We start from the raw sequence: 230686 nt of genomic DNA, 5'->3' as shown, positions 1-230686 counted from the left end.
ATAAATCCACTTGCAACACCATTTAGAACATCAATCGAATTAATTGTATTTCCAGTAATTGGGATCATAAATATAATTAATGCAAGATACAAGGCAGGAATTTGTACTGTCCCAAATAATGGAAATGCAAGATCAGTATCATATGCACCAAGTGCAATGATTGGAATTGCAGCAATTGCTAATGTCAATGGCTTAAACCAACCACCCATTACTTTTCTATCATCAACATATCCGATAACACATGCAGCCGATGTTGTAATTAGTATAGCAAGAATTTCATTCATTTGTAAAAATGCATAAAGAACTAATTCAGATGCAATGATTCCTGCAAGAATTGCAGGGCCACCAGGTCTTACTACCATTACATCTTCTTTTTTATTCATATCCTTGACTGCAAAATTTCTTTTTTCTAAAATTTTAATTAAAGGAGGAGTCAAAAGAAATACTACAAAGAATGCCACAATACAAGAAATTATTGTCGGAATCAGTAAATCAATCAATTATCTAACCTTTCGTAACTCTGCCTTTATGTTATCCGCAATGGTTGAACCAATTTTATCAAATTCTGCTAATTTATTCACAGGAATTTTTCTCAAATCATCCAAATTCTTGACACCGTGTTTGAATAGAATTCTAGCTCTAACCCTTCCAATGCCCTTAACTCTGACTAAATCAAGCAGTTCCTCTCTAATTCCATAGACTATTCTATTTCTCAAATCACTCAATTCTTCAAGTAAATCTGCCCTCTCAACGTGCTTGGAAATTTCCCTAAGACAATAAGATAGCCAATTTGCATTCTCAGTCATCCTATGCATATCCCCAGACTCAATTCCGAGGCTATCTGAAAGAGATAATTCAGTAGATTCAGCAATCCAAGATTGTAATGCCAAAAGGCTTCTTGAACAATCATACTCTGATATTGGTTCTAAGAGTTGTGATGAATTGTTATCAATCATTAAACTTGCAGTTTCGTAATCTTTTTGACGTAAGGTGAACTTTGGGAAAAATTCTTCACAATTTGTGATCATGTGTAAAAATCCAAAAGTATGTTTTCTTTCTTGAGATACATTTTCAATTGAATCTCTAAAGTATGTTGCAGTTAATGGATCAATATACAACATTGATGTCTTTTTTCCAAATTCAGTAGCGGCATATCTTTCACCTTTTTTAATAATCAAAAACTTACTAGAAAGAAAACGTAATGAAATATCAATTGCAAATTTAATTGTAGGTTTTCTTGATTGTAGTCCACCCAATGTTTGTAAAAAGAATTCTAAAATCTCTTCTTTTTTAATTCCTGGATGTGTGACTATAACACTTAGAATATGAGTTCGTAGAGATTTATCATCTGTTATTTTAGATACGATTGCTTCAGGTTCTCCATTAATGTAATATTCTATTAGATCTTCTGCATTACCATTTCCAACAATAATTGATTCCCCATAATCATCGTATTGTGGTCTTCCAGCTCTGCCACAAAGTTGTTTGTATTCTAAAATACTAATTGGTCTATTAGCACCTACTTTGGCATTATACCTGTTAATGTTTGATATAACAACTCGTCTTGCTGGAAGATTGACACCAGCAGCTAAAGTTGGAGTAGATGATAAAAGTTTGATGGTGCCTTTACGAAATTCTGCCTCTATAGTTTCTCTGCATTTTTGATTTAGTCCTGCATGATGAAATGCAACTCCTTTTTTTACTAATAATGCCAATGTTTTGACTAATTCAGTATGCTCATTTTCTGATAGAAGTTTTTTTGATGTTTTTTCTAATTCTGTAATTTCTTTTTTTTCTAATATCTGAAAAATTGCATCTGCTGCTTTTGTTGCAAGAGATTTTGAGCGAGTTCTAGTCTCAGCAAAAACTAAGGATTGTCCTCCCTGATGTACTGATTGCACGCCTAAATCAATAGGTGTTCCCATTAAACTACGCTCAACTTCAAAGGTTTTACCATCACTCATTGTAACTTGACCTCCGTCACATACCCCTTCAGAAAGTGGAACAGGTCTCCAATCATTTTTTACTAATTTGCATTCAAGCCAGTCTGCAATCTCATCTGAATTTGTAATCGTTGCACTAAGACCTACAATCTGAGGTTTTGTTTCTAATAGTTTGAGTTGTGTAAGAATCATCTCAAGTGTCGGACCTCTATTCTCATCTCCAATCAAATGAACTTCATCAGAAATCACTAATCCAATTTCATCAACCCATTCAGCACCATGTCTAATTATAGAATCCATTTTTTCATTTGTTAAAATTAACACATTACTTTTTTCCAAGTTTTTTTCAATATTTTCAAAGTCACCTGTAGATATTGCAACTTTTACTTTGTTTCCTAGTGCAATTTTTTCCAATTTTTTAAATTCTGTAAACTTTTCAGCAGCTAATGCACGTAATGGACTAAGATAGATCACCTTCCCTTTATTTTTAGATAAATAACTCAACATCGCAAGCATTGCAATCAAAGTTTTTCCACTGGCAGTAGGAGCTGATACTAGAATGCTTTGACCATCTAGCAATCCAGACTTTACACTATCAGATTGTGGAGGATATAATTTTGTAAAACCTTGTGATTTTAAAAATTCAATTGCTGATTCTGAAAGTTTTAGCTTATCTATATTCATACTCGGTTATAGTGACCGGGTTTTGATTCATAAATAGATGCTTCTCTGAGCATTCTTCTAATGTAGTTTCTTGCCTCTTCTTCAGTGAATTTTTCACTCTTTTCAAGTTCTTTTACAAATGTCTTCTCTTCAACTGGAACTTTGTTATCACCTTCAAGACCCTTAAGAACATCCATGAATAGTTGCATCTTGGAAACCTCACTTCTTGGTTTTCCTTGTAACACACCAAGATCGACTTTACCAGTATTAACATCGACTCCTGCATCTTGAAGCATACTCTGAATTAGAAAGATTGCACGTTCAGCATCCTCTTCCTCGACCTGGTCTTTCATGAGTAATCTTGCCCTAGCAGTTGAAAGTCTGATAATTCCTTCTAATTGTCTAGGAGTAACTGTAATCATCTCTTCAGATTCTACATTTCTCATTTGAAGATAGTAATCAAGGATTTTAGCCTCAGCTTCAGGTGTTAATTCAGGTTCTCCACGTTTTGCATATGATAGATATTTTGTTAGTAAATCAACTTCAATGACAGATTTTTTGTCTGTTCCTTGTGAAGAATTTCTTTTAATAATGTGCTTTGCAATCATCATATCTCTTTCTTTAGTTGGAATATCTCGAACTACAAAGATCAAATCAAATCTTGTAAGCAGTGGAATTGGCAAGTTAACATTTTCTGTGATATTTTTGAAAGGATCATATTTTCCATACATAGGGTTTGCGGCAGCCAAGATTGAAGTTCTTGCATTTAGTGTAGCTACAATACCACCTTTTGCAATACTTGCAGACTGTTGTTCCATAACTTCGTGCAATGCACTTCTGTCTTCAGGTTTCATTTTATCAAATTCGTCTATACTTACTAAACCCTGATCACCTAGTACAACTGCACCAGCTTCCAACATCATGATTCCAGTTTTATCTCGAACTACAGCAGCCGTAAGACCTGCAGCTGTAGAACCTCTACCAGAAGTATACAAACCTCGGGGTGCAATTCTTGCACAAAACTTTAGCATTTCAGATTTTGCAGTACCTGGATCTCCAACTAAAAATACGTTAATGTCACCTCTAATCTTACTTCCATCACCAAGCAATCTTTGATTAGAACCAACAATTAGTAATAGAATAGCTTCTTTGATTAGTGCTTGACCTTGAATGTGTGGTGCAAATGAATCAATTAATCTTTGATAGACATCGGAGCTTTGACTAAGTGATTTGATTAATTTTTCTTCTTCAGGCGAAATTTCTTCTCTACCAATTTTTCTGTCAGTTTTAGAACCACGTCCACTTAAAAATTCAATATTATTACCTTCAATTCTTAATCTGTATAGCCCACTATGTCCTCTCTGAACTCCTGCCACAGATTCCTGCTCAACTCGTACTACACCAGTTAGAATAATTCTATCTCCAGGTCTTGAATTATCTACCAGATCCTGCCTAGTTGTGACATCAATATAGTGAGGTAATTGTCCAGGAGGTAAATCTTCAGGAAGTTCTTGTAATCTCAAAATTTGAAAATCGATAAACTTGCTAGATTCAGGCTTTAACTCAAAGTCTCTATGTTTGCAACTAGGATTATCACAAACAATCGGCATCTTAACATCCATGCCCTTTAGCTGAATTACTTTAGTTGGATGTTCATCAGGACATACAAAGACTAGTTCTTTTGCAAGAGGTTTTACTTCAGATGCCCTTACCACCATTCCTGAAACACTTGTAATCTTTCCAATAGTTTCAGCAGTAATTTGCCTTAGACTTCGCTCTAATGGGAAATTAATTAATCTAACACGAATTTCATCTTTAATTTTTTCTGCATATTCAGGAAATCTTGTTTGAAGTGCTTCTTTAATTGCCCTTCCAAATGCTTCAAACAATCTATCAGGGTTTTGAGAAAATATAATCTCAATTTGTGGTTCTACCACCAAATCATTGTAATCAACTATGATGAATTTTGCATTCTTTGGCATCATCTCGTCGATTGCATCTACATACTTGTAGTTGCCATCTCTATCCTTGAATCGAGTTAAGAATTCTTTTACTTTATCTGATAAAGCAGAATCTGTAAATGTGCTAGCTTGAGCCATGCTCATTTCGTTCTCCTCTTATCTGCTTTTCAAACTCTACACTGTTTTCATGAATTGTTTTGTAAAAGATACTCTCCTCAACAGTTAATTTGTTGTATAGTTCTGAATTAAGTTTCATAGAGTCTGCAATCTTTACTAGCTTACCCCTTCTCATTCTAAATAATTCCAACATCATACTTTCAACTTTATCAAAATCATCGTGGTTTAGTTCCTTCATTGATTCTTTCAGTTTTATGTAAAAGTGCGGATCAAGTGTAGAGATTTGATATTCACCAACCATTTTTTCTTTTGATAAAGCTTGTTTTAGTTGTGTGATCATATCTGGAGAATTTAATGTCCCTATTTTATTCTCTGAGAGAATTTTTCCTATCCATTGAGGCATGTTATTTGTATCGCCTTGAGTACCCTCAATTTTCATACCTGCAACATTATACTTGAAATCTTGATTAATCGTAACTTTAGCATCCTTTAGGCGATATCCAATTGAATGCACTTTTTCTACTTTATCTATTTCCATTTGAGATCACTTTTTCTGATTTAGATCCACAAGTACCGGATCGATCAATTCTGTTAACAATTTAGTGAGATCAATTGATCCTAATTAATTCCAGGCTGATCGCATACAATTATGCTAAATTTGATTTTAATATGATGCATATGACAATAACCAATTCGGATTTATTAATGGGATTTAGTCTTTGATACTCATGACTGCAACTGGAATGTGGGTAGAAAAATATCGACCAATGAAACTATCAGAGGTTGTAAATCAAACAGAAATTATTGGTAGTCTAGAAGCTTTAATCAAAGATCCAACAGACATGCCACACTTGATGTTTTCAGGTTCTGCAGGTGTCGGAAAGACAACAGTTGCATTATGTATTGCAAGACAAATTCTAGGAGATTATGCTAAAGACTACACACTAGAGCTTAATGCATCTGATGAGAGAGGAATAGGGATGGTCAGAGAGAAAGTAAAGAAATTCTCAAGATTTGCAGGAATGGCTGAAGTTCCATTCAAAATCATTATTTTGGATGAAGCTGATGAAATGACAAATGATGCACAAACAGCTCTAAGACGAATTATAGAAGATACTGCAAAAATATGCAGATTTATTTTCATTGCAAATAATATTTCAAAAATTATAGACCCCATTCAAAGTAGGTGTGCCACCTTCAAATTTACATCAATTCCTGAAGCAGATATAATCGGAAGACTAGAAGAGATTGCTAAAAAGGAGAAAGTAAAAACGGACAAAAAAGGTCTCAAAGCAATTTATGATTATTCTGAAGGAGATTTGAGGCATGCAATTAACTTAATGCAAGCAACAGCAAGTCTTGGCGGAATTACTGAAGAGAACGTAATTTCTTCAGCAGGTTTGACAAAAACTTCTGATGTTGATGAAGTTCTAAAAATTGCATTGTCTGGAAAAGTTCCAGAAGCTAGAGAAAAAATGATTGAGTTAATCAAAGTTTATGGAATGTCAGAATCGGATTTTCTAAAATACATCAACTCTGCAGTATTCAAATCAAAACATGAAAAATTGGCAGACATTTTAGAGATAATTGCAAAGTACGATTATAGAGTTCTAGTTGGAGCAAATTCTGAAATTCAATTATCTGCAATGTTAGCAGAATTAGCTAAAGTAGAAAATTAAAAACGCAGAGAGAGGGATTTGAACCCCCGTATGCTTGCGCACACAGGCTCTCAAGGCCCGCGCCCTACCGAGCTAGGCGACCTCTGCAAAAAATGTTGATCAATAGAGGTTAAAATCTGTTGATGTAAAATAGAAAAATAAGAAAAAAGAAAAATTTTCTTTAATCGTGTGCGTGAGGTCCGCCACCACTTGATGGCATTTTAACATATGTTCCTGCTGCTTTCTCGTGCCATTCTTGATTTGATGCTTCAATTCGAATAGCTCCTTCAGGACAGATTTCTTGACATGCCATACAAACTGTACAATCATGTTCTCTGATTGGTTGTGATTTGTCTGTATAATCTAATCTTTCATCTTGTTCTGTTTTACCAGTACCTTCAAAAGTTTCTCCCAAACATTTGTCTGCTGGAATATCTTTTTCAGTTCTGTACCATTGGAAGGTTTGAACAGGACATACACTCATGCATGAACCGGCTGCAACACATGAATCCCAATCGACTGCAACAGTAGTACCATGAATTCCTAGAGGAACTTGTGTTTCTCCTCTTGCTTCATAGGCTGCTTTTACATCGTCGTTTGAGAATGCTGCACCATCGGATCTTCCGTCACCCCAGATAAAATGAAGGTTTTCACCATCTGCGTGACTTGTTTTTCCTTTTGGCTTTACGTCATTATGACAAAAGTCTTCAGGAATTTGTAGATCTACCATAATATTATACTTGTAGAATATTATTTAAAGCTAGAGAAAATTAGTTGGGACTAAATTCAAAAATAATATAAAAATTAAAAATTTTTAGGTTTAGATTCTAGAGATTACAAAGTTTTTGCAGCACTTTCATGTTTTTCAACATTTGATTGATCGACCTTGATAGCTGCTGGTGGACACACTGAGACACATGCCATACACCAAATACAATCATGTTCTCTGATTGGATCTGCTTTATCTGTTAGGTCTTTGCGCTCGTCTTTTACATCACTGCCAGTACCTGTAAAGGTTTGACCAACTACATCTTTTGCTGGAATATCTTTTTCGGTTCTGTACCATTGAAAAACTTGTACAGGACAAGCTTCAATGCAAGCACCATCTGCAACACAAGAATCCCAATCTACTGCAACCATTGTACCGCTGACACCAAGAGGAACTTGTTCTTCACCTCTTGCTGCATATGCTGCAACAACGTCTGCATCTGCTAATGTTTCAGCTTGTGAACCATCAGTGTTTTTGGTTTTACCTGGACCCCACATGATATGGAAATTTCCATCATCGAGGTTAATTTTTCCAGTTGGCTTTAGGCCTTCAGGGAAATTTTCTGCTATTGGCATGATACAATTTTCTAGTAGTTATTATTTAAAGCTAGACAGCTGTTTTTCTAACAGGCAAGTGAAGAATCGATCAATTAGGAACGAAAAATTTCCTTACGTTCATAACGATCAAGTGTTAATTCTCTGGATATGGATATTATCAAATATGATGTGTATAGGGGACCAAACCTTGGAGTGTACATTACTGTTAACGATAGTATTGGTCTAGTTCCAATGGGATTTGCTCAAACCAAAGCTGATAAGCTTGCAAAGTATCTAGATATTCAAATTCATCATACTGCAATTGCAAACACTAGACTTATCGGTGCATTATCAGTTATGAACAATAAAGGAATCTTACTTCCAAATACTGCATATCAAAATGAATATGATTATCTAAAAGATGAAACAGATTTAGAAGTTGGTGTGCTTGATACTAAGTTTAATGCACTAGGAAATGTAATCTGTGCAAATGACAAAGGAGCAGTTGTATCACCTTGGTTATCAAAACAAGATTGCCAAACAATTTCAGATGTATTAGGAGTAGAGGTAATTCAGAAAAAAATTGCAGGATTTAATCAGACAGGAGTAGTACTTGTTGCAAATGCAACTGGTGCTGCAATACATCCAGAAGCAGATGAGGAAGATATGAAGACAATAGCCAATCTATTAGGCACAAATATTGAACAGAGTTCAATCAACAATGGAGTTCCATATGTGTCATCAGGGATTTTGGTAAATAATCACTGTGTAGTGGTTGGTTCGTTAACAAGTGGACCTGAGATTATGATGTTGACTAGAGCTTTTCTAAATTAAGAATAGATTTTGGATCCTCAGTTAGTTTTTCTAAAGAGATAGTTCCTTCAGTTCCATTCACCATATCTTTTAGAACTACATTTCCATTTTCCAATTCCTGAGGTCCAACTATAATTGCAAATTGTGAATTTGTTGCAATATCCATTTGTTTTTTCATGTTACGTCCTACCAAATCAATGTCAGTTGGAATGTTGTTAAGTCTAAGTAATGATGCAATTGAGTGAGCAACTTTTTGCATCTCTTCATTGATATACAATACTGCAACTCTTTTTTGTTTAGTTTCTGAAATTATTTTTTGTTCTTGCATTGTTAAAATTATTCTCTCAACTCCTCCAGCAACTCCTGTTGCACCAATATCTTCTCTGTTGAATGCCTTAGTCAAAGTATCATATCTTCCTCCACCAGCTAAAGCACCTAATGTTGAATTTTTATCAAATACTTCAAAAACAATCCCTGAATAGTAATCTAATCCTCTAACAATTCCAAAATTAATTCTAACATTTGAAACTCCTCTATTCTCTAGTGAATCAATTAATGCTTTGAGTTCATCCCATGATTCTAGTTGTGAAACATCAAATGCTTTTTCAACTTCAGTAATTGACCCTTTGATTTGAGAAAACTCTAGAATTTTTTCTAGTTTTTCAGTTGCATATCCCTTTTCTTGAAATTCTTTTAGAATTTGCTCTTTTGATTTTTTTGCAATTTTATCTACTGCACGTAAAATATCAGCAACTAATTCTGGATCTTTTGAATCAAAGATTTTGTTGATAAATGATTCTACAAGATTTCTATGGTTGATATCAATTGTAATATCTTTGAGTAAGAGTGAATCAAATAATCTAGATGTAATTTCTATGATTTCAGCTTCTGATTCAAGGCTAGCTTTACCATAAATTTCAATATCCCATTGGTGAAAGTATCGATATCTGCCCTTTTGTGGTTCATCATATCTAAACACACCTCCAAATGCAGATATTTTTGCTGGAAGCTTTATTGATTTTTGAGATGTAGCATATCTTGTGAGTCCCATTGTAAAATCAAAACGTAATGCTACTTCTCTATCACCCTTATCTTTGAAAAAGTAAATTTCATCTCTAATTCCTGGACCAGATTTAGTTTCCAAGGTAGACAATAATTCAATTGGAGATGGGTCCATAAATGAAAATCCATATAAATTTGATAATTTCTTGAAATGATTCCTAATGTGTTCAATGTTTGCATTTTCCTCACCCTCAAAGTCTTTCATTCCTCGCGGTAATTCCAAGATAATTAGATCTTAGATAGTAGTGATTTAGATATTTCTGTGATAACTAGCAATAGGCTTAAGTGAACTCAAAAAATGTCATGCATATATCATGAAAGTTACCGTAAAAGAAGGATGGAGTGATACAAGTAAGTTAGCAATAATTGCCATAATTGGAAGTCTTTTAGCAATAACTGCAGTTGTAATATTTGACTAGTTTCTTTTTGGCGAAAATGCTGATAGCCAATAGTGCATAATTTTTCTATTCAACTCTGTAAATCCCTCTGCATTGTCATTCCATGTCTTTGCAGTATTTTTTATTGATTCAATATTGGATATTGCAAGTTTATTGTAGATAGATCTAAATTTTAGAGCCTCCTCACTCATACTCTCTACAATATCTTGTGCACTTTTTGGAAAAGTTAATCCAGAATCAGTCAAGAATTCTTTGTACAGAGATGTATTTGCAGTGATTGTATTTCTCCATGTCTTGTAGCATTCGTTTTGTAAATCAAATAATGTTTGTTGTATGTGTGGAACTGAAGATTCTAGTTCTGTGAAATACTTGTTGTTTAGTTTATCTAGAATTTCAAAATCTTTATTTTCACTCATGTATTTACTAAGGAATTTGGGAATTTAAGATTATTGAAATAATTTGAGGCTAGTTCATGACTTTAACTGGACTGAAATGGGTCTTTGATTAAATTTTATAAAAATTACATTTGCACTCTCTATGAGTGATTGAACATATGGGTAGTTTGGATTTCCCAAAATATCATTTTTAATAATACTAAGATAATGTCTTTGTTGTTTAACTAGTCGTAATTTTTTTGATTTTGATGATGTAGAGTTTTTCAATTCTCCCAGATTTGCAGAAATATCACAGAGTTTGATTAATTTTGCACTAAATGATGATTCTTTGAGTTGTGTTGTATATGCTCGCTCTCTTTTTTTTCTAGTTAATTTCATGTCTTTAGATATTGATGAAACCAATACTGCAATTTCACTTTCAAATTGTTCATACAGATCATCAAAAGTTGTTTCTGTTTTCTCTATTGTATCATGTAGCCATCCTGCACAAAATATTTGCTCATCAATAATACCCAAACTTTTGAGTCTATTTACAACATCATCAAGATGTTTTGAATATGGTGTGATACCATCTTCTCTGAATTGTCCTGCATGTTTGCTCTTTGCAAATAATTCTACACTTTTTACTAGATCCAAAATATTCTAAATTTCTCAGTGTTTTGTTCAATATTAGCCAAGTAAACTATATTCCAAAGAAAAATTGTATCAGACTATGCCAATTGAGAAAACACTCCTAGGAGATTTAGAAATTTGTAGAATTCTTAATGGAATGTGGCAAGTTGCTGGAGGCCATGGTCAAATTGATTCAGAATCAGCAGTAACAGATATGGAAAAATATCAAGATTTAGGATTTACAACATGGGATTTGGCAGACATTTACGGTCCTGCAGAATCTTTAATTGGAAAATTCAGAGATTCAGTTGGAAATAATTTTCAATCACTAACAAAGTTTGTTCCAAATCCAGGTCCAATGAGTAAAAGTATTGTTTCACACTATATTGATCAGTCATTAGAAAAAATGAAAACAGAATCTATTGATTTGCTTCAGTTTCACTGGTGGGATTATAGTGATTCAAGTTATCTTGATGCAATGAATAATTTATCAAAATTACAAGGTGAGGGTAAAATCAAACACATTGGCCTAACAAATTTTGATACTGAACGAGTTAAAATAATGAAAGAGCATGGGCATAACATTGTATCAAACCAAGTCCAATATTCTATTTTAGATCAGAGACCTCAAAAGATTATGACTCCATTTTTTGCAAAACATGGAATAAAGATTCTATCTTATGGAACGTTGCTTGGGGGGTTTTTCTCTGAGAAATACATAGGAGTTGATGAACCACATAGAGGTGATTTAACGACATCTAGTCTTCAAAAATACAAAAACATGATTGATGTATGGGGTGGATGGCAATTATTCCAAGAATTATTATCCGTACTGAATAAAATTGGAGAAAAACACCATTGCAGCATTGCAAATATTGCAACTCGGTTTGTATTAGATAAACCGCAAGTTGCAGGTGTAATTATCGGAGCAAGATTAGGCATTGCTGAACACAGAGAAGACAATGCCAAAGTCTTTGATGTAAAACTTGATTCTCAAGACATTTCATTAATTGATTCAATTACTGCAAAATCAAATGATCTCTTTGATGTCATTGGAGATTGTGGTGGAGAATATAGATAATTCTAGATATGGAAATTTATACGATTAAAAGACTATAGGAATTACTTGAATGAAGGGGCTTTACCAAAAGAGGATTCTGATTTTAGTCTTCCAGGAAGAATAGATGAGAGCGATGCCGCATATTTTGGAGTAGAAATAGAATCAAAATCAAAAGGTAAGTCACTTGCAATATTTGGAATAGCATTTGTCTTAATTTCTGCAGGAGTATTTGCATATTATTTTCTAAATCAAAGTGAAATTGATTCACAAATTCTTGATAATACTACCTTTAAGACATTAGAGGAAAAGATGGCAAAGCATTATGGAGTCGGACAATTTGGTAGTGAACATGCGCATGCAGCATTAGCAGTTTTTGTAAACGGGGATCAGGTAGATTTTTCCCATCCACAGTTTCAGATTCAAAGTAAATACATTCATTTCGAAAATAACAATCCGTACCTAATTCACAAACATGCAACTAATGTTCCATTGGATATGTTGTTTGCATCTTTTGGATTAAAAATAACGGAGAATTGTATAGAGTCAAACTATCAATCAGGTACAAATCAACACTGTGTTGATAAAAATAATTCTATGATATTTTTAGTGAATGGAAAATCAATCCCAAATATCAATATCTATGAAATAAGACATAATGATAGAATTTTAATTTCATTTGGAGATTCAGAATTAATTTCAGAACAGATAGAATATTTAGAAGGATTGGAAATTCATGACATTCCTAAAATTAACAAGTTGGTTCCTGGAAATAATATCTCCATTTGAGTCTGCAAAAAATAGATTCAATGTATAGTGATCCTTTTAGAGTATTACTGAGTTAAAAAATAAAATGACTGATTGTGCACACACTTGGAGAAAGAAACTACGACTACAAGAACTAATGGTCATTGCTAAACGTGAAATTGATTCAGGTGAAGAGATTGATCTGGTTTATGAAATATTAGAAGATGAAATGCAAACACGTTGGAAATTTGTTAGCAGTACAAGGCGCCTATACTTGGATGATATTAAGAGAATTTTGGCAAATCAGTATGTTTTGACAGTATAGAATGGATTTTTAAGATATGAAGTAGTATTGTATACATGGTTCTTGCATACATTGGAATTGCAATAGGAGTTTTGATAGTATTAATTCTAATTGTAAAAATTTCAAGGACCAATCCACGTGAAGTTGCAGGAATTGATGCATTTTGTAAAAAGTGTGGGTTAGAGACAAGAGGGATGAATTGTCCTAAATGTGAAAAAAAATCCAAATCATTTGGTGTCTAGTTTACATTGTATAGTGATGCTTTAATGGAATGATTTCAAAATTTAGGCATGTCAGAGTTAATTACAGAATATTTTACCTGTAAAATTTGCCACGAAAACCATTCCATCTCACATGAACAAGTAAAAGATAAACTAACTACTTGTAACAGTTGTTGGTTAAAGATGGGAATTTGGGAAAAGTATGAAGATCCTGATTTGAATAAAAAAAAGAATGACAAGATATCAATTTTAGAACAGTATTAGTATTTTAAAAAAAATTGCAAACTCCAATATGCTTAAGTTCATTATTTTTCTAGATAATTCATGGTTAAAATTTGTAAAAAGTGTGATGTTGACATGAACATCACATCACTCAAAATCAAAAGACGTGGAAATAAAACAAAAAATATTCCTACTGAATATTATTGCCCAAAATGTGACCATACAGAATATCATGAATGATGAAAAATCAAAATCTCTAAAAGAACTAGAGAAAAAACTTAGTAGACAACGAAAGGAAGTATCTGAAAATTTAATCAAAAAAAAATTAGATAAAAAAAACTTAGACTATGATACAATATCTATGATTCTTCAAGTTTTTGAGAAATCAAAGTTTCGATGGCAAAAAGAACATTTTGAGAATTTTGATTCAGAGCCTGAAAATTTTAGAGGTAAAGAACTACCAAAAAACAATAGAGAATGTGTGATGTTAGGCGTACGATTGGGAACAATGAGAGGGAAGATAATTTACAATTTACAAAACATGCAATTAACAGAAAAACACAGACAAGACATTGATGATCTAATATGGAATTTTGTGTGGCATTCATGGCAAGAAGCAAGAATAATTCATAATCACATAATTAATGAGAAAACAGATTCAGAGAGTTAGATTCCAATACGCTTATGTTTAGAATTTATTCTAAAAAATCATGGAAGATGAGGATTATAGAGAAATCATGATAAAACAAAAAAAAGAATTTGAGGAATATCAAAAGAAAGAAGGGGATTCTGATCTTATATTTAATAAAAAAGATAACAAGGAAAAGAAATGAAACCATTCCTAATTATTGCTATAGTTATTCCAATTATTGTTGCTATAATTTTTGCAGTTTTTTTTGTACAATCAATACCACAGCAAAATTTTAAAAATACATCTGAAGAAACACGTGATGAGGCCACATGGCAATTATATCAAAAAACATACCTAGAGCAAGAATGTAGAGAGCAATACATTGGGCAAGTAGATGAATTAGAAAAATGCTATGAGAGGATTGATGAAGAACAAAGATTGAATCCACCTATCAACCCTCAAGAATCAGAATTTGTACCAGATTGTTCAATTCAATGTCTTGTTTATGATCCTGTTTGCGGTGAAGATGGAATTACTTATGGTTGCGGTGTTGAAGATGCAGTATGTCATGGAGTTAAAATTGAATATGAAGGAGAATGTATTGTTTCAACACCCACTCCATAATTAGGCAGATAGAATAGTAGAAAATCTTAAGTTTATACCTTTTAGAAAATCCTTGTGAAACCATTATCCATTGCAGCACTAGTTGTAGTGCCCTTTGTGCTATTCATTGCAGCAGGATTAGTGTATCAATCACAAACTGGATCAGACATTGTCACAGGTGAAAAGACAGGACTTGCAGCTAAAGAAGTTGGACAAGAACAATTTGATAATATTTACAAAAATGAACCAGTTCAATCCAAACAAGATTTTGATTCTCATAAATGCATTGGAAATGCCAAATGTGTTTCACAGTTAATTACAGAAATTGTGGATGGTGATACTATCTACACTACAAATTATAAAATTAGATTATCCCTTGTAGATACACCTGAAAAAAATGAGTCTGGATTTTCTGAAGCTACTTCATTTACTGCTAAAATGTGTCCAATAGGGAGTTTTGTTACAATTGATCAAGATGATTTACAGCCTTATGACCAGTATGATAGGTTACTTGCAAACGTTTTCTGTAATGGAAAATCACTAAACTCTGCTTTACTAAATAACGGTCATGCAGAGATTTCCACACGGTATTGTAGTACAAGTGAATTTTCAGATTATTCATGGGCTCAAAGGTTTGGGTGTGCGATTTCAGAATCAAATGCAACACAAACATAAAATCATCGTAGAGTTTTTTTGATTCAAAAATTTCTAAAACTATAATTTTTAAAAAAATAAAAAAGAAAAAAAGTTAGTTAGCAGGAACTACTTGTCCTCTATCTATCATCTTAAGTGCGGTATCTGCTTTGAGACACATAGCTACACCGTTTGATGCTTTCATCACAAGGCTAAATCCTTCTCTACATTCAACTTCTGCAGCATCAATGCCAGCAGTCATTTGAACACGTGGATTAATCCATGCTAATTGCATGTCTTTTGCCTTTTCAATGAATTGGGCTCTAAGTTCTTGTTTTTCCTCGACGGTTAAATCAGATGATCTTTCACGGAGATCTGCCTTGAAGGCTTTCATCTCAGCTAGTCTATCATGAATTGCAGATTTTCTTTCATCAGAGATTTTGACATCCATTCGTTTCATATGATCTTTGAACTTCATTTTGAGTTCAGACTTTTTCTTGTCAGTCAAATCACCATGTTTCTCAATGAATTTTTGTTTTATTTCATCTCTTCTCTCATCAGAAATATCTTGTTTGTTCATGATCATTGCTTTGAGTCTATCAGATTTGTCAGATAGTTTCATTGCAATTTTGTCTTTTGCAACATCAGACATTTTGTCTTTCATGTGATCTTTTTTGTAGTCTGCTCTCTCATCAGGTGTCATATCACACCATTTGGAGGCTCTATCTACAAATTCTGCATCAAAGGTAGCAGATGCTAGTTCAGAATCAGTCATTTTACAGAATCGGTCAAATTCCATATGAGAGAATTTATCTTTCATGTGATCTTTGACTGTATCTTTGATGTGATCTTTTTTGTACTCTTTTCTCTCCTCAGGGGTCATTTGACACCATTTAGAGATCCTATCAAGTAATTCAGAATCATCAATTTCTGCTGCACGTTCAGAATCTGTCATTGCACACAGTCTATCATAGTCCATGTGTTTTTTGTCAGTCATCTTATCATGCATTTTATCTGACATTTTGTCTTTCATGTGTATCATGTATTCTGCCTTGTGCTCTTGAATGAAATCCATTCTGGAATCCTCATCAGTTAATGCACAAAATCGATTCATCTTATCAACATGTTCTGCTGCTTTGTCATGCTCTGCAACATATGCTTTTTTCTCAGCATCTGTCATGCCACAGTATTTGTCAAGCACCATTCTCATATCTCTTGAATGATCCACACGATAGTCTTTAGCATAATCTTTCAGTTCTGATCTAATTTTGTCTCCATGCTCTTCGATTAAATCATCGATTGCATCTTGTTCATCTTCAGACAAATCACAATAGTTTGCTAGTCTGTCAGTAAATGGTGCAAGTCTTGGATGGTCTGCAAGTAATTGACGTTTTTTGTCAGTAGTTAGCTCACAGTATCTATCAAGCAAGTCATCAAGATCAAAATCATCTTCGTATCTGTCATCGTCTATATCTGAATCATCATCGTCTGTATTTGTAAAGACTTTACCGTCATCGGTCATGCATTGTTCTGGGTATGATTCCATTACAGGATATCCAGCTTCAACACAGTCTTCAAAATCTTCAATGATATCATCAAAGTCGTCATATGTTTCATCGTAAACATCTGTTTCTAGATATATTGCATCAATGACGCTGTCAAGTGAATTTTCACGATCATCCTTATCTTCAATATCACAGATGATTGCAAGTTTTTCTGCATACTCATCTAGCTCATATTTTGATATGATGTCGCTACGTTCATCAAGTGTCATCTCACAAAAATCTTCTAGAATATCATCAATGTCATCTGATTCAGCAAATGCTGTGTTTCCAGCAGTAACGCCAGTAAACATAATCAGCGAAAAAACAACGCTTAGAAGTTGTGTACTTTTCATTACGATTTTTTCAGATTATTGAATATAAAGGATATCGGAACATTATGACGTAACATTGTGACGGATCCTTTATTACAAATGAAGTGAATTTTTGTGAATTTCAAACAATATAGGCATAAAAAATATGTTAAATAAAACCAGGTGTGCTGATTTTTTTAGTGAAAAATTACTTGTTATTTCAAGTCTACATTAGAAGAGAGTAATTGTTGAGAAACCATATAGTTAGGCTTGTTATTTTTGAAAAAAATAGTGTATTTTTTGAACACACATTTTGTTAAGTAGAAAAATTGTAAGAAACATCATGAAATATATCGGAACAACCAAACTAGAGCATGGAGTAGTAATGCATTATGAAAATAATTGTGGCAACATCGAGTCACATTTTATTGAAAATGATTCATAAAAATTCTAAACATACAAAAAGTTCTTACAGAGAATAAATTAGAAAATAACATGGATACATTTGATGCCATTAAAGAACGACGTTCTGTAAAGCACTATGATACCAATCATAAACTTTCAGATGATGAAATAAACAAACTAATGTCATTAGCAGTTTTGTCTCCAACTTCATTTAACATGCAAAATTGGAGATTTGTTCTAGTAAAAGATCCTGAAATTAGAAAACAACTTCGTGCAGCAGCATGGGATCAAGCTCAAGTTACAGATTCATCCGTACTCATAGTGTTATGTGCTGATTTAAAATCATGGAAAAATAATCCAAGCCAGTATTGGGTTAATGCTCCAAAAGAAGCTCAAGAGTTTCTAGTCTCTGCAATGGGACCATTTTATGAGGGAAAAGATCAAGTACAAAGAGATGAAGCAATGCGTTCATGTGGAATTGCAGCTCAAACCATTATGCTTGCAGCAAAATCAATGGGGTATGATTCAAACCCAATGATAGGTTTTGATCCTGATAAAGTAGCAGAAATAATTAAACTTCCACAAGATCATATAATTTCAATGTTAATAGCAGTTGGAAAACAAACAAAACCTGCAATGCCACGTGGTGGACAGCTTTCTCTAGATAAAGTAGTGTTTACTGATAAATTTACATAGGGAATTTCAGTTGAAAACATTACAATCACTAAACAAAAAAATTGCAAACTGCAAAAAATGCCCAAGGTTATCACAATACATTAGAGATGTTGCAAAAAACAAGGTAAGAAGATTCAAGGAGGAGAAATACTATGGCAAACCACTTTCCGGGTTTGGAGATGTTAATGCAAAATTACTAATCGTAGGATTGGCACCAGCCGCTCATGGAGGAAACAGAACAGGCCGCATGTTCACAGGGGATTCATCAGGGGATTGGTTATTCAAAGTAATGCATAAGCATGGATTTGCATCAATTCCAACTAGTCAAACTGCAGATGATGGATTAATTTTACACAATGCATACATTACTGCAGCAGTAAGATGTGCACCGCCACAAAACAAACCAACACGTGAAGAAATGAATACATGTTTTAATTATTTAGAACAAGAAAAAGAAATTCTAAAAAATGTTACAGTGGTTTTGTGTCTTGGAAAAATTGCATATGATGCTACCTGTAAATTATACAAAGTAAAACCAGAAAAATTTGGTCATAACATATTATTTTCTTATGAGAATTTCAAAATTCTCACATCTTATCATCCATCAAAACAAAACACACAGACAGGCAGACTAGTCTGGAGTCAATGGTCTGCAGTGTTTGCAAAAGCAAAAAAATTGTCAAAATAATTTAAACTGTTAACTAGAAATTTACACATTACTTTATTACATTTAGTAAAATAACAAAGGAATAATTGAGAACAAAATCTATAATCATAATAGGATTTACAATACTCTTTGTAATATTTGGGATTTCAAGTTTTATGCAGTGGCAATATTCTCAAGAAATCAAAGCTATTTCAGAGTACCATAAAATAATGAGCATTCCATCTATCACAGTACTTCAACAAATCAAGACAAACTTTCAAGAAATGCATATGACAAATATGATGATTATTAATGAAAACGGATTAGAAGACACTAAAAAAATTGAAGAAAAATATCAAAAATCAAAAAATGAGTTAAACGAGAAAATTGACGATTATTTTGCCATTGCCTATAAACAAAATCCAAATGGAGAATATCTTGCATCAGCTGAAACTCAAGAACAAATTCTAGATTGTGTATCATTGATAAGACAATCAGTAGAAGATCATGATAAAATATTTACACAATTTCAAAATAATCAAATTAGTAGTACTGAAATTATACCACTAATAGAAAAAGCAGAAATAGATTTTCATAATGTTATTGACAAAAACTCTAGAATGGAGATAAGTACAATGGAGCAAGTTCAAAGTAATGTAAATAAAATTGAAGAAAATATGAAAAATGTATTTCTAGGTTCATCAGTTGCTGCAATCATCACTGCAATCATAATAATTATGTTCACATCTAGATTTATTTCAAAACCAATTTCTGAATTAATTGAAATAACTAAAGAAATTTCAATGGGGAATTTTAACAAAAAAGAAATTAAATCAATAAATTCAGATGTAAATGAAATATCTATTTCCTTAAATAATATGTCAGAAGAACTTGAAAAATATAAATCAAAAATCATAATGCAAGAAAAGTTATCATCAATTGGTGAGCTTGCATCTCGTCTTGCACATGACATAAAGAATCCACTAACTGTAATCAAAGTATCTTTAGATTTAATAAAATCAACTAACAAAAATTTGTCTACTGAAGATATTGAAAAATTTGAAAGGATAGAGGATGCAATGTATAGAATTACACATCAAATTGACAACGTACTTGATTTTATCAAAGGAAAACCAATGGAATTTGTTAATCACAAAATTAAAGAAATATTAGATTCTGTAATTAATGATCTACCCAAATCAAATAAAATTAGTATGGAGATTGTTTCTGAAGATTCAGAAATAGAATGTGATTTTGAAGCAATGAAAGTTGTATTAATTAATTTAGTAATTAATTCAATGCATGCAATAGAAGATGAAGGGAAGATTAAAATTAATTCCAAAGTCAGAGGAGATAAAGTAATTATTCAGATTGAAGATAGTGGTCCTGGAATTCCAAAAGAAAAACTAGAAAAAATCTTTGAGCCACTATACACTACAAAACAAGAAGGAACAGGATTGGGTCTTGCTAGTTGCAAGTCAATCATAGAACAACATAACGGAAAAATATCTGTGAAAAATAACCCAACTCGATTCATCATTGAATTACCAAAAAAGATTAATCAATCAAAAAAATAAAAGACAGAAGTTTTCTGTGGGTTATCCTTTACAATGCCAAGCAGTATGCGTTGGCATGTAACACGACAATAGGATATTGTGCTTGAATATCCCAATATTCTGTCTTCATTATTCATATGTGATAATTAATAATAAAGCAGATCAACAAGATCATGTACATATGTTTATTTTTTAATATATTTATAAACAAATTTTAGTAATCACTCCAGTACTCTTTAAATTTTATTCTTACCTAGATTTACTTGACGAGGATTATCATACCTGCTAAGATTCAGAGGAGAAACTTTGAGGAAGTGGGCAGATAGTAAAAAGGAAAACACGAAAAGGGTAGATGTATCCAAAATTCGTTTGGTTTTCTAGCATACCTCGTTTCCTATTTCGTTTTTAATTCTAAACAAATGGATATACAAATTGCATCCCATCAAATATTACATTTTTCAATGAATTGGCTAGATTTACAATTACATTCATCTGCTCTCTAATTATCAAGTCTTTGTCATCTAGTTTACCCTCTAAGACAGCAATTCTCTTCTCCAAAGAAGATATTCTATCAACATCATATTGTAAATTATCTATCAATGTATCAGAGAAATTATTCTTTATAGGATTATCAACTAGAATAGCAGCTAATCTATCTGATAATATTTTTTTTCTGTCATCTCCATCATATGTCCACAATGGATCATTGTATAGTGTGATGCAGCTTTGAACCATTTGCGCATTTTTTTGAATCTTAAAGTTAGCCTCATCTAGGAATTCATATTGAAATTTCCAATCCTCACATTTTTGTAAATTTTGATATTTAATTTTCATTTCATCTTGATCCTCATGTGTTAATGCAATTTCAGCATATATTTTTCGAATTTCAGATGAACAGTTTCTTTTTTGCACAGTTTTTGATGCAACAGTTAAAGAAGTATCATTAAAAACTCTATCTTCACATTCTAGAATTTCTGCTCTAATTTTTTCATCCTCTTCATCTAAATGGGTATTTTGAGCAAAAGCAGGTATTATTGATATAGTAAAGAGAAACATCATCAATATTGCCAGTTTCCTCATAGATTGGATCAAACTAGACTTTACATATAACCAACACGTAGAATTGATCAGTATGTTCTAAATACAAAATTCACATCATCATATTTAGTTGGAGCTCTCACCAAACAACTAATCGTTGCTGGTCTTAAGTTCCAATTATTTTTATAATTAGTTAGCCTTAATTGTAAAAACAAATTCATTGTATTTTGTACAATGAATATCAAAATTGGATGTACAGGGTGGAGTTATCAAGGATGGTCAGGCATATTTTATCCTAAAAATCTAAAAAGTTCAGAATGGCTCAAATACTATTCTCAACTTTTTGAGATCACAGAAATTAATTCAACATTTTACAGAATTCCTGCACAAGAAATTGTCAGGCGTTGGAATGCTGATACCCCCAGACATTTTAGATTTACAGCGAAATTTCCATCAATTATTACGCATGAAAAGAGACTTGAAAGAGTAAATTCAGAGGTTTTTTCATTTTTGGCATCACTTTCTCCAATTCATGAAAAAATTTCAGCACTAGTTTTGCAGCTCCCCCCATCATTAACATTTGAAGAAGCAAGACCAAGACTAGAAGAATTATTTGAACTGCTTCCTGATGATTTTCTATACCCTATAGAAGGCAGACATGAATCGTGGTTTTCTGATGATGCAATTGCATATCTTAAACAACATAAACATTGTCTTGTATGGAACGAAGTTGCAGGAGTGAATAACCCAATGCCAATAACATCAGACTATCTTTACGTTAGATTAATTGGAGACAGATCCATCCCAGATTCTGAATTTGGAAAAGTTGTAAAAAATAAAGATAAATTGATTTCAAATTGGGCAAAAAAACTTCAAGACATCAAAGATATTCCAAACGCAATGATAATGACAAATAATCACTTTGAAGGGTTTGGTCCACACACTGCAAATTCATTGAGGATGCAATTGGGAATGCGTGAATTAATTTGGGAAGAAAAGAAACAAAAAACATTAGGTAGTTTTTAAAAACAGAAATTCCTCAAATACTGGGGGGAGTATTGAAGAATCCCTGTCAGCATCCAGCCAAACAAATAGGATGTCAAACTCCTTTTGTTATTTTTAATATTTAAGGCAATGATGAAATTCCACTAGTGCCAAGACCAATTGCTTCGCCAAAATAATAACCTGACAGTATTGTTCCTGTAGACCAAACACATGAACCTGCAAATGTGTATGTTACAAATTTAGGAATTTTCATTTTTAATAATCCTGCAGGAACAGAAATCATTTCCCTCATTACAGGTACCATTCTTCCTAAAAATACTGCCTTGTCCCCATATTTTTCAAACCAAATCTCAACTCGAGCTAGTTTTTTCTCATTGACCTTAACGTATTTCAAATATCGAAGTAAGACAACACGTCCTAGTTTTAATGCAATAAGATAGATTGCAGATGTTCCAATTGTTGCACCAATTGCACCAAGTATTATCATTGGAATTAAACCCAGTAAAGAAATACCCTGTTGGGATGCAAGAAATCCAGCAGTTGGAAATATTGCCAATGTTGGAATAGGCGGAATTATAGTTTCAAGTAGTGCAGCAAGAAAAATTCCCTCATAGAGATGATCTCCTAAAAACTCTGCAATCCATATTAAAAAAGAATCAATTGGTTCCATTTGCTTCTGGCAATGAAATCTTACTAAATTACCTTACGAGTAAAAACTACGACATTCTAGTCATAATTTATGTAAAAATCAAGGCTTGAGAAAAACTTTCAAAGTATTGGGTTTTTTTGCATGCTCAATTGCATCTGAGAATTTTTCTAATGGAAATGTAGAATCAATCATAGAATCGACTGAAACAAGTCTAGTTGCTAATGCATCTATTGCGGGTTTGAATAATCCGCAGCGAGAACCAATCAAGGTGATTTCATTAACTATTGTAGGAGTCAAATCAAGGTTTTCTCTGGATGCAATAGTTGATTTTAAGATTACAGTCCCACGAGGTTTAATCAATTTCATAGTATCTGGAAATCCAGAATTACTTCCAGTAGCTTCTACTACTAAATCAAAAGATTGTTCATCAGAAGACTCTATACCAATTTTGATTTTAATTCCAGTATTTACTAAACTCTCAAGTTTACTTGCATGTCTACCAAAGCATGTTAGATTGGGACATGTTAATTTTAAAACTTGAATAATTAATTGAGCTAATCGTCCATCACCAACTACAGCTACACTCCATTGTGGTTGTAATGCCACCTGTTCTTTAATTTCAAAAGCAGCAGCTAGTGGTTCAACAAAAACTGCTTGCTCGTCAGATATACTATCAGGAATCACGTGTAAGTTTTTTTCAGGGAGTGAAAGGAATTCTGCAAATGCGCCATCTCGTTTTAAAATTCCAAGAACAGTTCTATTTGGACAATGTCTAGCCATTCCTATCTCACATGATTTACAAATACCACATCCTGCATTAATCTCACCTACAACTCGTTTTCCAATTAAATTAGAATTTTCAGATTTTTCCACAGTTCCAACAAACTCATGGCCCAATACCCCATCATATGCCATATATCCATCTAAAATTTCCAAATCAGTTCCACAAATTCCAGCTAAATTGACTCTAACCAATACCTCGCCAGGTTTAGGATCAGGGTAATTATCATCATAAATCATATTTTTTCCATCAAAACACGTTGCCTTCATTGAATGAATCAAAATGTAATCTAATTTTAAAATAGTGAAATTTCCAAATGAAATAAGATCAGTTTTAAATATTGTTAAAAAATAAAATTATCATGCCAAGAGTCTCATGGTTTGATGTTCCAGTTGATAATCCAGAGAGAGCACAAAAGTTCTACGGTGATGTGTTTGATTGGAAATTTGAGAAATGGGATGGTCCAATGGATTATTGGATGGCAAAAACTGGAACAGAACAACCAGGAATAGATGGAGGAATGTCAAAAAGAATGCCAGGACAGATGGGAATGACTAACACAATTACTGTTCCATCAGTTGATGAATTTGCAAAAAAAATTACAGAAAATGGAGGACATCTACTAATTCCTAAAATGGCAATAGCAAAAATAGGATGGTTTGCACAATGCACAGATACTGAAGGAAACATGTTTGGCATCATAGAAATGGATGAGAAAGCAGAATAATACCATCTAAATTAATAATCAGAAAGATTACAAATTTTCAATTGAGTTACAAGTTTTTAGATCATGCAACTGATGCAATAATCGAAGTTACAGCTAAAGATCTAAAGGAAGCATTTGCAGTAGCAGCAGATGCAGAAATTAATCTAACATTAGATCAAGATAAGGTTGAAGAGAAAGAACATAAAGAATTTTCAGCAAACGGAAAAGATATTCGTTATCTTTTGTATAGCTGGTTAGAAGAAATTCCATTTCTGCTAATTACTGAAGGATTTGCAATTAAAAGAATAGAATTTGATATCAAAGAAGACGATGGTTACATCATAAACGGAGTAGCTTATGGGGAACCACTAGATGTCAAAAAGCACAATTTCAAAGTCGAAATTAAAGCACCAACATTTTACGACATGGAGATTAAACAGGATAACGGCGTCTATATGAGATTTTTACTAGATTTGTAAAAATGGTGAAATATTATTCTCAAATGCATAGAACAAATTAGTCGTATTTTTTAAAAGCCAAAGTTACAAAATCAGAACTGTGAGAACGCAGATAGGAATTTTGGCAGTATTTTCATTATTTTTCCTAATGTTAACTCCAGCTTATGCCATAGTCACTTCAATGACTCTAGAAAAGAGCTTTTACACTGACCAAGAAAATATCAAATTCATTGGAACTCAAAATGGTACAGAAGTTATTTTTGTCATAATTCGTGATAATAATGGAAACTTTGAGGGAATGCTATCAGATCCAACTCCTCAAGAGGGAGAGTTTTCAGTAATTCCAAGACCAGTAACAAATTTCTTCAAGAGTGAAGGAATCTACAATGCAACTGGATTTGTAGATTCACAACAAGAAAAAGATGGTTTTACAATCAAACTAGAATATGATGGGGATAAAGTGTTCATTGTTCCAGATGCAATTTTACAATTAAATGCAATTCCAAACAAAACAGTAGACGTTGAAAAAACTATAACATTTACAGCTAGCATTACAGATAGTTCAATTGAAAATCCAGTTTTTAGTTTAAAGAATGCACCAACCGGAGCTACAATTGATTCAACCACTGGGAAATTTGTTTGGACTCCATCAAAATCACAAGGAAATATTCAAGATGTACATTACAATTTTGATGTCATAGTGACTCATGGAAGTCAAGAGGACAAAGAATCAATTACAATTACAGTAAAGCAAGCATATGTTGAACCAGTAAAAGAACCAAAAACAGAACCTAAAGAAACAACTCCAGAGCCTCCAACAGAACCTAAAGAATTAGGAATTGCATCATTTGTTGATGAGACTAAAGATCCACAGAGTTATGTTGACAGATACAATAATGAGGCAACTTACAAAGCATGGTTTGATGAAAACTTTCCTGAATACGATTCAATTTACCAAGCAGTAGGACTAAAAGCACCAATTGCATTAGCATCATTTGTTGATGAGACTAAAGATCCACAGAGTTATGTTGACAGATACAATAATGAGGCAACTTACAAAGCATGGTTTGATGAAAACTTTCCTGAATACGATTCAATTTACCAAGCAGTAGGACTAAAAGCACCTAAAGAGTTGGCACCATTTGTTGATCCAAACTTGGATCCACAATACTATGTTGACAGATACAATAATGAAGCAACTTACAAAGCATGGTTTGATAAAACATATCCAGACATTACAATTTACGAAGCAGTTGGACTAGATGAAGAAGAGATTGTAGAAGAAGAGTTTGGTGAATGTGGAGTTGGAACTGATCTTGTTGATGGAATGTGTGTAATTGTAGATAATTCTAAAGGTGGAGGTTGCCTTATTGCAACGGCTACATATGGTTCTGAGATGGCTCCACAAGTTCAATTGTTAAGAGAAATCAGAGACAATCAATTGATGAGTACTGATTCAGGAATATCATTTATGACTGGATTCAATGAATTCTACTATTCATTCTCACCACATATCGCAAACATGGAAAGAGAGAGCCCTATTTTCAAAGAGATGGTAAAAATTGGAATCACTCCATTACTATCAACCCTATCTGTAATGTCATATGCAGAAACAGACTCTGAGGTACTAGGATATGGAATAGGTGTGATTTTGATGAATTTGGGAATGTATGTAGCTGTACCAGCAATAATTATTTTTAAAACTAGAAAATACATTAGAATCTAGAAAAATCTCCAAAAATAGTAAATCTCAATTGATCAAATAGGTAGTGAAATTTATTATCTGATTTATTAGATTTGAATTTAGGTGTATAGTTACAATTGAAAAATAAAATAATTCTTGGTTTCTTACTCACACTCTGCTTTGTATCAATACAAATAGCATATGCAGAACCTGAATTTTCTTTCAAATTTGGTACAACTGGTACAGATGAAGATGAATTTGACAATCCAACAGATGTGATAGTGGATATTAATGGAAATAAATTCTATGTCGTAGATAGTAATAATGATAGAATTAGTGTTTTTGAGGACGATGGAGATTTTGATTTTAAATATGGAACATTTTGTAACATTGCATCAATTAATGACTGTAATGATAATGCAGATGGAGCAGATGAGGATGGAGATGGCCAGTTTAACAACCCACTTGCAATAGCTCGTGATGCCTTGGGGAAATTTTTTGTTGTAGATTCAAGTAATGAAAGAGTTCAAATCTTTGATGATGATGGAGAGTTTCAGTTAAAATTTGGTTCATCAGATAGTGGTTTAGATGAATACCTTGGTTCTGCCAAAGGAATTGTAATTCAAGAATCAACAAATGAGATCCTAGTTTCTAGTACAGATACAGATTCAATTTCTGTATTTGATGAAGATGGTGACTTTATGTTTGAGTTTGATTCTTTTGATGGGAATGATGATTTTCAAAATCCAACATTTATGACAATTGATAATTCTGAACAAATGCTATATGTATCAGATTCTGGCAATGACAGAATCATAGTCTTTGAGCTAGTTACAGGAACTACTTGTCCCAATGGGACAGACGAAGTAATTGATGGTGTTTGTTTCGTAAAAGAATTTGGAACTTCTGGAACAGATGAGGGAGAATTTGATGATCCTGCAGGACTTGCATATGACTCTGCAAATAATTTACTCTATGTTGCAGATTCTGATAACAACAGAATTCAGATTTTTGAGATAGTGGATGGTAATACCTGCCCATCAAGTACAGAAGAAGTTGTTGATGGTGTTTGTTTCGTTGAAGAATTTGGTTCCTCAGGAACAGGAAATGGTGATTTTGATACACCTTTGGGAATAGCACTTGATACAACAAATGATCTGTTGTTGGTTGCAGATTCAGACAATGACAGAATTCAAGTTTTTGATCTTAATTCAGGCCCCACAATCCTGCTCCCAGACAGACCTGAGAATCTTAAAGCAAAACCAGTATCTCCAACATCAATAATTATTTCATGGAATGCGCCTGAAATGGATGACAATATTCCAGATATAACAGGTTACAAAATTGAGTATAAAATTGGCTCAGAAGATTATATCACAGCAGTAGAGAATTCCGGTAGTACATCAACATCATTTATTCATCAAGGATTAGACTCTAGTGACACTTACTATTATCGTGTTTATTCAATAAATTCAGCAGGTACTAGTGACTCAACATCTAGCGTTTCAGCAAAACCTCAACATACAACTACACCAACTGCATTAACAGCATCTGCAATTTCACCTAGTCAAATCAAACTTTCTTGGTTGCCACCATCTGAAACATTTGGTCAATCAATAAGCGGATATGAAATCAAACGAGAAGTAATTCCAGGAGTATATGATCCAATAGGAAATACAAATGCTGGAACAACATCATTTATTGTATCAAGTTTAGCAACTGACAAGGAGTACACGTTTGCAGTTAGTGCAGAAATTGGATTTGGCCAGACAGGTGAATCACCAACAGCTTCTGCTACACCACGAGATGATTCTACTGATACTACAGAAGAGCCAATAACATCAACTGCAGTTGATGTATCAATTCCATCACCACCAATAAAATTAACAGCAACAATTGTTTCATCATCTCAGATTAATCTAGCATGGAGTGCACCAGTAGAGGATGGCAATTCCCCAATTATTGGTTACAAAATTGAAGTAAAGAAAGATGGAGGTTCATACACAACACTAGTTGCAGACACAGAAAGTGCGACTAGAACTTATTCACACAAGAATCTTTCAATAAATTCCATGTATACTTACAGAGTTTCAGCAATTAATGATGCAGGAACAAGTAGCCCATCAAATGAGTTTACAGCAACCCCAAAATCAACAAATATCCAAATTAGTCCACTAGGTAAATTGAACATAGATGAAGGCAAATTACTCCTATTTACAGTCAAATTAGTAGATAACTCAGTTACAGATGTTGTATTTAGTTTAGCAAATAATCCACCTGGAGGAGCCAAAATCATTTCAAACACAGGTGTCTTTTCATGGACACCATCTAGTTCTGATGGAGGAAAGACATACACATTTGATGTTGTTGCAAAAAAAGATGGACTTTCTGACAGTGAAGCACTAACTATTACTGTCAATGATGCACTTAGTACGCCAACAACAGATCCAGAGCCAACAACAAATACAACAACGGAGCCAGAAGAACTAGGAATTGCATCATTTGTCGATAAGACTAAAGATCCACAGAGTTATGTTGACAGATACAATAATGAAGCAACTTACAAGGAATGGTTTGATGAAAACTTTTCAGAATATGATTCAATTTACCAAGCAGTAGGACTAGAAGAACCATTACGAATCCCAGCATCATTTGTCGATAAGACTAAAGATCCACAGAGTTATGTTGACAGATACAATAATGAAGCAACTTACAAGGAATGGTTTGATGAAAACTTTTCAGAATATGATTCAATTTACCAAGCAGTAGGACTAGAAGAACCAATTGTTAAAGAGAAAAAATTTGGGGTTTGTGGTCCTGGAACAAAATTAATTGATGGAATTTGCACAATTGTGGAAAAACCATCCGTAAAACCTTGGTGGCAATTCTGGTAAAAAAATAAAAGCTAAGTTTTAATCACAATACTTTTTTCAATAAACAATGGGTAAACTAGCAAGAAATCTTAGAATTTGTGGAGAATGTGGAATTGCATATACTTCTGTTAGTTTTACTAAATATATTGATCAGTGCCCAATTTGTAAATCTCGAAGATTTGAAGCAATTCCAATAAAAACAGAAGACGATTAGTTTTCAACATAGATTTTTTAGTAGAACAGAATTTTCAATAGTATTGTCTGAAGACCCAGAAATAGCAAAAATTATGCAAAAAAAGATGGAAGAAATGCTCAAACCAAAACCAGAGCCTAAAATCGAGCCTGGAATTATTGATTTGAACGATACTAATTTTGACCAGACAATATCTGCTGAGAATCCAACGCTGGTTGATTTTTGGGCAGAATGGTGTGGCCCATGCAAATCAATGCATCCAATTTTTGAGAGTCTATCAAAGACATATCCAAATGTAAAATTTGCAAGAGTTAACGTCGATAATAATCAAAACATATCTACAAAATATGCAGTACAATCAATTCCTACATTCATCATGTTCAAGTCAGGGCAAATTGTAGATAAGATGATGGGAGCAGTTGGTGCTCCTGGAATTCATATGATCTGTAAGAAACACTCTAGTTAGTAGCCGTATACGGGTTCTATTTCTCTTTGAATTCTGACAATATCATTAAACACTTCTTGTTCTTCAGAACTTAGTTTGTGCATGAATTTTTTTAAAATTTGTTTTGCCTCATGTGATGGTGGAAATGTATAGTACACTTCTTCTTCAAAAATTTGTCTTCCAATTGTGACATCTTTTACAGAACATGCAACCTCATCTCCTGTTTTTGCAGTAGATACTGTTTTTTTATCTAATTGTAATTGATGGATGTATCCAACCTTATGTCCTTTCATATTCATAAACGGGATTTTGTGTTTTAGATTTCCAACATCTACACGTACACCAAAGACCGCAGGATTATTGTTTCTAAACACCATTCCTTTCATAAATGAGAATTTTGATATGGGTGTCAACTCTGCAAACATTGCATCTTCTTCGTTGGCAGAATCTTCTTCTACCCAAGCGTTATAGTTGTCAATTAAACTGTAAATTACTTTGTTCTCAAACAATTTGATGTGGCTTGTTTCTGATTCATCTTGTGCATCTTCTAACATCTTAACATTAAATGCTAAAACTACACCTAGATGTCTGTCTTTTTCTTTGATGGCTTTAGCTTCAATTACATCTCGTCTTGTTACAGGACCAATGTCAGCTTTTGCGACAGGAACTTGAGATCGTTTTAGCATTTCCATTATTGCCTCAAGTGAGCCTATAGTATCGCATTTTAGAATAACTCCATTAGTTTCAGTATCAACAAATACAGATTTCATCTCAGACTCTATGAGTTCAGTATACTTTGCAATCTCCTCATCATTTGATGCAACATAAAGAGTACTTCCAGGCAATACGCCCTCTAAATCAGGTGATGCAATTTTGAATCCAGCTGCTGCTTCTACTTGAGGGACAGGTTTGAATTTATCACGAGGATCACGCATCTCATCAAGAGGTTTTGGTAAAAGTAACGCCTTAGGTTTTGTAACAATTACACCATCACGTTTTGCAACAACAATGCTATTTTCTTTTTTTATAATACCATCAATTAGGATTACATTTGCAGTTTGGCCCAAACCAACTTCATCTTTAACTTCTAGAATAATACCACGTGGTTCTTTTTCATCTTGATTGAGTCTTTTCTGAAGATATTGTTGAGTCAACCCAACTAAAACACTAAGTAATTCAGGAATTCCAACTCCTGAACGAGCAGAGATTGGAACTATAGCTATTTCTGATTTAAAGTCCTCTACACGGTAAAATGCTTCTGATTTGTATCCCAAAATAGACAAAGTTCCAACAACATCATACACTTTTTGATCCAAATCAGCTTGAATTGACGCATCTTGTTCTTTGATTGCTTGTGAAATGAATTTAGTTTCAGATTTTCGCCATCCTGAAATTTGATCACATTTGTTTAGTGCAACAACAAATGGAACTTTTCTACTTTGTAAAATTTTTAAACTTTCATTTGTTTGAGGTTGAAATCCTCGATTAACATCAACGACAAGGATTGCAATATCAGCAGCAGATCCACCTCTTGAACGAAGATTTGTAAACACTTCGTGTCCGGGTGTATCAATTACTAATAGACCTGGAACTTTATTTTCTGATTGTTCTAGTTTTTTGTATAGAGGACCACACATTTCTTTGATAGTCTCAGTTGGAAGAAAACTTGCACCAATATGTTGAGTAATTCCACCTGCTTCTCTACCTTGAACACCTGTTCCACGAATTCTATCTAAAAGAGATGTTTTTCCAGAGTCTACATGACCAAGAACTGCCACTATGGGCTGACGAATATGCAAATCAGATCACTCAAATGCTACCCTCGATTCGTGATCAAAACTTTCTTGTGAATCCGATGCGTGAATAATATTTTCACTAAATCCTAATCCAAAGTCACCTCTGATAGAACCAGGCTCTGCTTCAAAAGACTTTGTTGCACCAATCATAATTCTTGTAGTTGCAATTGCATTGTTTCCTTCAATAATAGCAGCAACAACAGGTCCTGATGTGATAAATGATGTTAACTCACCAAAGAAGGGTTTGTCTTTGTGAACCCCATAGAAATTTTCAGCCTGTGCTTGAGTAAATGTAAACATCTTTAGTTTCAAAAGTTTGAATCCTTTTTTTTCAAATCTTGTTACAACCTCACCAACTAGATTTCTAGCTACTGCATCCGGCTTTACAATGAATAATGATTGTTCAGTCAATTCTACTTCTTTCTAATTCCGCCTTTAACGTATTTTTTTGTCCACTTTAGTTTTCTTGGATCACGTTTTAAGACTAGTGCATTCTTTTTACATTTTGCAGAACAGAACCATAGAACTGTTCCATCATTTTTAGCAAGCATAGTACCAGATCCTTTTGCAACTGGTCTATCACAGAAATTACAGGGTTTAACTAAAAGACTCATCTTAACACCTAATGAATTTTCTTTGCTTCTCTCTCGGTTTCTCTTAGCATTAGAATTTCTCCCATTCTAACAGAACCTTTGACGTTTCTTGTAAGAATTCTACCTTTATCCTTACCAGTAAGAACTTTAACTCTAACTTGAATTACTTCACCAGCAATACCGGTTCTACCAACAATTTGAATAATTTCAGATTGAACTACTTCTTCAGCGTTTTGACTCATTCTTCAGTCTTACCGCCTTTAATTTTAGCGATGGATGATACAACTTGGTCTACAATGTGTTGTGCATCACCTGCATCCAAAATTGCTGCAGCGGCAGAAGTAATATCAATACCTAATGATTTGCCTAATTCCTCTTTGCTTGGTACAAATGCATATGCTGCACCTTGTTCCTCACATAGAATTGGAAGATGGGCTACTACCTCTGGAGGTTCAACATCTTCAGCGATTACAATTAGTTTACTAGTACCACGTTCAATTGCCTTAGTTGCTTCGTTTGTTCCTTTCTTGACTTTACCGCTAGTAGATGCTACTCTTACGGCTTCTAAGATTGGACTAACGAGGTCTTCTGGCGTCTCAAATTTAACATAATATGATTTTCCCATACTTCGTCACCCTAGGGGTTCATTCTCCATTCTATCCATCGATGAGTTTGGTTTTAAAAGTGTTATCTGGAAATTATTGAGCTTACTTTTTCAAGATATTCAGACATTAATGTATCCAATTTCTCCTGACTTTCAGATTCGGCATAGATTCTAACAATAGGTTCTGTTCCACTTGGTCTAATCATTACCCAGTTTTTAGAATCAAGGGTAATTTTGATACCATCAGAAATATCAGAATTAGGAAATTCCTCCTTAAGTGACGAAATTAGTTTTGGAATTTTTTCAGCAGAACATGGTATCTTGTCTTTAGTAGTAAAGGAAGGGGGCAAACTTGCAATTTCTTCAGTAAGAGGTTTTCCAGATGTTGCCAACAGGTCTAGCATCAAAGCCAATGTCATACATCCATCTCTTACTTGATTATGTTTACCATACATGAAACCACCATTCTCTTCAAATCCAATCAACGCACCAGTTGGAACCATTTTTCTTGAAACCTCCACACTACCTACTTTGGTTCGAATTACTTTAGAGTCAAACTTTTCAGCTAACACTTCAATGTTAGAACCAGAATTCAAACAAGTTACAACTAGAGAATTTGGATTTTTCTTTAGAATATGTTGTGTAAGAACTAGTGCAGACTTGTCACCTGTAAGAATATCTCCTTTGTTATCACAAAAAATACTTCTATCACCATCACCATCAAAAGCTATTCCTACATCTGCATTATTTTCTCGCACTATTTTTGATAGTTCAGAAAGATTTTGTGGTGTCGGTTCTGATCCACGTCCTGGAAATGCACCATCAATTTTTTGGTTAATAAGAAATGTTTCACAATCAAGTAATTCACAAAAATTGGGAGCTGATACTGCTTGTGCACCATTACCTAAATCTAAAACAACTTTGAAATGTTTTGATTCTATTAGTTTAGAATCAACATGAGAAATAATTCCTTTAAGATATGCTTCAATTGCCCTATTTTCTGTTCCTGTAACTCCCCATTTAACAGGTTTCTCTAACCACTTTTTTTGCAAGTAAATATCTTCAATTATTAATTCATCTTCTCGTGAAATCTCAACTCCGTCACTTGCACATGGTTTGATTCCATTGTATTGAGAGGGATTGTGTGATGCTGTAATCATTAATCCTCCAGAATATCCTAAACTCTTTACTGCAAATTCTAGACACGGTGTTGGAACAATCCCTGCAACATTACAATCAATTCCAATAGAATTAAGAGCAGAACTAACTACTTTAGATATAACAGGACTTGATTCTCGTCCATCATATCCTATCAATACAGGCCCTTTTCCAAAATATGTACCAATTGCAAGTGTCATATCGTGAACGAATTCCAATGTAAAATCTTCATCAAAGACTCCACGAATTCCATTAGTCCCAAAAAATTTCGCCATAATACTGTGCAATAATAGATAAATTTGTGTTTAATGGCAAATCCGTTGCGGGAGTCGCCCAGCCTGGTCAAAGGCGTAGGGCTTAGGACCCTATATCTTAGGATTTCGTGGGTTCAAATCCCACCTCCCGCACCATTTAGATTTCTGTGAATGATTAATAATGAGAAAATCTTCAGCAAACAAGTCATGAAAAAAACAGTAGTAGGAATTACAGTAGTAGGCAAAGACAGAGAGGGAATTGTAGCTACATTTACAAATTTTGCATTTTCTAAAGGCGGAAACATTGAGAAAGTGAATCAAAATGTAATCAAGGGTCTTTTTGGTATGTATCTAGAAGTATCATTTTCAAAAGTAGTTGATGTAAAGAAATTTGATTCAGATATTCAAAGTATTGCCAAAAAAGAAAAGATGGATGTTAGTACTCACCATGAAACAAATTCACAGAAAAATATTGCAGTTTTAGTGACCAAAGAACCACTTTGTCTTCAAACAATTCTTGCAAATGCAAAATCACTCAAAGGAAAAATTTCAGTGATAATTGGAACTGAAAAAACATTAGAACCTCTAGCAAAAAAAGCAAAAATTCCATTTGTTTTAGTAGAGGACAAAGTGCAAGACAAGGCTGAAGATAAAATTATTCAAATATGTAAAAAGTATGATATTGATTTAATCTCACTTGCAAGATACATGAGAATTCTCAGTCCTAACTTTGTTTGGAGATATCCAGATAGAATAATTAACATTCATCCATCATTACTACCAGCATTTCCAGGAGCATCAGCATATGCACAAGCTTTTGAAAGAGGTACAAAGATTGTCGGTGTTACATCCCACTATGTAACGGAGAACTTGGATCAAGGACCAATTATATTCCAAGACTCTTTCAAAGTTGATCCAAATGATACATTAGAAAAAATGAAAACTAAAGGACAAAAATTAGAAGCAGATACTTTACTAAAAGCAATGAAAATGCATTTAGAAAACAAACTTGAAGTTCGCTGGAGAAAGGTTCACATCAAATCTAAGTGAATTAAATGGTAGATATCAAATCACAGTTTGATCCTAATTTAAGGAAATTAATTTCAAATAAAAAGCAAGTTGCAGTTATTCCAGTAGGCTCAATTGAGCAACATGGACCACACTTACCAGTATCAACTGATTCAGATATTGTAACTGAAGTTGCAAAAAAGATCTCAGAAAAATATGGATATCTATTACTACCTACACTAAACTATGGAGTTTCGTATGAGCATGCACCATTTTTTAATCTGAGTATAAGAGAATCAACTTTACGAACTATTCTAACTGATTTGTGCACATCGTTATTATCAAATAACATCAAAACTATTTTCATAATTAATGGTCATCATGGAAATCTAAAACCAATAAAAAATCTAGATGTCAAACTAAAGAAAATTACAAAAAATAAACTCAAAGTATTCCCACTCTCTTACTGGTATTTTATGGAAAGAGAGTTTGACCACGCAGGATTTGTTGAAACGTCACTAATGCTGGCAATTTCAAAAAATGTCAAAATGAACTTGGCAAAAAAAGGATTAGATACAGAAGGAATGACAAAACAAGAAATCAAAAAACTTGGAAGACTAGCAAATCAATCATTTCCCAAAGCTACCAAAAACGGAATATGGGGTGATCCTAGAAAAGCTACAAAGAGAGACGGACAAGTGATTTTAGCTAAAATCGTTAAAAATCTCGGAAAAAAGTGTCAAACTTGCCTTACTGGGCGAAGCTCATAGTTTCACCAATGGAAATTTAATATAACGCCTCGATATCCATGTCAATAAGTGATTATTGATGTCCGTTGATATGGCAGTAAAAGTATTGGATGAGAGTATCAGTCAAGTTGTATTGATAAAACTCAAAGGAAACAAGACCATTAGAGGTACTCTTTTAGGTTTTGACCAACACATGAACCTGCTACTCGATTCTTCAGAGGAAATTCCTACTGAAGGCGATTCTAAAAGCCTCGGAAGCATTGTGGTAAGAGGAGATAATGTAGTAATGATTTCTCCTCCACCAGCACAAAATTAGGTGATTTGCAATGACTAAAGGTACAACTTCTATGGGTGGTTTTACAAAGAAGAAAGTTCACATTAGATGCAGAAGATGTGGTAAAAACTCACTTCACAAACGTCACCACCAATGTGCAAGTTGTGGATTCCCAGAGGCTAAACGAAGAAAGTATTCTTGGATTAAATGGTACACTTAGATGCAAGAAATTGTATTAATTCTTAGTTCATTAGCAGGTGTTGCTACAGCCGCGGCTGTACGTAAAATGCCAAGAGACAAAAATCAATTACTTAGTCTTGGTGCCAGTTCTCACATCAAGAGTCAAATCAATTCATTAAAAATTGAAAAAGATATTCTAACTAAAACAATTTCAAGACTATACCAAGCAGAATCAGAATTTTCTAAAATTCAAAAAGACAAATTATTACTAAAATATCAACACCAGTTAGGAATCGTACTAGCTAAACTAGAGAAACTAGAGCAAGCAAGTCACCATCCAGACTTGGGTCCAGTTGGCGATGGTTTGATCACATTGATGGATCAAAAACTATCAAAATTAGATGATAGATTATATGAATTATCATCAAAGATGGTAAGCAGTAAAGTTGAAGCACCAAAGGTAGAAAAACCTGAAGTAAAACAAGAAACTAAACAAAAGATTTCCAATGTGTTCAACTTTGATAAACCAAAAGAAAACAAAATGGATCCTATTGTAATTCCTCCAAGAAAATCAAGGCAATCATTTGAATTAACAACTCTAACAAATATTTCAAGAGGAGAACCAAAATTCCCTCAATTTGAAAACGAACCAAAACAAGAAGTAAAACCAATGCCTCAGCCAAGGGTTGTTCCAACTGAAGTTATTCCAAAGGAAGTTATTCCAACAGAAGTAATTAAACCAAAAGATGAAATCGTTCAAGATATTATCCAACAAAAACCAAAAGTTGAAGATAAAATTGAAATTATACAGTCAGTAGCACCAAAACCAGAGATTAACCTTGGAACTAAACCAGACCTGAACAAAGAAGTTGCCAAGATTACAGAACATAAAGCACTTCCAGAGCCAATTAAATCAAAACCAGTTACATCAGATGATGACTTTGATGATGATGCAGATGATTTAGATAAAATCAAAGGCGATATCATGAGAGTATTATCAAAACTGGATCAAGTAGAGGTAGAGTAATTGACTTATGATGATGCCATCAAGGCATTATCAAGTGACGCATTAAAATTTGTCAAAGATGATCATATCATTGGATTAGGAAGTGGACGAGCAGCTACTTCGCTTGTGAAATCACTTTCAAAGTTCATAAAACTAAAAGACTACAACATACGAGGAGTTCCAACTTCATTGCAGATCAAATTAATTGCAGAAAAAGCAGGCATTCCACTATTAGAAGCTGATCAGGTAGAACATATCGATGTTGTATTTGATGGTGCAGATCAAATTGATTCACAAAAGTATGTAATCAAAGGTGGAGGAGGTGCATTGTTAAGAGAGAATATTTTGTTTAGTCTTGCAAAAAAGGTCATAGTGATGGCAGATAAGACAAAGTTTGTAAGAAATTTTACAAGAACTGTTCCAGTTGAAATTCATCCACTAGCAAGAAACTCAGTTATAAAATCAATTAAAAAATTAGGAGGCAATGCACAAATTCGTTCTCTTGACAGAGGGTATCCATTCTTTACAGAAAATGGAAACATAATTTTGGATTGTGATTTCGGGACAATAAAAAATCCCAAAGTATTAACTCAGAAAATAAAGCAAACAGTAGGAGTTTTAGAGTCAGGAATATTTTTGAGAAAACCAGATGTAATTTACAAAGCCAAAGAAAATGGGAAATTTGACATTATTTAGAATTCTATTTTGTACTAAATTTTCCTACAAGAGGAACAAAGACATACTTTGATTGCTTTTTAATTTCTATCATTCCTTTAGATGTTTTTTGTAACAAGACCAATGATTGAGAAGAATCCCCTACAGGTGCAATTATGAGCCCATTTTCACTTAGCTGATCAAATAATGGTAAAGGAATTTCATTACATGCAGCAGTAACAATTATCCTATCATAAGGTGATCTTTGAGAATATCCAAGAGTGCCGTCACCTAAAATTACTTGAACATTGCCTATATTCAATTTTTTTAAATTTTCTTGTGCAAATTTTACTAATTCTGGATGTCTTTCAATTGAATAAACAGTACCTGATCCAACTAGATAAGAAAGAATTGCACTTTGCCAACCAGACCCTGTACCAATCTCAAGAATATTTTGACCATTTTTGACATCCAACCACTCAGTCATTCTAGTTACAACTCCAGGTTGAGAGATAGTTTGTTTTTTCATTAAAGATAATGGTTCATTATCGTATGCATACTCTAATTCTGATTCTAGAACAAATTCATGTCTTGGAATATTTCGTAAAGCAGATTCTACATGGTCATCAGTTAGAAATTTTGAATTTTTCAAATACACGATCAAATCATTAATTTGTTTTTGATATTTTTTCTCAATTTTTGTCAATTAGTATAATTTAGATTTTTTATGATTAAAAACACTCGGTAAATTTCATTTTGATTTTAATACTAGTGAGCTGTTTCTGGACTCTCATGTCTAATCGAATTCATGAAATCTTTATGTTGTAACATTAATTCAATCATTTCTTCTCGTAAATCTTCATCATTCATCACAGCATTAAGAATAGGCTCCATCATCTGATTAGACATCATAGCCATATGAGATGGATCTTCAAGCATTAAGGTATGTATGTCTTTAGTCATTTCAGAATTTATCCATACATGATGAATCATATCCATCATTTTACTAGAACCAGACATCATCATTCCATGAGATTTCATAGAATTATGTTCATAATGAGAACACCAGATACATCCTGATTGATGCATTTCTTGTCCCATTCCAGAATCCATCATGGGTTGATGTATTGAATCCATCCATGCTGAATCTAATTTTAGATGAGTTTCCATCTGAGGGTGGTTCTTCATTGCATCAATCATTTTTTTACGTAATTCAGGATCACTAGTCATAGGGGACAACATATTTTTGAGTAATTCAGGATTATTTTTCATTTGTAAAACCCAATCATTCAAAGTCTCCATCATCATAGTAGAATCGTTTTGCATCATTTCATGCCAATGGGACATTAATTTTTCATTTGAAGCCATGCTATTCATTAAATTATTCATCATTTCGGGATTTTTATTCATCAAAGATTGATCGTATACACCATATCCTCTATCAATTAATTTTAGATACGTAGATGGCATCACACATGCAGGATTACCATTACTTTTTTGGATCAATAAATTTCCAGATTTACAAGTTAACATATCAACATCTGTAAATTTTTTCCATTGTTGATGAACAGACATTTGTTGTGCAAAAGAATTCTCAAAGAGTAAAGGACTAACTACAATTGTTAAAATCATAACAAATAGAAATACAAACTGGAAATTCAATAAGAAAAAATCATCTTTTTGTACTTAAAAAGCAATCGTAAAAAATCAAATTTGTGAATATATTATTTTGAAAACAAGTTAATTTTTCTATCAACTAGTTTACCATGACCAAGTTTTCCAATCACTTCAAAGTTCTCAGCAACTAATTCTCCTCTAACCATTGTTTTAACAGGCCATCCAGTTAGATTTCTTCCCTCATATACAATATAATCAGAAAATCCTCCAAACAGATCTGAAGTAACAGTTTTTTCTTTTTTCAAATCAATCATTGTAATATCAGCATCAGAATCTTTCTCAAGAGTTCCTTTGTGTGGATACATGCCAAAAATTTGAGCGGCATTTTGGCTAGTAAATCGAACAAATTGTTCTAATGATATTTTCTTTTGATTTACTCCATCATTAAGTAAAATAGGAATTACCGTGCCTATCCCTGGGAATCCAGCAAGAGCACCCCAAACATCATCACCACCCAGTTTGAGTTTGAGTTGATTTGCTACGTGATCAGTGCCTATTGTATCAATTTGATTATTAGATAATGCATTCCATACAGCTTTTCTATCATTTTCTGTTCTAATAGGAGGCATTACCTTTGCAAGATATCCAGATTGTTTTTCATAAGAGAGTGTCAAGTAATGAGGACATGTCTCAACAAAAATTTTAGTTCCAAGTTTTTTTTCTTCTTCAATTTGTTTTAGTGCACGCTCTGAACCAATATGAACAAAATAAATAACACAATCATAGTCTCGTCCAAACTTTGATACAGTTTTTATTGCTTTAGCTTCAAATTCTGGAGAACGACTAGAAGACCAAGCTGATAATCCATCTTGATTTTTTTCTTTTGCAGTTTTAATTCCACATCCACATGACTCATAATCTTCAGCATGAACAAGTACAGGACAGCCAAGTTCAGCTGCTGCTTTTACTGTTTGTTCAACTATTTCATCAGTAACATTTACTTCAGCTGCAACAAGATTAGGGGAATTTGGTGGCATATCCATGTACACGTGACCCACTTCACCGCCAAGATTCATGTAAATTTTAAAAGATGTAATTCCTTTTTCAATACAATAATTCATCTCACTAATTTGTTGTGGCGTAAAAATTGAAGCATGTATTGCATAATCAACATAATGGTTTTGAGATGCTGAATCAAGTTGATCTTGTAAAGAACTTGTAAATGGATCACCTAGTCTAAGCATTCTCATCATAGTAGTAATTCCACCAATTGCTGCAGCATGAGATTCAGTTTTTGCTGCCTCGTTAATTGGAGAATATACACCATAATGAACATGAGTGTCAATAGGTCCTGGAATTGAAACTAATCCTGCACCATTAATTTTATGATCACATGCAGGCGTATCAGTAGTAAATCCAACAATTTTTCCCTCATCTATGAGAATATTTTTCTCAACCATACCATTTGGGAGGATAACATGTGAGTCAGTGATTATAGTATCATACGTCATCTGAAAATTTTACGAAATGCAGGCTATTATGCGTTGAGAAAATGAATAAAAGAACAACACAAAAGGGTATTCTGAGGGCCGGTGGTTTAGGAGTATAATGCCTCGTTCGCAACGAGGATGTCGAGGGTGCGATTCCCTCCCGGTCCACTTTTCCAGAAACTATTATACATAAATGAAAAATACTATTTTTTATGGAAGTTTTTGACGGCAAAAAAGCTGCACAAGATTACATGTCAAAGCACACATTAGCATTCTCAACTCCAGAATTAACACTAATGAGATTTGCATTCTGGTTAGGGGATTCTGTACCAGATCCAAAGAATAAGGAAAAAGGAATTCCAAGAATGATGACATATTTGGTAGAACAAGACTTTGAACCGGTCTTAATTGATGATGAGACATATGTTCCATCAGGTGCAGTAAAAAGTTCAGCAAACGTTGGAAATGCATTTAAAGAACAAATTCCAGATGGAAACTTTTGTTCTGAATGCGGTAATAGTTTATCAGCTACTGCAAAGTTCTGTCCTGAATGCGGAACAACACAATAAAAAATAATTTTTAATTTAGTAATTTTATGCCTTTGCGCCACACTTTGTACAAAACTTTGCGTTTTCTCTAAGTGCAGCTCCACATGAAGAACATCCATTTCCACCCTGTGGTGAAATAGTTTGTCTTGGCATCAATGCAGGATCAGGTGTTGGTAAAGTTCCAGGATCTCCAAATGCTTCTTGTGCAGAAACAATTCCTGGAGGTCCGCCACCTACTGGATTTGCAGCAGTTCCTGATCTTGGTGGTTGTCCCATCCCACCTGCCATCATTCCAGGTTGTCCCATTCCAGGCATCAATCCTGGAGATTGTGTACTTCCAGAACCAGAACCTATTGATTTTTTTAATTCAAAGATCACTTTGATAGCTAGAAACTCTAATGCAGAATATGCTACTGTATAATCACCTAATTTTTGAAAGAATTCTTTGTCACTGAGTTGACCTTTCTTGTACATGTTGTTTGTATCTAGAAATGATTCATAGTATCCTTGGGATTCATCAAACAAATTCTGTAATTTGTCAAAGAGCATGTTGAGAGTATCTACTTCACCAAATGACATAATCTCAGTTAATTTTTGGAATATTAATTACTTTAGGATCAAAAAAGAGGAAAAACGTGTTTGAAATTATGCGAGTGCTCTATCAATCATACTTTGGTATGATTCTTTAGATGCAGCACCAACTTGCTGACTAACGATTTCTCCTTTGTTAAGGAGGATTAAAGTTGGAATACTAAATACATTGTATTTCGATGCCAGTTCATTGGCCTCATCAACGTTAACCTTGACAAATTTTACTTTGCCATCATAGTCAGCTGCCAGTTCTTCAACTACTGGACCTACCATTCTACATGGACCACACCATTCGGCCCAAAAGTCTACAAATACAGGAATGTCAGAATTTATCACATCGACTTCCCATGATTTTGCATCTGAAATTTGTGTTACAGCCATTCTAAGATTAATTTATTGCACGTACCTAAAAACGTTCACCAGAATTAACACCGTATTTTTAGTTGGAAAATTAATTTTGATATATACTTAAATGACGTTTTGCTAAATCTCAGTTATGAGTTCTGAACTTAGACTTAAAAAATTAAGAGGATCTGGAGGCTATGTTATGGCAACCGTTACTGATGAACAACAGATGAAAGGGAATCTAGGCGGGCCTGATCTATTTTTAGCACCAATAGGAAGATTGGATACAGATAAAATTACTAAACATTTTTGCAATACTTGTGAGAAAGAATTTGAGGGTCCTCCAAAAATTGAGTTTGAGAATCCAAATGAAGAAGTTGCAGAAAATTTAATTCTTGCAGAACGAGGTCAATACATTTGTAATTCATGTAATGCATCAATTGCAGAATATAGAGACTTTAAGAAACAAGATGAAGCAGGTGAAGTCGGAGTTGCAAAACCCCTAGAACCTCAAGTTCAAAGTACACAACCAGAAATAAAGCAACAAGTTTCAGAACCTCAAACAACCCCAGAACCAACAGTAACACAACCAGGTTCATCCACTTCAGTTACATCTATTGAAGGAAAACCTGTATTTGATGAGAATGCAAACAAGTTAGGAACTGCAAAGCAAGTTGGAATTGACTCTACACAATCTATGGTTTTAGTAATTACTAAAGAAGATGGAACAGAAGGAAGTATTCCATGGAGCAGTATTAAAAAAATTGGTGAAGTGGTTCTTTTAGGAAAACCTGAAGTTGCAACTCAACCAGGAAAATGTTCTAGCTGTGGATTTGTAAACAAAGAAGGTTCCAAATTCTGTGAAGACTGCGGTAACAAAATCTGATAACTAGTAAATTAATCAATGATACTAAGGCGATAATGTAATTGGCAAAAAGATCAATCCCTAAAGGAGTAGTAAAAGACATCATAATTGTCGCAGTAGGGGTTTTAGTAATTTGGATTGGTCTACAAGTAGCATTTGGAACACAAAATCCATTTTATGTTGTAGCAAGTGGGAGTATGATTCCAGTTTTAGAAGTATATGATGTATTGATAGTTTCAGGTCATGTATCTTTTGAAGAAATTGAGGTAGGCGACATCATTGTGTTTAATCGGCCATCAGATCATGACAGAGTGATTGTTCACAGAGTAGCGTCAATAATGGAAGATGATCCTAAAACAATTAGAACTAAAGGAGATGCAAATCCAGCATCAATTCCAGGAACTGACTTTCCAATCACAGATGAAGAGTACATAGGAAAAGTAGCATATACTTTACCTCAAGTAGGATATATCACACAATTACTAAAGCCGCCAATCAACTATGCCATAATTGCAATAGTCATTGGAATAATGGTAGTAAAGCAATTTGTAAAGAAGAAAAATGAAAAAAAACTCTCACTTACAGATCCTCTAGATTCAGTAAATCCTGATACGATTGAGGAACTATCAAACATTGATAAAATTGAAAAAGATTCTGAATATTCTGAACATGTGGACAAGACTGATGATGTCGAGGAGTTAGACGATACAGATGAACCAGAAAGTCAAACAAAAACAGAAGAAATTGATGAAAAATTTGAAGAGATTGAAGATTCCATTGATGATAAAATAGAATCAAAAGAAAAAGAAGTTCCAAAGAAGAAATAGAAAAAGATTTGATTTTGTAATATTCAGGCAAACAGGTTCACATATGCCCCATATGACAAGAGCAATAGATCGTCCTGCTTGCTTGGTAGTATACTTACGTCAAATTTACTAAAAAAGGATCCTCATGAATTATTTGTTTCAAGAGTAGAATCACTTATCAAGTAGCAGAAAAGAAATTTCCTAATTGAAATATTTACTTGTTTTTTCAATAATTTTTGTAATTAGTTCTGCATACGCACAAACTCCATTTCGTGATACTGCAGGCTTGACATTAAACGGAATAGAATGGTGTGAAGAGAATTACCAACTGTACTATTACATGAAAAATGATTTTTTTGAGCATCATCAACATTCTATAGAATCCAGACTGTGTGGAAATTTGTACAATGATGATTTGTGGTTGTATTCAGAGCCAGACAGATATCAAAAATTAATTGAACAAAGTAGAATGTACTATATCTTAGAAATTCAAGAAAGTACTAAAGAAGCAAAAGAAGGAAAAATAGATACAAAATCTGTAAACATTAAAGAAATTCCACAAGAACTAGCTCAACAACAAAAAGAATTAGAAAAATTAATTGTAGATGAATCACCAGTAGAAGAATCAAATGAAAATAAAACTGAAACAAAAAATACTGAAGAAAAACAAATTAGCGATTCAGAAGGTGGAGGTTGTCTGATTGCAACTGCTGCATATGGTTCTGAGATGGCACCACAAGTTCAATTGTTAAGAGAAATCAGAGACAATCAATTGATGAGTACTGATTCAGGGACATCATTTATGACTGGATTCAATGAATTCTACTATTCATTCTCACCACATATCGCAGACATGGAAAGAGAAAATCCTATTTTCAAAGAGATGGTAAAAATTGGAATTACTCCATTGCTATCAACCCTACATGTAATGTCATATGCAGAAACAGACTCTGAGGTACTAGGGTATGGAATAGGTGTGATTTTGATGAATTTGGGAATGTATGTAGCTGCACCAGCTATGCTGTTACATCAAATAAAAAATAAAAGAAAAAAGAACTAAGAGTTCTTTGAAACGTCTCCACACATTCCAGGAGTTGAACCATCAGGATTGCATTCAGGAGCAAATGACCCCATTTCAGTAATCTTTCTGTTTCCATTTCCATTGTTGTCTTGTGATAATTTGAATTTGATCCATGATTGATCATTTTGATCATTATCATCAACAAAGAATTCTTCTGGATTCCATGTGTGTGTTAGGAAGTATTCTCCATTTGGAAGACCTGTAATGTTTATTTCATTATCATCAGTTGATTGATGATATTGATCAATCCAACCAGGTTGAATTCCTTGGAATCCTACTTCACATTCCCAATACCATTTTTGAGATGTTGCTGGATTTCCGCCGTTAATTTTGTAGACATCTGAAATACAGAATCCTACTTTGATTGCAGCTGCTTCATCACCACTTGGTAAAGTGACAATATCTCCAGGAATTTCATTCCCTTCAGTATCAGTAGTTATTTCTCTTACTGCAAATTCTCCAACACCATCAATGTGCCAATGGTTATGAGTGTCATGAAATGTAAATTCTGTTACAATTTCATTCCATACAGGTGGAATTGAATGTCTGAATTCACCTTCTTCATTGTAAAGATTTTGGAATGCTTGTGTAACTGTACCTTCAACTGGATCTGGAACTTCAATTATTGGTTCAAATTCCAAACCACCAACACCAACATTTCCCCAGACATTTGTAAATCTTAGATATTCATCTTGCTGTTGATTATGAATATTCAGATGTTTTGGAACACCAGGTGAAATATCAGGAAGTATTGCATCATCCGGAACGGGTACAGTTGGTAAAAAGTCTGCGCTTGCATTTATCATGAATGGTGTTGCAGACAATAATCCTATACCCAACAGGAGTGGTAAGATAGTACTTTTTCGTACTAGGTTTGTATTTGTCATTAGTAAAAACAAGAATTGTTTGTACTTAAAGACCTGTCAGTAAGATCAATTACAAGCTAGTTTGATGAAAATATGTTTTACTTAAAGACAGAATATATGAAATGGTTTTCTAAAGAACAGAGTCTTTGGTTTTGAATACTCGCTTAAAGTATTCAGATGGTTCTTTTGGTTCTACAATATCATTTGTGATTCCTGCCAAATTTTTAGCCAAATTCTTTTTGTAACCTACTTGCATCTGTCTTTGGATTTGAATTCTTTGGGCCTGTGGTGAGCCTGCACCATGCATAGATTCTGTAAGATATCCTACTGCATTTCTACCCAAAGTCATATTTTCAATTAATCTTAAAATTCTCATTCTGTTTTCTACATCTACTCCTTTTCTTCCAACAAGATACTTTTTGAGTAGAGGTCCTGCTTCTGGATGTCTAAAGTCCTTCTCTGAAGGTAACGTAACTACTAGTCCGCCTGCAATATCTTGTGCCAGTCTACTAATCTCATATGGGAATCGAGTAACATTATGTTTACAAACCTGTGCAAGCATATCATCATTTAAGAAAACACCTGACTTCATCTTTTGTCCTTGGTGAGATGATGCAATACCTGCAGCAAATATTGTTTCATTAAGATGAGTCATCTCAATAATTTTATCTTTAATGTGGGAGACTTTTGGAATGCCATTATAATCTGCAATTGTTGCTGCAGCACCAATTAATACATCACCTAGACCTGTTTTACATACATAACTGCGTCTGTGATAACATGTGAATCTCTCTACAAGCATAGCTGCAAATTCAAATTCACCGTTCATGAAAATTTTATCCCATGGAATAAACACATTATCTAAAATCATTAATGCTTCTTGTCCTCCAAACTTTGCATTACCATCGTCAATATCACCTTCCTCCATACTTCTTGTGTCGCAAGATTGTCTACCGTAAATGTAAGTGACACCTTTAACATCTGCAGGAACTGCTCCAACAATTGCCCAGTCTTTATCATTTTCTGTTAGTCTAATTGTTGGCATTAAGATAATCCAGTGAGAGTTGATACAACCAGTCTGATGTGCTTTTGCACCTGAAACATAAACTCCATTTTCATCAGTTTTTACAATTCTTGTAAATAAATCAGGATCATCTTGTTCTGCAGGACCTTTACTTCTATCACCTTTAGGATCAGTCATGGCACCACCGATTACAAGATTTTCTTGTTGTACCATTTTTACAAATTCTAAAAATCTTTTATGATAATCTGTTCCATGTTTTTCATCAATTTCAAATGTAGTGGAGTGCAAAGAGTTCAAGGCATCCATTCCGACACATCTTTGGAAGCATGTTCCAGTGTTTTGTCCAAGTTTTCTCTGCATTTTATTTTGTAAAACTAAATCTTCTGCACTTTCAGCAATGTGTAAAAATCGATTAACTTTCAATCCAGTAATTGATGAATCAGCAGAAGCTAATCCTTCTTCACGAACTGCAAGATCATAAGTTTCTGCAACGGCATTAATTGATGGTCTAATCATTGGATGATCGACTGGTTCTTTAACTAATTCTCCAAAGAGGTAAATTTTGAGATCTCGACCTCTAAGACTTTCAATGTAATCATCACCTGTTCTAATTGTCTTTAAGACATTAGCCATGCTACATTATTGATTTTTATCTTGTATAAATATTCTAAATCAATTCAGGTTAAACTCTAGGAATAAAGTGCGATCAGAGGCCTATTCGGACATCAAGAATTCTACATCCTTTTCCTTTTTCCATGACTAGAACAGGGTTCATGTCTAATTCTTTGATCTCTTTAAAGTCTGAAACTAGTTGGGATAATCGTTGTATACATTCAGAGAGTTTTGCAATATCAGATGGCTTTTCGCCTCTAACACCTTGTAGTAATTTTTGGGTCTTAATTGATGCAATCATGTCATCAGCCTCTAGATTAGTTACAGGAGCTAGTTTGAATGTCACATCTTTGAGAACTTCAACATAGATTCCTCCCATCCCAAGCATGATAACAGGACCAAATCCAGGTTCAAGTTTTGAGCCTATGATGAGTTCTTTACCACCTTTTACCATCTCTACAATCAGTACGCCTTTAATCTCAGCTTTACTGTTGTATTTTTTAGCATTTTTGATAATTGTTTTGTAAGCTTCTTTTATTTCAGAATCATTTGTTAAATTAACTTTAACACCACCTGCATCGGATTTGTGAATAATTTGTGGAGATGCAATCTTCATTACAACAGGATAACCAATCTTCTTTGCAATTTTTACTGCCTCTACTTCATTTTTAGCAAGTGCACTTTTTGGTAAAGGTAAACCATATGCTTTGAGAACTTCTTGTCCTTCTTCCTCTAAGAGGTTTGGTCGCTTTTCTTTTTTTACTTTATCAAAAATTGCTTTTGCTTTAGTTTTGTTTACTTTGAATTTAGTAATTTTTCCATTTGGAGATTTAACCCAGTTTGAAAATTTAATCATTGCAGAAAGAGTTCTGATTGCACCTTCTGCATAATTATAATATGGAACATTACCCTTTGCTAAAATTTCTCTATTTGTAATTCCTTCATCTAATCCCATTAAACTTGCAAGCATTGTCTTTTTGTATTTTTTAGACATTGTAACAATTACTTCTGCTAATTTATCATAGTCTAGTGTTCCAGATGGCGTGCACATTGAGATAACAGAGCCAACTTTGGGATGAGTCAACACACGATCCAAAACATTATGGAATCTATTAAAATCAGCATCACCAACAATATCAACAGGATTTCTAGAACTTCCCCAAGGTGGAATTACTGCATCAATTTTTTTCCGGACACTAGTAATATCTGCCATCTTAATATTCATCTTTGAGCATGCATCGGTTGAGATAATTGCAGGACCTCCTGCATTTGAAACAATCACTAAGTCACCTCCTGCTGGAAGGGGTTGTTTTGAAAATGCTGTTGCATAGTCAAAGAGTTCCTCCATTGTATCAACTCGAATAGCACCTGATTGTTTGAGTAATGCATCATAGATTTCATCAGAGCCCATCAAGGCTCCAGTATGAGACATTGCAGCTTTTGCACCTTCTGGACTACGTCCTGATTTGAGTACAAGAACAGGTTTTTTGAGTTTTTTAGTAATATTTTTACAAACTTTAAGGAATTCTTGACCGTCTCCCATGTCTTCAAGATACATTACAATAACTTCGGTTTGCTTATGATTTGCAAGAATTTTTAGAATATCAACTTCGCTCATTACAGCTTTGTTACCAAGACTAACCACTGCAGAAAATCCAATTCCCTGTGCACTGGCATCTTCAACTAATGCTGCACATATTGCACCACTTTGTGATACAAGTGCAATTTTTCCAGATTTTGGTGTTACTTTAAGGAAAGTAGAATTCATCATTGTCTTCGGATCAAGATTCATGACACCAAGACAGTTAGGTCCAATGATTTGGATTTTGTATTTTTTAGCTATGTCTTTAATTTCTTGTTCTCGTTTAGCTCCTTCTTCATCAACTTCTTTGAAACCTGCTGTGATAATTATAACGCCTTTGACTTTTTTCTTTCCACATTCTTCTAATACAGGTGCAACCAATGTGTTTTTGATTACAATAACTGCAAGATCAATTGGTTTTGGAACATCTAAAACAGACTTGTAGGCTTTTTTGTAAAATACTGTATCTCTAGATGGACTAATTGGGTAAACTGTTCCTTTGAAACCATTCATAATGTTTGATGTAATTGTAGCACCAACACTTCCTCTCTTATCAGATGCACCAATCACTGCAATAGATTTTGGTGATAAGATAACAGAATCTGCCATAATAAATTCAATCTGAGATTTTGTATAATAAAGTTATTCTTGGAAATTTCTGATCTCTAGTTTTTAGCTTCCCAGCATTTTTCCTGCTAAATTCTCTTTTCTTGGAACCCAAACAATGGATAAATTAGAAAATTTTCCAATTAGTTCCCACGCTTCTCTAGCCAGATTTCTTAGTGCTTCATTATTTATTGCAAATTCATGATTTAGTTGGTTTACGGTATTCTTTGAATCACTGTAAATTGTAATTTCATCATTTGAATCAACATATTTGTTCAATGCAGAAATTATTGCTAGATATTCAGCCTGATTGTTTGTCAGATCAGATTTTTTTTCATAAAAGGATTCCCCAGTCTCTTTAACAAAATATCCATACCCACTACTAGTTCCACCAGAACCATCAACGTAAATGCTAATTGCCATCTTTATACAACCTTGTTATCTTTACAGTTAGATTTAGCACCATCATGTAAATAATTGTAGATATTCCTTGCGATAAAATTGATGCTAAATAAGGATCATAGTTTATTGTTAGTAAATAATACTGTAAAGCCCATCTAACTATAGTGTAAACAACTTCAGCAATTCCCAGTGAAGTGATTAATTTTTTTAAATCTTGTTTTAGTTTTACAGTATCAGTTTTTCCAGATTCTAATCGATATTTTTTCCTGTTATCAAAGTAAAATAAGCTACTAAAAACTGAAAAATAAATTGCATAATCTGCAATTGTAGTATATGTAGTGTTAAGAATATCATCTTGGTCAGATAAAACTTGAGCAATAACAGCTGAAATAATTATTGATGCTGCAAATGCTATGAGAACATTTTTGTTTAATTTTAGATATTCTTGTAACACATAATTGATTCATTTTTGTTACAAATAAACTAAGATTAGTCTAAAGTAATTTTTAGAAATATTATCAATCCTGCAAGTTCTGCAATTCCTACTCCTAACATGTATGGGAATATTTCATGTGAGAAAATCTCCTCCATTGAAAAATAAGCTAATGCACCAATGACATTATGCAAAAATAACATACCTGCAACAACTATCATACCTAATGGAAGCTGGGCCCGAGTACTCCCATACATCTTTCCAAATATACAGATTAGAATTCCAAGTATACCCATATTAGCAATTGAAACAATAGATAGTACTAGAGAAGTAGATTCCATTTAGTGTAAAACACCTCTAGAGCTTTTATTTACTTTTGTCCAATTTCCTTGCAATTTCTTCAAATGCCTCCATATTGACTTCAAGATAAGTTGAGATAAAATAGGTTACATTGTATTTTTCACCAACTTTAGTGATCATGTTATTTTTTTCTAATACTCTGATATGATGCTGAATGGCCTTGTAATCAAGACCCATTTCCTTTGCTAATTGATTTGTGTTAAATGGACTTTCCTTTAGTTTAGAAATTATTTTTAATCGATTCAATCCGCCTCTAGAACCTGCAAATACAAACCACAAGAGTCTTTTTGCATCAGAATCATTGGCCATATGTTACAAAATTCCTCCATATTTACTACTAAAAGGTATTCTGAGATAAGAAAAGTAGAAAGTATAAAAAACATAATCAGGCAATTTTGAGTGGATAAAAAATGATGTTAAATTATGATGCGCCTCTGTATAGACCACCATCAGAAGCTAGATCTTTAATTTTCCAAGTAACATTAGGATGTTCATTTAACGAATGCTCATTCTGTGATATGTATAGATCAAAAGAATATTCTGAAAGATCATGGGAAGATGTGAAAGCTGAAATTGATATGATGGCAGGTTATCAACCAGATACAAGACGAGTATTCCTTGCAGATGGTGATGCACTAAATCTTGATTCAGAATATATGATTAAAATTGTAAAATACATTAGAGAGAAATTTCAAAACATTGAAAGAATTTCATGTTATGCAATGCCTATGAATATTTTAAAGAAAACATCTGAAGAGTTAAAGAAAATGAATGAAGCAGGACTTGATATGTTCTACTTAGGAATTGAAAGTGGCTCAGATATTGTTCTAAAAAAAGTAACAAAAGGTGCAATTGCAAAAACAATTATCAAATCAGTGAACAAAGCAAAAGAAGCTGGATACGTAATGTCATGTATGGTGATTTTAGGACTGGGTGGAAAGAAATACTCAAAAGAGCATATCAAAGGTACTGCTGAAGTCATTAGTGCTTGCTCTCCTAATTATGTTGGTGCTTTAACTCTCTATCTAGAAAATGGAATTAAACAAGAATTTATTGACAAGTATGAAGGGGAATTTACCAAAATTGATGACGATGAATCATTAGAAGAACTATATGATTTGATTAATCAGATTGATACTAAAGAAGAGATTGTTTTCAGAGTAAATCATGGTTCAAATGCATATACAGTGAAAGGAACATTTCCTCAAGACAAACAAGCAATGTTAGATAAGGTAGAATGGATGAAGCAACATCCAGAGACTGTACGCCCAGAAGGATTACGTGGATTCTAAATTAGGTTTTCTGGATACATGTATACTACTTTGAAGATTTTTACTGAATAATCACCAGCAAAGATTTTACTAGTAATACCATTTTCAGATTTTAAAACTCTAAACTTGTATTCATAATTACCATTTGAACTCACATCTGTCTGAGCAAAATGAACAGCATCATTTTCTTTAAAAATTTGAATAATTACTGGATAACCTTCAACATGATTTGCAATCTTTCCTTCAACAAATGCCCAGGGTAAAGTATTATCTTCAGAAGAATGGAAAAATATAGTGGATTTTTCTAGTGCAATATTTCCACCAAGTGAAATAATTTCAGTTTGAGGCTCATGAGAATGGCCGTTGATCATTATTTGGCCAGGATGTGGATGGGCAAAAGCAGAATCAATAGAGAATGTCAATAGAAATGTCAAAACCAAAATACTTGAAAATAAAACAAGCTTGTTCATATTTGAATCAAGGAATCAGAGTAATTTAAGAATTCTTTATCTAAAGAATGTCAATTATAGATTTTAGATTATCTGGTAAATCTGGTAATTCAGTATGGCTTTCATTGTTTTGAAGAATTTCAGGGCCTATTCTTCTAACTCGTTGAGTTCCAATCAGAGTATCTATGTTTCTTTGAATATCTTTTTCAGATAAAATGGTTTTTAGTTTTTCATTTACAATTGCTTCATTTTCATATTTTTTTATCCCATATTGAACAAGAATAGTTTTTTCTTCAGATGAAAATTCAGTCATATTTTTGAAGAGTAGTTTATGGCTAATAGTCTTTTGTTAATCAAATATAGTTAAAATATGATGAATTGTGAATTGACTTACTTGGAAAGTAAAATTCAATTGATTTCAAATGTGTTAAAAATAAAAAGATATGCTGCCATTGCAATAATTAGCGGTACAGGGCTAGGAATAATCTATTACTTTTTGACAATGTCAATGCTACCATCTCACTTGAATACTACAATGGAGATAATGCCTTACTATATTTTAGCATCAGTTGGATTAACAGTTGGAATTTCGTCTCTAGCTGGAATCAATTTTGCAATGATGGCATTTAAGATTAAGAGAATGAAGATGATGAATTCTGTCAAATCAAATTCATCAGCCGTATTGGGTGGAGCATTTGCAGCATTTACACCCGGATGTCCTGCATGCACTGCACCTTTAGCAGTAATTTTAGGCGCAGTTGGAGGATTATCATTATTTCCAATGCAGGGATTAGAATTAAAGTTCATTTCAGTAGGAGTTTTAATTTTTTCAATTTGGTGGATTGCAAGAGGGCTACAAAGTAAAAGTTGTTGTAAAATAGGATAAAAATGGGCCCACGGGGATTTGAACCCCGGATCTTCGCCGTGTAAGGGCGACGTCATAACCGACCTGGACTATGAGCCCAGAAACCTACCTTGTTAAAATCCATTTAAACTTTGAGACAAGAGAAAATCTAGAAATTTGATAAGAAATCAAGAAAATCATGAATGATTATAGTTTTTTTTCCAGTCCAATCGGATTGGGTCATGTAACTCGAGACATTGCAATTGTAAATAATTTTGAAAATATTTCAACAAATTTTATCACAGGTAGTGGCGCTGCTAATATTCTAAAAAAATTAAATTTCAAAGTACAAGATCTTTATAATCCACCATCTTTCATTATTGAAAATGGTACTTTAAAGAATCCAGCAAAGTGGTTGTGGAATTATTATCAATATTATAGAGATTGTAAAAACATTTCAGAAGAATTACTTCAAAAAGATAAACCAGATTTGCTAATTAGTGATGAAGATTTTGCATCACTAACTGTTGCACAAAATATCAAAATCCCAACAGTATTAGTTACTGATGTTTTTGAGACACATTTCACTAAAGGTATAGCATCATTTATAGAAAAAAAGATGAATAAATCAATGCAAGAAATTATAAAAAAATGCGACGTTGTAATATTTCCAGAGATCGGAGATGACTATGATAATGTCAAAATGGTTGGACCCATAGTTAGACAAATAAATTCAACCAGAGATGAATTAAGAAAAAAGTTTTCTTTTGGAAAAAAAACCATACTCATATCAATTGGCGGTACAAGTGCAGGATTATTTCTAATTGAAAAAGCATTAGAGAGTATCTTAAAAATTAATCAAGAGCTGGACATAGTTTTAGTTTCAGGACCAGCAGTAAACAAAAAATATGAAAATGTAAGAAATCTAGGATTTGTAGATAACTTGCATGAATTAATTTTTGCAGCAGATGTAATTATTTCATTGGCAGGAAAATCAACAATAGATGAGGCTAAGGCATATGGCACTCCAGCAATATTCATACCAATAAAGGGACATTTTGAGCAAGAAGATAATGCAAGGGAGGTAGGTTTTGTTTTTGAGGATCTAGACAGATTACAAGAATTAATTCTAAAAAAACTAGAAGAAAAACGAATTAAAGTAAACACAACAGGTGCAAAGATTGCAGCTGAGATTATTCAAAAATTAACAAAATAACAATCAAATGCTTAATAGAAGGCGATTTTGATTTGTTAAAGTACTATGACTAAACTAATAGTTGCCAAATTTGGTGGCAGTGCACTAGGTCCAAATGGTGAATTTATTGCAAAAATTATTCAAAGAGTTGATAAATTAAAAACAGACTCCAAAGTGATTGCAGTCTTTTCAGCACCACTAACAATTTACAATGAAAAAAAACGTTCATTGACTGATGTTGTTTTGGAGCAGGGTAGAAATGCAGAGAAGGGAGAAAAACCATCTTTAGATATTGTAAAATCAACTTATCAAAAAATTCTGGAAAAAGTAGATGAGAATAATAAGGAAAATTGTATAAAAACAATTGATTATCATCTTGAAAAAGCACAAAGTGCACTAGATGAGGCCTATAAGAATAAAGAATTTGCAAATGAAGTACGTTCTAAAGCATTAGCATTTTCAGGCGAGATTTTAATGTCTCACGTAATGAACCACATCCTACGAAGTAATAATATCAAATCTGAAGCAGTAAAATTTGATGATTGGCCGATCATCACAGATAAAAATATAGAATTTACAAATTTTCTTGCTGCAGAATCTAGAGAGAGAATGAACAAAACTGTAGATCTTGTAGAGAATAATGAGGTAGTCACCATAGGCGGATTTATTGGAAAAACTGTAGACAATATCACTACAACATACGAGCGTGGTGGTTCAGATAGAACAGCAGCAGATCTAGGAATATTATTTCATAAAAAATATGAAACCAGTATAGATTTTGAAAAAGACAGTTCAGTGGTTTCAGCAGATCCAAAAATTGTTGATTCTGATCTAAGAGAAATTACTCAATTGTCATATAACGAAGCAAGACTTGCAGGAATGTTTGGGATGAAGATTTTAGATCCAATTGCAATTAAAGAAATTGTTGAAAATGGTGTAGACATACCAATTACTATTACTAATATGAAAGTCCCAGAAAAAATAACTACTATTAAGAGAAATTTAGAGGAACAAAAAGGACATCCAATAAAAATAGTTACAGGAAAAGAAAATTGTGCTATTTTTAGAATCGAGACAAGTGCTATTCAAAAATTATTAACATCTCTAGAAAAAGACAAACATTATAGTGAATTTGTTATTCTATCACCATTTACAAAAGATGGAATTGAATTTTCAAGAATATTGTTTTTAGATGGAGAATATGTGAAAAGAAATGAAAAATATCTTTTAGCTTTTGATTCACTTGCCACCATTACATTCAACAGAGGAGTCATTACACTAATCGGAGATGAAATGTGGAGAGTTCAGCAAGTAGCATCTAGAACTAGTGCAAAAATTGGTGAATCTGGATTAAACATATTGAACATGGATGCACAAGAGGAAACATCACGAATAATTATCGTTGTAGAAGATACACATGACAATATTGCAAAAGCCATCAAGGCAATTCATCAAGAAATTTCAAACATAAATTTTGAATAATGTAAATTGGCGTTACGGGCTTTCACCTGTAAACCGCCATCGTGGGTTTATTCTTGGACCTTTATCTAGAGTTAGTCCGGCGTTACCCAAAACACGCGATACTATAAGTTGAAGTTTCTAGTATATAGACCTGATCCATATAGATCTGTTCACATACGCTCAGCTACATACCAAAGAATGATACCTATTCCCAACAAGGCATACCACTTGTAATTTCTCTTATTCATGAAAATATTTGCTGAGCCTAAATCTTCATCTTTGTATGTAGTTAATCGAATTTTTCTCATTTCAAATGCCTGACCAACCAAGCCTATGACAAGTAAAATTATTCCAGCAAAGCCCAAAATCCATTCCATGGTATAATTTACGACTAATCAGATATGTAGTTTAAGGTGGCTCAAAATTAGTAAGAAAAATAATTCTTTAAATTAGCATAGATTTTTTGCTCTCCTATGAAAGAGATTGGTAAAATATGGATGAATGGGAAATTAGTGCCATTCAAAGATGCCAAAGTTCACGTTTTAACTCACGCATTACACTATTCAACATCAATTTTTGAAGGAATTAGATGCTATGATACCCCAAATGGATCTGCAATTTTCAGATTACCAGAACATGTTGATAGATTTTTCAAATCTGCAAAATTATATTCTATGAAAATGCAATTCTCAAAAAAAGTAATTTCAGATGCAATTGTAAAAACAGTTCAAGTAGGAGGACTCAAAGAGTCATACATTAGGCCACTGGCATATTATGGATACGGAACAATGGGATTAACTCCTACTACAAACAAAGTAGATGTTTCAATTGCTTGCTGGGAATGGAAGATGGGAGAATCAAAAGCGGGTAAATTTTCAGGAGCAAAATGTAAAGTATCTAGTTGGACCAAAATAGATTCAAGATCTCAGCCAATGCAAGCAAAAGCTGCATCAAACTATGCAAATGCTGCACTTGCAAGAATGGAAGCATTAGAAAATGGATATGATGAAGCAATCATGTTAAACTATCATGGTAAAGTTGCAGAAGGTAGTGCTGAAAATATTTTCATAATTAAAGATGATATTATTCAAACCCCTCCACTTTCAGCAGGAGGACTGGAGGGAATTACCAGAGATAGTATCATTCAGATTATTGAAGAGAATGGTGGATTTGTAATTGAACGTGATTTGGAACGAGATGATCTTTACAATGCAGATGAAATTTTTATGACAGGTACTGCAGCCGAAGTAAAGTCAGTAACTCAGATAGACAAAGTAAAAATTGGAAATGGAAAGATGGGCAGCATTACCAAAGCACTACAAAAATCATTTACTGACGTAGTCATGGGTAAAGATGAAAGATTCTTGCCTTGGTTGACATTTATCTAAATTCCATGAAGTTTTTTACCTGCAACAAGGACTAGAAATTATGGATTCGTGCTCTCCAGGGGAAACTCAAGAAATTTGTTGGTTTTGTAGAAAAGGTCGTCATGATGATTGTATGAAGGAAATTCCTACACAAGGAAAATCAGATGGGCCTCATGATTGTACATTCGATACAAAACTTATTCCTTGTAAATGTCAGCACTAAACAACTAATATCAAATACAGCTTTGTTTGAAAAATATTATGAATTACAATAAAGAATTTTGGGACAAATATTCAGATGAGAACGAATCAAGATATAATGAAGAATTTGCAAAATTTGTTCGAGATTTAGCTATCTCGTTACGTTGTGCAAGTGTTTTAGAGATTGGTTGCGGTACAGGAATAGATCTAAAACTATTTCCAGATACAATTCAATTTGGAGGCATTGATCTAAATGATCACGCATTAGATATAGCAAAAGAAAAAGTGCCAAATGGAAATTTCAAAAATGGGTCAATAACTGATCTTCCTTTTGAGGATTCATCAATAGATTTTGTTTTCACTCATGGATTAATGAATTATCTAAATGACGATACATTAGAAAAAGGAATTGCAGAAATGTTTAGAGTTTCAAGACGATGGATAATGAATTGTGAAAAATTTGATGAAATTGAAAAAAAGATTGACGAAAATCAAAAATCGCGCAACATGCAAAATAGATGGTTAAACTATAAAGTCAAATTTGTCAGCAATGTGGATATGCATGAGGACATAGAACCAGATAAACCTAGATTTACATTACTAAAAAAATTGTAATTTTATTTTGTTTGTAATTTTACTTGTGATATAGTAAGAATTTTGGGTAGAAGAATTGTAAAAGTAGTTGGATTATTCTCTATAGAAATCTCTCCCTGATGCTGCTCAACAATATTTTTACAGCTGGCCAACCCTAACCCAGTACCTTTTTGCTTAGTTGTAAACAAAGGCTCAAAGATTTTAGATTTATTTTCATCAGAAATTCCCTCTCCTGAATCAATGAATTTTAAAACTGCCAAGTTGCTTTGTTCAGATATTTTAATTTCAATTTTTCCTCCATTAGGCATTGCTTGAATTGAATTAACTATTAGATTGATAAACACGGCATCAAGTTTGACTATATCACAGTCAACTTTTACATCATTTTTATCCAATTTGATTTCTACATCATTTGGGATATTCACTTTATCTATAGAACTTTGAACAAGTTCCTTTAATGAAACATTTTTCAAATTTAGAGGAGAGTTTCTAACATAGCCTAAAACATCATCAACTTGATGGGAAATTCTATCAATGCTTTTTTCAATTAAGTTCATACGTTTTATCACAGTCTCATCAGATAATTTTGAATCTGCAGGTGATTGTTTGATTAAATCTAGGGACATTTTCATTACGGATAAAGGGTTTCTCAAATCATGTGCAAGACGACCAGATAATTCACCTATTGCAGATAATCGTTCAGATTTTAAAATTTCATGTGTTTTCTCTTCAATAAGATTTTCCAGATTATCTCGTTGTTCAATAAGTTCATTGGTTCTCATTTTTACAAGACGTGAAAGATTTTTGTTGATTGTGATAACTATGGCTGCAAATACTGCCAACATTGCAACAACACCCAACATTATAGTTTGATTTGAAGAGGCTTGATCAGTTTCAATAAATATTGAATGAATTAAAGCCATGAAAATTACCATACAAACTATTGCCAATGTTAATGGAATTCCAAATTTACTAATAGTTTCAAACTTTACATTTTCAGAGAAGAACATCGAACTGTTTTGTTCGCCTGGAATATTTGCAATTTTTAGACGAATGTGAAATGCAAAAACTATCAGAACATAGGTGTAAAGCCATAACAGATCCACAGGATGTCCATCATAGTAGGTCCCATCAAGTTCTGCAAATAAGAAAAATGTATCAGCTATTGTATAAATAATAAAACCAAACAAAATTAACATCCATGAAAGACTTGCTCCCTGTTTTGTAAGATACATGATACCAACAATTGCTGGAACAACTTGAATAGCACCTAGAATTGGATATAAAAGAGCAATTGAGGTTGCAAATGCTTCTTCTTCAAACATATCATCATATGCAGCTAAAACAGAAGGAATCAAAAATGAAATTGCCAATCCGATTGCAAACAACCAAACATTTCTTCCGGTTTTTCTTAGAACAGGTTTTAAGGACATGAATAGAAAAATAGTCATTAATGGATATGCAGCGATATAGAAAATGTCAGCTTCAGATGGGAATGGGGCGCCTTCCCATACATGATCATATAATTGCCAAATTTGTTCTGCAATAAACCAAAATGCAGCAGCTATAGCAAATAAAATGAATCCTTTTGCCTGATAGCTATTTCGTTTGTAAAGTTTTATTGCAAGTAAGGTAGAATAAAGCGTAACTAATCCTGGAAGAATTGCATATGCCGGGATTGCAATATATGAGAATTGAGTATCATCTAAAAAAGGTCTTAACTGATAGATTGCCGTAATTGCAATCATTACAATAACAAGACCAACAATAGTATTCTTGTTACTATCAATTGCAATTTTTGATATAGTATCTTTTTGACTCATTTCATGTATCCTCTTAACTTCATATGTTTTCCAAAATATCTAGCATATACGTATTCAAGTAATTTCAATTGCATTTTTCCTTAAAAACCATTGACAAAATTCATAGATAATTAGGAATGTGTCATATTTTTTACTTACGTATTGTTTAATAATAAAGTATGAGTATAGTATTTGGGCATGGGTAGAACAATTCTAGTAGTAGAGGATGATGTAGATTTAATTGGAATCTACAAAGAAATTTTAGAATTACATGAATTTGATGTAGATACGGCATTTGATGGTGAAGAAGGAGTTAGAAAATACATAGAAAAAAGACCTTCTCTTGTAATCATGGATGGAGACATGCCCATTCTTGATGGATATCAAGCATTCAAGCAGATTAAGGAAATAGATGCAAATGCAAATGTCGTTATCGTAACTGGTTTCTCAGAGTTTGAACCTAAAAGTCAAGAAGCAATCAGACAAGGATTGATCAAAGTTATTTCAAAACCACTTGGTGTTGATGAATTATTAGAGTTGGCAAAAAAGTATACAGAAATTAAAGTATAGCAATAGTTTTTTTCAAAAAATTATCTATAGAAATTAAAAGCGGGTCTAAAGGGATTCGGACCCTTGACAACCGGATTAAGAGTCCGGTGCGCTACCTGGCTGCGCCATAGACCCACCAAAATAGATATGCCCAGAGTTGTTATTAATCTTAAGATTTTAAAATAAATGAAAATTTAGTTTTGTGCTTTAGCTTCAATTTCATTGTATTTTTCAATGATTGCAGTAAGTGCAGTTGAAACTGGAACATCATTCATCTTTTTCTTTTCGGCTAGAAGTTTTTGGTATGCATCTAATGTAATGTATACTGGAATTGAACCGTTTCCTTCTAGTAATCCTCTAACGTTGTAAAGAGCAGTTTCCATTCCTTTTTCAGCAGATTTTGCAAATTTTGCTTTATCCAAAATAGCTCCCAGAGGACCAAATGGCATATCATAGTCTACTGACATGGTTACTCTTGTAAGATTATTACCTAATGCTTTGAATTCGTTGGTAATTTGCCAGTTCTTGAAAGGGCCTTCAATTTGCTTGGCAGTGATTCTCTCATTTTTAATGAATTCAGTTGTCTCACAATCCCACTCTAAACGTTTTCCGCTAAAGTCACCGATAATTCTAAAGGTTGTACCAACACCCATCCCTTCTTTGATGTCCATAGGAACGACTGTCATACCTACTGTGTCATTTTTGATTTGATCAGAAACATGTTCTGGTCTTGCAAAGTAGGTGAAAACATTCTCTACAGGTGTTTTAATATCGATTGATTTTGTTACGAGGGTCAACGATTGAGTTTCTTGCCAATAAGGATTTAAAGGTTTTGAAGATTTTCCTATTAAAATTGATTTACAATATATTCATCGAGTTTGCAGATATTTTAAATGGTAAAAAAGCGATCAATTTTCTTGATTTTTCTTTTTATATTTTCATCATATTCTGGATTGGATTCAGTTTATGCGCATTCCATGTTTAATTCTGCAGAGCAATCTTTAGGTGATTACAGAGTCCAAGTAGCCACAGCACCAGAATTTCCACAAATTGATGAACCATCTCAATTTCTAATCAAAGTAACAAAAGGATTTGATTATGAAGAAGTGGATAATTTTACAATGGGCATTAGAGTGTACTATAACGATCAACAAATAGATGCAATTCCTCCAACATCAGTAGAAGGTTCTCATTGGGATTTTGATTATGTTTGGAAAAATATAGGAAATCATATTGTTAAAGTTGATTTGTATGATATGGAAGGATCTAGTAGAGTCTTAACTTATACATTTAACATGGGAACACAGAGTCCATTTGGAATACTCTTCATTGGTGCAATAACTACAGGTGCTTTTGTATTTTTAGGAGTAATGTTGTATATTTACTTGCCAAAAATTTTAAAAAAATCTAAGCAGGAATAGATTTTGAGGATTTTGCTATTCTAAATGCAAATAATACAGTTAGTAACACCATAGCAAATAGCCAAATTCCTATTCCTAAATGAATTGCAACTAGAACTGCATGAAGTTTAGTATCAATTACCAATGCACCTAATGTAATTTGAGTAATGACTAATCCAGTTGCAAGGGAACTGGTAATTTTGATTTTCAAATCAGAATTCTTGTTGATAAGACTAGCAACCATAGTTGCAATTACTAATGCTCCAGTGGTTGCAGCAGTTGTTCTGTGAACCCATTCAACAAGATATTCTTCAGAAGGCATCACACCGTTTGGACATAAAGGCCACTCAGGACAAGTTAATCCAAGTCCTGCTGCGGAAATATATCCACCAATAAACATCAGCGAATACAAAACAATCAATGTTGTTAATGCAAGATATTGTATTGCCAATATTTTCTATTCTAATTTACTGTTATTATACCTGTCATCCAAGGATGTACCATACAATAGTAAGGATATTCACCTGCGTCATCTAATGTAACTGAGAAAGTACCACCTGCCATAAACAAACTACTATCAAAGATTCCATCAGGAGCTCCTGGTAATCCACTTGTAACGGTGTGTGCTGCAGAGTCATCATTTGACCAAGTAATTTCTTCACCTGCTGAAACTGTAACATGATATGGAATATAGCATTCATTTGTGTCATCACATCCCGGAACTCCGGAACCATCTGGGAGAGATATTGTACCATCAAATGCTACAGGTTCTGGGGCCATTTCTTTTTCCATTACCTCTGGTTCTGGGGCGGCCATTTCTTTTTCCATTACCTCTGGTTCTGGTACTGCCTCCATTACTTCTTCTTCAACTGAAACATCCCCTACAATGATTTTACCCACCATTCCTTGTTCTCGGTGACCTGGAACTGTACAAATGTAATAATAAACTCCATCTTCACCTGCGATAAATTCTGAAGAACCACTTTCACCTGGTTTTAATGGATTTGATGCTGTTGCAACTTCGCTTCCTGCAACAACTCCTCCAAAGCCTTCATCTAAAGGCGTTACACCAAAGGAGTGGAATGATTTTCCGGCATTATCTACATTAAAGATTACTTTGTCTCCAACTTCCATATTGATTGTTGGATTATTATCAGGTTCACCTGGCAATGCATTAAACGCCAAAGTCCTAAAGTCAGATGATTCAATAAAATGAAGATCTTGTGTCAGGGTTGCACCTGTGTGAGCTGCTGGACCTGCAGAACCTGAATCACCTGCCATCATTGCTACAACTGGGGCTGGTTCTGATATCCAATAGTCCCACATTGAAAAGAAGATTGCTCCACCAACAATGCAGATGCCTAACATGATAATCATCATTTTTCCAGTTCTGGCTGGAGTTGTTCTGTAAATTTGGGAATTATCGTGACTCATTTCATATATCTCCTAATGTGATGGGTTCTTTGCCTCAAATGGATAGTAATACTTGCCACCGACTCCAAATGGGTCTTCGGTATTTGCAAGTTTTCCTTTTCCAGAACTGTAAATCATGTTTGCTAAGAAGATTGCCATACTGACACCAATAATCATTGCTCCTACTGTTGCAATTTGGTTCATAGCAATCCATTCTGGGATTGGCGGATAATCGAAAATTCTTCTTGGCATTCCATACAAGCCAAGTACGTGCTGGGTAAAGAACACTAGAACAGTTCCTACAAAAGACATTATAAAATGAATTTTACCCATTGTTTCATTATACATTCTTCCAGTTACATATGGGAACATGTAGTATAGGAAACCAATTGATCCAAATGCAATTGTACCCATCACAAAGAGATGGAAGTGACCTACTACCCAGTATGTATCGTGTGTTGTAAAGTCTAATGGCATAGCAGCATTTGCAACGCCACCTGCACCTGCAGAGAAGAATAATGCAATACCACCAACTGCCCACATCATTGGGGTTGAGAATTTGATTCTACCATTCCACATTGTTGCTACAAAGTTGAATACGTGCATGGCAGATGCTGGAACTGCTGCAAGAGTTCCTACCATAAATACAGTTTTTTCAGTAAATGACATTCCGGTTGCGTACATATGGTGAGCCCATGAGGAGAAACCGACAATAGATAACAAAACAAATGCAAAGACACCAGAGTTGTAACTGTAAATTGGTTTTCTTGAAAATCTTGGAATGATTTCATACATCATACCAATTGCAGGAATTACCAATACATACACTTCAGGATGGAATGTAAACCAAAACAAGTGGGCATATGCAATAGGATCTCCACCCATTGCAGGATTGAAGAATCCACTTACTCCAAGTCTGTCAGTTAACAACATCAAAAGTGCTGCTGCAAATGTTGGAATTGCAACAAGGATAATCAAAGATGATGATAAGAAAGACCATGCTAACAATGGAACCTGACCAATTGACATGTCAGGATGCTTACATTTGAGAATTGTAACTACAAAGTTAATTGCACCAAGTACTGATGAGATACCTAAAATTTTCAATCCAAATATCCACATGTCTGCAGCAGGACCAGGAGCACTAATAATAGAATATGGAGGTGTTGCATACCAAGTAAAGTCTGCAAATCCCAACCAGATGAGCGCACCAGCTGGAGGAATCATCCAAAATGCAATTGCATTAAGTTTTGGATAGGCCATGTCTTTGTATCTGACCATAATTGGAACGTAGTAGTTACCAACTGCAGATGCAAACGGAATGATAAACAAGAAAATTAACGTTGTACCGTGAACCGTAAAAATTCTGTTAAAGGTCATAGCATCACCAATAATTTGTGCACCAGGTAAGAACAATTCTGCTCTAATTGCAAGAGCTAAGGAACCACCTAAGAACAAGAATGCTAGTGATGAAATTAGATAGAGTAAACCAACATCAGTGTGATGTGTTGAGAACATTATTTGCCAAATTGGACGTGGCTTTTGTAATTCTAGAACCATTAGATAATCTCCTCAAAGTTGCACATTGAAAGTTGAGATAAAAGCGTTGTCAAGCTTTTGGATCCTCCACAATTAAAGTTCCACGCATATTATAGTGAATTAATCCGCAATATTCTCTGCATTGAATATCATGAGTTCCTGCTTCAGTTGGAGCAAACCATACAGTGTTTACTCTGCCAGGAATTGCATCCATTAAAACAACATAATCGTGAATGTTAAAAGAATGGTTTACATCTTTAGAATGAATTTCAAATTTGTAAGCTTTTCCAACTTCAACATGTAGTTCTCCAATTTCTTTAGTACCATCTTCATGTTCAAAAGTCCAGAACCATTGTTGTCCTGTTACAATAATTATTTTAGCATCTTCTGGAACATGCTCTACCAATCTTTCTGCTTCCCATGCTTCTGCTCCAACCCAAACCATTAATGCCACTACAACACCTACGTAAATCCATTCTGGCCAATTAGAGTGTCCACCCATTATTACCAGTCCGTGCCCTCATATGGAGTTGGTTTTGCATTTGGATGAGATTCTCTGAATCTCCAACATTGCCAAATAATTGTCCCAGATACAACTGCACCCACAGTAAATCCAACTGTCATTAATTTATAAAATAAATTCCAAATAAGCACTCTACGGTCAAGATATTCTCCTGGTTCATCACCTGCAGCAAATGATAAGTCTACAGCTGGTATTACCATCAAAACTGCCAATACTAAGAATAACCCAACGAATTTCTTCATAGCGATTGAATGACGTGGCCTATAATTTCTATTTAAGGGTTTTCAAGATTATTAGCTACCAACCCTGATCGAATCGAGATGGATGCATTACATTAAGTCCAGATAGTGAGAATTTTTGTTCTTTTTCTCTAAAGATGTTAAGGGAAGCATTTGCAATGATTAATTCAAAAAGATTGGTAGGTGACAAATCTACAATAGTTGAAAGCATTGCTTTGATTGGATCCATATGAGTTACAAGAACCACATTTTCATCAGGATGTTTTTCAGTTACATGATCTACAATTCCTAAAACACGTTTTTTGACTTGGTCAAAAGTCTCTACTCCATTATGAGCAATTTCTAATTCTCCATTGTAAAATTTCATAAAGACATTTCCATGACTGGTAAAAATCTCATCATATGGCATTCCAGTAAATTTTCCCATGTCAAGTTCAATTAATCGCTCATCAATTGTAACATCAATTGAATTATGTTCTCCTACAATTTCAGCAGTATGTTTTGCTCTCTGTATTGGACTAGAATAAATTGCAGAGACATTCATGTGTTTTAATAATTCAGCAGTATGTTCTGCTTGTTGAATCCCAGTATCAGTTAATGGAACACCTTCTGTTCTTCCAGCTAGTATTCTTTCAGTGTTATTTGTTGCCTGCCCATGTCTAAGGAAGATAATCTGTCCCAAATTGATCGATTTTCAAATAGAGATAATAATAACATTGGCAGGTAGATTATCATGAAAGTTGGAATTATTGGCGGAACTGGTGGAATGGGCAAAGGCTTTGCTCTAAGATGGTCTCAAAACAACGATATAATAATTGGTTCAAGAGATGCTTCAAGAGCATCTGAATCAGCTGTAGAATATACTAATCTTGCAAAAGAAGCATTTGGAGAAATTAAAGGAACTATATCTGGAAACGATAATGTTTCAGTTGCAAAAGAAAGTGATGTTTTAATTTTATCAATTCCGTATGAAAATATTGATACAGTATGCTCAGGAATATTATCACAAGTAAAAGATAGTTGTGTAGTTGTATCTCCAATTGTTCCAATGACAAAGACTGATGTTGGATTTGAGTGTGTTTCAATTAAAGACAACAAACCATTTTCATACAAACTAGTTTTAGAACATATGAAAGATAAGTCAAAACTTGTATCTGCATTTCATGTAATTTCTGAAAAGAAGTTAATCAATCCAACACTAGAATTAGATTATGATATCTTTGTTTGTGGAGATGATAAAGAATCAGTTGTAGTAGTAAATAGTTTGATTGATGAAATTAAAGGATTAAGAGCAATTTACTTGGGACCAATTGAGTTATCATACCTTGCAGAAATGTCTACACCATTACTGCTTAATGCAATGATTAGAAACAAGATAAAGAATCCAGGTATCAAAATTATCTAAATTCCATCACTTATCATGAGTCACGAATATTACAGACGGGGTAAAAATTGGTTTACTGCAATTGGTTTGCTTTTCTGTGTTATGGGAGGAATAGTTCTCATACAGCAATTACTCATATGGGGAATAGATTTTGTTGAAGATTTTTTGTTTAATGCAGAATTTACTAATGAAAAAGTGTCAGTTGCAATGTTATGCTTTGGGATTTTTATGATAGCGTTAGGATTTAGAAAACATGAAGAAAAGAGATGAATTTCTTAAAGAGCAAAAGATATTACGATTAGCAACAATTGGTAAAAATAAAACTCCACATATTGCGCCTGTTTGGTATAGATATAGTGGAAAAAAATTCTATATTGGAACAAACACTAAAACACAAAAGGCGCAAAATGTTAAGAAAAACCAAAGAGTCTCATGTTGTGTAGATGTTGGAGTTAATGCACCAAACATTTACGGGGTACTAGTACAAGGAAATGCCAATTTAATTTTAGATAATGCCAAAGTCAAAACAACTGCCAAAAAAATTCTATTAAGATATTTTAAAGACTTAGAGAACAAATCTGCAAAAGAACTACTAGAGAATACAGATTGTATTATAGAGATTATTCCTGAAAAGTTTACTGTTTGGAATTACTAACAAACTCTTCAATTTTGTTCATTGCAGAATTTAATATTTCAAGATTTGGCAAATATACCAATCTGAAATGTCCACTTCCATATTGTTCACCAAATCCAGAACCATGAACAGTTAGTACACCTTTTTGTTCTAACAGTTTAGTTACAAACTCCTTATCAGTTCCAAATTTGTTATCTTCAATTTTTGGGAATGCATAAAATGCGCCTTTTGGATTAGAACAAGATAGTCCAGGCATTTCATTTAGTCGTTTAACAACCAAGTCTCGATGTTTTTTCATTTCTGAAACAAAATTACCAATGTATTCTTGAGGGCCACGAAGAGATTCCAATGCTGCATACTGGACTGGAAGGCTAGTTGCAATTCTTACTCTTGCCAATTTTGGTAAATGTTCTCGTAATTCGACAAGTTGAGGTGATTGATTAAATGCAATATATCCAATCCTCCATCCAGACATTAGATGGACTTTGGAGAATCCATTTAGAACAATGACAGGTGAATCACCAGCTACTTTCCCAATCCCTACGAATTTTTCATCAAATACTATTTGATCATAAATCTCATCACAAATTATGTAAAGATTATGCTCATTTGCAAGATCTACAAGATCTTTGAGTGCTTTTTCATTGAATACAACTCCAGTTGGATTATTAGGACTAATCAAACAGATTGCGACAGTCTTTGATGTAATTTTTGATTTAATGTCTTCAATAATTGGTATAGAATTATTCAAGTCTACTGCAAACTCTACAGGTACTCCACCATGCAATCGAACATAGGAGGCATATGGAGGATAGTATGGCCCAGGTAGTAATACCTCATCACCTTCTTCAACTATTGAAGATATCACCATATCAAGTCCTTCAGAAACTCCATTTGTGATTAGAATATCATCAGCATTAATTGAAAGTCCTTTGGCATTTTCTTTTTTGGCAATTTCTTGTCTTAATTCTAAAAGACCTTCAGATGAAGAGTAAAAATTATTTCCATTGTTAATTGCATCAATCAAAGCTTGTTTTACATTATTAGGAGGCTGAAATCCAAATTGAACTGGGTCACCAATGTTGAGATAATCAACTTTCATTCCTGTTTGTTCAACTTTTCTAGCAGCTAGAACGATATCTCTAATTGCATATTCGACTCCAACTACTTTTTTTGATACTTTCAAAGTATCTAGACAGATATTTAGACCCGTTAAAATCTTACTTGTTTGGACTCGTTGCACAGTCTGGATAGTGCGAGCGGCTTCGAACCGCTAGGTCGAGGGATCGAAGCCCTCCGAGCCCTTTAGATTATCTTATAAAGTAAATTATTTCTCAACATGGTGAAATGAAGATATCTCCATTCAAACTCGGATTAGTATTAGTGATAGTTGGGATAGTGTGGACGGCGTTTATTTTTGATGAAACTGAAAAAAGATATGATTCTATTATACTAAAACAATCAAATTCTTTTGAAGTAAAATCAGAATTTTTTGGAATAGACATTGGATATTACAAATTATACATGCCTGAATTTGAAGGTGAGGAGATTTTTGTTCAGATATTAGATAACAAAGAGAATGTAATTGCAGAACAAATGGTAAAAACAAAATTATCAGTAGGATATTTTGATTTTAATGAAAATGGAGAATACACATTAAAGATTACAAATATTGCCAAAAATCAAATTGACATAGAAACAGAATTTGGAAATACAAACTCTCAAAAAATGCTTCCATCAGGAATAATGGTTCTTGTTGGTGCTTTAGTAATGATGATTATGTCATATATGAAAATTAAAAATTACAAAATAGAGCAACCAGAAGAAAATATCTCATAGATTTGTATACATTGGATCGTATGCCCAAAAAACAACACTAGATTAAAAATCAGCCAAGTGCTAAAAAACAAAAAGGCTACAATTGAGAATGGTAGGAATATTTTGAGTTTGGTATGTTCTCTATTTTTTAATATCAAAACTGCCCCTAGTGATGCAAGTACTAGACCTAGTTCAAGGGGTTGATGCGACCATGAAATTAATCCATCAATTCCAAATAGATCATGAGACAAAGAATCCCCAAAACCTGAAACAATTTGTAATATAGAACCTGTAATGACTAGTTTAATTCCAGTTTTAAGAGAACCACGTACTGATCTTCTAATTATCAACATGCTTCCCATAATTGCAGCACAACTAGTCATTGAAACTCCAAAGTACACTACAATGTGAGATGGACTCCAGAAAAACTCTGGTTCTTTTTGAAGATGAGATATAGCATCCCAAAATCCTGCTGAAACAATTACAATTGGACCAATTACTGCTAAAATTGAGACTAGTGAAACAAGTGTACTTGATTTTGCAATTGTAGAGTTTGTCAGTCTTGTGATTAGTTTCATTTTGTTTCTACAATATCATAGAGCTATTTGAAATATTGTAAAGAGATCAATTAGAAAAGTTCAAAGCTATGGGTAATTTCATGAATTAACTATATTAGATGAAACATTGTAGAAAAAATATGAGTCCAGGAATAGGATTAATGAAAAGACGCCTAGAAAAAGAAAAGGATGCAATTGCACTTGCAATTTCAGGTGTTGCCAAAAAATATGATGTGAAACCTGATGATATCAAGACTCTCGAGACAAAGTACCATGATGATGCAGGAGATTGGTATGTTGCACTAGGATGGGATGAAAAAAAGGCAATCATAAAGATGGATTCAGTACTAGGCACTATAACAGAAATTAAAGAGATCTAAGTAGGAAAAATATTCTAATTAAATCATAATTTTAGTAGAAAAAATAAAAAGATGTTTGATTATTTGAGTTCTTGAATATTCTTTATTATATTGTTCATCTCAAAAACCATTTTTTTTTGTGCTATGACATCCCTTGATTTCAAAAAATCACTTTGAAGTTCTGATAAAGACTCTCTTAGATCATTAATTTTTGTAGGTTTTTGTTCTAAAACAACTCTCTTTATTGGAACTGATTGTTCAGAGCTAATCTGCAGTTTAGAAATTTTCTCATTACATCCATAACATGGAGATTCTAAATCATTATCGTATCTTGGCAATTTTCCGTTAATGTCAAAATATGACTGAATTTTAGCATCTGCAAGGTTATGCTTTACATTGAGATCACGAACAATATTTTGCATTTCAACTTTAGGCATCTTTGCATACTTGACATATTGTTTCATGGCTTCAGAAAATGTACCGCCTTGTTTGAGAACAGAGTCTCTTGCATCTTTTGCCAAAGTGATTTTTGCTTGAAGATAATCAAATTGATCCCAAAATATCCCATGATCTGTAGCATTTAGCTTTGAAACATAGCTTGCAAATGCATTCTTTGGTGTGAATGCTTTGTAACTTTGATTCATTCTTTGAATTTCTTCTTCTAAAGATTTTTCAGCAATAATTCGTTGCTCATCAATGAACTTTTGGTGAGCGTTACGGGTTTTTTCAACCTCTTTTGCTTTTAGAAACTGTTGTTTTGAGAATTCTATTTTTGCAAGTATGTCTTGTGAGATAGAACTATTTTTTATTTCATCACCATCAATTCTATTAAAATCAGACTGTGCAAAGGCATTAGGTGTCAAAACAGACATTGCAAATACAGCAGTGAGAATTGAGGCGTAAAGTAGCTTCGTCATTAATTTCAGAAATGAGAAATTGTTTAAGAGGGATTCGTAGAAATTCATAGAATTAATCATACTAATTATTTTAATAGGACATTCTATGCCTAATTTGAGAAAAATCAGTGAAAAATATTAGTGAAAATATTTTAATTAATTTAAATTCTAATCATCTGTTGGTTTATTGAAATAAATTATGAATGGAAGAATTGGTTTAGTTCTATTAATGATATTCATCATTGTTTTTTCAGGATTATTTTATTTCAATAGTATGTTTTCAAATATTTCAGAAGATAAATTTTATTCACAAGAGTTTGATTTGTCAAAAAAGAAAATTTTGATTTATGGTTCTAGTCACATGGTACAATTAAATTCTACATACATTACAGAAAAGATTGAAAATCATTCAAATGAATATTTGCTTTTCAATATGGCAGAAAATGCAGATACACCTAAGAGAAGATCGTTAAATATAGACAAAGATTTGAAGATCAACCCGGAATTGATTGTTTATGGAATTGGTTTTAGAGACTTTAATTTATTGCAAAATGAAAAAAAGAAATCAGAAATAAAATTAATTGACATTATTCCTTTGGATACAACTGAATTAGAAACTTTGAACCCAAAATTAACTACATTAGAAGCTTTAAGGGCAGTTGTAATTGATATATTTACAAAAAATGAAAAATCAACTGTTCCATATCCAAATACATCAATATTTTCAAATAGAAATCAAGAAATAATTTTAGATGAAGATAAATTAAAAAGTAATGAAGAAACATTTGGGAAAATTTTAATTCCAATTGAAAAAAATGAGCAAGTAGAGTATTTTAAATCAATAATTAAAAAACTCAAAGAAAATAATATAGAAATTATAATTATTTTAACTCCTCATCATAAAATTGCTTTAGACGAAATTCCAGATAATGAGAAAAATAATTTTTATCAGATTTTATTAAATGTTGAGCAAGAATTTGATGTAAAAATTTATGATTTTTCAAATAAATTTTCAGATTTACCAATTTGGAGAGATACAACACATGTTGCATACAACGAAAAAGCTATAATTTTTAGTCACGAATTAGCTCAAATTATAATTCAGGAAATTACAAAATAATGTTATTCAATTCAATTGAATTTATTATTTTTTTTGTTGCTGTGTTAACTGTAATCACAATCATCAAACATAAAAAATTTCAACATTTGTTTATTGTATTTTCAAGTTACTTTTTCTTTTACTTTTCAAGTAACTATCTACTTTCATTATTGATATTTTCCACATTACTAGACTATTACATTGCAAAACTAATTTGGACAACTCAAAACAAGCAGAGAAAGAAAATACTTTTGATTACAAGTCTGGCTGGTAATTTAGGACTACTAGGATTCTTTAAATATGCAGATTTTGCAATCATGCAATTCAATATTTTAGGAAATCAGATCAATATTGGGGGAGGTATTCCATTTTTGGAGTTGGCATTGCCAATTGGAATTTCATTTTATACTTTTCAAACAATCAGTTACACAGTTGATGTATACCGTGGAAAACTGGAACCAAGTAAATCATTAAGAGAGTTTGCTCTTTTTGTGGCATTTTTCCCTCAACTAGTTGCAGGGCCAATTATTCGTGCATCAGAATTTCTCCCACAGCTACGTGAAAAAATAGAAGACAGTACATCCAAAATCAATCTAAAACAAATCATCATTCACAATTCCAATCTAAAACTAGGAATCACAATAATGGCATTTGGTTTTCTCAAAAAGATGTTTTTTGCAGACAATATTGCACCATTAGTTAATGCAATTTTTACAAATCCTATTGAAGCAAGCTCCTTTGAAATATGGTTAGGTACGATAGCATTTGGAATTCAAATCTATGGAGATTTTTCAGGATATTCTGATATTGCAATTGGTGCAGCACTAATTCTAGGATTTAAGATTCCAAGAAACTTTAACAAACCATATTTTGCAATCTCACCATCTGACTTTTGGAGAAGATGGCATATCTCATTGTCATCATGGTTAAGAGATTACCTATACATTCCATTAGGTGGAAGTAAGAAAGGTTCAGGTAGAACGTATTTCAATTTATTGACAGTGATGTTTCTTGGAGGTCTTTGGCACGGAGCATCATGGAATTTTGTAATTTGGGGAATGTTACATGGAGTATATTTAGTAATTCACAGAGTTATTGCAAATAAATTTCCAAGAATAGCAAATAGTGAATTTGTTAGAACAAAAACAGGAAAAATTATTTCAATATTAATTACGCAATATTTTGTATTTTTAGCATGGATTCCATTTAGAGTTCATGATACAGAAGGAATGATCTACTCAATGTCAAAGTACATTTTCTTTGATTTTGAATTTGATGAAATTATTGAAATTTTATTAGCTTACAAAATACCAATTGGGTTTATGATAGGATTTATTATTTTACATTATATTTCATTTAGAAAATCAGATTTAATAAAAATAATTATAAATCTAAAATTAAAATATTGGGGGATTATTTTAGCTATAATTTTATCTTTAATTGTTTTCTTTTTTGATGGAAATCCTGAAGACTTTATTTATTTCCGTTTTTAAATCTAAAATCAAAGAATTTTAGTAGGTTGTTTCAATAAATGTCATGAGTAATGCTATTGTTTTAGGAGGTTCTAGAGGAATAGGAAAAGCTATAGCAGAATCGTTAAAAACAATCCAAATTGATGTTTTTGCAGCATCTAAAAACGATATTGATACTTCAGATTTGAATAGTGTGAATAAATTCTTAGAGAAACATAATCAAACAGATATTTTAGTTTTAAACACAGGAGGTCCACCTCCAAAACCATTCAATATTATTACTAAAGATGACTGGAATTTGTATCATAATCAATTATTTGTAGGGTTTTGTACAATTTTACAAAAGATCAAAGTAAATGATAACGGGTATATTTTTTTGATAAGTTCTAGTGTTATCAAAGAACCAAATGCTAAACTAATAATATCATCTGCATATCGTGCTGCATTTGCTGAAGTTTTCAAAGTATTAAGTAAGGAATATGCCCAAAAAAACATTAGTTGTATTAACATTGCACCAGGTCCAATCAATACAGATAGAACTCATGAATTAATTGAAAATGTTAAAGAATTTGAAAAGACATTACCTATGAAACGACTAGGAGATCCTGAAGAGATTGGAAATTTTGTAAAATCAATAATTCAAAATAATATTAAATATCTTTCAGGAGTCACAATAAACTTTGATGGTGCAAATTCAAATTATGTATTTTAAAATAACGATCTAAGAAGTTATTAGGATAGATTAGTTTTCTAATATATGACAGAATGGAGTACTCTAAGAGCTAGATTTCCAGATGATGAATTTAATGAAATTGAGAGAATAAAAGAACAATATGGTTTAAGTTATAATGAAATTATTCGTTCAGGCGTAAAATTCTATGTAGGTTTGACATTTGCAAAAGAGTTAGTTGCAGATGCGTTAGAAGAAAAAGATATCAAAATTGGTGGAAAGAATATCGGAGAAATTCTAAACAGTCCCGAATATCAACGAAACATTGAACAAAAAATTTCAAAAATGGTAAAAATTTTGATATTGGAGTTTTTTGAAAAGGGAATGGATTTTAAAAATAAAACCAAAAATATAAGAAAAGAACGTAAAGTTGGTAGACCTAAAACAAAGAAAAAAGTTGGTAGACCTAAAGAAGGATTAGATTAAAATTATTTTTTAAATTCAACATTTGGAGTGTCAGGTTGTCCAGCAATTGCAATTAAACCACCATCACGAAGCTGTTGTAATAATTGCATAACTTCTTTTTCAACTTGTTTTCTTTGTAATCCTGTTTGTTGGGCAAATACTTCTACTAGTTCTGTTACTTTACGTTCTCCATTACACGACTTCCAAAAATCTACAATTGCTTGATTTACCATAAAGCCTTGCTCATGTTCATTTGCTAGAACCATTGATCCATCATCTTGTTGGACTAGTTTCCCAACTCCTTGAGGTAATGCTGTTTCATAATTTATTGGTGCAGGTGTATTCATAGCCGCCCCCATATTCTTAATTTTTAATTTTCCTTCTTCAGTCATTTTGTCCATTGACCATGCAGGTTCCCATACAATGTCAATTTTGACATTATTTACTCCAGGAACCTTTTTAGCAAATCTTGTAGCATCTTCAACCAAAGTTTCATGTAAAGGACAACCTTGAGTCGTCATTGTCATTTTGATATTAACATCATTATTTTCTGTAACATCAATTCCATAAATTAACCCCATTTCTACAATGTTTAGAGGTACTTCAGGATCCATACATTGTTTTAGAGAATCCTCAATTGCTTGTGCAGAAACAGTACTCATATTGTATACGGCAGTTTGAAAAACAATAAAAACTTTCTAATTATTAGCTTCAAATAATTTTGGAATTGACTTCTCATACGGTGCAGTAGCCACACCTTTTTCAGTGATTATACCAGAAATCAGCTCAGGTGGAGTCATATCAAATGCAGGATTAATTACACCAATATCGTCAGGTGCAGTTTTTTTATCACCAATTCCTGTAACCTCAGATCCTTTTCTCATTTCAATTATTACATCTTCAGCCTTTGTTTTCAAGTCAATTGTAGATAATGGCGCGGCTACATAAAATGGGATTCCATGTTGTTTGGCCATTGTTGCTACCTGATATGTTCCAATTTTATTAAAGACATGGCCAGTTTTTACAATTCTATCAGCTCCAACTACAACTTTATTCACCAATCCATTTGCCATTGAATACCCTACAGCAGTATCAGGAACTAGACTAACATCAAAACCATCATGTTTTAACTCAAATGCAGTTAATCTTGAACCCTGTTGAATTGGTCTTGTTTCAGTTGCTATGACTTTTACATTTTTTCCACTCTCCCTTGTTGCACGAATTACACCTAATGCGGTTCCATATGCTACAGTAGCTAAAGCTCCAGCATTACAGTGAGTCATTATAGTATCATTATTATCAAAAAGAATTGCACCATTTTTTCCCATAGCTTTGTTTATTTGAATATCTTCTTCGGCCATTTTTTTAGCAGTAGAAATTACTATTTCTCTAATTTGTTCTGCTGTTTCTCCAGTTTTTGCAACATTCATTATTTTTTCCAATCCCCATCCTAAATTTACTGCAGTAGGTCTGGTTGCAAAAAGTATTTTTCTTGCATCTTCCAAATCAGATAGCAATTCTTCTTTTGTTGTTGCCTTGCTTTGTAAAGCAGCTAATCCCAATCCAAATGCGCCAGATACTCCAATTGCAGGTGCACCTCTAACTATCAAAGTTTTGATAGCATTTGCAACTTGATTAAAATCATCATATTCTACAAAAATTAGTTCATTAGGTAGCTTTGTTTGCTCAATCATCACTACTTTGTTGTCTTTCCATTCAACAGTTCTAAGAGAAGAATCAATTGCAATATTTTTATCCATAGAATGAAAAATTTTCATCCATATTTAAAATAATTAGTTTTTACTCAATTGAACTGTTATATCCTCAAAAATTTTATGTTGATTATTGATTGATCAGTCATCATTAGAGAAATTTGATTCTCAAGGAATGCATAAAGTATATGATAGATGGCCAGAAATTGCTAGAAAAAACTATTTTTCAGATCTTTCTCAAATTGAATTTACTAAATGTCCTCACATAGTTTTTGCAGGAATGGGTGGTTCTGGTGCAATCGGTGATATATTTTCAGCAATATTATCAAAAACTAGCACACATGTAACTGTTGTAAAAGGATATCATCTTCCAAAAACGGTTACAAATAATTCAGTAGTAGTTGTAATTAGTATATCTGGAAATACTGTTGAAACAATTTCAATGCTTAAAAACGCTATAGAAATCAATTCAAAAATCATAGTTTTTTCTGATGGGGGTAAAATAAAAGATATTTGTAATGAAAAAAATATTCCACATAGAAACATAAAAAAATATCATTCTCCTAGAGCATCATTTACTTCATTTCTTTATTCAATGCTACATGTTTTAAAACCAATTATTCCAATTGAAGAAAAAGATATCATAGAATCTATAAAAGAATTAGAAAATATGTCAATAAAAATAAATTCAAAAAAAATTTCAAAAGAAAATCCATCTATTCAAATATCTGAATGGATTAAAGATACCCCAGTAATTTATTATCCATGGGGATTAGAACCAGTAGCAATTAGATTTAAAAATTCCCTACAAGAAAATTCTAAAATTCAAGCGGTTATAGAAGACGTAATAGAATCATGTCATAACGGAATTGTAACATGGGATAAACAAAATAATTTTCAACCAATATTAATTAGAGGTCAAAAAGATTATGAAAAAACAAAAGAAAGGTGGGAAATTTTGAAAGAATTTTTTTCTGAAAAAAAAATTGATTATAAAGAAATTATAAGTGAAAATGGAAATATACTAACAAAAATTATTTGTTTGATTTATCTTTTAGATTATGCCAGTATTTATCTTGCAATAAAATTAAAAGTTGATCCAACTCCAGTAAACGCAATTGAATATATCAAGAATAAACTAAATTAATAAAGAATTTAGAATCTTTTTTGATAGAAAAATATTTTTAACAATTATTTATTGTAGGATTTTTTAACTTTAGTATATTTTTTTGAAATAGTTTTTGCATCTTTAACTTTTTTTGAATAAAAATTATTAATTTTTTCAATTTCCCATAAAGAATCTTCATTGATTAAACTAAGGTTAGGAATTACACAATGTCCTCCAATAAAACCAGGAAACATTTTTGGTCTATTTCCCAAATGTTTTTGAATTTCATCTGAGAATGACCACATTTCATCATAATCAATTTTATGTTTTTTAGCAATAAGATTTGAAATTTGAGCATAATTTATCAACCAACCATAGTATGATGTATCAACAACAATCTTGGCTAATTCCAGGGTTAAAGCATCAGACAATTTTTTTGTTTTAACATTACATTTTTTCATTAATTTTGAAAATTCTAAAGAAGCCCATTGTTTTTTAGGAGCGTTTTTTTCTAATGCATAAAATTTTGTATATTTCTTAAGATCAGAAAGCATTCTACTATGTACTCCTCTAGTTGCACTGTAAATTATTGGTATTTTTAAAGCAGATTGGATATTTTTAGTAGTGTGTGGACTAACAGTACTATGAATTACAATACATTTAGGCTGAAATTTTTTGTTTAGATTAATAACATTATTTTTAAATTTATCAGAAAAAGGAATACAAATGTGAAGAAAAATAGTTTCATTGTCGGTATTCTTATTATATTTTCTTTCATCAGTTAGTTTTGGATTAATATCGTATCCAACCACATAACGAGTTTTAGATAATAGTTTGAAAATAGGTAAACCAATTTCTCCTAAACCAGCAACAACATCCTTTTGTTTTTTCATTTGATACACAAGATGAAATAATTAAAGAATTATTAGTTTTTGCTATTACTTGTCTACAATATTCCTTATTATTGCCTAAATAATATTCAATATTGTCAGAATTATGAAAAAGCGGATATATTTAATGAGGCCAAATGTAGATTCTGAAGAAATTAAAGAAATTGAAAAAGTAATTAATTCCAAATTTCTGACAGAGGGAAAAGTTACTCAAAAATTTGAAAAAAAGATTTCATCATATGTACATTCAAAATATGCTATTGCAACTACATCTGCCACTACTGCATTACATACAGCCTTTGAAGTATTGAATGTAAAAAATAAAAGAGTGCTTGTTTCTGATTTTACATTTCCAGCAACAGCCTTAGCAATCATACAAGCTGGTGGAATTCCAGTACTTGTAGATGTTAACAAGTATAGAATGAATGTAACAAGAGAAATAATTGAAAATTCTATGAAGAAAAATGATGAGTTTGTGTGTCCAGTGTCATTATTTGGAAACCCACTTGATTTAGATTTTTACAAACTAAAGAAACAAGGTTTTTGGATAATAGAAGATGCTGCAACTAATTTAGGTACAAAAATTGGCAATAAGTTCGTAGGAGAGTTGGCAGATATTAGTTGTTTTAGTTTTCATCCTAGAAAAATTATTACAACTGGGGAAGGAGGAATGATTACAACAAACAATAAAAAATTAAACGATAAGATGAGATCATTTAAAGCATTTGGAAAAATTAAAAATAATTTTATAAATTTAGGTACAAATTATAAATTATCAGATATTCAAAGTGCAGTGGGATTATCCCAACTTAAAAAACTAGATAAAATTATTAAAAATAGAAAAATAAATGCAAAAATCTACAATGAATTATTATCAAAAATAGATTATATTAAACCACAAGAGCAAACTCCTAATTCATTGCACACATATCAATCATATACATGCATAGTTACAAAACCAAACATGAGAAATAAAATAATTAAAGAATTGGAATTAAACAACATTGAAAGTCAAATAGGAACATATGCACTTCACTGTTTACCAATTTTTCAAAAATTATCTCAAAATCAAGATTTGAAAAATTCTAATTTCCTGTTTAAAAATTCAATATCATTACCTCTTCATAAGGAATTAAATGAAAAAGATCAAGAAAGAATTTGTAGAATTATTAAGAATGTTATAAAATAATCATTAAAAAATGATGCTGAACACTTATTTTTAGATTATATTATAATTAGTTAGATGATTACACTAAGAGAAATTTCAAATGAAGACATTAAATTTTTATTTGGAATTTTAAATGAACGAAACGAAACTACTAATTTTTCTAATAATAACAAAACTGAATATAAACAGCATGTAGAATTTGTAAATTCAAAACCATACAAAAAATGGTATATTATAGAACATGAAAATGAAAAAGTAGGTAGTATTAATTTAGATCATAATAATGGAATTGGAACATTTATTCTTAAAAAATATCAAAGGAATGGATTTGCAAGTAAAGCTATAAGAGAAATTATCAGGTTAAATCCTGAAAAAAAATATTATGCAAATATTAATCCAAATAATCAAGACTCAATTAAATTATATACTAAATGTGGTTTTGGTCATATTTACAATCACTATGAACTAAATAATGATGAATAATTTTACATTTTAAAATTATGGTAAAAACACATTTTAAGTTATCAAGGTTGATGAGTTTATGAGCAGAGTTGCATTAGTTACAGGAGGAGCAGGATTTATCGGTTCACATTTAGTTAAAAAGCTATTACATGAAAATTACAAGGTGATTGTTTATGATGACTTATCAAATGGAAGTGGAAAGAAAAATCTACCTAAAAAAATTAATTTTATTAAAGGTTCCATACTAAACGAAGCAAAATTTGCTAAAAGTTGCAGTAAAGCAGATGTTGTATTTAATTTAGCAGTGAAACCTCTTCCAATGTCATTTGATAACCCAGAAGAAGTGGTTAAAGTAAATGGTTTAGGGACATTAATAGTTGCAAAAACATGTACTCAATTAAAGAAAAAATTAATTCATGTTTCTTCTAGTGAGTCGTATGGTACAGCACAAAATGTACCTATGAATGAATCACATACTTTCTTTCCAACCACTGTATATGCAGCATCTAAAGCAGCATCAGAATATTATGTACAAAGTTTACATGAATCAGATGGATTGAAAATGGTAATTGTAAGACCGTTTAATTGTTATGGACCTTACATGAGAGATGATGTTTATGCAGCAGCTATACCAAACTTTTATCATCGAATTACAAAAAGAAAACCACCCATAATATTTGGAAATGGTAAACAAACTAGAGATCTTACTTATGTAGAAGATACAGTTAATGGTATTTTTCTTGCAGATAAGAGAACTAAAGCAATCGGAAAGGCACTAAATATTGGACAAGGAAAAGAGACATCAATTAATCAAGTTGCAAAGATGATGATAAAACAATATTCAGGCATTACAGAAACTAGTGTTAGCAGTAAGATTTTATATAAAAAAGAAAGAAAGGGTGATGTTAGAAGGCATTTTGCAGATATTTCGTATGCTAAAAAAATTTTAGGATATAAACCACAGATTAGTTTAGAGGAAGGAGTTAACAAATATCTTCAATGGGCATTAAATGAATAAATTAAAAAATTATTGTCTACAAAATTAAATAATAATTAAAAAAATCAATTATCATAATGAAAATATTAATTGCGGGAAATTTAGTGAATCATGGATATTTTTTAACAAAACTTCTAAGGGAAAATGGTATTTCTGCAGAATTATTATTTAGAAAAAAACCAGAAATAAGTGAAGATCCGTTAAAATTTGATCCTGATTTGAAGGAATATCCAAATTGGGTAAAAACGTGGGATGGTTCAAATAAAAATTGGAAATGGAATGTTATCAATATTATGCGTAAATATGATCTAATTCAAGCATCCACAGAATTACCAATTTTTTCAATGTTTTCAAGAAAACCATACATAGTTTTTGCAACTGGTTCAGACATTATAGAACTTGCACATCAAAATAATCTAAAAGCATTTTTACTTCGTAGAGCATATAAAAAAGCAAAACTCATCATAGTTCCAGGATTATACATGTATCCATCAGTTAAAAAATTGAAATTAAAAAAAACTATTTTTTTGCCATTGTTATGGGATTATAATAAATACAAATTAGAAAATAATTTAATAAAATCAAACAATAAATTTACAATTTTTCATCCAACCAGACACGATTGGCTAGTTAAAGGAAACGATAAATTTCTTAATGCATTTGTACGATTTGCAAAAGAACGAAATAATGTTCAATTAATAATAATTAATCATGGCAAAGATTATCAAAAATCAATTAACATTATAGAAAATGTAAAAGAAAAAGTTAAAATTCTTCCTAACAGATTAGGTCAAAATGAAATGTTACAATATTATCATCAATCAGATGTAGTTGTAGATTATTTTAACCTCGGTTCAACAGGAATGATTGGACAAGAGGCCATGGCTTGTGAAAAACCGCTAATTCAGTATGTCAATACCTTACTTTATGAAGAATACTATAAAGAAATCCCACCAATTGTTAATGCAAATACTGAAGATGAAGTATATCAAGCTCTATCTAAATTAGCAGATGATCCTAAATTATGTGAAAAAATTGGGAAGGATTCTAGAAAATGGCTTTTAAAACATCACGATCCCCAAAAAATTATTAAAAAATACATCTATCTTTATGATTCTGTATTGAATAAGGTCAAATTTGAGATTATTAAAGAAAAAATAAATTCAATATAGAGGGATATTGATAAAATATACTACAATAGATATAATAAAAAACAGTTGTATTAACAAATAGTTTGTTTGTAATTACTTTAGATTGTGATTGGGTACCAGATTTTATTTTAGATGATGTAGTAAATTTATTTAATGAAAAAAATGTAAAAGCAGTTTTTTTTATTACCAATGATTCTCCAACTGTACAAAAATTAAGAAAAAATCCACTCTTTGAAGTTGGAATTCATCCAAATTTTTTTCCAAACTCCTCACATGGTAATGATATAGATTCAGTTCTAAAATACCTCAAAGAAATTATTCCAGAAGCAAAATCAATTAGAACACATGGGCTTTATCAATCAACACCACTTTTAAAAAAATTTCAAGAGTATGGTATTGAAAATGATGTATCAATTTTATTATCAAAAACACCTAACCTAACATCTCATTATTCTAAATTTTTTAATCTTTATCGTTTTCCATATTTTTGGGAGGATGATGTTGAAATGGATGAAGAATACAAATGGTCTTTGGATAATCCATTATTTCACAAAGAAGGTCTAAAAATTTTTAATTTTCATCCCATTCATGTTTATTTGAATTCAAGAAAAATGAATCAGTATAACAGTCTAAAAGAAGAGGTAGGGTTAAACAATGTAAATGAAAATAATATAAAAAATTACATTAATAAAAATAAAAATGGTGCAAAAGACTTTTTAGAAGAAATTATTTCACATCTTGAAAATAAAGATACATTTACCATTCAAAATTTAAAAAAAAAGATTTCAATTTAAAAAATTAAATTTTATTTATTTCAATTATAGTGCCAATGTTCCACTCATTATGACCACTCTCCTGAGAACGTATAATGAATTCAGTTTTATCTAAACCACTTTTTAATAATGTTTTTTCTAATTGTTTCTTTGATAATGCATTAACATAATAACTTCCATTTTTGTCTAATTTAGAGTCATGATTTTCAGAAGTTGGAAAAAATCCTCTATATGCATAGATGTAAGCGTATTTTTTAGTCAGATTTACAGTTTTTAGTAAAAATTGATCAATATCATAAACATGATCTATTACTGAACGCGAAAAAACAAAGTCAAATTTTTTAGGAAAGTCAATTTGAATAAAATCATCACATAAGAAATTAAAATCTGAATGAGTTTTGCAATACTCTATGGCTGATTTGGAAATATCAATTCCAGTATATTCGAATTTTTCAAAAATATCTTTATATTTTATTGGATATACTCCAGGTCCACAACCAACTTCTAAGACAGATTTAATGTCATGTTTATCGCTCAAATAATTTAAGAAATCATTATGCACTAATGGATAGATGCTATCTGTAGATTCATACCACTTTTCAGCATTTTTACCCTGCCATATATCACCATATTGAAATCCAATGGTTCTTCTTCTCAAAGCTCTATAGTATTTTTGAAATTTTTTTCCAAAAACCATACAATCATATAAAAAATTTAGAATATAAACAAATGTTTTTTTAATTTTTGAATTAACATTATTTTGAAAATTAAAACATGTGAATGCTTTTCAAAGATTCAAGCCCATCCAAAATCTATACCGAGAAATTGATATAATTTTTGGTTATAACCTTCAAAATATTCTGATAGTTTATCTCGAGTTTCTTTTTTCAAAACAAGTTTATTTTTTTCATTATTTTTTTCTGATAATGTTATTTTTTTAATATGTTCAATACCCAAAAAATCAAAGCATTTGTTAACTGTATCAAGAGGTTCAGAGAATAAACTTTCAGCTTTTACTATATGCATATTTTTTATTGGGAAATATTCATTCCATTGTTTCAAGTATTCTATGTATAATCCTTCCAACCTATAGAGAAAGAGATTACGTAATTCTAAAGGTGACTTAGTTTTTATAATTTCTTCTTCATGGTTTTTTATAAGATTTAATTCATTTTCTAACGCATCTTCAAATGATTTTGTTTCATTTCCATTCCTAATTTCTTCTAAATATCTAGCAAATGCTCTATCTACAGGATTTCGTAAAATTACAATTATTTTTGGATTTTTAAGTATGTTAAAAACTCGTTTTGGTACAAAATACCCAGGCAAGTTTACTGTTTCACCAACAAATGAAGTTTTTCCATAAATGGCTTCAAATAATTTTTTATAATAAAATGAAGGAAAATTGGATTTGTACCAATTTAATCCATTTTCATTTGTATCTAGAAAAAACCCAGATTCCTCTCTAAGATTATTTAAAATTAATTTATGCTGATTGATATTATTATATAGAAAAGTTTTTGCACAAAATGATGTACCACATACAATAAAATCAGGCATAACTCTAATCGAATTTGTTGATTCATTAAATACAGTATGAAATTTTCTTCTTAAACGATTTATAGAATTCATGCTAAAAGTAATTTGTATTATAATGTCTTATTAATTTCAATTAATGTCCCTGTAGAATTTTCAGAGTCTGTTTCAGACGGATTTATTGAAAACTGATTTTCTTTTAAACCACTTTTGATTAAAGTGTCATTTACCTGTTTTAATGATAAAATACTGTTGTAAACTGCTTCTTTTTCTGCCCATTCCATTTCATGATCTTCTAATTCATCAGAATAACCTAAACTTGAAAGAATGTAAGCATATTTTTCAGATTTTTCTACAATTTTTGAGAGGAATTCATTGATATCATATACATGATGTATAACACCGTGAGAAAATATTAAATCATATTTTTCTGAAAGTATCATTTTCTGAAAATCTCCACATAAGAAATTAAAGTTAGAATGATTTTTACAATACTCTATAGCTGATTTGGAAATATCAATTCCAGTATATTCGAATTTTTCAAAAATATCTTTGTATTTTATTGGATATACTCCAGCACCACAACCAATTTCAAGAATTGTTTTAACATCTTGCTTAGATTTTAAATATGAGAGAAATTTTTGATGCTCAATTAAACCTGTAGAATGTAGACGTTCGTAAAATTTGTTATTTCGTCCTTGCCAAGTTTCACCATAAGAAATTCCAAAAGTTCTTCTTTTAATAGATCTTGTATAGTTCTTTATTTTTTGACCTAAATCACCCATGTCAAGATGTAGATTTTAGGGTATAAATAGAAAGTTGTCTACAAAAATTCCAAAAAATTAATTTTTTATGAAGTAATTAAACTGCATTTGGTTAATTCCCCACCCCATTTCTTTTTGTATCGATATATGCCTATTTCTTTTTGATCACTTGAATTTGGAAAAACTCCTGTAAGATCATAATATCTAAAATTTTCAAATATTGACCAGTCAATAATTTTCCATTTTAAGAGATCCTGAGAATATAATTTTTCAGTGTAATCTTGACTAGAACGAACAATTCCAAATTCATTTACATAATCATTGAAAGTAGTAATTGCCATTGCCCCAACTAGAGATGTATCTTGATATGCTAGAAAACCATTATGCCCAACTGGTTTCATTTGTTCCCACCAATTTTCAGCAATTTCATCTGATGTAAATGGAGTTACTTTACCAGTTTCTTCAAAAAGTTTAAGATATAATAAAAAATCAGATTTGACCATTTTTTTAATAGTAACTCCTCTAGATTCAGAACGACTGATATTTTTTCGCACTGAATGCTTGTCCATTTTATTCCAAATGTCTTCTTTATCATTTAATAGATTAATTAGAAATGTAGATCTGTCTTGAATTTTAAATGGCTCACCTATTTCAGAAAGGAATTCATTAGATAATGGGTGGTTACTTCCTTGAAATTTCCATTTTTTAGAAATTAAGAAATTTTTCAAAGATTGAATGATCTCTAAAGAGTAATCAAAATCAAAAACAACTGGTCCATAAACCCAGATGTATGTTTGACCTTTAGAACCAGAAAACTTTCCTAAAATCTTTCCGATAGATCCTTTATTTTGAAATTTAGAATATGAAATAATCAATAATTGAGCAACTATTTTTCCAGTCTCATTTAAAAAAGAAATATAGTTAGGAGTTCCACCAATGAGGCTTTGAGCGTCAGCAAAATTTTTTGTTTGATAAACTGTTCCTAATTTGGATGTTAGTAATCGTTCATTCCATTTAGAATCTGGAAAATTCTGTATATCTATCGATATCATATCCACAATACTTTTAATTTTTTATAATATTTTTTAAACATCTATTATTCATCCCAATTAAAATTAATTCCTAAAAATTTGAAAAGGTTTTGATTATATGGCCTATAGTATTCAATTAATTTTTTTCTAACATCAGAATTCATTTTTTCATATTTTCTTTTACGTATTTTTTCATAATTTTTTAATTCAAAAGGATCTAAGCCTAAAAAAATCAGTACCTGATTATAAACAAGTGAAGGGTTCTTGTTGAATTCTTCACTGTTAATGAACATAAAATTTTCTTTAGGATATAATTTCATCCAAGGTTTTATTTGTTCCAAATACTCACCAGATTTAATATACGCTCTGTGCGGATAGTTTCTGCCAGAATTATTTTTATTGTTTAACATTTCTTCAATTTCACCTTTAATCCGTTCAGATTCTTTTTCAATTGCATCTTCAAATGTTAAATCTTCATTTTTATGTTCTCTCTCCATTTGATAATGTGAATATGCTCTATCAATAGGATTTCTAAGCATTACAATAATTTTGGCGTCAGGTACAACTTTATGAGCTCTAACAGCAGCTAATGGATGAGTCATGTAATGAGCAGTTGCTTCACCTGAAGCAAAATTTTTATGTTTTATTTTTTCGATAAAAAATTTCTCCCATACAAATGGAAAACACACCTTGTACCAAGAAATTTGTCTATCATAATAACGATCAAAGAAATGAATTTGTTTAGTTAATGAATTACCTACACACGGATGTTGCATTAAATAATCATATAGAGATGATGTACCACATTTAGCCGCTCCAATAATAAGAAAAGTAGGTAAAGTGTGTAATGATTGTGTCAAAGTGCAATATTTTCTGTATACTTGTCTAGAAAATGAATATAATTTTGGATTCCTCATCAATTTTGATCTAGTTGATTGTCGAGTAGATGTATTTGCCCATACATTTGTTTGATTGTTTTTTATAGATTTAGATTCATTCTTTACACATTTAACAATCGCATATGAATAAACACTTGTAAGATCAAAATATGTAGACCAAAATAATGCTTTAAGATTTTTAAATTTAATTGACTTAAAACCATGTTTAGATAATTTTTTTTCTAATTGACTTGAAGAAAATTTATTTGGATAATGGCCATTAGGATCACGAGCTAATGCTCTAAGATTCATAATACTGATAACTACAAAAGCATTGTCTTTACAAACTCTATACATCTCATTTAAAAAATTATCAATATTTTCAACATAAGGAATTACAGAAAAACTGGTAACAAAATCAAACGAATTGTCTTTGAATGGTAAATTTTCTCCAGTTGCAAAACAATTTGGCTTTTCTTTTACATCAGTCATTTGTTCTAAAGGAATGTCTATTCCAACATATTCACAATTGTAGATTTCTTTATACGGTTGCTTTCCACATCCAATATCAAGTCCTAAATGTTTCTTTTGAGAATAATTATCAGTTAGATAAGTGGTAAACCAATGTCTAGTCATTGTTTATCACTTTCTTTTGAATTATTTACAAGATTAAGCATTAGATAGCTTCCAACTTCTCCAGTTTCATTCATTTTCATTAATTCATCTAAAGTAGGTTTTTGGACGTAGTTTATGTTACCAATTATTGGGATATCTAAATCACGTGAAACATAAGATTCTATTTTATAATCTAAATCTTTCATCAATTCAAAAAATTCACGAGTTCCATCAATTCCTAGTTGTCTTCGATGGAGTTCTATTGAGATAATAGGCTTAAATTTTTGAAGAGTTCTTCTTAAACCTTTGAGTATATGAAGTTCGTATCCTTCAGAATCCATTCTAATAAAATCAACTTGTTCTAATTTTAATTCCTCAATGAAAGGATCTAGGATTTTTATTGGAACCTCAGTTAATGTGCCAAGTGAAGGATCAGGTGGAGATACACCCTCGGCAATAACTTTACAGCCATTTGACTTTTTATTGATGAAAAAAGTAGCCTTACCCTCTTTATCACCACAAGCAAAATTGTATGCAGATATATTTTTGACATTTTGAAGTCGAATATTTTTTTCTAAATATTGATAATTTCTTGGTAAAGGCTCAAATACAATAATTTTTCCTTCATCACCTACTAGTTTTCTCTCCAACAATACATAATATCCGATATTTCCTCCTATGTCTAAACATGTCATTCCTTTTTTTAAAATTCTTGAAATGATTTGTGTGTTAATTGGTTCATGACATTTGAATATGGATAATTCTGTAGAAATTCCAGGATCATTAGGAATCATGATCATTTTACTTCCGTTGATTGTAATTGTAGATTCATTTAGATTATTTTGACCACTCTTTATTAGACGAAAAACATAATGTTGAAAAACTCTGAATGCAACATTAAATCCATACCTTTCACGATATTGATTAAATGATGAATATGCCTTTTTAATTGAATGGATTTTTTTTTTCATATTCTCAATTAATTACAAATATCTTAATTTTGCATATAAATTAGATGAATTCATTTTTGATTATACGTGATTACAAAGAATTTGTAGACAAAATAATCTATTAGTTTTAAAATAAAATATAAACAAATGAAAAAAGAGGTTTTTAAAAGATACAATTATTCATGTGTACCAATGAAATTAAATAATTTAGAATCTTGACAGATATCAGAGTAACCTATTCAGGTCTTATTGCATTTGGAATTAATCTAACTAGTATTGTCACTGGTTTAGTTTTTACATTAATTGTTACTCGTAGCTTATCCATTGATGAATTTGGAACGTGGGGGTTGATAAACGGGATAATAATTTATGCAATGATCATAAGTCCAATTATAACATATTGGGTAACAAGAGAAGTAGCTAGAGGTGAAAAGACAGCTATCACAGCTATTTTTTCTAGTGGTGCACTTAGTATAATAGGATTAATAATTTATCTTTTAGCAGCTTATTTCGTAGGAATACAATCAGATGCAAATGTAGATGTCCTTTTGTTTGCAGCAGTTTTAATTCCATTATTTTTTCTTGAGAAATCATCTGTTGCAATTAATTTAGGTCATAAACCTCAAGCTGCAAGCTATGGATTTCTTGCTTTTGAATTAACAAAGATACCTTCAGGACTAATTTTTGTCTATTTTTTAAATTTTGGAGTAGAAGGAGCTATTTTAGCATCAGCAGTAGCATATATTATAAAAATTAGCGTTCATGTATTTTTTTCAAGAAAAATTTTAAGTTCAAGGATTCAAATAAAATATCTAAAAAAATGGATTAAATTATTTTGGTTACCGGTGTATAGGACCCTACCAGCAGTTTTTGCATTATCTGATGTAGCGATATTTTCTATAATGACTGGCTCAGTTACAGGTGTCGCATATTATACTTCAGCAAGAACAGTTGGATTCTTGGTAAACCATGTAAGATCATTTAATCAAGGACTCTATCCAAAATTATTACAAAGTGAAAAACAAGAATTCATACAAGAAAACCTGATAAAATTATTATATTTTGCGTTTCCTTTGATTGCATTTTCCTTTACATTTGCAAGACCTGCATTATTTGCGTTAAATCCAATATACGAGATTGCAGCCCCCATTGTAATAGTTATCAGCATTCGAGCATTTTTGACTACAATTAACAAAGCACTTTATGATACACATCTAGGAATGGAAAAGATCGATAAGGATCCAAAATTAATCTCCTCTAGAAATTATTTAAAAAGTAAACTTATGTTATTTCCAACAATAGATAATATCAAACAAGGAGTTTACATTGGAGTTTTAATATTATTATTATTTATTTTATCTTTTCAAACAAATTCTACTATTGAGCTTGTATTTTATTGGGTCTTAGTTAGTTTGATTGTTGAAATTCCAATAACACTTTACATGATTTATTTAACAAAAACCACATTTACAATAAAAATTGATAAAATTAGTATCATGAAATATTTACTTGCAAGCATCGTAGTTTTTGGAATGATGAGTATGTTCATTGAAGAATTTTTAGAATATAAGATTAGCATCTATGAATTCTTACCACATCTACTGTCATATGGAATAGTTAGTATGGTTGGATATCTAGGTATTACATATTTAATTGACAAAAGAACCAAAATCTTGGTAAATGCAATTTTGAATGAAGTTATTGGAAAAATAAATAAAAAATCTTGAAATAAGAATAATATTTTTCTATGAAAATTTAATAAATTTTTTAAATTTATTTTTAGACGCAGTTAATAAAAAATTCATTCCTTGTGTTTTCCATAAAAGTATTGCAACTTTAACTAATCTAAAAACAGGATTATGAAAAATTCTATATTTTTTAGAAAATGTGTGTAAATAACCTTTATTTTTCATATATTTTTCTATAAATTTTTTTGATTCTTCAATATCATCAAAAATGCTAGAATTAATTTTACTTAGTTTAAGTTCAATAGAAAGTTTAGTTAATTTATTTTTGTATTCATCAGAGATTTTTTGTTGATGAAATACAGCATGATAAAACAAACTATAGAAATAATCTTCTTTAGATGGAATATACAACCCATGCTCAAAAACTCGTCTGTTTAGAATATCATATGCCCATTTTTTATCAAAATAATTATCTTCAGGATATCCAAAATCAAATTTTATTGATTTGCCTCCTACCTTAACAAATGGTGGAAATTCTTTATTAAATGATGATTTGCCTCCATTTGCAATGTATGGAATTCGCAAAAAATCATCAGTTAAAATATCAATATCATTATGATCATAATTTTGATAGTTTTCAGGTAGTTTTTCGAAATTTCTTAATACAACATAATTTGTTGTGGAGTTTAAAACATAGAATAGTTGATTCATGTCTTTCCATTCATTTTGGCCAATTAGATCTGATTCCAATTTTTTTATTTTACCATCCCAATTTTTAGGGAGGTTTTTTGAGAGATCACTAACATTCTTTCCTAACAACATTGTAAGATCATCATTAGTTTCTTTGTCAGTAATACTACTATGAATAGCATATCCCACTCCAGTTAATTTTCTATACAATTTCTTATTATCAAAAAGATTGATATTTACTAATTCCATCCCATTTGATGTTCTTCTTTTTCCAAATTTAGGGTTAGGATCTGATATTACGATAAGAAGTAGAGGACCAGTACCACAATCACTAGTTTTTGTTAATACATTACCTAATTTTGGACCATAAAATCGCTTCATATTATCAGAAAAATTTTTTGTAGCCCATTTAATTTCATAAACATCTCTTATAATGAATTTTTTTTTAATTTCTTCCAAAAGAAAATTCTCTTTACTTCTTCCATTTTCCCATATAACAAAAATATACAAGGGTAAAGTCATATCTTAATTAATTTTAAAACAAAGTCAAACAACATTAAATCACTATTTATCCCATCCAAAATCAACATTCAAGAAATCATAGAGTTTTTGATTATAAGGCTTGAAATAATCAATGAGTTTTTTCCTAATGTCAGAAGTCAATTTATCATCTAAACCTTTACGCATAATTTCATAATTTTTTAATTTAATGGATGGTAAACCAAGAAATTCTAGTGTTTCATTAGTTATTTTCTCTGGATTTGAAAAAAAATCCTCAGCTTTGATAACTAAAATTTGTTTTTTTGGAAATAATTCAAACCATTTTGTAATGTAATTAATGTATAGACCTTTTGTCAAATATCCATTAGAATTAAATTTAAAGCTAAAGTAATTTTCGTCGTTTAACATTTTATCCCATTCACCTTCAATACGTTTTGGTTCATCAAGAATTTCTTGTTCAAAAGTTTGATCTATTATTTTATTTTTATATCTCATTTTATAATGTGAATAACTACGTTCAACAGGATTCCGAAGTAAAAGGATTATTTTACAATTAGGAAGTAATTGTTTGACTCGTTCTGGAGCAAATGGATACCAATAATATCTAGCTGTAGCTTCACCAGTAAGGAATTTTTTTTCTGGACAAAAAAATCTTTTTGCTTTAAATGGAAAACAGGATTTATACCAATCCAATCCACGATTATAATATGCAGTAAAATAATTTGGTTCTTTTACTACACATGGTAAAATTGATGGATGTTGATTTAGATATTCATAAAGAGAAGATGTTCCAGACTTTGCTGCACCTATAATCAGAAAATCAGGTAATGAATGATAATTTGACGATAGTTTTGCATACTTACTATGTATCAGTTTAGCTACAGAATAGAGTTTTGAATTACCTAAACATGCACGAATTTTTTCTCTATTACTATTATTTATTCCAGAATACATATTCAACACTTATTCCCAAGAAATAATTTAGAGAATTGGCAAATATTTGAATAGTTAAGACTAATTATATTTGACATGAATTAATGAAGTTATAAAATCTATTAAAAATATTTGTCTACACATTCTAAAATATAGTAAATCCTAGAAGGAAAATTAATCTCATTTGGTTTAATAATGAATACAATAATTTATTGTAGGATGAGTAAACGAATTCTTTGTATTTTTCCAAATGATCCCCTAATTGCTTATTATAAAAAAGGAGAAATTAAAAAAAGATATTTTAATCCCAAAAACTTTTTTGATGAAGTTCATTGTATATCATTAATTGAAAAAGATATTGATGAAGGAAAAATCCAGAAAATTGTAGGTACTGCAAAATTAAAAATTCACAGTGTTGGAAAAATTAATTTAAAAAATAAAAAAGAAAATTTAAGTGGCATAATTAATCTTGTTAAAGAGATCAATCCAAACGTCATAAGAGCATATAGTCCATTAATTGAAGGATGGTTAGCAGCAAATTGTTCTCAAAAATTAAAAATTCCATTATTTTTATCTTTACATACACAATATGATGCTAATAGAAAATTAGCAAAAAAGAAAGATTTTAAAAAATATTTAAAATTGAAATATACTGAAAAATTTATTGAGCCATTTGTTTTAAAATCTGCAAATAAAATTACCATTGTATATAAAATAATTGAACCTTATGTTTTGAAGCATTCCACCACAATACCCGAAATTTTACATAATAAAGTGGATTGTGATAGATTTTTTAATTCTGAATCCATAGATACACTTCCTCAACCATTAATTTTATCTGTGGGAAATTTAACTCCTGTAAAAAATCATAAAATCTTAATTAAATCTATGCAGAAAATAGATGGGCATTTACTAATTATTGGAAATGGGGAACTATATGATGAATTAAATAATTTGATAAAACATTTAGATCTTCAAAACAAGGTAAGCATAAAAAAATCAGTTCTATATGAAAATATTCAGAAATACTATAAATCGGCAAAAATATTTGCTTTAGCATTTAATTCAGAAATAGAAAGTATCCCTATGCCAGTAATTGAAGCAATGGCGGCAGGTTTGCCTATTATAATTCCACATCCCAAAAAAGGTAATTCTGAAGGATTAGAAGACGTTGCTATTTTTTCTAAAAATGATAATATATCATTTGGAAATAATTTCAAAATGATACTTGATGACAAAAATCTCCAAGAACAACTTTCAAAAAAATCTCTTCAAAAATCAAAAGAATTCGATATATTAAGAATTGAGGCTAGAGAAGCTGAAATATACAATGAATTAATCAAACATATGAACAGCCGTGAAAGAAATAATTAAAAATTAATATCAAAAATATTGAGAGAGAATATCATGTCATTAGAAAAAACACTAGATCAAATTAATTTAAAATCTGCATGTATTGAAATTTATGGTTTAGGATATGTGGGATTTCCACTCACTGTAAGACTTGCATCTAATGATTTAAAAATAATAGGCATAGATATCAATCCAGATAGAATTAACAGACTAGAAAATAATGAATTAATGGATTCTGAAATTAATTTAGAATCAGAATACCTCAAATGTAGAGAGAATGCCAATATTAAATTACAAAAACATCCTGAAGAATCTTCTAATTCAAAGATCGGTATTATCTGCGTACCAACACCAATACCAGATAAAAATACAAATTCTGATATTTTTGTAATATCTGCCGTTAATTCATTTCTTTCAAAAGCCAAATCAGGAGATATGTTAGTTTTAGAAAGCAGTATTGAAGTAGGAACTACAGAAAAAGTTCAAAAAATAATTGAATCTAAAGGATTTAAAGTTGGAAATAATTTTGGATTATGTTTTTGCCCTGAACGAATTGATCCAGCAAATAAAGAATGGGGAGTTGAAAATATTCCCAGAGTCATTTATTGTTCAGATGATCTAACTTTTAAAATTGCAAAAAAAATCTATGAAAATGTAAATCAAGGTAATTTGTTAAGAGTTTCAACTCATAAAGTTGCAGAAATAGTCAAATCTTTTGAAAATGCATTTCGTTTAGTAAACATCACACTCGTAAATGAACTAGCAATTCTTTGTGATAGTTTAGGGGTAAATGTGAAAGAAGTAATTGATGCCGCTGCAACAAAACCATTTGGATTTTTAGCACATTATCCAGGAGCAGGGGCAGGAGGTCATTGTATTCCTAAAGATCCTAGATTCTTACTTGAATCGGCAAAAAAAAGAAATTCAAATTTTGAAACTATTGAACATGCATTAAAAATTAATGAGTATATGCCAAAATACATTTGCAATTCAATTGAAAATAAAATAAATGCAATGGGGTTAAAAAAAATTGTTCTTGTATGTGGTTTAGCATACAAAGCAAATGTAGAAGATATGAGGGATTCCCCAAGTTTTAAAATAATTCAAGAAATGAAAAAACGTGGATTTATTGTTTATGGACATGATCCATTTTTTGATTCTAATTTGTCTAAAAAATATTTAATTGAAAACCATATATCAGAATTAAATTTTAAAAACTTGAAAAATATAGATGATGAATCAATAAAAGAAATTAGTTGTTTATGCGTAGTTCAACATCATGATGAATCTAAAACAAGAATTAAAGAAATTTATGATAATTCAGTAATTCCTTTTATCTATGATTGTCAAAGTAAATTACAAAAAAATCCTCAATCAAAGTCTCAATTAGACTTTTTAGGAAATTAGCATCCTAATAAAGTAATTCAACTTCCTTTTCAAAATTTATTTCTGAAAAATTTTCAAACCAAAATAATGCTTGTAAAGAAAACATTGATGCCCATGAATTTACTTTTAGATTTTTCTTCCATCCAAAAATAGTTTTTCCAAATTCTTCATAAAATCCTCCATTGATAGATTTATCTGTATTTTGTGCCTGTAAAGTAAGTAAAAATAATTGTAATTTTTTAGTTATTTGATCAAGATTTTTTTGTTCCAATTTTGCTAAAAGAATTTTTAATCTGATTAATTGAGCAATAGGATAGCTTGATTTTGAATGATATCGAGAATTAAACCACAAATCAATACTGCCATCAGATTGAATTTGATTTTCACACCAATTAACAGCTTTTTTACAACAGTTTAGATAGTTTTCATCTCTTGTGACATTATACGCATGGATTAATCCTTCAAGTGCATACAACATTGTATGAAGATTTACTACTTTGTTATTTTGATGAAGTAAAATACTGCCATCAGATTGTTGAAAATTAATTATAGAATTTGCAATTTTTTTTGCTGCATTTAACGAAGTTTCATCATTTGTAATTTTATAAAGTTGCAATAATGGGATTGTTAATTTAATATGTAAACAGCCAGATTTTTTATACCAAACTTTATCATCAATTTCAAATTGGTTAGTTTCTAAATTCTTCACTGGTTTAATGCTACCATCATTTTCAAGAGTATTAGTTAAAATCCAATTATTCAATTTTTGTGCATATTCAAGAAATTTATTGTCTTTTGAAATGATATAGCAATCCAATAGTCCTTTTGAACAAATTGCAGTATCAAAAGAATAAACATATTTTTTAGTAATTCCTTCAGGTGAAATTCCTTGTATTATTCCTCCAAATTTTTCATATAAATCAATTAACCAATCACATGAGGCTTTTGCAAAATTAAGATATTTTTCATTTTTTTCATTTTCATATAGAAATCTCATTGTACTTGCATAATATCCAGTTATCTCTGGATACAAAAATGCAAATTTTTTATTTTTTTCATCATAAAAAGAATGAACTCCACCAAAATTTGGATTTGATGGTTCTGATGTGAAAATTCCGGAATTTAGCAACCAATTTTTTGTTATTTCAAATGAAGAACTCAATACTAGGTAACACTTTTTTTGTTCCTTAAAAAGCATAAAGACAGTGAAAATTCTAGTCTTAGTATTTCATTTTCCACCAATTAGTGGAGGAGGTGTTGTGGTAATTACAGATATAATTAATAAATTTGCTGAATTGGGAAATGAAGTAACAGTAATCACACCTGATCTTGATTGGAATGGTGAACAATTTAATCCTAAAATAAACTCAAAAATTAAAGTCATTCGAACAGAAACTCCCTCACGAAATAAAATCAAAATAGCTGCAAGACGATGCCAATCTAATATTAAAAAAACTGCAATGGAAATAGGTAAATCAAATCAATTTGATTTTATTTTTACAATATTTCATCCATTTCATCTAGTCCCAAAAGCTGCAGTTGAAGCTGCAAAAGAATTAGATATTCCATCTATTGTAAAAGTAGATGATGCTATTTATGAAAAAGCATCTGGGATTAAATCATTACAACGAAAGATTGAAAAAAGGATCAATGGAAAAACTCTTAGATCTGGAACTAGAATTCTTGTTTCAAATAATGATACAAAAAAAATTATTATTAATGAATACAATGTAAAACCAGAAAAAATTTCAATAATTCCAAATGGTGTAGATTTATCTTTATTTGATATTACTAGTGAAAAAGATCCAAAGAAAATCGTTTTTGCAGGAGCAATGTATTATCATAGAGGTTTAGACATATTGCTTGAAGCTATTCCATTTGTTATTAAAAAAATACCAGATGCAAAATTTGTTTTATTAGGTAGTGGTACTGAAATGGAAAAATTGAAAAAAATTGTTATAGAAAATAAATTAGAAAATTCTGTTGAATTTAAGGGTTGGATTAAAAGAGAACAAATCCCTGAAAATATTTCAGATGCTTCAATTGGAATTGGGCCTCTAAGATTAACAGATGTGACATCAAGAGCTCTTCCAATAAAGGTTTTAGAATACATGGCAGTTTCATTGCCCATTATAGCCCAAAAAGGAACACTTCCTGATGATGTTTTAGAGAATAAAAAAAACGGATATTTTATCGAAAATGCAAATGATTTGGCTGAGAAAATTATTTTATTATTAAATCAACCAAAAAAAGTTGAAAACATGGGAATTCAGTCATCAAAAATGGTCCAAAAATTTTCATGGAATAATGTTGTAAAAAGTATCATTGAAGAAACTAAGAAATTTTAAAAATTTCTTTTTAAAATTTTAAGAATTTTTTCACTTGCATCACCTTTTCCATAAGGTGTTTTTCTTGAATGAAGTTTAGGATTTTTCATAGTTTTTTTAATTAAATTTGAAATATTTTTGTAATCTAACCCAATAATTTCAGCCATTTTATTTTCAACAGCTTCAGGTCGATCAGTTGTTTTTCTTACTACCAAAACTTTCTTTCTAATCATTGGCGAAGTAGCTTCTTCTTGAATTCCACCTGAATCAGTTACAATAAAACTACAGTTTTTCATTAGTTCAAGGATTTCAAAATATCCTACAGTATCAAGAATTTGAATATTTTTATTTTGATATAATTTGTTGAATAACCCAAATTCATGAAGACGTCTTTTTGTTCTTGGATGTATTGGAAATATAATATTCTCATTTGAATCAATTAGTCCTTTTATTATAGAAGAAAGTATTTTTTTATTATCTACATTTTCTGATCTATGGAGAGTTAATAAAATGAAATCAGATGACGGAATAGATATTTTTGATTTCTTTTTTGAAATTTTAGAATAAATATTGATTGCGTCAATAACAGTATTCCCTGTTACAAATATTTTACCATGTACTTTTTCAGATTTTAAATTTAATTTTGTATTTTGAGTAGGTGCAAATAATAATTCAGAAATATGATCCACTGCAATTCTATTATGCTCTTCTGGCATTCTCCAATCATTACTTCTTAATCCAGATTCAACATGACTAATTGGGATGTTTGATTTAAGAGAACAAATTCCAGCAGCTAAAACAGTATTAGTATCACCTTGAATCATTACTGTATCAGGTTTTTCTTTAAGTAGAATTTTTGATAATTTGGCAATTATTTCACTTATTTGGAGTGACGGATTAGATTTTGTGATATTTAATGAATAATTGGGTTTTTGCAAGCCTAATTCATGAATAAAACTCATCCCCATCTTATTATCATAATGTTGACCAGTAAAGACAAAAGAACAATTTTTGGAGCCAATTTTTCTAATAATTGGTGCAAGTTTAATGATTTCTGGTCTTGTTCCTAAAACTATTGCTACTTTCATCTAATTTCAACTTCTATTATCTATAGATACTATTATTGGTATAGAAAGTTTGATTGTATAGATTTTTTGTTAATTCGTCTACAAATTATTCTGAGCATATTCATTAAGGTAAGAATTTTATTAATTTTTGTAAAGAAATGAAAATTCTATTTATCGCTCCAAAATATTCTGGGGGGATTGGAGGACATGCATCAAGAGTTGCTGAAAAGTTGCAAGAGCATGGATTTGATGTAAAATTAATGCATACACCACACATACCAATTAAAAAATTAAAGAATCCAAGTTTTGTATTATTAAGTTCTTTGAAAGCAATGATAGAAGGAGAAAAATATGATATTGTTCATGCATTTAATGTTCCATCAGCTTTTGCTATGAAATATACAAAAGCAAAGAAAAAAATCCTATCTATTCACGGAATATATTCTGAACAAGTAGATGCATTACATTCTAAAACTATGTATTCTATTGCAAAAATTGCTGAAACAAAAGTTTTGAAATGGGCAGACAAGCTTACAACTGATTCTAAAATTGTTAAAAAAATGTATAAAGAAAAATTAAATGCTAATTTTGAATTTTTCTATGCTCCGTTAGATATTAAAAAATTTGAAAAATTAAAAAATGTAGAAAAAAATGAAAAGCAAATAATTTTCATTGGAAGAGATAGTTATGAAAAAGGTATAGATGTTCTAAAAGAGATTGAACCAAAAATTAATGGTAAAATAATCTATTGTACAGATATGAAATGGGAAGATGCAATGGAGAATCTTAAAGCATCTAGCATTCTAGTGATACCTTCAAGAATGGAGAGTATTCCACAGGTAATTAAAGAAGCATTTTATCTCAAAATACCAGTCATTGCAACTAATGTTGGAGGAATTCCGGAATTAATCACAAATAATGTGACAGGAATTCTTGTTCCTCCGAATGATTCAGAAATACTACTAAAAAATATTAATGAATTACTTGTAGACAATGAAACTGCAGCAAGACTTGGGAATGCAGGTTATGAATTTGTAATAAATAATCTCACATGGGAAGTTCTACTCCCAGAATATGTTAAATTTTATGAAAATTTAGTAAATTCTTAAAAAAAATATTTTTTTAAACCATCTTTTAAAGATATGTCATAATTCCAATTAATTAGTTTTTTTGCAAGGAATACATCAGCAAGACTTTCTTTAACATCACCTTGCGGTAATTCATCATGTTTGATTTCTAAGGGCTTTCCAGAAAGATTAATCATCAATTGTGCTAATTCATTCACAGATGTAGGAATCCCAGTTCCAATGTTTAGAAATGAAAAACTAGTTGTGCTTTCCATTGAAAGTAAATTAGCTTTAGCAACATCTTCTACGGAAACAAAGTCTCGCGTATGGGAGCCATCACCAAAAACTATTGGTGATTGATCTAAGTTAATTTGATCAAAGAATTTTGTAATCACACCTGCATAATCATTAGTTTGACCAATTCCATAGACATTGAAATATCTTAAACCAATTATTGAAACTCCTAAATCATGATATTTTTTTGCTAGTTTTTCATCATCTAGTTTTGTTATTCCATATGGATTGATAGGATTTTTATCGAAATCTTCTGTAATAGGAGTCACAGAAGTATTTCCATATACACTGGAACTACTTGCATATACAACCTTTTTTTCAAATTCTTTTGCTAATTTAAAAATATTTTCAGTTCCAACTACATTCACATTATGATATTTTTCCTTCTGAATGAATGATTCAGGCACAGAAGTTAAAGCAGCCTGATGAAAAATTCCATCAGAATCAGAAATTATTTTTTTTAAAGAGTCTAAATTTAATATATCCATTTTTTGAAATTCAATTTTTTCTTCAAATCCAGATAAATTTTCTAATCTTCCTCGTGAGAAATTATCAACAATAGTTACTTTGTGATTTTTGTTAATGAGATGTTTTGCAATATGGCTTCCAATAAATCCCGCACCACCAGTAATTACAAATTTCACGTGTTTGTTGAATCTAGCACATCTTTAAGTCTTAAGAAATAAAAAAATAGAATCTTATAAACATAGAAAAATACAAAGTATTATCAGGTATTCAATCTTGGAAATAGACAATAATTCTTCAACAATTAAAGAAGTTTTGAGTTTAAGGTATTGTCCATCATTGGAGATTGATAAAAAGAAATTTGTTGTAGATGACTTTGTACCTGAAGAAAAACCTAATTATTTACAATATATAGAAAATTCAATTTCATCTGTAATTGAAAATGAAGTTAATGAACAACATATTTCGATGGCCCTAAGTGGAGGAGTGGATTCAGTTCTTGTAATGGCATTATTACGTAAGACTATGCCTGACATCAAAATTGATGCTATATCTTTAAAATTTGCAGACAGTGTTGATGAAACAGGAATTGCTACAAATATTGCAAATAAATTCAATGCAGAGCACCATATTATTTCAATTGAAAATTTTCTAGAGGATCTTCCTAAAGCAATTAGTATTGTTAAAATGCCATTTTGGGATACTCATTGGTTTCATATAGTAAAAACTGCTTCAAAATTTTCAACTACACTTGTATCAGGAGATGGAGGTGATGAATTATTTGGCGGATACACTTTCAGATATAAAAAATTTCTAACCAATTTCACTTCAAATATGACACCATTAGATAAAACTAAATTATATTTAGAATGTCATCAACGTGACTGGGTTCCTGATCAAACTGAATTATTTGGGTTAAACGCAAATTTTTCATGGAATGAGATTTATTCAAAAATTATTCCATATTTTGATAATTCATTATCTCCATTAGATCAAGTATTTTTAGCAGATATTAATGGGAAATTGTTGTATAACTGGATTCCATTGAATAGTAGTTTTAATAAATTTTTTAATCTAAAACCAATTACACCTATCTTATCAAAAGAATTAATGGTATATGCTCCACATCTAAAGAATTCTATAAAATATGATATTAATAACAACGTTGGAAAAATTCCATTACGTGAAATTTTAGCAAAACACATTTCTCCAAAACTTATCACACCAAACAAACAAGGTTTTTCAGTAAATACTGTAAATCTGTGGAATTCTTATGGGAAAAAGATATGTGAATATTATTTAGATAATGCACGAATTGTTAATGATAAATGGATCAGTAAAGACTGGATTAAAAAATCTCTTAAAAAACTTGATGAAAAGCCAGATGTAAGATATATCAATAAATTTTTAGGATTATTAGCATTTGAGATTTGGTATAGAATTTTTATAACTAAAGAAATGAATCCAAATACAAAATTATCTATTTAAAAAAATTAAAAATTCATAGAATAAATACAACTAATTTTTATTTACCCAAAAAATCACATTTACTGTTGAAATCAGAACTAGTAGAGCAGATTATTTGTCCAGAATGTCATACAGATTTTTCATTAAAAATAAAGAAAAAACAAAAAGATGAAATTATTGAAGGAGTTTTAACCTGTTCTAAAAAACATCGTTTTTCAATAATTAGAGGAATACCTCGTCTTGTTTCTGATAAACAAAAAGATTTTATAAAAACAGAAGATGCATTTTCATCTAAATGGAGAAATTTCAATAAATCATATCATAATAAAAAATGGATTGAAGGTCAAAAAAAATGGTTTTTAGAAAGATTTGGATGGAAATCAACCTCCAAATTAAATAGTTTTTTAAAAACACGTTCTAAAATTCTTGATGCTGGAACAGGAGTTGGAAACAGTGCTAAATTATTTTCATCAAACCCAAATTCTCAAGTATTTGGAATTGATGCCAGTGAAAGTATAGAATTTGCTTATAAAAAATATGGTAAAATAAAAAATATTCATTTTTTACAGGCTGATATTAGAAAATTGCCATTTAAGAAAAATTTCTTTGACTTTGTTTGCTCTGATCAAGTGTTACATCATACCAAAGATACTGAATCTTCATTCAAAATGCTCTCAAAATTATTGACAAAGAAAGGTATGATTTCAATTTACGTTTATAGGAAAAAAGGACCTCTACGAGAATTTGCAGATGATCACATTAGAGAATCTACAGTTAAAATGTCTGAAAAACAATGTATGAATTTTTCTAAAAGTATGGCATTATTAGGAAAGAGTCTTTCTCAATTAAAAAAGAAAATTACAATTACTGAAGATATTCCTATTCTCAAAATTAAAGCAGGAACATATGATGTTCAGAGATTTTTGTATTGGAATTTTCTAAAGTGTTGGTGGTCTCCAGATGTACCATTTGATCAAAGTGTAGCAACAAACTATGATTGGTATTTTCCAAAATTTGCATACAGACATTCTGAAAATGAAGTTAGAAAGTGGTTCAAAGATGTCAAACTAAAAATCATCCATTTTAATGAAATTGAGAGCGGATATAGTGTTAATGGAAGAAAATAGACTCAACATCATCTAAAAATTAAAAAAATTAAACTAGTTAGTTCTTAATTCTGTTTTAAATTACTAGAAATTATGAACGATACATGGTTTAGAAGACGTTGGTATGATTTCCGTCAAGGTCATGGAATGTATCTTGTTTTTGCAATGTCATTTGTAAATTTTGTTTTAATTTTTTATAGATTGTTAATTGAACAAATTAATGCCTTAGGAGAGATTTTTTCTAATCTTTGGATGTTTGTGGTCATATTTTTGGCAGCATACATTCCAGCTGCCATATTGATTGGTAATTGGCATAGAAAAACTCAGATGAAGATTGAGCATGAACAGTCTATGAAACAGAGTCCATTGATGGCAAAAAACTTTAGAATTCTTTTAGATCTTTTAGAAGGAAAAGCATCTACTAAAGAAGTAGAGGATCTTAGAAAATTTCTAAAATCAATTGAAAATGGAAGTAATTAGAAAATAAAATTTAATTCTTTTACATTGTTGCTTGAGAAGCATCATGGAACATCTGACTCTTTGCACATCCAGCAGCAAGTTCATCACCTGCACCACGTCTCATTAGTCCTCTGTATAGACCATCTTCTAATTTAACGCCTTCTCGTTCTTCCCATTCCTCTACAGTGATAGAATATTTCTTTTGAATTCTATCTCTATACCATTCTGGAATTACATTGAATGCACAGAATGGAACTATTCTAAGGTCTGGAGTTACATAGTGAATATCACATCTTTGTAATCTTTCAAGGTCTTCGTTGTATTTGTCTTGGAAATGCATCATACCAAGGAATAATCCTTTGACATGCCATGAACCAACTGAATCAAATGATCTCTTCATTAGGATATTACCAAACATCTTTGCTAAATCTAATCCTGCTGGTTGTTTCTTTGTATCAACAAAGCCTTTGAGTTTTCTAACAACTTCAAGCATTGTAAAGTACTTGTTTTTACCAGAACGAATTTCTTCTGCTTTATCTTCAAATAATTCTAGCATTCCTTGAATGTCACAGAATTTTGTTAATGGGACAAACTTCTTTGTATCTGCATCTTCAAAGATGTATGTTCCTGCTCCACAAGCAAAGTGAATTGATAATTCATATTTTGGTTTGCTTGAGAATGCTTCAATTACATTAGTTAGTGGCATACAACTTGGGACTGGGAACCAATCATCAACAGTTACTTCACCGTTTGTTTGTTCTTCAATTCTTTGAACACAATCAGGAACAGTGATTCTGTATTTTTCACGTTCAGTTTTACCCATTCTACCAGTTAATGATACAGGTTGGAAGTTTACTGCATGAACTACATCCATGTTCTTTTGTGCATATCTGATAATTCCACCTAGTTCGTGGTCGTTAATTGATTTGATTACTGTTGGAACAAATACTACTGTAGTACCTGTTTTTCTACAACTATCAAGTGCATATGGAATTTCCCAGTGGTTCTTTGGGTTTGTTCTTGCAGTTACACCATCAAAGGAAAGATACAAGTTGTTACATCCAGCAAGTCTAACTTCTCTTGCTGCTTCTGGATCCATTGCATGTCTAATACCATTGGTGTTCATCTGAATATGGTCAACACCTTCTTCTTTCATAATTTTAATAACATCAGCAATATCTTCTCTAAGCATTGGTTCACCGCCAGTAATTTGCATAGAGTTTCCTGGAATTGGTCTCTCTGCTCTTAGAGTTTTCATCATACCTCTAACTTGAGTATGGTCTGGCTCGTACATGTAAGCACCTTCAAGTCCCTTCTTTACATAAAAGAAACAGTACCAGCATGTTAAATCACATCTATTAGTTACAATCATGTTTGCTAATCCACTATGGGACAAATGGTTTGAACATAATCCACAGTTGTTTGGACATGAACATTTGTCAATCATTACATTTGGAGAATGAGCACCTTTTCCATCCATCCAGTATGTACTGAATTTTTTGTACATTTCATAAGAACCAAAGTATAATTCCTCACATTCACCGTGGGTTGGACAAACTTTTGACATAAACACTTGGTTATCTCTCTCAAAGACTTCAGCATCCAGAATCATGTTACAGTCTGGACAGATACTTTGAGTGAATCTAATTGTAGATTTCTTACCTAAATTTTTAGTTGATTGATTGGATATCTGAATTAGTGCCATGCCTGTATTGTTGATTTTTCCAAGATGGTATATAATCCATTTCCTACTTGCCCCCGTGGGGGATTTAGGAGGTAGGCATACCTGATTTAAATACCAAAACTGATCGACAAGATCGCATATGAGTATATCTGATAAAACACGAAAGTCATTAGAGAAGATTGGTCTTACCAGTTATGAAATTAGAACATTTTCAGCTTTACTCAAATCAGGAGAATTAACAGCATCAGATCTTAGCCAAAAATCAGGAGTTCCATATTCAAAAATTTACGAAGTGTTAGGAACTTTGGAAGAGAAAGGATGGATTGGTTCAGATGATGCAAGACCAACAAAATATTTTGCAAAATCTCCATCTACAGGACTAGAAACTACAAAACAAAAAATGGAAACTGATTTTTCACAAAATCAGAACATAATTCTAAATGAACTAGTTCCATTATACGAGAAAAGTGGTACTAGTGAAAGACCAGATATTTGGGTTTTATCAGGTGCCATTAACATTGCAGCTAAAATTTTAGAAATGGTAGATACATGTAGAAATGAAGTGATGATTGCATTACCAGAAGCAGGAGTAGATCTAGTAAAACAAGCATTGCCAAAACTAAGATCACTTCATGATAAAGGAGTACAAATTACAATTCTTGCATCAGATAAAATGGATAAAGAATCAATCAAGGCAATCAAACGAGTTGCCAAAGTAATTATCAAGAAAGGGTTGTTTGGAGGAGGTATAATTTCAGATAAAAGATATGTAGTAATTCTCTTAGGACCAGAATTAGGAGGAGTAAATTCTTCAGAAGTTGTTGCTATTTGGGCAGATCATGCAGGATTAGCAGGTTTTGCACGTCAATACTTTGAATATTTATTAAAAGATTCAAAGAAGGTATAGACATGGATGCAATAGATGAAGAAACACTCTTTGTAGGAACTGCAGAAGCAGAGCATGTTGAGATGTATCTTAAAGCAATTTGGCATATCAAAGAAAGAGGAGAAGATGTGAAAATTAGTACAATTGCAAAAATGCTCAATGTAAGGCAACCAAGTGTTGTTCAAATGCTCAAGAAATTAAATCTCAAAAATCTTGTAAATTACAATAAAGCAGGTGTTAAACTAACAGAAGACGGGGAAAGAATAGGTTCCAGTATGATGAGAAATAGTAGATTACTAGAAGTACTAATGGATAGTGCACTAAAAGTAGAAATTGATGAAGAGATGGTTTGTGGAATTGAACATCACATGAACAAACAATTTACAGATGCTCTTTGTGTAATGCTAAAACATCCAAGAAAATGTCCCCATGATCATGAGATTCCCATGGGCGAATGTTGCAAGTCAGCATAATCTTAACCCAAAAGATATATCATCTTAGAAATTATATTTGATCATGGCATGTTTTTGTGGCTGCAAAACATATGAAAAAAATGATGATGGATTCAAAATTGCATGTGTAAAATGTGGACATGGACCTCAAAATCATAATGATGAATTCAGAGATGCTGCAAGAAAGAATGAATCACAAAGTCAAAAACGTGATGCAGACTTTGGATAATTATTCGCCAATAATTTTAACTAAAACTCTTTTTGGTCTTTTACCATCAAATTCACCATAGAAAATTTCTTCCCATGGTCCAAAATCTAATTTACCTTTTGTAATAGCAACTACAACTTCTCTTCCCATTACTTGTCGTTTTAGATGAGCATCAGCATTGTCTTCACCTGTTTTATTATGATCATATTGTGTAGTTGGTGCATGTGGAGCCAATCCCTCTAACCATTTTTCATAATCATGTAATAGACCACCTTCATTATCATTAATGAAAACACTTGCTGTGATGTGCATTGCATTTACAAGACAAAGACCCTCCTGAACTTTGCTTTTAGTTACCAATTTACTCACATCAGGAGAAATATTGACAAAGGCTCTTCTAGTTTTAACTTCAAATGTTAGATATTCAGTAAGTGATTTCATGATTTTTTAATTAATAGCATTAATTAAAATCATAAGCAGGCTCAGAACTCAAGATCCTCATCATCAATCAAAGGGATAGGTACATCACAGCCCGCATGGCATATTTCAAGCAGTTACCTATTGAGTCTTTCAAGAAGCTTGATAAATGGCCAATAGTTCAATCATTCCAAATGGTTGCAATAGATACCCCAGCTTCATTGGAGAGTTTTAGACGATTTGTCATTTCTAGTACATGTATGTCTTATGCACCAAGAGCATATTTGGAAGATACTGAGGTTTTTGCTGAAAGAGAAGATAATCTTGGAGCAATTTATGTTGAGGCAGCTGATAAAGTTACTTTAAAAAAAATCAGAGATGTTACTTTTGTTAATGGAAAAGATGTTTTAGGAATAATCTATAATTCAAAAAGTGGTAATACATCTCTAAAATGGAGGCAATTAAAAAGAAACAACGGTAAAGTTTCAGGAGAAGCTTCTGCAAATTCTTTAACAAATTTATCTGAATCAGGAGTTCTCACTTTAGAGTGGGTTGAAAATTATCTAAAAAAGAAATCAGAAGAAGCAAAAGCAGAAGAAACAACTAGCTAAACTCTTTTCTTTTTGAAAATTAGAATAATATCATGATTACAAAGACAATAGATGATAATTCAATATCTGTTATTCCAGAAGACTCTGAAGATCTTTTGAATTTACGTCGTATTATCAAAAAAGATGACAAAGTAATTGGAGATACAACAAGAGTTCTAAAACAAGATAAAGATTATGCAAGGCCAGATAAAGGTGAAAGAATTAAAGTTAGAATAGAATTAACAGTAGAAAAAATTTCACTTGATGATGTCTTAGATAAATTAAGAGTAGGTGGTACAATTTCTGAATCAAGTAATGAATCAGTACCAAATGGATCACACCATTCATTTATTCTAAAATTAAATGATGGAATTACAATTTCAAAGAAAAAATGGTTACCAATAGAAAAAAAACTTTTGGAATCAAGTAATGATCAAATTAGTTTTGTTTTAGTAGCAATTGATACTAGCGACAGTGGAATTGCTAGATTAAGAGGTACACATTTGGAATTTATGCCAAATATTTATTCAGGTTCTGGCGGAAAAAGATACAAGACTAGTTTCAATATTGAAAAATTCTTTGAACAGGTACAGCAAGCATTATCATCTATTTTCAAAGAAGGAGATACAATTGTAATTTTTGGTCCAGGTGAAACAAAGAAAAGATTTGCAAATTTCTTAGAAAAATCTCAAAAACTTCAGAAATTCAAAATTCAACTTGTTGATGGAATTGATTCTGGAGGAGAAGATGGAATCTACATATTCACAAAATCACATACAATGCAAGAAATAATGTCAGATAGTAAATTGGCAAAAGCTTCATCAATTATTGATCAAGTTATGATTTTAGCAAACAAGAAAAGTAGAAAATTCACTATGGGATATAATGAAACTTTTAATGCAAACCAAATGGGTGCAGTTGAATCATTAGTATTTTCTGATAAAGCAATACAAGATAATGATGAACAACAAATAATGGATTTTCTAAATGATGCAGAAAACAAGGGAGTAAAAATTTACAGTGTTGACTCCTCAACAGACATTGGTCTTAGAGTTACAGGTTTAGGTGGAATTGTATCTTTGTTAAGATATACAGTTGAATCCTAATTAGTGGATTCAACTAACCATCTCAGATAAGATTCATCAATTGATGTGACATCAATTTCTGCTATCTCAGGAACATCATAAGGATGAGTTTCTTTGATTTTCTTTTTCAACAGGGTCTTATTTTTTGTAACAGTTTTAAAAATAGCTAAATATTCTGACGAATTTTTTATTTTTCCTTCCCAAGAGTAAATTGATGAAATTTTAGAAATATTTACACATGCAACTATCTTGTTTTTTACAAGTTCATTTGCAATTTTAGAAAGTGATTTTTTCGTAGGATATGTGGAGATGATTATCACAGGTTTCATAGTAAACGATAAATGACCGTACTTTAAAAAATTAACAATTAGTTTGGAACTTGATTTTATTACTCAGAATGCAATAATCTATGTCTTAATGGCTTGGGTAGTCATTATAGTGATTGCAAAAGCTCTCAAATTAGAAAAATATGGTTTTGAATTAAAGGCGTACAGTCTTGTATACAAGAACAAAGGTGTTAATGATGTTTTAATCAAAGTACTTGGACGAACGAAAAGAGGTATCAAAGTTTTTGCAGATGTAAGTGTGATTGCAGGTTTCATAATGATGGGATTTGCATTTTACTTTTTGTTAAATAATGTTTCAAACTATTTTGTTGCGCAATCAAATTTTTCAGAATTAACAGTGCTTATTCCAGGTGTTACATTAACTTCAGCTCCAGCTATTACGTATTTTTTACTTTCAATTCCAATTGTGTTAGTTATGCATGAAGGGGCACATGGAATAGTAGCTGCATTAGAAAAAATAAAAATTAAGACAGGTGGATTTGCAGTATTCATTGCATTATTTGCAGGATTTGTTGAACCCGATGAAGAAGAATTTGATAAAGCTAAAAGGATTTCAAAGTTACGAGTAATTGGAGCAGGAGCTACATCAAATGTATTATTTGCAATTGTTTTTGGGGCAATTTTATTGACAAATCCAGTTTTTGGAATGGTTTTAGAAAGCATTCCATTGTTTGGAGATGTTATCTTAAACACATTTTATGAATTATCACAAGGAGTTTTGATACTTTCAATTATAGAAAATTCAGGTGCTGAACAAGCAGGATTACTTGCAAATGATATAATTACTACAATAAACGATGTGCCAATTCGTGGTCCGGCGGATTTCCCTGTATTACATCCAGGAGAAACAGCTAGTGTATCCATACTAAGAGATGGTCAGGCATTAGAAAAAACATTGCAAGTAATGGCATCACCAGATGATCCTGAAAGAGGATTAATAGGAATAATGAGAGATAATTCCATCCCATACAAACCTGTAATGAATTTCATTGATTGGACAAATGTAGATTTCAACATTTCAATGTTTTTGTTATGGCTTTGGATGATTTCGTTTTTTATTGGAATTATCAATATGCTTCCACTACCAATTTTAGATGGAGGTAAATTCATTCATACTATTATTGATAAAAAAATTTCAGATAAATCAGTCAACATTGTAATGTGGGGAATATACGCATTCACCTTTGCCCTATTTGGCCTCAATATTGCCTTATCATATTTGAAATCTGGCTGGTTTACAATATAAAAAATACCTAAAGAATCATTAATGAAAAAAACTCAGTTGATTTCATGAATTGTGACAGATGCGATAACCCTGCAGCATATACAAGAAAATATTCTGGGGAAAAACTTTGTTCACAATGTTTCTCAAAATCAATTGTAAGAAAAACTGCAAAAACCATTTCAAAATATAATATGATAAAACATGATGATTTAGTAGCTGTTGCAGTATCAGGAGGAAAAGACTCGCTAGCATTATTAAAAATTATTAATGAAATGGCATTAACTCATAGTTTTAGAATAAAAGCCATTACCATTGATGAAGGAATTCCAGGGTATAGAAATGAAGCATTAGAAATTGTAGAAAAATTTTGTGCAGAACTAAATGTAGAACACAAGGTTTACGCATACAAAGATCTTTTTGAATTAACACTAGATGAGGCTCTAGATTTACGAGAAAGTGATAAAACATCATCATGTTCAATTTGTGGAACTCTAAGGAGAAGAGCAATAGATTATGCAGCAAAAGATATTGGTGCAGATGTAATTGCAACAGGTCATAACCTTGATGATACATTGCAAACATTTGTCATAAACATGATTTCTGGAGATACAACTAAGATCGGATGGATGGATCCTGATACGTCTGCAAATGATTTAAGAAAAATAAAACCCTTTTGTGAGATTTATGAGGCTGAAATAGTCTTTTACGCATTTACAAATGACATGCCATTTCAATCTGAACCATGTCCACACATGAATGAGGGAATACGAACAGAAATTCGTGAATTTTTAAATTCGTTAGAAAATCAACATAGTGGAATAAAAAATAATTTGTATCAATCAATTCTCAAAGTTTCAACGGCAATAAAAAATTCCAGTTCTAAAGAAAAAATAAAATGTGAAAAATGTGGAAACGATTGTACAGGAAATGTATGCTCAGTATGCAGTGTAGTTTTAAAACTAAAAGAAAATCAAACCTAATGCAAATATAACATACTTTCTTAGGAAAATTGGTAGTAGGTAGGATCAGGGTGCCAGCCGTGCCCTATTCTGAAACCGGCTATATGCAGAGATCAGCAACTGTTGGGTAAATCTCTAGATGGGTAATTCCCGCTTGGTGTGCGGAAATGAAATCACGCCGAGGCGGGTGGTTGCAGGACTAGAAATATCCGAAGGGATAACTTCTAAGACCGAACCATCGAAAGGGATGAGGTCCGGGAGGGAGCAATCCTAAGGTGGAGCATCCACGCTTCCTCGTCAACGTGGCGGATCTTGTACGCCTTGAAATGGGGCTATTCGTCTAGACTGGAACCAACAGATCTACTACCTTTATAATTAAAATAAAAATTGGAATTTCATGGAAGGAATTATTTCATTTGGAACTAAAAGAAGTTATGAAGACTTTAAAAAGCAAATTCCAACTCCAGTAATACCATTATTTGATTCAATTAGAGAATTTTGTTTTTCTTTGGGTGATAAAGTAATTGAAGATATACGAATGCATAGAGTAGTTTTTTGTAAATCAATGACATTCAGATGGTTTGCAGATGTTGAACCAGAAAGAGAAGGAGTTATTATAAAAATTCAGAAAAGCAGGAAAGATCCAATCCAAATAATTCAAATAAAAATAGACCAAGAAATCTCAGAAATTACTCAAACTATTAAAAATGCATTTGAAGAAATTCACTAGTATAAAACATCAAATTTTGAAAATTCATTAGTAAATTTTTCATTACGTATTTCTACATCTTCTACTCTTGCATTAGCAGGACCACCATGAGCCCATTCAATTAATCGGTCAATTTTTTCTCCTTCACCTTCTAAAACAGCTTCAACTCTCCCATCTTTGAGATTCTTTACCCAACCAAAAACATCATTTTTCTTTGCCATTACTTTCAAAGTTTGACGGAAAAAAACACCTTGTACCTTTCCAGTTACAAAAAGTCTAACACGTTGTTTTATCACGAAAATAGTAATTAGATGAACTATTAATCAATTTCAGGTTAAAAGAAAAACTACTTTCTTTCTTTGATTCTGGCTCTTCCAGTTTTTCTTGCAGCAATGCTACCTACCTTTGCACCAGGAGGAGCGTCTCTTGAAACTGTAGAACTTTGTCCAACGTGTTGATGACGACCACCACCGTGTGGGTGTACATATGCTGCTTGAGCAACACCTCTTACAATAGGATATTTCTTTCCTTTAGCTTTAAAACTACGCCACTTGTTACCTGCACTCATAAAGTGTCGTTCACTTGCTCCACCACCAGCTAGTGTACCAATCATGGCTCTGTTTTTAGGATTAAGAGTAGCAAACTTTCCAGATGGGAGTTTAACTGTTACACCATCATCACCATGAGAAAATATGGTTGCATCAGTACCTGCTGATTTAACAATAGCACCACCATCACCAAAGTGTTTTTCAATATTACAAACAATTGTACCATCAGGAATATTTTGAACACTGATGACATTTCCTTTTTTAATTTCTGATTTTAATCCAAATTGTAAACTTGCACCTACTGTGGTTCCAAGAACTGCCGGTACAAATGAAACAGAACCATCTTCAAATCTAATTTTGGATAATGGTGCTTCTCTTCCACGCTCATGAACTAAATCGATAATTTCACCTGTATGCTGTTCAGATAGTGGAAAACGTGGATAATTTGCTTTTGCGCCTACTTTTCCAGTAGATGTAGATCTAAATTGATTGCCTCCACGGCCTCGTCTTCGTACTAATGGTCTTTTACCCAAGTTGATCGTTTCCGACACAAAGAGAATTTTAAGCTTGTGGTGTTATCTGATAATTTTACCTGTTAGTTTTGGAAATTACCACAAAGGTATAAAAATTAGAATTCAGGCCAGTATGTATGAGTCAAAATGCTCTTTCTCTCAAAGTTCTTGAAGCATATACACGAGATGTTGGAAGAGGAGTAGCAAGAATCGATTATGATTCAATGGACACATTAAATGCCTCAACAGGTGATGTTATCGAAATTAAAGGTAAAAGAAGAACAGTAGCAAAATGTCTTCCACTTTATCCTTCAGATGAAGGTAAGGGAATTATCAGAATTGATGGACTTGGAAGAAATAATTCAGGAATTGCAATTGGAGATACAATATCAGTTAGAAAAATAAAAGCAGTTGCTGCAGAAAAAGTAGTAGTTGCACCACTTGAAGCAATTCCTCCAATAGATGAAAGATATCTTGCAGATGCTTTAGAAAGTGTTCCTTTGATTAAAGGTGATAATGTAATGGTTCCATACTTTGGTGGACGTTTAACTTTTCAAGTAATCGGTGTTAATCCAGCAGCTGATGCTGTATTAGTAACTCAAAAGACTGTTTTCCATATTGCAGAAAAAGGAGAAACATTACGTGGAGTTCCTCAAGTAACTTATGAAGACATTGGTGGAATTTCAAATGAAATTAAAAAAGTAAGGGAAATGATTGAGCTTCCATTAAGACATCCTGAAATATTTGAAAAATTAGGAATTGAAGCTCCAAAAGGTGTATTGTTGTATGGTCCACCAGGAACTGGTAAGACATTACTTGCAAAAGCAGTAGCAAATGAAAGTCAAGCACATTTCATTAGCATTTCAGGTCCTGAAATTATGAGTAAGTTTTATGGTGAAAGTGAAGCACGATTAAGAGAAATTTTCAAAGAAGCAAGAGAAAAAGCTCCATCAATTATCTTTGTTGATGAAATTGATTCTATTGCTCCAAAAAGAGAAGAAGTTACAGGAGAAGTTGAACGAAGAGTTGTTTCTCAAATGTTATCATTAATGGATGGTCTAGAATCTAGAGGAAAAGTAATTGTTATTTCTGCAACAAATAGACCAAATGCAATTGATCCAGCACTAAGGAGACCTGGAAGATTTGATAGAGAAATTGAAATTAAAGTCCCAGACAAAAAAGGAAGAAAAGACATCCTTGCAATTCACAGTAGAAACATGCCTTTATCAGATGATGTTAACATGGAAAAAATATCTGCAGTCAGTCATGGATATGTTGGTGCAGATTTAGAATATCTATGTAAAGAAGCTGCAATGAAATGTTTGAGAAGATTATTACCAGTTTTGAATTTGGAAGAAGAAAAACTCCCACCAGAGACTTTAGATAAACTAATTGTAAATCATGAGGATTTCCAAAAAGCATTGATAGAGGTAACACCATCTGGAATGCGAGAAGTCTTCATTGAAAACCCAGATGTAAAGTGGGAAGATGTTGGAGGTTTAGAAGAAGTCAAACGAGAGTTACAAGAAGCAGTAGAATGGCCAATGAAGTATCCTGGTCTTTATGATAAACTAGGACATAGTATGCCAAGAGGAATATTACTTCACGGTCCAAGCGGTACTGGTAAAACTTTACTTGCAAAAGCAGTGGCTACTCAAAGTGAAGCAAACTTTGTTTCAGTTAGAGGCCCCGAACTATTATCTAAATGGGTAGGAGAATCAGAGCGTGGAATTAGAGAAATATTCAAACGTGCACGTCAGTCTGCACCATGTGTTGTATTCTTTGATGAGATTGATTCTATTGCTCCAATTAGAGGTGCTGGTGGAGAGACCGCAGTTACTGAAAGGGTAGTAAGTCAATTACTAACAGAATTAGATGGAATGGAAAATATGCACGGTGTCATAGTATTAGCAGCAACAAATAGAGCAGACATGATTGATCCTGCATTATTAAGACCAGGAAGATTTGATAAAATTATTCAAATCCCACTTCCAGATAAAGAAAGTAGAAAGAGTATATTGAAAATTAATGCTGAGAAGATTCCATTCATTAGTGATGAGAGTGATCCTCAACATGTCAATTTCGATAAACTATCAGAACTAACTGATGGACTTAGTGGTGCAGATACAGCATCTATTGCAAATACTGCAGTATCTTTAGTCATTCACGAATTCTTAGATAAAAATCCAGATGTAAAAGATATTGAAAAGAAGGATGTCGATGCTAAAGTTACCATGAAGCACTTTGAAGAAGCAGTAAAGAAAGTAAGAGAACAAAAAGACCTCAAGATAGGCGAAAAATTAGTAGCTTCCTATTACAGGTAGTTTTAATAAAATAACAAATCTAATTCTCATAAATGTCAGAATATACTGGATATGAAGGGAAATCCTTAGAATTTCTTAAAACAAATAAAATTTCAATTAGCGATTCTGTAAAAATTCTAGCAGATATCACTTATTCAGGGATTATCATGCCCAGATACGAACATAGTGACGATAAACATATTGTTTTAAAATTAAAGAGTGGATACAATATTGGTTTAGAAATATCTAAAATTGAGAAGATTGAAAAAAATGAAACCTCAGAAAAAATCGTTGAGAAGATTGAAAAGATTGAAAAAAATGAAAAGTTGCCAAAAATTCTATTATTATCAACTGGAGGTACAATTGCAAGTAAAATTGATTACAGAACTGGCGCAGTTACGCCAGTATTAACTGCTGAAGAATTAAATTCATCTGTTCCTGAACTTGCTAAAATTGCAAATATAGACACCAAAGTATTGTTTTCAGAATATTCTGAAAATATTATGCCGGAACATTGGTTAAAAATTGCTCAAACAGTAAATGAATATTTGAATTCAGATTATACTGGAATCATTATTGCACATGGTACAGATACCATGCATTACACATCTGCCTATCTTTCTTTTTCATTAGCAGGGTTTCAAATTCCAATAGCATTGGTAGGTTCACAAAGATCATCAGACCGTGCATCATCAGATGCTGCACTAAATCTCATTGGAGCTGTAAAATTTCTTACAGAATGTAAAACAAATGGAATCTACATAGCAATGCATCAAGATGAAAATGATGAAACAGTTGCATGTCATATTGGAACAAGAGTAAGAAAAAATCATACAAGTAAAAGAGGGGCATTTCAAACAGTAGGAAAGGATCCTGCATTTTTAATTGTAAATAATGAAATTTATAATAATATGAAAGATAGTTTTTTTACAATAAATGAATACACTCCCAAAATAAAAATAAATGAAAAAGTTGCTCTAGTAAAATATTATCCAGGATATGATCCAATTATGTTAAAAAATATCATAGATTCAGGATACAAAGCAATAATTTTTGAAGGAACTGGGCTAGGCCACATTGGAGAAACCATGTATCCAATGGTGAAAATGGCAAATGAAAAAGACATCTTTATGGGAATGACTTCACAGTGTATTGATGGCAGAGTAAGAATGACAGTTTACGAAAGTGGTAGAGATCTTCTTGATTTAGGAATTATTGCTCTGGAAAATATGATACCTGAAATTGCCTTGGTAAAAGCAATGTGGGCTACAGGAAACACTGAAAATCGTGAAGAAATTAAAGAAATCATGCTAAATAAAATAGCATCAGAATTTTCAACATAATCAGGTGTCAATATGGAAGAATTTTCAATAAAAGATATAGGTGTAAAAGTTGGATTAGAAATTCATCAACAGTTAGCAACAAACAAGAAATTATTTTGTAATTGTAATCCAATAGAATCTAACGAATATTCAATTAAATTTCAAAGAAAACTACGTGCATCTAAAAGTGAATTAGGTGAATTTGATCCTGCAGCACTATTTGAAAGTACAAAATCAAAAACAATTATGTATTATGCAAATGATGAAAGTAGTTGTTTAGTTGAACAAGACGAAGAGCCACCACATGAATTAGATGAAGATGCTAAAAAAATTGCATTAATTATTTCTTCTGCTTTAAAATCAAATATTTTTAGTGAAATTTATCCAATGAGAAAAACAGTAATTGATGGCTCTAATACGACGGGATTCCAACGTACCATGTTAATTTCCCAGGGAGGATTTTTTGATACAGGAGAAATAAAGATAGGAGTTCAGTCAATTTGTTTAGAAGAGGATGCTGCTAAAAATTTAGGAGATGAGGGTTCTGTAAGAAAATTTGGTTTAGAACGTTTAGGAGTTCCTTTAATTGAAATTGCAACAGATCCTTTTGAAGTTGAATTAACAGAAATTAAAAAAATTGCACTGTCATTAGGAAGAATTTTGAGGAGTACAAAGAAAGTAAAAAGAGGATTAGGTTCAATAAGACAAGATGTTAATGTATCAATAAAAGACGGAGGCGGAGTTGTAATTGAAGTAAAAGGTGTACAACAATTAGATCAATTAGAAAAGGTTGTAGAATATGAAGCAAAAAGACAACATGGTTTATTAAAAATTTCAAAGAAAATCCAAGAAAAAAATTGGATATATGATAAAGAAGATAGTAAGGATATTACAGAATTATTTTTAAAGTGTAAATCAAAAATTATACAAACAGCATTAAAGAAAAATCAGAAAATAATGGCAATTACATTTAGAAATATGGCTGGAATGTTTGGTTATTCTCCTTATGAAGGCATAAGATTAGGGAAAGAAGTAGCAGAATTAGTCAGATTTTTTGGAATTGGAGGAGTTTTTCATTCAGATGAATTACCCAATTACGGGGTAGAAGAAGGAGATTTAGAAAAATTAAAGGAATTTTCTGGAATTAGCGAAAATGATGCTTTTTTGATTTTAGCATCTCCTGAGGAAAAAATTCTCACCATAATTGATCAAATAATTTTAAAAATTAAGTACATCAAAAATCATGGAATACCAATAGATACAAGATTAGCTACTCAATCGGGTGAAACAAAATTTCTAAGACCAAGACCAGGAGCTGCAAGAATGTATCCAGAAACGGATATCCCTCCAATAATTATTACAAACGAAGAATTATCAGAAGCTAAAAATAATATTCCAAAATCTTGGGATGATTCTATCAAAGAATTAGAAACAAAGTACAAACTTAATCCACAATTAGCAGAACAAATTTTTGATTCACGTTATATTGGATTATTTGAAGAAATTGTTGAAAAAATTAAAACTAATCCTACATTTGTTGCATCAATTCTTTGTTCAACAATTACAAATTTAGAAAGAAGTGGATTAAATTCTAATTTATTGAAAAATGATGAAATTTTTAAATTGTTTAGTTTGTTAGAAGATGATAAAATTGCTAAAGAATCAATTGAAATAATATTTGAAAGTATAATGTCTGGAAAATCAAATAACGTAGAAGAAGCAATGAAAAATGCATCAATTGAATCTATTGATGAAGAAGAAATAGAAAAAATTATTGTTGGTGTGATAAATAAAAATCAAGAAATTATTATTAATCAAAAAGAAAGAGCAATGGGGCCTTTGATGGGAATTGTCATGAAGGAATTAAGAGGAAAAGCTTCTGGTGAAATAATTAACAAACTACTTTTAAAGAATATCAAGGCTAAATTAGAAAAAATTAATCAGTAAATGCGGGAAGTGGGATTTGAACCCACGAACTCCTAGAAGATAAGGATCTGAACCTTACACCGTTGACCAGGCTGGGTGACTCCCGCATTGGGAAAATTTGAAATCTGGAATAAGTTTCTTTATTATACTATGAAGCAATCATATCAGAATAATCAAGAGATAAAATGGAATTCAGTGAAGTATATTGTTCTAATTGTAAGAAAGTTTTGGGGCGTTACAATACTAAATTCTATAGTGAAGACAAAATTGGTGAATTAATGAATACAACACATTCCACCCACATTAGAAATGGTCATCAAGTTAACATTAGAAAATTTAAGAAGAATTAAAAAGATTCTATTTTTTCAATTGCTTCTGAAAGATTTGAAACTCTGTGGATATTATTTTCAGAAAAATTTTGATTCCATGGTTGTGAATAAAGAATTACTTTTTTCTTATTTGTAAGAAACTTTTCTGCATTTAATGGAGAATCATCAATAAAAACATCATAATCTAAATCAGCTTTCATTGGACCGTCAATTACTGATACATAATTATTATATATAATATTATGATGATCCAACCAAGATTTTACAAATGAATTAGTTGAACGTTCCCTTGCAGTAACAATATCTACTTGACCAAGTTCAGTAAGAGATTTTGTTATAGATGATAAATTTTTTTCAGTAGTAGGAATTGAAGGCCAATTTTTCCAACAAGAGCTAAGCTCAGTGTAAAAATCATAACGATTGATATTAAATTCATTCCAAAATTCCCAACTAGTTATCTGATGTTTAGCAATTTCTGGTCTAATAGAATTACTATAATTTAACCAAGAAATTATAACATCTGCAAGTACACCATCAACATCTAATGCAATTTTCATATTATTCATTAATCACTAGTTTTTCTAAATTCATCTAAAAGATTTTTTTGATGTTTATTGAGTTTTTTAGGAACATTTACCACAATTCTTACAAATTGATCTCCTTTTCCTCTATAATTGATATGGGTCACCCCTTTCCCTTTTAATTTGATAATGGTATTTGGTTGACTTCCTGCATCAACCTTAATTTTTTCTGTTCCCTCCAAAGTTGGAACAGTAATTTCACAACCTAAAGCAGCGTCAATCATAGAAATATCATGATCGTAGAAAATATCTTTTCCATCTCGATTAAACTTTGAATGTGGTTGTACTCGTATTCTAACAATTAAATCTCCATTTACACCATCTGGAATTTCATTTCCTTCTCCAGATACAGTGTAATCTCCTGAATCAATTCCAGGAGGAATATCAAAGGTTACAGTTTTTGAACCTTTTTTCTTTCCTTGTCCTTTACATTCATTGCACGGTGTTTCGATTATAGATCCCTGACCTCTACAAGCAGAACACGGTGCTGCAGTAACAAATGAAGCAAATCCCATGTTGCGAGTTTGCCTTACTTGTCCTTGACCATTACATGTTCCACATGTTTTCTTGTTAGTACCTGGTTTTGCACCAGAGCCATTACAAATGTCACATTGAATCTGTTTTTGTAAATTAATTTCCATTTTTTTACCATGTAATACTTCTTCTAATGTCACATGAGTCTCATAAAGAAGATCAGAACCTTGTTGCTGTTGTTGATTAAAACCAAATCCTCCACCTCCACGACCAAAAATAGATTCAAAAATAGAATCAAAACCTCCTCCTTGTGCTCCTTGAAAAATATCTTCACTAGAATATTTTCCATCTACACCAGCATGTCCATGTTGATCATAGATTTGTTTTTTTTCAGGATCTGAAAGAACTGCATATGCTTCAGAAATTTCTTTAAAATGTTCTCCAGCTTCTGAAGATTTGTTTCGGTCAGGATGAAATTTTAATGCTAATTTTCTATACTGTTGTTTAACTTCATCTGGCGAAGATGATTTTGAGACACCCAAAACCTCATAATAATCACGTTTTGCAGCCATGAATCATTCCTTTATTATAATTACAGTATAAATGATTGAATTAGAAAACTAACTAGTTTTTGGTTCATCAGTTGAAGATGATTCATTAGTTTGTCCTTCTGCACCTTGTTGTCCTTCTGCACCTTGTTGTCCTTCTGCACCTTGTTGTCCTTCTGCACCTTGTTGTCCTTCTGCACCTTGTTGTCCTTCTGCACCTTGTTGTCCTTCTGCACCAGGTGGTGGTGATGCATTTTTGTAAAGTTCTGTAGTAACTTCATTTACCAATGTTTGTAATGCTTCAAGTTTGGGTTTTAATTCATCTGGCTCTTTATCTAAAACTTCTTTAACTTCCTTAACAGCGTCACTAATTTTAATTCCTTGCTCTTGTGAAATTTTATCTTTAAGATCGTGATTAACTAATTTTTCAGTGGTGTAAATGTAACTTTCTGCTTCATTCCTTAAATCAATTTTCTCTTTCTTTAGTTTATCTTCATCAGAGAATTTTTCTGCATCTTCTTTTAATTTTTCAATTTCATCTTTAGAAAGTTTTGATGTAGATTCAATTGTAATTTTTGCTTCTTTTTGAGTTCCCAGATCTTTTGCTGTAACATTGATTATTCCATTTGCATCAATATCAAATTTAACTTCAATTTGAGGAATTCCTCTAGGAGCTGGTGGTAAATCAGTAAGATTAAAACTTCCTAATGATACGTTATCAGTTGCCATAGGTCGTTCACCTTGAACAACATGGATTGTAACTGCTGTTTGATTATCAGCTGCAGTTGTGAATACTTTACTCTTTGATGTAGGAATAGTAGTATTTCTTTCAATTAATGGTTCTCTAACACCACCTAATGTTTCAATTCCTAATGTTAGCGGGGTTACATCAAGTAAAACAATATCACTACTTACATCTCCAGCAATAATTCCAGCCTGAATTGCTGCACCCATCGCTACTGCTTCCATTGGATCTACTCCTGATTCAGATTCTTGACCAACTAATTCACTAACAAATTTTTTCACTAGTGGAATTCTTGTTGGTCCACCAACCATCACTATTTTATTAATATCAGAATTGGAAAGTTTTGCATCCTCAAGTGCTTTGAGTACAGATGGTTTACATCGCTCAACAATAGGACCAATCAATTCATCTAATTTTGCTCTAGTAATTCTTAATTCTAAATTTTTTGCACCAGATGAAGGATCATGTGCAATAAATGGTAAATTAACATCAGTTTCCATCACAGTAGATAATTCAATTTTAGCTTTTTCAGAAGCTTCTCTAATTCTTGTCATTGCAGTTGAATCTTGAGAAAGATCAACACCTTCCTTTTTCTTGAATTCATCAATAATGAAATCAATTAGGACTTTATCCATATCTGTACCACCTAGCTGTGTATCACCTGATGTACTAAGAACTTCAAAAACACCTCCACCCATTTCCATTATAGTAACATCTAAGGTACCACCACCAAAATCAAATACAAGGATTTTCATATCTTCCTTTGTTTTATCTAAGCCAAATGCTAAGGATGCAGCAGTTGGTTCGTTAATTATTCTAACAACATCAAGACCAGCAATTGTTCCAGCATCTTTAGTAGCCTGTCGTTGATTATCATCAAAATAAGCAGGAACAGTAATAACTGCTTTACTAACTGGTTCACCAATAAATGCTTCAGCATCTTTTTTGATTTTCTGAAGAATGAATGCAGAAATTTGTTGTGGTTTGTATTCTTTATCTAAAACTTTAAACAAATGATCAGAACCCATTTTTCTTTTGGCAGCAACTATTGTACTATCAGGATTGGTAACTGCTTGCCTGCGTGCTGGTTCACCAACCAAAAGATCTCCATCTTTAGAAAATGCTACTACTGATGGGAATGCCTTACCACCTACTGTCGAACCTTCTGCTGCGGGAATAATCGTGGGTTTTCCACCCATTACAACTGCTGCTGCAGAGTTACTTGTTCCTAAATCAATACCAATTATTTTAACCATATTTTATCATCATCCTTTTTTTGAAATTTCTACTAGTGTCGGTCTTATAACTCTCTCATGAGAAATATATCCTTTCCTGAGCTCTTTTGTAATTGTATTATCATCTAAAGTAGGATCTGTAATTATTGATATTGCCTCATGGTAATTTGGATCAAAAATTTCCCCTAATGCATCAATTTGCTTAATATTGTATTTTTGTAATAATGAATCCATATTTTTTAAAATAGAATCAAGACCAGCAGAATTAATTTTACTTTGAGAAAAAACTTCTTTTGCTCTAACAAAATCATCATAAATTTGTAAAAAATCTAATGCAAATTCATTAATTTTCGAATTTACTCCATTTTCTATATCAGTTTGTGTTTTTCTACTTAGGTTTTGAAAGTCAGCCAATACAAGTTTGAATTTTTCTTCATATTCAGATGATCTTTTTTGTTCTAATTCTAATTGTGTAGTCAATTCATCAATATGTGATTCTAAAGAATTTGATTCCATCGTAGAAGAATTATTTTCATCTTCATTTTCAGATACTACATTAACTGGTATTTCATCAGAATTAGATTCATTGGACAATTCAATGAAAATAGTAATTTAGCTAATTTATACTATTATTGATTGTTTCACATAAAGGATTAGCTTTTACAATAATTAAATCAGAATCCTGTTTTGTTTTTTCAATATTATCAAAATCGGATTTTGAACAAGCTACAACTATTGTTGTTTTATCACTATGGAAAAGATCAAAGTTTGGATCTTCGTAAGCTTCAACATCACCAATATAATCACGTAATCTAGATGTTAGATTTTGAAGCATCTCAATTTTATCTCCACGCATTGCATGTTGATCAAGTGTCCAAGACAATGCGATCTTTGTTCTACTTGCTTTTAGATCATTTTTCTTTAGTGTTGAACGAATCTCATCAATTAAACGCTTAATGTATCCATCAATTCCTTTAACACTTCCATTAATTAAATACATGAGAGAATTTGCACCTTCAAAGGATGAGCCTAGAGATTTTAAATCAAATAATCCACTAATCATATTGTCTAAAAATATTTCCTGAAAATCATCTGAAGAAAGATCATTTTTAGTAATATCATCTTGAGCATATTTACAAACTTCTAAAACGCTGCATAGACTAGAAAATCTAGATAAAACATCAATTGCATGAAAATGTTCAGAGGACGAAATTGCTACAAACTTTTTCTCTTTTTTACCTACTGTAAGTAATTCAGCTAAAATTGAATCTTCTTTTCCATTAAAGGATCCAATAATTTTAGGTTGTTCTTTAAGATCTTCAAGAGGGTAGTAAAAATATGAAATATGTTTTCCAGTCTCAAGACCTGTTACATGTTCAAGTAATGAAATATTTTCATTGTTACCTCCAAATCCTGTTGGAAGTGTAAAAATTACTGAGCTATTTTTTTTCATTGATGCAACTGCATCCTTAAATTTGGAATGAATTTCAGTTTTAATATCTTGACCAGTTTTTCTAATTCTTGGCGTAAAGAAAAGATATTGTGCTTTTGAAATTGCTACATCAATTGGTTCCATAGCTAATAGAGGTTCATCTTCTTTGAGAGAAGATACATTTGGATATGTTTTAGCAATTTCAGCTTTTAGTGAAATTGCTGACGGTGTGGATTCATCAATTATGTAAACATCAGCACCCTTTATTGCCATTTGAGATGCAATTGCATATCCTTCTGTACTAAGACCATAAACAACAACTTTTGCTCCCCCCATACATTAGAGCAAGTATTGCACTAAGAAAAACTTATTGAACTTACCATAATTAGAGAAATCACTTGAAAATTTGGATAGATATTCTTACACCAAAACAATTATTATTTTCTGAACCAATAATTGAAAAATTAGGTAAAAAACACGATCTTTTGTGTACATCTAGAAATTATGGTGAAATTGCTAAATTAGCTGAAATTCGGAATTTTAACCTCATTATTGTTGGAAAACATGGTGGTAAAGACAATGAAAGTAAACTCAAATCAAGTATTAATAGAATGTCAAAACTAACTGAAAAAATTAAAAAATTTTCTCCAGATATAACAATAAGTTTTTGTTCTCCAGAAGCTGCAAGAATTTCTTTTGGATTAGGAATAAAACATGTGGCATTTTGTGATTCTCCTCATGCAAATGCAGTAATGAGATTAACATTGCCTTTAATTCAAAAATTACTTATTCCAAAAATCATACCAAAAGAAGAATTTTCAAAATATGGAATAAATAAAGGAGATATTATTTCATACAAATCTATTGATGCTGCAGTTACGATAAAGAGAAAAATTAATAGAAAAAAACCATTACCATTTAAGAAAAATAATAGAAAAAATATTTTGATTAGAATGGAAGAAGAACATGCTTCTTACATAAAAAAATCAAGTAAAATCTTATCTATAATTAAAAACATCACAGATAATTTTGAGAATGAAAATATTGTTATTTTAGGAAGATATTCAAAACAAATTAAAAATCTTCAAAGACATTTTGGTCAAAAAGCAAATATTGTAAAAATGTCTTTTGATGGAAAACATTTGTTAAAAAATACTGATGTGTTTATCGGATCAGGTGGAACCATGACTGCAGAATCTGCTTTATTAGGAATTCCAACAATTTCATATAATGCCGTACCAAATATTATCGAAAATTATTTAGTAAAAAAACACCTTGTAAAAAGAGAAACAAATCCAAGTAAAATTAGTAAAAATATTAACAAAATTTTTACATCAACAAATAAAGAACATGAAAAAAGAGTAAAAAAGATTATTTCTGAAATGGAAGATCCTATCAAAATACTAGTTAAAGAATTAAAACAATAATTTTTCATATGTTCAATATAATAAAATTGAAAAAAAGTTCATTAAGGGAGTATCAGTGTTCGATTTAGCAGCCCGGTAGTGTAGCGGTCAAGCATAGAGGCCTTTGAAGCCTTTGACCCCAGTTCGAGTCTGGGCCGGGCTACTTTTAAAAATCTAATTTCGTAAGAAGTCGTGAAGCAATAACAAATAAAGTTGAGGCAATTGCCACTAGAACAATCATTTCAATAATTACAAATTCATTGATTGTACCAAAAATTCCTGCTCTAATTACATCTACAAGATATGTTAATGGATTTAGATAAAATGCAGTACGTAATGGTTCTGGAGCCCCACCTGCAGGATAAAATGCAGTACTAACAAAAGCAAAGAAAAGAAAAACAGTATTAATTATTACATTGAATCCTTCACTTGAACGTAATCTAGTTGAGATAATTGATGCCAAAGAACCAAAAAGAACTGAGCCTGTAATAGCACCAAAAATGATTATTGGAATTGTAACAAATGAAAATTCTACAGATTCAAAAAATACAGGGTATCCAACTACAGCTATTAATCCTGCACTAACTAATCCAATTATCCCAATTGTGCAAATATTACTTAGAATGTAATGACTCCTAGTGAATGGTCCAGACATAATTTGTTCAAACATTCCATGTTTTCTATCATTCCAGATTATAATACCAGAGATCAGTGTACTGTTCATTATGTTAAACCCAATCATTCCAGATGCTAGAAATGCAGGATAATCAAGTTCTTTATTTCCAAATGGAACAGCATTGATTAACGGAGCATAAGCAAAACCAGCTACAAAAATATAGATTAAAGGGAAAATTACTTGCCAAATTAAAAACCCAGGATTAAGAGAAATCGTAAGATTTCTATTTACAAGTCTAATTATTGGATGCATTTTCTCTTACCATATTCAAAAAGATTTCTTCAAGATTTGTGGGTACAGCTGAAAGATCTTCAATATCAATTTTATTATCATTAAGTATTTTCAATACTTTCAACAATACTAATTCAGATTGCTCTGAGCGAATAATTATATTTGTTCCAGTTTCAAAATCAATTTTACAATCAACAATACCAGATAAAAGAGAACTTATTTCAGGTTGTTTTTCTAATAAATGAATTTTAATAGTTTTTTCTTTTCCAAATCTATTTTTTAATGCATCAGGCGAATCAACAGTAACAATTTTGCCTTTATCAATAATAGCTATTTGATCACACAAATATTCTGCTTCAGATAAAATATGTGTAGTGTAAAAAATTGTCAATCCTGTTTTAACTTTGTTTTTTAAATAATCTAATAATTTTCGTCTAGCACTTGGATCTAATCCAACTGTAGGTTCATCTAAAAATAATAATTCCATATCATGCATAAATTCACGTGCAACTTGAACTCTTCTTCTTTGACCAATAGATAGATCTTCATTTCTTTTTTTACGAATTTCAACTAGATCAAAATCATTCAAAAGTTGCTCCATTCTTTTTTTACGTTCAGTTTTAGGAACATTCCACATCATCCCATATTTTTCAAGAGATTTTTCCACTGATAATGTAGGTTCATAGCTGGGTTGTTGCAAGACTACTCCAATTTTATGACGAATTTTGAGAGGTTCTGCTACAGCATCAATGCCTAAAATAGATAATGAGCCACTTGAGGGTGGAATGAGTGTTGTAAGAAGCTTAATTGTTGTGGATTTTCCTGCACCATTAGGGCCTAAAAATCCAAAAACTTGACCTGATTTTACTGATAGAATTAGATCATCCACTGCATGAACTGAGCCATATAATTTTGATAGATGATTCACATCAATACACGACATACCAAAACTGCGATCTTCCTATTAATTTAGTTAGTGAGGTAAATCAAGATATTTTTTAGAAAATTTGAATTAATTATGATAAATCATGTAGAGATTTTGAAAATAGGCGATCTTCATGATTTTGAAATTGGAGAAAAATATGTTTAAGCGATCATTTTGGTAAATAAATAAAATTTTACCTTAATGAAATTTTTATTAATAGATTAAGTTTATCAAAAAATGAATTGTCTGAATTTGAAAATCTTATTGATAAATTACTTGCACAAAAGCCAGAATTAACTAAAAGTGATCTTGAAGAACAGATTAAGCAAAAGAAAGAAAAAATTGGTGCAGGTTATCTTACAGACCAGGGGGCATTATTTCTAATTGCATCAGATTACGGAATTACATTATCAGAACCAGAAAAAGTTGAAATTAGTTTAAAGGATCTATACGCTGGGGCAAAAGAAATTTCATTAGAAACAAGAGTTTTGAATCTTTCACCTGCAAAACAATTTTCTAGAAAGGACGGCTCTCCATTTTACCTTAGAACAATGACTGTATACGATACAAATTCTACAGCTAGTGTAAAATTATGGGATGAAAAAGCAAATCTTCCTAGCCTTGAAAATCTAAAACCAGGAGATTTAATTAAAATAATCAAAGCTTACGTAAAATCAGATCTAGATGGCTCTCCAACAATTAACATAGGTTCTGGATCAAATATAGAAACTACAGATACTAAAAGTGAAATTCCAACTATTGATACGATTACAAAAGATATTAGTGAATCTAAAGAAGGTCAAAAAGATCTAGTAATTTCTGGAACTATTGATGGAGTGATCAGCGGAATGGAATTTACAAATTCTCGCGGCATGCCTGGAAAAGCGCTAAGAATGAGAATAAAAGGAAAAGATGGGAGTGGAATGAGAGTAGTTCTATGGGGGAAAGACGAATCGGCCATACCAAATATGATTTCACAATCTGCCAAAGTAAGATTACTTGGTGTCAGAGTGAAATCTGGAAATCAAGGCCTTGAAATTCATGGAAATGATTCTACAATAATTGAAATTGAGGGCGGTAAAGAAGCAGAGCCAATAATTACAAGAGTTCTTTCCATAACACCAACAGAAAATGGTAAAAGTATGATTTTAGCAGTTGATAATAAAAAAAAAATATTCAACATCACCGATTCGTCAAACTCAACTAGTATTTGTGTAGAAGGAGATGTCATTGAATGCATGCCATCAAAAGTTTATGGAAATTCAATATCATTAGATGAAAATTCTTTTGTGAGAAAATTAGAAAATGATGAATCCATTCCTTCATTATCTCAGATTAGAACTAAAATTAATGATGTCAAGGTAGATGCAAGTTATTGTATTGAAGCAATAGTTTTGAAAGTTCCTGAAAGACGTGAAGTTCAAACAAAATCAGGTGAATCAATAGCACTTTCAGAAATGTTTGTTGAAGATGATACAGGTCAAATTTGGGTAAAAGGTTGGAGAAATCAAGCAAGGATTATTGATAAATGCGAATTGGGAGAAATTATTTCAATTACAGGACTAAATGCAAAACCTGGACTAGAAGGTAGAATAGAACTTTTCATCACCCCATTTTCTAAAATTACAAAAAAGAATTAAGAATCCCAAAAACCTCTCGTCACAACATATTGTCTTTCTGCTTCATAGATTTGTTTAAACAAATGTTCTTCATCAACCATATTTCTTAAAATTCTTGCAGCAGTGTCAGCACCCACACCATATCCAGATATTACAGTAATGGCAGTTTTACCAAAATTTTCAATTAATGAGGCAACTTTCCAGGCACGAACAAACTTGTGTTTTTCTTCTGTAGAAAGTTTTTTTCCATCATGTTTTTTTCTAATTATTTTAGGTAAATCATAATCTGAATAATATGTAGCAGTGATTTGTCTTGCCTTACAATAAGGACAAATCATCAAATCTTTTACCTCAAAGGTTTGCATTACACGTTCCCATTTTCCACAACGAGCACAAATCAAACGATGTTTAGTTTTTTCTAGTCTGGCTATAACAAGATCAATAATTCCTTTATCAAGATTTGCTGGAGATGCATAATATTTTGCAGTGTGATCTAAAACAGGTTCAGCCAATTTTGAGAATTTATCAACTTCTAACCAAGTAACATGAATTTCATCATCTTTGATCTTTTTTAGAATTTTTTCAGTGTTTTTAAGATCATATTTATCATGAAATAATTCACGTAACGCTTCATGTACAAGTGCTGTTTTAGAATATCGTTCATATAAAAATCTGGCAGATTTTCTTTCATATACTGCACCACGACCAACGACTCCAAATTTTTTTGCAACACACCAAGTTCGCCAATTTACATTATGTGTTCCAGTTAAAGATGCACTAACAACAGATTGTAAATTATAATCATCTTCTAGAATTTCTATGAAGAGTTTTTCTGAAATTCTTGCTGTAGAAGATAAAACAATTCTATATCCATCAGAACGAGAGTCAACTATTGATCCCAACATTGTAGACAGCATTGAAGAAAGTATTGTTGATATTGTGGAATTAATTTTTGAGCCCATACAGGAATGAATAACTATTGATCCTTGAGAACGATTAGATTCAATTACAATGTTATTTTGATCTGGAATTGGATCAATAGTTAATTTTTCAATTATTTTATTTGTCAATGTAATATCTCCATTCTTAACTTTGCTACGAAAAGATCCTACTTTTCTTGCAGTCTTATAATCAATCGGAATACTTTCGCCTTCCCAATATGGCACAGTAATTCCTCCCCCTCTGAAAGGCTCAACATTTACACTGAATGATTTTTCATCAACATTGAGAATTCTCCACTGTAAACCTTTTAAGACAAAAATATTTCCGGAATCACCAAAATCACCAACAAATCTTTGATCTAGAGATCCAATAATTTTTTTTCCAACACTATCAAAAACTTTGAATTTCAAAATATCAGGTATTGTTGAGAGATTTTCAAAATAATATTTGAAAGAGCCGCCTTTTTTCCAATAAGTCATTTTTATTCTATCAAAAAATATTAAATAATTTGAATCAAGTAAATTTATCACATCAAGTAAATCTTCAATTTTCAAATTTCTAAATGGATATGCTTTAGTTACTAAATCAAAAGCTTGCTCTATTGAAACCTCACCAATTTGCATTGATAATCCAACTAAATGATGAGCTAAAACATCAAGAGAACCTTCATGAATTGTTTGCTCTTCAATTGAACCTTCATGTATACGATCAAGAATAGCTCTTGTTTCAAATTCATCATCAGAATTATTTGTAATAATTAATCCCTGGGCTGATGCATCTCGATTATGTTTACTTCTACCAATTCTTTGAACAAATTTAGACACTTGTCTAGGAGAACCATAATGAATTACCAATTCAATTGATCCAATATCTAGACCCAATTCTAATGAAGATGTGCATACTACAATTCCACGTTTTCCTTCACGTAAAGTTAGTTCAGTTTCTTCTCTTACTTGTTTTGAGAGAGAACCATGGTGTAATTCAATTGGAAAAGATGATTTTTCTTTTAAGATTGATGCTAAAAATTCAGCTTCTCCTCTAGTATTTGTAAAGAGAAGAATTGGAGAATCTAATTCTAACTCTACAACATAATCAATAATTTTTTGAGCAACATCTGAAATAGTCCCATCAACATATTTTACTTCTACATCATATTTTCTCACAGAAGTATCTCGAATGATCTCACATTTTCGCTTAGTGCCAACAAGAAACTTTCCTGCGTCTTCAAAATTTCCGACAGTAGCAGATAATCCAACTTTTGTAAGAGGGTATCTTGAGTTTATTTCTAGTCTTTCAATACTTAGTGATAGTTGCGATCCTCTTTCACTAGATAGTAATTCATGTACTTCATCTATTACAATCCATTCTAAATCAGTTAATGCAGAGAGCATTTTGACTTGTGTTAAAAGAATAACAAGAGTTTCAGGAGTTGTAATTAGAATATCAGGTGGATTTTCAGTTATTTTTTTTCTATCTTTTTGACTAGTATCACCATGACGAATTTCAAGTGTTAATTGATTTTCATTCGCATATTTTGTAATTCTTCGAAATACATCACGATTCAATGCTCTTAGCGGAGTGATGTATAGAGTTTTGATTTTTCCAGATATTTTGACATTTTTTACAAGTGAAAAGATTGGAATTACTGAGCATTCTGTTTTACCAGAACCAGTAGGTGCAATTACAAGACAATCTTTTTTTTGTAATATTATGGGTGATGCTTTTTTTTGAATTTCAGTTAGTTTAGAAAAACCAAATTTTCCAAATAAAGAATTAAGAAGTTGATTCAACTGGTGTATTTGATCGTGATCGTTCATAAACAATTACACCTACTAACCCAAGTGCAAATAAAACTACAGTGATAATTGGTATTGAATCAAAAATTCCTGCCATTATTTATCATTAGAAGAGACCGTTAAAAATCTTCACTATTATCAGATAATCCAATTTTGTTAATTGTGTAAGAGAAATTTTCTTTTTTTAATGCCCAATAGATTTGACCATTAAATTTGGATGAATTTTTAAAAAGATGAATTTTGATATGAGTGTAAGGATCAATTGCATTTTGCATATTTTCTACCTCAGTATCATTTAGTATTCTAATCATATTAGTAATAATTATTGGAATTTTTTTTCTAATAGCGAATTTTGATAATTCATGCATGTATTTCATAAATAGTAGATTTTTTTCAAATGTAGATTCATCTTTTTGATATTCATATGAAAATAAATCAGTTATGTTATCAATCAGTATTAAAGAAAAATTGCTTTCTTCAAGAGAACTAAAGGATTTGATTTGTTCTGAAGTATTTGTAATTCTAGACACAGTAATTTTTTCTAATAAATTAATCTCTATTTCTAATTCTTTTTGAATCTCAATAATTCGTTCAGGTCTAAACCCACCTGTAGTGTCTAAATACAGAACATTACCACCATTTTTAATTGAATTTATTGCTAATTGCAGCAAGAAAAGAGTTTTTCCAGTTCCATTTCCACCAAATACATCTACAATTACATTATCAGGGATTCCTCCTGACAAGAATTTGTCTAATTTTTGTAAACCAGTAGAGATCATTTGTATAATTATTAGAAATAGAAGAAAAAATTTAAGGAATTTCAATTTTCATAAAAGAGGTAAGGCTTTTATGCTAGAGAACAAAGTTGCAAATTAAGTGAACAATTAGTGTCCCAACCAACTAGCGCAAAAAGACCTCTAACAACTCTTCAAAAAAGTACCAAGAAGAAAGTTACAGTAAGACTGAAAAATGAAGTTGAGTATAAAGGAAAGATGGACAATGTAGATTCCTATATGAATTTGATTATGACTGATGCCGAAGAAATTCATGATGGCAAGACAATTGCAAATTATGGTAGAGTTATCGTAAGAGGCAATAATGTATTATTTATCAAACTAGAAAACGAACTCTAGTAAATAGTGTGGTTTTATGACCAATAATTTTCTATTTACATCTGAATCGGTAACCGAAGGGCATCCAGATAAAATATGTGATAATATTTCTGATGCATTTTTAGATGAATATCTTAAACAAGATCCTAATTCTAGAGTTGCAGTTGAAACAATGGTTACAACTGATTATGTTATAGTGTCAGGAGAAGTTACATCAAAAGCAGAATTTGATAAAAAAGCTCAAGAAAAGTTAGTTAGGAAGACAATCAAAGAAATTGGTTACGATAACAAAGATTTGATGTTTGATGGGGATAGTTGTAAAGTTGAGTTAAAACTGCATTCACAAAGTCCAGATATCAGTCAAGGTGTTACAGCAACTGAAGAAAAAGAACAAGGTGCAGGAGATCAAGGTTTGATGTTTGGTTATGCGTCAAATGAAACTAAAGAATTAATGCCTATGCCAATTTTACTAGCACACAAACTTATTCAAAAATTATCACAAGTTAGAAGAGATGGTACTTTACCATGGGTTAGACCTGATGGTAAATCACAAGTATCTGTAAGATATGAAGATAACAAACCTACAAAGATTGAAACAGTCGTTATTTCAACACAGCATGCTCCAGAAGTTTCTCAAGAGGAAATAACAAGAGAGATTATTGAGAAAGTAATCAAACCAGTTTTAGGAAATCTTTGGAATGAAGAAGTTAAAACTCACATTAATCCAACAGGAAAATTTGTAATTGGTGGTCCACATGGAGATGCAGGATTAACAGGAAGAAAAATAATTGTTGATAGTTATGGTGGATTTGGAAGACATGGAGGAGGGGCTTTCTCAGGAAAGGATCCATCTAAAGTGGATAGATCTGCATGTTACATGTGTAGATATATTGCAAAAAATCTTGTAGCTGCAGGATTAGCAGATAGATGTGAAGTGCAATTAGCGTATGCCATTGGAGTTGCAGAACCAGTATCACTTTATGTTAATACATTTGGAACAAATAAAATTCCTGAAAGTAAAATTGAGGAAATAGTTAGAAAGAATTTTGATATGAAACCATCTGGAATTATATCTCAATTAAATTTGAAAAGACCCATTTACAAAAAAACTGCTGCTTATGGTCATTTTGGAAGAAATGAACCTGAATTTACTTGGGAAAAAACCGATAAATCTGAAATATTAAAGCAATCTGCCGGATTGTAATAATTTCAATACTGATTTAAATTCAATTTTAGATATTTTAGATAATTTTTTGTAATTTCCTTTAAAATTACCAATTAGGATATTGAGATCATCAATTCCAAAATCAGATTTTGAATTAATTATTGCATTATGATACGCCTCTTCAAGTTTAATTTTTCTAATTTTTGTTTTAGTCCCTTTAGAAAAGAGTTTAACATATTTTTCAAAAGTTACATAATCAGGCCCCACAAGATCAATAATTTTATTATTAAATTTTAATTCCAATACCGATTCAAAAATAACTTTTACAACATCGGATACATGTATAGGTTGAATTGAATAGTTTCCAGAGCCTGGAATAATAATTTCTCCAGATTTAATTTGTTTTTTTAAATTTCTTGAAAACAAATCATCTTTCCCAACAATATATGAAGGTCTAAAAATTGTATAATCTAAACCAGAATTAATAATTTGTTTTTCTGCATTGTATTTTGAAATAAAGTAACCTAATGATGTACTTGATGAAACTCCTAAACCACTTAAAAAAATAATTTTTTTTATTCTAGCTTTTTTACTTAAATTTACAATATATTTTGTTAGTTCAGTATTTATCATATCATAATCAGTGTTTACAGATTGTTTTCCTATTCCAACAAGATGAATTAATACATCTGAATTTTGTATTTTTTTAAGAAGATTTTTTTCTTCATAATTTTTTGAAATAATTTTAGTTTCACATTTATAATTTTTAAAGTCATTTCTAGATATTGAGACTAATTCAAGATTTTTTTCTGATAAATATTTTCGAAGATTTTTTGCAATAAATCCACTAGCTCCAGTTACAACAATCTTTAGAGGTTTAACCATAATAGAACCAAGTTTGTTTTAATTTTAAATCTATTTGAATAATTTTCAAAAATTAAGAAATAAGAGTTAATACCATAAAATGAATACAACTAATGTGGAAGAAGAAAAGACAAAATTAAAGACAGGTTATACTACAGGAAGTTGTGCAACTGCTGCATCAAAAGCTGCATTATTATCAATAATTAATCAAAAAAAAATTGAGAATATAGATATTTTATTACCAAAAAAATCCTATATTCAAATTCCAATTGATTCGTGTGAATTTGAGTCTGACAAAGCAAAATGTATTGTAATTAAAAATGGAGGTGATGATCCTGATGTTACTCATGGAGCAGAAATTATTGTAGAATTGTCATTTACTGAAAAAATAAACGAAATTGAAATAGATGGTGGAGATGGAGTTGGCATAGTAACCAAGCCAGGATTAGGCTTAGAAATTAACAAACCAGCAATAAATCCAGTTCCTAAAAAAATGATTACTGAAAATCTAAGAGAAGTAGGAAAAGAAATTCTTTCAAAGAAAGGAATTAGAGTAGTCATTTCAGTACCTAAAGGAAAAGAGTTAGGACCAAAAACTGACAATCCAAGATTAGGAATTATGAATGGGATTTCAATTTTAGGAACTAGTGGAATTGTAATTCCATTTTCTACAGCAGCTTATGCGGCATCAATTAGACAGAATTTGGATGTAGCAATTGCAGCAGGAAATGACACAGTAGTACTTACAACTGGTGGAAGAAGTGAAGATTTTGCAAAAAAAATAGTAGATTTACCAGTACATTGTTTTGTACAGATTGGTGATTTTTCAGGATATGCAATTCAACAATGCGGTAAAAAAGATATCAAAAGAGCATATGTTGTAGGTTTTATTGGAAAGCTAGCAAAAATGGCAGCAGGAGTAAAACAAACTCATGTTAAAGGATCAAAAGTGAACATGAGTTTCCTAGCTGAATTAGCTCAAAAATGTAATGCTAATCAAAGTGTAATACAAGAGATAAAAAAAGCAAATACAGCAAGACATGTTTCAGAAATTATTCAAGAAAATAAGATTGTGGGGTTTTTTGACTTGATTTGCGGTGAGACCTATAAACATATGAGAAAACATTCTGAAGAAAATGTTCCAATTGATGTAATATTGTTTGATTTTGAAGGAAATATTTTAGCTAGAAAATCTGAACAGTAAGGTATTTTATTAAAGTTGAAAGATTTTGATTATGGAAAAGACTACAGTTCTTGCTATTACTAAAAACGGAGTAAAAATTGGAGAAAGTTTGAAACAACTATTTCCCGATTGGAATGTATTTGCTCCATCAAAACTAACAACTGATGCAGTAGGAATAATATGGTATTCTGAGCCTACAACAGAGAAAATTGTTGAACTTTTTAAAAATAATAATGCATTAATCTGTATTTTTTCATTAGGGGCAGTAATCAGATTAATTGCTCCATATTTGAAAGATAAAAAAACAGATCCTGCAGTAATTGTGATTGATGATAAAACAAATTTTGTAATCAGTGTTTTATCTGGACATATAGGTGGAGCCAATGAACTTACTGAAGAAATTGCAGAAAAACTGGGAGCTTTACCTGTAATTACCACAGCAGCTGATGTAAACAAAACAATTGCAGTGGATCTTGTGGGAAGAAAATTTAATTGGAAAATAGATGATGATTCAACTGTAACTAAAATTAGTGCTCATATGGTAAATGAAGAACCAATAGGGATATTTCAGGAGACTGGGGAAAAAAATTGGTATAAAAAATTACCAAAAAATGTTACAATTTATGAAAATTTTGAAGATTTAAAAAAATCAAATTCCAAAGCGCACTTGATAATTTCTGATAAAACTATTGATGATGATGTATCAAAAGAGTCTGTGATATATCGTCCACCGAGCTTAGTAATTGGGATTGGATTACATTGGGATACTTCAAAAGAAACAATCAGAGAAGGTATCGAGTTTTGTTTAGAAAAATTCAAACTAAGTTCAAAATCAATTGCAAAATTGGTATCAATAAAAAAACCAGAGGATGTAAAAGGATTGATTGATCTTGGAATAGAAATGGGAATTCCAGTAGAGTATGTAAATAGAGAAGATTTAGCAGAGATTTCTGCTCCAAATCCTTCTGAAACTGTAAAAGCCTTTGAAGGAACTGCAAGTGTGTCTGAAGCTGCTGCCATCAAAGTATCAAATGGTGAATTGATAGTAGAAAAGCAGAAATTCCCACCAAATTTGACAATAGCTATAGCGAGGATAATGAATTGAAAAAAGGGTTATTACTTATTGACAGAGGTAGTAGAGAAAGAGAAGCATCTGAAGAATTAGATGTAATTTGTAAGGGAATAAAAGCAAAAGGAGACTATGTTTTTACAGATTATTGTTTCCTAGAGGTAGAACCACCATATATTGAGGATGGAATTCCAAAATGTCTGAAACATGATATTGATTCTTTGACTATAGTTCCTTATTTTTTGTATCCTGGTAGAAAAGTGAAAATTGCAGTTACTGAAGCAATGAAATATCAAAAAGATACCAAAGTAAAATTTGTAGTTACAAAACAAATGAGTATGCACAAAACTTTGGCAGATATTGTAGAAAGTAGAATAGCTGCAACATTAAAAGAAAATGAAGTTACTCTTTCAAATAATGAAGTAGATGTAATGGTTATTGGACACGGAAGTAAAGATCCTAATGCACAAAGATCATTAGATTATATTTTAAATGAATTAAAAGATTCTTACAGAAATATTAGTAGATGTTGGCTAGAAATAGAACAACCTGATATTTTTGAGGGAATTAAAAAATGTGAAAAAGATAATCCTAAAGTTTTGATAATTGTTTTTTATTTTCTTCATGAAGGAGCACATGTAAAAACTGACATTAATAATGATTTGATTCCAGCACTTGAAAAATCTACTATAGAAAAATCATACATTACTAAACATATTGGAACGGATCAAAAAATGATAGATTTGATTTTAGAGAGAGCAAAAGAGGTAGAAGATGCAAACTAAGAAAGGTCAATCAATTGAAGATGCCAGTATGCAAATGATTGAAGATGAGATAGGATCACATAATTTTAGTGAAAAAGAATGGCCTATTGTTAGAAGAATAATTCATTCAACAGCAGATTTTGATTTTGCAGATAAAAATAAATTAATTTTTCATAAAGATGCAATTGCAAGTGGAATGAAAGCTTTGAAAAATGGATGTAGTATAGTAGTTGATGTTAACGGAGTACTCGGAGGAATGAACAAACAAAATCCAAAAGATTTTGGAAATAATATAATTTGTAATATTTCAAAACCAAAAATAATGAAATTGGCTAAAAAAGAAGGTAAAACTCGTTCCCAAGTATCCATGAGGGTTGCTGCGTCAGATATTGATGGGGGAGTTGTAGCAATAGGAAATGCCCCAACTGCACTTCAAGAAGTAATTCAAATGGTCAAAGAAGGCATAGTGAAACCAGCCTTGATTATTGGAATTCCAGTAGGATTCATCTGTGCTGCAGAATCTAAAGAAGAATTATCAAAGTTGGAGGAAACGCCATTTATCACCAATATAGGTAGAAAAGGAGGAAGTTCTTCAGTCTCTGCTACAATTAATGCAATTTTCAAATTAATTAGAGCAGAATCATCTCTTTGAAGATTTTATACAATTTCTAACAAAAATTTCTGCATAGTTTGAGCTATCAAAGTAAAGATGGCCATAAGATGCTAATGTATTATCTTGAATTAGTCCATCCTGATGCTTCTTTATTCCTTCACCTATTTCTAAAGTATAAGCAAATTTTGAATCAGAGGAAACTGAATCTAAATGTGAATAATGAAATTCGTGTCCATGAAAATTATGTAGTTTTTCAGATATCGGGGTTTTTAAAATAATTTTACCTTTTGTGTAATTTAGTCTCATTTTTTTTGTCATTTTAGTTTCAGCGTCAAATAGACCAATCATTTTATATTTTTTATTTTCAGATAAAATTGATTTTGTTAGATACATCAATCCACCACATTCAGCATAAATTGGAAATCCATCTTCAGATAATTTCTTTATTGATTTTTTCATAACATGATTTTTTTCAAGAGCGTTTCCTAAAACTTCTGGAAAGCCACCACCAATGTAAAGACCATCACATTTTGGAAGCTTTTTGTTTTTGACAGGACTAAAGAATTTTAGATTAGCACCTTCACGACGTAATGCTTCTAAATTATCTTGATAATAGAAATTAAATGAAGTGTCAAGTGCAACTGCAATAGTAGTTCTAGGTTTTTTAGATATTGGTTTAGATTTTATAGTAAGATCAGATGTATTTTTTGCAATTTTTATTATTTGATTAATATCAATATTTTCTGAAATAATTTTAGATATTTTCTTAATTTGTTTTTTAAGAATGTTATTTTCTAATGTTGAAATTAATCCAAGATGTCTTGATGGCATATTTAGTAAAGGGTTTTTTGGAATCACACCAATTATTGGAATTTTAGTTTTTTCTAGAGCACTTTTACATAGTAATTCATGTTTTTTACTACCTATTTTATTTAAAATGATGCCAACAATACGAGAATTTCTATGGAATTTTATGAATCCAAGTGCAGTTGCAGCAATAGAACGAGAAGTTTTACTTGCATCTAAAACTAGCAGTACAGGGGATTTTGTTAATGATGCCACATGATGTGTACTAGCATAATTTGAATTTCCGCTAAATCCATCATAAAATCCCATTACACCTTCTATTACAGATATTTTAGATTTTGAATTTGAAGTAAAACTATTCAATAATTGGTTTTTACCCATAAGCCATGCATCCAAATTATATGTTTCATTGTTTGAAATGCTAGATAGATAACCGGGATCAATATAATCAGGTCCAACCTTAAATGGTTGAACAGAAAATCCATGTTTTTGTAATGCATAAATTATTGAACATGTTATGGATGTCTTTCCAACCCCACTAGTAGCACCTGTAATTACAATTCTAGGAATTCTCAATTTGCATGACTAGGGTGATTTTTTATTTAAATTGATAGATTACAGATATCCTCAATGTTTTTAGTAAGATCCATTGAATAGAAATTATGGAAAATGATGGTTTAACCATAGTATATACTGGAAAAGGTAAAGGTAAAACAACTGCAGCTTTAGGAATTGCTTTACGTGCAACAGGATATACAAAAAAAACTTGTATGATTCAATTCATTAAAGGTTCATGGCATTATGGTGAAATGGATTCATCAAAGAGACTTGAACCTGAATTTGAAATGGTTGCAGTGGGTAAAGGATTTGTTGGAATAATTGATGATAAAAGTCCAAAAGAAGATCATGAAAAAGTGGCAAAAGAAGCAATTAGAATTAGTAATGAAAGAATTCAATCAGGAAATTATGATATTGTAATTTTAGATGAGATAAACTATGCAGTAAATCTTAATTTAATTTCAGTTGATGATGTTTTAAATATAATAAAATCAAAACCGAAAGGAGTAGATTTAGTATTAACAGGAAATTATGCTAAAGATGAAGTTATTGAAATTGCAGATCTTGTAACAGAAATGAGAGAGATAAAACATCCATTTCAGCAAGGAATTAAAGCAAAAAAAGGCATTGATTTCTAGTCAGCAAACATTAATTTACGCATGAGTGAGTTTTAGAAGAAATGTCTACTGAAATCCAAGAAATGCCAGAACCAGGGGAAATAATTCTTGCAACCATTACCAAAGTGATGGATCATGGAGCATATGTCACACTAGATGAATATGATGACATTCAAGGATTTTTACACATTTCAGAAATTGCTCCTGGATGGATAAGATCAGTAAGTAGATTTGTCAGAGATGGGGAGAAAAAAGTTCTTCTTGTAAAAAAAGTAAATGCTCAACGAGGAGATATAGATCTCTCATTAAAACAAGTTTCAAAAGATCAGAAAAAACAAAAACTAAAAGAAGTTAAAAAGTTTGAAAAAGGTAAAACTCTGTTACAAAACGTTCAAGAAAAAGCTAAATTATCAGATGAGGAAGTTGAAAAATTAGAAGATAATATTTATTCAAAATTTGATTCAGTATATGATGCCTTCATATTAATTGGAAGAAATGGAATAGAATCAGTCAAAGAATTAAAACTTGCAAAAAAAACTGCAACTGTAATTGAAGATATCTGTTCAAAAATTAAACTTCCGTCAGTTGAAATTAGAGGAATTATGGAAATTACAAATAATCAGTCTAATGGTGTTGAAATAATTAAAAAAACATTGTTAGATATTATTAAAAAAGATTCCACTATAGATATCACATATTTGGGTGCACCAAAATATAGACTCTCAATTACTTCAGAAGATTTTAAATCAGCTGAAAAATTATTAAAGCCAATAATAGAGGAAATTGAAACAAACATAGAAAAGAAAAAAGGTTCATTCAAATTTACAAGAGAAGATTCAAAGAAGACAAGAGAAAACTAAAATGAGATTTTTACTAAGAAAATGTTCAAAGTGCTATCACTACACATTAAAAGAAAAATGTCCAAAGTGTAGTGAAGAAACAATTTCAGTACATCCTGCTAAATTTTCACCAGATGACAAATACATGAGATATAGGTTAGCTGAAAGATACTCTTAAGATACAGGCTGGTAATTTTTGTTTACTTCATAAATAAAAACACCAATCATAGGTCCAACTTTTTCTTCAACATAACTGGGTGATGTATAAACTAATTTTAGAGGTCCATTTCCATCAGAAGTGTATTTTATGTTTTTTTCATAAATTGGTATCATACCATTTACATATGTTTCAGATTGTTGATTCAAATTATTAGGATTTACATATCCTAATAAAGTAAATGGGAACATTTTACCTAGTAAAGTTTCATTCCAGAAATAATCAGTACCACTTGATCCATCAGCATGCAGATATTTTGATTCATCTAATCCTGCAATTCTCATGAACCATTGTTTCTTTGATTCATCACCTCCACCGCCTAATCTATAAAATGATTGAGGAGAATCCAAATTTAATTTTTCACCAGCAACAAAAACAAGTACATAATCTGTTTGCATTTCATTTAAAGAATGCCATGATGAATTAGGATTATTCAATAACATTTTTGCTATATTTTGAATAATCTCTGTACTAATTGTTGAATTATCTGCTAAAGTAGCTCTTTCACCCATAGTTGAAATCCAGTACCCATAATCCCACCAGGCTGCTACAACAGCGTCTTTAGGAGTATTATTTTTTATCCAATCTAGAGTATCTAGCCAATCATTTGTTGATATAGTATAAGCAGTTCCACCATTCAAAATTGTAGGAGGTATATCGATCATTCGCGATATTTCTGAACCAACTGGATAAACCATTGGTACGGTAAGAAGAAAAATAATTCCGACAACATAAGGTAATTTCATTAAATTACCAATAGATTTTCTTGAATCAAATCCAACTTTGAAGAATTCTTTTGTTAATACAGTTAAACCTAATGATGCTAAAATAATTATAGAAACGGATGCAAAAACTTCTAATCTAACAAATGTTGAACTTGTGTATACTCCAATAATTCCTAAAATTAAAGCAAATGACAACATATCATTTTTAATAAAGTTAGACTTTGAATTTTGAATATTTTTAATAATTAACCAAATTCCTAACCCTGAAAAAATCATAAGTACTGAATGAAACAAGAATGATTGAGATAAAGTTGTGGTAGCATGTTCTGATACAGAATCTACTAATGGATCTGTTGTTGTTAAAAATGGATTCAGTGCATTAAGATATCTATGACTGGCTGAAGGTAAAAATTGAGATTCAGAATTTATCACTAAAACTAAAGGAACAATAATTAAAAATGCTAATAAAAATATTAACCCATTTCTTGTTTTATTTTTAGTGCTTTTATTTTGAATTAAAATACAAGATACTAAAAATAAAGTAGAGAATATTAATAAAATTCCACCCATACCAAAAATAAAACTAGAACTGACACGTTCAAATGCTAATGAAGTAATAATAGTACTAATTGTATAAACAGGAATAGACCAAATAATGAATTTGTGATCCGTCCTCAAAAAAGGTAAAACAATAAAGAAAAAGGCTAAAGGCATAATAAAAAATTGGTTTCCGCCCCATGCTGAAATAGAAAATGCTGTAAAAATTCCAGCTCCTACAAGTTTAGAAATAGTTATTTTTTTATTTTGAGAAGATATTCCACTTAAAAGTAAATACACTGCTAAAAGAGCAAAAAATAACCCTAAAGGTTCAGATTTGAACCATCCTATTGGACTCCGAATTAAAATTGGTAATGAGACCGAAAATAAAAGGGCAGAAAATAAACCAGCAGTAGTACCGCCTATTACTCTAACCAATGCAAAAATAACTATCGCAGATAGTGAACCAAAAATTGCAGGAAATACAATTGTGAAATCATATAGATCACTCCCACCTCCAAAAATCCAATATGTAATTGCAGCAGTTAGATGAAGAGTTACTTGAGAAGTTGATGAAACATCTCTACCTAGAGGATACCAACTACGATCATCATTCCATTCAAAATATGATGGTATTCCATTATCAACAATATATTGAGTCGCGCGATAATTAAAAAAAGGATCAAATTCATTTAGTTCAAATCCATAATCGGCAGGTTGAGCACGAAGAAGTAAAGATATGGTGAATGCTAAAGATAAAACTCCAATAATTAAAAGATGATTTAATTTTAAATTAAAATTACCTATAGAAACAAGTTTTGTATTTGTTTGCAAGTAATGTTTTTGAAAAAACTTTGTTTATTACTCTTTGTATAAAAAATATTAAAATTATTTTAAATTAAGGTGCAAATATTCCCTGAAGTATAGTTTCTTCAATAATATGATTTTTCATAGATAATTCAATTTCTTGTTTAGTTGAGCCTTTGATATTATCTAATTTTTTATCTAAAGCATATAATTTGAAAATATACGTATGTTCTTTATCTGGAGGAGCTGGACCCCCATAACCAATTTCACCAAAGTCAGTTTCTCCTTCACTACAATATTCCGGTATAGAATTTTCTTTAAACTCACAATTTTTAGGATCTATATTCCATACAACCCAATGCACCCAAACTTTACCGACAGCTCCCATTGCATCAGGATCATCCATTATCAAAGCAAGAGATTTTGTGTTTTCAGGAATTTTATTAATTTTTAGAGGAGGACTAATGTTTCCATGTTTATAGCCATATTTTTTTGGGATGACTCCACCATTTTCAAATGCTTCACTCTCAAAACTCAAAGTCATTGAAATTATTGATAATTACTCAATCTTAAATATTTCTAAGATTCTAAAACGATTTTGTTATTTGAAAAAGACATAATTGAACTTCCATTATTTTTAATCTGTTTTTTTAGTTCTTTATCCATTGTAGCTACAATTACTCTATTTTTTAAAACATAATCAAGTAATTCCTTGTCTGCAAATGAACCAAGTATCGGAATTATTTTTAAATTTTTAATATAATTCAGAGTTGATTGTGCGTCTTGTTTTTTTTCAGGATTTTTTTCTAATTCAAATAATTCATTTTTTACTACTTGTGGTACAACAAAACTAATCTGACCAATCTCAACGTCAAGATTATCTAAATTTTTGATTCTGTTTGTGGCTAGATGAATTAAAAAACTTGTGTCACAGATTACTTCAACCAACTATTCCTGCACCAATAAGTCGCCATCTTTCAGAAATTCTTCTGCTAATTGCTACATTACCACCTTCAAATATACAGGCAGGCCTTCTAAGTTCAATCTCAACACTCTTTGATTTTATTTTTTTTACTGTGCCTAAAACTGGTGCAGTACCAATGTTAAGTCGAAGAAGTTCTCCTGATGAAATTGGTTGTACCTTAATGTCTTCTGTAGCACCAACTGCAGAATCAAACAAGTTAACATCTAATTTTAACAAAGTTGAATTATCAGGAAGTGTTCCAGGTTTGCCAATAACTGAACCAATAAAAGAATCACTTCTAGTCATTGAAGGATCCAATTTTGTTCCTATAGCAACTAAGCCACCAGGCTTTACTGATTCAACAATACCAGCAGCAGTTCCTAAGGATGTAATTTCAGTAAGTAATGGTTCGTATGTCTTTTTCTTTTCATTCATAATTCCTGGTTTAATTTCAATTTCATCACCAATATTGAAAACTCCTTGAGTTAAACTTCCACCAATTACACCACCTTTGATATCTTTTAATTTTATTCCAGGTTTATTAACATCAAAAGAACGTAAAACATGCATTACTGTATCTGCTTTTTCATCTCTATCGGGTGTTTTGATTGTTGATTCAATAGCTCCAATTAATGCATCAATGTTTAATCCAGATTGTGCAGAAATTGGAATCACTGGAGCTTTTGCAGCATAACTTCCTTTAACAAAATTTGTAATTTCTTTATAATTATCAAGGGCCTCTTGGTACGAAAGTAAATCAACTTTATTTTGAAGTACAACTATTTGTTGGATTCCAAGGGTTTGTAGTGCTAAGAGATGTTCTTTAGTTTGTGGTTTTGGTACTTTTTCATTTGCAGCAACTAAAAGTAATGCTCCATCCATTAATGCCGAACCTGAAAGCATATTTGCCATCAAACTTTCGTGTCCAGGACTATCTACAAAACTTACAACTCTAGATAATTCACTTTCTTTTCCACAATTATTACATTTTGGAGTCGTAGAATATCCCAGAGGATCTTCACATTTTTTACATTTGTAAAATGCTGCATCAGAATAACCAACACGAATTGTAATTCCACGTTTTAGTTCTTGACTATGAACACTAGTCCATGAACCAGTTAAAGCTTGAATCAGAGTAGTTTTTCCATGATCTACATGACCTGCAGTACCAATGTTAACACATGGCTGATAACCATATTTTTTGATGTACCAATCAGGAAGAGTTTCTCTCCAATGCATGAGTCAAAAAGTAGTAGCGGTATATGTTAAGTTATTCTTTTTTATCTTTAGTTTTTTCTTCTGCTGCTTCTTCAACAGGAGCTTCAACTGGTAATTCTCCATCAAACTTACAATTTACTTGATAGATTTCTTCTGATACTGAATTGCCTCTCATTAGTTTTCTTTTTCGTTGTCCATATTCTGCATCTTGTAAACCGACACCTTTAGAAAGTAAAACTCTTTTTCTTGCTGCACCATGAATATCATTTCTCATTGGAACTCCAGATTTGTCACTACCTCCAGTGAGTTTTAATTTTCCAGTTAATCCTACAATAGAAGCATCAGTTTCATTTCCTAACTCTAACCCTAACAAAGGATTAGCATCACTATCTTTGAGTTCTTTTGAAATTGATTTTCCTTTAATATCTGAGATCGTAAGTTTGAAGTTTGCCAATTATTCCAAAAAAAAGTTGAACGACTAATTAACCTTTGGACATTATTTTTAAATCAAGATTTGTAATGATAGGCATGACAGAAGAGATCAAATGTCCTAGATGTGATAATAAAATGGTAGACATGCAAGCATGTCATATGTTTTGCCCAAATTGTGGAGCTCATTTAGATTGTTCTGACAAAGGAAATTATTGGTAATTAAATTCCAGGTCTATCTGGAATGTAATCAGCTGACATGTTGATAGCCTGATCTTTCATAATTTCAAGATATGTATCATAATCTGCTTCAAAATTACAATGAGGACATTTTACAATAGTTACATCATCATCTAATATTGCAACTTTTTCACATTCTGGGCATCTTGCATCCATATTTTGAGATAGTAATTAAGATATTTAATCATAATTGATGATACAATTCTAGGCGGAGTTAGTTTAGTCTGGTATGACGTCAGCTTCCCAAGCTGAAGGCCGCGGGTTCAAATCCCGCACTCCGCATTATAATTCTCTAATTGTTTGTTCTATCATCCCTCTATCAGAAGCTTTAGGATTAAATTTCAAATAATTTTTGAGATCATTTTTTGCCTCAGAATTTTTATTTTGTTTTTCCAAAAGATAAGCACGGTTTTTGTATATTTTTGCAGAGCGTTTTGGATTAATTTTGATTGCCTTACTGTAGGAATTTTCTGCTTTATCGAATTGACCGGTCTTAAGATAAAAATTTCCCATACCATTATAGGTCAAATATGAGTTCTTGTTGATTTGTAAACATTTCTCATAATATTTTATACATTCTGGGGAATTTTGAGCGTTAAGGATTGCAGCAAATAGATTAAGTGCAGTAGAATTATTTGGATCAAGTTCTAAAGATTGTTTTAATGATTCAAGTGCTTCAGAGTTATTTTTTAAAATATTTTGTTTTTCAGAAATAAAGCATAATCTATTTGATTTGTCACTAGAGTCTTTTTCTAGATTTATGGATGCAATTATGTCAGAAGGTGCTAAAATTAACAATAATTTTCCTTCTTCAGACCATTCTTTTTCAAAAATATCTTGAGGAATTGCACCTTCTTGTTGTTCTCCTTCTTGATTACCTTTCTGAATGTAATGTAAAATTGTTTTTTCTTGTTTATCATATCCTGTAATTACAGAAGCGTGTTGAGTTATTTCAGGGATTCCAGGTAGAATTACAATTGGTGGAATTCCTAAATCAATAATTTTTTTTAATTCAGAAAGTGATGAATGAATTATTTTACATGTTAAACCATGTCTTTCAGCCATTTCTATTCCCTCAATCAAAATACTACCAACAAATCCAGAATATTTTTTTGCAGACTCTATGGCTTCTGCCATAGGTAAATCAATATTCCAATATTTTGATACTACATTAATTGGTAAAGGTAAACAAATATTTTCATCATCTACAAGTGGTAATAGTAATTCATGGTTTTCTTCTTCCATTAAACAAAGAAATTTTAAGAGTTATTAAAATCAATCAAAGGGAACAGAATTTTTCAATTAAATCATTACCATCAGGACTCATTTCTGGATGAAATTGAGTTCCAAAAATTGGTCTTTCCTCATATTGAATTATTTCATTCTTACAATTCATTGATTTAGCAATTGAAAATAAAAAAGTAGGCAATTTAGAAATCTCATAACTATGACTTTCAAAAACATTAATAGTTTTATTACAAATAGAATTTTTTTTGATAATTTGAATTGATTCCATTCCTTTTTGAAGGGTAGAAATTTTTCTAATTGTACCACCTAAAGTAAGTGCTAAAATTTCTGCACCATAACAAATTCCTAATAATTTATTATTATTTTTAATACAATGTGAGATAATTTTAGAATTAATTTCATTTATTTTTTTTTTATTTTTTTTTCGTCCAGAAAGAATAAAAGAATCATAATTGAAAAGTGAATCTAATCCTAAACTTTGAGGAGATTGTTTTTCAAATAAAATATTTTTTTGGGTTAAAAAATCAGTTAACTGTTTTGTATAGATAGAACCGTTATCGACAACCAGAAGCAATTAGTTGCCAACCTCAATTGAGACATAATGAATCTCTGGAAGTCCATCCTTTACAAATACAGTTCCAATATTGAGGTTAGTATCCTCTTGCCACATGAAGACTCTATCACTACGTGGTTTTACAAAGTCATCAATGAATTCTAATAGGAATTTTTCAGCATCTTCACGATCACTTTCAGTAAAGAAGAACAATTCTCCTTCATTAAATGATAATGGAATTTGAATTGATGTTGGTTCTGAAACAGAAATACCATTTGTTTCAAATAACTTCTTTATAATGTCAATTCTATCACTTCTAACTAATTCAACATAATTATCATCAGCAGTAGTTGTAGTTGAAGCTACACCAGAAACTTTCTTCAAGTATGCTTCAAATGCTTTTTCTTGCGTTTCACCTAATCCAACAAAATATTCTCCGTTGAATGCAGCACCTACTGCTGCAATAGTTCCTAATTGGGCAACTACTCCACCTGCACCTGCAGTATAAACAGGAATAAAGTAAACATCATGATCACCTACACGATATAAAATATTATCACCAACTCTTGGATTTCGTAACAAAGTCTTCAGTTGGGCAAATTCAGGATCTCTATCAAGTGCTTCTCTAACGGCTGTAGGTCCAATTAGTTTAGTACTAGAATTTAATGGAACTTCATAGAATTGCATATCACCTAATCTTTCAAGATCATTTTCAACTACCATGTATCCTGCAAGGTTTCTACCTTGAGAACCTCTTAATTCCAATGAAAGCAATCCTAAGAATTCTGTTTGAGTAAATCCAGGAGGTTTCGCTTCAACATAATAGGTATCAAGGCCTCGAGGAATTTCATAGAATTCATTTGCTTGAATAAATGTCTCAACGTTAGTTACATGGTAAATATTGTACATTTCAGTTTTCCAATTAAATAATTCTACAGGGTATCTAATTTGTTCTTCTAACCATGAAGGCATTGGTTGGAATTGCTCATCATATTGGCTTGCAAACATGTCAGTAAAAAAATCATCTCCAGTTTTTAATAATTGAATATCACCATTGTAAGAATCGACAAGTGCATATCCTACTAGACGCAAGTATGGGTTCCCTACAGACCAAGGAACATCACCTGTATCAAATCCAATAATTAATGGGATTAGCCAATAGGAATTTTTTCCATCAGTTACAGGAAGTGAATCTAATTCTTTTCCAAATAAATCATACAAGAAATAAGGATACAATACTTCCATTCTGTCATGGACATCTTTGTATCTCATAATGTGAACTGATTCGCCTGGAAATGATAACAAAAAGTTTGGCTCAAAAATCCAACTCAATGGAGGTGAAACATCCAATCCACCTAAACCAGAATATGAAACGCCTCCAAGTTCTGCACTATTTTGGGCATCTCTTGAGTTAGGATAACCAGACCAGGTTTGCTCAAATAATCCTCCTTCTCCATAGTAAATTTCTCTTTGTTTGAAAAATTTACCACTGTCAATAATTTGTCCATCAGTAGCCTCTAACGTAAGGAATCCATTTGGAACATGAGTATAAACAAGATGTTCATTATACCATCGATTTTCAAGACTAACAGAAGTAGGTAAAATTGGCTTCATTGAAGCAGTCCAGTATAATGTATTGTTAAAGCGAAGAATATCATTATCTTCAAAGTCTACATATGGGATAAGACCTATCTCAGGTTTTAATTTGGCAAATGCTGCTTCCCAATCCCAAACTCGAATAACATCAAGAACATCACTATTTTGTTTTACATAATTTTTGATATTATTTGCAGAAACAGATGTCAGTTGAACGTCATGAATATTTTCTTGAACATCATTTAATTCTCCTAGATAACGATTTACTCCTATCTGCTGAGCAGTGTATGGTCCTAAAAATTCAATTTTCTTTGCATCTGCAATACTATTATTTACTGAAACAACACCAGCTACAATAATTGCAATTGCAAGAATTGTTAAAAATCTAATGTATACATCTCGTTTAAACATATGAGTTAGTACACGTGCTCGAATTCTATCAACTAGGGAAAACGCAATTAATGCAAAACCTATGACAAGAGTACCTCCAATTACATATCTTGTATTGTAATCAATTTGATCTGTGAAGAATAGATTAATTCCTGCCCAAATTATTCCAATACCTATTATTCCCTCAATAGTTGAAACATAATTTAAATATCGTGGTTTTCCTTCATTTGAATCTTGGAGATAAGATGTAACTACATTAATTATTCTATGAATTCCAACATACAAAAATAAACGAAGTCCAATAGCTGCAAGTAAGGGTGGAATTAATATTACTAAAGCTGGAATCATCGGAACGACATTTTCTGCAGCATAGTTTGGATTATTATCAGGAGTTACAAAAGGTAAAGTAAACAAGGAAGGTAAATTTTCAATTCCCAAAGTATTTCCATCAATAAATGACATTGCTGCAAATCCAAACATAATATTTGCAAAGAAAGCTCCGAAAAGCAAGATCTTTGTAATTTGCCAAATTACAAATTGTACTGATGATAATTTGTAATCTCTAAAACTTTTTAGAGTATTTGTAATTGGCTGCTGTCCCCCACTTCCTAAAAATCCTATTCCTGTGCTAATTGCATACCAGAAAATTGATGATCTTCCTACAATGTTAACTCGAATAAGAGCAATGGCAGAAAGAATTATTGTTGAAACAAGTGTATAGTAGAGAGGTTTGGTAAATTGATCTCCAAATTCTGTAAAATTCATTGATAGAATAACTGCCTGATTTCCAACCATTGTGAAAATGACTATTCCAATAATTGCAACAATGCCTAATCTGATGTATTTTCCAGCATCAGGAGGCGGAGCTTGTTTATCAGTAGAGGCGCTATACAAAACTGAATTTTCTTTAGATTCGGTAAATTAATGTCTTACCGGCAAAATCAAGCTATTCTGGCAAGTTTTTTACAAATCATATAGACTGCGGCAAATGTTGGAACCGTGATTTTTTCGTTTAGATATGGTCCAAATTTTTTGTTTTTTAATTTAAATTCAATGGGGCAATTTGCAATAACTTCTACTGCATCATCACTAAGAAAAGATGCTTCAGTATACGGATCAAAGTTTTCTAAATCATCACATTGGATTTTTGTGAGTCCACTTTTACTATTAATAGATCCTGGTAATCTAAAAATTCTGTGTATATCCATAGTAACATTTGGATCAATTTTCACTCCAATGTTTTCTGAAACATCATCCAAGGTTTTTTGAAAAGAAGAATAGCCATTTGAAAGTAATTCTGTAACTATTTTTGAGCGTTTTGACTTGGAACCAAAAACATATTTTGAGAATCTGCCTCTCCAACCCCGATCATCAAAGTTAGGAAGTGCAGCACGATCTTGTTTAAGTTTTCTAATTCCAAATGTTTCAGGGATTGCTCCACGAAGAGAGATGTAATCAGTTAATTCAGATCTTTCTCTAGAACCAATTTCTTGAAATTGTGAATTATAAACATAAACATGAAATCCCTCATTACCAGAAAAAAATACTTGAATGTTTTCTTTAGCAATTGCAAGATCATGAATTAGCACTTCGGATAATTTTTTAACTTCAATTTTTGAAGCACCAATACAATTTTTACATGGTAGTGATTTTTTTTCTAACTTTGATGAATTACATTTTAAACATTGAGTTAAAGTTTTAGATACTTCATTGCATTCATTACAAATTGATACTGTGTGTCCTTCTCTGCATGGTAAATTAAGATCTTTTGCATCAATATCAAAAATTAGATCAGCCTCTTTCCAATCCTTTTCATTCATTGGTAAATTTGGGAATGTATAGTATGCGTTGGAACAATAAACATCAGATGGAATGTTTTGTATCAGCATCAGATGTAATTCTTTATCATCTTTAATGGGAATATGTCTAGTCATTCCTGAATTAAATTTCTGGTAACCAAATTCTCTTTCAGATGTTCTCTCTGGAACTTTGATTAGATCAAAATGATTAAAATAATATTTTTTGAAAGAACCTTCTAAAAATTGCAAATCTGCTTCTTGCATTATTTTTTCTTCCTTCCAAATTGTAAGGGATTAATGATGTTATCACATTCAGGAATAGCAAAACACAAACTTTGAGTTTTTAATTTCTCACATGATGGACAAGAGTATTGAGTGCCACTACCTGAAGTCCCTGCTAAATGGTTTAGCTGATACAGTGTAACACGTGGATTGTAATCAGGTGCATTTTTGAATAATGGGGCAATTTGTTGTACTGTTTGTCCTTTTGATAGAAGAAAAGTTGCAAGCATGAATCTTCCAGAATGCGGAAGGTTTTCACCTTTTTCTAAAATTTCAATTGCATGTTTTATGCAAGGTGGGTATTCTCCAGTAGATACTGTGTATGTGGTAAATTTTTTGGATAATGAAACTAGTTTATTTACTGAATTTTCAAATCCAGGAATCATTGTGGGAGTTTTTGCATTAATTATTTTTGAATTGATGTATGTTCCCAATTCTTTTCTTATTAGTCTAACAGTTTCATGGGGTGAAAGATACACTTTGCCATTTTCTACATGCCTGTTGATTAATTTCCATTCTCTTTCATGAAAATTTATAGAATGTTTGAGATAATCAGATACTGGAATAATGAAATAATCGTCGGATTTTTCAACTTGCACTGAAAAAAGATCATCTATTACTCTAATTGCAAGTTGATTTTTTGATTCATCTGAAATATTTGCAAGATCCTTTTCCAGATATTTTTCTGCTCGTCTTGCTTCAGCAAGCGCAAATCTTTTGATTAGAGTATGCATCCCACTTAATTTCAGCAAAACAATTGCTAAAAGAAATGAAAAAACCTCTCTAGGAAGGGCAGCTTCCTTTGAAACATGATCACCGTCTAGATCAGATTTGTAGATTTTACCATCTGCTGCAACTAAAATCCGGTCATATGCCTTCTCAATTAGCTGCTTCAAATCAGGATCTGAACCAAATTGTTCAAGGGAAAATCCTTGATCTTTGAGATACTGACCTGCATCTGCTAGGAATGGATATTTTGCAATTTCATCTTGGCCAAGAGCTAACATGATAGTAATTTACAGAGTATACTTAAAAATCTGATTTTTTGAATTTTGACGCTGGTTTAAATTATGTTTTAAGAAAATACACATATGCAGATCGGATGTCATGTTTCAATATCTGGATCCATCGACAAGTCTGTAGACAATGCTGTTGAGAGAGAATGCTCCGCATTTCAAATATTTACAAGAAATCCAAGAGGTTGGCATGCAAAGCCACTCACCAAAGAAAACATTGATAGCTTCAAATCAAAACTCAAAGCAAGTAAAATTGATAGATTTGCAACTTGTGCACACATGCCATATTTACCAAATCTTGCAACTCCAAAAGAGGATGGATTTGAAAAATCTGTCAAAACATTAATTGATGAAAGTGAAAGATGTGCACAATTAGGAATTCCATATTTAGTAACTCATCTTGGAAGTCATTTAGGTACTGGAGATGAAGCTGGGATTAAAAAATTAGTAAAAGGGTTAACTTTAGCTGGAAAAGCAAAAAATGATGTAATCATACTATTAGAAAATACTGCAGGACAAAAAAATTCTGTTGGTTCTGATTTTAAACAGCTGGGGGAGATTTTCAAACAACTAAAACCAGCAAAAAAATTTGGTGTTTGTATAGATACTTGTCATGCATTTGTTGCAGGTTATGATTTGAGAACAGAAGAGAATGTAAAGAAAACTTTTTCAGAATTTGAAAAATACGTAGGAACTGATAATTTAAAAATTCTTCATCTAAATGATGCAAAGGGGGATCTTGGTTGCAATTTAGATAGACATTATCATTTAGGATTGGGTGGAATTGGAGAAAAAGGAATTTCAGCTGTTGTTAAATTTGCAAATAAGAAAAAAATTCCCATAATTTTAGAAACCCCTATTGATGATGACAGAGATGACTTTGAGAATATTAGAGTGGCAAAGGGATTTGCGTAGAAATTTATTTCATGAGTGAATTGATGTAATAATGGACTATGAAGCAGTAATGAAACTAGCACTTGAGCGTGGATTTTACTTTCCTAGCTGTGAAATTTATGCAGATGCTCAGGCTGGGTTTTGGGAATATGGTCCATCTGGTGTTAGTTTAAAAAATAAATTTCTAGAACTATGGAGAAGAGAGTTAATCCGAAGAGATGGGATGCTTGAAATTGATGGTTCTCAGATTATGTCAAAATCAGTTTTTGAAGCATCTGGACATTTAGGAAATTTTGCGGATCCAATAATCAAATGTATAAAATGCAATGCAACATTTAGGGCAGACAGAACTATTGCTGAACTTACACAAATAGAAATTCCTGAGAGTGCAGACTTGGAAGAGTTCGATAATGTAATTTCACAAAACAATATCAAATGTCCAAAGTGTAAAGGTGACTTTGATAAGACAAAAAATTTCAATATGATGTTCAAAGTAGGTATTGGCCCTGAAGAAGAAGAAGCATATCTACGACCTGAAACATGTCAATCAATCTTTGTAGATTTTCCTAGGCTATACAAGACCATGAGAGGAAAACTTCCTATAGGAATTGCCCAAGTAGGAAAGAGTTTTAGAAATGAAATTGCACCAAGACAGAGCCTACTTCGTCTAAGGGAATTCTATCAAGCAGAGATTGAAGTGTTTTGTAATCCAAATAACCTATCTGAGGTAGAAAAGTTTTCAGAGATTCAAGATGTTACTCTAAGAATACAAACAGATGGAGATCCGGTCTCTATGACATGTAAAGAAGCAGTAGAATCAGGTGTTGTTCCTAACAAGCTTGTAGCATATTACTTGGGAATTTTAACTGAATTTTATGAGAAAACAGGTATTGATATTACAAAAAGTAGATTTAGAAAATTAGGAGATAAAGAAAAGGCATTCTATGCTGAAGTAGCATTTGATTTTGAAGTAGAGACTACTATTGGTTGGCTAGAACTAGTAGCATGTAATTACAGATCTGACTATGACTTGACCAGTCATGCAACAAAAAGCAAGCAAAAATTTGAGATAATGGATGGCGATGACAAAGTTTTACCTCATGTATTTGAGATTTCGATGGGAATTGACAGAAGTTTGTATACAATATTAGAGCATAGTTTGAAAGAGGATAAAGAACATGAAAGAATAGTTTTAGCCTTAAAACCATACTTGTCTCCTGTTCATATTGGAATTTTATCTCTAGTAAAAAAAGATGGATTAAAAGAAAAAACAGATGAAATTTATCTTCAATTAAAAAGAAAATGTGATGCATTTTTAGATCACTCTGGTGCAATAGGCAGAAGATATAGAAGACTAGATGAGATAGGATCACCATTTGCAATTACAGTAGATCATCAAACACTAGAAGATGGAACAGTAACAATTCGTATGAGAGATAGTATGGAACAAAAAAGAATTAATATTTCTGAACTTGATTCTGAAGTTATTCAATCAATAGCCTATCCATAATTTTAAATTTTTAAATTATTTTTATAAATAACTATGAAAATGCAGTAATTGTTTCAGAGTGATATCTATATTTGATTTTTACATCTACACTTTCTGATGCATGTGCTTGTTGTACAAATCCATCTTCAGTTTCTAATGATACACTCCATTGTCCTACAATTGGATCAATTGATGTAATTGAGAATCTCTCAAGTGCATTGTCTGGTCCTGAATATCTGACTCTGAGTATTTGGTCACCATATGGAACACTCTCCATTCCACCACGTTTTCCTCTAGTACTTTCATTAACTAGGCATTCATCTGTACCACCAATGATACACTGTCCTTGAGGATCAGTTACAGTAAATCTAAGTTCAGAATTAGCATTAGATGCGTAGACTAGTGCAGGATCTGCAAGTATTGTGTCATCTCTCTGTATTACTTGTAATGCTGGCATTTCATTTGCAGATACTGTTACAGTCTTTGGATGGGTTGCAAGTATTGATGTTGCTGTACTGACTTTGCTATCATACAATTCAACTAGACCCTGAATATCATATTCAACATATACATCAGATTTTGGTGTATTCCAATTGAAGATAATTTGGGTCTGACCTGTTCCAAACATTTGTGATCTCTTTGAGACTACTTCACCATCTACTACCAGTGATACAATTCCATATGATGGTTTATCCTCATTAAACATATAGAATTCTGGTTTTACAATAGAGCCTGATGCCTTGATCGTTGGCATATCAACTTCAACTGCAATATTAGATACACTAGTTGGTTTTGCACCAATGTTATATTGGATTGATTCTGTCTGTGCTTTATCCTCATCAGTAATGTGTATCCAGTAAGTCATTCCAGGTTCTCCCATCCAGAATGATGGGATTGTTCCAGTTACAACATAGGTTGAGTTTGAAACATACAATGGTGTGATATCCATCTTGATTCCAATGTAATCAGAAACTGGTTGTCCCATTGTAATTGATCTCAATTCTACACGTTCTAGTGGTGTTTCACTATCAATGATTGCAGAAACTGTCAAATCTTGGCTGCTGACAAACAAGAATTCTGATTCTGCTGCATCAATTGATGTTGCATTACCAATCTGAATCTTGGTATCAAATATTCTTGCAGCAGCCTCTGAAATTTCTGAGAATATATCATCTGGGAGTGGAACAATAACAGTAGTTCCTTCACATGAAAGTAGTTTAACTGAAGCTTGTACAGTGTTTGATGTATTTCCTATTTCTTCTGTAACTGATACATACATGAATGACTCATCAGATGAAATTGGAAGTTCATAGAGATATCTATCTACAGTAATGAATTTGTTTTGTTCCTCATATGGTTGGATTTCAGCTAATTTGGCAAATACAACTCCAGATTTTGCAGTAGTTACTTTGACAGTTGGTGGCATATCTGCATCACTTGAAACTATGATTCTTGCCATATTCTCTGAACATTTGTCATATGAAATCTCGTTAATTGTTAATGGACTTGCTAGAATTCCTCCAAATCCGCCAGAACTAGTACCTCCACTACTTCTACCAGCGCCACTTCCTGCACTGCTTCCAGTACTTCCAGTACCTCCAGTACCTCCAGTACCTCCAGTACCTCCAGTACCAGAGCTCTTCTTTGAGGATACTGATTTCTTGGAATAGTGATCAGATTCAAACTCTACATCACAATAATTAGAATTAATTGTTGATGGTGTATTTGATAAAACTGTATCAATTCCTGCAGTCCATACTCCACCTACAAGTGTATGAACTTCAACATCTGCACATCCATTTGCAAGTGTGATAATATCAGTAGATATTGGTTTTGGTACTAATACTGTCATAACTGGTTTTGATTTAAAGTTAGAAGAATTACCAAAGTTAAATCCAACTACATCATCTTCATATCTGTATTTGACATCAATTTCTAATTCCAATTCATTTGTAATTCCACTACTTGCTAATGTTGGTGAATTAATGTGACCATCATCAACCTCAATTACCACCCAATCCTTAGTAAAGATTCCAACAGAAGTTGAACTTGCATTTGTTGTGATATCAAGTTTTGATATACCTCCAAAGCTAGGAATAAGGCTTGACTCTACAGGGAATATCATTTGTTTTCCAGGAACAATGTTTTTGATTGGTGGAGTAGAAATTATTTGGTGTGATGGTTCTATAGATACTGCTAGAGGAATAATTGCAGTTAGAGAGCTATTAGATGAGAGAGTGTATTTTGGAATCTTTATTGTGTTTTGTACAACAGTTCCACTTGTTCCAACTGCATAAGAATTATCATATTTTATGTTTGATTGTTGTGAAATGGCAGTCTGTATACCGGATGTATTATTCACACCAACTCTAATTATTTTTAGAGATTGAGTTGATGTGTTGATTGTTGTAGTGGATGCACCTTCTACAACTGTTGCTGTAAATCCCTCTAGAACTGCAAGCTGAGTTGCATTAAGATTTGGTGATGTTTTTGATGGTTGTGGAGGAAGCATCGATAAATCAGTTGCAGTACTAAATAATTCAAATTCTACAAGAGGATTTACATCATCTCCACCTACTGAGATAGTAGCCTCATCAACATCTACTGAATTTCCACTTGGAACAGTAGTCATTACAATATCATAATCCCTTACTGGGACTTCCAGAATTTGTATCTCTCCTAATGTCCCGTTTACATCAAGTCCCATATTATCTGTAATACTTAGACTTCCAGTTCCAGTTATTGGATTTGGAGTAATTGAGAATGCCGCGCTACCAATCAATAGAGAATCTCTAGTAACTCTAATTTTTAAAGTTCCTTCAAACTTGAGATCTTCATCATCTAGTGGTAGTAACTCTGTGAGTGAGACAATGATTGTGTTGATTGTTTCTACTGTACCGTCATCTAGTGGTAGTGACTCTGTTAGAGAGATGTTGAATGTTCTGTTGATGTCATCTACTAGGGAGAGTGACTCTGTTAGAGAGATGTTAATGATTGCAGTAGGATCAACTGTACCGTCATCTAGTGGTAGTGACTCTGTTAGAGAGACAGGTATGTTTCTGTTGATGTCATCTACTAGGGAGAGTGACTCTGTTAGGGATACACTTAGTGTACTAGTGGTTTCTACTGTACCGTCATCTAGTGGTAGTGACTCTGTTAGAGAGACAGGTATGTTTCTGTTGATGTCATCTACTAGTGTCAAGTTTTCTGTGAGTGATACAATGATTGTGTTGATTGTTTCTACTGTACCGTCATCTAGTGGTAGTGACTCTGTTAGAGAGACAGGTATGTTTCTGTTGATGTCATCTACTAGGGAGAGTGACTCTGTTAGGGATACACTTAGTGTACTAGTGGTTTCTACTGTACCGTCATCTAGTGGTAGTGACTCTGTTAGAGAGATGTTGAATGTTCTGTTGATGTCATCTACTAGTGTCAAGTTTTCTGTGAGTGATACAATGATTGTGTTGATTGTTTCTACTGTACCGTCATCTAGTGGTAGTGACTCTGTTAGAGAGACAGGTATGTTTCTGTTGATGTCATCTACTAGGGAGAGTGACTCTGTTAGGGATACACTTAGTGTACTAGTGGTTTCTACTGTACCGTCATCTAGTGGTAGTGACTCTGTTAGAGAGACAGGTATGTTTCTGTTGATGTCATCTACTAGGGAGAGTGACTCTGTTAGGGATACACTTAGTGTACTAGTGGTTTCTACTGTACCGTCATCTAGTGGTAGTGACTCTGTTAGAGAGACAGGTATGTTTCTGTTGATGTCATCTACTAGGGAGAGTGACTCTGTTAGGGATACACTTAGTGTACTAGTGGTTTCTACTGTACCGTCATCTAGTGGTAGTGACTCTGTTAGAGAGATGTTGAATGTTCTGTTGATGTCATCTACTAGTGTCAAGTTTTCTGTGAGTGATACAATGATTGTGTTGATTGTTTCTACTGTACCGTCATCTAGTGGTAGTGACTCTGTTAGAGAGACAGGTATGTTTCTGTTGATGTCATCTACTAGGGAGAGTGACTCTGTTAGGGATACACTTAGTGTACTAGTGGTTTCTACTGTACCGTCATCTAGTGGTAGTGACTCTGTTAGAGAGACAGGTATGTTTCTGTTGATGTCATCTACTAGTGTCAAGTTTTCTGTGAGTGATACAATGATTGTGTTGATTGTTTCTACTGTACCGTCATCTAGTGGTAGTGACTCTGTTAGAGAGACAGGTATGTTTCTGTTGATGTCATCTACTAGGGAGAGTGACTCTGTTAGGGATACACTTAGTGTACTAGTGGTTTCTACTGTACCGTCATCTAGTGGTAGTGACTCTGTTAGAGAGACAGGTATGTTTCTGTTGATGTCATCTACTAGTGTCAAGTTTTCTGTGAGTGATACAATGATTGTGTTGATTGTTTCTACTGTACCGTCATCTAGTGGTAGTGACTCTGTTAGAGAGACAGGTATGTTTCTGTTGATGTCATCTACTAGGGAGAGTGACTCTGTTAGGGATACACTTAGTGTACTAGTGGTTTCTACTGTACCGTCATCTAGTGGTAGTGACTCTGTTAGAGAGACAGGTATGTTTCTGTTGATGTCATCTACTAGTGTCAAGTTTTCTGTGAGTGATACAATGATTGTGTTGATTGTTTCTACTGTACCGTCATCTAGTGGTAGTGACTCTGTTAGAGAGACAGGTATGTTTCTGTTGATGTCATCTACTAGGGAGAGTGACTCTGTTAGAGGATACACTTAGTGTACTAGTGGTTCTGTTGACTGTACCATCTACTAGTGGTAGAGTGACTCTGTTAGAGAGACAGGTATGTTTCTGTTGATGTCATCTACTAGGGAGAGTGACTCTGTTAGAGAGATGTTAATGATTGCAGTAGGATCAACTGTACCGTCATCTAGTGGTAGTGACTCTGTTAGAGAGACAGGTATGTTTCTGTTGATGTCATCTACTAGGAAGAGTGACTCTGTTAGAGAGATGTTGAATGTTCTGTTGATGTCATCTACTAGGGAGAGTGACTCTGTTAGAGAGACAGGTATGTTTCTGTTGATGTCATCTACTAGGGAGAGTGACTCTGTTAGAGAGATGTTAATGATTGCAGTAGGATCAACTGTACCGTCATCTAGTGGTAGTGACTCTGTTAGAGAGACAGGTATGTTTCTGTTGATGTCATCTACTAGGGAGAGTGACTCTGTTAGAGAGATGTTGAATGTTCTGTTGATGTCATCTACTAGGGAGAGTGACTCTGTTAGAGAGACAGGTATGTTTCTGTTGATGTCATCTACTAGGGAGAGTGACTCTGTTAGAGAGATGTTGAATGTTCTGTTGATGTCATCTACTAGGGAGAGTGACTCTGTTAGAGAGACAGGTATGTTTCTGTTGATGTCATCTACTAGGGAGAGTGACTCTGTTAGAGAGATGTTGAATGTTCTGTTGATGTCATCTACTAGGGAGAGTGACTCTGTTAGAGAGACAGGTATGTTTCTGTTGATGTCATCTACTAGGGAGAGTGACTCTGTTAGAGAGATGTTAATGATTGCAGTAGGATCAACTGTACCGTCATCTAGTGGTAGTGACTCTGTTAGAGAGACAGGTATGTTTCTGTTGATGTCATCTACTAGGGAGAGTGACTCTGTTAGAGAGATGTTGAATGTTCTGTTGATGTCATCTACTAGGGAGAGTGACTCTGTTAGAGAGATGTTGAATGTTCTGTTGATGTCATCTACTAGTGTCAAGTTTTCAGTTAGTGATACAGTGAATGTCTTGGCAATAGTATCTTGAAGTGAAAGTGATTCTGTTAGAGAGATGTTGAATGTTTTGGCAATAGTATCTTGAAGTGAAAGTGATTCTGTTAGAGAGATGTTGAATGTTTTGGCAATAGTATCTTGAAGTGAAAGTGATTCTGTTAGAGAGATGTTGAATGTTCTGTTGATGTCATCTACTAGGGAGAGTGATTCTGTTAGAGAGATGTTAATGATTGCAGTAGGATCAACTGTACCGTCATCTAGTGGTAGTGACTCTGTTAGAGAGACAGGTATGTTTCTGTTGATGTCATCTACTAGGGAGAGTGACTCTGTTAGAGAGATGTTGAATGTTCTGTTGATGTCATCTACTAGGGAGAGTGACTCTGTTAGAGAGATGTTGAATGTTCTGTTGATGTCATCTACTAGTGTCAAGTTTTCAGTTAGTGATACAGTGAATGTCTTGGCAATAGTATCTTGAAGTGAAAGTGATTCTGTTAGAGAGATGTTGAATGTTTTGGCAATAGTATCTTGAAGTGAAAGTGATTCTGTTAGAGAGATGTTGAATGTTTTGGCAATAGTATCTTGAAGTGAAAGTGATTCTGTTAGAGAGATGTTGAATGTTCTGTTGATGTCATCTACTAGGGAGAGTGATTCTGTTAGAGAGATGTTGAATGTTTTGGCAATAGTATCTTGAAGTGAAAGTGATTCTGTTAGAGAGATGTTGAATGTTCTGTTGATGTCATCTACTAGGGAGAGTGACTCTGTTAGAGAGATGTTGAATGTTCTGTTGATGTCATCTACTAGGGAGAGTGACTCTGTTAGAGAGATGTTGAATGTTTTGGCAATAGTATCTACTAGTGTCAAGTTTTCAGTTAGTGATACAGTGAATGTCTTGGCAATAGTATCTTGAAGTGAAAGTGATTCTGTTAGAGAGATGTTGAATGTTCTGTTGATGTCATCTACTAGGGAGAGTGACTCTGTTAGAGAGATGTTGAATGTTCTGTTGATGTCATCTACTAGGGAGAGTGACTCTGTTAGAGAGATGTTGAATGTTCTGTTGATGTCATCTACTAGTGTCAAGTTTTCAGTTAGTGATACAGTAAATATCTTGGCAATAGTATCTTGAAGTGAAAGTGATTCTGTTAGAGAGATGTTGAATGTTCTGTTGATGTCATCTACTAGGGAGAGTGACTCTGTTAGAGAGATGTTGAATGTTCTGTTGATGTCATCTACTAGGGAGAGTGACTCTGTTAGAGAGATGTTGAATGTTTTGGCAATAGTATCTACTAGTGTCAAGTTTTCAGTTAGTGATACAGTGAATGTCTTGGCAATAGTATCTTGAAGTGAAAGTGATTCTGTTAGAGAGATGTTGAATGTTCTGTTGATGTCATCTACTAGGGAGAGTGATTCTGTTAGAGAGATGTTGAATGTTTTGGCAATAGTATCTTGAAGTGAAAGTGATTCTGTTAGAGAGATGTTGAATGTTCTGTTGATGTCATCTACTAGGGAGAGTGATTCTGTTAGAGAGATGTTGAATGTTTTGGCAATAGTATCTTGAAGTGAAAGTGATTCTGTTAGAGAGATGTTGAATGTTCTGTTGATGTCATCTACTAGTGTCAAGTTTTCAGCTAAGGATACAGTGAATGTTCTGTTGATGTCATCTACTAGTGTCAAGTTTTCAGTTAGTGATACAGTGAATGTCTTGGCAATAGTATCTTGAAGTGAAAGTGATTCTGTTAGAGAGATGTTGAATGTTCTGTTGATGTCATCTACTAGGGAGAGTGACTCTGTTAGAGAGATGTTGAATGTTCTGTTGATGTCATCTACTAGGGAGAGTGACTCTGTTAGAGAGATGTTGAATGTTTTGGCAATAGTATCTACTAGTGTCAAGTTTTCAGTTAGTGATACAGTAAATGTCTTGGCAATAGCATCTTGAAGTGAAAGTGATTCTGTTAGAGAGATGTTGAATGTTCTGTTGATGTCATCTACTAGGGAGAGTGACTCTGTTAGAGAGATGTTGAATGTTCTGTTGATGTCATCTACTAGGGAGAGTGACTCTGTTAGAGAGATGTTGAATGTTTTGGCAATAGTATCTACTAGTGTCAAGTTTTCAGTTAGTGATACAGTGAATGTCTTGGCAATAGTATCTTGAAGTGAAAGTGATTCTGTTAGAGAGATGTTGAATGTTCTGTTGATGTCATCTACTAGGGAGAGTGACTCTGTTAGAGAGATGTTGAATGTTCTGTTGATGTCATCTACTAGGGAGAGTGACTCTGTTAGAGAGATGTTGAATGTTTTGGCAATAGTATCTACTAGTGTCAAGTTTTCAGTTAGTGATACAGTAAATGTCTTGGCAATAGTATCTTGAAGTGAAAGTGATTCTGTTAGAGAGATGTTGAATGTTCTGTTGATGTCATCTACTAGGGAGAGTGATTCTGTTAGAGAGATGTTGAATGTTTTGGCAATAGTATCTTGAAGTGAAAGTGATTCTGTTAGAGAGATGTTGAATGTTCTGTTGATGTCATCTACTAGGGAGAGTGACTCTGTTAGAGAGATGTTGAATGTTTTGGCAATAGTATCTTGAAGTGAAAGTGATTCTGTTAGAGAGATGTTGAATGTTCTGTTGATGTCATCTACTAGTGTCAAGTTTTCAGCTAAGGATACAGTGAATGTTCTGTTGATGTCATCTACTAGTGTCAAGTTTTCAGTTAGTGATACAGTAAATGTCTTGGCAATAGTATCTTGAAGTGAAAGTGATTCTGTTAGAGAGACAGGTATGTTTCTGTTGATGTCATCTACTAGGGAGAGTGACTCTGTTAGAGAGATGTTGAATGTTCTGTTGATGTCATCTACTAGGGAGAGTGACTCTGTTAGAGAGATGTTGAATGTTTTGGCAATAGTATCTACTAGTGTCAAGTTTTCAGTTAGTGATACAGTGAATGTCTTGGCAATAGTATCTTGAAGTGAAAGTGATTCTGTTAGAGAGATGTTGAATGTTTTGGCAATAGTATCTTGAAGTGAAAGTGATTCTGTTAGAGAGATGTTGAATGTTCTGTTGATGTCATCTACTAGGGAGAGTGACTCTGTTAGAGAGATGTTGAATGTTTTGGCAATAGTATCTACTAGTGTCAAGTTTTCAGTTAGTGATACAGTGAATGTCTTGGCAATAGTATCTTGAAGTGAAAGTGATTCTGTTAGAGAGATGTTGAATGTTTTGGCAATAGTATCTTGAAGTGAAAGTGATTCTGTTAGAGAGATGTTGAATGTTCTGTTGATGTCATCTACTAGGGAGAGTGACTCTGTTAGAGAGATGTTGAATGTTTTGGCAATAGTATCTACTAGTGTCAAGTTTTCAGTTAGTGATACAGTGAATGTTCTGTTGATGTCATCTACTAGTGTCAAGTTTTCAGTTAGTGATACAGTAAATGTCTTGGCAATAGTATCTTGAAGTGAAAGTGATTCTGTTAGAGAGATGTTGAATGTTCTGTTGATGTCATCTACTAGGGAGAGTGACTCTGTTAGAGAGACAGGTATGTTTCTATTGATGTCGTCTACTAGTGAGAGAGACTCATCTAGGGATACAGATACTGCATTCATAGTCTCAACTGTACCATCATTAAATGATAAATTCTCAGTGAGGGATACAGATACTGCATTCATAGTCTCAACTGTACCATCATTAAATGATAAATTCTCATTTAGAGTTAATCTAAGATCAATTGATACATCATCAGAAAATGAGAAACTTTCAACAGGTGATATACTAATTACTCTTGAACGAGGCCATTGTACAACACTGAAAGAATAAGATTGCTCTTCACCAGAGTCTGATTGCCAGAAATCAACTGTAGTAGAATCAGTAAGGTCTGCTACAATTGTACCACTTGGATAATTAGTAGATGTGCCATCAGAGTTTGATGTAAATCCAAGAATTGAAGTTTCATCAATACCATATGTAAGAGAATTAATGGATCTTTGCCAGTTCTCCTCTTCTGGTGGATTAGGATCTACAGTGTTTAATTGATCAGTTGGTTGTTGATGCTCTACGATCATCTTCTTTCCAGTTTGTGCATTAGAGTTAGAAAGAACCCATACAACTCTGTTCATATTACTATCATATGTACAAGCATCAGTAGCAGTTTCGTGGTAAAATGATACAGTTGTAGTATCAGATAACCATACTCTTTCACCAGTTTCACAAAGACCATCTGATGCAGTGTTATCTGCATTTCTTTGCTGAGCTTGTAATACAAATGCACGTGAAAGATCACCTACATCCGTAATTGATTGTGTTTGTATTGGAGAAGGAGAATCAGAGCCAACTTTTTCAACTCTTTGAAGATTCCATGCAGAACCAGTAAATTCTACAACAGCATATGAAACATCAAGTGATACAGAATTTACTGCAGTTCTATTAAAGACAGGTACGTTGCTTGCACCACTCCACTCAGTAGTAACAAGAGAAGAATCATAGTCAGTTGCACCACCATCAGAGCTAACACCAGTAATAATTACTGCGACATCATTATCATCTGCTGCACCTCCACTAATTGTAGCTCCTGCTACATTAGCAGTTGTAGTTCCAAATGAAACAATACCTGTATCTAATACTTTCATCTCGTTTGGACCTCCTGCAGGACCAATGTATTCTAGAATCTGCCATGCAACTCTGTTATCATTAGTAGAACCAGATCTTGCAAATGTAACAGTACCTGCAGTAGTTAAACCACCATCATTTGACACATGGGTCATAAAGTTATCTGGAGTTTGAACACCGCCATTAGTCGTATCACCTGAACCTGTTTGTCTTGTACTTGTGTGCATAATGAAACAGTCACCTGTACATACATCAAAATTTGCACCACCAGAACTAGTAATTGTTCCAGTAGTAGATGCAGCACTTATTGTAAATGTACCATGTTGTGTCTTAAAGTCAGGATTTGAAGATCGAAATACTTCACTAATAGGAATTTCATCATCAAACACTAATGATTCAACAAGTGTGAGAGTTTTATCATGAGTAAATTCTACAGAATCAACTAGTAACAATGATTCTTGTGGTTTAATTGGTAGAATTAAGACAGATACTGTTCCATCATCAAATGAAAATGATTCAGCAAGATTAGATAGAACTTGACCGTCCTTGTCTACAAATACAGGGCTATCAACTAGAGATAATGATTCTACAAGTTCAACTCTAGCATCATTTACAACTTCAACAACATCAGAAATTGTTAGAGATTCAGTGTATGGCTTGTCTACAAGGATAATGTCAGCTAATCCCAAATCTTCAGCAAGTGATAAAGATATGATTTTTGAACGAGGCCATTGTACAACACTGAAAGAGTATTTTTGTTGTTGTGTATCAGAGTCTGATTGCCAGAAATCAACCGTAGTAGAATCAGTAAGTTCTGCAATAACCCATCCTCTAGGAAATGCACTACCACTACCATCAGAGTTTGATGTCAAACCAAGAATTGCCGTCTCATCAGTACCATATGTAAGAGAATTAATTGATACTTGCCAATTATCTTCTTCTAATCCTCCTGGAGCTCGAGTTGGTTGTTGATGCTCTACGATCATCTTCTTTCCAGTTTGTGCATTAGAGTTAGAAAGAATCCATACAACTTCGTTTATGTTATGACCCTCATAATCACAACCAGTATCAGCATCGTGAGCAAATGATAAAGTATCAGTGTCAGATAACCATACCTGCTCACCCATTTCACAAAGACCATCTGTATCATTAGTATCGGGGCTTCTTTGCTGAGCTTGTAAGATAAAAGCACGAGAAAGATCACCTACATCATCAATTGATTCAGTTTGTTCTGCATTAGAAGGAATATCAGTTCCTAAATGTTCTATTCTTTGCAAATCCCAGTTCTTACCAGTAAATTCAACTACAGCATATGAAACATCAATTGCATCAGTTGTTGAAGTTCTATTAAAGACAGGTACGTTGCTTGCACCCTTCCATTCAGTAGTGACTAATCCTGCTGTATAGGCATTTACACCAGCATTAGTGTTTGAAACACCTGTAATGATTACTGCAACATCATCATCATCTGCTGCACCACCACTAATTGTAGCACCTGCTGCATTAGCAGTTGTAGCTCCAAGTGAAACAGTACCTGTATCTAATACTTTCATCTCGTTTGGACCACCTGCAAGACCAATGTATTCTAGAATCTGCCATGCAACTCTGTTATCAGGATTTGTATTGTCTGCTCTGGTAAATGTAACAGTACCAGCAACAGTTAGACCTGCATCACTAGAGATGTATGTTGTAACATCATTTGCATCCTGAGTACCACCACCAGATGTAGTACCCATACCAGAATGTCTTGAACTTACTTGCATAATGAAACAATCACCTGTACATACATCAAAGTCTGCACCACCAGAACTAGTTATTGTATCATCAAAATCATTAGCAGGTATTACTACAGTACCATGTTGTATCTTAAAGTCAGGATTGGATGGAACAAATGCTTCTCCAATTATAGAATCAGATAATGTAAGGGATTCTGTAAGAGAGAAAGGAGCATTTCGATTAACAATATCATCTAATGAGAGTGATTCTTGTAGCGAAATTGGAAGAACTTGTGCTCTAGTAATATCTGCTCCAAATATCAAATCTTCTGCTAAGGTAACAAGAACTTCACCGTCCTTGTCTACAAATATAGGATCATCAACTAGAGATAATGATTCATCAAGTGTGAATTTAGCCATTTTTGTAGCTATAACAACATCTGAAAGTGCTAATGATTCTGCTGTATTCTTAATCAATACTGTTTCTATGACGTCTGAAAGAGGTAGTGATTCTTCCAATGGTGGATTGCTTATAGTCAAAGCATGAATTGTAAGATATGTTTGGCCTGCGATAGTATGAGTATCAGTGCCAGTACCAAGGTCAGATGTTTTGAGACTAACTACTCTAACCTTGTCATCTTTTCCTAACTCCAACATACAACTTGATGATGAAGTTATTTTTCTGTGATCCTCACCAGCATTGCTTCCTCTACTAAAACCGTCACCAAAACATGCTTTAGCATCTACAAATCCAGTACCATCATCAACTTGTACTCTGGTTATTTGTTTAAATCTGTCACCAGTACTAGTACCATCTTTTACAGAATCAACTCCATATGCAATATGATATAGTCCAGCAACGTTAATTGTAATATCTTCAGTTGGAGATGATGGCGTTCCAGTAAATGTGAAATGACTTCCTATCTCATCAGACGTATCCCAATCAATTAGAACATCACTTGAAATAACATCAATGTTAAGTCCACCAGTAGCGTTGTAAACTCTTAGAACATTTGCAGAAGTGTTTGGTCCAAGAAATTCAACATCAAGATGATAATCAGTAGCAGTTGAAGTTCCTGCTATTTCATCTTCTAAAACAATCTTTAATTCATCGCCTGCATTTAGCTCAAGAATTGCAGATGCTGTTGGTGCACCAAAATTAATACCATCTCCACCTCTAATGTATGTAAGACTACTACCATACACATCATCAACAAATGAGCCACCAGTGTTTGTTTGTATTTTACCAATTATGCTAGTTCTTGCAGTTCCTGGGAGTTCAACAAGAGCACTGTATGATACCTTGTAGAATCCATCTTCATCTACTGTAATTTCTGCATTAGCAGATGAACCATCAAAGGTAAATGTACTAGCATTATAGGTTATAATATCTGCATCAAGGAACGTCATATCAGCTGGAGTGGCAGTAACAGATAGTGTACCTCCTGATTTACTAAGAGAGATTGTAGGATTTTCAACCTTTACCATTGATAGCCAGTTTCTATTGTCTGTGAATACGTAGCCATCTGGATCAGATACATCAGATACTTTGGATAAACCAAGTCTAATGGAACCGTTTGCATCAAGTTTTACTAGACATTCACCAGAGAATGCAACACCATCAGAGTTTTCTGAATTTCTATCATATGCAGAATCATAACATGACATTCCATCTCCAATACCATAGCCGCCAATACCATCAGTATCATTTTGGATAAATGAAACTGCTTGCCATCTACCAACATCAATTTGTCCTTGTGCTATGCTTAATCCGTAATTGACTCTGTATGTTCCTGCTTCTGTTGCATTGATTGAAATACATCCAGTATCCTCCAAACCATCACAACCACCAGCACCACTGTTGTGTGTGAAAATTGAATCTTGTCTCTCAGCTGCTTCATCCCAACCAGGAAATACTGCATTAGTAGTTGCCATATCATCTTCAGTATCAGGCGAACCAAATACAATAGGACTACCATACAAAGTAATTGCCTGTGGGCCATTTGGAACAAATGCAGAGTTGTGTGCAAATGCTGTCTTGTTACCAAACTGGAACATCAAATGATGTTTAAATGGAGTTAGAACTTGTGATTCCTCAAATCCTTCCTCTGTACTAGAATAATTGTAATAAGTAATTGTGTTACCATTTACAATTGGATTAAGTGTATGAGTACCGTTGTTTAGCTCCAAGAATTTTAAATCATCAGGGGATACAGTGCCAAATGTTGTTCCATTAACTGCAGTGATTGTTAGATCAGCAGTACCATTTGTTGTAAATCTTACTTTCCAGTTTCCGCCTACTGCAGGATAGCTTTGAACATTAATGATTTCAAGATCTGCTTCTATGTCAAATTCTTGCTCTGATAATTGTGGAACTATCCATTTCATCTGATCTATAATTCCATTTACATCAGAATCGACAAATTCTACTGCAAATCTTGGATCATCTGTAACATTTACTCTGGTATTGTTAATGTTCCAGAATAGTTTGAAATCAGTTCCTGCCTCTACTAGATCTTCTGGAAGATCAGAATATGCTGTGACATTGGTATAGTGTAATGCTGATTTGTGGGAAACTGTAACCTTTTTGTTGAATTTGTCATTATCAGAGTTATCCTCCTCTACAGTAGTTGGTGCAGGTGTAGTAAAGGTCAACTCTACATTATCATCTGTATTGTTAAGAACCAAGACTTTGAGAGGCATGTTTTGTTGTAGCATCTTACCTACTTGTTGAAGAGATGCAAGAGGAACAATAACTGAAATTTTCTCTAGTTTGTCCTCTAGTTTGTCTTCTAGCTTGTCTAATTTTTCATTTAGTTTGTCGAGTTTTTTGTGTGCTTTGGCATTGTCAAGGTTTGCATAGTATGAAATCTTTTCATTTGTATTGTTGATGTTTGATTCAATTGTTTGAACAGAGTCAACTAGTCTAAAGAATTTCTTTAGATCTTTGTTTGAAATATCAGCATCATCATATAGTCCTGTGTATGTGGAATTCGTTTGTACGTAGTTTTTGGAATCAAAGATTATATTTTCTGAAGTGTTACTGAAAGATTTAATCATAAGAATTTCTGCATCTGCTGGAATTTCTACTGCAACAGAATCAGTGTAATTTGAGAATGTTACATCATGTGTCCATGTAACCTGTTTATTGATTTCAATTGTGTCATGCTCTAGTATGATATCAGATGTAACATTATTTGCTGTGAATGTATAATTGCTAGAGAGTAATTTAGAATTTAATGATAGGGATTCTGATAGAGTAACTAGATTAATGTCATTAATTGATATTGAAAGTACATCAGAGAAGGACAATGATTCAGAAATGATTTGTATGTCGTCATTTCTTGTTGTATCATAAGGAATGATTGTTGCTACTACAACATCAGAGAAGGACAATGATTCAGAAATGATTTGTATGTCGTCATTTCTTGTTGTATCATAAGGAATGATTGTTGCTACTACAACATCAGAAAATACTATTACATCAACTGATGATTGATTTGAATCACCATTAATCTTGTATGATACATAATCAGAAAATGATAGTGATTGTACTGCTAATGGAGCAGTTGATGTAATGTTAATTGGTGCAACATAGACAGTTTCAGATACTGTTGAATTATTTACAAATACTGTAAGTACATCAGTGAAAGATAAAAGTTGAGATTCGAAAGGAATGTTGTAATTCTCAGATGGCACTACATAACCGGCGTAAATCTCCTTGATTTGTGCCTGTGAAAGGGCTTCTTTGTATACTAAAACATCATCAATTGTTCCTGAAAAGTGATTTGAGAGGGATACCTTGCTTCTAAGTGTGTTAAGATATGCACCGATGATCAAATCAGAATCATTTTCTGCAATTTCAGCAGATACTGTTGAAACTTCTCCTTCTAAAATTGTAAATGATTCAGGAATTATTGTTTGTGATTCTAGATTACCATTTAGATATAATGAAAGTTCTGTTCCATTGATTACTGCAACTAAATGTGACCAATCATGTACTTCTGTTGTGCCAGAAATTTTTGTCCATGTTATTCCATCAAAGATTGCAAATGTTGAAACTTTCTCAGGTGAATAAATATTATTAATTCCAAGAACAAATGAATTTTCTTTAGATACAACTGCAAATTCTGCTGAACCAGATGTGTAAGATGGATTAATCCATGTAGATATTGTTAATTGGTTTAGTTCTTCATTTAATGATTCTTCTACAATTGGAATATATCCTTGTGTATCATTAAATATGAATAATGAATCAGTTGCATTTAGTGAATCAATAGTTGTATCAGTATTTGTTCCATTAATGTTAGTTGAATTAGAAATTGATTTAGGTGTTAATACATCAATAACTACTAGATCTTTTTTATCTTCAATAATTTCTACTATTGTATTATTGTATAATGATTGTATTATAGGTAATGTTTGTAGATAAATTTCTTCTACTTGTTCTGCTGTAAGATAAACATTAAAAATATTAATTTCTTTAATTTCACCAAAGAATTGTTTTGTAACATCATCAAGTGATCTATTATTATCAAGTGATGCACCAATTACAATATCAGATGTAGATTCAATTGTTTCAATTGTTTTAGCTTCGAGTTGTCCATTAATTGTTAATTCAATTTTTTCAATTGATTCATTTGTGTTTGAATGTGTTCCATTTGTATAGATTGATAATGTTGTTCCATTAAATGTTGCAGCAATATGAGACCAATCATCTCCAATTTTTTCAGTTGTTTGAACAGAATGCCATGTGATTCCATCAAATAGAGAGAAAATAGCAATGTGTTTTGGTTCGATATTATTGTTAATTGTTAGAGCAAATGCTCTTTCCTTACTAATTACTGTAAATTCTGCTGAACCGCCGGAATAATCAGGATTTACCCAAGCTGTGATTGAGAGATTTGATATATTGCTAGTCGAATTTCCATTATTTGCAACATATCCATCACCATCTAGAATAAGGCTAGAATCAGTCTCCTCAATGTACACATCTCCAATAAATTGCGAGCCATTCACCTGAGTCTCAAATTGCCAAGATTCCGTGGCATTTGGTAATATTATGGGTACATCTAGAACTGTAGAGTTGGTGCCTATTGTTCCATTGACTGGGATGATGCCTGTAGAGTTGGTGCCTATTGTTCCATTGACTGGGATGATGCCTGTAGAGTTGGTGCCTATTGTTCCATTGACTGGGATGATGCCTGTAGAGTTGGTGCCTATTGTTCCATTGACTGGGATGATGCCTGTAGAGTTGGTGCCTATTGTTCCATTGACTGGGATGATGCCTGTAGAGTTGGTGCCTATTGTTCCATTGACTGGGATGATGCCTGTAGAGTTGGTGCCTATTGTTCCATTGACTGGGATGATGCCTGTAGAGTTGGTGCCTATTGTTCCATTGACTGGGATAACTTCAGTTGTTGTACTGTTAGTAGGAATAACTTCAGTTGTTGTACTGTTAGTAGGAATAACTTCAGTTGTTGTACTGTTAGTAGGAATAACTTCAGTTGTTGTACTGTTAGTAGGAATAACTTCAGTTGTTGTACTGTTAGTAGGAATAACTTCAGTTGTTGTACTGTTAGTGACTATGTTATTGATCAAAGTTTGATTAGATGAAACCTCAGTGGATTCAGTATCTTCAGCTGGTGTAGAAGAAGATGAGGTTGAATCCACTGGGGAATCAGTGCTATCAGAAGTTGTAGCCTCAGAAGTTTCTGTATCTTCAGCTGGTGTAGAAGAAGATGAGATGTCATCTGAGGCAGTTGGTTGAGTAGAAGATGAAACCTCAGTGGATTCAGTATCTTCAGCTGGTGTAGAAGAAGATGAGGTTGAATCCACTGGGGAATCAGTGCTATCAGAAGTTGTAGCCTCAGAAGTTTCTGTATCTTCAGCTGGTGTAGAAGAAGATGAGATGTCATCTGAGGCAGTTGGTTGAGTAGAAGATGAAACCTCAGTGGATTCAGTATCTTCAGCTGGTGTAGAAGAAGATGAGGTTGAATCCACTGGGGAATCAGTGCTATCAGAAGTTGTAGCCTCAGAAGTTTCTGTATCTTCAGCTGGTGTAGAAGAAGATGAGATGTCATCTGAGGCAGTTGTATTATCATAAATTAGTTCATTCATGTCACCAGTATCAGCATAAGCTTCAGGCCAGTAACTTGATGAAATAGAATATGGAGTTACAATAACGGTTGATAAAATAATAAAAACACAAACAAGAGAAAGTAGAGGACGAATTTTTTCAAATTTAAATTTAACATCTTCAGCAAAAATGAATAAAAAGAAAACAAGTGGAGTAAAAATAACAACAACAAAAGAATTATCCAAAATAAAAGATGGCTCAAAATTAGAAATATAATTAAAAATATTTACAAAAGATTGCTCATCAAGAATATTTTCAATTTCTAAAATATCATGTTCTAATAAAGAATCAGAAATTAATTTAAATGGATCAGTAAAAAATATTGTTTGTAAAATATTTGAATCAATTGAAATTAAATCTTCAGATTGTTGTTGACCTAAATTATCAAAATAAAATGATTCAATTTTAAGATTCTTTTTTCTATCATCACGAAGTTTATCTGTCTGTAAAATTCTTTCAACTTTTGGTTGTAATTGAACTGCAACATAATCATAATGAATTTTTTGATCAGATGTTGATGTACTAATTGATAGATCTTCATCAAGATAAATTAATTTTGATGAATATTCTTCAATGAATTGAGACATACTTTCAACTTGTTTTTTTCTTGGATCATCAGTTGAAAATCCCATAGATTCATCAAGATTTACAGAAATAGTTTTTCTTATTTGTGTAGGTGTTTGTTCTATTGATTCATGGTTTGATGAATCAACTGGTGTAATGTCTGCAAATCCAAGTGGTAAACTGGATGTAGCTAACAACAAAATTGCAACAAAAGATAGAAGAGTTCTCAATTAAAAAAATCCTCCACGCAAATATTTGCAAAAATTTCTTGGTGTAGAATTTGATTTGCAAGAATTTGGTGTAGAGAATTCTCTAGAGGATTGAAAAATCCAATAATGCTATCCATAGGATAGTCTAAGGTAAACACCTCATCTTCTTCTACACCAACAAAAAATGATTCACAAAAAGCGATAAAGGAGGTGGAAATGTACCTAAAAAACTGATTCCATGGTGGAAATTAAGTAGATACATTGATCCGATTTGGATCTCTGATTTTTGATGAATTTTGATGAAAAAATAGAGAATTGGATCTAAATTTTGAATTGTAATAATTTTTGAAAATTATATTTTTATTTTTAAAAAATGTTGTAGTGAATAATGTTGTAGTGAATAATGTTGTAGTGAATAATGTTGTAGTGAATAATGTTGTAGTGAATAATGTTGTAGTGAATAATGTTGTAGTGAATAATGTTGTAGTGAATAATGTTGTAGTGAATAATGTTGTAGTGAATAATGTTGTAGTGAATAATGTTGTAGTGAATAATGTTGTAGTGAATAATGTTGTAGTGAATAATGTTGAAACTAAAAAAGATTTGGTATTTACAAAGGAAGTAGAGTTGCATCACCATATTCTACTTTAATAATTTGACTTTTTCCAGCTGGCAATGCACGTACATAATCATCTATAGGGATATTTTTTGCAATTTCTTCTTCGAATTTTGAAAATTCAATTCTAATTTTTTTGGCTGTCTCAGCCATATCTGAACCATGTGGTTCAATAATTGCATATAACGTAGAATATTTTTTGATTGGTTCAGGAGGACCACATGTTAAAACATAATCATCATCTTGTTTAATGATACCTACAGCTAGTCTAAGAGTTTCAGATTTGATAAAATTCCTTTGTCCTTCAATGGTAAATGATCCTTTAGGTAAAAATTCTCCACTGGGTGCAGATTTTTTTACTTGATCAGGATGAATCCAATAAGCACTTACACCATACATCCCTTCTCTCCAAGCTCTACTAAAACAAACAGTTGCATGTGCAATTTCATTCATACTTGTATCAGGTGCAAGTTCAGCATCTTTTAAAATAAAAAATGGTGAACCAAAAATATCACCATGAAATATTTTATCATTTTTATCTAAATGTTTTCTAACAACAGCTGAATTTGATGCTGCATCTCTTCCACCTACGGTAAGATAACCATCAGTTGTAAAAAACCATCTGTATCTTTCGTACCAATTTTTCTTTCTAATTTCTGTAACAACAAAAAGATCTTGTTCAGATTCAGTTTTATTCTGAAATTTTTCTAGTTTTTTCTCTGTTTTCTCTTTGATTGATTGAATTGAGGAGATTGCAGCTGATTGTTTTTTTGCTTCATTGAATAATACTGATGCAATTGATTGAAGAGGAGATTGAATATTTATTTTTATTTTTTCATCTTGAATAACAATTAATGAAAGTCCTTTTTCACTAACTAATTTTGCATTGTGAGTTGCTAAGATTTCTTGAGCAGAAGTATCTTCAAGGGATAAAATTCCTTTTGATACCATTTCAAAAAGTGAATTTGCTACTGCTGTAATATTTTTAGATCTTTCTTTAACTATTTCAATAGCTTTTTCTTGTTCAGAAATTTGTGTTTGCAATTCCTTTATTTTCTTATCTGAACCACTTGATTGTACAGATTTTCCTTTTTCTATAATATTTTCAGTAAATACAGTATCTAATCCTTCAATGAAACTATTGGCTTGTGTTATTTCTCCTTCTAGTTTTCCTAATCTGAGAGGAAGAACTTCTGTTTTTTCATTTCGAACTATAACAGCATTATGATTGCCAGATATTATATCTGAAACAATTTTTTTAACGGTTTCAAAAATTATTTTAATCTCTTCCTCAGTTAGTAAATTTCCAATTCTTTTTCCATCAATTTGTGCAATTTCAAAAACAGCCTCGACATATTTTTTTGGCAAACCCAAAGTTCTTCCAAACCATTTTGCTGCAACTAAATCTGTTGTTTTAAGTTCATCAAAGTCCGACTGTTTCAAATTAAAAATATCTAATCCGCTATTAGGAGGTTGAACATATTCCAAACCAACCCCTAATTTTCTATGTCTTACATCGATTGAATGCTGTAATGCAAGAATTTTCATTTCATTGTTACATAGTAAAATATTTCCATCTCCAAAAAATTCTCCTACTAAAACTAGTTCTTTTCCAAATCCTTCAAAAGTAAAGTATGCTATTCTCTCTGCACCAATTTGTTCAATTTTCTTTAATTTTAATCGTAAAAGATCACTTCGTAATCTTTTAAGTAATCTATTTGGTTCCATTTGATCAATTTTTACTGTAGTTAACCAAACACCTGATGTTGAAATCATCATGAATAGATCACTCTTTTCTGTATGATGAAGTTTGAAGAGAATGCTATCTTTAGTAATTCCATAAATGTTACTGATATAGTATCCTTGAACTTGTTCGGTAATTGTATCAACTAAATATCGTAATTCTATCCCAGATAGTGCCATAACCTACCTGTTTCTTATCTAAAATTATACTCTTGCTTTGAAATACTCAAACTTTGACCAAAGATATTAAACATGGTTTGCTTGAGACACGCTAGAAAATTACTTGGCAAAATTCAAAAAGAAAAAATCTGAACCTACAGTAGATCCTAATGAATCAAAAAATGAATCAATTGAAGATGCTCCTATAGATACACCAGAAACAGAAAAATCTAAATCTGTTCCAGATACCCCATCAGGGGAACCTTCAATTAGTATTGCTGAGAAAAGTGAAAAAGATAGAAAATTAAATAAATTATTTTGGATGCGCGTTGCTTTGGCTATAATAGCAGGAACTGCAGCAACTTTCATTTTTGAAGGTATCGAAGGTGAAGAAAGAAGATGGGCATCTATTGGATTTATGATAGTTATATTTTTTGGAACCGTAATAGTTGCTAAAGGAATGAAGATGCAATTACCATCATCAGATAGAAAAAAGGTTGTCACACAAGCTATTGGAAGCTATGTTTTCTTATACTTGTTTTCATGGATTGTAAGTTATACATTGACTCATTTAGCTAGTACTACTAATGGAATTAACATCTAGTCTAAAAATTAAATGGTAATAATAAATGTGGAAATTTAAAACACCTGGTATTCCAGATGATGAATTTGAAAGAGCAGAAAAAGTTCCCATCACTAAAGAAGAAGTTAGAGTTATTCAAATAAGCAAAGCCAGGCTAAAACCTGGACAAATTGTCTATGATATTGGATGTGGTAGCGGTTCTATCTCTATTGAAGCTGCACTTCAAATAGAATCATCTGGGAAAGTTTTAGCAATTGATTATGATGAAACCGCTATAGAATTAACCAAAAGAAATATTGAAAAATTTGGTTTAACTAACATTTCAGTAATTCATGGAAATGCCAAAGAAAAAATTCTTGAACTTGAAGAAGCTGATACTATTTTCATTGGAGGGACTGGCGGTGACACTAAAGAAATAGTTGAACTTTGTGAAAATAAATTAAAAACGAATGGTAGAATTGTAATTGGCATTATATTGATTGAGACTTTGTACTCTGTACTACAAGTATTAGAAAAATTACAGTTTGAATCTGTTGATATTACTCAAGTTACGATATCTAAGAGTAGAAAGACCACTACTGGGACCATGATGCTTGCTAGAAATCCTGTAACCATCATATCTGCAACTAGAATTTAATCTAGATTTTTAATTAGGAAGAAAATCATACATTTCATGCCGGGATTAATTGGAATAGGAGTAGGACCTGGAGATGTTGAACTACTCACAGTCAAGGCTGTAAAAGCAATTCAAAATGCAGATATCATAATGTGTCCTGCATCTAACGAGGCTAGGCCAAGTATTGCATTTGCAGTAGTTTCACCAATAATTGATAAATCAAAAAATCAAGAAATAATAAAACTAATCTTTCCAATGACTAAAGACAAAGATATTCTTAAAGCCTCATGGAAGAAAAATGCCAAAATAATGGCTGAAACTGTATTGACTGGAAAAAATGTTGTATATCTTACTGTAGGTGATCCTTTCTTGTATAGTACTTGGATCTACATGCACAAAGATCTTAAAGAAAATTATCCTGATATGAACATTAGTGTAATTCCTGGAATTGTTTCCATGTTTACATTTGCAGCCAAAGTGGGTGTGAGTGTAGCTGAAGGTGCAGAAAAAGTTGCCATTATTCCATCTTGTTACGATTTATCAAGTGTAAAAGAAATTGCCAAACATTCTGAATCAATGATATTTCTTAAAGATGGAAGATACTTTGACAAAGTTATTGAAGTGTTAAAAGAATCTGGATTCCCAGATAATTCTATTTTTGCAATTGGACAAGACCTTGGAACTGAAAATGAAATTATTAGAAAAATGACATTAGGTGAAGTAAACGATTCATCATTAACAACAAAATATTTCTCAATCTTGGTGGTAAAACGTGTCTGAGGTATTTTTTGTTGGTTGTGGTCCAGGTGATCCTGAACTCATTACCGTTAAAGCTAAAAAACTAATTCAAAAAGCAGATGTTGTTGTGTATTCTGGATCATTAATTCCTGATCCAATTTTAAAACTATGTAAAAAAGGAAAACTACATGATGCTGCTAAATTAGTTAGAGAAGAAATTTTTGATTTATTGTATAAGAATGCAAAAAAAGACAAACTAGTTGTTAGATTACATGATGGAGATCCATCAATTTATGGTGCCATCAAAGAACAGATAGACAATCTTGAAGAAAAGGGAATTAAATCTACTGTAATTCCTGGCGTTACTGCATTTTTAGCCTCAGCAGCTGCACTTGGAATGCAATTAACACTTCCAGGGGTTACTCAAACAATTATTGTTACAAGAGGTGAATCTAGGACTAAAGTTCCAAAACGTGAAAAAATTTCAGAGCTTGCAAAACATAAAGCAACATTAATTTTTTATCTTAGCATACAACTAATTTCTAAATTAGTTGCAGAAGCAATTGAAGGAGGATATAAAAAATCTACACCAGTTGCAGTTGTTTATAGAGCAAGCTGGCCTGATCAAAAAATCATCAAAGGTACATTAGGAGATATTGCTAAAAAAATAAAAGATGAAAAAATTACTCGTACTGCAATTGTTATAATTAGTGATGTAATAGATCCTAAAACATATGAATATTCAAAACTGTATGACAAAAAATTTAGTCATGGTTATAGAAAAGCTAAAAAGGAATCAAGTTAACTTTATTTTTAATCCCTAATTTGTTTAATTTTAATTCAAATATTTTAGTATCTCCTGTAGCAAAAATCTTTAATGAATTTTTTTTAGATTGATTATTTTTTATCATTAATAAAATCTTTTTTGCAACTATCTCTGATGGATCAACAAAATTAATTTTTGGAAATTGTTTTTTTAATAACGATTTTAAAAATAGCAAATGTGTACTGGATAATGTGATCGTATCAATATTATTTTGAAAAAGTATTTGTTCCAATATTTTTTTAATAATTTTATTACAATATTTTTTATTTGAAATAAATTTACCAGATTCTACCAAATCAACTAAATCTGATCCATTAATTTTGAAAATTTTAAGTTTTTTTGAAAAGTTATTTTCTTTAATATATTGAGTTAAACCATTACTAACAATTGCACTTTTTGTTGCTAATATTCCAATTTGTTTTGTTTTGGATAATTTGAGAGCTTCTTTTAGAGGAGGTTTTACATCAATAATTTTTTTTGATGTCAAATTTAACATCAAACTAGGCGTATTTGATGCAACGACTATGAAATTGGGAGAAAATTCTTTATCTAGTAATTTTATAGAATTTTTAATTATTTTAGAAAGTTGAGCCTGAGATTTTTCTCCATAAGGAAAATTCTCTTGGTCTGCAAAGTAAATAATTTCCGACTTTGAAATTTTTTGAATAGCTTTAATTATTGACAATGAGCCTAGACCTGAATCAAAAACTACAATTTTAACCACAAATGATTCAAGACACAAAAGCTAATGTTTGTTAGCTAAATTTAGTCAAAAACTGATCTAAATTTACACCGATGATTAAGACTAAATTTCTAAATTATCCATCATGCCAAACTTCGATAAGACTTGGGCTCATCAGGAGACCCAAAGCGTAACTGGCAAACTACGTGATGCAGTAAAGCCTGAAGGTGCATTAAAGCCACGAATTCAAACCGCAGTGAACAAACTACAAGTCCAAATCTCAAAAATGGACTCTATGTTAGGTAAACTGCACGAAAGAGATGCGCAACTCTTTCAGAGAGTCGTGACTGCTATGCAGCAACATGATACTGACACAAGTAGAGTTTTGTCTAACGAATTAGCTGAAATTCGTAAAGTTACAAAGATGCTCGGCAACGCAAGAATGTCATTAGAACAAGTCCAACTAAGACTGACAACTATTCATGATCTTGGTGATGCTATGGTAGCAATTGGACCAGCAATGTCTACAATGAAGGGATTGAAGTCATCGCTTGGAAGATTCATGCCAGAAGCTGATTCAGAATTGAACAGTATGACCCAGACACTTAATGGACTGATGATGGATTCACTTGCAGGAGACTCATTTAGTATGGAGTCTGGTGCTTCAAGTGAAGAAACCGAAAAGATTCTTCAAGAAGCATCTGCAGTAGCTGAGCAGCAGATAGGAGATAAATTCCCATCTGTACCTTCTTCAACTGGACTTTCGTCACAATCCTCTACTTCTACCTTTGAGTAGTTAGGACAAGACGTTAGTCAGTTCTTTTTATTTTAATTTTTTAAAAAATTAAAGAAATTAATTATTAATTTAAAATTCCCAATAATGGGAAATAGTAATTCAGTTATTTTTAAAAAAATACAATAGGGTAATTTTATATTTTAAACTAGATGTTAAACAATGTGCAATTAAATAGATTCATTGTTTTGTCTTCAATTTTTTTATTGTTAATAATTCCTGGAATTTTAGAAAATAATGCATTTGCATTTACAACTACTGATACTCTATATGCTTGTGATAAACCAAGTGTATCTGGAAAAGAAATTCATGAACTTGACAAAATTGATGGTACAATAATTTCATCAGTTCCAATGATAATCAGTGGGGTTTCTGGTAATGTGAAAGGATGTACTGCCATTTCACAAGATCCAACTACTGGAATTTACTATGCAATAATTCAATCTGGTGGGGAATCAAGTGATAGATTTTTGGCAACAATAGATCCTGAAACTGGATTTGGTGCTAAAATAGATTCAATGGATGATGCATTTACAACATTAGCTTTTAGTTCAGATGGTTCATTATTTGCTGCAACTGGTGCCGGTGCAACTGTAAATGATGTATTGTTTTCAGTTGATAAAACAAATGCTCTTGTAACTCCATCATGTTCATTACCAGATTCTGGAACTTCGTTTAACTATTTGGTGTATAATTGGACTGAAGATGTATTGTATAGACTAGCAGGAGTAGGAATAGGCGGTCCTTCTGATATACGTTTGGATAGAATTAATGATATAACCACTTGTGATGTAACAACTACAACTATTTCAGGATCTCTAACAGGAGAATTGTATCAAGCTTCCTTTAATACAAATGATCAATTGTATTATGTTTTAGCAAGAGATGATGTAGGTCAATCTGGATATCATTCATTAACAACTACAGGTCTTGCAACTTTGATTAATGCTTCTCCATTTTTAACAGAAGCTAAAGGATTAACATTTGAGTTGTCACTAACATTAGTAGATTCAGATGGTGATGGAGTACCTGATGTAGATGATGTATGTCCAGGATTTGATGATAACTTGGATTCAGATGGTGATGGAGTACCTGATGATTGCGACTTTACACCAATTGCAATTGTAACTGCAAATCCTACTTCTGGTATCGCACCACTTCTTGTTACTCATATATGTACTAGTGTCACAGGAAACACTCCTCTAACATATTCATGGGACTTTGATGGAGACGGGCTAGAAGATTCAATGGATCAAAATTCATTGTACTTTTATGATAATCCAGGTGATTATACTCCCACATGTACTGTAAGTGATTCAGATAACAACTCTGATTCATCATCAATCCTAGTTACAGTTGAACCTATTCTTGTCGCAATTTCTTTAGCAGGGACTCCATTTGATGAAGATGGTGGAACAGCAACTGTTACTGCAACTTTAAATGAAAATGCTCCTTCTAATATAGATATTATTTTAGCATTTGGTGGAGATGCAGTTTTGGATGACGATTATACAATATCTAGCAACACAATTTCAATTACTACCGGAAGTATTTCAGGATCAATAGTAATTACTGGAATTGATGATACTGTTGTGGAGGGAGATGAAAGTGTTCTAGTTGATATTACTTCAGTAATAGGTGGAGAAGAAGATGGAGTGCAGCAAGTTACAGGTATAATTGCTGATGATGATTTGCCAAAAGTTTCACTTTCCATAGTAGGGACTCCATTTGATGAAGATGGTGGAACAGCAACTGTTACTGCAACTTTAGATCAATTGCCTTTTTCAGATGTGGTAATTGATTTAGCATTTGGTGGAGATGCAATTTTAGATAATGATTATGAAGTTTCAAGTAATATCATTGTAATTCAGAATCCAGATACTACTGGAACAATTCAATTAACAGGACTTGACGATAATATTTTAGAAACCAATGAAAGTGTTGTAATTGATATCACTGGAGTTACAGGTGGAGAAGAAAACGGAGTGCAGCAAGTAATTGCTGAAATTCTTGATGATGAAATCGATACTGATGGGGACGGAGTTGGAGATAACACAGATAACTGTCCAACAATCCCAAATCCTGGCCAAGAAGATATTGATGGGGACGGAGTTGGAGATGCATGTGATAATTCACCTATTGCAGTAGTTACTGCAATTCCTACATCAGGCGATACACCACTAGATGTATCATTTACATGTAATAGTGCAACTGGAAACGAACCACTAACATATTCTTGGGACTTTGATGGAGACGGGCTAGAAGATTCTGCTATACAAAACCCAACTCATACATTTGAAAATGCAGGAAACTTTACTCCAACATGTACTGTAAGTGATTCTGATAATGATGAAAGTTCTAGCTCAGTTGAAATAACTGCTGAAAATCCTTCACTACAAGATCAAAAATTAGAACAAATTACAATATTACAATCATTAATTGATGATGCCTCAAAGAAAACTCAGAAAGAGCTTAAAAAAGCCTTAAAGGAAATAGAAAATAGTCTTGATGATAAACTTTGGAAGGATGAAATATCTCTAGAATCAAAGCACGGACACAAAGTATTTGACAAAGAAAAGAAAGCAGTCAAAAGTTTAATGAAAATAGAAAAAGATGACGATTCAACTGATGTTACAGGTGTAATTAATGTTCTAGTAGCAGTAGATAGGCAATTAGCTTCTAATGCATTTGATGAGGCAAATACTTCTGAAAACCAAGCAGATAAAAAATCTAGTAAGGAACTAGTAAAATCAGAAGCTGAATTAGCAAAGGGTGATGAAAAAGCAGCTGATGGAAAGTATGACAAAGCAATAGATCATTACAAGAAAGCATGGAAACATGCACAAAAGGCAATAAAAAATTCCCCAAGTGATGATGACTAGTCTACTTGACTTAATCTAAATTAAAAAATTAATTCCAAAGTTTTTCTTTAAAAGTAAGTTTTTTGTTCAAGATAAAATTGCTAAGTGCTGCAACACCAATAGCTGAAATCAAGGCAAGAGGATATACTATTTCATATGAATCTACTAATGTAAATACAATTCCAAGTTGCACTAGTGCACCTAATGAACTGAAAGCACCGAATTTTCCAAATTGAGAAAATGTTTTCTTTCGTGAAAAATCTCTATCTTCAAATGTCCAAACTTTGTTTAAGATAAAATTAGTAGATATGGATGCTATAATTCCAAAGATATTTGCATGAAGATACCACATTTCAGTTAAGCCAGATGTGAAAAGCATAGAAATAAGATAATTTACACCAAATCCAGAGGCTCCAACAGTGAAAAATCTTGCAGCCTTTGAAATAAAACGAATTGAATTTCGTTTTTCATCAGTAGTTTTTATTTTTCCATTTTTGTATAATTTCCATACAGATTTAAAATAATCAATAATAGTTGAACTATCTAATTTACTTGAACCAAATCTTCTATTTTCAAAAGTATATGGTATCTCTTTTACATCGATATCTTTTGTTTTTACAAGAATTTCTAAAAGGAATTTGTAACCTAGTGCATCAAAATTTAATCCTTTAATGATATTTTTTTTAAATGCAAAAAATCCAGACATTGGATCTTTTGTTTTAACTCCCAACCCCTTTTTTGCAATTACAGTTGCAATTTTACTCATTAGTTTTCTTTTAATTGTCCAACCATGAATATTTCCACCAGTCATGTATCTTGAAGCTACAACTAGATCACATTGATATTGTTTGAATGTCTCAATCATTTTTGGAATAATTTGTGGAGGATGTGAAAAATCTGAATCCATCACTACTATAGTATCACCTTTTGCATTTTGAATACCATTCAAAATTGCAGATGATAATCCATTTTTTGCTTTTCTATGAATTATATCAATAGTATTTTCTGCAATTTTTTTAATTCCCAGAATATAATCTTCCACAATTTTTCCTGTTCCATCAGGAGAGTTATCATCAACTACAATTGTTTGAGTAGAGATACCTTTTGGAATATTTTCACGAATTAATTTAAGTATATTTACAATATTTTGAGATTCATTATACGTGGGAAGAATGATTGATATTTGAGGATTATTCTGAATCATGCCTTACTTCATACCTACCCAAGAACAAATGAATATTAATTTATAATTAATTTTATGCCTAAGTAACTTTTTCTTTACTAGTACTCTCAAATTTTTTTGAATATTGATTATGCTTAAACAAAACTAGAAAGAATTGAATAATCTAATTTTTTGTTTTGATTGAACTAAAATTATTGCAAAAATCAAAATTGTGAATATGAGAAATGGTAGATGCATTTCTGGAAGTGATTTGTCAGGTGATACTATATCTCCCCATTCAGATGGAGATGGGATTTGAGAACTTTCTCTCGTTACATTTTCAGGCCATGAATAAAACTTATCTGAACTAGCATCATAAACTGAAAGATAAAATCCGTAGTTATCTGAACGATTTAAAAGTTCAATTGGAATTCTAAATTCAAAGCTAGGATGTAAAATTTTGGTATAACGATCGTTTTCATCAGAAATATTACTAGTTGCGATAAATTCTGGTCCATTAATCATTTCATAATTTCCATTTGAAGTTCCTTGTGTAAGAATTCCATGTTCCTGATTTAATGAAACTGAAAAACAATAATCATCACTATCAGGATTTTGACTTTTATTATTTTTTGCATCAAAACATATTGTTGCTTTATCCAAATTTTTATCTAATGTTAAATCACCAATAGGATCAACAAAAACATAAATAAAATTTTCCTGATGAGCTGTTCGTAAATGAATTACCATGTCATCATCATATGACAATAAATTATGACTGGATTGTTTCCATTCTGTTTCATGTGTCCATTTACCATCAAATACAACGTTATGCAATCCACTTGATTGTGTTATTAGAATAGGATCAGGAATTGCATAGACTTGATCAAATGAAAAAACTATTGCCACCGATATTATCAAAATTATCAATATCCCGAGCGATTCCATTAGATTTCTAGCCTTACATGAAATATAAAAAACCAACTTTCATTCAGTCATGTTTATAGACTTGTATCAAGTTAGAAATTTGTGAATAAAATTATTATTGTAATTTTCATAGCGATAATAATTGGAATTGGTGTAACTGCTTCATCAATTTCTATGGAAAATACTGAAGAGGACAACGGAACTACTGAAAATAATATAATTTTAAATGAAATTGCACCTATTGAACAAGAGCCTGAGGAAAAAGGGAGGGCACTTACAGTAGAATTAACTGAATCCATCGGTCTCAAATCACCGTAAAATATTCCAAAATGGATCAGTTAATCAGTAATTTTTGCCAAGCAACTAATAATAAAGTAAATTATTAGTTCTGTAATGAATAGACTAAAAACGATCGCATTGTTTGCAGGCATATTTGCAATAAGCCTGGGAGCAGTAAGTCTTAGTGGCAATTCTGCTACCACACTAATGGTATCAGCAGAACCACAAACACAAACTACAGGATTTGACATGTTAGGTCATGTTGAATACCAAGTTCTAGATAGCACAGGTGCAATCAAACATTACCTACAAGGCGACAATATTGTTGCAATAGGTGGTAAAGATTGTGTTTCCCGTATGGTATTTGAGAATTCTACTGCAGGTGTTTCATGTGTAGGTGGAATGAATGAATTCCAACACATTGCTATTGGAAACTATACAGCAGCTGGAGTACCAGTCAATACATTGTCTGAACTTGAATCAACTGTTGCAGATTCTGACTGTGCAGTTACAGGTGATAGTGGAGAGATGGCAAGAAAACAAGTCACCCCAACATTTACACCAGCAGTAACTGGTACTGGAACAATTGTGGTCTTAGACACATCAAGTGATCCATTTGACTTCGACGTTAGTAATTCAACAGGAGCAATTATGCAATCTGGTATCTTTAATGGACCAGAAGGTGCAGATAATGCCGAGGGTGAATGTACTACGCTTGGATCAACTAGTATGTTTGCAGTACAAGATCTAAACTCAGATACTGGAATTACAGTTTCTGATGGAGATAGCTTGTCTGTAAAATGGACAATCACTGTAGGATAGAATGATTTAATTTTTTAAACAAAATCAATTCTAGTCTTTTTATTTTTTATTAATTTTTTAGATTATAGTATTTGCAATTTTTTTTAATTTTACAAACATCACACATTGGAGATATTGGTTTGCATATATTTTGCCCATACATCACAAAAGTATCATTAATGTCTATCCAGTATTTTTTGGGAATTTTTTTCATTAGTTCTTGTTCTGTTTCTTCAGGCATTTTTGTATCTACTAAACCTAATCGATTTGAAATTCTGTGAACATGAATATCTACTGGAATTGCTGGTTTCTCAAAAGCATATACCAATACACAATTTGCAGTTTTTCTTCCCACACCAGGTAATTTTACTAGAGTCTCCAAGTCATCAGGCACAATTCCTTTGTACTGAGTATCAATTATTTTTGCCACTTCAATAATTCTCTTAGATTTTACATGATAGAATCCAATTGATTTGATGATCTTTTCAATATCTTTTACCTTGGCATTTCCTAAAGATTTGGCATTTTTGTATTTAGAAAATAATACTTTGCAAACCTTTGTTGTACTTTCATCTTTAGTTCTAGCTGAAAGAATAGTTCCAATCAATATACTAAATGGTCCACCAGTTTCTACTTCATGAAGTTCACGTAATGCAGTCATTCTGGGTGGTTTAACAGAATTCATGGTATCTGTCATTCCTTGAAGAATTTTTTTCATGATTAATGGTAATGTACGTACAAGTATTATATCTGTAGTAGATAACTCAATCCATTGGAGTTAACAAGAGAGGAAGAATCTGCATTAAAAGGTGAACAAGGTGAGATCATGGAGATGGCATATAGAATTTTGGTTGCAACGGGCGAAGCAACAGATGCTGATAGATTAATTCCAATAGAATGGGCTCATCTTTCTGGCGTAAATTACAATACAATTGGTGATGCAGGTGAAGAGTTTCTATCAACAATTAGTAAAGATGCAAGAGTCAAAGTAAAAACAACTTTGAATCCCATGGGATTTGACATTGATAATGTTTCAAATTATAATGTAGATGATAATTTTATATCAAAACAACTTTCAATAAAAAATTCTTATGAGACAATTGGTGTTATACCATCATTTTCATGTATACCTTATGAAATATTTGATATTCCAAAAGAAAATACTCAAGTTGCATTTGCAGAAAGTAATGCTGCAATTCATGCAAATTCATATGATAATTTAAAAACTAACAAAGAAAGTGCGTTTAGTGCACTTGCAAGTGCAATTACTGGTAAAAGTCCATATTCATCACTACGAAAGGAAGATTCTCCTAACCTATCCATTAGAATGAAGATCAATAATCCAACTGAATTAACATATGGAATGTTGGGATTTTTTGCAGGAAAAGTTGGTGATACATCTGTAAACATTTCAGGTTTAGGAGAAATGGATAGGCGTCAATGTAAAGCAATGTGTGGTGGAATGGGAACATCTGGAACATGTGCAAAATTTCTCTTTGATGAAGAGAAATCAGGAATTGAAAAAATAGATTTTGATGAAAAAGAAATGAAAAATGTTTATGATGAACTTAATACTACTGAAAAAGGAGATATTGTTACACTAGGAAGCCCACAGTTGGGATTAGATGAGATTTCAGATCTAACTATAAAGCTAAAGGGGCGTTCTTTCAAGAAGAGATGTATGGTATTTACTCCTAGAATGGTAAAAGAACAAGCTAGAAAGTTAGGTTATACAAATGAATTAGAACGTGCAGGATGTGAAATTCTTTCAGATTGTTGTACATGTTTAACACCATTAATCAATAAAGATAATGTAGATGCAGTTACTACAAACAGTATCAAGGGTGCATTTTATCTAAAAAACTCTAACGGAGTGGATGTTAATTTAAAATCCTTAGCACAAATTATAGAAGATGAAACACAATGAATAAAGTTCTTGTTCAAGGAAATGTTGAAGGTATAGTATTAAAATCTGAAGATCCAATAAATTTTTTGGGAACAGTTGATAAAAAAACAGGAATAATAAGTGACAAGAATCATGATTTATTTGAAAAATCAATTGCAAATACAATTCTTCTATTTCCATCAGGTGTAGGAAGTAGTGTTGGAGCATATACTATTTATTCAATAAAATCAAACAATTCTGCACCACTTGCAATGATATGTAAAAAAGCTGATCTAACAGTTGCGACTGGTTGTGCATTAGCAAATATTCCACTTGTTATTGTTTCAGAGAAAAAATTTTCATCAATTCAAAATAATGATAAAATTGTCTTAGATACAAAATCTGAAAATATTATTTCAACTATTTTTTAAAATTATGTTCGCTTTTTTGTAATGAATAGAACTGCAACTATAATTCCAACTCCGGCTGCCATGTAAAATGGATATAATGCAAATATGTTCTTTGCAGGATCACCTGACAAAAATTCTATAATCATGCTTCCAGAACTTACTGCTGGTGGATCAGTAGAGCCTGCCATTCCATGAACAGAATATGAGTGAATAGCAAATTGACCAATATCCAGATTTGTAACTACGATTCTGGCACCATTGTTCACAGTTAGTCCTGCTCTGTCAGTGTAAGATATGATAGATTTTGCTTGAGGATACCATCCTCTATCCAAATCACTATGAACTACAATGTATCCTTCTTTTGGAGTTTGCACTGCAACCCAAAATTTATTGTCAGGTTGTGGTCCCATTCCAACTTCAATAAATTCATCATGTGTCTCTTGATCATATAGTCTTAAAACTGCATTTCCCTCTGGATTTGCATAAAATAGATTGTTATCAATTGTCACTTGCCAACTTACTGCATGAACCTTATCTAAGACTCTAATTGGGGCTTCACGTAGTACTGTGTTAAATTCATCTGAAGGAATTTCCAAAGTATCAATAATTAATGATGGATTCTTTTCTTCTTGAGCAAAGGCTGATGTTACAAAAATTCCTGAAAGTAAAATTACTGCAAAGAGATACTTCACAAGCTAGAACAAATTTGATTGAATAAAAATCTAATCAACAAAAGGTTTTGGATGATCCAAAATTACTTGTGCTACTTCTGGTCTTAAAATAAATTCTGATGGTGCCTGACCATTTTGAATCATTTCTCTTAGTGCAGTTCCACTAATTTGCTCTTTAACATCATTATCATGTGGACATGCCTTGGGAGTAGTATACGTAAGACATTTTCTACAATAGAAGAATGGTGGGAAAAATACTGGAGAAATTTCTAACTCTGGATAGTCATCAAAGATTTTTTGGGCTGCCATTGGATCATAAAATTTCCCAACACCTGCATGGTCTCGTCCAATTATGATATGTGTGCAACCATAGTTTTGTCTCATAATTGCATGGTGTATTGCTTCTTTTGGACCTGCATACTTCATTTGTGTATGTAATGTTCCTAGTTTGCATCGATTTTCAGGATAGTATAATTTAATCATAGTTTCATAGCATTTTACGATAACTTCATCTACAAAATCACCAGATTTTTTCTTACCAATTACTGGATTTACAAATACACCATCACGTGTAGTAATTGATGTTTTTTGTAGCATTTCATGTGCTACGTGAGGTGGATTTCTAGTTTGAAAAGCACAAATGGTTTTCCATCCTGCTTTTACAAAAGATTCACGTGTTTGGGTTGGGGTTAATCTATTTTTTCTAATTTCTGTATCATTTGGTCTTTGAATATAGTCAATTTTTCCACTAACTAACCAATCTTTCATTGACATTGTATATGCAACACCTGGATGTGATGAATCGCTAGTTCCATAGACTCCTTGAGCTGCTTTCTCTTTATCAAAAGTAAATGTCTCATCAACATGTAATACTGCAACTCCAATGCCATCTGGATTTTTTAATAGAATATCTTTTGCTTTTTTCATTTTATTTACGGTTTCTTCATCAACATCAAGTACAATTGGAATAGTCCAAGCTAAATCATTAGCTAATCTTCCACGAGAAACAACACTATCAAAATCTTCTTTTCCCAAAAATCCCTCTAAAGGACTAAAAATTCCATCTGCAATATTTTCAACATCATTTGCAAGATCTTCACTAATTGTAATTGAGAATAATCCCGTAGGATCAGTTTCAATAATTCTATTAACTAGTATTCCACCATGTGGTTTTATTGAATGAGTTTCCGACATACTAATCCATCCTTTTACGCTCTATATGAAGGCCACATTCCTTATTTCCATCTTGTTCCCACCACCATCGTCCTGATCTTAAATCTTCACCAGGTTTGATAGGCCTAGTGCATGGTTCACAACCAATACTAGGATAGTTTTTATCTAGAAGGCTGTTGTAAGGTAAATTATTTTTTTTAATATATTCTTGAATTTGATCCCAAGTCCAATCTATTATTGGATTTATTTTTAAAATTCCTCCATGTCCATGATCTAGTTGAAAAATTGTAATATTTTCTCTATTTTTTGTTTGATCACGTCTTAATCCAGTAATCCAACCATCTAATGTACTTAACATTTTGTTCATGGGGTGAACTTTACGAATTTCACAACATAACTTTCTATTTTCTACACTTTCATAGAAAAGATTCATGCCCTTTTCATTTACCATTTCTTCAACTTCCTTTGTATCTGGAAATAGGGATTCAACTGTAATATTATATTTTTTTGAAACAATATCTATAATGTCATAGGTCTCTTGCGGTAATCGTCCTGTATCAAGTGTAAAGAATCGAAATTTAGGATTAATTTTTAGCATAATATCCATAACTACTGCATCTTCAGCTCCAAAACTAGATGCTTTTGCAACTTTAGGATGAAGATTCTCTGAAACCCATTCTAGAGCCTCTTGTGTAGTTTTAATTTTGGAGTTTAGGTCATCTACTTGTTCTTGTGTGAATTTTGTCACATTTTCACTTAGATTATTTGTTTTATATTGATTACCCGAATCTTTATCCTAAATTATAAACAAGTAGAATTCAAAATAGAAAATATGGATGAAATATCATACGTTGTAGTTTTCCCAACCATATTTTCAAAAAATAAAATTCCACAACTAATCACAAATATAAAAAAAATTCTTAAAATAAAAAATCAGGAATTCAAGTCCGTAAAACGTGATGGAGACATAATTTTAGTTGATGCAAATGATCCTGTATTTGCATCATCTGCAATAAATTTACTTTTTGGAATTGAAAAAATAGCTATAGCAAGAAAAATTAGTAATGATTTTCAGAATATTATTTCTGAGATTACATCTATTGGTGGTAATTTACTCTTAAAGGGAGAAAAATTTCTTGTTAAAGTAGAAGGGATTTCAAAGGGATTTGTTGTTAAAGATGTAGAAATTGCAGCAACATCAAACATTATTGAAAAGAAAGCAAAATTAGGAGCATATCCAGGAACTGATGAAAATTATGACAAGTTATTGTATACCTATCTCACAAAAAATAATGCATACATCTGTATATTTTCAGATAATGGTAAAGGGGGAATACCATATCAATCACAAAATCAAAAAACCATATGTGCAGTATATGATGAAATTTCAGCAGTTTCTTGCTTTGAGACAATCAAACAAGGGTACGATGTAAAGATACTAGTTTGTTATAGACAAAAATCTGAATTGATGAATCTTGTAAAAATAATTAATCAAATTATTCCAAGATTAGTGCATGATAAAATTGAACTTGAATTTTTACAACTTAAAATTAGTCCAAATGGAATCAAAAATTATTTAATTTATGTAAATTCAATATTAGAGATATTATTACAATATTCAAACAACCGTGTATCATTGGCATTATCTCCATTAATTTATTCTACAGACTTTATTGATAATTCATTGAAACTAGTATTTGAAAAAAAGAAAATTCCAATTTTACCACTTGCTGGGGTTGATTCTAACTTGTTTGATGAAGCTAAAGAGATAGGCCTTGAAAGAAATATTAAGAAACTAGAAAAAATGGTCACACTATCTACAAATAAAATTCCTATTTTTTCAAAAAAAGAAGTTGAATCTGCACTAAAATCAAAAAAAGTCATCAATATTCAGATAGGTCCTAACAATGTTCATGATATTTTAGATTCACTAGAAAATCATTGAGAATTTAAACAGCATATTTGGTTTCATATCATGCTCAAAATAGGAGAATTCATCTATCCGTGGGGAAGTGGTCACTATTCTAGAATGATGAGACTAAATGATGTTCTAGGAGAACATATCAAAGAAAAATTTGAAGTTCATTTTTCTAGTAAAGATCATGTTTATGAAAAATTATTAAAAAAATTTCCTGATCAAAAAGAAAAAATTCATGAAATTTTAATGCCAACTCCAATTGATGGAAAGTTTGGTCCAAGTGTTTCAAAATCATTAATGAATTTATTATTACCAATTTCAAAAAATCCATCACTAGTTAGACAAATTACAAATTATTTGAGAGAAGAAAGAAAACTCTACAATAAAGAAAAATTTGATCTTGTAATTAACGATGGTGATATGGGTTCAAACATTCTAGCAAAAAATAGAAACATTCCTAGTTTGTTTGTAACAAATCAGTTTAGACCTAAACTATACAATTCAAGATCATATCTTTATCCATCATTAATTTTTATTGCAAAGCAAATTGCTAAAGCATCAAAAATTCTAGTAGCAGATTCACCACCACCATATACAATGTGTGAATATAATCTAAATTTTATCAAAGGATTAGAAGAAAAAATTGTCTATGTAGGGCATTTTACAAATAGTAAAGAAATTAAAAAAGAAAATATCTCAAATCTTGAAAAACTAGTACAAGACAATGAATTTGGTTATTGGATGAGAACTGGAAATAAATCAACTAATGATGGAACTGGTCAGAGATATGAAGAAGTATTTCATCAAGATGAAATGAAAAAAGAAAAAAGAATAATTTCACATGCAAGAAATAATTCCAGTATAGATACAGTGTTAGGAAAAGATGGAAAAAAGTATTCTGTAAAAGAAGCTTTGGATAAAAAAATAGATTGGATACAAATTGATATTGGTTTTCTTTCAGAGCAAGAAAAAGATACAATTCTAAATTTATGCAAGTATGCAGTTGTAAATGGTTCTCACACGGTAATGGGTGAAATTATGGGAGGAAAATCAAAACCAATAATTGGAATTCCAATTTATGATGAGCATACAAACAACATCAGATGGGCTGAAGAAAAGAATCTAGGCGTGTTGGCCATTAAAACAAACCAAGTAACTAAAGGAATATCCAAAATTAAAGAAAATTACGCAGAATTTCAGGATAGTTTGAAGGAATTTTCAAAGAATTTTGTTCCCAATGGGGCAGAAAATTCAGCAAAAATTGCTGCCCAAATATTAGAAGAAAAGAGATAATAGATTATTTTGATGATTTTTCTCATCTGGCACGCGGGATTTCGATGGGCGAACGGACCGCAAGGGATGATGAAAAAATCCGCGTGTCAGATAATATCGATCAGCAGAGATTGTGGGAACGCTTTTATGGAAAAAATTAAGCCAAATCAACAGTGCCTAACTGTCCTGAATGTACATCACGAGAGAAAAAGAAAATAGAAACAAAGTATGTGGAGGATTTCCCAGAAGAAGAAGACAGAAGCCGAGATGCATTATTCAAATTATTTGATGAAATTGACATTCCAATGAAAATGGATGAAAAAAACAGAAGACATTTCATTTGTAAACGATGTGGATTATACGCAACAAGAGAAGAAGTTTCAGATATCAGATTCAAGTTAAATCAAAGAGAAAGAACACGTGATGACAAACATGATGACTATCTAGAATGGTGGTCAAAAAGTAAAAAAGAAAAAGCAGAAAGTTAGAGTGGTTTACCATGGTAAAAAAGAAAGAAGATGAAATTCCAGAATGGGTTACTGATGAAATTCAAAATGCAAAATTTAAGAAACCTGAAGAAATTAAAAAATCAGGATATATTCTAGAATTCTATTATGAAGACAATAAGGTGGATGTACAATTGTATGATGCAGTAGAAGATGGACGACATATTGTAACTATGGATGTTGCAAAAGATATCAAAATTGATGATTTACTAAAAGGTGAAGTATACGAATTTATTTTTGATCAGCACAAAGCCCCACTAAGCAAAAAAGTGTCAGAATTCCTAGAAAAAGAAAAAGAGATAGAAATGAAAGCAATTTATCAATTTGAATTAAAATCACTAGAACTCTTAGAAGTAGGCTCAAATGAATCTGCAGAAGAAGATCTAGAAGAATAAACTTAATCTTTTTTCATAGAATCTAATTGTTTTTTGAAAGCCTTTCCTAAAATTGGATTGATAAGATAGGGGAATGTGTTTTTGATCCATACTGCACCTCGTACTACAGATGGTACTATAATTTCCAATCTATGGGAATTTGCTGCTTTTAGAATTGTTTTTGCCACAGTTTTAGAACTAAGTGAAGTTGGAGAAAATTTTGGCATTTTTTCAAATGATGGATGATCAAAGAAATTAGTTCTAACCATAATAGGACTAACAACGGTAATTCCAACTCCAGAATTTTTTAATTCATGTTTAAGACCTTCTGAAAAACCCAACATTGCAAATTTTGAAGCACAATAAGATGCAATTCCAGGTAAACCAAAACTAGCAGCTACTGATGCCACATTGACAATATGTCCTGATTTTTTATCCAACATTGATGGAAGGAAATTTTTGATGCAGTAAATCATTCCAAAATAATTTGTCTCCATCTGTGATTCAATATCATCAATACTAAGATCAGTTACAGAACCATAAATTGCAAAACCAGCATTATTTATTAAAATATCAACTGAATCAAATTTTTCTAAGACTATTTTTGACATTTCTTTTACTTGAACTTTTTTGGATACATCACATTGACAAACTAAAACAGTTACATTGAATTGTTTTAATTCATTTGAAACTTGTTCAAGTTTCTCTTTTGTTCTTGAAACTAGAACAATATTTGCACCTTTCTTTGCAAATTCTATTGCAGTATCTTTACCAATTCCTGATGATGCACCAGTGATTAGAACAACTTTATTTTTAAAATCCACAAATCAAAAAAATCAATTAAAGATAAAGTGGTTTCTATAGTAGTTTTTTACCGTATAAACACTAAATTCAGGCTCAAATTAAATAATTTCATTACTTTATTCTCTTTTTACTTCAATTGTATGAAAAGAAGGAGAACCAATTGTAATCAAAGGATCTGTGCTTTCAAGAAAAAATAATTCAATTTGATAAATGCCAATTTGGTTTGGTATCCATGCTATTGATGGAGAAAATGATTGACCTCTTTTTAGAATATCTTTAATTTGATGTGTTTCTACAGTGCCATCTGGATTGTTAATTTCTACAACATAGACAAGAGGTTGATCTTTGTATTTACCATATGCCAAATCAGCTATGATTAGGATCTCTTGGTTTAAGTTTGCATATGGTATTGAATTTCCTGAAACATCTGTTACTCGTGTACTGGCAACATGAACATCATATCGTCCTGGAAGACTAAGTGAAGGATTATACTTTATCCAACCTCGTTCATCTAGTTTTTTTGTAGTTTCTAGTTTTACACAATAAGGAATATTTTCAACTGACTCATAATCAAATGAATGAATTAAAATTAAATCATCTTTACATACAATATCAAAAGGAGAAACGCCATTTTTTACTTGTTTAAAGGGAGAAAAACTTGTTTGTTCATTTAGTTCCTTTAGGAATTTTGTTTCTTTTTTTATCATACTCTCCATGCATTGTTTTGAATATTCAGGATTTTCAGCAAAAATAATGATTCTGTTATCCCCTGAGATTATTGAAAATGTTATCTCACGAAAATCATCTGTTTTTGTTTCTTCATACTCTGTGTGTTTGCCAGATCTATCAATTTGAAAAATATCATCTTCACATGATGAATTTTGTGGATCCAAATTATCTCTAGGAATGTTTATAGTCATTTTCCCATGTTGATAGTGACCAGCAAGTATCGAAAATGACAAACTCTGTTTATCTTTATTCAAACAAACATCCCACACCAATGCTCCCATTTCTCCAGTAGGAACTGAAGATCTTTTCAAATCAAATGAATATTCCAGATCATATAGAGGAATCTCATTTGTTGGACAAGTATATAGAAAAGGACCACTTCCAAAAGAAGAAGGAATCAAAATCATACTTGCAAAAACTATTCCAGTTCCAAAACAAACACTCAACAACTTTACAATACTCTTAACTGAACTCACCATTCTAATTTTTCCTAAGAACTTCATAAAGTGTTCTGCTTTAAGATAGTGGTTTCTATGAAGACTGTGATTTTGGTATTTTACTCAAGGCTAATTTTACCAAAAGTAGCCATGTAATTACAATTGGAACATAATATGTTGCAATTCTCCATCCAATTACTGCATCCCAGGCTACTACTCCTTCTGAAATTTCAAATGCAAAGGGATCTAAATTATTAATATAAGCTATAATTCCAAATTCTGCTAAACCAGAACCTCCTATAGTAATCGGTAGATTCCCAATTGCATTTGCACCCATTACTGCCATAATAGAATCAAATGCATTGATAACAAATCCTGTTCCCATTGCAATAATCATAAATGAAATTCCATAAAATGACCATGAAGCTAAAGAAAACAAAAATGAAATTGTAAAGATTTTCTTAGACTCAGAAGTTTTTAGGTTTTCTCTACTCATTGTACATACTTCTTCCATCCAGATATTTGTTTTCTCAATTGCTTTAGTACCCTTTTCTTTTGCAAATCTCTTTGCAAGATTTTCTAAAACTTTGGGAACTTGGAATGTATGTTTAGATGAAAGGAAAAACATTACCATCCACAAAGATGTAATTATAACACTAGTAGCTAAAATTACTGCAGCAACCACATATGCACCACTTAACAATGCAATTATTCCTGCCATTATTGATAACAGCCCTGCTGCAAATACTTCAGTTACAATATCCATAATTGCAATCCATGCAGATTTTGCAGGCTTTGCTCCTTTTTTATGCAAATAATAAATTACAACAAATTCTGCTCCAATAAACATTGGAGTTGTAAATTTAATAAATTCACTACCAACTCTAACACCAACTAATTTTAAAAATGAATCAAAATCTCCAAGATATTTTCTTGTAATGTATGCAAATTTGATTCCCTGTAATACTAATTTTATCATCATGGCAACAATTGCACCAATAAATGGAAATATTCCAATTGCAAGAACATCTTCTATTTGAATATCAAATTGAATGGCGATTATGAAAATGGGAATTAAGGTAATAGGAATAGCAATTATTCTCCAGTTCATTTGATGGTTTTTTTGAGGAATCAAATATGAAAGTTGAGTACATTACCAGTCAGGGAAAATTGTCGCCTAGAACTAGGCATAGAAATTATACTGAATCAGAGATTTTGGGATTATTATGAAGTTCTTGTTTAATCTCATCAAATAATGAATCTAGCATATCATAGTCTGAAAGATTCCTATCTTTGAGTAATTTTACTACTAAATCTTTGAGATGAGCTTCCTTTTCAAAAGTAGTTTGATTCACAAATAAGATAAAATTCAATCAGATATAGATCAGGTGGAATTATTTCATCTTTTTGAATACCAATTTGGTATTTTTAATCATAATAATATCAAAACCAAGCTAGTTTGAAATATAACCAAATAAGAAAATTAGACGGATTGAAAACAATTTTTGTTTCAGGAACTGCAGGTTCTGGGAAATCTTTGCTCACATCAAAGTTACTGGATTATTATGCAAGAAATGGAGCATTTGCTGCAATTTTGAATTTGGATCCAGGTGTAGATAATATGCCATACACTTGTGATATTGATGTTAGAGACTACGTTGATTATGTATCAATTATGCAACAGTATGAACTTGGTCCAAATGGTGCTATGGTTATGGCAAATGATTTGATTGCATCAAAAATTGATGAAATCCAAAATGATGTAAATAAAGTAAATCCAGATTACCTAATTGTAGATACACCCGGTCAAATTGAATTATTTGCATATCGTTCTAGTGGACGATTTATAGTAGATAATATTTCAACTGAAGAAAAAACAAATATTTTTCTTTTTGATGGATCTCTAATTACTTCACCAGTAAATTTTGTTTCAATTGCATTACTTGCAACATCAATTAGATTACGTTTGAATTTACCAACAATTAATGTTCTAACCAAAACAGATCTCATTGGAGATAAATTAAGAAATATTTTACAGTGGTCTACAAATTTGAAAACATTAGAAAATGCAATTGGAAATGAGACCGATGGTGACACATATACACTAACTACAAATATTTTACGAGGGTTGAATTTAGGAGGATTTGCCCAAGGATTAATTCCAATATCTAACCTTACAGGAGAGGGGTTTGGAAATCTTGAAGGTGCGCTAAGCAGAATTCTTAATTTGGGCGAGGAGGTAGAAGGTTAGTTGGTATCAAAAGTTACAGTCAAAGCACCTTCATCAACTGCAAATTTAGGTCCAGGGTTTGACGTATTTGGATTAGCTCTTGACGCATTTTATGACACAGTCACATTAACAAAAATAAAAAATGGAATTAAAATAATTACAGATGATAATATCCCTACAAATCCTGAAAAAAATACTGCAGGATTAGTAGTAAAAAATATGATGAAAAAGTTCAAAATTAAAGGTGGTATTGAAATTAAAATAAAGAAAGGAATTCCTGCAGGATATGGGATGGGAAGTAGTGCTGCATCAGCTGCAGCAACAGCAGTTGCATTTGATAAATTATTTGGATTAAAACTAGATGGGAATTCTTTGGTAGAATTTGCAGGATCTGGAGAAAAAGCAAGTGCGGGTACAGTTCATTATGATAATGTTGCAGCTTCTGTTTTAGGTGGATTTGTAATTGTAAGAACAAATCCTTTAGATGTAATCAGAATTGATCCTCCATCAAATTTGAGGATGTGTGTAGCTGTTCCAACAATTAATGTCCCAAAGAAAAAAACAAAGGTATCAAGAGGAGTTATCCCAAAAAAAATCAAATTATCTGACAGTATTTTGAATTTATCAAATGCTGCTGCAATTGTTGTAGGATTTATGAAAAAAGATTCAGAAATTATTGGGAATTCGATTAAGGATGTAATAGTCGAACCTGCAAGACAACATATGATCCCAGGATTCATCAAAGTAAAAGAAAATGCCATCAAAGCTGGTGCCCTAGGTGTCACTATTAGCGGTGCAGGACCTTCAGTAATTGCATTTTCAAAAAGTTCAGCAGATTTGAAAAAAATTAGTTTATCCATGACTAAAGGATTTACCTCTGCAAATACAAAATGTCAAACTGTGATTTGTAAACCAAGTAAAGGTGCTGCAGATAAAAGAAAATAGTTGAATAAATTATGAAGAAAGCAGTTATTGTATTTAGTGGAGGAGTTGATTCTGTTTGTGCCGTTTCATATTTAAAATCAAAATATGAATTGTATGGTATTACATTTTCTTATGGACAAAAAGCTAATAGTGAAATTGCTGCAGCTAAATCTTTTGCAAAAAAATTGGGGTTAAAACAACACAAAATAATCGATATTGGTTTTATGAAAGACTTGTATGGAAATTCTAATGTTTTAACGAGTTCTAAAAGAAAAATCCCTAGTAAATTTGAGTATTCGATTGTAGTACCAATCAGAAATGCAGTATTTCTATCAATTGCTTCAGCCTGGGCTTTTACACTAAATGCATCTCTGGTAGTATATGGTGCTCATACTGGAGATAAACACTATCCAGACTGTAGACCAGAATTTGCAAAAAAGCTGGAAAGCGCATTTAATCAAGGCGAAATTGATGGAATAAAATCAAAGCTACGAAAAAATATTGAAATTTGGTCGCCATATAGAATGGGATTATCAAAAAGTGATTTACTAAAATCAGGAATGAAAGTTTTAGGAAGTTCTATTTTCAAGACATGGAGTTGTTATTCAAATAAAAAATATCATTGTGGAGTTTGTGAATCTTGTAATAATAGAAAGATTGCATTTGAAAAAGCTGGAATTACAGATAAAACAAAATATCTTAAATGATTCTAATAGCTATTTCTAAGAATTTTCTTTTTTAGAATTAAACCTCTAATTCCAATATACCAAATTAAAAAGAATGCGCCAACAATTCCCATAAACATGTAATTTTGTACTTCTGGGGTTAATCCTTCAATTGAATCAGTAATTTTACTTGAAGTTAACATTGAGATTGCAATTACAATAATACATTCAATTGCATACCATGTCCAATTTGGCCATGATTCTTTTGGAATGTGAATGTATGGATTTGCTCCCATGTTTTTGATCAAAAATATTGATTATTTAATTTTTCAGTATTCTCTAAAAGGAGAGATCTGAGGCACGGTTTCGAAGTAGTGACATTATGCCTGCTTTTTCTTCTTTATTTTCATAAATTCCTCTAAATGCAGAGGACGAAAGTGTTGCGTCATTTTTTACGCCACGCATCTTCATACAAAGATGTTCAGCATCTGCTAAAACTACTACTCCCTTTACTCCTTGAGAATGTAGTTCATCAGCAATATTTTTTGTAAGTCGTTCCTGAATTTGAAGTCTTTTTGAATATTTTTCCACCAATCTAACAAGTTTTGAAATTCCAAATACTCTACCATTTGGAGAATATGCAATGTGGATTTTTCCATAAAACGGTAACATGTGGTGTTCGCACATTGAGTAAAATTGAATATTTCGTGCAATTACCACATCAGAATCTTCTGAAAATTGAACAGATAATTCTGAATCTGAATCATATCCACCAAAGATTTCTTTGTACATATTTGCAATTCTTTCAGGAGTTTCACGTAATCCTTCACGTGTAGGATCTTCTCCAACTTCAATAATTAATTCTCTAACAAGTTTTTTTACACGTTCTTGATCCATTGATATTCAAACAGAATTTTTCTAGTATTTGAACCTAATCTGATTTTTAGGCAGGTGCTAATATTATGGAGCACCAATGAATTTGTGTAATTGAGGAACTACCTTTACATCAATGTAATGAGGAAATACCAAATCATATAATTCCAATAAAAGTTCTAGTGAAGGCTCAGAAATTCCATATGTAGGCTGAATAATAAAACCGTCAATATCATCTTTAGATATTTTATCAAATATTTCTTGCACTAATTTTGCAAATTCATTTGGCTGAGTTTTTGAACTAACTACAATTTTGATGTAGGTTGTTTTCTTTGATTTAACAGATGATTGGAGACATTTCATTGTATGGCTAATTAATTTTTCATAATGTTTTGAATCAACAAAATCAGAATCTTTGGTTTTAAATTCAATTTTAACAATATCAATAAATGGTAATACATGATTAAATCTATCAATATCAAAACAAGATGATTCTAGATATGTCGGAATTTTTTTATTTTGAATATGTTTTGCAAGCAATGCAACTGCCTCATGTTGGATTAGAGGATCACCGCCTGTAAAATTTACTTTGTAAGTTTGGTTCTTTAAGTTAGAATCAATTAGATGGTTTGCATCTTCAATAGAATATTCCGTTCCAGAAGTAAGAGGAAGCGATTCTTTTGTATCACAATAAAAACAAGTAAAGGGACATCCTGCCAATCTCACAAAGAGAGTTTTAGTTCCATAAAGAATTCCCTCACCTTCAACTGAAGTAAATATTTCAAATAATCTAACTTTCAAGTAATAATTGTAATTTTTTTCATTATTTATTCAGTGAGTTTCTAATGCATTACTGGTTCTTTTGTATAAAATAAACCCGAAATAAAGAAAATTACTCCCAAGATTCCAATTGTACTTCCTATGAGTTCTACTTGATTTTGGAAATCTCCTTCAATTGGAGCCCATAACCATGCCATCAAAGCACCAACAATAATCATTGGAATTCCTACTCCAACTATGATTGCTTTAGAGGCCATGCTAAATGCTGCTTAGAAAATGTATATGAATTTTATGATAATTTATTACGATGAATTTTTAATTTCTGTCAATTGTTTTGCTAGATCTCTTAATTGTTCATTAGCAGTTTCAAATTCACCATCATTCAAATTTTGTTTAATATTTTCAAGAGTATCTCTTGCATCTAACAAATCTCCCTCATCTACTCCATCAATTTGAGAAAGTCTAGAAAGAGTTTTTTCTACTTGTAATATTCTGGACTCAAGTCTATCATTTTTTGTTAATTCAAACTGATCTTTTAAAGACATAATTTTTCTTATTTCATCAATAATTTGACGTGGATCATCCATTGAAGATAGACTATCCTTAGCAAATTCTAATTTTTCAATAATTTCATCAGAAACGCCTTGATTTTTGGCATTTTCTATTAATCTATCAAGTTGTTCCAAATATTTTTGGACATACGCTTTAGCCCGTTGTGACTCTTGTTCTGATGCCTTTTCACGTAGTTCTTTGTTGACATCTACAATCGTTTCTTTGATTTCATGAATTGTGTCTAATGCTTGAGCAAATTGATGATCACTAATTTGTTGTCTGGCTTTTGAAAATAATTCATCTAATTCAGAAAAATTAATTGAAGCATCATGTTTTTTTGCAATAGTTTTTAGATTATCTACGTAAGATTGTAATCTTTGAAGATCATTAGATGGGTTTTGTACAGTATCTTTTACAGATGAAACTTCATCTTGAGATGTAACATTAGATGCTGAAGTTGTTAGATGTCTAGAAATTTCTTTGAAAATTTTCATAGCTGAAAGGAAATGCTCATTTGCAGCACTTGTATCATCATTTGCTAATGATTTTTCTAGAGATTCAACTTGTTGTGTTCCTTCTTCAAATAATTTCTTAATTTTATCAGAAGAATCATCTGAAATTTGATTACTGATTTGTTCTTGTGTACGTTTTACAATTTTTAGAATTGCAGGATCATCTGCAGCATATGCACTGGTGGTTATACCGCCAAAAGCCATACTTGCAACTAAAATTAACAAAGCAAAAGATATTACAGAGTTCATTCCTCTTCCTCCAAATCTTTCTTTAATTTGACTAGATTTTGCAAGTCTTTTTTGGCAATTTCAATTACTCCTTGTCTTTCTAATCGTTTTACTGCTCTCCACATTGTAGTTCTAGGTTGTAAGAATTTTTTTCTTAAATCACTTTCTAAAGCTTCCCCTCCATTTGCAGAAATAAATTTAATAATTTCTTTATCATCTTCACGCATATCAGGTCTTAAATTCAAGATATTTTCAGCGTCAGTTGTATCAGTTTTAATTTGTAATTCAGAAATAACTTCAGATTGTTCTACTAAGGAAGATTTTGTTTGCTTTCTTTTTATCATAATAGCTGCTCCAGCAATAACTGCTACAACAGGAAAAACAACTAGTGCAATTGTACTTACATCATCACTTGGTTGTTCAGGCATTGTAGTTGGTGGTTGTGTAGTTGGTGGTTGTGTAGTTGGTGGTTGTGTAGTTGGTGGTTGTGTAGTTGGTGGTTGTGTAGTTGGTGGTTGTGTACTTCCAAAAATATAATTGATTTCAGACAAACCTGAATTCAAATCTAATTTTGTTTGATCATTTATCAAAACCATGTTTGATGGTAATGCATCCATTCCGACAATAATTGAATTTCGTGGCATCAGTAACGAGTAATCAGTTGGAGAATCTAAAGTAAAAGTCCAAACTCTCCCTTCTTTAGAAATTAAATCGTGAATATCATAATTAATTGAAATAGAAGAAGAACCAAAAGTGTCAATTATTGCTTTATCATCAATAATTTCACTAGATAGCAAAAATCCATTTTCACCTACAACCACAAAATTATCAATCGATGAACCAAACAGACTCACTTCATAATCAGGATCTAGAGGATCTACTTCTAGCTGAGATGAAATATGTGCTGAGCCATCTGAATAAAGGGTTAGATCAAGCATACGAGTAGAACCGAATGAGGTCTGAATTGGCATCGTTAGTGCAACAACCATTAAGCCAGCAATTATCAAAGGTGCCTTAACCATTGTTTCGAGGATACCCTCAGTCCTTACAAAAAGCATTCCATCTTCCCGAAGAGACTCTTTCCTATGGATTGGTACGATTTCTGGATACATATGCTCAATACCTTAGATTCATGCTTTCGACTAGTCCCTGAAATCTCTTGAATTCCTGGAAAAACTGAAGTCCTTTTTCAGTTATCAAAAAGACTCTATTTCTGTCGTTTTTGACGGATTCGACTAAGCCTGCTTCTACCAGTTTCTCACATTTGTCTAGTACTGCATAGTGAGATAGGTTGGCTTTGCGAGAGATTGCAGATACAATGACTCCACCACGACCGCCATCAGCGGTCACGTCTAAGATATCACCCATAATGCCCATTTCGGACCTGTATTGTTGTTTTGACATGCTCTAGTATAGAATAATGTAGTTTATGAGGAACATTCTGAAACTTCACAGCGGAACGCAAAGCGGAACACTAGTTTCATCAGGAAAATTGCTCAATTTTCAATGATTTTGAATATATGAATGAAAATGTAAAAAATATCATGCCTAAAAATATTTTTAAATATCCCTATTTTTCTAAAAAAATTCTTTTTTAAAATTTTTTAGATAAAAATAGTGAATTTATCTCATTTTCAAGTAATTTTAATGAAATTTAGTATATAAAGAACAGGATGATTCCTTGCCGTTCCTAATCTATCATTTCGATAGTATCTTTTCATGGTAAAATACCAAATTCGAAATTTTGAAGCAGTAATTATCCTCTTGATGCTTGCTGCCTCACCTCTATCAGTCACCTATGCATTTGGTCAAAGTGATAGTAACGCTGGTGAACTTAGAGCAATTCTAACAGAAAAAGTAGTTGATGGAAAACTAAAAATCAATCAATATGCCTTGCCTGATGGACTATCTGAGACAGATTTGCAAAGAACTCTATCAATTGATGGTCAAATGTCTTGGGCTTATGTGAATTACAAGTCATACAATGCAGGAATAGTCCTATTTGATGGAAAAGCTTCAAAGTTGGGAGAAAATCTATGGAAAATTTCAATAGATGAGGATATCTTGGATGAGCAAGTAATCTTTCAAGTAGTATTTTCTGGAAAAATTACAGAATCAGATGAGGAAAATGTGATAGCAGTTTCATTGATGAATTCCGTGATTAAAAATCCCGAAACTGCCCAAAATCTCAAATTACTAGAAATAGGAGAATTGATCATCAATTCAATTGATTCCAACCAAGAATATAGAAAATCAATCCGGTGAAATATCACCATTTTTTTCTTTAATTGACTAAAAATCATTCACAAGGTCAGCTTTGAGATGCAGTGTAACTTTTTATTCCCATTTTGAAAAGTAAATCATAAAATGTTTGATAAATTCAAAAATGAAGAGGGTGGAGAAATGGTAGAAGAAAGAACTGACAATAATAATACTGAAGAATCCAATTCCACAATAGAATCAACCAGTCAAATTGGAATTGGGGAATTAATGGGTAAACGGGCAAAATTAGAAGAAGCAATAGATTACGTTGGTTTAATGATTAAAAATCTAAAAGATAAGAGAACTTTACTTGAAAAAGATATTGAAGAAGAATCAGTTGATATTAAAAATTTGAAAGAAAAGCTTCAGAAGGTTAGTGAATACATTGAGGAAGAAAACAGAGGTATTTCAGAACTTGCCAGTAAGAGACAAAAAGTCGAAAATGAGGCAGATGAAGTAGGTTCTATCATCAATACATTAAGAGACAGACTTTCTGGTGTTGACAGAGTAATTGATGAAGAAGGAAATAGAGTCAAAAAAATTAAAGATTCTAGAGATGCATTTAATGAATAAATTTTAAAAATTAAAGATATTTGCTAGTAGATGCTTCTTGAATATCTGTTGGAACTGAAGGGAACATTTGTCCTGCTGAACTTTCAGCAACAGCAGCAGCTTCTTTTAAGATACTTTCAGATTCTGCACTGGTTGTTGCATCCATTCCAAATGCTGCATCTCCTGAGAAACTTTCTGTCATAAAGCCACCAAGCATTTCTGCCATTTGACCAATTTCTTGCTCAGCACCAGGCATAATTTTTCCAAGAGAAGATTTTAGATTCTTCATCAATCCCATTGTTGGCATTATGGCTACTACAGTATCTCCAAGATCACTGCATGTAGTTAATCGTAATTCTATTTGTTCTAATGCTATTCTAGCACCACTCAAAATTTTTGATACTTTTCTTACTTCAGCTAATTCATTTCCAAGAACTTTGGTTGTTTGAGTATCATGTTTTTGTGTTGCATCTACTATTCGTTGGAATAATTTTGCATCACGCTCTTGTAAACTGGATAACATAGTATCTAATTTTTTAATTTGAATTTGTAATTTTTTAATTCCTTCCTGAACTCTTGGTTTTAAAGCACCTTTAGGCTTGATAGTATCATTGATTTTTTCACCAATTCCAGGTTTTTGTTGCTTTGACCATTTATCGGATAATCCAGGCATGAGTTAGATTTTAGAATATGTACTTAATTTCCAGTGTAAAGAATGGTTCACAGTTAATAAAAAATTACTAGCTAAAATTGAGTATTTTGAATTTTTTCTGAGCAAATTAAATGTCATATGAGCTAAAAAATATGAAAGGGATTTTCTAATCAAAATGTAGAATTTGAATTCCAGTAAAGGAATTTAGAACGTATATTTAGAATTCATTGTTTTTATGATTCCATCACGATTTTTATACTCTAACTGTAAATTATGTTCTAATCGTTTTATAGTTTCTAAATGAGTTTCTTGATTTTCTGATTTAGGATTTTCTAATTCGTATTTCTTATGCTCTTCAAGTTTATTGATTCTTTCTTCATTAACTTTTAGTTGTTGATCAAGTAAGTCTAATTGAATTTTACAATTTTCACATATTAATGATCTATCTGTTTCAATATTAGACATAGAACCACATTTTTTACATTTAAAATCCATTTACAAAAAATGTATGGTGATTCTAAAATTAAGCGTATTGATAGAATTTATTTTTATAATACAATTTAATGCATATTTTATTGAATAAAAAAATCATCATAATTCCGATATTAGTTATATTAGCAATTATTGTAGTAGGTTCTCCATCAAATGAAACAAATGATAAAAAAAATACTTTATTTCATGTAACCCTTGCTGATCCTAATCTTTACGTTAATGGCGTATATACTGAGGAATTTATTCTTGAGAAAGGGGAATATTATTTCAGATTTGTTCCAAATGGCAGTAGTCCAAAAATTTTATCAATCACATTAAATGGAGATACATTTTCTTATTCTGAAGACTTTCAGTTGATAGGGACACAACATCAAACTGGAATCTCTGAATATTTTACATGGAATTATGATGGACAGAAAAATATTATTAATTCAGAAATGCAAAAAGTTTCAATTACAATTAATCCAAACGGAGAAACTATTGGTTCTGTATCTGTAGATATCTTAGAAAATTAAAAAGGCGTATACCCCTTAGTTACAGAACAATGAGAGATTTCCTCTCGTTGTCAGTTGTTAAACAACTGAACCCTTTTTTCGTTCTGCGGGGCTACGCTGATTTAGTCGATAGGAATTATATCTTTCGACATTAATTATAATAGGAACTTTAAGTATTTAAAATTTAATATAAAATTCTATAATAAATTATTAATTTTTATATAAATATTCATGACTATTTTTAATTAATGGATCTATAAATTACGAATTTTAGTTTGGATGTTGTTGAGATTAACTGGTAAGATTGCTCTAGTAACTGGTGGAAGTCGTGGAATTGGATTAGCAACTGCAAAAATTCTATCAGAAAATGGTGCCACTGTAGCAATTACTGCAAAAGATAAAGACCGATTGGAAAATGCGGTAAAAGAGATTCCTAACGCAATAGGAATTGCAGCTAATATTAGAAATTCAAAAGATGTAAAAAATGTTGTAAATAAAATAATTGAAAAATTTGGCAAATTAGATATTCTTGTAAATAATGCTGGAATCTTTCCTAAGATAAAACAATTACATGAAATTGATGAGGATGAATGGAATGAGGTATTAGATGTAAATCTCACAGGACAGTATAGATTTACCAAGGAAGCAATTCCTCATTTACAGAAAACATCTGGTTCAATAATTAACATTTCATCAGATGCTGGAATAAAGGCATATCAAGGATTTAATGCAGATGCGTATTCTGCATCAAAAGCTGCATTGATTTTATTAACAAAATGTTGGGCATTAGAATATTCTAAAGACAAGATCAGAGTAAATTGTATTTGTCCAGGAGTTGTAGACACAGATATGACAAAACCATTTTTGAAGACTGAAAAAGACAAGGAATTCATGAATAGTGAACATCCTATCGGTAGAATTGGACAACCAGATGAAATTGGAAAAGCAGTTTTGTATTTTGCCTCAGATGATGCATCATGGACAACAGGTGCAATATTGACTGTAGATGGAGGAGAATCAATTAAATGAATTCACAGGGATTTAATACAACACCTAAGGAGAAAACATATTGAAAGATAAAAAAGCAAAAGCAAAATTGATCATACTTTTAGGAATTATTTGGGTAGTAATTACACTGCCTTTACCATGGATAGTTAATAATCCAGAAGTATCAACGGTACAATTCAACACTATTCTTGCCATTATTGGAGTAATGTCAATTCCATTCATTGTTCTCGGAGTAGTCTGGACTCTAAAACCAGAACTCACAACCTAGGTATTTTTAATTGCAAGATATTCCCATTTCTAACAAGATTCCCGAATTAGATATTGCCATCAAGGCTGCAATTGATGCAGGTAATGCAATTTTAGAAATTTATCAAAAAGATTACAAAACATCTACAAAAAGTGACGATTCTCCAATTACAGATGCTGATTTGAAAAGCAATGATGTCATTAAAGATATTTTATCCCAAACAAAACATTGGATATTATCTGAAGAAGATAAGGATAATCTAGGTAGGTTATCACAAGAGACAATTTGGATAATAGATCCTCTTGATGGAACCTCCGATTTCATTGACAAGACAGGTGAGTTTACAGTTATGATTTCCTTAATTAAAAATAAAAAACCAATTCTTGGAGTAATTGGATGGCCTACAGAGAATACATTGTTTGTTGCACAAAAAGATAGTGGAGCATTTAGATTTTCAAATGAAAAATGGGAAAAAATTTCAGTAACAAAGATTTCAGAAGTCCCAAAATGTAGAACCGTAGGTTCTAGACATCATTTATCTGAGAAAGAAAAATCATTCATCAAAAAATTAGGAATTGAAGATTTCACAAGTATTGGAAGTTCATTGAAAGTCGGAAAGATTAGTTCTGGTGAAGCTGAAGCATACATTACAACAACAAACAAAATGAAAGAGTGGGATTCAGCTGCCTCTTATTGTATCATTTCAGAAGCTGGAGGTAAAATGACAGACATGTTAGGAAATGATCTTACTTACAACAACAAAGATGTGTATCATCAAAACGGAATTCTTGTTACAAATGGTTTAGTTCACAATAAAATAATTGAAGAATTTAAAAAATTATAGTAGGTTTCTTCCTTTAAGGAAGTCCTTTACTTTTTGTGCGCTGTCAGAAAGTGAATCATGTTCTGTATCAACTACCAAATCTGCTTTTTCTGGAGCTTCATAAGGATCATCAATTCCGGTAAATCCTTTGATTTCTCCTTTTCTAGCCTTGGCATACATACCTTTGACATCTCTTTCTTCACATTTTTCTAGTGAACATTTTACATAACATTCTGCAAACTGATCACCTGCATCAATAATTTCTCTAGCATTTTCTCTGTTCTCAAGATATGGAGATACAAGAGATACTGCACTTGGAACACCATGTTTTAACAAAAGCTTAGCTAAATGAGCAACTTTTTTGTTATGCTCATCACGTCCTGCTTTTGAAAAGTCTTTTGGAGAGAACCATTCTCTTAGTTCATCACCGTCAAGCATTGCCAAATTTGGAATATCTTTTTGCAAATCTTTTACAATCGTAGTCTTTCCTGAACAAGGAAGACCAGTCATCCAAAGAATGAAAGGTTTCATGAATAAATTTTCTAAATAACCCATAAAGAGCTTACGTTAATTTTTTGCCCAGGGTTGATTTTCTAAATAATCAATATCTGCAATTAGTTCCTCAACTTTTTTCACAATTGCAAAAACTGATCGATATTGTTCATACATTTCAATTTCTTCTTCTTTTGATAAAACTTCAGCCTCTGCGGTATCAAAAAATTTGTTTTCTTTGTTAAGATGATCATTAAGAAAAATAGCATATGTTCTAAGATATCTTGATACTGGTTCTTGTGCATCCTCACCATTTTTCCATCTTTTTAGATGGTGTGATATTTGTCTGGCAATATTTCTTCCAAATTCATGTTCTATCATAAATTTTCGAATTTCTTCTTTTAAAGAATCATAGCTTGCAACGCATGGAAAATACGAATCTTCTTCTCTTGAATGATGAATAGTATCAACAAATTCTGAAATAACTATAGTAATTTTTGTTAGATCTGAAAATGGGATTTTGGTTCCTTTGTATAATTCAGAAGCACATTTTGATACTATTTTTTCTAGTCTTCTAACTTGATCGTGATCAGCACGTAATTGATTTGTGGCACTCATAATATTCACTCTGAATTACGTTATTTAAAAATCAGTAAAGAGCTAACGAATGTAGATTAATCGAGTTTAATTTTTATCCAGATCAATTTAGATTTAGTTATTAATGAATCCAGTAATTTTATCAATTTTGAATTTGTTTAGTGGACAAACCGATTTAATCGAGTTGCCCAAATTAGGCATAAAAATAATATCTGATAAATTAATTGAATTACAAACTTCTATTGGAACACTATCGGATGGTAATGGACCAATTGCTGAAGCCCATGTCATATTACTTGCTGCAGGTGTAGTTATTTTTCTAGGAGTGGCAGGAGAAGCATTCTTTAAAAAAACAGGTATTCCCGATGTAGCATTTTTAATGATTCTAGGTGTAATTATTGGGCCAGTATTTGGATTAATTCAGCCAGAAGCTGTAATTCAAGTTGTTCCATATTTTGCAGCTCTTGCATTAATTATCATCATGTTTGATGGTGGATTAAATCTAGATATCAAACATGTAATCAAAACTGCACATTTTTCAGTGACACTTGCAGTTCTAGGTTTTATTTTATCAGTTGTAATGATTACTCTTGCAGCTCACTTTGCTTTAGGTTGGTTATGGTTAGAAAGTATTCTCTTAGGATCCATCGTGGGTGGAAGCAGTTCAGCAATTGTATTTGGTCTAGTTAGAAATGTCAAAATTTCAGAAGAAACTAAATCAATGCTAAGTTTTGAATCTGCATTAACTGATATTTTAGCTACAATTATTGCATTCATATTATTTGAAGCGGTACTAGCAGGTCATTTTGATCTTCAAACTTTACAAGAAACCATAGGACGTGCAATTGTTGTTGGTTTAGTACTTGGATTTGGAGTTGGAATTCCTTGGATGTATGTTTCAACAAAGCTTGGAAATGCTCAGCACGCCTATATGCTTACACTAGGTGTTTTGTTTGTTTTATTCTTCTTGGCAAATTCATTTGGAGAATCAGGAGCATTGACTGCATTAGTATTTGGTTTGATGATTGGAAACAAAGTTCATCTAGCAAAAATTCTCAGATTCAAACTTCCAAGAATTGAGCTTGATGATCCTACACATAACCAACTGATATTTTTGGTAAGATCATTCTTCTTTGTATTTGTAGGATTAATGGCAAGTTTTGGACAAATAGAGTATCTGATATTTGGAGTTTTGATTACTGTAGCTGTTTACTATGGAAGAATACTGGTAGGAAAAATTACTTTAACAAAAAGATTCTCGCTTTTGGATAGAGCAGTAACAAACTCTATGATCCCAAGAGGATTAGCTGCTGCTGTACTTGCAACATACCCAATTACTATGGGACTGCCTAATGCTGAAGCATATCCACAATTGATATTCTTTATTATTTTAACATCAGTAATAATTACAACCGCAGGATTAGCAAAATCAAAGAAAATTCCTCCACCAGAATCTGTTGAAGGGGGATTTGTGAAACCTGATGATGATGTAACAGAGGATGTAATTGAAGTAGAAAAAATATCTGATATTTCTTTAGATGATGCTGTTGAAGGGGGATTTATCAGAGACAAAGATGAAAAATCTGAAAAAGAATTGAACTAAGATTGTAATTTTTTTGTTATTGATTGAACGTATTTTTCACTATATTCGTTGAATAACTGAATTTTATTCTGAGCTAAAGCCATTGCGCCAGGTCGACTGTTGATATGGTTTTCAGAGTTTTTTTGCTCTTCTAAGAGTTTTTCAAGATTTGGCTTTGGTGTTGATTCTAATTCTGCAAGTAATGTTACCAGTTCTTTTTCAAGATTCTCTTTGGTATTAGGAAGTGCAGGCGGATCAGCACCTATAATTTCCTTAGTTGTAATATTTCCAAATACTTTTTTGTCCAAGTCAAGCAATAATGAAAAGTAAAATTAGCAGTATAAATTCAATTTCATTTTTATAAAATTTGAAAATATGAGTGCACTGCAATCAAACGTTTTATTTGTAAATAATTTCTAACTATTTTCATGACTTATTGTATAGGAGAATGCAAAAAATACAAAGCTCTCAAGCCAGCAGACATTGGTAGGTATGCTGCTGGGCAAAAAAGATGTAACTATTGTGAAGTGTTTGTAGAATATGAGGGATTAGCTTGTCCTTGTTGTAATAGACAACTCAGATGCCTCCCAAGAAGTAGAAAGGGTAAAGAAAAGTACATGGAACAAAATGTAGGATGAAAATTTATGCCTAAAAATTAAAGTTCTACTTATAAGAAATAAAATGTTAGAATAGGCATGGCAATTCCTGCAGACGTTGAAGAATTTGTAGAAAAACATATCAAATTAATGATCTCTCAAACTGAAACATATCTTCCATTTATCAGAGTAGCATTTCCATACTCAAATAATGTAGCAGATGGAGTATACAATCTAATTATTGGAAGCGCATTATCGATATTTATCAATCAATTCGCATTGAAAATGAAATATCCAACTGCTGATGATTTTACAGAATTTGGAAAGATTGCTTTAAAATATAGAGATCAAGTTGATCAGTTTTTTAAATAATTAAGCTATTTCCCCTAGGAAATGTACAGTATCATTTGTTACAACTACAGTCCTATCTTTTGGAACATGGTATAATTTTTTTGAACCGTTTGAAGATTGAACGATAAGTTTTGAAAATGGATCTTTAAGTGACTTGTAAAGAATTCCTTTATCCCCTACTGATTGAGACCAATGGGTTCCTTGTACAAATGAGATTGTTTGGAACTTTACAACTTGATATGAATAGACCATTTCTAATTAATTGTTAATTATTGCACTCATTAATGACTTTCCACCAATTAAAGCTGCAATTGAAAGACCAATGTTAGCTATCAAGTTTATTGCAAATGTGCCGTACTGACTTTGTTCAAGAAGATTATTGGATTCAAGTGCAAGTCCAGACATTGTAGTAAGTGAACCACAAAATCCAATTGCTGCAAATAAAGAATATTTTCCATCAAGATGCCATTGTTGAGACATTACAATAAAGGCACCAAGAATAAATGCTCCAAGGACATTGACTGCCAAAACATTGACAGGTATTGTGTTGAAAAGTAAAGGAGATTCAATTACTTTGAATCTTAGATATGCTCCAAGTACAGATCCAACTGCAAGAAAAACAAACTCTAATCCTTTCATCTACACAAGTGAATTAATTGACATTATTAGTGCTATTTGGATAGATTTTAGGCACAATTTATGCCTAAACATATTTGATTTAGAAAAATGTATTCACAGTTTTTATAGGTTCAATATTTTTTCCAGACAGAATGACATTAAAGTTAAGATGTGAAGACTATGGTTTTGAATGCGAATACATTCTTGATGAAGAAAAAACTTTGGGTCTAATTGAAAAACTTAGAAATCATTTTGAAGAAGAACATGGAATTGATTATACTATTGAGGCTGTTACTCAAATGATCACCAATCGTGGACATTCTTTAGAATCAATTAAGAAATAAACTTAGAGAAAAATTATTTTTATTTTTAACATTTATTACAATGTGTGTTGTATCTCAATTAAGAATTAGTTTTTGAGAAGATTCTAGGAAATTTTTGTTTGTAAAGTTTACTTTTGATTACAAAATTACCTGAATCATATTATTTTTATTTTATAATCACCCATAGTAATCAATAGTGGTAGAAAATTATTCAAATGATTATGATGTCAAGTGTCAACTAGATACTTGCAAAACCTATCCTGCGATAACAGATTCTGAAAGAGGAGAAATTGTTTGTGGGGGTTGCGGTCTTATCTTATTGCAAAATATGGCCGACGCATCATATGAAAACAGCGGTTACAGCTCGGAGAACTTTATGAAACTATCAAGAACGGGTCCTGCTACATCATTAACAATGAATGATAGAGGATTATCAACCGTAATTGGTTCAAATAAAGATTCAACTGGAAAAACACTTTCTAGCAAAACAAAATACGAATTCAATAGATTACGAACATGGGATCAAAGAAGTAAATCAAGAAAAACTGCCAGCTTAAGCAAGGCATTCACTTTACTTCATGGAATGAAAACAAAGTTAGGAATATCAGACAATGTTGTAGAAAATGCAGCCTATATCTACAGAAAAGCAGTTAGTGCAAAATTAACCAGAGGAAGGACAATGGCCTCACTGATTGCAGCCTCATTATACGCTGCATGTAGAGAAAATAACATCCCAAGAACTCTAGATGATATTGCAGAGGCTGGAAATGTTGAAAGAAGAATACTCTCCCGAGACCTGAGAACCATAATCAAAAAGCTTGAACTGAATCTTAATCAGTACGATACATCCTCGTTTATCTCAAAAATCTCAAACAACATGAAAATAAAAGAGAAGACAAAGCGAGACGCATTCAAAATACTAGACCTCTGTGAAAAAGAACAAATTACTGCAGGTAAACACCCTGTAGCACAAGCTGCTGCATCATTGTACATCTCATGTATAATGAATGGGGAAAAAATTAGTCAGAAAAAGTTTGCAGTAGAATCTGGAGTAAGTGACGTTACAATTAGAAACAGAGTAGTCTTGATTAAGAAAACATTAAAGCTAGTTGAGTAGATTATTCCAAAAACATCCTACAATTGTATTGTAGGAGAAAATACTTTTTCATATATTATTTCTTTAAGTTGATTTACTAGGTCTATCGTTACTCTAATTTGCTCCAAAATAATTTCCTTGAGACTTTGTATGGAATTGTTTAGTTCTAATATTTCTTCTTGTAATCTAGATTTTTCATTATTGAGAGATGATATCTGATTTTGCAGATTTTTGTTTTGCTGTTTTAGATTGTCATTTTCTTCAGTTAATCGTTTTATTTTTTCTGATTCAGACTCTTTTGGAAAGGGATCTGGTGCAGGTGCAGGAGTTGGTATTTTAATTGGTTCTGGTGTAGGACTAGGTTCTGGAATTTGAGGTGGTCCTGGTTCTTGTTCTGCTTCAATTGCAAATGTTGTTTGTGAAAAACTAACAAATGCAAGTAGGGCAGCTATCCCAAAAACTATACTAGTTTTCATTTTATAATTTCACAAAAATGTTACAGCAGTTTTGTATATGAATATGATTATTGATTTCAAAGAATTATTTGTAAAAATCAGGTTCTTGATCTCTTTTCTGTTTAGGAAGATCTTCCATTACAGCTTGCACTACTTCATTATGATTATACGTAAGATGTCTGAGAAACTTTGCTGACTCATCTGCTCTAGTTTTTTCATCTGCAAACAACATTTCAGGGCTACTCAATCCTGTCATCATCTCATTGCATTCTTTGCACGGCTCAAAGTCAAGATAGAGTTTCATATTTCTCGTCATTTTTCTTAGTATTTAGACTATTTTATGGATTGAGGTATAGGTGCCTCTTTCTTTTGAGGCCTTACCTTATCCACAGCATCAATTAGATCTTGTTGTGTAATCTTGATCTCCTTGACGTTCTTTGACTTGCCAGAGACATATCTCTTCAAAGCTGTAATAGCTGCTCTGTTTGTGACTGCTGCAATCTCAGCGCCGCTGAAATCATCAGTCAACTTTACAATTTCTGAGATTTTTACATCACTGTCAAGTGGCTTTTTCTTTGTATGAATCTCAAAGATATGCTGTCTTCCTTTCTCATCAGGATTTGGAACTTTGATGATTCTATCAAATCTGCCTGGTCTTAGTAGTGCTTCATCAACAATGTCTAATCGGTTTGTTGCTCCAATTATCAACACATTGTTTAGTTCTTCTAGTCCATCAATTTCAGTAAGGATTTGAGACACTACATTTTCTGTAACATGTGAATCAGATCCTCCACTTCCTCTTCTTGGAACAAGTGCATCAACTTCATCTAAGAAAATAATACATGGAGCAGCTTGTCGTGCTTTTCTGAATATTTCTCTGACGCCTTTTTCAGATTCTCCTACCCATTTCGAGAGTAGTTCAGGACCTTTGATGCTGATAAAATTAGACTCTGTCATTTTTGCAAGAGCCTTTGCTATCATTGTCTTACCAGTTCCAGGAGGGCCATGAAGTAGAATTCCTTTTGGTGCTTCTACATCTACATAATCATATGCATCCTTGTATTTGATTGGCCATTCAACGGCTTCCTTGAGTTCTTCTTTTAGTTCATCCAAACCTCCAACATCATCCCAACTTACATTTGGAACTTGGACTTGAACTTCTCTAAGTGCACTAGGACTGACTTCTTTTAATGCATCTCGAAAGTCATCACTTGTGATTTGGATCTTTTCAAGTATCTCTGATGAAATTTTTTCTTCATCATAGTCAACCTCGGGTAGAATTCTACGTAGAGCTTTCATTGCGGCTTCTTTAGATAATATTTCCAAATCAGCTCCTACAAATCCATGTGTAGTTTTTGAGATTTGTTTTAAATCTACTTTGTCATCAATTGGCATTCCACGCGTATGAATTGATAGTATATCGAATCTTCCTTCATCATCAGGAATTCCAATTTCAATTTCCCTATCAAATCTACCTGGTCTTCTAAGTGCAGGATCAATTGAATCTGGTCTGTTAGTAGCTGCAATTACAACAACCTTACCTCTAGATTTCATTCCATCCATTAGAGTTAGTAATTGTGAAACAATTCTTTTCTCTAGTTCGCCAGAAACTTCATCTCTCTTTGGAGCGATTGAATCAATCTCATCAATGAAAATTATGCTAGGAGCATTTTCTTCAGCTTGAGTAAAGATTTCTCTAATTCGTTCTTCACTCTCTCCATAATGTTTGCCCATTATTTCAGGTCCACTTAGGGAGATAAAGTGAGCATTTGTTTCTCCGGCTACTGCCTTTGCCAATAATGTCTTACCAGTACCTGGAGGACCATACAAGAGTACGCCTTTTGGTGCTTCCACGCCTATTTTATCAAATAATTCTGGATGTCTCATTGGTAGTTCTACCATTTCACGAATTTTTTGAACTTCTTTTTTCAGTCCTCCTAGTTCGTCATATGTTATTCTTGGAACAGAAGAATCAACTGCTTTAGTCATTGCTCCAAGTTTGAATACAGTATTTTCAGTTACTAACACAGGTTTTGATGGCTTTGTACTTGTTACAAAAAACTGAACTCTTCCACCCATCTGTGTATTGAGAGATACTGAATCTCCAGTTGTAAATACATGATTAAGATAATTGTAAATCATATATTCTTGCAATCCTTCTGCAGCAATCTTTTCAGTAGGAGACAAAATAATTTGTTCAGCATTTACAGCTTCAACTGTTCTTAGTGAAATTTTATCACCAATTCCAGCTCCAATATTTTGTCTAGTCATTCCATCTATTTTGATAATACCTGAACCATATTCTTCAGGTGAACCTGGCCAAAGTTTTACATGTGTTTTTTTATTGTGCGTTAGTTCTAGTATTTGCCCAGTATTCCATTTTTGATCCTCAATAATTTTAGGATCAACTATGGCTCTACCTCTTCCAACATGTTGTTGTGGACTTTCTTCAACTTTTAAAATTATTTCCGTCATATCATTACCTCAAAAATTATTGAGAGGATTATTCAACCTCCACCGTTTTACCTGTTGGTTTTTCCTCTTCAACTAATTTGAAGACAATCTCTAAAACTCCATTTTTGTAGGAAGCCTTTGCAGAGTTTTCATCAACTTTATGTTGTACAGGAACTCTTACATGATATTTTTTATCATTGTGTTCTGCTGAAAGATCAACAATTTTGTTTTCAACAACAATCTTGACATCAGATTTTTCTACCCCTGGCATCTCAGCTATGAGTTTTACTACTTTTTCTTTTTCATCAACAATTGTGTCAACAAGTGGTTCTCGTGTATCAGAAGTTGGAGCAAGGCCTGGTTTGGCATTTCCATATTCATTTACTACAGGTTTTCCATCAGGACCAACAGTCATTGTATAACCGTAATAATATGGACCAGATTCAGAACCATTTCCCTTGAATTCCTCAAAAACGTCATCTATATTGAAAAAAGAGCTTGACATTTTTTTGAAGATTCTATCAAATTCACTATCAAAGAAGTTTGTCATATTTATCTACTATATGTAATGTATATGACATTATATAAAGATTATCTATATTTTCATGATTTCTTACATAATCCTATTATAACTGACATAATATAATAACTTGATGAGGACTACAAATGTGTCCATACCTGAAGTTGTTAGAGAGATCATTACTAGAAATCGTTCAATTTATGATTGTATGAAGATGGATTTGATCAACTATACAGCTTTGGCAGTTAAGATTCAACCAGACATTGAAAAAATTCTAGGAAACCCTGTTAACCTCAATACTGTAGTTGTTGCCATTAAGAGATATGCTGATTCATTTGAAATTAAAGATGAAGTCAAAGAGGAATCAATTTTAAAAAATGCAAGATTGACTTTGACTGACGGGATAATGGATGTCAAGTTTTCAGTAAAGGAATCAAACGAAATGGATCCCATGGAAATTTTAGATAAATTCTCAAAGATTACTAATAATTATGATTTTTTTAGAATGTCTGATTCCTTTAGATTTTTGGCAGAAGATTTGGAAGACATAAGACAAATTTTTAGAAATGTGCCAGAAAATGATGAAATGTTCAGTACGGGTCTTGCAAAAATTAGAATTTCATTACCAAACTCTCAAAATCAATCAGATGTAGTATCCTATGTAGCTGAGGTATTACATGCAAATGGGGTAGAATTGGTAAACGCATTTTTCAGTCAAGATAACATTACAATAATTCTCAATGAGCGGGATTCATCAAGGGCCTATGAAATTTTACATTCAGATATTATGAGAACCTAAGCATAGTAGTGAAAATTATTCTTATAGCATATATTCACCCAATTTATGGAAAAGACACCATTGACAAGAAATAAGAAGAAAATTGTAATTTTAGGAGGAGGATTTGCAGGGGTAGAATGTGCTAGAAAATTAGAAAAAGAATTTGGAAATGATCCTGAAATAGAACTGGTAATGGTAAGTGAGGATAATTTTCTACTATTTACACCAATGCTACCACAGGTAGCATCAGGAATGATTGAAACTAGACATATTGTTTTACCAATTAGAACTATTTGTAAAAAGACAAAATTCTATGAAAGTCGAATTAAAAATATTGATCCATATGGAAAAATTGTAACGCTGTGGGGAACTGGAGATAAAAGAAGTATCTCATTACATTATGATTTTTTAGTTGTTGCATTAGGTAGTGAAACTAACTTTTTTGGAATGGCTGATGTTGAAAAAAATGCATACACAATGAAGACACTCAATGACGCTGTAATGTTAAGAAATAGAGTAATTGATATGCTAGAGCAAGCAGAAAACGAAACAAATCCAATACTTCGAAAAAGTTTTCTAAATTTTGTAGTTGTGGGTGGTGGATTTGCAGGAATTGAAACTGCAGGAGAATTGATGGATCTTTTATTGGATGCAAGAAAATATTATCCAACAATCCACAAAGACGATATCAAAGTTATTGTGCTAGAAGCTTTAGGGATGATTTTGCCTGGATTTAATACAAAACTTGCAAACTTTGCAAAAGAAAAGATGGTGGAAAGAGGAATCGATATCAGATTAAAAACAGCAGTTACTAGTTTTGATGGTAATGAAGTTACTACCAAATCATTAGATGAACATCAAAAGGATTCAATTGATTCATCTGAAATTGATTCAATAATTACAAAGACATTAGTTTGGACTGCAGGAGTTACCCCAGTTAATACCATTAAGAGATCAATGTTCAAAACTGAAAAAGGAAAAGTTTTGGTTAATGATTTTCTAGAAGTTACCGATTTTCCAGGAGTGTTTGCCATAGGTGATTGTGCATTACATTTAGATCCTAAAACACAACGACCGCTGCCTCCAACTGCTCAAATTGCAGAAGCTCAAGCAAAAATTGCGGCTAAAAATTTAATTTCTCTAATCAAAAATTCTACAAAAGAAAAATTCGTATATCATTCTAAAGGACAGATGGCAATTATTGGAAAAAGATCAGGAATTGCTACATTTTTGGGAATGAATATCTCAGGATTTTGGGCTTGGTTAATTTGGAGAAATGTTTACCTCTCAAAAATTACAACATTTGACAAAAAAACTCGTGTATTTCTTGATTGGGTAATAGATTTATTCTTTGATAGAGACATCTCAAGATTAAAACTAATGAAGCGTGAAACTGAAAAAGAATACAAGCTACTCGATGAAGTAGACGATGTTTGGTAAAATAATATAATTATTTTCTAATTTTGTAGATGATTATTGCTGGTGCTGCAAAATACATTCCGACATTCATCAAAATTATTCCAATTCCATAAGATATCATTTGTGATTCAGAATCAATATCCACATGATTTAGAATTGACAATGAAGATAGCATTGGAGTAAGTGAGAGCTTTACAATTTCTTTGAAAACAGGATTTTCACGCTCTAAATCAGCAATGACGGGTGAAAATGAATAATAAAACTGGTTAAAGCCAGACATAAATGCAATTCCGGATTCAGTGGATAAAATTGTGTTATCCCTAAGTTCTCTGAGTTGTTGAACTTGAGGTGCAAGTTCTGAGCCAAATGTTGCAGTGGCAATTAAACACCCACCTCCTTCTTCACTTGAAATTTCATTCATTGTTTCATCATTTGATGTGGTTTGTGATAATATTTCAAAAGAATCAATTGTTTCGTCAAATCTAGAAAGTTGTGAATCAAAATCATCTAATGAATTTGCATATACAAGAATGAAGAATTTGTCTGTATCATAAATAATAATTTCTTTAAATTTTACATTAAAATTTTCTGCATCAGAAAAAAATATTCCTTCAGCGTCAGTTACATATGCTTGATTTCCGTGTATAGTTGTTTTTTCCTGTAAAATTATTTCTAGATTTCCAGAATCTAAGATTCCTTCAAGTCTTTGATTTCTTTCAGAAATTATTTCATCAAAAGTTTTTCCATCACTATTTTGTATTGTTAATGAAATATTTGGATTCATTGAGCCTGTTTTTGGACCAACTGCTACTATGTCAGGAGAATTTTCATCTGTTTTATTTGGTTCTTGTAATAACCATCCTTCAGGAACACTAAATGAAATTTCATGTTCAGGACTCTGATATTTTTGATTACCAGTAGGAGTAGTTACAGTTGATTGTGTTCGTTCAGGTTCTGGTAAATCAAGAAGATTTGGAATCTCAGAAATACTAACTACTGTAACTTTTGTGATTCTTACTTGTTCTGGATCTTTAGGTCTGTCACTAGTTCCTGTTTCAACTGCTGCTATTTTATCAAGAGTTTGAAAACTTTCTTCAGTTACAATTCTACCAAATACAGTATATTGTTCATCAAGGAAATTGGAATCTGCATGTACTATGAAAAATTGAGAACCACCACTGTTTGGATCAGCAGATCTTGCCATTGAAACAATTCCACGATTATGTTTAATGGTGTTAAACTCTGCATCTACACTTGTAGTTGGACCACCAGTTCCCCAAGTATTAGGATCACCACTAATTGTATTAGGATCACCACCCTGAATCATAAAGCCAGGAATTATTCTATGAAAGAGTGTGTCATCATAAAATCCTGTTTGAGATAATATAATGAAATTTTCTACATGTTTTGGGGCATCATTTGGAAAAAATTCTATAACAATTTCTCCAAAATTAGTTTCTAAGACAACTACAGGATCCATAATGTTAATTTCGTTAATTTCAACTGATTGTGCAAAGATATGGTTTCCTGAAGTGACAATAAATAATGAAAATATCAAAACTATGAAAAATTTATTCAATAATTTTTTTCTATAAACGCTCACTTAAAAGCTAATTGTATTGATTTTTAACAAAGTTCAATAAATCACCCATTATGGAACCTGATGAAAAGATTCAGGCACATTTAGTTTCAGTGTGGAGAGAATCTAAAAAATTCTTATCAATTGGTGGCAAAGAAGGCATGTTGGTACTAACAAACAAGCATTTGATGTTTATCCATAAGACAGAATCTAAAATGAATTGGTGGAAGGCCATTACTCAAAGACAGGTTGTTAATTTTATCAAGTCAAAAAATACGATGATTCACCATGATGGATACAATGAGGAAGATTTGATGAATGATTGTGAAGATGTTAGAAATATCGAATTAGGTTTTGATGACATTTCCAGTATTAGTTTTACAGAAAAAGATTGGGGCAGTTCGTTACAACTAGAATATCAAAAAGATGGAAAAAATGAGAAATTTCAGTACTCCATAGCCCAAGATTGGGTAAAATATCCTGCAAAAGAGCCTACTAAATACATGAAAGTGGATTGGGAGCCTTTTGTGCAATATATTAAAGAAAGGCAAAAATTTACCAAGTAAAATTGAGTAAAGTTTACGCTGTAGGTGTTGGTCCTGGTTCTTCAAAATATGTTACAGAATTTGTAAAAGAAATAATTCAGAATTGTGACGTTGTTATTGGTTACAAATACACACTAAAAACAATTGAAAATTTGATACAAGGTAAAGAGATCTATGAAATCACCATGAATGATCAAGAGGATTCTTACCAAAAGATTCTTCCAGAACTTGGTGAAAGAACTCTAGTCATACCTTTCACTGGTGATGTAAATTTTTCAGAATCAGAAGTTGTTGATAGATTAATAGAAATTTTTGGTGATGTTGAAATTGTTCCAGGAATTAGTTCAATACAGGTTGCTGCATCAAGAGCAAAAGTTCCTCTTGATAAATCCAAAGTAATTACAATGCATGTTACAACTCCAATTGAAGATAAAAAATTAGAATTACAAAAAGCATTGATTGATGGTTTTAGTGTGATCTTGGTACCAAGACCATGGCCAAAACAGCCTGACAAACATTTCATGCCTTCAGAAATTGCAATTTATCTTCGAGAGCATAAATTTGAGACTGATAAGATGAAAGTTCATGTTTATGAAGCAATAACTACTGAAAATGAAACCAGTTTTGAAGGAACAGTAAAAGAATTAGAAGGAAAAGAATTTTCTGATTTGTCTGTTATGGTGTTTAATCAGACCAGTTTGGATTCATACATGAATTATAGATGGCAATGGGAAAACTAATTTCCCAAGTTTTGGCTTTTTCCTAAAATTATATTATCATTAGTTGGAAATACATATGCTACAATTTTCATCCATTGATAGTCTGGATCATATAATCTGTAAAAGCCTGCTTTGTCAAATGTAATTTTAGCTGAACCACCTACAGCAATCTCACCAGTTGAGATTTTTCCATCAGGTGTAAAAGTAATGTAACGATCGTTATTCTCTTTTCCACTGATAATGTTGTGGGTTACTGTATCATCATTAATTATCGTGATTGTAGTTCCAGGTTGAACTGAAATTCTGTCTTGTGAGAAATATTTAATGCTGCCAGATTCGATATAACTTCCTGCGCCTCCTTGTGAAGAGGAGCCTTTCTGAATATGGACTTTGAGGGTGTTTGATTCTTCAGTTGTGGTAGTTGAAGTAATTTTTGATAAAGTAGATAATTTTGCAGTGTAAATTATTTTGTAAGTTTCATCTAATGTTGTAATCCTACCAGTAAACCCATAGACTGATGCGTCTTTACTTTCATCAACTAATCTTCCAAAAAAACTAATTGAAGAATCAAATCCGCTTGAACTTTCAATTTCGCCATTCATTCGAATGTATTTTCCTTCACGCAAAAATTTTCCTTCTAAATTAGAAATAATAAATTCTTCATCATCTAAAGTGATAAAACCTTCTTCTGCTAGAAAATTAATTGTACTTCCACGTTGATCTTGAGAAGACATACCTAAATCAATTTCAGATGTTTTGATAATCTCTTCAGTTACTGCAAAACCTGAACCCTCTAAAAGAAATGCCTGATTCTTTGAAATTTCAGCAAATGATTCATTTGCAAAATAACCTGATGAAACGGCAAGTAAAACTAGCAGTGTAAGGGTTGCCTTCATAATCAATTTTAGGTTAATTTGGTTTATAATTTACTACTAAATTATTTTAGACTGAATAAACAAATTTGAGGGTAAATCTAGAAATTAGATCTCAGGCATATCCATTAGTCCTTTTTCTTGAGCTAATTCTATCATATAGAATTCAAGATATCCTCCAGCCAAAAGAAGGCCCACTACAATTCCAATCTCAATTACTGTTGGTTTGATGAATGGAACCAGATCAGTTTTTTTGATTACTGCTCTAATTAGAATAAAACTTCTGGAAATCCCAAAAGAGTATGCAACTAATTCCATCAATCCAAAAGGAGTTAGGAAAAGTATTGAGAGTGGATGAATTTCAGCAATTTGGGGCGCAGTTAGTGCTATTGATGCAAAAGCAAATCCCGTAGACCAAGCAGCAAAAAGTCCCCATCCTACCCCAAAACCCGGGATAAACATTGGTAATGCAATAGTCAAGTTATGAGTAAAGATTCCAAAGGCATCAATATCCAAAACAAGTTCTTCAAATTCTGCCATGAATGCATTTGCCTCTTCTTCAGTAACAGTAGACATAGAACCAATTTGATATGCAGTTGCAAATAATCCTAAAAATATAAAAAATATAATTATTCTAATTTTATTCACAAACCCACACCTGATGAACAATATTTGAGGGTTGATGTAGGCGCAGATTTAATTAAACCAAATGATATTTTTTGATATGAAAAAGGAGCTGTCCTTTGCGTTAAACTATGCATTAAACAAAGGATTTCAGATTCATCCAGATGCTTTTAAAATATTAGAAAATGTAGATGTTAAAAAATTAGAGAAAATAATTAAAGAAATTGTCAGAGAGAAGACAAGGCAAAAATTATTTCAAATTAACCAAGATGATTTAGAAACCTATCTAGGAATTAAAGAAGATTTATCGTTAAAAAACGAGGTCAAAATATTATCAGACCCAACTAGTAAGATTACATCTGGAGAGGGAGTTAAAGGGTACAATGCTTTATTTTCTAGCCGTTTTAACAAGCTTAAACGGATCATCTCAGATAGACCAGAATCAAAACTACTCAAATCTGCAGCATCTTTGAAAAATGCAAAAATCGATGATGATCAATATGTGTGTGGATTAGTTTCCATTAGGAATTCTGAGAGAAATATTACAAAAATAGTTCTAGAAGATCCCTCAGGCTCGTTTGAGGGCATAATTTTTGATGAGGAATTACAAAAAACTGCAGGAACCCTACTGATAGATCAGTTTGTAATGGCAAGGATAGGTTCTGCTAAAAATTCAGGATATATCATTAAAGATATAATTTTACCAGATATTCCAGAGCAGGCAAAAAACAAGTCAGAGAGCGATGCTTATGCAGTATTTCTATCTGACTTGCATATTGGAAGTAAATACTTCATGGAAGAAGAGTTTTCAGATTTTGTATCATGGATATCTAGTCCTGATCCTGTTGCAAAAAAAATTCGATTTGTCCTAATTGGGGGCGATATAGTTGACGGTGTTGGAATCTATCCAAATCAGAATAAAGAATTAGTTTGTCAGACAATCCAAGAGCAATTAAAAAAAGCAGAGGATTTGATTGACAAAATCCCAAAAAATGTAAAAATCATCATTATGCCAGGAAACCACGATCCAGGGAGAAGAGCATTACCTCAACCTGCCATCCCTAAAAAATACAATTCAGGTTTATGGGAGAGGGAAAATGTAATTATGGTTGGAAATCCAGCAGTAGTCTCATTAAACGGAGTTATTGTCTCAATGTTTCATGGACAAAGTATAGACGATATTGTAAAGACTACACCTGGTCTTAGTTATGACAGACCCACTAATGTAATGAAACACTTGCTTAGAGCAAGACACCTTAGTCCAATTTATGGTAGTCAGACACCAATTGCACCTGAAATGGAGGATTTGATGGTGATTCAAGACATTCCGGATATTTTTCATGTAGGCCATGTTCACAGAGCCCAACTAGACATGTACAAAGGAATTTTGTTGATAAATTCTGGTTCTTGGCAAAAACAAACCCCTTTTCAAGCTAGTGTAGGAATGACCCCAAATCCAGGCATCGCCATAATTGTTAATCTAAAAACCTTCCAAGTCTTCCATGAAAATTATAGTTCTAATTTAGACAATATCTTGCAAACTTAGATCATCTTTGAATGATTTTTTTATCATTTCAGAAGATATTGTAAGTTTGTATTTTTTTGTCCTTCCATGAATACCTTGATGAATTAGTCTTCCAGAAATAATTCCAGACAATTCAATTTCACTAAGCATTTGTGTTATTCTTCTTTGGGTAAGTTCGTCTTTTCCTAGTGCTTTACAGAGATTTTTGTAAGAAGAGTAAATCTCACCAGTTGAAGAGCCATTAGACTTCATTATGGCTATTATCACCAATTTTTCATGAAGTGGGTATGATTTGAGAGAGGCTTCTTCTTTGTTTTCTTCAATTTTAAGAGAGGCTTCTCTGACATGTTCGATTGTAACTTTGTTGGATTGTTGCCTTTCTGCAAGTTCGCCAGATACACGAAGTAGATCAATGGCCCTTCTTGCATCACCATGCTCTCCTCCTGCAAGAGCAGCACATAGATTTAATGCTGGTTCCTCTACGGAATTTTCGATAAAAGATTCATTGATTCTCTCTTCAAGAATTTTTTTGATTTGTTCAACGTTATAATTTGTAAAGACTATCTCCTCCTCCCCCAAACTACTGATAACTCTAGGATCCAGTTTTTCTTTGAATGTTAGATCATTTGATATTCCTACCATAGTTAGAGACCCTTGTTTTAATTGCTCATTTGCCCTTGTAAGTTGATATAAGATATCCTTACCTGTTTTTGCCACTAATTGAGCAAGATAATCAATTTCATCAATTACAATAATTGCATTAAGTTTTCCCTCATCAATTTTATTTAGTAGCCTTTTGAAAACTGCACTAATAGCAAGCCCAGTAGAGGGTAATTCATCCTGTTCTAGGCCTAACTGCCTGCCTAAACTGACTAATAATCCATATAATGTTGTCTCGTTTTTGGAATTTGAATATATGAGTTTAATTGGAAAATTTGATTTTTCAACTCTCTCTTGGATTTTTGATAGTACTTTTTTTACAACTAGAGTTTTACCAGTTCCAGGTTTTCCATAAACTAAAAGATTTGATGGTCTTGATTGTTTTAAAATTGGTAATAGAGATTGAGTAACTTGTTCTTGTTCAGATTTTCTATGTAAAATAGTAGTTGGGATATATGTAAAATGAAGAATATCACGATTTTTAATAATAGATTTTCCAGATTCAGCTGCATCAAGTAAGTCATCTATTGGATCAGTCATACTCACACACCTTCATTTCTTCTCAACACTAACACAACTACATCTGAATTAAGAGAGTATAGTATAGAATAGTAAGAGTAGTTTAGTTTGTAATTAATTATTTTTAGTTAGTTTTAGATTTTCTATTAAAAAAAAATTAAAAAAAAAC

The 230686-nt window shown here is 32.0% G+C and carries 245 protein-coding genes, 9 tRNA genes and 1 other RNA gene (1 of these 255 cut by a window edge); 129 read left to right on the top strand and 126 right to left on the bottom strand.

Annotation, left to right across the window (positions count from 1 at the left end; all coding sequences use genetic code 11):
- The 4 genes in view from C5F49_RS01360 to gins23 are tightly spaced (each overlapping or abutting the next) and all read right to left on the bottom strand, a layout consistent with a single transcriptional unit that may run on beyond the window.
- Positions 1-500, bottom strand: the 5' portion of a protein-coding gene (locus C5F49_RS01360; protein WP_179362976.1) for an MraY family glycosyltransferase. 493 nt of this gene lie to the left of the window's left edge; only the first 500 of its 993 coding nucleotides appear in the window; its start codon is at positions 498-500; the stop codon falls past the left edge of the window.
- Positions 501-2627 carry a DEAD/DEAH box helicase gene (locus C5F49_RS01355; RefSeq protein WP_179362975.1) on the bottom strand — a complete coding sequence of 709 codons (2127 nt, stop codon included), beginning with the start codon at positions 2625-2627 and terminating at the stop codon, positions 501-503.
- Entirely contained in the window at positions 2624-4711 is a 2088-nt protein-coding gene (locus C5F49_RS01350) for a minichromosome maintenance protein MCM (RefSeq protein ID WP_179362974.1), read from the bottom strand. Before C5F49_RS01350 ends, C5F49_RS01355 begins: the two co-directional genes overlap by 4 nt.
- Positions 4692-5222 carry a DNA replication protein Gins23 gene (gins23, locus tag C5F49_RS01345; RefSeq protein ID WP_179362973.1) on the bottom strand — a complete coding sequence of 177 codons (531 nt, stop codon included), beginning with the start codon at positions 5220-5222 and terminating at the stop codon, positions 4692-4694. Before gins23 ends, C5F49_RS01350 begins: the two co-directional genes overlap by 20 nt.
- Positions 5223-5412: 190 nt before the next feature.
- Here gins23 and C5F49_RS01340 point away from each other — a divergent pair, with 190 nt between their 5' ends.
- Positions 5413-6363 carry a replication factor C small subunit gene (locus C5F49_RS01340; RefSeq protein WP_179362972.1) on the top strand — a complete coding sequence of 317 codons (951 nt, stop codon included), beginning with the start codon at positions 5413-5415 and terminating at the stop codon, positions 6361-6363.
- 3 nt (positions 6364-6366) lie between these two features.
- Here C5F49_RS01340 and C5F49_RS01335 read toward each other — a convergent pair.
- From C5F49_RS01335 to C5F49_RS01325, 3 genes are all read right to left on the bottom strand, one after another.
- Positions 6367-6450 (bottom strand) — tRNA-Ser (locus C5F49_RS01335).
- Positions 6451-6523: 73 nt separating this feature from the next.
- A complete protein-coding gene (locus C5F49_RS01330) occupies positions 6524-7072 on the bottom strand; it encodes a 4Fe-4S dicluster domain-containing protein (protein WP_179362971.1) in 549 nt (182 codons plus the stop codon).
- Positions 7073-7176: 104 nt separating this feature from the next.
- Entirely contained in the window at positions 7177-7686 is a 510-nt protein-coding gene (locus C5F49_RS01325) for a 4Fe-4S dicluster domain-containing protein (protein ID WP_179362970.1), read from the bottom strand.
- Between the two features lie 129 nt (positions 7687-7815).
- Between C5F49_RS01325 and C5F49_RS01320 the strand changes: the two genes are divergently transcribed.
- Positions 7816-8481, top strand: coding sequence for a translation initiation factor IF-6 (locus C5F49_RS01320; protein WP_179362969.1), 666 nt, complete (start codon positions 7816-7818; stop codon positions 8479-8481).
- On the opposite strand, the gene hisS is transcribed toward C5F49_RS01320, so the two are convergent.
- The 3 genes from hisS to C5F49_RS01305 form a co-directional block, all read right to left on the bottom strand.
- Positions 8462-9745: a histidine--tRNA ligase gene (gene hisS, locus C5F49_RS01315; protein WP_179362968.1), complete on the bottom strand. Its 1284-nt coding sequence runs from the start codon at positions 9743-9745 to the stop codon at positions 8462-8464. The two genes, C5F49_RS01320 and hisS, sit on opposite strands and share 20 nt — an antisense overlap.
- Positions 9746-9937: 192 nt before the next feature.
- Complete coding sequence (locus C5F49_RS01310; RefSeq protein WP_179362967.1) at positions 9938-10336, bottom strand: hypothetical protein; 399 nt, start codon at positions 10334-10336, stop codon at positions 9938-9940.
- 54 nt (positions 10337-10390) lie between these two features.
- Positions 10391-10951 (bottom strand): HD domain-containing protein, encoded by a 561-nt coding sequence (locus C5F49_RS01305; RefSeq protein ID WP_179362966.1) that lies wholly within the window; start codon positions 10949-10951, stop codon positions 10391-10393.
- Positions 10952-11027: 76 nt separating this feature from the next.
- Between C5F49_RS01305 and C5F49_RS01300 the strand changes: the two genes are divergently transcribed.
- From C5F49_RS01300 to C5F49_RS01260, 10 genes are all read left to right on the top strand, one after another.
- Positions 11028-12008, top strand: a complete 981-nt coding sequence (locus tag C5F49_RS01300; protein ID WP_179362965.1) for an aldo/keto reductase — start codon at positions 11028-11030, stop codon at positions 12006-12008.
- A 45-nt stretch (positions 12009-12053) separates the two neighbouring features.
- Positions 12054-12773, top strand: coding sequence for a hypothetical protein (locus C5F49_RS01295; RefSeq protein ID WP_179362964.1), 720 nt, complete (start codon positions 12054-12056; stop codon positions 12771-12773).
- A 64-nt stretch (positions 12774-12837) separates the two neighbouring features.
- Positions 12838-13056 (top strand): hypothetical protein, encoded by a 219-nt coding sequence (locus tag C5F49_RS01290; RefSeq protein WP_179362963.1) that lies wholly within the window; start codon positions 12838-12840, stop codon positions 13054-13056.
- 35 nt (positions 13057-13091) lie between these two features.
- The gene (locus tag C5F49_RS01285) at positions 13092-13277 is read left to right on the top strand and encodes a hypothetical protein (protein WP_179362962.1); all 186 of its coding nucleotides are present in this window, start codon (positions 13092-13094) and stop codon (positions 13275-13277) included.
- A gap of 48 nt (positions 13278-13325) precedes the next feature.
- Positions 13326-13520 carry a hypothetical protein gene (locus C5F49_RS01280; protein WP_179362961.1) on the top strand — a complete coding sequence of 65 codons (195 nt, stop codon included), beginning with the start codon at positions 13326-13328 and terminating at the stop codon, positions 13518-13520.
- A gap of 60 nt (positions 13521-13580) precedes the next feature.
- Entirely contained in the window at positions 13581-13718 is a 138-nt protein-coding gene (locus tag C5F49_RS01275) for a zinc ribbon-containing protein (protein WP_179362960.1), read from the top strand.
- A complete protein-coding gene (locus C5F49_RS01270) occupies positions 13711-14148 on the top strand; it encodes a hypothetical protein (protein WP_179362959.1) in 438 nt (145 codons plus the stop codon). Before C5F49_RS01275 ends, C5F49_RS01270 begins: the two co-directional genes overlap by 8 nt.
- A 40-nt stretch (positions 14149-14188) precedes the next feature.
- Positions 14189-14311 (top strand): hypothetical protein, encoded by a 123-nt coding sequence (locus tag C5F49_RS09655; protein ID WP_281361118.1) that lies wholly within the window; start codon positions 14189-14191, stop codon positions 14309-14311.
- Positions 14308-14733, top strand: coding sequence for a hypothetical protein (locus C5F49_RS01265; protein ID WP_179362958.1), 426 nt, complete (start codon positions 14308-14310; stop codon positions 14731-14733). The genes C5F49_RS09655 and C5F49_RS01265 overlap by 4 nt, the downstream gene beginning before the upstream one ends.
- A 54-nt stretch (positions 14734-14787) precedes the next feature.
- Positions 14788-15387 (top strand): thermonuclease family protein, encoded by a 600-nt coding sequence (locus tag C5F49_RS01260; protein WP_179362957.1) that lies wholly within the window; start codon positions 14788-14790, stop codon positions 15385-15387.
- A gap of 73 nt (positions 15388-15460) precedes the next feature.
- Here the strand turns inward: C5F49_RS01260 and C5F49_RS01255 are convergent, their stop codons facing one another.
- A complete protein-coding gene (locus C5F49_RS01255) occupies positions 15461-17242 on the bottom strand; it encodes an ABC transporter substrate-binding protein (RefSeq protein WP_246275353.1) in 1782 nt (593 codons plus the stop codon).
- A gap of 453 nt (positions 17243-17695) precedes the next feature.
- On the opposite strand from C5F49_RS01255, the gene C5F49_RS01250 reads away from it, so the two are divergent.
- The 3 genes from C5F49_RS01250 to C5F49_RS01240 all read left to right on the top strand — a co-directional run bounded on the left by C5F49_RS01250 (position 17696) and on the right by C5F49_RS01240 (position 20503).
- Positions 17696-18301, top strand: a complete 606-nt coding sequence (locus C5F49_RS01250) for a nitroreductase family protein (RefSeq protein WP_179362956.1) — start codon at positions 17696-17698, stop codon at positions 18299-18301.
- Positions 18302-18311: 10 nt separating this feature from the next.
- Positions 18312-18968 carry a uracil-DNA glycosylase gene (locus C5F49_RS01245; RefSeq protein ID WP_179362955.1) on the top strand — a complete coding sequence of 219 codons (657 nt, stop codon included), beginning with the start codon at positions 18312-18314 and terminating at the stop codon, positions 18966-18968.
- 134 nt (positions 18969-19102) lie between these two features.
- The gene (locus tag C5F49_RS01240) at positions 19103-20503 is read left to right on the top strand and encodes a sensor histidine kinase (protein ID WP_179362954.1); all 1401 of its coding nucleotides are present in this window, start codon (positions 19103-19105) and stop codon (positions 20501-20503) included.
- A 390-nt stretch (positions 20504-20893) separates the two neighbouring features.
- On the opposite strand, the gene C5F49_RS01235 is transcribed toward C5F49_RS01240, so the two are convergent.
- On the bottom strand, positions 20894-21541 hold the full coding sequence (locus tag C5F49_RS01235) for a hypothetical protein (protein ID WP_179362953.1): 648 nt from the start codon (positions 21539-21541) through the stop codon (positions 20894-20896).
- Between the two features lie 213 nt (positions 21542-21754).
- On the opposite strand from C5F49_RS01235, the gene C5F49_RS01230 reads away from it, so the two are divergent.
- A complete protein-coding gene (locus C5F49_RS01230) occupies positions 21755-22546 on the top strand; it encodes a DUF72 domain-containing protein (protein ID WP_179362952.1) in 792 nt (263 codons plus the stop codon).
- Between the two features lie 100 nt (positions 22547-22646).
- On the opposite strand, the gene C5F49_RS01225 is transcribed toward C5F49_RS01230, so the two are convergent.
- Positions 22647-23195, bottom strand: coding sequence for a DedA family protein (locus C5F49_RS01225; protein WP_179362951.1), 549 nt, complete (start codon positions 23193-23195; stop codon positions 22647-22649).
- A 78-nt stretch (positions 23196-23273) separates the two neighbouring features.
- Positions 23274-24224 carry an MDR/zinc-dependent alcohol dehydrogenase-like family protein gene (locus C5F49_RS01220; RefSeq protein ID WP_179362950.1) on the bottom strand — a complete coding sequence of 317 codons (951 nt, stop codon included), beginning with the start codon at positions 24222-24224 and terminating at the stop codon, positions 23274-23276.
- A 92-nt stretch (positions 24225-24316) separates the two neighbouring features.
- On the opposite strand from C5F49_RS01220, the gene C5F49_RS01215 reads away from it, so the two are divergent.
- The 6 genes from C5F49_RS01215 to trxA (C5F49_RS01190) all read left to right on the top strand — a co-directional run bounded on the left by C5F49_RS01215 (position 24317) and on the right by trxA (C5F49_RS01190) (position 30335).
- The gene (locus C5F49_RS01215; protein ID WP_179362949.1) at positions 24317-24682 is read left to right on the top strand and encodes a VOC family protein; all 366 of its coding nucleotides are present in this window, start codon (positions 24317-24319) and stop codon (positions 24680-24682) included.
- 41 nt (positions 24683-24723) lie between these two features.
- Positions 24724-25140 carry an archease gene (locus tag C5F49_RS01210; RefSeq protein WP_179362948.1) on the top strand — a complete coding sequence of 139 codons (417 nt, stop codon included), beginning with the start codon at positions 24724-24726 and terminating at the stop codon, positions 25138-25140.
- A 79-nt stretch (positions 25141-25219) separates the two neighbouring features.
- Complete coding sequence (locus C5F49_RS01205) at positions 25220-26845, top strand: Ig domain-containing protein (RefSeq protein WP_179362947.1); 1626 nt, start codon at positions 25220-25222, stop codon at positions 26843-26845.
- A gap of 95 nt (positions 26846-26940) precedes the next feature.
- Positions 26941-29697 carry a fibronectin type III domain-containing protein gene (locus C5F49_RS01200; protein ID WP_246275352.1) on the top strand — a complete coding sequence of 919 codons (2757 nt, stop codon included), beginning with the start codon at positions 26941-26943 and terminating at the stop codon, positions 29695-29697.
- A gap of 46 nt (positions 29698-29743) precedes the next feature.
- Entirely contained in the window at positions 29744-29890 is a 147-nt protein-coding gene (locus tag C5F49_RS01195) for a hypothetical protein (RefSeq protein WP_179362946.1), read from the top strand.
- Between the two features lie 43 nt (positions 29891-29933).
- Positions 29934-30335 carry a thioredoxin gene (gene trxA / locus C5F49_RS01190; RefSeq protein ID WP_179362945.1) on the top strand — a complete coding sequence of 134 codons (402 nt, stop codon included), beginning with the start codon at positions 29934-29936 and terminating at the stop codon, positions 30333-30335.
- On the opposite strand, the gene infB is transcribed toward trxA (C5F49_RS01190), so the two are convergent.
- From infB to glmM, 6 genes are all read right to left on the bottom strand, one after another.
- Positions 30332-32113 carry a translation initiation factor IF-2 gene (gene infB, locus C5F49_RS01185; RefSeq protein WP_179362944.1) on the bottom strand — a complete coding sequence of 594 codons (1782 nt, stop codon included), beginning with the start codon at positions 32111-32113 and terminating at the stop codon, positions 30332-30334. The genes trxA (C5F49_RS01190) and infB overlap by 4 nt on opposite strands.
- A 6-nt stretch (positions 32114-32119) precedes the next feature.
- Positions 32120-32521, bottom strand: coding sequence for a nucleoside-diphosphate kinase (ndk, locus tag C5F49_RS01180; protein WP_179362943.1), 402 nt, complete (start codon positions 32519-32521; stop codon positions 32120-32122).
- A gap of 2 nt (positions 32522-32523) precedes the next feature.
- A complete protein-coding gene (locus C5F49_RS01175) occupies positions 32524-32724 on the bottom strand; it encodes a 50S ribosomal protein L24e (RefSeq protein WP_014964376.1) in 201 nt (66 codons plus the stop codon).
- An 8-nt stretch (positions 32725-32732) separates the two neighbouring features.
- The gene (locus tag C5F49_RS01170; protein WP_179362942.1) at positions 32733-32945 is read right to left on the bottom strand and encodes a 30S ribosomal protein S28e; all 213 of its coding nucleotides are present in this window, start codon (positions 32943-32945) and stop codon (positions 32733-32735) included.
- Positions 32942-33328, bottom strand: a complete 387-nt coding sequence (rpl7ae, locus tag C5F49_RS01165; RefSeq protein ID WP_179362941.1) for a 50S ribosomal protein L7Ae — start codon at positions 33326-33328, stop codon at positions 32942-32944. Before rpl7ae ends, C5F49_RS01170 begins: the two co-directional genes overlap by 4 nt.
- Positions 33329-33390: 62 nt before the next feature.
- Positions 33391-34740: a phosphoglucosamine mutase gene (gene glmM, locus C5F49_RS01160; protein ID WP_179362940.1), complete on the bottom strand. Its 1350-nt coding sequence runs from the start codon at positions 34738-34740 to the stop codon at positions 33391-33393.
- A gap of 47 nt (positions 34741-34787) precedes the next feature.
- On the opposite strand from glmM, the gene C5F49_RS01155 reads away from it, so the two are divergent.
- The 7 genes from C5F49_RS01155 to rpiA all read left to right on the top strand — a co-directional run bounded on the left by C5F49_RS01155 (position 34788) and on the right by rpiA (position 38632).
- Positions 34788-34875, top strand: a tRNA-Leu gene (locus tag C5F49_RS01155).
- Positions 34876-34926: 51 nt separating this feature from the next.
- The gene (locus tag C5F49_RS01150; RefSeq protein ID WP_179362939.1) at positions 34927-35769 is read left to right on the top strand and encodes a formyltetrahydrofolate deformylase; all 843 of its coding nucleotides are present in this window, start codon (positions 34927-34929) and stop codon (positions 35767-35769) included.
- Positions 35770-35774: 5 nt separating this feature from the next.
- Positions 35775-36497 (top strand): creatininase family protein, encoded by a 723-nt coding sequence (locus C5F49_RS01145; protein ID WP_179362938.1) that lies wholly within the window; start codon positions 35775-35777, stop codon positions 36495-36497.
- Between the two features lie 58 nt (positions 36498-36555).
- The gene (locus C5F49_RS01140; RefSeq protein WP_179362937.1) at positions 36556-36792 is read left to right on the top strand and encodes an LSm family protein; all 237 of its coding nucleotides are present in this window, start codon (positions 36556-36558) and stop codon (positions 36790-36792) included.
- A gap of 10 nt (positions 36793-36802) precedes the next feature.
- On the top strand, positions 36803-36970 hold the full coding sequence (locus C5F49_RS01135; protein WP_008297772.1) for a 50S ribosomal protein L37e: 168 nt from the start codon (positions 36803-36805) through the stop codon (positions 36968-36970).
- Positions 36971-37957 carry a hypothetical protein gene (locus C5F49_RS01130; RefSeq protein ID WP_179362936.1) on the top strand — a complete coding sequence of 329 codons (987 nt, stop codon included), beginning with the start codon at positions 36971-36973 and terminating at the stop codon, positions 37955-37957.
- The gene (gene rpiA / locus C5F49_RS01125) at positions 37958-38632 is read left to right on the top strand and encodes a ribose-5-phosphate isomerase RpiA (protein ID WP_179362935.1); all 675 of its coding nucleotides are present in this window, start codon (positions 37958-37960) and stop codon (positions 38630-38632) included.
- 4 nt (positions 38633-38636) lie between these two features.
- On the opposite strand, the gene C5F49_RS01120 is transcribed toward rpiA, so the two are convergent.
- From C5F49_RS01120 to C5F49_RS01110, 3 genes are all read right to left on the bottom strand, one after another.
- Entirely contained in the window at positions 38637-39296 is a 660-nt protein-coding gene (locus tag C5F49_RS01120) for a protein-L-isoaspartate(D-aspartate) O-methyltransferase (protein ID WP_179362934.1), read from the bottom strand.
- Between the two features lie 62 nt (positions 39297-39358).
- Positions 39359-40222, bottom strand: a complete 864-nt coding sequence (locus C5F49_RS01115) for a hypothetical protein (protein WP_246275350.1) — start codon at positions 40220-40222, stop codon at positions 39359-39361.
- Positions 40223-40314: 92 nt separating this feature from the next.
- Positions 40315-41718, bottom strand: a complete 1404-nt coding sequence (locus C5F49_RS01110) for a dihydroorotase (RefSeq protein WP_179362933.1) — start codon at positions 41716-41718, stop codon at positions 40315-40317.
- Positions 41719-41793: 75 nt separating this feature from the next.
- Here C5F49_RS01110 and C5F49_RS01105 point away from each other — a divergent pair.
- Positions 41794-41865, top strand: a tRNA-Ala gene (locus C5F49_RS01105).
- A gap of 44 nt (positions 41866-41909) precedes the next feature.
- Positions 41910-42266: a zinc ribbon domain-containing protein gene (locus tag C5F49_RS01100; RefSeq protein ID WP_179362932.1), complete on the top strand. Its 357-nt coding sequence runs from the start codon at positions 41910-41912 to the stop codon at positions 42264-42266.
- Positions 42267-42290: 24 nt separating this feature from the next.
- On the opposite strand, the gene C5F49_RS01095 is transcribed toward C5F49_RS01100, so the two are convergent.
- A complete protein-coding gene (locus C5F49_RS01095; protein WP_179362931.1) occupies positions 42291-42824 on the bottom strand; it encodes a zinc ribbon domain-containing protein in 534 nt (177 codons plus the stop codon).
- A 66-nt stretch (positions 42825-42890) separates the two neighbouring features.
- Positions 42891-43217, bottom strand: a complete 327-nt coding sequence (trxA, locus tag C5F49_RS01090) for a thioredoxin (RefSeq protein WP_179362930.1) — start codon at positions 43215-43217, stop codon at positions 42891-42893.
- A gap of 115 nt (positions 43218-43332) precedes the next feature.
- On the opposite strand from trxA (C5F49_RS01090), the gene C5F49_RS01085 reads away from it, so the two are divergent.
- From C5F49_RS01085 to C5F49_RS01075, 3 genes are all read left to right on the top strand, one after another.
- Complete coding sequence (locus tag C5F49_RS01085) at positions 43333-44067, top strand: PRC-barrel domain-containing protein (protein ID WP_179362929.1); 735 nt, start codon at positions 43333-43335, stop codon at positions 44065-44067.
- Positions 44068-44108: 41 nt separating this feature from the next.
- On the top strand, positions 44109-44873 hold the full coding sequence (locus tag C5F49_RS01080; RefSeq protein ID WP_179362928.1) for a signal peptidase I: 765 nt from the start codon (positions 44109-44111) through the stop codon (positions 44871-44873).
- A gap of 184 nt (positions 44874-45057) precedes the next feature.
- A complete protein-coding gene (locus C5F49_RS01075) occupies positions 45058-45912 on the top strand; it encodes a CFI-box-CTERM domain-containing protein (RefSeq protein ID WP_179362927.1) in 855 nt (284 codons plus the stop codon).
- Here C5F49_RS01075 and C5F49_RS01070 read toward each other — a convergent pair.
- The 7 genes from C5F49_RS01070 to C5F49_RS01040 all read right to left on the bottom strand — a co-directional run bounded on the left by C5F49_RS01070 (position 45909) and on the right by C5F49_RS01040 (position 52127).
- Complete coding sequence (locus tag C5F49_RS01070) at positions 45909-46820, bottom strand: lysyl oxidase family protein (RefSeq protein WP_179362926.1); 912 nt, start codon at positions 46818-46820, stop codon at positions 45909-45911. The two genes, C5F49_RS01075 and C5F49_RS01070, sit on opposite strands and share 4 nt — an antisense overlap.
- Positions 46821-46929: 109 nt before the next feature.
- Positions 46930-48456: a 4-hydroxyphenylacetate 3-hydroxylase family protein gene (locus tag C5F49_RS01065; RefSeq protein ID WP_179362925.1), complete on the bottom strand. Its 1527-nt coding sequence runs from the start codon at positions 48454-48456 to the stop codon at positions 46930-46932.
- 73 nt (positions 48457-48529) lie between these two features.
- Complete coding sequence (locus C5F49_RS01060; protein WP_179362924.1) at positions 48530-50626, bottom strand: 4-hydroxybutyrate--CoA ligase; 2097 nt, start codon at positions 50624-50626, stop codon at positions 48530-48532.
- 63 nt (positions 50627-50689) lie between these two features.
- Positions 50690-51046 carry a reverse transcriptase-like protein gene (locus C5F49_RS01055; RefSeq protein ID WP_179362923.1) on the bottom strand — a complete coding sequence of 119 codons (357 nt, stop codon included), beginning with the start codon at positions 51044-51046 and terminating at the stop codon, positions 50690-50692.
- Complete coding sequence (locus C5F49_RS01050) at positions 51036-51479, bottom strand: hypothetical protein (RefSeq protein WP_179362922.1); 444 nt, start codon at positions 51477-51479, stop codon at positions 51036-51038. The genes C5F49_RS01055 and C5F49_RS01050 overlap by 11 nt, the downstream gene beginning before the upstream one ends.
- A gap of 35 nt (positions 51480-51514) precedes the next feature.
- Complete coding sequence (locus C5F49_RS01045) at positions 51515-51799, bottom strand: DUF8036 family membrane protein (RefSeq protein WP_179362921.1); 285 nt, start codon at positions 51797-51799, stop codon at positions 51515-51517.
- Positions 51800-51824: 25 nt separating this feature from the next.
- Positions 51825-52127 (bottom strand): ArsR/SmtB family transcription factor, encoded by a 303-nt coding sequence (locus C5F49_RS01040; protein ID WP_179362920.1) that lies wholly within the window; start codon positions 52125-52127, stop codon positions 51825-51827.
- Positions 52128-52228: 101 nt separating this feature from the next.
- Between C5F49_RS01040 and C5F49_RS01035 the strand changes: the two genes are divergently transcribed.
- A complete protein-coding gene (locus tag C5F49_RS01035; RefSeq protein ID WP_179362919.1) occupies positions 52229-53110 on the top strand; it encodes a radical SAM protein in 882 nt (293 codons plus the stop codon).
- On the opposite strand, the gene C5F49_RS01030 is transcribed toward C5F49_RS01035, so the two are convergent.
- A complete protein-coding gene (locus tag C5F49_RS01030) occupies positions 53107-53559 on the bottom strand; it encodes a hypothetical protein (protein ID WP_179362918.1) in 453 nt (150 codons plus the stop codon). The genes C5F49_RS01035 and C5F49_RS01030 overlap by 4 nt on opposite strands.
- A 40-nt stretch (positions 53560-53599) precedes the next feature.
- Positions 53600-53851 carry a hypothetical protein gene (locus C5F49_RS01025; protein ID WP_179362917.1) on the bottom strand — a complete coding sequence of 84 codons (252 nt, stop codon included), beginning with the start codon at positions 53849-53851 and terminating at the stop codon, positions 53600-53602.
- Between the two features lie 81 nt (positions 53852-53932).
- Between C5F49_RS01025 and C5F49_RS01020 the strand changes: the two genes are divergently transcribed.
- A complete protein-coding gene (locus C5F49_RS01020; RefSeq protein WP_246275349.1) occupies positions 53933-54424 on the top strand; it encodes a hypothetical protein in 492 nt (163 codons plus the stop codon).
- Between the two features lie 3 nt (positions 54425-54427).
- On the opposite strand, the gene C5F49_RS01015 is transcribed toward C5F49_RS01020, so the two are convergent.
- A tRNA-Val gene (locus C5F49_RS01015) sits at positions 54428-54502 on the bottom strand.
- Between the two features lie 79 nt (positions 54503-54581).
- Between C5F49_RS01015 and C5F49_RS01010 the strand changes: the two genes are divergently transcribed.
- Positions 54582-55598 carry a glycosyltransferase gene (locus C5F49_RS01010; RefSeq protein WP_179362915.1) on the top strand — a complete coding sequence of 339 codons (1017 nt, stop codon included), beginning with the start codon at positions 54582-54584 and terminating at the stop codon, positions 55596-55598.
- A 45-nt stretch (positions 55599-55643) separates the two neighbouring features.
- A complete protein-coding gene (locus C5F49_RS01005; RefSeq protein ID WP_179362914.1) occupies positions 55644-57059 on the top strand; it encodes an amino acid kinase family protein in 1416 nt (471 codons plus the stop codon).
- Positions 57060-57208: 149 nt separating this feature from the next.
- On the opposite strand, the gene C5F49_RS01000 is transcribed toward C5F49_RS01005, so the two are convergent.
- Positions 57209-57415, bottom strand: a complete 207-nt coding sequence (locus C5F49_RS01000) for a hypothetical protein (protein ID WP_179362913.1) — start codon at positions 57413-57415, stop codon at positions 57209-57211.
- Positions 57416-57511: 96 nt separating this feature from the next.
- Here C5F49_RS01000 and C5F49_RS00995 point away from each other — a divergent pair, with 96 nt between their 5' ends.
- Genes C5F49_RS00995 through C5F49_RS00985 form a run of 3 tightly spaced genes read left to right on the top strand, consistent with a single transcriptional unit; the run spans position 57512 to position 59221 of the window.
- A complete protein-coding gene (locus C5F49_RS00995; RefSeq protein ID WP_179362912.1) occupies positions 57512-58426 on the top strand; it encodes a branched-chain amino acid transaminase in 915 nt (304 codons plus the stop codon).
- Positions 58427-58466: 40 nt separating this feature from the next.
- The gene (locus C5F49_RS00990; protein ID WP_179362911.1) at positions 58467-58628 is read left to right on the top strand and encodes a hypothetical protein; all 162 of its coding nucleotides are present in this window, start codon (positions 58467-58469) and stop codon (positions 58626-58628) included.
- A gap of 38 nt (positions 58629-58666) precedes the next feature.
- Positions 58667-59221 carry a class I SAM-dependent methyltransferase gene (locus C5F49_RS00985; RefSeq protein WP_179362910.1) on the top strand — a complete coding sequence of 185 codons (555 nt, stop codon included), beginning with the start codon at positions 58667-58669 and terminating at the stop codon, positions 59219-59221.
- A gap of 2 nt (positions 59222-59223) precedes the next feature.
- Here C5F49_RS00985 and C5F49_RS00980 read toward each other — a convergent pair whose 3' ends face one another.
- Positions 59224-61023: a sensor histidine kinase gene (locus tag C5F49_RS00980; RefSeq protein WP_179362909.1), complete on the bottom strand. Its 1800-nt coding sequence runs from the start codon at positions 61021-61023 to the stop codon at positions 59224-59226.
- A gap of 177 nt (positions 61024-61200) precedes the next feature.
- Here C5F49_RS00980 and C5F49_RS00975 point away from each other — a divergent pair, with 177 nt between their 5' ends.
- A complete protein-coding gene (locus C5F49_RS00975) occupies positions 61201-61572 on the top strand; it encodes a response regulator (RefSeq protein WP_179362908.1) in 372 nt (123 codons plus the stop codon).
- A 40-nt stretch (positions 61573-61612) separates the two neighbouring features.
- On the opposite strand, the gene C5F49_RS00970 is transcribed toward C5F49_RS00975, so the two are convergent.
- Together C5F49_RS00970 and C5F49_RS00965 are read right to left on the bottom strand one after the other, a co-directional pair.
- Positions 61613-61686 (bottom strand) — tRNA-Lys (locus tag C5F49_RS00970).
- Positions 61687-61745: 59 nt separating this feature from the next.
- Entirely contained in the window at positions 61746-62348 is a 603-nt protein-coding gene (locus C5F49_RS00965) for an SRPBCC family protein (protein WP_179362907.1), read from the bottom strand.
- 96 nt (positions 62349-62444) lie between these two features.
- Here C5F49_RS00965 and C5F49_RS00960 point away from each other — a divergent pair, with 96 nt between their 5' ends.
- Complete coding sequence (locus C5F49_RS00960) at positions 62445-62972, top strand: hypothetical protein (protein ID WP_179362906.1); 528 nt, start codon at positions 62445-62447, stop codon at positions 62970-62972.
- On the opposite strand, the gene C5F49_RS00955 is transcribed toward C5F49_RS00960, so the two are convergent.
- From C5F49_RS00955 to C5F49_RS00930, 6 genes are read right to left on the bottom strand one after another with little or no spacing between them, the layout of a single operon-like run.
- A complete protein-coding gene (locus C5F49_RS00955) occupies positions 62959-63402 on the bottom strand; it encodes a COX15/CtaA family protein (protein ID WP_179362904.1) in 444 nt (147 codons plus the stop codon). The two genes, C5F49_RS00960 and C5F49_RS00955, sit on opposite strands and share 14 nt — an antisense overlap.
- An 11-nt stretch (positions 63403-63413) precedes the next feature.
- Entirely contained in the window at positions 63414-64385 is a 972-nt protein-coding gene (locus C5F49_RS00950) for a plastocyanin/azurin family copper-binding protein (protein WP_179362903.1), read from the bottom strand.
- 12 nt (positions 64386-64397) lie between these two features.
- Complete coding sequence (locus C5F49_RS00945; RefSeq protein ID WP_179362902.1) at positions 64398-65924, bottom strand: cytochrome c oxidase subunit I; 1527 nt, start codon at positions 65922-65924, stop codon at positions 64398-64400.
- 49 nt (positions 65925-65973) lie between these two features.
- On the bottom strand, positions 65974-66405 hold the full coding sequence (locus tag C5F49_RS00940) for a cupredoxin domain-containing protein (protein WP_179362901.1): 432 nt from the start codon (positions 66403-66405) through the stop codon (positions 65974-65976).
- A 2-nt stretch (positions 66406-66407) separates the two neighbouring features.
- Entirely contained in the window at positions 66408-66668 is a 261-nt protein-coding gene (locus C5F49_RS00935; protein ID WP_179362899.1) for a cytochrome c oxidase subunit II, read from the bottom strand.
- Between the two features lie 55 nt (positions 66669-66723).
- Positions 66724-67347, bottom strand: a complete 624-nt coding sequence (locus C5F49_RS00930; protein ID WP_179362898.1) for a histidine phosphatase family protein — start codon at positions 67345-67347, stop codon at positions 66724-66726.
- Positions 67348-67398: 51 nt separating this feature from the next.
- Between C5F49_RS00930 and npdG the strand changes: the two genes are divergently transcribed.
- The 3 genes from npdG to C5F49_RS00915 are packed head-to-tail and all read left to right on the top strand — an operon-like array spanning position 67399 to position 68704.
- Positions 67399-68070 (top strand): NADPH-dependent F420 reductase, encoded by a 672-nt coding sequence (gene npdG, locus C5F49_RS00925; RefSeq protein WP_179362896.1) that lies wholly within the window; start codon positions 67399-67401, stop codon positions 68068-68070.
- Between the two features lie 15 nt (positions 68071-68085).
- Complete coding sequence (locus C5F49_RS00920; RefSeq protein ID WP_179362895.1) at positions 68086-68319, top strand: hypothetical protein; 234 nt, start codon at positions 68086-68088, stop codon at positions 68317-68319.
- Complete coding sequence (locus tag C5F49_RS00915; RefSeq protein ID WP_179362894.1) at positions 68303-68704, top strand: pyridoxamine 5'-phosphate oxidase family protein; 402 nt, start codon at positions 68303-68305, stop codon at positions 68702-68704. Before C5F49_RS00920 ends, C5F49_RS00915 begins: the two co-directional genes overlap by 17 nt.
- Here C5F49_RS00915 and C5F49_RS00910 read toward each other — a convergent pair.
- Positions 68685-69869 (bottom strand): aminotransferase class I/II-fold pyridoxal phosphate-dependent enzyme, encoded by a 1185-nt coding sequence (locus tag C5F49_RS00910; protein WP_179362893.1) that lies wholly within the window; start codon positions 69867-69869, stop codon positions 68685-68687. The genes C5F49_RS00915 and C5F49_RS00910 overlap by 20 nt on opposite strands.
- 44 nt (positions 69870-69913) lie before the next feature.
- On the opposite strand from C5F49_RS00910, the gene C5F49_RS00905 reads away from it, so the two are divergent.
- Both C5F49_RS00905 and C5F49_RS00900 read left to right on the top strand, forming a co-directional pair.
- Positions 69914-69988, top strand: a tRNA-Arg gene (locus C5F49_RS00905).
- A 42-nt stretch (positions 69989-70030) separates the two neighbouring features.
- Entirely contained in the window at positions 70031-70522 is a 492-nt protein-coding gene (locus C5F49_RS00900) for a hypothetical protein (RefSeq protein WP_179362892.1), read from the top strand.
- Here C5F49_RS00900 and C5F49_RS00895 read toward each other — a convergent pair.
- Positions 70486-71079 (bottom strand): hypothetical protein, encoded by a 594-nt coding sequence (locus C5F49_RS00895; protein ID WP_179362891.1) that lies wholly within the window; start codon positions 71077-71079, stop codon positions 70486-70488. The two genes, C5F49_RS00900 and C5F49_RS00895, sit on opposite strands and share 37 nt — an antisense overlap.
- 119 nt (positions 71080-71198) lie before the next feature.
- Between C5F49_RS00895 and C5F49_RS00890 the strand changes: the two genes are divergently transcribed.
- A complete protein-coding gene (locus C5F49_RS00890; RefSeq protein WP_179362890.1) occupies positions 71199-71438 on the top strand; it encodes a hypothetical protein in 240 nt (79 codons plus the stop codon).
- Between the two features lie 59 nt (positions 71439-71497).
- Here C5F49_RS00890 and C5F49_RS00885 read toward each other — a convergent pair whose 3' ends face one another.
- On the bottom strand, positions 71498-72334 hold the full coding sequence (locus C5F49_RS00885) for a hypothetical protein (protein ID WP_246275348.1): 837 nt from the start codon (positions 72332-72334) through the stop codon (positions 71498-71500).
- Between the two features lie 178 nt (positions 72335-72512).
- Between C5F49_RS00885 and C5F49_RS00880 the strand changes: the two genes are divergently transcribed.
- The 4 genes from C5F49_RS00880 to C5F49_RS00865 are packed head-to-tail and all read left to right on the top strand — an operon-like array spanning position 72513 to position 76040.
- Positions 72513-73433 (top strand): hypothetical protein, encoded by a 921-nt coding sequence (locus tag C5F49_RS00880; protein WP_179362889.1) that lies wholly within the window; start codon positions 72513-72515, stop codon positions 73431-73433.
- Positions 73433-74905 carry an MBOAT family O-acyltransferase gene (locus tag C5F49_RS00875; protein WP_179362888.1) on the top strand — a complete coding sequence of 491 codons (1473 nt, stop codon included), beginning with the start codon at positions 73433-73435 and terminating at the stop codon, positions 74903-74905. Before C5F49_RS00880 ends, C5F49_RS00875 begins: the two co-directional genes overlap by 1 nt.
- Positions 74906-74948: 43 nt before the next feature.
- Complete coding sequence (locus C5F49_RS00870) at positions 74949-75596, top strand: SDR family oxidoreductase (RefSeq protein WP_179362887.1); 648 nt, start codon at positions 74949-74951, stop codon at positions 75594-75596.
- A gap of 45 nt (positions 75597-75641) precedes the next feature.
- Positions 75642-76040 (top strand): hypothetical protein, encoded by a 399-nt coding sequence (locus tag C5F49_RS00865; RefSeq protein WP_179362886.1) that lies wholly within the window; start codon positions 75642-75644, stop codon positions 76038-76040.
- Between the two features lie 2 nt (positions 76041-76042).
- On the opposite strand, the gene C5F49_RS00860 is transcribed toward C5F49_RS00865, so the two are convergent.
- Together C5F49_RS00860 and mtnA are read right to left on the bottom strand one after the other, a co-directional pair.
- Entirely contained in the window at positions 76043-76681 is a 639-nt protein-coding gene (locus C5F49_RS00860; RefSeq protein ID WP_179362885.1) for a PqqD family peptide modification chaperone, read from the bottom strand.
- A gap of 36 nt (positions 76682-76717) precedes the next feature.
- Positions 76718-77779 (bottom strand): S-methyl-5-thioribose-1-phosphate isomerase, encoded by a 1062-nt coding sequence (gene mtnA, locus C5F49_RS00855; protein ID WP_179362884.1) that lies wholly within the window; start codon positions 77777-77779, stop codon positions 76718-76720.
- An 85-nt stretch (positions 77780-77864) separates the two neighbouring features.
- Here mtnA and C5F49_RS00850 point away from each other — a divergent pair, with 85 nt between their 5' ends.
- Positions 77865-78878 carry an SIS domain-containing protein gene (locus C5F49_RS00850; protein ID WP_343045185.1) on the top strand — a complete coding sequence of 338 codons (1014 nt, stop codon included), beginning with the start codon at positions 77865-77867 and terminating at the stop codon, positions 78876-78878.
- A gap of 44 nt (positions 78879-78922) precedes the next feature.
- Here the strand turns inward: C5F49_RS00850 and C5F49_RS00845 are convergent, their stop codons facing one another.
- On the bottom strand, positions 78923-79732 hold the full coding sequence (locus tag C5F49_RS00845) for a hypothetical protein (protein WP_179362883.1): 810 nt from the start codon (positions 79730-79732) through the stop codon (positions 78923-78925).
- A 124-nt stretch (positions 79733-79856) separates the two neighbouring features.
- On the opposite strand from C5F49_RS00845, the gene C5F49_RS00840 reads away from it, so the two are divergent.
- From C5F49_RS00840 to C5F49_RS00820, 5 genes are all read left to right on the top strand, one after another.
- Positions 79857-80918: a DegT/DnrJ/EryC1/StrS family aminotransferase gene (locus tag C5F49_RS00840; protein ID WP_179362882.1), complete on the top strand. Its 1062-nt coding sequence runs from the start codon at positions 79857-79859 to the stop codon at positions 80916-80918.
- Between the two features lie 54 nt (positions 80919-80972).
- Positions 80973-81380 carry a GNAT family N-acetyltransferase gene (locus tag C5F49_RS00835; RefSeq protein WP_179362881.1) on the top strand — a complete coding sequence of 136 codons (408 nt, stop codon included), beginning with the start codon at positions 80973-80975 and terminating at the stop codon, positions 81378-81380.
- A gap of 58 nt (positions 81381-81438) precedes the next feature.
- Positions 81439-82377 carry an SDR family NAD(P)-dependent oxidoreductase gene (locus C5F49_RS00830; protein ID WP_179362880.1) on the top strand — a complete coding sequence of 313 codons (939 nt, stop codon included), beginning with the start codon at positions 81439-81441 and terminating at the stop codon, positions 82375-82377.
- A gap of 56 nt (positions 82378-82433) precedes the next feature.
- The gene (locus C5F49_RS00825) at positions 82434-83528 is read left to right on the top strand and encodes a glycosyltransferase family 4 protein (RefSeq protein WP_179362879.1); all 1095 of its coding nucleotides are present in this window, start codon (positions 82434-82436) and stop codon (positions 83526-83528) included.
- Between the two features lie 62 nt (positions 83529-83590).
- Positions 83591-84301, top strand: a complete 711-nt coding sequence (locus tag C5F49_RS00820) for a polysaccharide deacetylase WbmS family protein (RefSeq protein WP_179362878.1) — start codon at positions 83591-83593, stop codon at positions 84299-84301.
- Between the two features lie 4 nt (positions 84302-84305).
- On the opposite strand, the gene C5F49_RS00815 is transcribed toward C5F49_RS00820, so the two are convergent.
- From C5F49_RS00815 to C5F49_RS00790, 6 genes are all read right to left on the bottom strand, one after another.
- Positions 84306-84977 (bottom strand): class I SAM-dependent methyltransferase, encoded by a 672-nt coding sequence (locus C5F49_RS00815; protein WP_179362877.1) that lies wholly within the window; start codon positions 84975-84977, stop codon positions 84306-84308.
- Between the two features lie 98 nt (positions 84978-85075).
- Positions 85076-85840: a sulfotransferase domain-containing protein gene (locus C5F49_RS00810; RefSeq protein WP_179362876.1), complete on the bottom strand. Its 765-nt coding sequence runs from the start codon at positions 85838-85840 to the stop codon at positions 85076-85078.
- Positions 85841-85929: 89 nt separating this feature from the next.
- The gene (locus C5F49_RS00805) at positions 85930-86601 is read right to left on the bottom strand and encodes a class I SAM-dependent methyltransferase (RefSeq protein ID WP_179362875.1); all 672 of its coding nucleotides are present in this window, start codon (positions 86599-86601) and stop codon (positions 85930-85932) included.
- Positions 86602-86666: 65 nt separating this feature from the next.
- Complete coding sequence (locus C5F49_RS00800) at positions 86667-87632, bottom strand: peptidoglycan bridge formation glycyltransferase FemA/FemB family protein (RefSeq protein ID WP_179362874.1); 966 nt, start codon at positions 87630-87632, stop codon at positions 86667-86669.
- A 44-nt stretch (positions 87633-87676) separates the two neighbouring features.
- Complete coding sequence (locus C5F49_RS00795; RefSeq protein WP_179362873.1) at positions 87677-89125, bottom strand: sulfotransferase domain-containing protein; 1449 nt, start codon at positions 89123-89125, stop codon at positions 87677-87679.
- On the bottom strand, positions 89122-90075 hold the full coding sequence (locus tag C5F49_RS00790; RefSeq protein ID WP_179362872.1) for an FkbM family methyltransferase: 954 nt from the start codon (positions 90073-90075) through the stop codon (positions 89122-89124). The genes C5F49_RS00795 and C5F49_RS00790 overlap by 4 nt, the downstream gene beginning before the upstream one ends.
- Positions 90076-90269: 194 nt before the next feature.
- On the opposite strand from C5F49_RS00790, the gene C5F49_RS00785 reads away from it, so the two are divergent.
- Positions 90270-91781, top strand: a complete 1512-nt coding sequence (locus tag C5F49_RS00785) for an MATE family efflux transporter (protein ID WP_179362871.1) — start codon at positions 90270-90272, stop codon at positions 91779-91781.
- Positions 91782-91799: 18 nt separating this feature from the next.
- Here C5F49_RS00785 and C5F49_RS00780 read toward each other — a convergent pair whose 3' ends face one another.
- On the bottom strand, positions 91800-92891 hold the full coding sequence (locus C5F49_RS00780) for a hypothetical protein (protein WP_179362870.1): 1092 nt from the start codon (positions 92889-92891) through the stop codon (positions 91800-91802).
- A gap of 105 nt (positions 92892-92996) precedes the next feature.
- Positions 92997-93887 (bottom strand): sulfotransferase domain-containing protein, encoded by an 891-nt coding sequence (locus tag C5F49_RS00775; RefSeq protein WP_179362869.1) that lies wholly within the window; start codon positions 93885-93887, stop codon positions 92997-92999.
- A gap of 198 nt (positions 93888-94085) precedes the next feature.
- On the opposite strand from C5F49_RS00775, the gene C5F49_RS00770 reads away from it, so the two are divergent.
- Both C5F49_RS00770 and C5F49_RS00765 read left to right on the top strand, forming a co-directional pair.
- The gene (locus C5F49_RS00770) at positions 94086-95240 is read left to right on the top strand and encodes a glycosyltransferase (protein ID WP_179362868.1); all 1155 of its coding nucleotides are present in this window, start codon (positions 94086-94088) and stop codon (positions 95238-95240) included.
- Positions 95241-95273: 33 nt separating this feature from the next.
- Complete coding sequence (locus tag C5F49_RS00765; RefSeq protein WP_179362867.1) at positions 95274-96626, top strand: nucleotide sugar dehydrogenase; 1353 nt, start codon at positions 95274-95276, stop codon at positions 96624-96626.
- 4 nt (positions 96627-96630) lie between these two features.
- On the opposite strand, the gene C5F49_RS00760 is transcribed toward C5F49_RS00765, so the two are convergent.
- Positions 96631-97767 carry a glycoside hydrolase family 76 protein gene (locus C5F49_RS00760; protein WP_179362866.1) on the bottom strand — a complete coding sequence of 379 codons (1137 nt, stop codon included), beginning with the start codon at positions 97765-97767 and terminating at the stop codon, positions 96631-96633.
- A 43-nt stretch (positions 97768-97810) separates the two neighbouring features.
- Between C5F49_RS00760 and C5F49_RS00755 the strand changes: the two genes are divergently transcribed.
- Positions 97811-98953, top strand: coding sequence for a glycosyltransferase family 4 protein (locus tag C5F49_RS00755; protein WP_179362865.1), 1143 nt, complete (start codon positions 97811-97813; stop codon positions 98951-98953).
- On the opposite strand, the gene wecB is transcribed toward C5F49_RS00755, so the two are convergent.
- Positions 98950-100020: a non-hydrolyzing UDP-N-acetylglucosamine 2-epimerase gene (wecB, locus tag C5F49_RS00750; RefSeq protein WP_179362864.1), complete on the bottom strand. Its 1071-nt coding sequence runs from the start codon at positions 100018-100020 to the stop codon at positions 98950-98952. The two genes, C5F49_RS00755 and wecB, sit on opposite strands and share 4 nt — an antisense overlap.
- A gap of 137 nt (positions 100021-100157) precedes the next feature.
- On the opposite strand from wecB, the gene C5F49_RS00745 reads away from it, so the two are divergent.
- On the top strand, positions 100158-101108 hold the full coding sequence (locus tag C5F49_RS00745) for a glycosyltransferase family 4 protein (RefSeq protein WP_179362863.1): 951 nt from the start codon (positions 100158-100160) through the stop codon (positions 101106-101108).
- Here the strand turns inward: C5F49_RS00745 and C5F49_RS00740 are convergent.
- A complete protein-coding gene (locus tag C5F49_RS00740) occupies positions 101105-102004 on the bottom strand; it encodes an NAD-dependent epimerase/dehydratase family protein (protein ID WP_179362862.1) in 900 nt (299 codons plus the stop codon). The genes C5F49_RS00745 and C5F49_RS00740 overlap by 4 nt on opposite strands.
- Before the next feature lie 97 nt (positions 102005-102101).
- Between C5F49_RS00740 and C5F49_RS00735 the strand changes: the two genes are divergently transcribed.
- The 3 genes from C5F49_RS00735 to C5F49_RS00725 all read left to right on the top strand — a co-directional run bounded on the left by C5F49_RS00735 (position 102102) and on the right by C5F49_RS00725 (position 104878).
- The gene (locus tag C5F49_RS00735; RefSeq protein ID WP_246275347.1) at positions 102102-103313 is read left to right on the top strand and encodes an asparagine synthase-related protein; all 1212 of its coding nucleotides are present in this window, start codon (positions 102102-102104) and stop codon (positions 103311-103313) included.
- Positions 103314-103378: 65 nt separating this feature from the next.
- Positions 103379-104419, top strand: a complete 1041-nt coding sequence (locus C5F49_RS00730) for a class I SAM-dependent methyltransferase (protein WP_179362861.1) — start codon at positions 103379-103381, stop codon at positions 104417-104419.
- Positions 104420-104491: 72 nt separating this feature from the next.
- On the top strand, positions 104492-104878 hold the full coding sequence (locus tag C5F49_RS00725) for a hypothetical protein (RefSeq protein WP_179362860.1): 387 nt from the start codon (positions 104492-104494) through the stop codon (positions 104876-104878).
- 19 nt (positions 104879-104897) lie between these two features.
- Here the strand turns inward: C5F49_RS00725 and tes are convergent, their stop codons facing one another.
- Positions 104898-106562, bottom strand: a complete 1665-nt coding sequence (tes, locus tag C5F49_RS00720) for a tetraether lipid synthase Tes (RefSeq protein ID WP_179362859.1) — start codon at positions 106560-106562, stop codon at positions 104898-104900.
- A 118-nt stretch (positions 106563-106680) separates the two neighbouring features.
- On the opposite strand from tes, the gene C5F49_RS00715 reads away from it, so the two are divergent.
- From C5F49_RS00715 to C5F49_RS00705, 3 genes are read left to right on the top strand one after another with little or no spacing between them, the layout of a single operon-like run.
- A complete protein-coding gene (locus C5F49_RS00715; protein WP_179362858.1) occupies positions 106681-107448 on the top strand; it encodes a TrmB family transcriptional regulator in 768 nt (255 codons plus the stop codon).
- A gap of 2 nt (positions 107449-107450) precedes the next feature.
- The gene (locus C5F49_RS00710) at positions 107451-107900 is read left to right on the top strand and encodes a metal-dependent transcriptional regulator (RefSeq protein ID WP_179362857.1); all 450 of its coding nucleotides are present in this window, start codon (positions 107451-107453) and stop codon (positions 107898-107900) included.
- Positions 107901-107943: 43 nt separating this feature from the next.
- The gene (locus C5F49_RS00705; RefSeq protein ID WP_179362856.1) at positions 107944-108108 is read left to right on the top strand and encodes a hypothetical protein; all 165 of its coding nucleotides are present in this window, start codon (positions 107944-107946) and stop codon (positions 108106-108108) included.
- Here C5F49_RS00705 and C5F49_RS00700 read toward each other — a convergent pair whose 3' ends face one another.
- The gene (locus C5F49_RS00700; protein ID WP_179362855.1) at positions 108109-108528 is read right to left on the bottom strand and encodes a secondary thiamine-phosphate synthase enzyme YjbQ; all 420 of its coding nucleotides are present in this window, start codon (positions 108526-108528) and stop codon (positions 108109-108111) included.
- A 170-nt stretch (positions 108529-108698) separates the two neighbouring features.
- On the opposite strand from C5F49_RS00700, the gene C5F49_RS00695 reads away from it, so the two are divergent.
- Both C5F49_RS00695 and C5F49_RS00690 read left to right on the top strand, forming a co-directional pair.
- Positions 108699-109115 (top strand): hypothetical protein, encoded by a 417-nt coding sequence (locus C5F49_RS00695; protein WP_179363563.1) that lies wholly within the window; start codon positions 108699-108701, stop codon positions 109113-109115.
- Positions 109116-109147: 32 nt separating this feature from the next.
- A complete protein-coding gene (locus tag C5F49_RS00690) occupies positions 109148-110200 on the top strand; it encodes an mRNA surveillance protein pelota (RefSeq protein ID WP_179362854.1) in 1053 nt (350 codons plus the stop codon).
- Here the strand turns inward: C5F49_RS00690 and cutA are convergent.
- Positions 110197-110508: a divalent-cation tolerance protein CutA gene (cutA, locus tag C5F49_RS00685; protein ID WP_179362853.1), complete on the bottom strand. Its 312-nt coding sequence runs from the start codon at positions 110506-110508 to the stop codon at positions 110197-110199. The two genes, C5F49_RS00690 and cutA, sit on opposite strands and share 4 nt — an antisense overlap.
- 88 nt (positions 110509-110596) lie before the next feature.
- On the opposite strand from cutA, the gene C5F49_RS00680 reads away from it, so the two are divergent.
- The 4 genes from C5F49_RS00680 to C5F49_RS00665 all read left to right on the top strand — a co-directional run bounded on the left by C5F49_RS00680 (position 110597) and on the right by C5F49_RS00665 (position 113440).
- The gene (locus C5F49_RS00680; RefSeq protein WP_179362852.1) at positions 110597-111772 is read left to right on the top strand and encodes a site-2 protease family protein; all 1176 of its coding nucleotides are present in this window, start codon (positions 110597-110599) and stop codon (positions 111770-111772) included.
- Positions 111773-111816: 44 nt separating this feature from the next.
- Positions 111817-112731, top strand: coding sequence for a TIGR00269 family protein (locus C5F49_RS00675; protein ID WP_179362851.1), 915 nt, complete (start codon positions 111817-111819; stop codon positions 112729-112731).
- Between the two features lie 33 nt (positions 112732-112764).
- An RNA gene (gene ffs / locus C5F49_RS00670) (signal recognition particle sRNA) lies at positions 112765-113076 on the top strand.
- A gap of 31 nt (positions 113077-113107) precedes the next feature.
- Positions 113108-113440, top strand: a complete 333-nt coding sequence (locus C5F49_RS00665; RefSeq protein WP_179362850.1) for a hypothetical protein — start codon at positions 113108-113110, stop codon at positions 113438-113440.
- Here C5F49_RS00665 and C5F49_RS00660 read toward each other — a convergent pair.
- A complete protein-coding gene (locus tag C5F49_RS00660; protein ID WP_179362849.1) occupies positions 113437-113715 on the bottom strand; it encodes an acylphosphatase in 279 nt (92 codons plus the stop codon). The genes C5F49_RS00665 and C5F49_RS00660 overlap by 4 nt on opposite strands.
- 50 nt (positions 113716-113765) lie before the next feature.
- Entirely contained in the window at positions 113766-114500 is a 735-nt protein-coding gene (locus C5F49_RS00655; protein ID WP_179362848.1) for a 50S ribosomal protein L2, read from the bottom strand.
- Between the two features lie 116 nt (positions 114501-114616).
- On the opposite strand from C5F49_RS00655, the gene C5F49_RS00650 reads away from it, so the two are divergent.
- The 3 genes from C5F49_RS00650 to gatE are packed head-to-tail and all read left to right on the top strand — an operon-like array spanning position 114617 to position 120051.
- A complete protein-coding gene (locus C5F49_RS00650; RefSeq protein ID WP_179362847.1) occupies positions 114617-116803 on the top strand; it encodes a CDC48 family AAA ATPase in 2187 nt (728 codons plus the stop codon).
- A gap of 32 nt (positions 116804-116835) precedes the next feature.
- The gene (gene gatD / locus C5F49_RS00645) at positions 116836-118125 is read left to right on the top strand and encodes a Glu-tRNA(Gln) amidotransferase subunit GatD (RefSeq protein ID WP_179362846.1); all 1290 of its coding nucleotides are present in this window, start codon (positions 116836-116838) and stop codon (positions 118123-118125) included.
- Positions 118126-118137: 12 nt separating this feature from the next.
- Positions 118138-120051, top strand: coding sequence for a Glu-tRNA(Gln) amidotransferase subunit GatE (gatE, locus tag C5F49_RS00640; protein WP_179362845.1), 1914 nt, complete (start codon positions 118138-118140; stop codon positions 120049-120051).
- A 1-nt stretch (position 120052) separates the two neighbouring features.
- On the opposite strand, the gene C5F49_RS00635 is transcribed toward gatE, so the two are convergent.
- The 6 genes from C5F49_RS00635 to C5F49_RS00610 form a co-directional block, all read right to left on the bottom strand.
- Positions 120053-120137 (bottom strand) — tRNA-Leu (locus C5F49_RS00635).
- Between the two features lie 239 nt (positions 120138-120376).
- A complete protein-coding gene (locus C5F49_RS00630; RefSeq protein WP_179363562.1) occupies positions 120377-120916 on the bottom strand; it encodes a 5' nucleotidase, NT5C type in 540 nt (179 codons plus the stop codon).
- An 8-nt stretch (positions 120917-120924) separates the two neighbouring features.
- Positions 120925-121986 (bottom strand): molecular chaperone DnaJ, encoded by a 1062-nt coding sequence (gene dnaJ / locus C5F49_RS00625; protein ID WP_179362844.1) that lies wholly within the window; start codon positions 121984-121986, stop codon positions 120925-120927.
- A gap of 48 nt (positions 121987-122034) precedes the next feature.
- Complete coding sequence (dnaK, locus tag C5F49_RS00620; RefSeq protein ID WP_218841239.1) at positions 122035-123963, bottom strand: molecular chaperone DnaK; 1929 nt, start codon at positions 123961-123963, stop codon at positions 122035-122037.
- 9 nt (positions 123964-123972) lie between these two features.
- The gene (locus C5F49_RS00615; protein WP_179362843.1) at positions 123973-124536 is read right to left on the bottom strand and encodes a nucleotide exchange factor GrpE; all 564 of its coding nucleotides are present in this window, start codon (positions 124534-124536) and stop codon (positions 123973-123975) included.
- Positions 124537-124558: 22 nt separating this feature from the next.
- Complete coding sequence (locus C5F49_RS00610; protein ID WP_179362842.1) at positions 124559-125710, bottom strand: hypothetical protein; 1152 nt, start codon at positions 125708-125710, stop codon at positions 124559-124561.
- A gap of 62 nt (positions 125711-125772) precedes the next feature.
- Here C5F49_RS00610 and C5F49_RS00605 point away from each other — a divergent pair, with 62 nt between their 5' ends.
- On the top strand, positions 125773-126801 hold the full coding sequence (locus C5F49_RS00605; protein WP_179362841.1) for a DUF354 domain-containing protein: 1029 nt from the start codon (positions 125773-125775) through the stop codon (positions 126799-126801).
- A gap of 69 nt (positions 126802-126870) precedes the next feature.
- Positions 126871-126943 (top strand) — tRNA-Gln (locus tag C5F49_RS00600).
- Between the two features lie 3 nt (positions 126944-126946).
- Here C5F49_RS00600 and C5F49_RS00595 read toward each other — a convergent pair.
- Together C5F49_RS00595 and C5F49_RS00590 are read right to left on the bottom strand one after the other, a co-directional pair.
- The gene (locus C5F49_RS00595; RefSeq protein ID WP_179362840.1) at positions 126947-127708 is read right to left on the bottom strand and encodes an ABC transporter permease; all 762 of its coding nucleotides are present in this window, start codon (positions 127706-127708) and stop codon (positions 126947-126949) included.
- Positions 127692-128630 carry an ABC transporter ATP-binding protein gene (locus C5F49_RS00590; protein ID WP_179362839.1) on the bottom strand — a complete coding sequence of 313 codons (939 nt, stop codon included), beginning with the start codon at positions 128628-128630 and terminating at the stop codon, positions 127692-127694. Before C5F49_RS00590 ends, C5F49_RS00595 begins: the two co-directional genes overlap by 17 nt.
- A gap of 224 nt (positions 128631-128854) precedes the next feature.
- Between C5F49_RS00590 and C5F49_RS00585 the strand changes: the two genes are divergently transcribed.
- Positions 128855-130252 carry a single-stranded DNA-binding protein gene (locus tag C5F49_RS00585; RefSeq protein ID WP_179362838.1) on the top strand — a complete coding sequence of 466 codons (1398 nt, stop codon included), beginning with the start codon at positions 128855-128857 and terminating at the stop codon, positions 130250-130252.
- Here the strand turns inward: C5F49_RS00585 and C5F49_RS00580 are convergent.
- A complete protein-coding gene (locus tag C5F49_RS00580; RefSeq protein ID WP_246275346.1) occupies positions 130249-132963 on the bottom strand; it encodes a DEAD/DEAH box helicase in 2715 nt (904 codons plus the stop codon). The genes C5F49_RS00585 and C5F49_RS00580 overlap by 4 nt on opposite strands.
- A 125-nt stretch (positions 132964-133088) precedes the next feature.
- Positions 133089-133748, bottom strand: a complete 660-nt coding sequence (locus C5F49_RS00575) for an ATPase domain-containing protein (RefSeq protein WP_179362836.1) — start codon at positions 133746-133748, stop codon at positions 133089-133091.
- A 108-nt stretch (positions 133749-133856) separates the two neighbouring features.
- On the opposite strand from C5F49_RS00575, the gene C5F49_RS00570 reads away from it, so the two are divergent.
- Both C5F49_RS00570 and metK read left to right on the top strand, forming a co-directional pair.
- Positions 133857-134102 (top strand): U6 snRNA-associated Sm-like protein LSm6, encoded by a 246-nt coding sequence (locus tag C5F49_RS00570; RefSeq protein ID WP_179362835.1) that lies wholly within the window; start codon positions 133857-133859, stop codon positions 134100-134102.
- Positions 134103-134118: 16 nt separating this feature from the next.
- Positions 134119-135285 (top strand): methionine adenosyltransferase, encoded by a 1167-nt coding sequence (metK, locus tag C5F49_RS00565; RefSeq protein WP_179362834.1) that lies wholly within the window; start codon positions 134119-134121, stop codon positions 135283-135285.
- On the opposite strand, the gene C5F49_RS00560 is transcribed toward metK, so the two are convergent.
- A complete protein-coding gene (locus C5F49_RS00560) occupies positions 135262-136131 on the bottom strand; it encodes an SDR family oxidoreductase (RefSeq protein WP_179362833.1) in 870 nt (289 codons plus the stop codon). The genes metK and C5F49_RS00560 overlap by 24 nt on opposite strands.
- 79 nt (positions 136132-136210) lie before the next feature.
- On the opposite strand from C5F49_RS00560, the gene C5F49_RS00555 reads away from it, so the two are divergent.
- Genes C5F49_RS00555 through C5F49_RS00540 form a run of 4 tightly spaced genes read left to right on the top strand, consistent with a single transcriptional unit; the run spans position 136211 to position 139778 of the window.
- Positions 136211-137314 carry a cobalt-precorrin-5B (C(1))-methyltransferase gene (locus C5F49_RS00555; RefSeq protein ID WP_179362832.1) on the top strand — a complete coding sequence of 368 codons (1104 nt, stop codon included), beginning with the start codon at positions 136211-136213 and terminating at the stop codon, positions 137312-137314.
- Positions 137315-137345: 31 nt separating this feature from the next.
- The gene (locus C5F49_RS00550) at positions 137346-138398 is read left to right on the top strand and encodes a cobalt-precorrin 5A hydrolase (protein ID WP_179362831.1); all 1053 of its coding nucleotides are present in this window, start codon (positions 137346-137348) and stop codon (positions 138396-138398) included.
- Positions 138395-139147: a sirohydrochlorin chelatase gene (locus tag C5F49_RS00545; RefSeq protein ID WP_179362830.1), complete on the top strand. Its 753-nt coding sequence runs from the start codon at positions 138395-138397 to the stop codon at positions 139145-139147. Before C5F49_RS00550 ends, C5F49_RS00545 begins: the two co-directional genes overlap by 4 nt.
- Entirely contained in the window at positions 139137-139778 is a 642-nt protein-coding gene (locus C5F49_RS00540; protein ID WP_179362829.1) for a precorrin-8X methylmutase, read from the top strand. Before C5F49_RS00545 ends, C5F49_RS00540 begins: the two co-directional genes overlap by 11 nt.
- Here C5F49_RS00540 and C5F49_RS00535 read toward each other — a convergent pair.
- Entirely contained in the window at positions 139767-141122 is a 1356-nt protein-coding gene (locus C5F49_RS00535) for a cobyrinic acid a,c-diamide synthase CobB (RefSeq protein WP_179362828.1), read from the bottom strand. The genes C5F49_RS00540 and C5F49_RS00535 overlap by 12 nt on opposite strands.
- 86 nt (positions 141123-141208) lie before the next feature.
- Here C5F49_RS00535 and cobO point away from each other — a divergent pair, with 86 nt between their 5' ends.
- Genes cobO through C5F49_RS00520 form a run of 3 tightly spaced genes read left to right on the top strand, consistent with a single transcriptional unit; the run spans position 141209 to position 142738 of the window.
- The gene (cobO, locus tag C5F49_RS00530; protein ID WP_179362827.1) at positions 141209-141742 is read left to right on the top strand and encodes a cob(I)yrinic acid a,c-diamide adenosyltransferase; all 534 of its coding nucleotides are present in this window, start codon (positions 141209-141211) and stop codon (positions 141740-141742) included.
- A gap of 41 nt (positions 141743-141783) precedes the next feature.
- A complete protein-coding gene (locus C5F49_RS00525) occupies positions 141784-142581 on the top strand; it encodes a translation initiation factor IF-2 subunit alpha (RefSeq protein ID WP_179362826.1) in 798 nt (265 codons plus the stop codon).
- Between the two features lies 1 nt (position 142582).
- Positions 142583-142738 (top strand): RNA-protein complex protein Nop10, encoded by a 156-nt coding sequence (locus C5F49_RS00520; protein ID WP_179362825.1) that lies wholly within the window; start codon positions 142583-142585, stop codon positions 142736-142738.
- Here C5F49_RS00520 and C5F49_RS00515 read toward each other — a convergent pair.
- From C5F49_RS00515 to C5F49_RS00495, 5 genes are all read right to left on the bottom strand, one after another.
- Positions 142735-144873 carry an STT3 domain-containing protein gene (locus C5F49_RS00515; RefSeq protein WP_179362824.1) on the bottom strand — a complete coding sequence of 713 codons (2139 nt, stop codon included), beginning with the start codon at positions 144871-144873 and terminating at the stop codon, positions 142735-142737. The genes C5F49_RS00520 and C5F49_RS00515 overlap by 4 nt on opposite strands.
- Before the next feature lie 64 nt (positions 144874-144937).
- The gene (locus C5F49_RS00510) at positions 144938-145390 is read right to left on the bottom strand and encodes a YbhB/YbcL family Raf kinase inhibitor-like protein (RefSeq protein WP_179362823.1); all 453 of its coding nucleotides are present in this window, start codon (positions 145388-145390) and stop codon (positions 144938-144940) included.
- Positions 145391-145425: 35 nt separating this feature from the next.
- A complete protein-coding gene (locus C5F49_RS00505; protein WP_179362822.1) occupies positions 145426-145794 on the bottom strand; it encodes a type II toxin-antitoxin system VapC family toxin in 369 nt (122 codons plus the stop codon).
- Positions 145787-147049: a translation initiation factor IF-2 subunit gamma gene (locus tag C5F49_RS00500; RefSeq protein ID WP_179362821.1), complete on the bottom strand. Its 1263-nt coding sequence runs from the start codon at positions 147047-147049 to the stop codon at positions 145787-145789. The genes C5F49_RS00505 and C5F49_RS00500 overlap by 8 nt, the downstream gene beginning before the upstream one ends.
- Positions 147050-147080: 31 nt before the next feature.
- Entirely contained in the window at positions 147081-147482 is a 402-nt protein-coding gene (locus tag C5F49_RS00495; protein WP_179362820.1) for a S6e family ribosomal protein, read from the bottom strand.
- Positions 147483-147556: 74 nt separating this feature from the next.
- Between C5F49_RS00495 and C5F49_RS09650 the strand changes: the two genes are divergently transcribed.
- The gene (locus C5F49_RS09650; RefSeq protein WP_281361117.1) at positions 147557-147679 is read left to right on the top strand and encodes a hypothetical protein; all 123 of its coding nucleotides are present in this window, start codon (positions 147557-147559) and stop codon (positions 147677-147679) included.
- Here C5F49_RS09650 and C5F49_RS00490 read toward each other — a convergent pair whose 3' ends face one another.
- A complete protein-coding gene (locus C5F49_RS00490; protein WP_179362819.1) occupies positions 147680-147853 on the bottom strand; it encodes a zinc-domain-containing protein in 174 nt (57 codons plus the stop codon).
- Between the two features lie 52 nt (positions 147854-147905).
- Here C5F49_RS00490 and C5F49_RS00485 point away from each other — a divergent pair.
- Positions 147906-147979, top strand: a tRNA-Gly gene (locus C5F49_RS00485).
- Here the strand turns inward: C5F49_RS00485 and C5F49_RS00480 are convergent.
- From C5F49_RS00480 to C5F49_RS00460, 5 genes are read right to left on the bottom strand one after another with little or no spacing between them, the layout of a single operon-like run.
- Complete coding sequence (locus C5F49_RS00480; protein WP_179362818.1) at positions 147980-148942, bottom strand: tetratricopeptide repeat protein; 963 nt, start codon at positions 148940-148942, stop codon at positions 147980-147982. It lies immediately after the preceding tRNA gene.
- A 34-nt stretch (positions 148943-148976) separates the two neighbouring features.
- Entirely contained in the window at positions 148977-149519 is a 543-nt protein-coding gene (locus tag C5F49_RS00475) for a type 1 glutamine amidotransferase (RefSeq protein ID WP_179362817.1), read from the bottom strand.
- Positions 149520-152378: a UPF0182 family protein gene (locus C5F49_RS00470; protein ID WP_179362816.1), complete on the bottom strand. Its 2859-nt coding sequence runs from the start codon at positions 152376-152378 to the stop codon at positions 149520-149522. It abuts the gene before it with no gap.
- Positions 152379-152425: 47 nt separating this feature from the next.
- Entirely contained in the window at positions 152426-153547 is a 1122-nt protein-coding gene (locus tag C5F49_RS00465; protein ID WP_179362815.1) for a DNA primase small subunit domain-containing protein, read from the bottom strand.
- Positions 153547-154572 (bottom strand): DNA primase, encoded by a 1026-nt coding sequence (locus C5F49_RS00460; protein WP_179362814.1) that lies wholly within the window; start codon positions 154570-154572, stop codon positions 153547-153549. The genes C5F49_RS00465 and C5F49_RS00460 overlap by 1 nt, the downstream gene beginning before the upstream one ends.
- A gap of 84 nt (positions 154573-154656) precedes the next feature.
- Here C5F49_RS00460 and C5F49_RS00455 point away from each other — a divergent pair, with 84 nt between their 5' ends.
- Both C5F49_RS00455 and glyS read left to right on the top strand, forming a co-directional pair.
- The gene (locus C5F49_RS00455; protein WP_179362813.1) at positions 154657-155496 is read left to right on the top strand and encodes a deoxyribonuclease IV; all 840 of its coding nucleotides are present in this window, start codon (positions 154657-154659) and stop codon (positions 155494-155496) included.
- Positions 155497-155527: 31 nt separating this feature from the next.
- A complete protein-coding gene (glyS, locus tag C5F49_RS00450; RefSeq protein ID WP_179362812.1) occupies positions 155528-156985 on the top strand; it encodes a glycine--tRNA ligase in 1458 nt (485 codons plus the stop codon).
- A gap of 31 nt (positions 156986-157016) precedes the next feature.
- Here the strand turns inward: glyS and C5F49_RS00445 are convergent, their stop codons facing one another.
- Complete coding sequence (locus C5F49_RS00445; protein ID WP_179362811.1) at positions 157017-161708, bottom strand: leucine-rich repeat domain-containing protein; 4692 nt, start codon at positions 161706-161708, stop codon at positions 157017-157019.
- Between the two features lie 36 nt (positions 161709-161744).
- A complete protein-coding gene (locus tag C5F49_RS09780; RefSeq protein ID WP_425489630.1) occupies positions 161745-175955 on the bottom strand; it encodes a LamG-like jellyroll fold domain-containing protein in 14211 nt (4736 codons plus the stop codon).
- Between the two features lie 360 nt (positions 175956-176315).
- On the opposite strand from C5F49_RS09780, the gene C5F49_RS00340 reads away from it, so the two are divergent.
- Complete coding sequence (locus C5F49_RS00340) at positions 176316-176585, top strand: hypothetical protein (RefSeq protein ID WP_179362795.1); 270 nt, start codon at positions 176316-176318, stop codon at positions 176583-176585.
- Here C5F49_RS00340 and rqcH read toward each other — a convergent pair.
- A complete protein-coding gene (gene rqcH / locus C5F49_RS00335; RefSeq protein WP_179362794.1) occupies positions 176545-178473 on the bottom strand; it encodes a ribosome rescue protein RqcH in 1929 nt (642 codons plus the stop codon). The two genes, C5F49_RS00340 and rqcH, sit on opposite strands and share 41 nt — an antisense overlap.
- Before the next feature lie 103 nt (positions 178474-178576).
- Here rqcH and C5F49_RS00330 point away from each other — a divergent pair, with 103 nt between their 5' ends.
- Genes C5F49_RS00330 through cobM form a run of 4 tightly spaced genes read left to right on the top strand, consistent with a single transcriptional unit; the run spans position 178577 to position 181194 of the window.
- A complete protein-coding gene (locus C5F49_RS00330; protein ID WP_179362793.1) occupies positions 178577-179056 on the top strand; it encodes a hypothetical protein in 480 nt (159 codons plus the stop codon).
- 25 nt (positions 179057-179081) lie between these two features.
- Positions 179082-179672 carry a precorrin-6Y C5,15-methyltransferase (decarboxylating) subunit CbiT gene (cbiT, locus tag C5F49_RS00325; RefSeq protein WP_179362792.1) on the top strand — a complete coding sequence of 197 codons (591 nt, stop codon included), beginning with the start codon at positions 179082-179084 and terminating at the stop codon, positions 179670-179672.
- 36 nt (positions 179673-179708) lie between these two features.
- Complete coding sequence (cobI, locus tag C5F49_RS00320) at positions 179709-180431, top strand: precorrin-2 C(20)-methyltransferase (protein WP_179362791.1); 723 nt, start codon at positions 179709-179711, stop codon at positions 180429-180431.
- Positions 180424-181194, top strand: coding sequence for a precorrin-4 C(11)-methyltransferase (cobM, locus tag C5F49_RS00315; RefSeq protein WP_179362790.1), 771 nt, complete (start codon positions 180424-180426; stop codon positions 181192-181194). Before cobI ends, cobM begins: the two co-directional genes overlap by 8 nt.
- On the opposite strand, the gene C5F49_RS00310 is transcribed toward cobM, so the two are convergent.
- Positions 181175-181939, bottom strand: coding sequence for a glutamate racemase (locus tag C5F49_RS00310; protein ID WP_179362789.1), 765 nt, complete (start codon positions 181937-181939; stop codon positions 181175-181177). The two genes, cobM and C5F49_RS00310, sit on opposite strands and share 20 nt — an antisense overlap.
- A gap of 103 nt (positions 181940-182042) precedes the next feature.
- Between C5F49_RS00310 and C5F49_RS00305 the strand changes: the two genes are divergently transcribed.
- Entirely contained in the window at positions 182043-182693 is a 651-nt protein-coding gene (locus tag C5F49_RS00305; RefSeq protein ID WP_179362788.1) for a Snf7 family protein, read from the top strand.
- 161 nt (positions 182694-182854) lie between these two features.
- A complete protein-coding gene (locus C5F49_RS00300; RefSeq protein ID WP_179362787.1) occupies positions 182855-185572 on the top strand; it encodes a PKD domain-containing protein in 2718 nt (905 codons plus the stop codon).
- Between the two features lie 28 nt (positions 185573-185600).
- Here the strand turns inward: C5F49_RS00300 and C5F49_RS00295 are convergent, their stop codons facing one another.
- On the bottom strand, positions 185601-186755 hold the full coding sequence (locus C5F49_RS00295) for a glycosyltransferase (protein ID WP_179362786.1): 1155 nt from the start codon (positions 186753-186755) through the stop codon (positions 185601-185603).
- A gap of 123 nt (positions 186756-186878) precedes the next feature.
- Positions 186879-187622: a hypothetical protein gene (locus C5F49_RS00290; RefSeq protein WP_246275343.1), complete on the bottom strand. Its 744-nt coding sequence runs from the start codon at positions 187620-187622 to the stop codon at positions 186879-186881.
- 120 nt (positions 187623-187742) lie between these two features.
- Between C5F49_RS00290 and C5F49_RS00285 the strand changes: the two genes are divergently transcribed.
- A complete protein-coding gene (locus tag C5F49_RS00285) occupies positions 187743-187958 on the top strand; it encodes a hypothetical protein (RefSeq protein WP_179362785.1) in 216 nt (71 codons plus the stop codon).
- A gap of 75 nt (positions 187959-188033) precedes the next feature.
- Positions 188034-188741 carry a hypothetical protein gene (locus C5F49_RS00280; RefSeq protein WP_179362784.1) on the top strand — a complete coding sequence of 236 codons (708 nt, stop codon included), beginning with the start codon at positions 188034-188036 and terminating at the stop codon, positions 188739-188741.
- Positions 188742-188790: 49 nt separating this feature from the next.
- Here the strand turns inward: C5F49_RS00280 and C5F49_RS00275 are convergent, their stop codons facing one another.
- A complete protein-coding gene (locus C5F49_RS00275) occupies positions 188791-189438 on the bottom strand; it encodes an endonuclease III domain-containing protein (RefSeq protein WP_179362783.1) in 648 nt (215 codons plus the stop codon).
- Between the two features lie 54 nt (positions 189439-189492).
- Between C5F49_RS00275 and C5F49_RS00270 the strand changes: the two genes are divergently transcribed.
- Positions 189493-190647 carry an aconitase X gene (locus C5F49_RS00270; protein ID WP_179362782.1) on the top strand — a complete coding sequence of 385 codons (1155 nt, stop codon included), beginning with the start codon at positions 189493-189495 and terminating at the stop codon, positions 190645-190647.
- Complete coding sequence (locus C5F49_RS00265; RefSeq protein WP_179362781.1) at positions 190644-191036, top strand: aconitase X swivel domain-containing protein; 393 nt, start codon at positions 190644-190646, stop codon at positions 191034-191036. Before C5F49_RS00270 ends, C5F49_RS00265 begins: the two co-directional genes overlap by 4 nt.
- 2 nt (positions 191037-191038) lie before the next feature.
- Here C5F49_RS00265 and C5F49_RS00260 read toward each other — a convergent pair whose 3' ends face one another.
- The 3 genes from C5F49_RS00260 to C5F49_RS00250 are packed head-to-tail and all read right to left on the bottom strand — an operon-like array spanning position 191039 to position 193607.
- Positions 191039-191707, bottom strand: coding sequence for a hypothetical protein (locus tag C5F49_RS00260; RefSeq protein ID WP_179362780.1), 669 nt, complete (start codon positions 191705-191707; stop codon positions 191039-191041).
- A gap of 30 nt (positions 191708-191737) precedes the next feature.
- The gene (gene sat / locus C5F49_RS00255; RefSeq protein ID WP_179362779.1) at positions 191738-192880 is read right to left on the bottom strand and encodes a sulfate adenylyltransferase; all 1143 of its coding nucleotides are present in this window, start codon (positions 192878-192880) and stop codon (positions 191738-191740) included.
- Between the two features lies 1 nt (position 192881).
- A complete protein-coding gene (locus C5F49_RS00250; RefSeq protein ID WP_179362778.1) occupies positions 192882-193607 on the bottom strand; it encodes a phosphoadenylyl-sulfate reductase in 726 nt (241 codons plus the stop codon).
- Positions 193608-193691: 84 nt separating this feature from the next.
- On the opposite strand from C5F49_RS00250, the gene C5F49_RS00245 reads away from it, so the two are divergent.
- From C5F49_RS00245 to C5F49_RS00230, 4 genes are all read left to right on the top strand, one after another.
- The gene (locus tag C5F49_RS00245; RefSeq protein ID WP_179362777.1) at positions 193692-194804 is read left to right on the top strand and encodes a THUMP domain-containing protein; all 1113 of its coding nucleotides are present in this window, start codon (positions 193692-193694) and stop codon (positions 194802-194804) included.
- A gap of 30 nt (positions 194805-194834) precedes the next feature.
- Positions 194835-196070: a glycosyltransferase gene (locus C5F49_RS00240; protein ID WP_179362776.1), complete on the top strand. Its 1236-nt coding sequence runs from the start codon at positions 194835-194837 to the stop codon at positions 196068-196070.
- Between the two features lie 152 nt (positions 196071-196222).
- Complete coding sequence (locus C5F49_RS00235) at positions 196223-196537, top strand: hypothetical protein (protein ID WP_179362775.1); 315 nt, start codon at positions 196223-196225, stop codon at positions 196535-196537.
- Positions 196538-196548: 11 nt separating this feature from the next.
- The gene (locus C5F49_RS00230) at positions 196549-196950 is read left to right on the top strand and encodes a hypothetical protein (RefSeq protein WP_179362774.1); all 402 of its coding nucleotides are present in this window, start codon (positions 196549-196551) and stop codon (positions 196948-196950) included.
- A 2-nt stretch (positions 196951-196952) separates the two neighbouring features.
- Here C5F49_RS00230 and C5F49_RS00225 read toward each other — a convergent pair whose 3' ends face one another.
- From C5F49_RS00225 to C5F49_RS00210, 4 genes are all read right to left on the bottom strand, one after another.
- The gene (locus C5F49_RS00225; protein ID WP_179362773.1) at positions 196953-197753 is read right to left on the bottom strand and encodes an SDR family NAD(P)-dependent oxidoreductase; all 801 of its coding nucleotides are present in this window, start codon (positions 197751-197753) and stop codon (positions 196953-196955) included.
- 96 nt (positions 197754-197849) lie between these two features.
- Positions 197850-198965: a hypothetical protein gene (locus C5F49_RS00220; protein WP_179362772.1), complete on the bottom strand. Its 1116-nt coding sequence runs from the start codon at positions 198963-198965 to the stop codon at positions 197850-197852.
- 28 nt (positions 198966-198993) lie between these two features.
- Positions 198994-200010, bottom strand: coding sequence for a lysylphosphatidylglycerol synthase transmembrane domain-containing protein (locus tag C5F49_RS00215; RefSeq protein ID WP_179362771.1), 1017 nt, complete (start codon positions 200008-200010; stop codon positions 198994-198996).
- Positions 200011-200095: 85 nt separating this feature from the next.
- Positions 200096-200254, bottom strand: a complete 159-nt coding sequence (locus C5F49_RS00210; RefSeq protein ID WP_179362770.1) for a hypothetical protein — start codon at positions 200252-200254, stop codon at positions 200096-200098.
- A 137-nt stretch (positions 200255-200391) separates the two neighbouring features.
- Between C5F49_RS00210 and C5F49_RS00205 the strand changes: the two genes are divergently transcribed.
- Genes C5F49_RS00205 through C5F49_RS00195 form a run of 3 tightly spaced genes read left to right on the top strand, consistent with a single transcriptional unit; the run spans position 200392 to position 202760 of the window.
- The gene (locus C5F49_RS00205; RefSeq protein ID WP_179362769.1) at positions 200392-201150 is read left to right on the top strand and encodes an ATP/GTP-binding protein; all 759 of its coding nucleotides are present in this window, start codon (positions 200392-200394) and stop codon (positions 201148-201150) included.
- Complete coding sequence (locus C5F49_RS00200) at positions 201151-202074, top strand: homoserine kinase (protein WP_179362768.1); 924 nt, start codon at positions 201151-201153, stop codon at positions 202072-202074.
- Between the two features lie 11 nt (positions 202075-202085).
- Entirely contained in the window at positions 202086-202760 is a 675-nt protein-coding gene (locus C5F49_RS00195; RefSeq protein WP_179362767.1) for a 7-cyano-7-deazaguanine synthase, read from the top strand.
- Between the two features lie 2 nt (positions 202761-202762).
- On the opposite strand, the gene C5F49_RS00190 is transcribed toward C5F49_RS00195, so the two are convergent.
- The 7 genes from C5F49_RS00190 to C5F49_RS00160 form a co-directional block, all read right to left on the bottom strand.
- Positions 202763-203014, bottom strand: a complete 252-nt coding sequence (locus C5F49_RS00190; RefSeq protein WP_179362766.1) for a hypothetical protein — start codon at positions 203012-203014, stop codon at positions 202763-202765.
- 43 nt (positions 203015-203057) lie between these two features.
- Positions 203058-203615, bottom strand: coding sequence for a GTP cyclohydrolase I FolE (gene folE / locus C5F49_RS00185; protein WP_179362765.1), 558 nt, complete (start codon positions 203613-203615; stop codon positions 203058-203060).
- 63 nt (positions 203616-203678) lie between these two features.
- On the bottom strand, positions 203679-204392 hold the full coding sequence (locus C5F49_RS00180) for a 7-carboxy-7-deazaguanine synthase QueE (protein ID WP_179362764.1): 714 nt from the start codon (positions 204390-204392) through the stop codon (positions 203679-203681).
- A gap of 41 nt (positions 204393-204433) precedes the next feature.
- Positions 204434-204628 (bottom strand): hypothetical protein, encoded by a 195-nt coding sequence (locus tag C5F49_RS00175; protein WP_179362763.1) that lies wholly within the window; start codon positions 204626-204628, stop codon positions 204434-204436.
- A 45-nt stretch (positions 204629-204673) separates the two neighbouring features.
- Positions 204674-205684, bottom strand: a complete 1011-nt coding sequence (locus tag C5F49_RS00170; RefSeq protein WP_179362762.1) for a hypothetical protein — start codon at positions 205682-205684, stop codon at positions 204674-204676.
- Complete coding sequence (locus C5F49_RS00165; RefSeq protein ID WP_179362761.1) at positions 205681-206775, bottom strand: helix-turn-helix transcriptional regulator; 1095 nt, start codon at positions 206773-206775, stop codon at positions 205681-205683. The genes C5F49_RS00170 and C5F49_RS00165 overlap by 4 nt, the downstream gene beginning before the upstream one ends.
- Positions 206776-206779: 4 nt before the next feature.
- Complete coding sequence (locus C5F49_RS00160) at positions 206780-207067, bottom strand: winged helix-turn-helix domain-containing protein (RefSeq protein ID WP_016940139.1); 288 nt, start codon at positions 207065-207067, stop codon at positions 206780-206782.
- 315 nt (positions 207068-207382) lie between these two features.
- On the opposite strand from C5F49_RS00160, the gene C5F49_RS00155 reads away from it, so the two are divergent.
- Both C5F49_RS00155 and C5F49_RS00150 read left to right on the top strand, forming a co-directional pair.
- Positions 207383-207928 (top strand): hypothetical protein, encoded by a 546-nt coding sequence (locus tag C5F49_RS00155; protein WP_179362760.1) that lies wholly within the window; start codon positions 207383-207385, stop codon positions 207926-207928.
- A 102-nt stretch (positions 207929-208030) separates the two neighbouring features.
- Positions 208031-208498, top strand: a complete 468-nt coding sequence (locus C5F49_RS00150) for a transcriptional regulator (protein ID WP_179362759.1) — start codon at positions 208031-208033, stop codon at positions 208496-208498.
- A gap of 10 nt (positions 208499-208508) precedes the next feature.
- On the opposite strand, the gene C5F49_RS00145 is transcribed toward C5F49_RS00150, so the two are convergent.
- Complete coding sequence (locus tag C5F49_RS00145) at positions 208509-209150, bottom strand: Snf7 family protein (RefSeq protein WP_179362758.1); 642 nt, start codon at positions 209148-209150, stop codon at positions 208509-208511.
- A gap of 183 nt (positions 209151-209333) precedes the next feature.
- Positions 209334-209624, bottom strand: a complete 291-nt coding sequence (locus C5F49_RS00140) for a hypothetical protein (protein ID WP_246275342.1) — start codon at positions 209622-209624, stop codon at positions 209334-209336.
- Positions 209625-209704: 80 nt separating this feature from the next.
- Here C5F49_RS00140 and C5F49_RS00135 point away from each other — a divergent pair, with 80 nt between their 5' ends.
- The 4 genes from C5F49_RS00135 (at position 209705) to C5F49_RS00120 (ending at position 212214) form a co-directional block, all read left to right on the top strand.
- Entirely contained in the window at positions 209705-210136 is a 432-nt protein-coding gene (locus tag C5F49_RS00135; RefSeq protein WP_179362757.1) for a hypothetical protein, read from the top strand.
- Positions 210137-210400: 264 nt separating this feature from the next.
- Positions 210401-211144, top strand: a complete 744-nt coding sequence (locus C5F49_RS00130; RefSeq protein ID WP_179362756.1) for an SDR family NAD(P)-dependent oxidoreductase — start codon at positions 210401-210403, stop codon at positions 211142-211144.
- A gap of 40 nt (positions 211145-211184) precedes the next feature.
- A complete protein-coding gene (locus tag C5F49_RS00125) occupies positions 211185-211391 on the top strand; it encodes a hypothetical protein (protein ID WP_179362755.1) in 207 nt (68 codons plus the stop codon).
- 10 nt (positions 211392-211401) lie between these two features.
- Entirely contained in the window at positions 211402-212214 is an 813-nt protein-coding gene (locus C5F49_RS00120) for a 3'(2'),5'-bisphosphate nucleotidase CysQ family protein (protein WP_179362754.1), read from the top strand.
- Here C5F49_RS00120 and cysC read toward each other — a convergent pair.
- Together cysC and C5F49_RS00110 are read right to left on the bottom strand one after the other, a co-directional pair.
- Positions 212209-212724: an adenylyl-sulfate kinase gene (gene cysC / locus C5F49_RS00115; RefSeq protein WP_179362753.1), complete on the bottom strand. Its 516-nt coding sequence runs from the start codon at positions 212722-212724 to the stop codon at positions 212209-212211. The two genes, C5F49_RS00120 and cysC, sit on opposite strands and share 6 nt — an antisense overlap.
- A 36-nt stretch (positions 212725-212760) precedes the next feature.
- Entirely contained in the window at positions 212761-213303 is a 543-nt protein-coding gene (locus tag C5F49_RS00110) for a hemerythrin domain-containing protein (protein ID WP_179362752.1), read from the bottom strand.
- 103 nt (positions 213304-213406) lie between these two features.
- Between C5F49_RS00110 and C5F49_RS00105 the strand changes: the two genes are divergently transcribed.
- Positions 213407-214885: a cation:proton antiporter gene (locus C5F49_RS00105; RefSeq protein ID WP_179362751.1), complete on the top strand. Its 1479-nt coding sequence runs from the start codon at positions 213407-213409 to the stop codon at positions 214883-214885.
- Here C5F49_RS00105 and C5F49_RS00100 read toward each other — a convergent pair.
- Positions 214882-215181, bottom strand: a complete 300-nt coding sequence (locus C5F49_RS00100) for a hypothetical protein (protein ID WP_179362750.1) — start codon at positions 215179-215181, stop codon at positions 214882-214884. The two genes, C5F49_RS00105 and C5F49_RS00100, sit on opposite strands and share 4 nt — an antisense overlap.
- Before the next feature lie 111 nt (positions 215182-215292).
- On the opposite strand from C5F49_RS00100, the gene C5F49_RS00095 reads away from it, so the two are divergent.
- Positions 215293-215502 (top strand): hypothetical protein, encoded by a 210-nt coding sequence (locus C5F49_RS00095; RefSeq protein ID WP_179362749.1) that lies wholly within the window; start codon positions 215293-215295, stop codon positions 215500-215502.
- Between the two features lie 57 nt (positions 215503-215559).
- Complete coding sequence (locus C5F49_RS00090; RefSeq protein WP_179362748.1) at positions 215560-215832, top strand: hypothetical protein; 273 nt, start codon at positions 215560-215562, stop codon at positions 215830-215832.
- On the opposite strand, the gene C5F49_RS00085 is transcribed toward C5F49_RS00090, so the two are convergent.
- Positions 215833-216063, bottom strand: a complete 231-nt coding sequence (locus C5F49_RS00085; RefSeq protein ID WP_179362747.1) for a hypothetical protein — start codon at positions 216061-216063, stop codon at positions 215833-215835. It abuts the gene before it with no gap.
- A 6-nt stretch (positions 216064-216069) separates the two neighbouring features.
- Positions 216070-216450 carry a fluoride efflux transporter FluC gene (locus C5F49_RS00080; RefSeq protein WP_179362746.1) on the bottom strand — a complete coding sequence of 127 codons (381 nt, stop codon included), beginning with the start codon at positions 216448-216450 and terminating at the stop codon, positions 216070-216072.
- A 131-nt stretch (positions 216451-216581) separates the two neighbouring features.
- Between C5F49_RS00080 and C5F49_RS00075 the strand changes: the two genes are divergently transcribed.
- Together C5F49_RS00075 and C5F49_RS00070 are read left to right on the top strand one after the other, a co-directional pair.
- Positions 216582-216773 (top strand): DUF1059 domain-containing protein, encoded by a 192-nt coding sequence (locus C5F49_RS00075; protein ID WP_179362745.1) that lies wholly within the window; start codon positions 216582-216584, stop codon positions 216771-216773.
- Between the two features lie 175 nt (positions 216774-216948).
- Entirely contained in the window at positions 216949-217869 is a 921-nt protein-coding gene (locus C5F49_RS00070) for a transcription initiation factor IIB (protein WP_179362744.1), read from the top strand.
- A 17-nt stretch (positions 217870-217886) separates the two neighbouring features.
- Here C5F49_RS00070 and C5F49_RS00065 read toward each other — a convergent pair whose 3' ends face one another.
- From C5F49_RS00065 to hsp20, 4 genes are all read right to left on the bottom strand, one after another.
- Complete coding sequence (locus C5F49_RS00065; protein ID WP_179362743.1) at positions 217887-218324, bottom strand: coiled-coil domain-containing protein; 438 nt, start codon at positions 218322-218324, stop codon at positions 217887-217889.
- Positions 218325-218388: 64 nt separating this feature from the next.
- Positions 218389-218607 (bottom strand): hypothetical protein, encoded by a 219-nt coding sequence (locus tag C5F49_RS00060; protein ID WP_179362742.1) that lies wholly within the window; start codon positions 218605-218607, stop codon positions 218389-218391.
- A 29-nt stretch (positions 218608-218636) separates the two neighbouring features.
- Positions 218637-220778, bottom strand: coding sequence for a CDC48 family AAA ATPase (locus C5F49_RS00055; protein ID WP_179362741.1), 2142 nt, complete (start codon positions 220776-220778; stop codon positions 218637-218639).
- A gap of 28 nt (positions 220779-220806) precedes the next feature.
- A complete protein-coding gene (hsp20, locus tag C5F49_RS00050) occupies positions 220807-221307 on the bottom strand; it encodes an archaeal heat shock protein Hsp20 (protein ID WP_179362740.1) in 501 nt (166 codons plus the stop codon).
- Between the two features lie 103 nt (positions 221308-221410).
- Here hsp20 and C5F49_RS00045 point away from each other — a divergent pair, with 103 nt between their 5' ends.
- Together C5F49_RS00045 and C5F49_RS00040 are read left to right on the top strand one after the other, a co-directional pair.
- On the top strand, positions 221411-222076 hold the full coding sequence (locus C5F49_RS00045) for an ACT domain-containing protein (RefSeq protein ID WP_179362739.1): 666 nt from the start codon (positions 221411-221413) through the stop codon (positions 222074-222076).
- A gap of 60 nt (positions 222077-222136) precedes the next feature.
- Positions 222137-223495, top strand: a complete 1359-nt coding sequence (locus C5F49_RS00040; RefSeq protein WP_179363559.1) for an NAD(P)/FAD-dependent oxidoreductase — start codon at positions 222137-222139, stop codon at positions 223493-223495.
- A gap of 10 nt (positions 223496-223505) precedes the next feature.
- On the opposite strand, the gene C5F49_RS00035 is transcribed toward C5F49_RS00040, so the two are convergent.
- On the bottom strand, positions 223506-225053 hold the full coding sequence (locus C5F49_RS00035; protein WP_246275341.1) for a peptidylprolyl isomerase: 1548 nt from the start codon (positions 225051-225053) through the stop codon (positions 223506-223508).
- A 74-nt stretch (positions 225054-225127) separates the two neighbouring features.
- Here C5F49_RS00035 and C5F49_RS00030 point away from each other — a divergent pair, with 74 nt between their 5' ends.
- Both C5F49_RS00030 and cbiE read left to right on the top strand, forming a co-directional pair.
- On the top strand, positions 225128-225619 hold the full coding sequence (locus C5F49_RS00030; RefSeq protein ID WP_179362738.1) for a hypothetical protein: 492 nt from the start codon (positions 225128-225130) through the stop codon (positions 225617-225619).
- A gap of 2 nt (positions 225620-225621) precedes the next feature.
- The gene (gene cbiE, locus C5F49_RS00025; RefSeq protein WP_179362737.1) at positions 225622-226338 is read left to right on the top strand and encodes a precorrin-6y C5,15-methyltransferase (decarboxylating) subunit CbiE; all 717 of its coding nucleotides are present in this window, start codon (positions 225622-225624) and stop codon (positions 226336-226338) included.
- Here cbiE and C5F49_RS00020 read toward each other — a convergent pair.
- On the bottom strand, positions 226335-227213 hold the full coding sequence (locus tag C5F49_RS00020) for a cupredoxin domain-containing protein (RefSeq protein WP_179362736.1): 879 nt from the start codon (positions 227211-227213) through the stop codon (positions 226335-226337). The two genes, cbiE and C5F49_RS00020, sit on opposite strands and share 4 nt — an antisense overlap.
- Before the next feature lie 84 nt (positions 227214-227297).
- Complete coding sequence (locus C5F49_RS00015) at positions 227298-227765, bottom strand: stage II sporulation protein M (RefSeq protein WP_179363557.1); 468 nt, start codon at positions 227763-227765, stop codon at positions 227298-227300.
- A 148-nt stretch (positions 227766-227913) separates the two neighbouring features.
- On the opposite strand from C5F49_RS00015, the gene C5F49_RS00010 reads away from it, so the two are divergent.
- Positions 227914-229359 carry a DNA-directed DNA polymerase II small subunit gene (locus tag C5F49_RS00010; protein WP_179362735.1) on the top strand — a complete coding sequence of 482 codons (1446 nt, stop codon included), beginning with the start codon at positions 227914-227916 and terminating at the stop codon, positions 229357-229359.
- On the opposite strand, the gene C5F49_RS00005 is transcribed toward C5F49_RS00010, so the two are convergent.
- Positions 229336-230538 (bottom strand): Cdc6/Cdc18 family protein, encoded by a 1203-nt coding sequence (locus C5F49_RS00005; protein WP_179362734.1) that lies wholly within the window; start codon positions 230536-230538, stop codon positions 229336-229338. The genes C5F49_RS00010 and C5F49_RS00005 overlap by 24 nt on opposite strands.
- Positions 230539-230686: the final 148 nt, after the last annotated feature.

The organism is Nitrosopumilus oxyclinae, assembly GCF_013407165.1.
Classification (GTDB): Archaea; Thermoproteota; Nitrososphaeria; order Nitrososphaerales; family Nitrosopumilaceae; genus Nitrosopumilus; species Nitrosopumilus oxyclinae.
This window is presented reverse-complemented; position numbering and strand designations above follow the sequence as displayed.

Excerpts from the sequence above, each read along its gene's own strand:
- C5F49_RS00085 (WP_179362747.1), bottom strand. The coding sequence starts at position 216,063 with ATGGTCTATTCATATCAAGTTGTAAAGTTCCAAACAATCTCATTTGTA.
- C5F49_RS00815 (WP_179362877.1), bottom strand. The coding sequence starts at position 84,977 with ATGGTTTTTGGAAAAAAATTTCAAAAATACTATAGAGCTTTGAGAAGA.
- C5F49_RS00075 (WP_179362745.1), top strand. The coding sequence starts at position 216,582 with ATGACATTAAAGTTAAGATGTGAAGACTATGGTTTTGAATGCGAATAC.
- C5F49_RS01055 (WP_179362923.1), bottom strand. The coding sequence starts at position 51,046 with ATGGCAATTAGCATTTACGTTGATGGTTCTGGTGGAACTAGTAGTGGG.
- C5F49_RS00945 (WP_179362902.1), bottom strand. The coding sequence starts at position 65,924 with ATGGTTCTAGAATTACAAAAGCCACGTCCAATTTGGCAAATAATGTTC.
- C5F49_RS09650 (WP_281361117.1), top strand. The coding sequence starts at position 147,557 with ATGACAGAAGAGATCAAATGTCCTAGATGTGATAATAAAATGGTAGAC.
- folE (WP_179362765.1), bottom strand. The coding sequence starts at position 203,615 with ATGGATCAAGAACGTGTAAAAAAACTTGTTAGAGAATTAATTATTGAA.
- C5F49_RS01135 (WP_008297772.1), top strand. The coding sequence starts at position 36,803 with ATGACTAAAGGTACAACTTCTATGGGTGGTTTTACAAAGAAGAAAGTT.
- C5F49_RS00575 (WP_179362836.1), bottom strand. The coding sequence starts at position 133,748 with ATGATCTCTACTGGTTTACAAAAATTAGACAAATTCTTGTCAGGAGGA.
- C5F49_RS00215 (WP_179362771.1), bottom strand. The coding sequence starts at position 200,010 with ATGAACTGGAGAATAATTGCTATTCCTATTACCTTAATTCCCATTTTC.
- C5F49_RS00065 (WP_179362743.1), bottom strand. The coding sequence starts at position 218,324 with ATGAAAACTAGTATAGTTTTTGGGATAGCTGCCCTACTTGCATTTGTT.
- C5F49_RS00060 (WP_179362742.1), bottom strand. The coding sequence starts at position 218,607 with ATGAAACTCTATCTTGACTTTGAGCCGTGCAAAGAATGCAATGAGATG.
- C5F49_RS00540 (WP_179362829.1), top strand. The coding sequence starts at position 139,137 with ATGCAAACTAAGAAAGGTCAATCAATTGAAGATGCCAGTATGCAAATG.
- gatE (WP_179362845.1), top strand. The coding sequence starts at position 118,138 with ATGGAAGAATTTTCAATAAAAGATATAGGTGTAAAAGTTGGATTAGAA.
- C5F49_RS00715 (WP_179362858.1), top strand. The coding sequence starts at position 106,681 with ATGAGTATATCTGATAAAACACGAAAGTCATTAGAGAAGATTGGTCTT.
- C5F49_RS00675 (WP_179362851.1), top strand. The coding sequence starts at position 111,817 with ATGAATTGTGACAGATGCGATAACCCTGCAGCATATACAAGAAAATAT.
- C5F49_RS00245 (WP_179362777.1), top strand. The coding sequence starts at position 193,692 with ATGGATGAAATATCATACGTTGTAGTTTTCCCAACCATATTTTCAAAA.
- C5F49_RS01325 (WP_179362970.1), bottom strand. The coding sequence starts at position 7,686 with ATGCCAATAGCAGAAAATTTCCCTGAAGGCCTAAAGCCAACTGGAAAA.
- C5F49_RS00240 (WP_179362776.1), top strand. The coding sequence starts at position 194,835 with ATGCTCAAAATAGGAGAATTCATCTATCCGTGGGGAAGTGGTCACTAT.
- C5F49_RS00990 (WP_179362911.1), top strand. The coding sequence starts at position 58,467 with ATGGATTCGTGCTCTCCAGGGGAAACTCAAGAAATTTGTTGGTTTTGT.
- C5F49_RS00900 (WP_179362892.1), top strand. The coding sequence starts at position 70,031 with ATGAAGATATCTCCATTCAAACTCGGATTAGTATTAGTGATAGTTGGG.
- C5F49_RS00265 (WP_179362781.1), top strand. The coding sequence starts at position 190,644 with ATGAATAAAGTTCTTGTTCAAGGAAATGTTGAAGGTATAGTATTAAAA.
- C5F49_RS00275 (WP_179362783.1), bottom strand. The coding sequence starts at position 189,438 with ATGAAAAAAATTCTTCAAGGAATGACAGATACCATGAATTCTGTTAAA.
- C5F49_RS01145 (WP_179362938.1), top strand. The coding sequence starts at position 35,775 with ATGGTAGATATCAAATCACAGTTTGATCCTAATTTAAGGAAATTAATT.
- C5F49_RS00790 (WP_179362872.1), bottom strand. The coding sequence starts at position 90,075 with ATGAAAAAAAAAATCCATTCAATTAAAAAGGCATATTCATCATTTAAT.
- C5F49_RS01230 (WP_179362952.1), top strand. The coding sequence starts at position 21,755 with ATGAATATCAAAATTGGATGTACAGGGTGGAGTTATCAAGGATGGTCA.
- C5F49_RS00960 (WP_179362906.1), top strand. The coding sequence starts at position 62,445 with ATGGTAAAAAAGCGATCAATTTTCTTGATTTTTCTTTTTATATTTTCA.
- C5F49_RS01010 (WP_179362915.1), top strand. The coding sequence starts at position 54,582 with ATGAATGATTATAGTTTTTTTTCCAGTCCAATCGGATTGGGTCATGTA.
- C5F49_RS00045 (WP_179362739.1), top strand. The coding sequence starts at position 221,411 with ATGAGGACTACAAATGTGTCCATACCTGAAGTTGTTAGAGAGATCATT.
- dnaJ (WP_179362844.1), bottom strand. The coding sequence starts at position 121,986 with ATGGCTGCAAAACGTGATTATTATGAGGTTTTGGGTGTCTCAAAATCA.
- C5F49_RS00810 (WP_179362876.1), bottom strand. The coding sequence starts at position 85,840 with ATGCCTGATTTTATTGTATGTGGTACATCATTTTGTGCAAAAACTTTT.
- C5F49_RS01215 (WP_179362949.1), top strand. The coding sequence starts at position 24,317 with ATGCCAAGAGTCTCATGGTTTGATGTTCCAGTTGATAATCCAGAGAGA.
- C5F49_RS01005 (WP_179362914.1), top strand. The coding sequence starts at position 55,644 with ATGACTAAACTAATAGTTGCCAAATTTGGTGGCAGTGCACTAGGTCCA.
- C5F49_RS00845 (WP_179362883.1), bottom strand. The coding sequence starts at position 79,732 with ATGAAAAAACAAAAGGATGTTGTTGCTGGTTTAGGAGAAATTGGTTTA.
- C5F49_RS01195 (WP_179362946.1), top strand. The coding sequence starts at position 29,744 with ATGGGTAAACTAGCAAGAAATCTTAGAATTTGTGGAGAATGTGGAATT.
- C5F49_RS00480 (WP_179362818.1), bottom strand. The coding sequence starts at position 148,942 with ATGGAAGAAGAAAACCATGAATTACTATTACCACTTGTAGATGATGAA.
- C5F49_RS01085 (WP_179362929.1), top strand. The coding sequence starts at position 43,333 with ATGAGTTCTGAACTTAGACTTAAAAAATTAAGAGGATCTGGAGGCTAT.
- C5F49_RS00795 (WP_179362873.1), bottom strand. The coding sequence starts at position 89,125 with ATGACTAGACATTGGTTTACCACTTATCTAACTGATAATTATTCTCAA.
- C5F49_RS00155 (WP_179362760.1), top strand. The coding sequence starts at position 207,383 with ATGGTAAAATACCAAATTCGAAATTTTGAAGCAGTAATTATCCTCTTG.
- C5F49_RS01095 (WP_179362931.1), bottom strand. The coding sequence starts at position 42,824 with ATGTCATTTGGTGAAGTAGATACTCTCAACATGCTCTTTGACAAATTA.
- metK (WP_179362834.1), top strand. The coding sequence starts at position 134,119 with ATGACCAATAATTTTCTATTTACATCTGAATCGGTAACCGAAGGGCAT.
- C5F49_RS01025 (WP_179362917.1), bottom strand. The coding sequence starts at position 53,851 with ATGACTGAATTTTCATCTGAAGAAAAAACTATTCTTGTTCAATATGGG.
- C5F49_RS00510 (WP_179362823.1), bottom strand. The coding sequence starts at position 145,390 with ATGACTTTGAGTTTTGAGAGTGAAGCATTTGAAAATGGTGGAGTCATC.
- C5F49_RS00805 (WP_179362875.1), bottom strand. The coding sequence starts at position 86,601 with ATGGGTGATTTAGGTCAAAAAATAAAGAACTATACAAGATCTATTAAA.
- C5F49_RS00705 (WP_179362856.1), top strand. The coding sequence starts at position 107,944 with ATGGCATGTTTTTGTGGCTGCAAAACATATGAAAAAAATGATGATGGA.
- cobO (WP_179362827.1), top strand. The coding sequence starts at position 141,209 with ATGGAAAATGATGGTTTAACCATAGTATATACTGGAAAAGGTAAAGGT.
- C5F49_RS00150 (WP_179362759.1), top strand. The coding sequence starts at position 208,031 with ATGTTTGATAAATTCAAAAATGAAGAGGGTGGAGAAATGGTAGAAGAA.
- gins23 (WP_179362973.1), bottom strand. The coding sequence starts at position 5,222 with ATGGAAATAGATAAAGTAGAAAAAGTGCATTCAATTGGATATCGCCTA.
- C5F49_RS00950 (WP_179362903.1), bottom strand. The coding sequence starts at position 64,385 with ATGAGTCACGATAATTCCCAAATTTACAGAACAACTCCAGCCAGAACT.
- C5F49_RS00985 (WP_179362910.1), top strand. The coding sequence starts at position 58,667 with ATGAATTACAATAAAGAATTTTGGGACAAATATTCAGATGAGAACGAA.
- C5F49_RS01280 (WP_179362961.1), top strand. The coding sequence starts at position 13,326 with ATGTCAGAGTTAATTACAGAATATTTTACCTGTAAAATTTGCCACGAA.
- C5F49_RS00875 (WP_179362888.1), top strand. The coding sequence starts at position 73,433 with ATGTTATTCAATTCAATTGAATTTATTATTTTTTTTGTTGCTGTGTTA.
- C5F49_RS01130 (WP_179362936.1), top strand. The coding sequence starts at position 36,971 with ATGCAAGAAATTGTATTAATTCTTAGTTCATTAGCAGGTGTTGCTACA.
- C5F49_RS00940 (WP_179362901.1), bottom strand. The coding sequence starts at position 66,405 with ATGGGTGGACACTCTAATTGGCCAGAATGGATTTACGTAGGTGTTGTA.
- C5F49_RS00880 (WP_179362889.1), top strand. The coding sequence starts at position 72,513 with ATGAATGGAAGAATTGGTTTAGTTCTATTAATGATATTCATCATTGTT.
- C5F49_RS01310 (WP_179362967.1), bottom strand. The coding sequence starts at position 10,336 with ATGAGTGAAAATAAAGATTTTGAAATTCTAGATAAACTAAACAACAAG.
- C5F49_RS00690 (WP_179362854.1), top strand. The coding sequence starts at position 109,148 with ATGATTACAAAGACAATAGATGATAATTCAATATCTGTTATTCCAGAA.
- C5F49_RS00840 (WP_179362882.1), top strand. The coding sequence starts at position 79,857 with ATGAGGCCAAATGTAGATTCTGAAGAAATTAAAGAAATTGAAAAAGTA.
- C5F49_RS01355 (WP_179362975.1), bottom strand. The coding sequence starts at position 2,627 with ATGAATATAGATAAGCTAAAACTTTCAGAATCAGCAATTGAATTTTTA.
- C5F49_RS01235 (WP_179362953.1), bottom strand. The coding sequence starts at position 21,541 with ATGATGTTTCTCTTTACTATATCAATAATACCTGCTTTTGCTCAAAAT.
- C5F49_RS00455 (WP_179362813.1), top strand. The coding sequence starts at position 154,657 with ATGCAGATCGGATGTCATGTTTCAATATCTGGATCCATCGACAAGTCT.
- C5F49_RS00190 (WP_179362766.1), bottom strand. The coding sequence starts at position 203,014 with ATGGGAGCAAATCCATACATTCACATTCCAAAAGAATCATGGCCAAAT.
- C5F49_RS00280 (WP_179362784.1), top strand. The coding sequence starts at position 188,034 with ATGAATAGACTAAAAACGATCGCATTGTTTGCAGGCATATTTGCAATA.
- C5F49_RS00170 (WP_179362762.1), bottom strand. The coding sequence starts at position 205,684 with ATGAACTCTGTAATATCTTTTGCTTTGTTAATTTTAGTTGCAAGTATG.
- C5F49_RS01100 (WP_179362932.1), top strand. The coding sequence starts at position 41,910 with ATGGAAGTTTTTGACGGCAAAAAAGCTGCACAAGATTACATGTCAAAG.
- C5F49_RS00995 (WP_179362912.1), top strand. The coding sequence starts at position 57,512 with ATGAAAGAGATTGGTAAAATATGGATGAATGGGAAATTAGTGCCATTC.
- C5F49_RS00745 (WP_179362863.1), top strand. The coding sequence starts at position 100,158 with ATGAAAATTCTATTTATCGCTCCAAAATATTCTGGGGGGATTGGAGGA.
- C5F49_RS00870 (WP_179362887.1), top strand. The coding sequence starts at position 74,949 with ATGAGTAATGCTATTGTTTTAGGAGGTTCTAGAGGAATAGGAAAAGCT.
- C5F49_RS00920 (WP_179362895.1), top strand. The coding sequence starts at position 68,086 with ATGAGTCACGAATATTACAGACGGGGTAAAAATTGGTTTACTGCAATT.
- C5F49_RS00590 (WP_179362839.1), bottom strand. The coding sequence starts at position 128,630 with ATGTCGTGTATTGATGTGAATCATCTATCAAAATTATATGGCTCAGTT.
- C5F49_RS00560 (WP_179362833.1), bottom strand. The coding sequence starts at position 136,131 with ATGGTTAAACCTCTAAAGATTGTTGTAACTGGAGCTAGTGGATTTATT.
- glyS (WP_179362812.1), top strand. The coding sequence starts at position 155,528 with ATGGACTATGAAGCAGTAATGAAACTAGCACTTGAGCGTGGATTTTAC.
- C5F49_RS01040 (WP_179362920.1), bottom strand. The coding sequence starts at position 52,127 with ATGGCCAATGATTCTGATGCAAAAAGACTCTTGTGGTTTGTATTTGCA.
- C5F49_RS01255 (WP_246275353.1), bottom strand. The coding sequence starts at position 17,242 with ATGAAAAGTACACAACTTCTAAGCGTTGTTTTTTCGCTGATTATGTTT.
- C5F49_RS00080 (WP_179362746.1), bottom strand. The coding sequence starts at position 216,450 with ATGAAAGGATTAGAGTTTGTTTTTCTTGCAGTTGGATCTGTACTTGGA.
- C5F49_RS01285 (WP_179362962.1), top strand. The coding sequence starts at position 13,092 with ATGGTTCTTGCATACATTGGAATTGCAATAGGAGTTTTGATAGTATTA.
- C5F49_RS01170 (WP_179362942.1), bottom strand. The coding sequence starts at position 32,945 with ATGAGTCAAAACGCTGAAGAAGTAGTTCAATCTGAAATTATTCAAATT.
- C5F49_RS00460 (WP_179362814.1), bottom strand. The coding sequence starts at position 154,572 with ATGTTAGCTCTTGGCCAAGATGAAATTGCAAAATATCCATTCCTAGCA.
- C5F49_RS00520 (WP_179362825.1), top strand. The coding sequence starts at position 142,583 with ATGAGATTTTTACTAAGAAAATGTTCAAAGTGCTATCACTACACATTA.
- C5F49_RS00830 (WP_179362880.1), top strand. The coding sequence starts at position 81,439 with ATGAGCAGAGTTGCATTAGTTACAGGAGGAGCAGGATTTATCGGTTCA.
- C5F49_RS00770 (WP_179362868.1), top strand. The coding sequence starts at position 94,086 with ATGAGTAAACGAATTCTTTGTATTTTTCCAAATGATCCCCTAATTGCT.
- hsp20 (WP_179362740.1), bottom strand. The coding sequence starts at position 221,307 with ATGACAAACTTCTTTGATAGTGAATTTGATAGAATCTTCAAAAAAATG.
- C5F49_RS01140 (WP_179362937.1), top strand. The coding sequence starts at position 36,556 with ATGTCCGTTGATATGGCAGTAAAAGTATTGGATGAGAGTATCAGTCAA.
- C5F49_RS01035 (WP_179362919.1), top strand. The coding sequence starts at position 52,229 with ATGATGTTAAATTATGATGCGCCTCTGTATAGACCACCATCAGAAGCT.
- C5F49_RS00825 (WP_179362879.1), top strand. The coding sequence starts at position 82,434 with ATGAAAATATTAATTGCGGGAAATTTAGTGAATCATGGATATTTTTTA.
- C5F49_RS00305 (WP_179362788.1), top strand. The coding sequence starts at position 182,043 with ATGCCAAACTTCGATAAGACTTGGGCTCATCAGGAGACCCAAAGCGTA.
- C5F49_RS01070 (WP_179362926.1), bottom strand. The coding sequence starts at position 46,820 with ATGACAAATACAAACCTAGTACGAAAAAGTACTATCTTACCACTCCTG.
- C5F49_RS00140 (WP_246275342.1), bottom strand. The coding sequence starts at position 209,624 with ATGGATTTTAAATGTAAAAAATGTGGTTCTATGTCTAATATTGAAACA.
- C5F49_RS00095 (WP_179362749.1), top strand. The coding sequence starts at position 215,293 with ATGACTTATTGTATAGGAGAATGCAAAAAATACAAAGCTCTCAAGCCA.
- C5F49_RS01300 (WP_179362965.1), top strand. The coding sequence starts at position 11,028 with ATGCCAATTGAGAAAACACTCCTAGGAGATTTAGAAATTTGTAGAATT.
- C5F49_RS01275 (WP_179362960.1), top strand. The coding sequence starts at position 13,581 with ATGGTTAAAATTTGTAAAAAGTGTGATGTTGACATGAACATCACATCA.
- C5F49_RS01045 (WP_179362921.1), bottom strand. The coding sequence starts at position 51,799 with ATGGAATCTACTTCTCTAGTACTATCTATTGTTTCAATTGCTAATATG.
- C5F49_RS00890 (WP_179362890.1), top strand. The coding sequence starts at position 71,199 with ATGAGTCCAGGAATAGGATTAATGAAAAGACGCCTAGAAAAAGAAAAG.
- C5F49_RS09655 (WP_281361118.1), top strand. The coding sequence starts at position 14,189 with ATGGAAGATGAGGATTATAGAGAAATCATGATAAAACAAAAAAAAGAA.
- C5F49_RS00680 (WP_179362852.1), top strand. The coding sequence starts at position 110,597 with ATGGCTTGGGTAGTCATTATAGTGATTGCAAAAGCTCTCAAATTAGAA.
- C5F49_RS00860 (WP_179362885.1), bottom strand. The coding sequence starts at position 76,681 with ATGAGTACTGTTTCTGCACAAGCAATTGAGGATTCTCTAAAACAATGT.
- C5F49_RS01290 (WP_179362963.1), top strand. The coding sequence starts at position 12,838 with ATGACTGATTGTGCACACACTTGGAGAAAGAAACTACGACTACAAGAA.
- C5F49_RS01265 (WP_179362958.1), top strand. The coding sequence starts at position 14,308 with ATGAAACCATTCCTAATTATTGCTATAGTTATTCCAATTATTGTTGCT.
- C5F49_RS00220 (WP_179362772.1), bottom strand. The coding sequence starts at position 198,965 with ATGAAGTTCTTAGGAAAAATTAGAATGGTGAGTTCAGTTAAGAGTATT.
- C5F49_RS00110 (WP_179362752.1), bottom strand. The coding sequence starts at position 213,303 with ATGAGTGCCACAAATCAATTACGTGCTGATCACGATCAAGTTAGAAGA.
- C5F49_RS00595 (WP_179362840.1), bottom strand. The coding sequence starts at position 127,708 with ATGCATCCAATAATTAGACTTGTAAATAGAAATCTTACGATTTCTCTT.
- C5F49_RS00775 (WP_179362869.1), bottom strand. The coding sequence starts at position 93,887 with ATGTATTCTGGAATAAATAATAGTAATAGAGAAAAAATTCGTGCATGT.
- mtnA (WP_179362884.1), bottom strand. The coding sequence starts at position 77,779 with ATGGATAAAAATATTGCAATTGATTCTTCTCTTAGAACTGTTGAATGG.
- C5F49_RS00090 (WP_179362748.1), top strand. The coding sequence starts at position 215,560 with ATGGCAATTCCTGCAGACGTTGAAGAATTTGTAGAAAAACATATCAAA.
- C5F49_RS00980 (WP_179362909.1), bottom strand. The coding sequence starts at position 61,023 with ATGAGTCAAAAAGATACTATATCAAAAATTGCAATTGATAGTAACAAG.
- C5F49_RS00915 (WP_179362894.1), top strand. The coding sequence starts at position 68,303 with ATGAAGAAAAGAGATGAATTTCTTAAAGAGCAAAAGATATTACGATTA.
- C5F49_RS00610 (WP_179362842.1), bottom strand. The coding sequence starts at position 125,710 with ATGGGGGGAGCAAAAGTTGTTGTTTATGGTCTTAGTACAGAAGGATAT.
- wecB (WP_179362864.1), bottom strand. The coding sequence starts at position 100,020 with ATGAAAGTAGCAATAGTTTTAGGAACAAGACCAGAAATCATTAAACTT.
- C5F49_RS00160 (WP_016940139.1), bottom strand. The coding sequence starts at position 207,067 with ATGTCAAAACAACAATACAGGTCCGAAATGGGCATTATGGGTGATATC.
- C5F49_RS00500 (WP_179362821.1), bottom strand. The coding sequence starts at position 147,049 with ATGCATTGGAGAGAAACTCTTCCTGATTGGTACATCAAAAAATATGGT.
- C5F49_RS00020 (WP_179362736.1), bottom strand. The coding sequence starts at position 227,213 with ATGAAGGCAACCCTTACACTGCTAGTTTTACTTGCCGTTTCATCAGGT.
- C5F49_RS01110 (WP_179362933.1), bottom strand. The coding sequence starts at position 41,718 with ATGACGTATGATACTATAATCACTGACTCACATGTTATCCTCCCAAAT.
- glmM (WP_179362940.1), bottom strand. The coding sequence starts at position 34,740 with ATGGCGAAATTTTTTGGGACTAATGGAATTCGTGGAGTCTTTGATGAA.
- dnaK (WP_218841239.1), bottom strand. The coding sequence starts at position 123,963 with ATGGTTAAAATAATTGGTATTGATTTAGGAACAAGTAACTCTGCAGCA.
- C5F49_RS00175 (WP_179362763.1), bottom strand. The coding sequence starts at position 204,628 with ATGGCCTCTAAAGCAATCATAGTTGGAGTAGGAATTCCAATGATTATT.
- sat (WP_179362779.1), bottom strand. The coding sequence starts at position 192,880 with ATGTCGGAAACTCATTCAATAAAACCACATGGTGGAATACTAGTTAAT.
- tes (WP_179362859.1), bottom strand. The coding sequence starts at position 106,562 with ATGGCACTAATTCAGATATCCAATCAATCAACTAAAAATTTAGGTAAG.
- C5F49_RS00765 (WP_179362867.1), top strand. The coding sequence starts at position 95,274 with ATGTCATTAGAAAAAACACTAGATCAAATTAATTTAAAATCTGCATGT.
- C5F49_RS00650 (WP_179362847.1), top strand. The coding sequence starts at position 114,617 with ATGAGTCAAAATGCTCTTTCTCTCAAAGTTCTTGAAGCATATACACGA.
- C5F49_RS01250 (WP_179362956.1), top strand. The coding sequence starts at position 17,696 with ATGGATACATTTGATGCCATTAAAGAACGACGTTCTGTAAAGCACTAT.
- C5F49_RS00490 (WP_179362819.1), bottom strand. The coding sequence starts at position 147,853 with ATGGATGCAAGATGCCCAGAATGTGAAAAAGTTGCAATATTAGATGAT.
- npdG (WP_179362896.1), top strand. The coding sequence starts at position 67,399 with ATGAAAGTTGGAATTATTGGCGGAACTGGTGGAATGGGCAAAGGCTTT.
- C5F49_RS01060 (WP_179362924.1), bottom strand. The coding sequence starts at position 50,626 with ATGGCAGATTCTGTTATCTTATCACCAAAATCTATTGCAGTGATTGGT.
- C5F49_RS00700 (WP_179362855.1), bottom strand. The coding sequence starts at position 108,528 with ATGAAATCACTTACTGAATATCTAACATTTGAAGTTAAAACTAGAAGA.
- C5F49_RS00105 (WP_179362751.1), top strand. The coding sequence starts at position 213,407 with ATGAATCCAGTAATTTTATCAATTTTGAATTTGTTTAGTGGACAAACC.
- C5F49_RS00145 (WP_179362758.1), bottom strand. The coding sequence starts at position 209,150 with ATGCCTGGATTATCCGATAAATGGTCAAAGCAACAAAAACCTGGAATT.
- C5F49_RS01240 (WP_179362954.1), top strand. The coding sequence starts at position 19,103 with ATGCAGTGGCAATATTCTCAAGAAATCAAAGCTATTTCAGAGTACCAT.
- cobI (WP_179362791.1), top strand. The coding sequence starts at position 179,709 with ATGCCGGGATTAATTGGAATAGGAGTAGGACCTGGAGATGTTGAACTA.
- C5F49_RS00935 (WP_179362899.1), bottom strand. The coding sequence starts at position 66,668 with ATGAAGAAATTCGTTGGGTTATTCTTAGTATTGGCAGTTTTGATGGTA.
- C5F49_RS01270 (WP_179362959.1), top strand. The coding sequence starts at position 13,711 with ATGAATGATGAAAAATCAAAATCTCTAAAAGAACTAGAGAAAAAACTT.
- C5F49_RS01065 (WP_179362925.1), bottom strand. The coding sequence starts at position 48,456 with ATGGCTAATGTCTTAAAGACAATTAGAACAGGTGATGATTACATTGAA.
- C5F49_RS00835 (WP_179362881.1), top strand. The coding sequence starts at position 80,973 with ATGATTACACTAAGAGAAATTTCAAATGAAGACATTAAATTTTTATTT.
- C5F49_RS01350 (WP_179362974.1), bottom strand. The coding sequence starts at position 4,711 with ATGAGCATGGCTCAAGCTAGCACATTTACAGATTCTGCTTTATCAGAT.
- C5F49_RS01030 (WP_179362918.1), bottom strand. The coding sequence starts at position 53,559 with ATGAACAAGCTTGTTTTATTTTCAAGTATTTTGGTTTTGACATTTCTA.
- C5F49_RS00055 (WP_179362741.1), bottom strand. The coding sequence starts at position 220,778 with ATGACGGAAATAATTTTAAAAGTTGAAGAAAGTCCACAACAACATGTT.
- C5F49_RS00230 (WP_179362774.1), top strand. The coding sequence starts at position 196,549 with ATGGTAAAAAAGAAAGAAGATGAAATTCCAGAATGGGTTACTGATGAA.
- C5F49_RS00665 (WP_179362850.1), top strand. The coding sequence starts at position 113,108 with ATGGAAGGAATTATTTCATTTGGAACTAAAAGAAGTTATGAAGACTTT.
- rqcH (WP_179362794.1), bottom strand. The coding sequence starts at position 178,473 with ATGGCACTATCTGGGATAGAATTACGATATTTAGTTGATACAATTACC.
- C5F49_RS00295 (WP_179362786.1), bottom strand. The coding sequence starts at position 186,755 with ATGATTCAGAATAATCCTCAAATATCAATCATTCTTCCCACGTATAAT.
- C5F49_RS00030 (WP_179362738.1), top strand. The coding sequence starts at position 225,128 with ATGGAACCTGATGAAAAGATTCAGGCACATTTAGTTTCAGTGTGGAGA.
- C5F49_RS00015 (WP_179363557.1), bottom strand. The coding sequence starts at position 227,765 with ATGTCTACTGTTACTGAAGAAGAGGCAAATGCATTCATGGCAGAATTT.
- C5F49_RS00005 (WP_179362734.1), bottom strand. The coding sequence starts at position 230,538 with ATGACTGATCCAATAGATGACTTACTTGATGCAGCTGAATCTGGAAAA.
- C5F49_RS00630 (WP_179363562.1), bottom strand. The coding sequence starts at position 120,916 with ATGAAAATTGCATTAGATGTTGATGGTGTACTTGCAGATGTTATAATT.
- C5F49_RS00555 (WP_179362832.1), top strand. The coding sequence starts at position 136,211 with ATGAATACAACTAATGTGGAAGAAGAAAAGACAAAATTAAAGACAGGT.
- C5F49_RS00165 (WP_179362761.1), bottom strand. The coding sequence starts at position 206,775 with ATGTATCCAGAAATCGTACCAATCCATAGGAAAGAGTCTCTTCGGGAA.
- C5F49_RS01225 (WP_179362951.1), bottom strand. The coding sequence starts at position 23,195 with ATGGAACCAATTGATTCTTTTTTAATATGGATTGCAGAGTTTTTAGGA.
- C5F49_RS01175 (WP_014964376.1), bottom strand. The coding sequence starts at position 32,724 with ATGAGTCTTTTAGTTAAACCCTGTAATTTCTGTGATAGACCAGTTGCA.
- C5F49_RS01340 (WP_179362972.1), top strand. The coding sequence starts at position 5,413 with ATGACTGCAACTGGAATGTGGGTAGAAAAATATCGACCAATGAAACTA.
- C5F49_RS01220 (WP_179362950.1), bottom strand. The coding sequence starts at position 24,224 with ATGAAGGCAACGTGTTTTGATGGAAAAAATATGATTTATGATGATAAT.
- cbiT (WP_179362792.1), top strand. The coding sequence starts at position 179,082 with ATGTGGAAATTTAAAACACCTGGTATTCCAGATGATGAATTTGAAAGA.
- C5F49_RS00195 (WP_179362767.1), top strand. The coding sequence starts at position 202,086 with ATGAAGAAAGCAGTTATTGTATTTAGTGGAGGAGTTGATTCTGTTTGT.
- C5F49_RS01320 (WP_179362969.1), top strand. The coding sequence starts at position 7,816 with ATGGATATTATCAAATATGATGTGTATAGGGGACCAAACCTTGGAGTG.
- gatD (WP_179362846.1), top strand. The coding sequence starts at position 116,836 with ATGTCAGAATATACTGGATATGAAGGGAAATCCTTAGAATTTCTTAAA.
- C5F49_RS00885 (WP_246275348.1), bottom strand. The coding sequence starts at position 72,334 with ATGACGAAGCTACTTTACGCCTCAATTCTCACTGCTGTATTTGCAATG.
- C5F49_RS00550 (WP_179362831.1), top strand. The coding sequence starts at position 137,346 with ATGGAAAAGACTACAGTTCTTGCTATTACTAAAAACGGAGTAAAAATT.
- C5F49_RS01115 (WP_246275350.1), bottom strand. The coding sequence starts at position 40,222 with ATGATTTTAACAATTGTAGTTAGTCCTTTACTCTTTGAGAATTCTTTT.
- C5F49_RS00975 (WP_179362908.1), top strand. The coding sequence starts at position 61,201 with ATGGGTAGAACAATTCTAGTAGTAGAGGATGATGTAGATTTAATTGGA.
- cutA (WP_179362853.1), bottom strand. The coding sequence starts at position 110,508 with ATGAAACCTGTGATAATCATCTCCACATATCCTACGAAAAAATCACTT.
- cysC (WP_179362753.1), bottom strand. The coding sequence starts at position 212,724 with ATGAAACCTTTCATTCTTTGGATGACTGGTCTTCCTTGTTCAGGAAAG.
- C5F49_RS00010 (WP_179362735.1), top strand. The coding sequence starts at position 227,914 with ATGAAAAAGGAGCTGTCCTTTGCGTTAAACTATGCATTAAACAAAGGA.
- C5F49_RS01330 (WP_179362971.1), bottom strand. The coding sequence starts at position 7,072 with ATGGTAGATCTACAAATTCCTGAAGACTTTTGTCATAATGACGTAAAG.
- C5F49_RS00525 (WP_179362826.1), top strand. The coding sequence starts at position 141,784 with ATGTCTACTGAAATCCAAGAAATGCCAGAACCAGGGGAAATAATTCTT.
- C5F49_RS01000 (WP_179362913.1), bottom strand. The coding sequence starts at position 57,415 with ATGGAATGGATTTTGGGCTTTGCTGGAATAATTTTACTTGTCATAGGC.
- C5F49_RS00725 (WP_179362860.1), top strand. The coding sequence starts at position 104,492 with ATGAACGATACATGGTTTAGAAGACGTTGGTATGATTTCCGTCAAGGT.
- C5F49_RS00465 (WP_179362815.1), bottom strand. The coding sequence starts at position 153,547 with ATGCAAGAAGCAGATTTGCAATTTTTAGAAGGTTCTTTCAAAAAATAT.
- C5F49_RS00710 (WP_179362857.1), top strand. The coding sequence starts at position 107,451 with ATGGATGCAATAGATGAAGAAACACTCTTTGTAGGAACTGCAGAAGCA.
- trxA (WP_179362930.1), bottom strand. The coding sequence starts at position 43,217 with ATGGCTGTAACACAAATTTCAGATGCAAAATCATGGGAAGTCGATGTG.
- C5F49_RS00800 (WP_179362874.1), bottom strand. The coding sequence starts at position 87,632 with ATGATATCGATAGATATACAGAATTTTCCAGATTCTAAATGGAATGAA.
- C5F49_RS00895 (WP_179362891.1), bottom strand. The coding sequence starts at position 71,079 with ATGAAACTAATCACAAGACTGACAAACTCTACAATTGCAAAATCAAGT.
- C5F49_RS00865 (WP_179362886.1), top strand. The coding sequence starts at position 75,642 with ATGACAGAATGGAGTACTCTAAGAGCTAGATTTCCAGATGATGAATTT.
- rpl7ae (WP_179362941.1), bottom strand. The coding sequence starts at position 33,328 with ATGGGAAAATCATATTATGTTAAATTTGAGACGCCAGAAGACCTCGTT.
- C5F49_RS01150 (WP_179362939.1), top strand. The coding sequence starts at position 34,927 with ATGAAAAAAACAGTAGTAGGAATTACAGTAGTAGGCAAAGACAGAGAG.
- C5F49_RS00695 (WP_179363563.1), top strand. The coding sequence starts at position 108,699 with ATGGTTGCAATAGATACCCCAGCTTCATTGGAGAGTTTTAGACGATTT.